The following is a 230,686-nucleotide window of genomic DNA, read 5'->3' as shown; positions in this document are numbered from 1 at the left end:
GCGCTGTCCTGGTGACGGCCGCGACCCTTCGGGCCGCCGCGCCAGCCGCGGTCGACGCCGCCGCTCGAATCGCCGCGCGTCTTGATGCCGCGACGCTTCGCCGCGTCGTCCTGCCAGCCGCCCTTGCCTGCGCCCGGCTTCTTGTTGCGATCGCCCGCGCCTGCCGGTGCCTGCGTCGTTGCCGGTGCAGCGCCGGCCGGCTTCTTCACCGCCGGACGCGCCTGCGCACCTTCCGGCTTCGCCGGCTTGTGCAGCGTGCCCTTCGCTTCGGCCGGCTTCGGCGGCTCGACCGGCTTCGGCGGCTCGACTGCCTTGACCACGGCCTTGCGCGGCGTGTTCATCATTTCGCGGATCGCACGCGCTTCGGCCTCGGCGGCCGCACGGCGCTTGCTGATCTCTTCCTGCTCGGCGCGCGCCTTGTCCGCCGCCTCACGGGCAGCATCCTCGGCCTTCTTCGCCGCTTCGCGCTGCGCCGCACGTTCGGCAGCCGCACGCGCTTCGGCGGCCACGCGCGCTTCGTCCTGCGCGGACTGCGCACCCGGTGCTTCCTGCTCGGCCGCGGCGGCCTGCTGCTGCGCTGCCGCCTGCTGCTGTGCCGCAGCGGCTTCAGCCGCGGCACGCTTCGCCGCAGCTTCTTCCTCGGCGCGACGGCGCTCGGCTTCGGCCGCTTCCTCGCGGGCACGGCGCTCGGCTTCCTCGCGCTCCAGGCGTTCCTGGCGTTCGCGCAGTTCCTGCGCCTGCTTCTCGAGCAGCTCGGCCTCGCGGCGCGCTTCTTCCTCGCGACGCTTCAGTTCTGCATCGTCGTCCGCTTCGGCGACCTGCGCCTGACCCTGTTCCGCACCCTCGCTCACGTCGTCGCGCTTGACGAACGTACGCTTCTTGCGGACCTCGACCTGAATGGTGCGAGCCTTGCCCGTCGCGTCAGATTGCTTGATCTCCGACGTATGCTTGCGGGTCAGCGTGATCTTGCGCTTATCGCCGTCGGTTGCGCCATGCGACTTGCGCAAATGATCGAGCAGACGCGCCTTGTCCGTCTCGGACAGCACATCGTCTTCACTCGCTTTCTGGACGCCCGCTGCCTGCAGCTGTTCGAGCAGCACACCAGCAGGCATTTTCAGTTCCGCGGCAAATTGGGCTACGTTGTTACTCGCCATTCATTCCTCTTAGTGCAAGGACCGATTCCTTGCTGTTAGCATCGGGTCAGGCCATACGGCCGCCATCAAATCAGTGCGCCATGGTCATTTCTCACTGGAACCAATGTTCACGTGCTTTCATGATCAACGCCTTAGCGGCATCCTCTTCCATCCCGGTCATGTCGACCAGTTCATCCACAGCCAGCTCGGCGAGATCGTCTCGCGTCTGCATGCCGTGTTCAGCCAGCTTCGCGAGCAACTCCGGCGTGATGCCGTCGAGGCTCTTGAGATCCAGCGCTGCGTTCTCAACCTTTTCTTCGTTCGCGATAGCCATCGTCAACAGCGCGTCGCGTGCGCGGTTGCGCAGTTCATGCACGGTGTCCTCGTCGAACGCTTCGATTTCGAGCATTTCGTTGAGCGGCACGTAAGCGATTTCTTCGAGGCTCGTGAAGCCTTCGTCGATCAGGATGTCGGCAACTTCTTCGTCGACGTCGAGACGCGCCATGAACAGCGCACGCAGCCGGTCGCGCTCTTCACCCTGCTTCAGGGCGGATTCGTCCGGCGTCATGATGTTGATCTGCCAGCCGGTCAGTTCGCCGGCAAGGCGAACGTTCTGACCGCTGCGGCCAATCGCGACAGCCAGCTCGTTCTCGTCGACGACCACGTCCATCGAGTGCTTTTCTTCATCGACGACGATCGACTGGACGGCTGCCGGCGCGAGCGCGCCGATCACGAACTGGGCGGGATCCTCCGACCATAGCACGATGTCGATGTTTTCGCCACCGAGCTCGTTGCGCACGGCCTGCACGCGGGAACCGCGAATGCCGACGCAGGTGCCGATCGGATCAATCCGCTTGTCGTATGCGATGACGCCGATCTTCGCGCGCACGCCCGGGTCACGGGCTGCCGCCTTGATTTCGAGCAGGCCCTGCTCGATTTCCGGCACTTCCATCTCGAACAGCTTCATCAGGAACTCGGGCGCCGTACGCGACAGCTCGATCTGCGGGCCGCGCGCGGTGCGGTCGACCTTCGCGATGTACGCACGCACGCGGTCGCCCACGCGCAGGTTTTCCTTCGGGATCAGCTGATCGCGGCGCAGCAGCGCCTCGACACGGCCCGATTCGACGATGAAGTTGCCCTTGTCGAGGCGCTTCACCGTACCCGTCATGATCTTTTCGCCACGCTCGAGGTAGTCGTTCAGGATCTGCTCGCGCTCCGCGTCGCGGACCTTCTGCAGGATCACCTGCTTCGCGGCCTGCGCGCCGATGCGGCCGAACTCGATCGACGGCACGGGTTCCTCGACATATTCGCCGACTTCGACGTCGGGCTTCTGCTCACGTGCTTCGAACAGCAGGATCTCGCGATCCGGCTCTTGCAAGCCTGCCTCGTCGGGCACGACGAGCCAGCGACGGAAGGTTTCGTGCTCGCCGCTTTCGCGATCGATATGGACGCGGATTTCGGCGCCTTCGTCGAACAGCTTCTTGGACGCGGACGCGAGCGCAGCCTCGAGGGCGCCCAGCACCACATCCTTTTCGACGTTTTTCTCGCGCGCCAGCGCATCCACCAGCATCAACACTTCGCGACTCATTATTTGCGGCTCCTAAAGTCAACTTGCGGAATCAGGCGGGCTTTATCGATATCGGCCAGCGTGAAATCCAGCATGGCCGCCTCGCCCTTCTTCCCTTCAAATTCCAAACCGATCGTTTCGCCATTCGGCGCGTGCAGAATGCCCCGGTACGTCTTGCGCCCGTCCAGCGGCTTTTTCAAGGTCACGGAAACTTCGCTGCCAGCGAAGCGCTCGAAGTCGGCCAGCTTCTTCAACGGGCGGTCGAGTCCCGGGGACGAGACTTCGAGCCGTTCGTAATCGATGTTTTCGACCGTCAAGACGTGCTGGAGCTGACGCGTGACCTTTTCGCAATCTTCGAGCGAGATGCCGGCAAGCTGATCGATATAGATGCAAAGCATGCCGCGCCCGGTGCGCTCGAGATCCACCAGCTCGTAGCCGAGCCCGGTGACCGTGGTTTCTATCAGTTCCGTCAGTTGCACAGTGTCCTCTCAGGTGTTCGCGCCCGCCGCTCGCGATTACACCCGCGGGCGCGCGCCTTAGCCGGCGCAGGAAGCGCTACCCGAGATGCCTAACCGTTTCAGCAAAAAAAAATGGGCGGAACGCCCATCTTCTTACTGGTGGTCGCACCTGAGCCGCACATTGAATCCGTACGCCCAGCGACTCCGCGATTATAGCGATTTTTGGCGCAAACGCCAAGCCAGCCGGTAAAAGCAGCGCGTCGCCTGCCTTTACGGACCGAAAATGCGAAATCGGACTGTCCGATCGACCGGCGCCATCCTGCCGCGCCGGAAATCGGCCATGCCGGCGGCCGTCCAGCGGCACGCGGCATATATATACAGTCAAAGCAATCAACGCAATGCGTCGTGCCGACAAAATCGGTCGGATGCCGATCGTGCCGGCACGCCGGCGGCCTTGCGCCGCCGCGTGCCCGAACGCTCAGCGGCTGCGCGTACGGCTGCGTTGCGGACGCTGGCCGCCACGCGGGCCGCCGCTGTTGCCGCCGCCTTCGGGACGATTGCCGTTCGGATTGCGATTGCCGCCCTTGGGACCGCCGCGCTTGGGGCCCGCGCTCTCGCGCTTGGGGCCTGCGCCGTATGACGCGCGGTTGCCGTCGACATCACGGCCGCCGCCAGCGCGGTTCCCATCTCGGCCGCCGCCGCCCGAGCGGTTGCCATCGCGGGCGCCGCCAGCACGGTTGCCATAGCCCGACGGCGCAACCGGCAGGCTGCCGTAGCCGCTCAGGCCCGGCAGGCCCGGCCCGCCGCGCCGACCGCCGCCGCGACGCGGCTGGTCGAGCTGGCCGTGCGTCGTCAACACCGGCTCACGGCTGATGAACCCCATCGACGTCTCCATCGGATCAGGCTGACGACGCTCGGCCGGACCGGCACCGCCTCGCTTGCCCTTCTCCTCGGACGGCGCCTTCAGGCCGACGGTCGCCATCAGCTTGCGCACCTGCGCGTCGTCGAGCTCCTCCCAGCGGCCGCGCTTCAGGCCGCGCGGCAGCGGGATCGGGCCGTGACGCGTCCGGATCAGCCGGCTCACCATCAGGCCGGCCGCCTCGAACATCCGGCGCACTTCGCGGTTGCGGCCTTCGGCCAGCGCGACGTGATACCAGTGATTCGTGCCTTCGCCACCGCCGTCGCGGATACGCAGGAAGTTGGCCGGACCGTCATCCAGCTCGACGCCGTGCAGCAGCTTTTGCCGGTTGCCTTCAGTGAGCTCGCCGACAACCCGCACCGCGTACTCGCGCTCCACGCTGTAGCGCGGATGCATGAAGCGGTTCGCGAGGTCACCCGAAGTCGTCAGCATCAGCAAACCTTCGGTATTGAAGTCGAGGCGGCCCACCGCCAGCCATTTCGCCGTCTTCATCGGCGGCAGACGGTCGAACACCGACGGACGGCCTTCCGGATCCGCATGGCTGACGATCTCGCCCGTGGGCTTGTGGTACAGCAGCACGCGCGGCGGCTTGTTCGGCAGCTTGCGCTTGACCGGCTTGCCGTTGATCCGCACCTGGTCGGTCGGCATGATGCGCTGACCGATGTGCGCGGGCTCGCCGTTCACCGATACGCGGCCGGCGACGATCAGTTCTTCCATTTCGCGGCGCGAGCCCATGCCCGCTTCCGCCAGCACCTTGTGAAGCTTCGGCGCGTCGTCGTCCGGCGACAGCACGCGCTTGTTGGCCGGCTGGCTGCGGCCGCGACGCAGCATCGGCGCACGCACGCCGCTGCCGCCCGCGGAATTGTCCGCGTCGAATGCCGGCGACGTCACGTAGGCGAACAGTTCGTCCTGGGACGCATCGCCTTCCGCCTTCACCGGGCCACCTTCAGCCTTCGGCGCACCACCGCGTCGACCCTGGCCGCCCTGCGCACCCTGGCCGCCCTTGGCCGCGCCTTCGCGCTTGCCCGCGGCCGGCTTGCGACCGCCCTTGGCTGCACCTTCCTTGCGCGGCGCACGCGCCGGCTGCGCTTCGGCGGCCTCGGCCGGCTGCGCATCCTCGCCTTCAGCGCCCTGCGACTCGCCTTCGGCGCCCTTCGACTTGGCCGCCGCGCGACGGCGCGCGATCAGGCTGCGCGGGCCTCGCCGCAGACCGCGGCGGGGACGGTCGTCGCCACCCGCGGCCGAAGCGTCCTGCTCCGGTGCATCGTCGGCACGCGCTGCCTGCACGGCAGGCGCGGACGATTCAATATCGTGGATATCTGTCAAAACAACCTCAAAATGTCAGGTCTCGCGCCCGGCGCGGGCGCGGCAAGAAGTTGGCCGCGTTCAGGCGCGACGCTGTTCGGGTTCTGCTTCGTCGTCCGGCAGCGCGTCGGCGCCGATGGGCGCACTGGCGCTTCGTACGGCATCCGCGAGACTGTCAGACGTGTCGTCCAGCATCTCGCAGTCCGCGGGACGGGAACGGGACGCGTCGGCCTGAACAGCCTCGCCGGGCATGTCGCCGGCCGCTTCCGCTCCGTCTCCGGCAGCCGTTTCGGCGGCCGGCTTGCGATCTTCCTCGCTCCAATCCGCGCGCAGCGGCTCGGGCTGCGCACCGGTCGGCGCTGCTTCGGCACCAACCTGTTCCGCTTGTTCCACTTGTTCCGTTTGCCCGCGATCAGCATCGAGCGTATCGCGACTCGGGATTTCCTGCGTCGTCGCGACGTCCGTCACGCCATCGCCCGGCAATTCGGCCGATCGGCCGGCGGACACCTCTTCCGCCTGCGCTTGCGACACGTCGTCCGTTGCGTCGTCGGCAACCGGCACGTCACCCTCGAAGTCGATTGCCTGCTGCGCAAGCAGCGCGGCCTCGATGTTCGCGGCCGGCTCTTCGAGCGCGGGCAGGTCGTCGAGCGCCTTCAGGCCGAGATCGTCGAGGAACTGCTTGGTCGTCGCGTACAGCGCCGGGCGCCCCGGCACGTCACGATGACCGATCACCTCGATCCAGCCGCGATCCTCGAGCTGCTTGACCACCTGCGTATTGACCGTCACGCCGCGAATCTCTTCGATGTCGCCGCGCGTGACGGGCTGCCGGTACGCGATGATCGCGAGCGTTTCGAGTACCGCGCGCGAATATTTCGGCGGCTTCTCGGGATGCAGGCGATCCAGATAGTGACGCATCGCCGGCTTGCTCTGAAAGCGCCAGCCGGTCGCCAGCGCCACCAGTTCGACCCCGCGGCCGGACCAATCCTGTTTCAGATCTTCGAGCAACGTGCGGACCGTGTCAGCCGACACGCCGTCGGCAAAGAGCTTGCGCAAATCGCCGAGCTTCAGCGGTTCCTGCGCGCAGATCAAAGCAGTCTCGAGGACGATCTTCGCCTCTTGGGTATTCATGCAGCTAGGCCAGACCCTGTGGTCAAACGAACCGGATCAACAAACAGACGAAATGAACGGAAGACGCGCTCGCCCGATTCTGATCGGTCATATTGATGGGAGCACGAACCGGGGGCGGCGAACCAACTTCAGGCCAGGCCCAAACCGGACGGAACAGCACGGCTCAACGACGGAACCGCGTGACTGAGCGCCATATTACGCAAAATTGCCCGGTGCGTAAAGATGGACCGAGCGGGCCACCGCCAGTGCGCCGCGTCCGCTCCGGCCCTGCTTCAGCGGGCAGCCGCGCCGCGCGCGAGGAACCGGCGCAGCCGCTCGACGCCCGCGTCGAGTCGTGCCGGATCGCATGCGTAGCACCAGCGCACAAAACCTTCCCCCTCCGGGCCGAATGCACGCCCGGGCGCAAGACCGAGCCCCGCTTCGCGCACCAGCGTCTTGCAGAACGCGAGACTGTCGGCCGCGCCCGGCAGACGCAGAAACACGTACATCGCGCCCGGCGGAGGCGGTACCTCGACACCCGGCAGCGTCCGCAGCGCGGCGACCAGGTGATCGCGGGCATCGCGCAGCGCCGAGACGAACGACTGCACGAACGCCTCGCCGTCGCGCAGCGCGACCTCGCCCGCGGCCTGCACGAAGCCCGGTGCACACGACGTGTTGTATTCGACGAGCTTCGACAGATCGCCCATCACCGATGCCGGCGCAATCAGCCAGCCCAGCCGCCAGCCCGTCATCGCCCACGCCTTCGAGAACGAATTCACGACAACGACCCGCTCGTCGCGCGAAGCGATATCGAGGAACGACGGTGCGCCGCCCGCGCCGAACGCGAGCCGTTCGTACACCTCGTCGGCGACCAGCCAGATACCGTGACGGCGGCAATGGGCGAGCACGGCCTGCTGATCGTCGCGCGACATCGTCCAGCCGGTCGGATTGTTCGGCGAGTTGATCAGCAGCATCCGCGTATCGGGCGTCAGCGCCGCGAGCAGCCGCCCGACATCGAGTTGCCAGCCCGCATCGCCATAGTCGAGCGACACGCATTCGACCTGCGCGCCGAGGATCTTCGGGATCTCGACGAGATTGGGCCAGAGCGGCGTCACCGCGACCACACGTTCGCCCGGCCCGACCAGCATCTGCGCGGCCAGCATCAGCGCGCTCACGCCCGAACTGGTCACGGCCACCGTGTCGCCCGCCGTCGCGCCATGCCGCGCGCTGACGTAGGCAGCAATCGCGTCGCGCAGCGGCGCAGTGCCGAGGTTGTGCGTGTAGAAGGTCGCGCCGTCGCGCAGCGCCGCCGCTGCGGCGTCGCGGATGAAATCCGGCGTCACGCGATCGGATTCGCCGAACCAGAACGGCAGCATGTCCGGCACGCCGAAGCCGGCGTTCGCCACCTCGCGGATCAGCGACGGACGCAGCGCGCGCACCGCGGCGCGGGCCGCCGGCTCGCCGGTCACCGGAAAGGAATCTGCGGAATGCGTCATCGAGAACCATCGCCCAGGAACACGATCCGCGTAGTGTACCGGCCTGTGAGCCGGGCCGGTGCACGCCGGGGCACGTCAGTCGAGATCCTCCGCCCTCGCCGGCATCTGCCGCACGAGCTCCCAGATCGCCTGCGCCGCGGGCGACAGTGACCGGTCGCGGCGACGCACCAGCTCGACGGTGCGTTCGGTGCGCGGCGTGAGCGGCCGCGCGACGAGTGTCGAGCCGGCCGGCAGCGGCAGCGACAGCCACGGCTGCACGCTCACACCCACCCCGGCCTCGACGAGCCCGAACACGGTCGCCGAATGCCCGAGCTCCTGCATGACCGTCGCATTGACGTGATGGGCGGCCAGCGCGGCATCGATCAGCGGCCGGCTTCCCGACGCATGATCGAGGAGCACGAGGCGCTCGCCGTCCAGCGCCGTCCACGGCACCTCGGCACGTGCCGCGAGCGGATGGTCGGCACGCGCGACGAGGCAGAACGAATCGGTCATCAGCGGTTCGCAGACGAGATCGGCAACCGTGAGCGGCCCGATCACGACGCCGAAATCGACCTCGCTCGACTTCACCTTGCGCAACACATCGCTCTGCACGTCGTCGCGCAGGCCCAGCGTCACGAACGGAAACTGGCGCTCGCACGATGCAACCACGCGCGGCATCAGCCTGCACGCGATCGTCGGGCTTGCCGCGACGATCACGCGCCCGCGGCGCTGCTCACCGATCTCGCGAATCTCGCGCAGCGTGTCGTCGAGATCGTCGATCAGGCGCGACACGCTCGCGATCAGGTTCGCGCCGACGTCGGTCAGCTGCACGTCGCGCGTCGTGCGGTCGATCAGCTTCAGCCCGAGCTCGGCCTCGAGCTCACGCACGCAGCGGCTGACCGCGGACTGCGTGAGCCCGATCTCGTCGCCCGCGCGACTGAAGCTCTTGAGCCGCGCTACCTCGATGAATACGCGAAGCTGGCGCAGCGTGACGTTCATCTCCTGACCTCATCAATCGTCGATATCAATGCACGATTTTAATGCGTGAATCCGGTGCCGATGTACGAATCCGGCACCTGCCGCACATGTTTCGCTGCGGTGCAATATCTACGCAAACGCACGTGGTGCGGGCGAACTGCACAAGATTGGTGATTGTCCCGATTTGCTGGCGGGTTATTTTGGCGTCTTATACGCCCCTAGCTGACTTAGCCGTTAGCTCGCTGCCAAGCGGCTCTCGAGGGATTCACCTCCGACATGGCACGCTTCGTGCATTACCTGGCGCACAGGGCGCAGGTTTCGTCGGACGGAAGAGCAGAAACGCCGCTGCCGGCCAACCGGACGCCCCCACCCGGCACTCGACGATCGAGTGCTTGAAGAGTGCGCGGCGCAGGGCAGCGCACCGGAGTTAGCTTCGCTGAGGTGAGGACATGATGCTGTTCGACGATTTGAGAGATAACGAGTGGGCGCTGGTCGAAGGTCTGTTTTGCTCGGAACCCGCACGGAGTGAGCGACGCGGCCGTCCCCGCGTGGAAGCCCGCTCGGTGGTAAACGCCGTGCTGTGGGTGCTGTCGACGGGCGAAGGCTGGTCCAAGCTGCCGGGACGCTATCCGTCGCCGCCGACCTGCCGCCGTCGCTTCGACGAATGGCAGGCGGACGGCACGCTCGCCGAAATCGTGAAGCGACTCGGCACGAGCGGCCGACAGATCTCGCTGCGCGGACGCATCGGCGCAAGCGCCGCGAAGCCGCCCGCACCGCCGAGCCGCGACCGGCTGCGCGGCGCCTTCTGGACCAATCCGGAATCCTGGCGCGCGCCCGTCAAGATGGCGTAACGAATGCTCGATCGGGCGGCTTCGGCCGCCCGGTTCCTTTCCGCGACGCGATCTTTTCGCGACGCCTGCATTGCCGTCGATTACCGTTGTCGTGCCGCGATACATCTATTTACCATTATTTACAGCAAGCCTGCACTCCCACGCTTACCTTAGCGATATATCAACAGGCCGCGTCGACGGCTTGAAGGGAGCCCCGCCATGAAAACAATGTCACTGCTCGTCGCATGCGGCATTGTCATTTCGCTGGCGCTGACCGCTCCAGTTCACGCCGATGATCGCGTGAAACCGCCCCATCACCAGCAGGATCACCGGAATACCGTCCGCCAGCCGCCGTCCGCTGCGCAGTCGGGCCGGCAGACCGTGCCGCGCGGCGACCTGCGCGGCGACATTGCCAGCAACGCGCGTGCGCGCATCAGCTCGCAGCCGTCCGACATGCCGCGTCATCCGTAGAACTGCGAACTTCAGGATTTCATCAAAGAAAATGCCCGCTTTCGGGAACTGCGCCGCATGCGACGAGTCACATCGTTGCCATGAGCACAGCGTGGCAGCAGCAAAAGTATCCGGTACGCCCGTATCCTCGCGATACGGGCTTTTTTTTTGACGTCGCCGGCTGTGCGGCGACGCCCGAGCGGGATGTGCGCCGCTACAGGCGGCTTTCGAGAATCGCCACGGCGCTGGCTTCGCTCAATGCGTAGTCGTCCATACGGCGATCGGTCCAGGAAAGTAATTTCTCGTCACGTTCGAGGCGCGAAAATTCGGCTCGACCGCTATCGGTCAGCACCGCGATGTCGACCGGTGCGTGGAAACCCGGCGCGGGGGCAACGGTCTTCTGCCTGACCGTGTCCATCAGCCCGAGCGACCGGAGATATTCGAACACGCCCGGGCGGCGTGCCCACGGAACCTGGCGGTACTGCACTCGTCTCAATGCGTCGAGCACCGCTTCGTTGGAATACGTGGCCATCTCGATTCTTTCTTAAAGTGCAGCGACAATGCGAAGCGGCGCGCCGGGCGGGGTCTCCGCCCGCCGATACCGCCACCGGTTCTGGGGGCCGACGTTCGGCGTCGCATCAGGGCCGGATCATCAGCCGTCCATAAAAAGACACCATACCCCAATCAAATTGATTCTGTTCGATTCATTTGTACTTCTCTTCATCTGTTTCATGCTCTGCCGCAAGCGGCGGCGAACCATCGCGATCGCCGCCGTTGCGCTGTTCTGGCTGCTCGCGACAGGCTGGCTCGCGGCACCGCTGATCGCCTGGACCGAGGCGGGCGTCACGCCGGTCGAACACCCTGACATGCACGGGCGAACCACGCTGATTCTCATCGGCGCCGGAACGCGTCATACCGACACCGGGCTGCGGCCGCCACCCGACGGAGTCGCGCGCATACACAAGGTTGCGGCGCTCTATCGCATGTGCCGGCAGCAGGCCGAGCGCTGCACCGTGGTGATGTCGGGCGGCGACCCGCAGCACCACGGCGAAACCGAGGCGGCCGTATACGGCCGCCAACTCGTGGCGGAAGGCGTCGCCCCCGCCGACCTCGTTCTCGAACCGAACAGCCGCACGACCTACGAAAATGCGAAATTCACTGCGTCTATACTACGCCCACAGTATGACGACGCACGCATTCTCGTCACGTCGTCGTACCAGATGCGCCGCGCCTTGCTCGATTTCCGCCGTTTCGGCCTCGATCCGCAGCCTGTTTACGCGAATCTCCGGCGCGCGCAAACGGGCTGGCTGCCGCGCTGGCGCAATTTGGCCAACGCCGAGCAAGCGCTGCACGAACTGGTCGGCATCGCGCAATTCCACGTCTATCGATGGCTCGGATGGTTCTGATGACTGCACGGTAACGGCAGCGGAAATGGCGACGCCAATCAGGATGGCAAGCGCGTGACGAAATTCACAAACTGTTGCGCGACTTCAACGGGGCCTTGCGTTGCGCCTCGATCCGATGCACATTGATCCGTCACTTTTGTTACACTCGACACGCACTCGATTGCAGTCGCCAGACAAAACGGCAACACTCGGGTTCATCACCACTTAGCGGAGGTAAAGCAATGAAGAAGACGTCCCTGGCTATCCTGGTAGCGATGTCGGCGCTGACTGGCGCAGCGTATGCGCAAGAGAGCACGGAAATCAAGACCATTACCGATCCGGCCAAGATCTCCGAGATCGAGCAGCGCGCGCAAGCCCTGCAACAGCAGCAAGCGGCCGAGGCCGCTCAGCCGGCGATGCAAGAAGAGCATCACCACGGCAAGAAGGCTGCTCACCACAAGGCAGCGGCGAAGAAGGCCGGCAAGAAGGCCGCCAAGGCCGCAGACGCTGCCAGCCAGTAAGTTCGGCGGCACCGCACAAGTAAAAAGCCGAATCCGGGCAACCGGGTTCGGCTTTTTTGGTTGCGGTGCCCGTGCGCTGTGCTAAAGTCGCGCACCGAAATTTTCCACCCGTGCGCACCCCGGTGCGGAGGACAGCATGAGCAACATTCAACTCGACATCGAGTGGACCGAAGCCGCCACTCGCCAGATCAAGCAACTGATGCCCCGCGGCTCGGCCGACGCGTTTCTCGCGCTGCCGCCGATCGAGTGTCTGCCGATGGAGGGCGACGTGCTTTTCCTCGGCCCGCAGGGCAAGCAGCAACCGTTCATCGTTGCCGAGCGCCAGTATCACCACGATGGCGACGCCGACTGGACGATCATCCTGATCCTCGACGTACCCGGCACGTCGCACTGACGCGCCGCGGCGACCGGATACGTCCGGTCGCCCCACCCTGCTCAGACGAGCTTCGACAGCACGCGGATTTCGGAACGTTCGATCCAGTCCGCGGCCGCTTCGCGATACGCGAGAATGTGCGCGGAACGCGCATGGGCGGCCAGCGCCTCCTCGCTCTCCCAACGCTCGACGAATACGAACCGCGCGGGCTCCTTCAGGTCCCGATGCAGGTCGTACTGCAATGCCCCCGCTTCGTTGCGGGTCGGCTCGACGATCCCTTCGAGCGCGGTGCGCAGTTTTTCCTCGGCCCCCGGCTTCGCCACGATCAGCGCCACGACTGCAATTTCCGCCATTCCCGACTCCTTCTTTGAAAAAAGTCCGAGAATACGCGAATCACGCAGCGGCCGCGCCGATGCGCCGCTGTACGACGGCCCAAAAAAATAGCCCGCGCTTCAGAGAAGCGCGGGCGAAACCGTCGCCCTACGAGGATAGGCGACGGGGCCATCGAGATCCGCACGCTGGCGCGGATCGTCATCAGTTGCGCCGGCGCTTGTCGCGCCGGCATTTGAAGACGTCGATACCGTTGATCTGGCGCTCGCGGCGCACACCCGGTACCTGACGCTGTCCTCCCTGCTCTAACGATTCCAACATGTAAAGCAGGTTGCGTGCCAGGCCTTGTACGCCAATCACGCCGTTGATTTATAAGGACAATTTCCTCACCCACGCCAATGTGACGCGTGCTCTGCCGCCGTAACGCGCAGATGTTACGTAACGTCACGAGGAGGGGCCGAACCTCTCGCACACGTGCGCGCCGGCGAGCGGCCATGAAAAAAGCCCGCCAGATGGCGGGCTTTTCGCTGGTGCGGAGAAGCGTCGAGATCAGCGGAGCTGATTCACGAGCAGCCCCATGATCTGGCGAGCCGCTGACGACGTGTCGAGCGCGCCCGAATCGTCGATGACCGCGACGCGCGTCTGGTCGGCCGTGAGCGCCTTCACGTTGACGCGGTATTGCTTCGCCTGCTTTTCCTTCTTGCCGTGGAACAGCTGGCTCCAGAAGCCCTGCTCGGCCGAGGTCAGATCCTTCGGATCGACGTAGCGCACGAAATACAGGCCCTTCGAGCGATCGCGATCGTCGACCGTGAAGTTCGCGCGATCGAGTGCGAGACCGACGTGCAGCCACGACCGGTCGTACGGTTCGCCCAGCGTGACCTCGGACGGCACCGCGGCCGCGTCGGCTGCATCGCTGCCTTGTGCCGACGTGCGCGACACGTTCTGCGCGGCAATCGCGGCGGCGGCCTTCGACGATGCGTCGTCATCGGCCTTCTTTTCCTTCGGCACCACGTTGTCCTTGATGTTCGCGATCGGCGGTTCGCCGTTTTTCGCGCGCTGCTCGTTCTGCGCGAGCACCGCCATCAGCCGCTTCAGGTATTCGGTCTCGAGCGCCGGATCGTTCGGCTTCGGTTCCCACTTGCTCGAATCGTTGTTCGAGCCCGTGATCGCCTCGCGCATCCCCTTCTGGCTGATGAACACGTAGGTGCCGCCGTTCGGCGCCGAATCGAGACGCGTGCGGTACTTGTTGCGCTCGGCCGTCACGTACGAGTTGCCCATTGCCTTCGAGATCACGCTGCGGATCAGGCCGTCGTTGATCTGCGGATGGGTTTCGTTCCAGTCGGTTTCCATCACACCCTTGTCGCGCTGGTCGACGACGAGCAGGAAGCCCTGCTCCTGCCAGAAACGGCGGACCTGCGGCCAGATGTCAGCCGGCTGCTTGCCGTCGATCACGAGCCAGCTCTCGGTACCGTCGCGCTGGATGTGCATGCCGGTCACGGCCGGAGCGACGGTGTCCAGGGCGGGCGCCGCCTTCTGGACCTGCTGAAGCGCAGACAGGGAAGTCGCGCCGCCCTGGGGCGGCAGCGAACGCTGATCGGCCGTCTCGTCGAGCATGTTGGGCGGCACTGCGAGCGACGCTTCTTTCGATTTCGAATCGCTCTTGTAGTCCACTTTCGTGGGCGACGACGTACCGCAACCGGCAACGAGCGCGCCGGTGGCGAGCACTGCAGCGAACCGCATGGTAAGACGAAGATCAGTCATGTTCGGGGAATCCTCTTCCGCTAAATCACGGCGCTTTCCGTGGATCAACCTTGGATTTTACCGGGGCCGCGCCGCGATGTGCAAAAAAGCGACCGGCAAGAAAAAACCCGCGTCAGCCTAAGCCGACGCGGGTTCTTGTCTGGTCGGGGCGAGAGGATTTGAACCTCCGACCACCTGCACCCCATGCAGGTACGCTACCAGGCTGCGCTACGCCCCGAAAGAAGAAAAGTATAACAGACACTTTTCCTATTTAGAATCGGGTCGCATGCATTTTGTGAATGTTCTTGTGAAATTTTTTGGCGTGACGGCACCGATACGGGCGCGGACGCCCCTGCCGGCACGACCTGCGCCCCGACTGCACGGCTCGCGCCTCGCGCTCAGCGATTGCGCGCGACGCAGATGACCGTCAGGCCGGCAACGCGATTGAAGCGGAACATCGGCAACTCGATACGACAGATCATCTTGAGCAAGCCGTTGACGAGCGGATGGTGGCGGCGCAATTGCGACGCCGGCTCGCGCGGATGCGGACGCGCCCGCTCGCCCAGCCGCAATGCTGCCGCAAGCGGGAACGTGAGACCGAAGTAGTAGGCGCCGCGCTCGACGTCGAGCCCCGCACGACGAACCACATCCTCGAGACCGCCGAGCGTATATCGGCGCTTGTGCTCGAGAAAATCGTCATGCCCGCTCCAGAGGAACTGGAACGCGGGAACCGTGATCAGGAACCGGCTGCCCGGAGGCGCCCCCGCCACATACTGCGACAGTAGCCCGACGTCGTCGTCGACATGCTCGAGCACGTCCATCAGCAAAACGAGATCGGCATCGAATCGGTCGACGGACCGCCGGAAATGGATGGGCTTGCCGGCCGCCTCGCCGTCGGTATCGCCGGCGTAGCTCGTATCGACGCACCACGCTTCCGTCGCCTGCGTGCGCTCGAGCAAATGCTTCGAGAAAAAGCCGGAGCCGGCACCGACGTCGAGTATCCGGTTCGCGCCCGACGCGCCGAGGAACCGGCGGATCGCGCTCGCCTTCGACGCGTAGTACCAGTGATCGCCCACCCCCGCACCCAATACGTCGACTTCCTTCAGATCCATGGCGCTTCCCCGTGATGGCTACCGTGCTTTGTTCGATCCAGCCACTGATGCCGATCTTACTCGCCGCCGCCGCCGTTCGTAACCGTCAACGATGCACGGCCCGCGACGGCAACCCGCATTCCTCCCTAATCGAAAAGGACGATGGCTGCTTCGCCACACATCGCTACCGTGCGGTTACCCGGCGCGACATCGATGCGCACGGCGAACCGTCCGACTGCATGCCGATCGATCCGGCCCGCCCCGGCTGTGCCGCGTCGCGCGCGATACAGGGAGCGGCTTCGGTCACCACCGCGGTCGCGACTTCTTGTAATCGTCTTCGACAAAGGGCATTGAATGCATCAGAAAAACGAAATCTCCCGTCGAGATTTTCTCCGGCTGAGCGCCGGCACGATCGGCGTGGCGCTGGGGAGCACGTCGCTTCTGTCCGCATGCGGCGGCGACTCGATTTCGGTCGCACCTGTCACGACGCCACGGCTGAGTTCGGCGTCGAACTTTCGCGACACGGCCGGACCGAACGGAACCGGCTATGTGACGACCAGCGGCGCGACGATGAAGAAAGGCCTGATCTATCGGTCGTCCGCGCTCGCGTTGTCCGCCGCCGACGTCGCCACCGTCGGCACGCTGGGCATCAAGCAGGTCTGCGACCTGCGCACGCCCGCCGAGATCAAGACGCAGCCGGATGTGCCGCTGGCCGGCGCGACGTGGCAAAACCTCAACGTGCTGGGTGCCGCCAGCATCGACCCGCTTCCGACCACCGGCGCAACCGCGACGGCCTTCATGCAGAGCATGTACCGGGCGTTCGTGACGTCGGACACCGCGCATGCGAGCTATCACGCGCTATTCACCGGGTTCGCCGGCGCCGGCGAAAACCTGATCTTCCACTGCACGGCCGGGAAGGATCGCACCGGCTGGGCGACCGCCATCCTGCACACGATCCTCGGCATCCCCCAGCAAACGATTCTCGCCGACTACCTGCTGACCAACGTCTACAGCGCCGCCACCATCGCCGCGTCGGTCGCCCAGGCTCAAAAAGCCGGCGGGCAAAATGCGGCCGACCTGATGACCGCGTTGCAAGGCGCTCACACCGATTATCTGCAGGCGGCGTTCGACCAGGTCACGGCGTCGTACGGCTCGATGACGTCGTACATCGACAACGGCCTGCAACTCGACCAGGCAACGCTGAGCGCCATCCGGCAGCGCATGCTGATCTGACCTGGCCCACGGGCGACCGCGACGGGGCCGGATCGCACGCGGCGTTCGACCGCACCGGCCAAGCGCGTCGCGAATCCGGTGAAACCCGCTCCGGCCAAGGCTGACGGCGGGTTTGTCCGGTCGTTTCAAAACGCGCCTGCCGACGGTCCGCAGCAACCAAACGACCGTTTGATCCGGTCGCCCGGCCAGCCCGAATCCATTGTCCCGCAGCGCGCCGGCTCGCCGCGCCCGCGCGCCCGTTGTTTGGTAACGCCGCTCTAGCGCGCTATGACACACTGCACCGCATCGACGCTCGCGCCGCGCGTTGGCGCGCGCCGCCGTCGATCACGACAAGACATGGAGACAGACGATGCGGAATGCGGTCCGGCGCGGCCATCGCTCGCCTTTGGCAATTTTCGACTGGATTTCCGGCCCGCGACGCGCGGCCGCCCCGGTCAGGCACAAGACAACCCGCGTATTCGGCTGCGGCGCGCTTGCGCTCGCACTGCTCTGCGCCGGCTGTGCGGAATCGTCCGCGCAACGCGACGGCAACCCACCGGTCGCGTCGACGAAGATCGAACGCACCAAAGCCGAACGCCTCGCCCGCGAGCAGCAGGTCGCGCGCGCCGTACCGTCGCTCGCGTCGATCCGCCTCACGCAACCGCGCCCGTTTTCGCTGCGCGACTCCGGCCAGAACGGCGCAATGACGTTCCTGCGTGACGTCGATTTCCGCATCGTCAACAACCTCGGCTTCTTCATCCACCAGTTGTCGGCCACGCTCGTGCCGACACAGGCCGGTGCGCCGATCGTGTTCGACGATCCGACCAGCTTCGAGATCGACGTGCACGAGGGCACGGTCACGCTCGACAATGCGAAGCTGACCGCCCTCTTCAACACTTATATCTTCGGCTACCGCAACGCGCCGCTACGCAACCTCGCGGTATCGGCCGGCGACGGCGTGATCCATCTGCAAGGCGAAATGCAGCGCGATGGCTGGGTGCCGTTCTCGCTGACCGGCACGCTCGCGATCCGCGACGGCAGCCAGCTCGTGTTCCACCCGACCGGCGTACGCGTATCGGGCATCAACGCACAGCCCGTGATGCGCGCGGCCAACGTGAAGATGGCCGACCTGCTGAAAGTCCAGACGCCGATCGCGCGGCTCGCCGGCGACGATCTCGTGATGTCGGTCGACAAGCTGATGCCGCCGCCGCGCCTGAAGCTCACGATCACCGCGTTGCGCGTGACACCGGCCGGCCTCGACCTGACGCTCGACGACGGCACGCATGCCGGCTTCGCGATGCCCGCGAACGCACCGCAGCAGGCGATGGTCATTCGCGGCGGCGACGTGAAGTTCATGCGCTCGATGCCGATGAACGCGGACATCCTGATCGGTCCGGTCGATCCGGCGAAGCGCGACCAGACTTTCGTGTTCGATCTGTATCACTATCGCGACCAGGTATCGGCCGGTTACTTCAATTTCGACGAAAGCGGTGCGATGGCAATCCGGATGCCTTCGTACACGGGCCCGGCCAGCGGCGCGGCGCTCGGCAACGCAGCCGCGCGCCTGAACGACAGCTTCCTCGCCGCGCAGCAGAATGCGCTGCGCGACGTGCGTCAGCACTGGGAAGCCTACGCGCTCGCGGCGGACACCGTGCGACCCGGCATGCAGAAGGTCGCGATGCGGCGCTCGTCGACCACGCCGTTCAACGAACGCCACGTGTCGAACCGCAACCCGACGATCCATCTGCGCAACGTCGATTTCAACCTGTCCGGCGACATCGGCTTCCATGTCGAGGATCTCGACGTGGAACTCGTGTCGAAGCGGCCCGGCGAACCCGTCGATCTCGACGATCCGAACCAGTACGACATCCGCATTCTCGGCGGCACGGTCGTCGAGTCGTGGAAGGCGATGTCCGCGCTCTTCAACAACTACCTGCTCGACTACTCGCCGCGTTCGCTGAACGACCTGCAACTGAGCGCGGACGGCCAGAACCTGCGTGTCCAGGGCGGCATCAAGCTGTGGAATCACGTGCCGGGCGTCTGGCTGCCGACCGACATGAAGGGCTCGCTGACCGTGCTCGACGACCGGCACCTCGCGTTCAAGCCGGCCCAGGTGTCGGTGCTCGGCATTCCGCAGGCGAAGCTGCTGCGCTCGCTCGGCATCGAGCTCGCTTCGCTGACGCCGCTGCAGCGGCGCGGCGCGGAACTGCGCGGCGACACGCTCGTGCTCGACCAGTACACGGTGTTCCCGCCGCCCGTGCTGAACGGCAAGCTCGGGCAGGCAACGGTCGAGCGCGACGGGCTGCGCCTCACGTTTCGGCGCGCGGCGGGCGCGCCCGCGCCGAAGCGGCCGCAGATCGATGCGCCGAACTACATGTGGATGGAAGGCGGCGACATGAAGATGTTCAACGTGCTCGAACTGAACGTGCGCGCGCTGATCCGGAATTCGGCCGAGGCCGGCCCGATGCGTTTCGACTTGTACGGCTACCGCAGCCAGGTCGCGCAGGGCTCGGTGCGGATGCTGCCGGACGGCACGCTGGTCGTCGACATGGGACAGAAGAATCCGCTCGCATCGCGCTGATGCGCATGCGCGACGCGCATGAAAAAAGCCCGGTGGCGCTTCGCCAACCGGGCTTTTCATTTGATGCTTCGGGCTTCGTTATTCGCGCTCAGTCGTGCTTCAGTCCGTCGATCACGTCGAGCAATGCCTGACGCAACGCAACGACATCGACGGTGGCGCCCGGCTTGCCCGGCACGCGCGCGTCGGCGACCTGAACGTCCTGCTCGACGGGTGCTGCCGCCGCGGCACGCTCGCCGCCCGGCGAATCGAGCCGGTTGCGCGCGCCGTTGATCGTGAACCCCTGCTCGTACAGCAACTCGCGAATCCGCCGGATCAGCAGCACCTCGTGATGCTGGTAATAGCGACGATTGCCGCGCCGTTTCACCGGCCGCAGCTGAGTGAATTCCTGTTCCCAATATCGCAGCACATGCGGCTTGACCCCGCACAGTTCGCTGACTTCACCGATCGTGAAGTAGCGCTTCGCGGGAATCGGAGGCAAGACGACTTTCTCAACCGTAGTGGTCATCGTCGGTTAACCGTCGGTAAAGGGTGCGCGGCGGCCGCGCGGAGACGTCAGCGCGCGGAGTGTTACTCCGTGCCGTTTTCGACCAGCGCCTTCAGCTTCTGGCTCGCGTGGAAGGTTACCACCCGGCGTGCCGCGATCGGAATAGCCTCGCCCGTCTTCGGATTGCGGCCCGGGCGCTGCGGCTTGTCGCGCAACTGGAAATTGCCGAACCCCGACAGCTTGACGCTTTCGCCGTTTTCGAGCGCGTCACGGATGACCTCGAAAAACGCCTCGACCATGTCCTTCGCTTCACGCTTGTTCAGCCCGACGCTGTCGAACAGCAGCTCCGCCAGTTCCGCCTTCGTCAGCGTGGGCGTCTCGGTGGACGCCGGCGCCGAAGCGTCGCGGTTCATGGCGCTGCGTTGCGCCGTCAGGAGGGCTTCGAATTCACTCGAGGTCATGTCGTTCATATCTGCCATACAGCGCGTTAAATCAAAACTTACGATGGGGAAAAAGCCGCCCGCGAACGGGCGGACCCTCTCCTTAGCCGCGCAGACGCGCACCGGCGCGAGCCATCCGCTCGACCAGCGTCTGGATCGCCTGATCGACGACCTCGTCCTGTAGCGTGCCAGCCGCGTCCTGCAGCGTCACGCGGAAGGCAAGGCTCTTCTCGTGCGCGGCGAGACCACCGGAAGTATTTGATTTTGCACGAAATTCGTCGAAGAGTACAACCTTCTGAACGAATCGGCAGGCCTCTTCGGCAAGCGCCTTCTTCATTTCGTCGAAAAGTGCCTGAACCTCGACCGCCTGATCGACGACAACGGCGATATCACGACGGACCGGCGGGAATTTCGACACGTCGGTCGGCGCGGGCAGCGCACGCGCAATCAGCGCGTCCGCGTCGATCTCGAACATCACCGGCGCGTGCGGCAGCTCGTACTTCTGCATCAGGCGCGGGTGCAGCTCGCCGATCCAGCCGACCGCACGGCCATCGACTTCGATGCGCGCGCTGCGGCCCGGATGGAGGGCCGGATGCTCGGCCTTCACGAAGCGTGCGGCCGCGGGCGCGAGCAGCGCCTCGAGATCGCCCTTCACGTCGAAGAAATCGACCGCGCGGGTCGCCGCGCCCCACTGCTCGTCGAGCGCCGGGCCATAGGCAAGCGCGCCGACGCGCTTCGGCTGCGCATGGCCTTCCACCGCCAGCTCGCCGGCCTTCACCGACGGATCGGCGAGGAACACGCGGCCCGACTCGAACACGCGCACGCGATCGGCACGGCGGTTCAGGTTGTGGCGCAGCACGGCGATCAGGCTGCCGAACAGCGTCGTGCGCATCACCGAAAGCTGGCTCGCGATCGGGTTCAGCAGGCGGATCGGATTGTCGTTGCCCGCGAAATCGTGCTCCCACTCCGCATCGACGAAGCTGAAGTTGACGGTTTCCGCGTAGTCGCGCGCGGCCAGCGCGTGACGGATGTCGTGGATCGAACGCCGCGTCTCGTTGGTCGCGCGCATTTCGCTCGTCGCGACCGGCGGACGCGCCGGGATCTTCTCGAAGCCGTAGATGCGCGCCACTTCCTCGATCAGGTCTTCCTCGATCTCGATGTCGAAGCGGTGCGACGGCGGCGTGACGAGGAACGCGTCGTCGTCACGCTCGAACGGCAGGCCGAGGCGCGTGAAGATGCTGGCGATCTCGTCGGCGCCGATCTTCACGCCGATGATGCGGTTCGCGCGCGACACGCGCATCTTCACCGGCGCGCGCTGCGGCAGGTTCACGGACTGATCGTCGACCGGGCCGGCCTTGCCGCCGCAGATCTCGAGAATCAGTTGCGTGATGCGCTCGACGTGCTCGACGGTCGTCGCGTAATCGACACCGCGCTCGAAACGATGCGCCGCATCGGTCGAGAAGTTGTACTTGCGCGCGCGGCCGCGGATGCTGTCCGGCCACCAGAACGCGGCTTCCAGGTAGATGTTGGTCGTGTCGAGCGTCACGGCCGTGCTGTCGCCGCCCATGATGCCGGCCAGGCTTTCCACGTGGCGGTCGTCCGCAATCACGCCGACCGTTTCGTCGAGTTCGACCGTGTTGCCGTTGAGCAGCTTCAGCGATTCGCCGCGCTTGCCCCAACGCACTTCAATACCGCCGTGAATCTTGTCGAGATCGAACACGTGCGACGGGCGGCCGAGCTCGAACATCACGTAGTTCGAAATGTCGACGAGGGCCGACACGCTGCGCTGGCCCGAACGCTCGAGGCGCTCGACCATCCACTGCGGCGTCTTCGCATGCGCGTTCACGCCGCGGATCACGCGACCCGAGAAGCGGCCGCACAGATCGGGGGCGGCAATGCGCACCGGCAGCGTCTCGTCGAGCTCGACGCGCACCGGGCGGATGTCGACCGGCGTCAGCGGCGCGCCGGTGATCGCGGCCGTCTCGCGCGCGATACCGAACACGGACAGGCAGTCGGCCTTGTTCGGCGTCAGCTTGATTTCGAAAATCGTGTCGTCGAGATTGAGCGTCTCGCGGATATCCTGACCGACCGGCGTGTCTTCCGGCAGGATCAGCAGGCCACTGTGATCCTCGGACAGCTTCAGTTCGCGCGCCGAGCACAGCATCCCCTGGCTCTCCACCCCGCGCAACTTCGACAGCTTGATCGCGAACGGCTTGCCACCCTCTTCTGCCGGCGGCAGTTCCGCGCCGACCAGCGCGACCGGCACCTTGATGCCTGGCGCCACGTTCGGCGCGCCGCACACGATATTCAGCGTCGCGCCGGTGCCGGCGTCGACCTGGCAGACATTGAGCTTGTCCGCATCCGGATGCTTGGCGACTTCGAGCACGCGGCCGACGACGATCTTCGACGTCGGCGGCGCAGCCTTGCTCAGCGATTCGACTTCGAGCCCCGCCATCGTCAGCGCGTGCGACAGTTCATCGGTCGTCAGCTGCGGGTCGACAAAGGTTCTCAACCAGGATTCAGGGAATTGCATGGATGTCTACGTTCGAAACAGGTTAGATCGACGCCCGGGCCCCGTCGGATCGTCCGTCGGGGCGTGCGCGGGCACAGGTCGGCGCGGCGAGCGGCGTTATGCGAACTGGCGCAGGAAACGCAGGTCGTTCTCGAAGAACAGCCGGAGATCCTGGACGCCATAGCGCAGCATCGTCAGGCGCTCGAGGCCACTGCCGAACGCAAAGCCGATGTAGCGCTCGGGATCGAGGCCCATGTTGCGAATCACCGTCGGATGCACCTGCCCCGAGCCGGAGATCTCGAGCCATTTGCCGGCGTTCTTGCCTTGCTCGAACATCATGTCGATCTCGGCCGACGGTTCCGTGAACGGGAAATACGACGGACGGAAGCGCACGAGGATGTCGTCGCGCTCGAAGAATTTTTTCAGGAAGTCGGTGTAGACGCCCTTGAGGTCGGCGAAGCTGATGTTCTCGTCGATCCACAGCCCCTCGACCTGATTGAACATCGGCGAGTGGGTCGCATCGCTGTCGACGCGATACGTGCGGCCCGGCGCGATCACCTTGATCGGCGGACGGTTCATGCGCGCATAACGCACCTGCATCGGGCTCGTGTGCGTGCGCAGCAGCAACTGACGGCCGTCGGCATCCTTGCCTTCGACGTAGAAGGTGTCCTGCATCGAACGCGCCGGATGGTTCTCCGGGCTGTTCAGCGACGTGAAGTTGTACCAGTCGGTCTCGATTTCGGGGCCGTCGGCCACATCGAAACCGATCGAGCCGAAAATCTGTTCGACCCGCTCCCACGTGCGCATCACGGGGTGCAGGCTGCCTGCGCCGACGCCACGACCCGGCAGCGTCACGTCGATCGCTTCGGCAGTGAGGCGCTGATTCAGCAGCGCGTCGGCCAGTGCCTGGCGACGGGCGGTCAGCGCGGCTTCAACCTGCTGCTTCACGACGTTGATGCGTGCGCCTTCGGTCTTGCGTGTTTCGGGATCGAGCTTGCCGAGGCCCTTCAGCAACTCGGTCAGCGCACCCGACTTGCCGAGAAAGCGTGCTTTCTCGTTTTCGAGCGTGGTGATGTCGGCAGCCTGTTCGAAGGACTGCTGCGCGTCGGCGACAATCTGGTCCAGATCCATAGATCCCATCATTTCCAACGTCATTCGGTCTTGGCGAGCGAAACTGCTCCACCAAACAAAAAAGGGGCTCGGAAGAGCCCCGTTTTCGCTGCAGCGGCCGAGACTACCGGAGCATCGCTGCAACTAACCACGCAGTGCTAATTTCGCAATTAGGCTGCAACGGCGGCTTTCACCTGCTTGACGATCGCAGCAAAAGCAGCCTTGTCGAACACCGCCATGTCGGCCAGAACCTTACGGTCGAGTTCGATCGACGCCTTCTTCAGGCCGTTGATGAACACGCTGTAGGTCATGTCGTGCTGGCGGACTGCCGCGTTGATACGCGTGATCCACAGTGCGCGGAACACACGCTTCTTGTTGCGGCGATCGCGGTACGCGTACTGGCCAGCGCGCATCACCGCCTGCTTGGCGATGCGGTAGACGTTATTGCGGCGGCCGCGATAACCCTTGGCCAGGTTGATGATCTTCTTGTGGCGGGCCCGTGCGGTTACCCCACGTTTGACTCGAGGCATATTTCTCTCCTTAGAGTATCGATTGAGGGGTTACGCGAACGGCAGCATTGCGCGGACGGAGTTCAGATCGGAATCATGAACTGCCGTTGCGCCGCGCAGGTGGCGCTTGTTCTTCGTGGTTTTCTTGGTCAGGATGTGACGCTTGAAGGCTTGACCGCGCTTGACGGTACCGCCCGGACGCACCACGAAGCGCTTTGCAGCGCTCTTCTTGGTCTTCATCTTAGGCATGACGAACAACTCCAGTTTATTAGATGGCGATGGGTGTGCGGTTGGCTTGCGCCCTTGACCCGCCCTTCGAAACCCAGTCCACTTGTGTACGGCGAACTGCTTGCGCAGCCACCGTCATTGTTGGCACGCCGCCCTGACCGGGCAACGCGCCGAACCACTGTCGAACCTGCGCGCGAAGCGCGCGGGCCCGTTACTTCTTTTTCTTCGGCGAGAGCACCATGATCATCTGGCGCCCTTCCATCTTCGGCATCTGCTCGACCTGGCCGACTTCCTCGAGATCCGTGCGCAGACGCTCAAGCATCCGCATACCGATTTCCTGGTGAGCCATTTCGCGACCGCGGAAACGCAACGTGATCTTCGTCTTGTCGCCTTCTTCGAGGAAGCGCACGAGGTTGCGGAGCTTGACGTTGTAATCCCCGTCATCGGTACCCGGGCGGAATTTGACTTCCTTGACCTGGATGACCTTCTGCTTCAGCTTCGCTTCGTGCTGCTTCTTCGATTCCTGGTACTTGAACTTGCCGTAATCCATCAGACGGCAAACCGGGGGAACCGCTTGCGGCGCGATTTCCACCAGGTCAACATCCAGTTCTTCCGATTTACGGAAAGCATCAGCGAGTTTTACGATACCGAGCGGTTCGTTCTCGATCCCGACCAGACGCACTTCCGGCGCAGTGATTTCACCGTTGATGCGATGCGACGACTTATCAGTAGCGATGTTACGTTTCCTCTAAAAATTAAAAAAACGAGCCGCGCTGCCAGGGCGGTTACTTGAACGAGCGCAGGTCTTCCTGCAGACGCTCAACGAAGGCATCGACCGGCATCACGCCAAGATCGACGCCGCCACGGGCACGCACGGCTACCGTTTGCGCATCACGCTCCTTATCACCCACGACGAGGAGATAAGGCACCTTTTCCAGCGTGTGCTCGCGTATTTTATAGCTAATCTTCTCGTTGCGCAAATCGGCCGTCACTCTAACCCCTTGTTTTTGCAACGTTTGGGCCAGAGACTGCGCATATTCGACCTGATTTTCGGCGATATTGAGCACAACAGCCTGAATCGGCGCGAGCCAGACCGGCATCGCACCAGCGTGGTGCTCGATCAGAATGCCGAGGAATCGCTCCATCGAACCGACGATCGCACGGTGCAGCATCACGGGCCGACGACGGCTGTTGTCTTCCGCGACGTACTCGGCACCGAGACGCTCCGGCAGCATCATGTCGAGCTGCAGCGTGCCACACTGCCACGAACGGCCGAGCGCGTCCTTGATGTGATACTCGATCTTCGGACCGTAGAACGCACCCTCGCCCGGCAGCTCTTCCCACTTGAGGCCGCACGCCGTCAGCGCTTCACGCAGACCCTGCTCGGCACGGTCCCACGTTTCGTCGGAACCCATGCGCTGCTCCGGACGCAGCGACAGCTTGATGTCGATGTGGTCGAAGCCGAAATCACCGTACACGCTCATCGCGAGCTTGTTGAACGCGATCGACTCGGCAATGATCTGGTCTTCCGTACAGAAGATGTGCGCATCGTCCTGCACGAAGCCGCGCACGCGCATCAGGCCGTGCAGCGCGCCCGACGCCTCGTTGCGGTGGCACGAACCGAATTCCGCGTAACGCAACGGCAGGTCGCGGTACGAGCGCAGGCCGTGCTTGAACACCTGGACGTGCCCCGGACAGTTCATCGGCTTGATCGCGTAGTCGCGCTTCTCCGACTCCGTCGTGAACATGTTCTCGCGGTAGTTCTGCCAGTGACCCGACGCTTCCCACAGCGAGCGGTCCATGATCATCGGCGTCTTGATCTCGAGGTAACCGGCTTCGTTCACGCGGCGGCGCATGTACTGCTCGACCTGCTGCCACAGCGCCCAGCCCTTCGGATGCCAGAACACCATGCCCGGCGACTCTTCCTGCATGTGGAACAGGTCGAGCTGCTTGCCGAGCTTGCGGTGGTCGCGCTTTTCCGCTTCCTCGAGCATGTGCAGGTATTGATCCTGGTCTTCCTTCTTCGTCCAGGCCGTACCGTAGATGCGCTGCAGCTGTTCGTTCTTCGAATCGCCGCGCCAGTAGGCGCCCGCGACCTTCATCAGCTTGAAGACCTTCAGCTTGCCGGTCGACGGCACGTGCGGGCCACGGCACAGGTCGGTGAAGCCGCCGTGCGAATACAGCTTGATGTCGTCGCTCTGCGGAATCGACTCGATGATCTCGGCCTTGTACTTCTCGCCGATGCTGCGGAAGTACCCCGCCGCCTCGTCGCGCGACACGACTCGGCGCGTCACGGGCTCGTCCTTCTTGGCGAGCTCCAGCATACGCTTTTCGATCTTCTCGAGATCTTCCGGCGTAAACGGACGCTGATACGCGAAGTCGTAATAGAAGCCGTTGTCGATCACCGGACCGATCGTCACTTGCGCTTCCGGATACAGTTCCTTCACTGCGTACGCGAGCAAGTGCGCGGCCGAGTGACGGATGATGTCGAGGCCGTCGGCGTCCTTGTCCGTGACGATAGCGAGCGACGCGTCGCGGTCGATCACCGCGGACGTATCGACGAGCTCGCCATCGAGCTTGCCACCAAGCGCAGCCTTCGCAAGGCCGGGACCGATCGAGGCTGCAACCTCGGCAACTGTCACCGGATGCTCGTATTGTCGAACTGAGCCGTCAGGCAAGCGTATCGAAACCATAGCAATCTCCGTGATGCCGACAGTGGGCGGCAGACCAAACACGCGATATAAAAGTCACGCGCGAAAATTTCGCGACAAAAAAAATGCGGCCCCGCTTTCGAGGGGCCGCATTCGATACTTCACTCAAACTGAAAGGGCGAAAACGTTCCTCGACTAGCGTCGGTCCGAAAAGGTTTCGGTCAACGTTCGCGGTGTCATAACCGTATTCGCCTTGTTTGCGTTGAGTTATTTACTGCATCGAATACCCGGAAACCGGGCATTCTCAATTCGTTGGTAGGCTCGATTGGACTCGAACCAACGACCCCCACCATGTCAAGGTGGTGCTCTAACCAGCTGAGCTACGAGCCTAGAGAAGCTGAAATTATATGGAGCTACCGTCCGCTTGGCAAGCCTTTTTATGCGGTCGCAGCAAAATAACCGTGTTCCAACCCCATCATGCCTTCCGCCCCGCCCGCACGACGCCCTGCACCTCGCCGAGCAGCGTGCAGGCGCGCTGCACCTGCGCCGAATTCGACACCTCGACCGTGAACTGCATGAATGCCGCATTGCGGCGGCTTTGGGTCTTCACGCCGACCACGTTCATCTTTTCGCGCGCGAACACTTCGGAGATGTCGCGCAGCAACCCCTGCCGGTCGCTCGCCTCGATCATCAGGTCGACCGGATAGACGGACGCGCCGCGCCCGCCCAGCACGTCGGCCGACCAGGTCGTCTGCAGCACGCGTTCCGGCGCGCGCTCGACCATCCGGCGAAACGTCGGGCAGTCGGTGCGGTGGATCGACATCCCCTTGCCGCGCGTGACGAAACCGCTGATCGGATCGGGCGGCGCCGGACGGCAGCAGCGCGCGAGCTGAGTCAGCAGCGCGTCGACGCCCACGACCAGCACGCCGGTCGACGCGCCGTGCGCCACGCTCGCGCCGCTGCTGCGTTTCTCGAAATCGGCAGGCGCCTCGGGCGCCGGTTCAGGCGGCGGCGCATCGGACAGCGCGTGCTCGACGTGGCGCAGACTGAACTCTTCCTTGCCGACGACCGAGAACAACTCCTCGGGCGACTTGAAGCCGAGCTTCGCGGCGAGGTTGTCCAGACTGACCGACGTCTTGCCCTCGCGCTGCAGCGTCTTTTCGACGAGCGCCCGGCCATGCGCGACGTTTTCTTCCTGCTCGATCGAGTTGAACCACGCACGCACCTTCTGCCGCGCGCGCGGGCTCTTCAGGTAACCGAGCTGCAGGTTGAGCCAGTCGCGCGACGGCCCGCCCTCCTTCACCGCGACGATCTCGACCGTTTGGCCGTTCGCGAGCGACGTGTTCAGCGGCACCATCACGCCGTCGACACGCGCGCCGCGGCAGCGATGGCCGAGTTCGCTGTGCAGGTGGTACGCGAAATCGACCGGCGTCGCGCCCTGCGGCAACGCGATCACGCGCGCCTGCGGCGTGAGCACGTAGATGTGGTCGTCGTCGAGCGACGTCTCGCGCAATTGCGCCCACGCCTGGTCGCCCGACACCTCGGTGCCGTCCTCGACGTCATCCTTCCACGCGAGCAACTGGCGCAGCCACGCGATCTTCTCGTCGTATTTGTCGCTCGCCGAGAACTGGCCGCCGTAGCCGCGCGTGCCGGCCTCCTTGTAGCGCCAGTGCGCGGCAACGCCGTACTCGGCGAAGCGGTGCATCTCCTGCGTGCGGATCTGCACTTCGAACGCGCGGCCGTCGTCGCCGATCACGACCGTATGCAGCGACTTGTAGCCGTTCGGCTTCGGCCGCGAGATGTAGTCGTCGAACTCTTTCGGCACCGGCTGCCACAGGTGATGCACGATACCGAGCACCGTGTAGCAATCCTTGATGTCGGGCACGATCACGCGGAACGCGCGCACGTCGTACAGCTCGGCGAAATCGAGCTCCTTGCCGCGCATCTTGCGCCAGATGCTGTAGATATGCTTCGGCCGGCCGCTCACGTCGGCCTGGATGTGCGCATCCGCCAGCTCGTGCTGCAGCCGCTCGATCGCTTGCCTGACGTACGCCTCGCGTTCGATGCGCTTTTCGTCGAGCAGTTTCGCGATTCGCTTGTAGGTGACGGGATCCTCGAAGCGGAACGCGAGATCCTCGAGCTCCCACTTCAGTTGCCAGATACCAAGACGGTTCGCGAGCGGCGCATAGATCTCGAGCGTCTCGCGCGCGACGTCGGGCGGCGGATCGATCTTCGCGGCCGCGTAGTAACGCAGCGACTGCAACCGCGACGCGAGCCGGATCAGCACCACGCGGATATCCTGCGCGAACGCGAGCAGCATCTTGCGCAACGCCTCGATCTGCGTGCGCCGCTCTTCCGCCGCGTCGCGCCCCGCGTCGGCCACCGCATTCTGCGCGGCACGCAGGCTGACGGTGCCGAGCCGCAACAGCTTGCGCACGTCGGACACGAGGCGCGCCACTTCGTCGCCGAAACGCTCGGTCAGCTCGCGCTCGGGGTCGCTCAGGTGCGGTGTCAGCACGAACAGCGCGGCGGCCTGCATCGCGGACGGATCGACGTTCAGCGTGCGCATGATCGACGCCGTGCCTGCCGAGTGGTCGGCGAGCAGTTCGCCCGACGACAGGCGTGCATCGCCGGCCCGCTCGCGCACGAATGCGAGCACGTCGTCGAACGACGGTGCCGAAACGGAGGAAGCGGAAACGGACTCGGTCATTGCACGGCCTGGCGTAATACGGTCATCGTCGAACGACGCTCAGCTCCGCTGGGCGGCGACGACCACGATCTCGACGAGCAGCGCCGGATCCGCGAGCTTCGCCTCGACGGTGGCGCGCGGCGGCGTGTTGCCCTGCGCGACCCACGCGTCCCACTCCGCATTCATGCCTTCGAAGTTCGCCAGATCCGAGATGTAGATCTGCACCGACAGCAGATGCGCCTTGTCGCTGTTCGCTTCGGCGAGCAGGCGATCGATGTGGCCGAGCACTTCGCGCGTCTGGCCCTTGATGTCCTGCGTGGTGTCTTCGGCGATCTGGCCGGCCAGATACACGGTACCGTTGTGGATCGCGGTTTCGGAGAGACGGGCCCCGACGTGGTGACGAATGACTGCCATGGAATGTTCCGGTCGTGAGTGGATGATGAATCGGACGGCGACACGGCCCGCGTGCCGCCGAACCGCATATTATGACGCGTTTATGCGACGCCTTCGACGAAAAACCGCCGCGCGAGCGTTATCTGGTCGGCGCTGATGAATGCCGGCGCGTGACCCGCACCCGGAATCTCGACCTGCGTCACATGCCGGCCGCGACGCATCATTTCGGCCACCGTGTCGCGCGACAGCAGGTCGGATGTTTCGCCGCGCACGACGAGCAGCGACGCGTCCGTCGTCTCGATGGCGCGCCACAGCGCCGCCTCGCCGAGTGCGGCCAGTTCGGGCGTCGTCGCCTTGAACGGTTCGGCGATGCGCGGATCGTAGCGCATCGTCCAGCCGCCTTCGGGCAGCTCGCGCAGCAGCGGTCCGTTGATCTCGCGCCACTCGTCGCCGGTCAGCGCGCCGAACGGCAACGACAGCGACGTCAGGTAATCGATGCCCTCCTGCTCGGTCGCAAAGCGCGGCTGCACGCCGAGATATTCGCCGATGCGCGTCAGCGAATCAGGCTCGATGCGCGGGCCGACATCGTTGACGATCATCCGGCGCAGCGGCGAACCGGGCAGCCCCGCGAGCGCCAGGCCGATCAGGCCGCCCATCGACGTGCCGAACCAGTCGACCGATTCGACGTCGAGCCGCGCGATCAGCGTCACCATGTCGGCCACGTATTGCGGAATCGCATAGAGCCGCGGATCAGCCAGCCGGTCGGACTGGCCGCGTCCGACGACATCGGGGCACACGACGCGATACGTATCGGACAGCGCGGCGGCGAGCCGGTCGAAATCACGCCCGGAACGGGTCAGGCCATGCACGCAGACCAGCACACGCGGGTTGGCGGGATCGCCCCACTCGGTATAGGCGACGTGGTGCAGGCCGGCAACGCTCGCACACTGCACGCGCCGCTGGCGAGGAACCGGGGGATTCGCTGGAATTGTTGGCATCGTTGGCATCCTGTCGAACGGGGGCGACGCGCGGGGCAACGCTTGCGACGCCCGATGCAAACGATTGTAAACCGCTTCCGCCGCACGGGTCCGCCCACCGGGTACCGGGCAGGCGGCGCGGCCGCGCGTCATGACAAACGCCCCGCATGCCGTCGTCCGGCATGCGGGGCGTCGAAACCGCGCCTGCGCGCGGAAAACTCAGGCGACCGCGCTGACGTCGAGCGGCGCGCCCGTCTTCGCCTGGATCTCGTCGACGCTCACGCCGTCGGCGAGCTCGAGGACCTTCAGGCCGGCCGGCGTCACTTCGATCACGCCGAGATCGGTGATGATCAGGTCGACCACACCGACACCGGTCAACGGCAGGTTGCACTCTTCGAGGATCTTGTGCTGGTCGCCCTTTGCGACATGCTCCATCAGCACGACGACGCGCTTCACGCCGGCGACGAGGTCCATCGCACCGCCCATCCCCTTGATCATCTTGCCGGGGATCATCCAGTTCGCGAGGTCGCCCTGCTTGCTGACCTGCATCGCACCGAGGATCGCGAGGTTGATGTGGCCGCCGCGGATCATCGCGAACGAGTCGGCCGACGAGAAGATCGACGAACCCGGCAGCGTCGTGACGGTCTGCTTGCCGGCGTTGATGAGATCGGCGTCGACTTCGTCTTCGGTCGGCGACGGGCCGATGCCGAGCAGGCCGTTCTCCGACTGCAGCCACACCTCGACGCCTTCCGGCACGTGGTTCGCGACGAGCGTCGGCAGGCCGATGCCGAGGTTCACGTAGAAGCCGTCCTGCAGTTCCTTCGCCGCGCGCGCGGCCATCTGGTCTCGATTCCAGGCCATGTCAGTCTCCTTTCGCGCGTACGACGCGTTGTTCGATGCGTTTTTCGGGCGTCGCGTTCAGCACGATGCGCTGCACGAAAATCCCCGGCGTATGGACCTGGTCCGGATCGAGTGTGCCGTTCTCGACGATCTCCTCGACCTCGACCACGGTGATCTTGCCGGCCATCGCGCACATCGGGTTGAAGTTGCGCGCGGTGCGGCGATAGATCAGGTTGCCGGACTTGTCGGCCTTCCAGGCCTTCACGAGCGCGACGTCGGCCGTCAGCGACGGCTCGAGCACGTAGTGGCGATCGCCGAACTGGCGCGTTTCCTTGCCTTCCGCGATCACGGTGCCGTAGCCGGTATTCGTGAAGAACGCGGGGATGCCCGCGCCGCCCGCGCGCAGCTTTTCGGCGAGCGTGCCTTGCGGCGTGAATTCGAGCTCGAGTTCGCCCGCCAGGTACTGGCGCTCGAACTCCTTGTTCTCGCCGACGTACGACGAGATCATCTTCTTGATCTGGCGCGTTTCCAGCAGCAGGCCGAGGCCGAAACCGTCGACGCCCGCGTTGTTGCTGATGCAGGTGATGCCCTTGACGGCCGAATCGCGCAACGCCGCGATCAGCGCCTCCGGAATCCCGCACAGGCCGAAGCCGCCCACCGCGAAGGTCTGTCCGTCGCGGACGATCCCTTCCAGCGCGGCAGCCGCGCTTGGATAGACTTTGTTCATCTGTTGTCCCTTCCTTTATGGAAACCAGCAAAACCGGTTCACGCGCCCACGTGGCCCGCAAGCCCGCCGCATCATTCTATGCATGCACGGCGATGCCTGCGTCGAGGCGCGCTTTTTTATGTCGCGGCAAACCGCCGCGAGATGCCTGAAAGGGTACGATGCGGCGCGGATGCGGCACAATACGCAAAAATACATAAGCGTTTGCCTCCGCTTGCCTGCGCCATGCCCGCTCTCGATTACCAGACTGCCTTCCACCTCGCGCCGCTCGGCCTCGTCCTGTCGCGCGATCGCGTGATCGAGGACTGCAACGACGCGCTCGCGTCGATCTTCCGCTGCGCGCGGGCCGACCTGATCGGGAAATCGTACGAGGTGCTCTACCCGTCGACGGACGAATTCCAGCGAATCGGCGAGCGTATCGCGCGCGTGATGGCCGCGAACGGCATCTACTCGGATGACAGAATCATGAAGCGGGCAGACGGCGAGCTGTTCTGGTGCCACGTGACGGGCCGCGCGCTCGACCGCACCGCGCCGCTCGCGGCCGGCGTCTGGACCTTCGAGGATTTGAGCGCGACGCGCCGGGTCGCCGTCGAGCTGACCCCGCGCGAACGCGAGATCGCCGCGCAGCTCGCGACCGGCAAGACCAGCAAGCAGATCGGGCGCGTGCTCGACATCAGCTCGCGCACAGTCGACATCTACCGCGCACGCCTGATGCGCAAATACGGGACGAACAATACGCCGGAGTTGCTGCAGCGCCTGCTCGGGCACTGAATGGCGGCTCCCGGATGACAATCGGCCGCATCAAGCGGCCGATTCGGGAAACCATGGTGATGGGGCGTGACCGGCGCCGGCCCCACCCTGTCGACGCTCAGCCGATCTTCGTCGCGAGCGCGCGCTCGATCGTGTCGCGCAGCAGTTGCGGCAGCGGCACCGACTTGCCGAGCGCGTAGTCGACCCATACACAACGCGCCTTGCCGCGCGCATAGACGTGCTGCGGATCGTCCGCGCGCGTGAGCTCGAAACCGGTGTCGAAGCTGCTTCGGCCCGGTTTCGCGGCCGACATCTTCGCGATCACGTCGCCCGGATAGTGCAGTTGCTTGAGAAACTCCATCGACGCCGTAACGATCACGGGCCCCTGCCCCTCGCCGTTGCCGCCAGCAATGCCGAGCTCCTCGAACCACGAGATCCGCGCCTGCTCCATATAGCGGAAATAGACCGTGTTGTTCACGTGGCCGAACGCGTCCATGTCGCCCCAGCGGATCGGCATCGACATCTCAAATACGGGTGAATAATCGCTTGTTGCACTCATTGCAGTCTTCTTTATTGCTGAATGTCATCCGCTCAGGCGAGGCCGAAGCCGTCGTCGGCGGAGATAATCGAGCCATTGATGAACTGCGACTCGTCGGCCGCGAGCAGCAACAACAGCCCGTCGAGATCCTGCGGCTTGCCGACGCGCCGGCGCGGCAGCATCGACTGCAGCTTCTGGCCCTGCTCGGTTTCCCACAGGTAATGATTGATTTCGGTATCGATATAGCCCGGACAGATCGCGTTGACGTTGATCCCGTGGCGCCCCCATTCGAGCGCCATCGCGCGCGTCATCTGCACGACCGCGGACTTGCTCATCGCATACAGCCCGATCTGCGGGAACGCGCGCAGCCCGGCCACCGACGCGATGTTGATGATCCGGTACGGCGGCTTGCCGTTGCCGTTCGCGCGCATCATCATCCGCTTCGCGACTTCCTGCGCGACGAAAAATGCACCGCGCGTGTTGGTATCGAACACGAACTCGAAATCGGCCGGCGTCACGTCGACGAGCTTCTGCATCGTCGAGACGCCCGAATTGTTCACGAGGATGTCGATCGTGCCGGCTTCCGTCTCCGCGTGCGCGACCGCCGCCTTGATGCTCTGGACGTCGGTGACGTCAAGCGACACGACGTGCGCGGCGCCGCCCGCCGCCTCGATTTCCGCACGCAGCTCCTTCAGGCGTTCGACGCGGCGGCTTGCGAGCACGACCTTCGCACCGGCCTGCGACAGTACCTGCGCAAAGCGCTGCCCAAGGCCGCTCGACGCGCCCGTGACCAGCGCAACCTTGCCTTCCAGATTGATCGATCGACCCATTTGCACATCCCCTTTCGATGTCATTTCGCCGCCACGAGCAGCACGGCCCGAGCGGCATTACCGTAGCACAAAAATAGAACGATCGTGCTAATCTAGCCGCATGCTGTTGCGGCAAGCGTTTCGTTTCGCAGACAATACGCTCCCGAATAAAAGCATTCTAACGGTTAGAGGAACGCCAATGACCCCCGCAAGCCTCATCGAGCAATACGGCCCGCGCGAATCGATGGAATACGACGTCGTGATCGTCGGCGGCGGCCCCGCCGGGCTGTCGGCGGCGATCCGGCTCAAGCAGCTGGCCGCCGAGAAAGGCACCGAGATCGGCGTGTGCGTGCTCGAGAAGGGTTCCGAGATCGGCGCGCACATCCTGTCGGGCGCGGTGATGGACCCGCGCGCGATCACCGAGCTGTTCCCCGACTGGAAGGAACAGGGTGCGCCGCTGAACGTCGAGGTGACGGAAGACCGCTTCCTGTTCCTGTCCGAGAAGAGCGCGGTCACGACGCCGAACTGGGCGCTGCCCGAGAACTTCAAGAACCACGGCAACTACGTCATTTCGCTGGGCAACGTCACGCGCTGGCTCGGCCAGCAGGCCGAAGCGCTGGGCGTCGAGATCTTCCCGGGCTTCCCGGCCGCCGAGATCCTCTATAACGACGAGGGCTCCGTGAAGGGTGTCGCGACCGGCAACATGGGCGTGGGCAAGGACGGCGAGCCGACCGAGAACTTCCAGCTCGGCATGGAGCTGCACGCGAAGTACACGCTGTTCGCCGAAGGCTGCCGCGGCCACCTCGGCCGCCAGCTGATCTCGAAGTTCAAGCTCGACGCGAACGCCGAGCCGCAGGCGTACGGGATCGGCATCAAGGAGCTGTGGGAAATCGACCCGGCCAAGCACAAGCCCGGCCTCGTGATCCACACGGCCGGCTGGCCGCTGAAGTCCGATACCTACGGCGGCTCGTTCCTGTATCACATGGACAACAACCAGGTCGTGGTCGGCTTCGTGGTGGGCCTCGGCTACACGAACCCGTACCTGTCGCCGTTCGAGGAATTCCAGCGCTACAAGACGCACCCGTCGATCCGCGCGTTCCTGGAAGGTGGCAAGCGCGTATCGTACGGCGCACGTGCGATCACGGCGGGCGGGCTGCTGTCGCTGCCGAAGACGGTGTTCCCGGGCGGCGCGCTGATCGGCGACGACGCGGGTTTCCTGAACGCATCGCGGATCAAGGGTAGCCACGCGGCGATCAAGACCGGCATGCTGGCCGCCGACGCCGCGTTCGACGCGCTGCAGGCCGGCCGTCAGAGCGACGAACTCAACGCGTACCCGGACGCCTTCAAGCAGTCGTGGCTGTACACGGAGCTGTACCGCGCGCGCAACTTCAAGCAGTGGATGGCCAAGGGCCTGTACCTGGGCACGCTGATGGTGGGGATCGAGCAGAAGGTGATGGGCGGCAACGTGCCGTGGACGCTGCATCACCAGCATGCGGACCACGAGATGCTGAAGCCGGCGTCGCAGTGCGAGCCGATCGAGTATCCGAAGCCGGACGGCAAGCTGACGTTCGACCGGCTGTCGTCGGTGTTCATCTCGAACACGAACCACGAGGAGAACCAGCCGGCGCACCTGACGCTGAAGGATGCGAGCGTGCCGGTGAACGTGAACCTGCGCACGTACGCGGGGCCGGAGGCGCGGTTCTGCCCGGCGGCGGTGTACGAATTTATGAAGAACGACGACGGCAGCGATCGGCTGGTGATCAACGCGCAGAACTGCGTGCACTGCAAGACCTGCGACATCAAGGACCCGACGCAGAACATCGTGTGGGTCACGCCGGAAGGCGGCGGCGGGCCGAATTACCCGAATATGTAAGCTGCCGGAACGCGCCGCCGCGAGCGGCGCGTTTTTTTGCCACTGCAAACGAAACGGGGCGCTGCATCAAGCAGCGCCCCGTTTGCATTCGTCGCACGACGGTCTTAGACGGGGCAGCCGCGCCCCGCCCGCTTGCGTCAGGTCGCGCTGCCCGAAATCTTCGGCGTCGGCGTCTCGACGTCGCCGCACTGCGCGCGATGGCGCAGCGCATGGTCGATCAGCACCAGCGCGAGCATCGACTCGGCGATCGGCGTCGCACGAATGCCGACGCACGGATCGTGGCGGCCGAACGTCTCCACCGTCGCCTGTTCGCCGGCCTTCGTGATCGAACGGCGCGGCGTGCGGATGCTCGACGTCGGTTTGATCGCGATCGACACGGTGATGTCCTGCCCCGTCGAGATCCCGCCCAGCACGCCGCCCGAATGGTTGCCGACGAAGCCGCTCGGCGTCAGTTCGTCGCCGTGCACCGAGCCGCGCTGCGCGACGCTGCCGAAACCCGCACCGATCTCGACGCCCTTCACCGCGTTGATGCTCATCATCGCCTTCGCGATGTCCGCGTCGAGTCGATCGAACACGGGCTCGCCCCAGCCGACCGGCACACCCGACGCGACGACATCGATACGCGCACCGATCGAATCGCCGTCCTTGCGCAGCGCATCCATGTAGGCCTCGAGCTCCGGCACGACCGCCGCGTTCGGCGAGAAGAACGGATTCTCACGCACGTGTGACCAGTCGACGAACGGCACGTCGATCTCGCCGAGGCCGCTCATGTAACCGCGCACCTCGACGCCGAAGCGCTCGCGCAGCCACTTCTTCGCGACCGCGCCCGCGCCGACGATCGGTGCGGTCAGGCGCGCGGACGAACGGCCGCCGCCGCGATAATCGCGGATGCCGTATTTCTGCCAGTAGGTGTAATCGGCGTGGCCGGGGCGGAACGTCTCGACGATGTTGCCGTAGTCCTTGCTGCGCTGGTCGGTGTTGCGGATCAGCAGCGCGATCGGCGTGCCGGTCGTCAAGCCTTCGAACACGCCCGACAGGATCTCGACCTCGTCGGCCTCCTGCCGTTGCGTCACGTGCCGCGACGTGCCGGGCTTGCGGCGATCCAGCTCGCCCTGGATGTCGGCTTCGGTCAGCCCCATCCCCGGCGGGCAGCCGTCGATCACGCAGCCGATCGCGGGACCGTGCGATTCGCCGAAGGTCGTGACAGTGAAAAGCGTGCCGAGGGTATTGCCGGACATGATGGAACCGCCCAAATAGAAATGGGCAAACCGATGCGCTGCCCGGGCCGCAGGCAGGTCGATCGTTTGCCGGTCGAGAAAAAAAGGTAAGACGCTATTATGCCAGCCGTCCCGGGCGCGCGGGCCGCATGACACACAGGCCGGGCGCACGGGACGTGCACGCACGGCCGGACGGTACGGCCGGAAGCCCGTTCCGGCCCGGTTGCGGCCGAAGCCTGCCCGGCGCGCCGCCGGCGGGCGCCCGCCTACTTCCGCGCGCCGCGCAGCTCGGTGACCGCGGCCTGCAGCGCCTCGGGCGTCGCGACCGATGCCGGGACCGGTTCGCCGACCGCCAGCGTCAGGCGGCTCATCACGCCGCGCTTGATGGGCCGCGGCATCCGCGCATCGGAATGCCGTGAAAAATAGCTGCCCCACAGCCCGCGCAGCGCCATCGGAATCACCGGTGCCGGCGTGCGGGTCAGGATCTCGGTGATGCCGTGGTGGAACGTGTTGATGTCGCCCGTCTTCGTCAGCTTGCCCTCGGGGAAGATGCACACGAGTTCGCCATCCTTCAGCGCGGCCTCGCACGCGTCGTACGCGCGCGCGAGCATCGCGGGATCCTCGTGGCGCGGCGCGATCGGGATCGCCTTCGCATGCCGGAACACCCAGCTCGCGAAGCGCGTCTTGAAGATCCGGTGATCCATCACGAAACGGATCGGGCGCGGGCTCGCGGCGGCCAGCACAAGCGCATCGACGTAGCTGACGTGGTTGCACACGAGCACCGCGCCGCCCTCTTCCGGAATCCGCTCCGCGTGCACGAGGCGAATCCGGTAGAAGGTGTGCACGAGCACCCACGCGACGAAGCGCAGCAGGAATTCGGGCACGAGCAGGTAGATATACGCCGCGACGATGACGTTCAGCAACGCGGTGACGAGGAACAGGCCCGGAATGCCGACGCCGGCCTTCGTCAGCCCCATCGCCATCAACGCCGACAGGATCATGAACAGCGCGTTCAGGATGTTGTTCGCGGCGATGATCCGCGCGCGGTGCGTCGGCGCGCTGCGGCTCTGGATCAGCGCGTACAGCGGCACGCTGTAGAAGCCGCCGAACATCGCCAGCAGGAACAGGTCCGCAAGGATGCGCCAGTGGCGCGCGCCGGCCAGGAATTCGCCGACCGACAGCAGATGGCCGGGCGCCGGCAGCGCGTGGCTCGCGAAATACAGCTCGATCGCGAACACGCTGATGCCGATCGAGCCGAGCGGCACCAGGCCGATCTCGACGCGCCGCTGCGACAGCCGCTCGCACAGCAGCGAGCCGAGGCCGATGCCGACCGAGAATGTCGCGAGCAGGATCGTGACGACGTCGGGGCTCGCGGACAGCACGTCCTTCGCGAAATTGAAGAACGACGTGAGGAACGTCGCGCCGACGAACCACAGCCACGAGATGCCGAGCAGGCTCAGGAACACCGTGCGGTTCTGGCGCGCGAGCCCGAGGTTGCGCCAGGTCTCGCTGACCGGATTCCAGTTGATCACGAGATCGGGCTGCGGCGCCGGCGTGGACGGCACGCGCTGCGCGACGAGCCGCCCCGCGAGCGCGATGACGACGACGCTCACCGCGAGCACGCGCTCGCCGCTGCCTTCGATGCCGGCGGCCGCGCCGCCGATGAGCGTGCCGATCAGGATCGCGATGAACGTGCCCATCTCGACGAGACCGTTGCCGCCGACCAGCTCATGCTCGGCGAGATGCTGCGGCAGGTACGAATACTTGACGGGCCCGAACAGCGTCGAGTGCATCCCCATCATGAACGTGCACAGATACAGCAGGGTCGCGCTGTGCGTGACGAAACCGGCCGCGCCGACCAGCATCAGCGCGATCTCGAAGGTCTTCACGAAGCGCGTGAGGGTCGCCTTGTCGTATTTGTCGGCGATCTGGCCGGACGTCGCCGAGAACAGCACGAACGGCAAAATGAAAATGGCGGAAATCAGGAATGCGGCGGTCTTCGCATCGACGCCGGAGAACCGTGCGGTGTGATACGTGACGAGCGACGTGAAGCCGATCTTGAAGACGTTGTCGTTCAGCGCGCCGAGGAACTGGGTCGTGAAGAACGGCGCGAAACGGCGCTCGCGCAGCAGGTCGAACTGTGACGCGTGGGCGCGCCGTTCTGCACGCTCCCCCGAAGTGGCTTGCGTTTGATCGCTCATGCGGAATACGCGTGCATCGTCTCGGCGAAGCTGCGCGGGCCTTGTGTTGTCGTTGAAAAAACGGCGGCGCAGGACAAACCTGCGCCGCCGCGGGCCGGATGGCGGCGCCCACGCATCACGGCGACGGGCGCGGCATGGTTCACGGCTTGTGCGCTTCGGCTTCCGATTCCGGCCAGTCGCGGATGTATGCCTTCAGCATCCGGTTCTCGAAGCTCTGCGCCTCGACGACCGTCTTCGCGACGTCGTAGAACGAGATGACGCCCATCAGCACCTTCTTGTCGAGCACGGGCATGTAGCGCGCGTGGCGCTCGAGCATCATCCGGCGCACTTCGTTGACGTCGGTTTCCGGCGTGCACGTGAGCGGCTCGTCCATCACCTTGCGCACCTGCACATCGCCGATCGCGCCGCCGTTGGTGTGCAGGCGCAGGATGATCTCGCGGAACGTCAGCATCCCGACGAGATCGCCGTACTCCATCACGACGAGCGAACCGATGTCGTGCTCGGCCATCGTATCGACCGCTTCGCGCAGCGGCATATCGGGCGTCACCGTAAACAGCGTGTTGCCCTTCACTTTCAGAATATCGCTGACGCGCATCTTAGTCCCCTCATGCTTGAATGCGAATGCAAAACCTCTTTCGATCCTATCGGAAAGCCTGTCAAAAGGAAAGCTCAGGCCGGTGCGGTCAGCCGCGCCCCGCTTGCGGATGCCGGCCGCCCGCCGCACAATGACCCCATCGACAGCCGCCCGAGGAGACGGCCATGGCGCATACCCATTCGGAGCAATTCGCGAGCTTCGCCGATTTCTACCCGTATTACCTGAACGAACACCAGAACCTGACGTCGCGGCGGCTGCACTTCATCGGCTCGCTCGGCGTGATCGGCTGCGTCGCGATGGCGATCGCGACGGGCCACTGGCTGTGGCTGCCGGCGGCGGTGGTCTGCGGCTACGGGTTCGCGTGGGTCGGGCACTTCTTCTTCGAGAAGAACCGCCCGGCCACATTCCGGCACCCGATCTACAGCCTGATGGGCGACTGGGTGATGTTCAAGGACATCTGCACCGGCAAGATTCCGCTGTAACTGCCGGGCACCGCGTTCACGCGGGCCGCGGCGGCCGCGCGTGCGGATCGGGCACGCCGTCCGGCGCCTGCCCGGGAATCCCCGCCGGCTGCGCGCCCGCGAGCCGGTGCGCGGCGATCAGCGACGCGAGCGACACGTCGAAGCGGTCGCTCGCCAGCACCGCGAGCAGCGCCGCACCGTCGACATGGCTGCGGCGCCGCTGCAGCTGGTAGGTCAGCTCCGTGCGGTCGATCACCAGCACGTCGAACAGTTGCGCGAGCGTCAGCTCTTCCGGGTTCGCGAGCAGGATGAAGCGCGGCGTGGCATCGCCGCCGCCGTCGAGACGCGCAATCCATTCCCGCTCTTCCATCGTCGTCAGCAACCGCTGCGCGGTTTCCATGTCGCACCGCAACATGGTCGCGAGCCGCATCGCCGTGTAACCGCGCTTGCCGGCCGCGCGCGCCTCGGCCAGCCGGGCGAGCAGCTCGAGCGCGTCGAGCAGGTCGCTGCCCGGATAGTGGATGCGGTGGAACTGGCCGACGCGGATCGCCGGCAGCGCGGAGGCCACCATCGCGCCGAGCAGCGCGATGAACCAGCTCAGGTACACCCACAGCAGGAACACGGGCAGCGCCGCGAACGCACCGTAGACGGCCGTATAGGTCGGAATGCGCCGCACGTAGTAGCCGAAGCCGCGCTTCGCGAACTCGAACGCGATGGCCGCGAACAGCCCGCCGATCACCGCGTCGCGCCATGCGACCGTGCAGTTCGGCAGGTACACGTACAGCAGCGTGAACGCAAGCACCGTCAGCGGCAGCGACGCGAGCGCGAGCAGCCACTCGACGATCGACGTGGACGGCCCCGCGCCGGTGAACGCGAGCGACTGCGTGAACAGGTACGACGAGATCGACAGGCTCACGCCGAACAGCAAGGGCCCAAGCGTGATCAGCGCCCAGTACGCGAGCACGCGCTGCGCGAACGGCCGTGGCTTGCGCACCCGCCAGATCAGGTTGAACGCCGATTCGATCGTCATCATCGTCATCACCGACGTGACGACGAGCACGATCAGGCCGGCCGTCGTCAGCCCCTTGGCCTTCGACGCGAACTGGTTCAGGTACTTGAAGATCTGGACGTTGAACTGCGCGGGCATCAGGTGATCCGCGAGGAACCCCTGCAGCGAGATCTGGAACGACGCGAACATCGGGAACGCGGTGAACAGCGCGAACGCGACCGTCACGAGCGGCACGAGCGCCAGCATCGTCGTGAACGTCAGGCTGCCCGCCACTTGCGGGATGCGATCCTCGGCGCTGCGCCGGGCCGCGAACTGCGCGAGGCGCTTGAAGGTGTCGAGATCGACGCTCAACTTCGGCAAACGGCTTCTCCTTCCTGATACCGCGCGCCTGATGGCGCGCCGCCGCCGCGCTGCGCGACGGCTTCAGCCCCTATAATAGCCGCTCGATCCAGCAGGGGCCGACTGCACCGGGCACGCGCGCGGCCGCACGCGGCTCCGTAGCCCATGAAAGACATCCTCGTCCTCTATTACAGCCGTCACGGCGCCACGCGCGACCTCGCGCTCGCGATCGCGAACGGCATCGACAGCGTGCCGGGCATGCAGGCGCGCATCCGCACCGTGCCGCCCGTATCGACCGTCTGCGAAAGCACCGCCCCCGACATCCCCGCCGACGGCCCGCCGTACGCGGAATTGCGCGACCTCGAGGAATGCGCGGGCCTCGCGCTCGGCTCGCCGACCCGCTTCGGCAACATGGCCGCCTCGCTCAAGTATTTCCTCGACGGCACGACGCCGCAATGGCTGTCGGGCGCACTGACCGGCAAGCCGGCGAGCGTGTTCACGTCGACGGGCAGCCTGCACGGCGGCCAGGAATCGACGCTGCTGTCGATGATGCTGCCGCTGCTGCATCACGGGATGATGATCGTCGGGATCCCGTACACCGAATCCGCACTCAGCACGACGCGCACCGGCGGCACGCCGTACGGCGCATCGCATGTGTCGCAGCACGATCGCGACGCGCCCGGCGGGCTGTCAGCGGACGAAAAGGCGCTCGCGGCCGCGCTCGGCGTGCGGCTCGCGCGCGCGGCAGCCGCCCTCGCCGCCGCCGAGGCCGCATGAACGCCCCCGCCCGCCCCGCCGTCGCGGCCCGGCCGCGTTATGCGCTGGCCGCCGCCGCGTGCCTCGTCGCGCTGATCGCGCTGTCGCTCGCGTGGGAGCTGTGGCTCGCGCCGCTGCGCCCGGGCGGCTCCGCGCTGATGCTCAAGGCCGTGCCGCTCGCGCTCGCGCTGCCCGGCGTCTGGCGGCGTAACATCTATACGATGCAGTGGGCGAGCATGCTGATTCTCGTTTATTTCGCCGAAGGCATCGTGCGCGGCATGTCCGATCGCGGGCCGTCCGCCACGCTCGGCTGGTGCGAGACCGCGCTCGCCGTCGGCTTCTTCGTGGCGGCGCTGGCGTACGTCGCGCCGTTCAAGCGCGCGACGAAAAAAGCGCGCGCCGCGTCCTGACCCTTACGCGACAAGGTAATGATGTCTTCCGAAGCTTTTGTTTCCGCGTGCCGCGACGCAATCGGCGCCGACCACGTGCTGACCGACCCGCACGATACCGAACCGTTCCTGATCGACTGGCGGCGCCGCTACAAGGGTGCCGCGTGCGCGGTGCTGAAGCCGGCCGACACGGCCGAAGTCGCCGCGCTCGTGAAGCTGGCCAACGCGCACGGCATCGCGCTCGTGCCGCAAGGCGGCAACACGGGCCTCGCCGGGGGCGCAACGCCCGACGCGAGCGGCAGCCAGGCCGTCCTGAGCGTCGCGCGCCTGAACCGCGTGCGTGCGCTCGACCCGCACAACAACACGATCACCGTCGAAGCCGGCGTGATCCTCGCCGACGTGCAGGCGCGCGCCCGCGAAGGCGGCCGGCTGTTCGCGCTGAGCCTCGCGGCGGAGGGGAGCTGCACGATCGGCGGCAACCTGTCGACCAATGCGGGCGGCACCGCGGTGCTGCGCTACGGCAACGCGCGCGAGCTGTGCCTCGGGCTCGAGGTCGTGACGCCGCAGGGCGAGATCTGGGACGGCCTGCGCGGACTGCGCAAGGACAACACGGGTTACGACCTGCGCGACCTGTTCATCGGCGCGGAAGGCACGCTCGGGATCATCACGGCGGCCGTGATGAAGCTGCACCCGCTGCCGGCCGCGCAGGTCACGGCGCTGGCCGCGCTCGAATCGCCGCACGCGGCGCTCGATTTCCTCGCGCTCGCGCAGCGCGCGGCCGGGCCGCTGCTGACCGGCTTCGAGCTGATGTCGGATTTCTGCATGCAGTTGGTCGGCAAGCACTACCCGCAACTGCGCTACCCGTTCGCGCAGACGCATGCGCAGACAGTGCTGCTCGAACTGTCCGACAACGAAAGCGAAGCCCATGCGCGCGCGCTGTTCGAGAAACTGATGGAAGAAGCGTTCGAGGCCGGGCTCGTGGTCGATGCAGTGGTCGCGGAGAATCTCGCGCAGTCGCGCGCGTTCTGGGACCTGCGCGAACACATCCCGCTCGCGCAGGCCGACGAAGGGCTCAACATCAAGCACGACATCGCGGTGCCGATCTCGTCGGTCGCGCGTTTCATCGACGAGACCGACACGGCGATCCAGCAGGCCGCGCCGGGCGCACGGATGGTCACGTTCGGCCATCTCGGCGACGGCAACCTGCACTACAACGTGCAGATGCCCGAAGGCGGCGATCCGAAGGCGTTCCTTGCCGCGTTCCAGGCGCCGATCAACCGGATCGTCTACGACAACGTGCATCGCCACCACGGCACGATCAGCGCGGAGCACGGCATCGGCCAACTGAAGATCGACGATGCGCAGCGCTACAAGTCGCCGGTCGAAACGACGCTGATGCGCACGCTGAAGACCGCGCTGGACCCGCGCGGCCTGATGAACCCCGGCAAGGTCCTGCGCTGAACCCGCCCACTCCGGAGCGAAGCCCGTGAAAGTCCGCGTCCTGTCCGACCTGCATCTCGAAAGCAACCAGCCCGACACCATCGCGCATGCCGACGCGGATCTCGTCGTACTGGCCGGCGACATCCACAATCACGCGGAAGGGCTGCGCTGGGCCGCCGAGACGTTCGACCCTGACGTGCCGGTGATCTACGTGCCGGGCAACCACGAGTACTACGACGGGGAATTCGGTGCGCTGGAGACGGCGATGCGCGACGCCGCGCATACGCTCGACAACGTGCATTACCTGAACAACGGCGTCTATGTCGATCCCGAACAGCGCTTCCGCGTGCTCGGCACGACGCTCTGGGCCGATTTCTCACTGTTCGGCACCGACGAGGCCAGCATCGCCAATGCAATCGACGCCGCGCTGCGCGTGATGCTCGATTTCAAGGGATTGATCCAGGTGACCTGGCCGCACGACGCGGCGCTGCATGCGGCACCGGGCGCCGCGGAACGGGATTTCTCGCCGTCCGACGCGATCGCGCTGCATCGGCAAGGCCGCGCGTGGCTGGAAGCGCAACTCGCGGCGCCGTTCGCGGGCAGGACGATCGTCGTCACCCATCATGCGCCGCACCGGCGTTCGCTGGCGGAACGCTATGCGCAAGACCTCGCTTCGGCGGGATTCGTCACGGACATGGCGGAGCTGGTGCGGCCGCCGGTGGATCTGTGGCTCCACGGCCACACGCATACGTCATTCGACTACGTTGCGGACGGCGGCACACGCGTGGTGTGCAACCCGCGCGGCTACATCCACCGGCGCACCGGCGAACGGGAAAATACCGCGTTCGCGTGGGACAAGGTCGTCGAGCTCGGCTGAACGCCGGCCCGCCCGGCCGCGTTGCGCGGCCTGCTCCGACCCGGGCTGATATGACCCGATCAGCGATCGTTACGGCGCGCGCCGTGCTGGGGCTCGCGCACGCGCACCGGCACCGGCTTCATCCGCGCCTTCGCCTTCATCGCACGCAGCAGGTCGCGGGTCGCCGCGGCGGCAGCTGCCGCGCCAAGCAGGACGCCAAGGCCGATCATCAGGTGCGTATCCATTGCTACTCCGGTGTGACGTATCTCGATAATTCCCACAGTATCAAACTGTCTGGCACGCGTTCGTAAAAAAATGTTGCGTGAAGGACAAATCTGGTCAGATTGCGGTCGACCGCGCGCTCATGTCGCACGCGTGTACTGCTCGAGCGCGGCTTCGTCGGCTTCGAGCGTGGACGGCAGCTCGTCGCGCAGGAAATCGACCCAGGTGCGAATTTTCGCGTCGAGGTACTGGCGCGACGGATAGAGCGCGTAGATGTTCATCACGTGCGACCGGTACTCGGGCATCACGCGCACGATGTGCCCGCTGCGCAGCCAGCCGATCGCCGAATAAAGCGGCAGCCCGCCGACCCCCATCCCCTCCCGCACGGCCACCGCGAGCGCCTCGGCGACGTTCACGCGAAACGGCGGCGCCGTGATCGGGACGATCTCGTCGCCGTTCGGCCCGGCCAGCACCCATTCGTCGTAGTGAAAGCCCGGCGCGACCATCCCGAGGCACACGTGCTGCGCGAGATCCGCCGGCCGCAGCGGCACGCCGTGCGCCTCGACGTAGCCGGGCGATGCGCACACCACGCTGTAGCTCTCGCCGAGCCGCTGCGACACCAGCCCCGAATCGGGCAGGTCGCGGCCGACGACGATCGCGACGTCGTACCCCTCGTCGAGCAGATCGGGCATCCGCTGCGCGAGCGTCAACTCGACGTGCACGTCCGGATAGCGCTCGCGATAGCGCGCGATGGCCGGCACCAGGTAGTGCTGGCCGAGGCTCGTGAAGCAATGGACCTTCAGCTTGCCCGACGGCCGCGCGTGCGCGTCACCCGCCTCGGCTTCGGCCTGGTCGACATACGCGAGGATCTGCTCGCAACGCTGCAGATAGCGCTCACCGGCTTCAGTCAGCGCGATCCGCCGCGTCGTGCGGTTCAGGAGACGCGTGCGCAGGTGCGCCTCGAGATCCGAGACCGCGCGCGACGCGTAGGCGGTGGTCGAATTCATCTGCTGGGCGGCCGCGGTAAAGCTTCCCGCGTCGACCACACGGACGAATACCCGCATGTTTTGTAACGTATCCATCCCAATACCCGTTTGAATCCGGAGGGATTGTTGCACAGAGGCGAACAAATATTATCTCAGGATTCGTAAAAATGACTTGCACCGTTGTCCATTTATTCAGGAATCACTGAAAAATATAATCGCATCCGGCTCATCTATATCCGAAAGGGAGAAAATCGTGCAGTCTCCGGCACCAAAAGGGACGCTCGCACTGGCGGTTCTTGCAGTCTCATTAATAATGGCCGGATGCGCGAGCATGGGCGACAACAAGCCGCAGTCGGCTCGCCTCGAAGCGAACGCGCTCGACGCCGGCGCGGCCATCCGCGCGGCCGACCGGGACGCGGGCTGGCCCGCGGCCGACTGGTGGCGCGCGTACCGCGATCCGCAACTCGACACGTGGGTCGCCGCCGCCCAGGCTAGCAACCCGACGCTCGCGGCCGCCGAGGCTCGGGTGCGCGAAGCGCAGGCGATGGCGCGTGTCGCCCGCTCGGCCGAACTGCCGCAGATCAACGGCAACCTGTCACTAATGCGCGAGCACTGGCCCGACAACGTGTACTACGGCCCGGGCCCGCTCGCGAACGCCGATACCTGGAACAACACGGGCACGCTCGGCCTGTCGTACCACCTCGACCTGTGGGGCAAGGACAAGAACACGACCGAGCGCGCACTCGACACCGCGCATGCGACCGCCGCCGACGCACGTGCGGCGAAGCTCGAGCTCGAAGTCAACGTCGTGCGCGCGTATGTCGGCATGTCGATGAACTATGCGCTGCTCGACCTCGCGCACGAAACCTTCGAACGCCAGCGCTCGCTCGCCGATCTCGCGCGCAAGCGGCTGAAGGCCGGCCTCGGCACGCAGCTCGAAGTGAGCCAGGCTGAATCGACGCTGCCCGACTACGAACGCCAGATCGACAGCTATGAAGAAGCGATCCAGCTCGCGCGCCACCAGCTCGCCGCGCTGGCCGGCAAGGGCCCGGGCGCAGGCGACGCGATCAAGCGGCCGCAGCTCTCGCTCGACGCGCCGGCCGGCCTGCCGTCGGCCATGCCGGCCGACCTGCTCGGCCGCCGCCCCGACGTGGTCGCGGCGCGCTGGACGGTCGACGCGCAGGCGCGCGGCATCGATGTCGCGAAGGCGTCGTTCTACCCGAACATCGACCTGCTCGCGACGGTCGGCGGCTTCGGCGTGACCGCGCCGTTCACCGACTTCCTGCGCGCGATGAACGGCGGCTGGACGGCCGGCCCCGCGCTGTCGCTGCCGATCTTCGAGGGCGGCCGGCTGCGCGCGCAGCTCGGCGCCGCGAACGCCGGTTACGACCAGGCGGTCGAGCGCTACAACCAGACGATCGTCGGCGCGCTCAAGGACATCGCCGACCAGGTCGTGCGGATCCGTTCGCTCGATACGCAGAAGAAGGATGCCGCACGCTCGGTGGCCGCCAACGACCGCAGCTACCAGCTGTCGCGCGAAGGCTTCCGCCGCGGGCTGACCGATTACGTGAACGTGCTGATCGCGCAACAGCAGTTGCTGCGCGCGCAGGAGACGGCCGCCCGCATCGATGCGGAACGCCTCGCCGCGCATGCGCAGTTGATGGCCGCGCTCGGTGGCGGTGTCGAGACGGGCCGCGACGTTCCGAATGACGAACCCGCTGCGGCCGCCGCATCGGGTGCAAAGCCCGCCGCCGCGGTCGCCCGGCCCGCGCAGGTCGCCACCGCCGGTGCGTCCGACGTGCCGGCCGCACGGTAACGCGGAGCGCCCGCCATGTCAGCCTCATCCTCCGCTTCCACGCACGCCGGCGGTCCGCTCGCGGCCTGGTACGCCGCGTTCGGCGACTGGGCCCGCACCGACGGCGCCGCGTGGCTCTATCTGTTCAAGGCGCTGCTCGCCGCGTTCATCGCAACCGGCGTGTCGATGCGGCTCGACCTGCCCGCGCCGAAAACGGCGATGACGACGGTGTTCATCGTGATGCAGCCGCAAAGCGGCGCGGTGCTCGCGAAGAGCTTCTACCGCGTCGCCGGCACAATCTTCGGGCTCATCGCGACGCTCACGTTCGTCGGGTTGTTCCCGCAGCAGCCGCAGCTGTTCCTGCTGGCGGTCGCGCTGTGGGTCGCGCTGTGCACGGCCGGCGCCGCGCGCAACCGCAACTTCCGCAGCTACGGTTTCCTGCTGGCCGGTTATACGACCGCGCTGATCGGGCTGCCCGCTTCGCAGCACCCGGACGGCGCGTTCATGAGCGCGCTGACGCGGGTGGCCGAAATCATGGTCGGGATCGTGTCGGCCGGTGTGGTCAGCGCGCTCGTATTTCCGCAGTACACGGGCGAGCAGATGCGCACGACAGTGCGCAAGCGCTTCGGCAGCTTCGTCGACTACGTCGCGTCGGCGCTGTCGGGCAAGCTCGACCGCGCGCATATCGAAACCATCCATACGCGCTTCGTCGCCGACGTGGTCGGGTTCGAAGCCGCGCGCAGCATGGCCGTGTTCGAGGATCCGGACACGCGGATGCGCAGCGGCCGCCTCGCGCGGCTGAACAGCGAGTTCATGAGCGCGTCGAGCCGCTTCCATGCGCTGCACCAGTTGATGAACCGGCTGCATGCGATCGGTGCGCAGGCCGCGATCGACGCGATCGAGCCGTACTTCCGCGAGATCGCGCCGCTGCTGCTGACGCCGGGCGGCGAACCCGTACGCACGTCGACCGACGCGGGGCATGCGGCCGAGCAGCTGCTCGCGTGGCGCGATGCGCTGCCGCGCCGCATCCGCGCGACGCGCGCGGCGCTCGAAACGCAGCCGGACTTTCCACTGCTCGACTTCGACACGGCCGCCGAACTGCTGTACCGCTTCATCACCGACCTGCACGAGTACGCGGCGACCTACGCGTCGCTGTCGACGCCGACGCACGAACGCGAGCGCTGGATCGAACGCTACGAGCCGCGCACCAACATGACGGCGATGGTGATCGCGGCGATCCGCACCGCGACCGTGATCCTCCTGCTCGGCTGGTTCTGGATCGAGACAGCCTGGCCGAGCGGCGTGACGCTCACGCTGACGGCGGCGGCCACCTGCGCGCTTGCGTCGTCGACGCCGCGGCCGACCGCGATGTCCGCGCAGATGGGCATGGGGACGGCGCTCGCCGTCTGTACCGGCTTCCTGCTGACGTTCGGGATCTATCCGCACATCGACGGATTCCCGCTGCTGTGCGTCGCCCTCGCGCCGCTCCTCGCGATCGGCATCTTCATGACGTTGAAGCCGAAGCTCGCGGGCTACGGGATGGGCTACCTGATCTTCTTCAGCTTCCTCGCGGGCCCGGACAACATCACGCACTACGACCCGACCAGCTTCATGAACGACGCGCTCGCGCTCGTGCTGTCGATGCTGGTCTCGGCGATCGCGTTCGCGGTGCTGTTCCCGCCGACCGCGCCGTGGCTCAAGAAGCGGCTGTTCGCCGATCTGCGCCACCAGGCCGTCGCGGCCTGCCATGCGCGGCTCGCCGGATTGCGCACGCGTTTCGAGAGTGGTGCGCGCGACCTGATGTATCAGGCGCACACGCTGTCGGCCGACCAGCCCGACGTGCAGCGCGACGCGTTGCGCTGGATGTTCGCGGTGCTCGAAACCGGCAATGCGGCGATCGACCTGCGCCACGAGCTGGCGGCGCTGCCGCCCGACCCGCGTTATGCGCCGTCGATGCCGTGGCGTCGCGCGATCGAGACGATGCGCGGCGCGCTGGCGACGCTGTTCTCGAAGCCGAGCGCCGCACGCTTCGATGCGACGCTCGCCGCGACCAATGCGGCGATCGACGCGACCCGGCAGGCGCTCGACGTGTTCGCACCGACGCGCGACGAACGCCACCGGCTGCAGCGCATCCTGAGCCATCTTCATTTCGTGCGCACGGCGCTGCTCGATCCGGAATCGCCGCTCGAGCCGCTTTACCGCAACCGCCCCGTGCGCCCCCAACCTGGAGCCTCGTCATGATGCCGCGTGAAATCGCCATTCTCGATGCCTACATGCCCACGGTGGTGCTGATGTTCGTCCTGGGCGCGCTCGCGACCTGGGCCGTCGACCGCCTGCTTGCCTATACGGGACTCTACCGGGTGGTCTGGCACCCGTCGCTGTTCCGGGCCTGTCTTCTCGTCTGCATTTGCGGCGGACTGAGTCTTGCCGTTTACCGTTGATTCCGAACCATCATGATTCTCAGAAAACTCTTCGGCTTCGTCGCGACCGCCGTCATCCTTCTCGTCGCGATCCTGATCGGGCGCTCGCTGTGGGTGCACTACATGGACGATCCGTGGACGCGCGACGGGCGCGTGCGCGCCGAGATCGTCAACGTCGCGCCGGACGTGTCGGGCGCGATCGTCGAGCTGCCCGTGCATGACAACCAGCTCGTGAAAAAGGGCGACCTGATCATGCAGATCGACCCGTCGCACTACCAGATCGCGGTCGAGCAGGCCCAGGCGGCCGTCGCCGCCCGCCGCGCGGAACTGCAGATGCGCCGCGACGATGCGGCCCGCCGCGCGGATCTCGATGCGCTCGTCGTGTCGAAGGAAAACCGCGAGAACGCGGCGCACAGCGCGTCGAGCGCCGATGCGCAGTACCAGCAGGCGATCGCCGCGCTCGACGCCGCGAAGCTCAATCTCGAGCGCACGCGCGTCGTCGCGCCGGTCGACGGTTACATCACGAACCTGCAGACGTTCAAGGGCAACTACGCGGTGGCCGGCCAGGCGAAGCTCGCGATCGTCGACAGCCATTCGTTCTGGGTCTACGGCTACTTCGAGGAAACCAAGCTGCCGCGCGTGAAGATCGGCGCGCCGGCCGAAATGCGGCTGATGAGCGGCGGCGTGATGAAGGGCCATGTCGAAAGCATCTCGCGCGGCATCTACGATCGCGACAACCCGCAAAGCCGCGACCTCGTCGCGGACGTGAACCCGACCTTCAACTGGGTGCGGCTCGCGCAGCGCGTGCCGGTGCGCATCCGGATCGACGAAGTGCCGGCCGACGTGGTGCTGTCGGCGGGCACGACCTGCACGGTCATCATCGATCCGGACAAGCAGAAGAAGTCGTAAGCGCGGTACGGCCGGGTGGCGCCCCGCCCGGCTGCGTCATTCCCAGAAGAACCGGTAAGGCAGGAACGGCGACGGGCCGATCCCGGATTCGCCGAGCATGTTGCGCAACCGCATCGCGAAGCCGATGGCGCCGATCACGACGAGTGCGGCGATCACGTAGCGGCGCCGGATGCCCGGCACGCGCTGCAGCGGCACGAACTGGCAGCTCATCGCGAACAGCACGAGCCACTGGAAACGCAGCCCCGCATAGCTGACCCGCGCAAGCGCGAAGCTCGCGATCTCGCAAGCGAACAGGAACCCGAGCGTACGCGGCATGCGCGCGAGCAGCACCCAGCCGGCCACGAGCGTCAGCAGCGCGAGCACGAGCGGCGCGATGCCCGACATCTGCGCCGGCGGCGTGAACGCCGCATAGAGGCCGACCTTCGCGAGCAGCGCGTCGTGATGCATCGCGAACAGCACACCACCGATCGCGGCCGCCAGCCCCGCATAGCGCAGCAGCCGCAGACGCCGGACCTGCAGCAGCACGACGAGCAACACCACCGACACATGCATGCTGGCCGCCGCGGCCGCCAGCGCGATCGACGCGCCGCGCCGCCGGTGCGACCAGGCATCCGACGCGATCTTGGCCGCGCAGAACGCGAGACCGTAGCGCAGCCCGCTCATCGCCATGTCGTAGAAGAACAGCGGAAAGATCAGCGTGGCGAACACGCACGCGTCCTCGGCGGTCCGCCCGAACGCGACGACACACGTGATGACGATCAGCAGCGACAGGATCGCCGTCGCGATGCGCGGATCGTGGCCGACCCATTCGAGCGCGCGCACGAGCCACACGAAGCCGGGCTCGAGCGTGCGCGGCACGACCTTCAGGTTGCCGCTCCAGATGCCGGCCACGATGTTCTGGTAAATCGCCGTGTCGGTGCCCGTCCGGCCGCGCAGCACGGCGAACGCGGCGGCCGGTGCGATGCCCGCCGCGAGCCACCGCCACGCGGCCATGCGCGTGCGCATGCCGATCGCGGCGGAAACCAGCATGCACAGGTATCCGCTCAGGTAAATCGATACTGTCATTGTTATGAATGACCCGCTCGGTGCGCTGACGCATCGGTGTCGATGCGCGCGCGGCGGGTTCTGGCCCCTACTTGTGTGGATGCGCATTGTAGGGGATTGCGTGCCACGCGATTGCCGATTTTTGTCATCGATCGGCGGGTAGCCGGCGGGTAACGCGCGTCGCGGGCGGCCGGCCCGCGACCGCGCGGCGCTCAGGCCGCGATGCGAAAGCGCCCGACCAGCGACTTCAATGCCTGCGCCTGCTCGTCGAGCGCGTTCGCCGCGGCAGCCGCCTGTTCGACGAGTGCCGCGTTCTGCTGGGTGCCCGAGTCCATCTGCGTGACCGCGCGGCCGATCTCTTCGATTCCGGCGCTCTGCTCGTCCGATGCCGCGGAAATCTCGCCGATGATGTCGGTCACGCGCTTGACCGCGCGCACGACGTCGCCCATCGTACGGCCCGCATCGTGCGCGAGCGCCGCGCCGTTCGCGACACGCTCGACCGACGCGCCGATCAGCGCGCGGATCTCCTTCGCCGCGGTCGCCGCACGCTGCGCGAGCAGGCGCACCTCGCCCGCGACCACCGAGAAGCCGCGCCCCTGCTCGCCGGCGCGCGCGGCCTCGACCGCCGCGTTCAACGCGAGAATGTTGGTCTGGAACGCGATCCCCTCGATCGTCCCGATGATGTCGCGAATGTTCTTCGCGCTGTCGTCGATCTCGCTCATCGTCGCGACCACCCGCCCGACGACTTCACCGCCCGTCTCCGCGACGGCCGACGCATTGGCCGCGAGCGTGCTCGCCTGACGCGCATTCTCGGCGTTCTGCCGCACGGTCGACGTGAGCTGCTCCATGCTGGCCGCGGTGCGCTCGAGCGCGACGGCCTGCTGCTCGGTGCGCCGCGACAGGTCGAGATTGCCGGTCGAGATCTCGCCGGACGCGGCCGCGATGGCCTCGGCGCTGACGGCGATCTCGCCGACGGTCGCCGCGAGCCCCGTCTGCATCTCGGCCAGTGCGCGCACCATGCTGTCGCGGTCGTGCCGGCCGAGCGTGATCGGTCGCGTCAGGTCGCCGCGCGCGATGTCCGCGGCGATCGCCTTCGCATGCGCGGGCTCGCCGCCGAGCTGCGACGCGAGGCGGCGCACGACGCGCTCGGCGATCACGATCGCAAGCACGATCAGCGCGGCCGTCATCGCCGCGATCATCGCGAACGACGACGAGAAGATGGTGGCGGACGCATCGAGCGTCGCCTTCGACTTCTCGCCGCGCGTCTTCACGAGGTCGGCGACGAGTTTCTCGAGCTTGCCGGTTTCGACCAGCAGCGACACGTCCTGCGTGCCGACCTGCCAGTTCATCTGCGACAGGTCGAGCGGCTGCGCGCGCACCAGCGCGACGAAATCGCGCAGATGCGCGCTCCACGTGCCGACCGCCGTCGAGAACGCGCGCAGCCGCGCCGAATCGTCGGCATCGGCCGGATCGGCGTAGCGCTGCAGCGTGCCGAGCGCCTGCCCGATCGACGCGAGCCCCGCGCCGACCTCGGCGCCCAGTTCGTCGCGCTCCTTCGCGGTGGTGGCGGTCAGCAGCATCTTCTGTGCACGGCTTGCCCTCAGCAGCTCGGCCCGGACCTCCTGCGCCGCGCGGCTCGCGACGTGGCCCTGCTCGTAGACCGACGCGATCGACGCGTTCAGCCGACTGATCTGCCACAGCGAAAACACGCCGATCGCGAGCGTGCCGGCCAGCAGGATCGCGAATGCGGCGCGCAAGGTCGACTTGACGGTCCACGGCCGGCGCTCGCGACGCGCCGCTCGCGTGCGCCGTGCGGCGCGACCGGCGGCCGCACCTGGCTGCGGATGCAATGATGCTGCTTTCATCGATATATCCCCGTATGGATCACGTTGCCGGATAGGTCGGTTCCGGCATTCCCGCGACGGCTGGCCATGCCGCGCGTCCTGCGCCCGCACGGCGGGTAGCCGGTGCCGGGCGCGGCGCGCCTGTTGTCATTGGGTTCATCTACGGCCGCCACCGCCGTTTCTTGAGTCCGGTCATACACGCATCCGGGCCCCGGCGCGGCTCCGCGGACGGGCGGACGCGCCGCCAGCGTTATACCCGGTCAAAAAAACGGGCACCGGCCGATCCGTCACATGAATGTCCGATTCGCGATAAAACTTGGCCTGACATTCTCGATACGCCACATTACACTTCTTTGACGCAGCAACGATTCAAAACGCGCCGATCCCCACCAGAGCGCGCCCGTCACCTCAACTCGTTCAGCTCACATGGAAACCAGCCTCGACACCGGAGTCGCCGGCGCAGCCGCCGCCCAGCCGTCCGCGCCACCCGTTCCCCGCACCGTCTATCCGGTGCTCGGCGCGATCAGCTTCTCGCACATGATCAACGACATGATCCAGTCGTTGATCCTCGCGATCTACCCGATGCTCAAGAGCCAGTTCGCGCTGTCGTTCGCGCAAATCGGCCTGATCACGCTCACCTACCAGATCACCGCGTCACTGCTGCAGCCGCTCGTCGGCCTCTATACCGACAAGCGCCCGAAGCCGTATTCGCTGCCGGTCGGCATGGGCTTCACGCTCGCGGGGCTGCTGCTGATGTCGGTCGCGCCGAGCTTCCCGGTACTGCTGGTAGCCGCGGCACTCGTCGGCTGCGGTTCGTCGGTGTTCCATCCGGAATCGTCGCGCGTCGCGCGGATGGCGTCGGGCGGCCAGCACGGGCTCGCGCAGTCGGTGTTCCAGGTCGGCGGCAACGCGGGTTCCGCGCTCGGGCCGCTGCTTGCCGCGCTCGTGATCATTCCGCACGGCCAGCACAGCATCGCGTGGTTCTCGGCGGCCGCGCTCGTCGCGATGGTCGTGCTCACGCAGATCGGCCACTGGTACAAGAAGCATCCGTCGATGAAGAAGAAAGCCGTGTCGGCCGGCCATCCGACGCTGTCGCGCGGCCGCGTGATCGGCGCGATCGGCGTGCTGGTGCTGCTCGTGTTCTCGAAGTACTTCTACCTCGCGAGCATCAACAGCTATTTCACGTTCTACCTGATCGACAAGTTCCACCTGTCGGTGCAGGCCGCGCAGATCCACCTGTTCGTGTTCCTCGCGGCCGTGGCGGCCGGCACGCTGATCGGCGGGCCCGTCGGCGACCGGATCGGCCGCAAGTACGTGATCTGGGTATCGATTCTCGGCGTCGCGCCGTTCACGCTGCTGCTGCCGTACGCGAACCTGTTCTGGACGAGCGTGCTGACCGTGATCATCGGCATCGTGCTGGCGTCGGCGTTTGCCGCGATCCTCGTCTACGCGACGGAACTGATGCCCGGCAAGGTCGGGATGGTCGCGGGCCTGTTCTTCGGCTTCGCGTTCGGCCTGGGCGGCGTCGGCGCGGCCGTGCTCGGCCAGCTCGCCGACGCGACGAGCATCACGTTCGTCTACAAGGTGTGCTCGTTCCTGCCGCTGATCGGCGTGCTGACGGTGTTCCTGCCGAACCTCGAAAGCAGCCGGCGCAAGAAGGCGTGACGAGCCGGCCGCGGCGTGCGCACCGCGGCCGGTCGAACGGCTTGAAAGGAGAAAACGGCGGCGGCTTCAGGCCGCCGTCGTCGCATGCAGCGTCAGGAAACGCTTGAGGATGCCGGACGAATAGCTGCTCGCGATCGCCGACAGGAAGTGCGAGAACGACTGCGTCGCGTGATCGTCGGCCGTATCGGAGATCGTGCGCACGAGCGCGAACGGCACGTCGTGTTCCGCGCACACCTGCGCGATCGCCGCCCCTTCCATTTCGACCGCGAGCGCGTCCGGCAGCGCATCGCGCAGCGCGACGACCTCGCTTTCGCTCGACACGAACCGGTCGCCGCTGATGATGAGCCCGGCGTGCAGCTGCGCGCCGGCCAGCCCAAAGCGCTCGGCGAACTGTGCACCCTCTTCCGCGACGAACAGCGTGCACGCGGCCCTGAGACGGGCCGTCAGTTCCGCATCGGTCGCGAAACGCGTGATGCCGAGCAGCGGCACCTCGTAGCGCGGAAAGAGCGGCGATGCGTCGAGGTCATGCTGCAACAGCGTGTCGGCCACGACGACGTCGCCGACGCGCACCGTGCGCGACACGCCGCCCGCGACGCCGGTGAACACGACCCCCGCGACGCCGAACACGTGGATCAGCGCGCTGACCGTCGCGGCGGCCGCGACCTTGCCGACCCGCGCGAGCGTGACGACGCAGGCCGCGCCGTGCACGGTACCGACGTGATAGTCGCGGCGGCCGAGCGTGACCGTCTTCATCGCGCCGTCGGCGCGCATCGCGGCGATCAGGTCGCCGAGTTCCTCGGGCAGCGCGGCCAGAATGCCGAGCGGGCGAGCCGCCGGCGTCACATCCGTGTCGATACCCATCATTCCACCGCCTGCAGTTTCGCGACCGCGAGCGCGAGCCACTTCTCGCCGTGCCGCTTGAACTTCACCTGTGCCTTCGCATCGGTGCCGTTGCCTTCGAGCGCGGTCACCGTGCCTTCGCCGAACTTGGTATGGAACACCTGCTGACCGACCCGGAAGCCGGTGTCGGCCGCGCGCTGCTTGTTCGCGAACGCGGGCAGCGGCGCGGTCACGGCCGCGTCGACGATCTGCTCGCGGCTGCCGCCGCCCGGCCGCGCGAACCAATCGCGCCCGTATCCCGCGTTGTCCGAACGCCCGCCCCAGCGCGAACCGGCCTCGACCTTCGGCGTCAGCCACTTCAGCACGTGCTCGGGCAGTTCGTCGAAGAAGCGCGAGCGCACGTTGTAACGCGTCTGGCCGTGCAGCATCCGGCTTTGCGCGAACGACAGGTAGAGCCGCTCCTTCGCGCGCGTGATCGCGACATACATCAGCCGGCGCTCTTCCTCGAGGCCGTCCGATTCGAGCACGCTGTTCTCGTGCGGGAACAGCCCTTCCTCGAGGCCCGTGATGAACACGGCCGAGAATTCCAGCCCCTTCGCCGCGTGCACCGTCATCAGCTGCACGGCGTCCTGCCCGGCCTGCGCCTGGTTGTCGCCGGCCTCCAGCGACGCATGCGACAGGAAGCCCGCGAGCGGCGTCATCGTGTCGGGGTTCTGCGCCGGGTCGCCGAGCGACGCCGGGTCGAGCACGTCGACCGCCGGATCATCCGTCGCCGTGCCGAGCTCGGGCGCCGCGATCGCGCCCGCGCGCAGCGGGATCGAACGGGCCGGCGTATCGAGCCCGTAACCTTCCTCGGCGACGAACGCGGTGGCCGCGTTCACGAGTTCCTGCAAGTTCTCGAGGCGGTCCTGCCCTTCGCGCTCGCCCTGGTAGAAATCGGAAAGGCCGCTCGCGCGCACCACGTACTCGACGGTCTCCGGCAGGTTCATCTGCTGCGTGTCGGCGCGCATCTTCGCGACCAGGTTCGCGAACCCGCCGAGGCTCGTGCCGGCCTTGCCGGTCACGTACGGAATCGCGGCGGCCATCGAGCAGCCGTACAGGCGCGCGGCGTCGGCCAGTTGTTCGATCGAGCGCGCACCGATCCCGCGGGTCGGGAAGTTCACGACCCGCACGAACGCCGTGTCGTCGTTCGGGTTGTCGATCAGGCGCAGGTACGCGAGCGCGTGCTTCACTTCCTGACGCTCGAAGAAGCGCAGGCCGCCGTACACGCGGTACGGGATGCCCGACGACATCAGCGTATGCTCGATCGAACGCGACTGCGCGTTGCTGCGGTACAGGACGGCCACTTCGCTGCGGGCCATCCCGGTGTTGATCAGCGAGCGGATCTCCTCGACGATCCAGCCGGCCTCCTGCGAATCGGTGCTGGCCTCGTACACGCGCACGGGCTCGCCGTGGCCCGCGTCGGTGCGCAGGTTCTTGCCGAGGCGGTGCGCGTTGTTCGAGATCAGCTGGTTCGCCGCGTCGAGGATGTTGCCGTGCGACCGGTAGTTCTGCTCGAGCTTGATCAGGTTGCGCACGCGGAATTCATCTTCGAAGTCGCGCATGTTGCCGACGTTCGCGCCGCGGAACGCGTAGATCGACTGATCGTCGTCGCCGACCGCGAAGATCGCGTTCTGGCCGCCCGCGAGCATCTTGAGCCACGCGTACTGCAGCTTGTTGGTGTCCTGGAACTCGTCGACGAGGATGTGCTTGAAGCGTGCCTGGTAGTGCGCGCGCAGCGGCGCGTTGTACGCGAGCAGCTCGTAGCAGCGCAGCAGCAGCTCGGGGAAATCGACGACACCCTCGCGCTGGCACTGCTGGTCGTACGCCTGGTACAGCTCGACGAACTTGCGGTTGAAGCTGTCGGTCGCGTCGACCTTGTCGGGACGCAGCCCCTGCTCCTTCGCGTTGTTGATGAAGTACTGGACGTTCTTCGGCGGGTACTTCTCGTCGTCGACGTTCGCCGCCTTCATCAGCCGCTTGATCGCGGACAGCTGGTCGGCAGTGTCGAGGATCTGGAACGTCTGCGGCAGCCCGGCGTCGCGCCAGTGCGTGCGCAGCATCCGGTTGCAGAGGCCGTGGAACGTGCCGATCCACATGCCGCGCGTGTCGATCGGCATCATTGCCGACAGGCGCGCCATCATCTCGCGCGCGGCCTTGTTCGTGAAGGTGACGGCGAGCACGGTGGGTGGCGACGCATAGCCCTGCTGGATCAGCCACGCGATGCGCGTGATCAGCACGCGGGTCTTGCCGCTGCCCGCCCCTGCGAGGATCAGCGCCGGTTCGTTCGGCAACGTGACGGCGGCGTGTTGTTCGGGGTTCAGATTGGCGAGCAGATCGGGCATGGAGCGGCAGCGGGCGGGCGAGAAAAATGCGGACCCGACATTATAAGTCGGCCGCGCGCCGCCGTTCCCGATCCGTTCGATCGCGTGCCGCGAGCGTGTTGCGGCCGCCTCGCGACGGGCCCGCGCGGGCAAGGCGATGGCTGGCCGATGGGCATCCCTTTATAATTGTCAGATTCGGCATCCAATTCACGCATATTTCGGCAGATTTCCAACATGAGCGACAACACGCTTGCGAAGAGTTTCGAACCCCACACCATCGAAGCCCAATGGGGGCCGGAGTGGGAAAAACGCGGTTATGCCGCCCCGGCGTTCGACCCGGCGCGCCCCGATTTCGCGATCCAGTTGCCGCCGCCGAACGTGACGGGCACGCTGCACATGGGCCACGCGTTCAACCAGACGATCATGGACGGCCTCGCCCGCTACCACCGGATGCTCGGCGAGAACACGCTGTGGGTGCCCGGCACCGACCACGCGGGGATCGCCACGCAGATCGTCGTCGAGCGCCAGCTCGACGCGCAGGGCGTGTCGCGCCACGACCTCGGCCGCGAGAAGTTCGTCGAGCGCGTGTGGGAATGGAAGCAGCAGTCCGGTTCGACGATCACCGGCCAGGTGCGCCGCCTAGGCGCGTCGACCGACTGGTCGCGCGAATACTTCACGATGGACGACAAGATGTCGGCCGCCGTGCGCGACGTGTTCGTCACGCTCCATGAACAGGGCCTGATCTATCGCGGCAAGCGCCTCGTCAACTGGGATCCGGTGCTGCTGACCGCCGTGTCGGATCTCGAAGTCGTCAGCGAAGAAGAAAACGGCCACCTGTGGCACATCCGCTACCCGCTCGTCGATGGCTCCGGCTCGCTGACCGTCGCGACGACGCGTCCCGAGACGATGCTCGGCGACGTCGCGCTGATGGTCCACCCGGAAGACGAGCGCTACGCGCACCTGATCGGCAAGCTCGTCACGCTGCCGCTGACGGGCCGCGAAATCCCGGTGATCGCCGACGACTACGTCGACCGCGAGTTCGGCACGGGTGTCGTGAAGGTCACGCCCGCGCACGATTTCAACGACTACCAGGTCGGCCTGCGCCACAACCTCACACCGATCGAGATCCTGACGCTCGACGCGAAGATCAACGACAACGGCCCCGAGCAGTATCGCGGCCTCGACCGCTTCGACGCGCGCAAGGCGATCGTCGCCGACCTCGACGCGCTGGGCTTCCTCGACTCCGTGAAGCCGCACAAGCTGATGGTGCCGCGCGGCGACCGCACGGGTGTCGTGATCGAGCCGATCCTGACCGACCAGTGGTTCGTCGCGATGACGAAACCGGCGCCGGAAGGCACGTTCCACCCGGGCAAGTCGATCACCGAGGTATCGCTCGACGTCGTTCGTGACGGCCAGATCAAGTTCGTCCCGGAAAACTGGACGACCACCTACTACCAGTGGCTCGAGAACATCCAGGACTGGTGCATCTCGCGCCAGCTGTGGTGGGGCCACCAGATCCCCGCGTGGTACGGCGAGAACGGCGAGGTGTTCGTCGCGCGCAGCGAGGAAGACGCACGCGCGAAGGCCGCCGCGCAGGGCTACACGGGCACGCTGACGCGTGACGAAGACGTGCTCGACACGTGGTTCTCGTCGGCGCTCGTGCCGTTCTCGTCGCTCGGCTGGCCGAACGAAACGCCTGAACTGCAGCACTTCCTGCCGTCGTCGGTGCTCGTCACGGGCTTCGACATCATCTTCTTCTGGGTCGCCCGGATGGTGATGATGACCACGCACTTCACGGGCAAGGTGCCGTTCCACACCGTCTACATGCACGGTCTCGTGCGCGACGCGGAAGGCCAGAAGATGTCGAAGAGCAAGGGCAACACGCTCGACCCGCTCGACATCGTCGACGGCATCGACCTCGAAACGCTGGTCGCAAAACGCACGACGGGCCTGATGAACCCGAAGCAGGCCGCGACGATCGAGAAGAAGACGCGCAAGGAATTCCCGGACGGCATCCCCGCGTTCGGCACCGACGCGCTGCGCTTCACGATGGCGTCGATGGCGACGCTCGGCCGCAACGTGAACTTCGACCTCGCGCGCTGCGAAGGCTATCGCAACTTCTGCAACAAGCTGTGGAACGCCACGCGCTTCGTGCTGATGAACTGCGAAGGCCACGACTGCGGCAGCGACAAGCCGGAAGTCTGCGGCGCGGGCGACTGCGGCCCGGGCGGCTACCTCGACTTCTCGGCGGCCGACCGCTGGATCGTGTCGCTGCTGCAGCGCACCGAGGCCGATATCGCGAAGGGCTTCGCCGATTACCGCTTCGACAACGTCGCGACCAGCATCTACAAGTTCGTGTGGGACGAGTACTGCGACTGGTATCTCGAACTCGCGAAGGTGCAGATCCAGAACGGCACGCCGGAACAGCAGCGCGCCACGCGCCGCACGCTGCTGCGCGTGCTCGAAACGGTGCTGCGCCTCGCGCACCCGGTCATCCCGTTCATCACCGAGGCGCTCTGGCAGAAGGTCGCGCCGCTCGCGGGCCGCTATCCGCAAGGCAAGGCCGAAGGCGAGGCGTCGCTGATGACGCAGGCGTATCCGGTCGCCAACCTGCAGAAGATCGACGAGGCGTCCGAGCAGTGGGCGGCCGACCTGAAGGCGATCGTCGACGCATGCCGCAACCTGCGCGGCGAGATGAACCTGTCGCCGGCGACGAAGGTGCCGCTGCTCGCGGCCGGCGATGCCGAGCGCCTGCGCTCGTTCGCGCCGTACGTTCAGGCCCTCGCGCGCTTGTCGGAAGTGCAGATCCTCGCGGACGAGGCAACGCTCGACAAGGAAGCGCACGGCGCGCCGATCGCGATCGTCGGCCCGAACAAGCTGGTGCTGAAGGTGGAAATCGACGTCGCGGCCGAACGCGAGCGCCTGTCGAAGGAAATCGCGCGCCTGACGGGCGAGATCACGAAGTGCAACGCGAAGCTCGGCAACGAGGCATTCGTCGCGAAAGCGCCGCCGGCCGTGGTCGAGCAGGAGCAGAAACGCGTCGCGGAATTCCAGAGCACGCTCGAAAAACTGCGTGCGCAGCTCGATCGGTTGCCTGCGTAACAATCGGTAAGGCCGTTTGCGTTCACTATAATGGGGACGTGAACATACATCGTCTGACAAGTCGATTACAGGAATAAAGGTTCGATCATGTTGAAAGTCACCAAGGCGGTATTTCCCGTTGCCGGTCTCGGCACGCGGTTCCTCCCGGCAACGAAGGCGAGCCCGAAGGAAATGCTGCCGGTCGTCGACAAGCCGCTGATCCAGTACGCGGTCGAGGAAGCGATCGCCGCCGGCATCACCGAGATGATCTTCGTCACCGGGCGCAGCAAGCGCGCGATCGAGGATCACTTCGACAAGTCGTACGAGGTCGAGGCGGAACTCGAGGCACGCGGCAAGGAAAAGCTGCTCGAGCTCGTGCGCAGCATCAAGCCGAGCCATGTCGACTGCTTCTACGTGCGCCAGCCGGAAGCGCTCGGCCTCGGCCATGCGGTGCTGTGCGCGGAGAAGCTCGTCGCCGACAACCCGTTCGCGGTGATCCTCGCCGACGACCTGCTCGACGGCAACCCGCCCGTGATGAAACAGATGGTCGATGTGTTCGACCACTATCACAGCTCGGTGATCGGCGTCGAAGAGATCCCGCCGTCGGAGACGAAGTCGTACGGGATCGTCGACGGCAAGGAATGGGAAGAGTCGATCGTGAAGATGTCGGCGATCGTCGAGAAGCCGGCACCGGAAGTCGCGCCGTCGAACCTCGGCGTGGTCGGTCGTTACATCCTGAAGCCGCGGATCTTCGAACACCTGCGCGCGCTGAAGCCCGGCGCGGGCGGCGAGCTGCAGCTCACCGACGCGATCCAGGCATTGCTCACCGACGAACAGGTGCTGGCCTACAAGTATCAGGGCACGCGCTACGACTGCGGCAGCAAGCTCGGCTACCTGAAGGCGACAGTCGAATTCGCGCTGCGCCACCCGGAAGTCAGTGCGGAATTCGAAGCCTACCTGCGCACGCGCGGCGGCGCGCATCCGGCCGCCTGAACGCGGCAAGGGCTCGCCCCGGCGGGCCCGCCCTCACCTTACCGGCCGCCGCTTCAGCGCGCTTCGGCCGGCTTCACCGAGACGACGCCCGGCATTGCGCCCGCGTCGTCTTTTTTCGTCTTGACGAGCCAGCCGCCGCCGGTGCCGTACGGCACCTTCGCGAGCGCGCTCTTCACGAGTGCCGGCGCGGCCTGCTGCGTGCCGGGATCGCGATCGCGCAGCGCGGCCGACACGCGGTAGACGTCGGCACCCGATTTCGCATCGACGAAACGCAGCGTCAGCACGTGGCGATACACGGTGCCCATGAACGGCAGCGCGAACGGCGCCGGCCCGTCGACCGTCACGCACGCGCTGCTCGCGGCGCCGCACCGGTCGGCGCTCGCCGCGACCGAGGCCGGCTGCGTGGCGTACGCGATCGACAGCCGGTAGCGCGCGGCCGCGAGCGGCTGCGCATCGAAGCCGCGGCGCGCGAGTTCGTCGCGCACGAGCGTCTCGATCTGCCGGTATTCGGCATCATTGGCCTGCGCGGCCGTCCGGACGAAATCGTAACCGTGCGCGCCGGATGCAAACGCATTCGGCTGCCCGACCGCACTCACGCCGCTCGTCACGCCGGCGCAACCCGCCAACAGCGACGCCGCAAGCGCGGCCGCTGCCCATTGCTTTCTCATGACTTTCCCCAAATGCCTGCCGTCGCGCCCGGCCCTGTCAGGCGGACGGCTCGTCGATCGAGGGCAGCGACACCGTCACCGCGGTGCCGACCCCCACTTCGCTGTCGACCGTCACGCTGCCCCCATGGCGCGTGACAACCGTCTTCACGAATGCCATGCCGAGCCCGGAACCCGAAATCTCGGGCCGCTCGCCGGCGTGGAATCGCTTGAAACGTTCGAACAGATGCCGCTGATCTTCCGGCGCAATGCCGTACCCCTGATCGCGAATCGTACAGAACATCCGCTTCGACGCGTGCTCGACCGTCAGCGTACACGTGATCACGGTGTCGGACGGACTGTATTTGACCGCGTTGTTCATCAGGTTCACAAACGCGCGCGTGATCAGCGAGCGATCCGCGCGCACCCAGCACATGTCGGCGCCGACCTCGGTGTCGATGCGGATGTGCTTCGCCTGCGCCTGCGGCCACACCTCGTCGCTCGCATCGATCAGCACGTCGACGAGGCTCGTCACTTCGAACTGGTACGCCTGCGACTCCGCGCGCGCCAACTGCACGAACTCGTCGGCGAGCGACAGCGCGCGGTGCGCATAGCGCTCGATCCGCGCGAGCAGCCCGCGCGTCGCGTCGGTCTCGACGCGGTCGCGCTCGATCTCGACGAGCGCGAGGATCGAAGCCTGCGGCGAGCGCATGTCGTGCGACAGCAGGTGCAGCGCTTCCTCGCGATGCCGCTCGGCCGCGTGCAGCTCGGTCACGTCGACGAGGCCGGCAATCCAGCCCGTCACGCGGCCCTGCGCGTTGGTACAAGCCGCGTAGCGTAACAGATGGTCGAGGCCGTCGCGATCGCGCACTTCGATGCCGCGCGCCATCGCGTCGTGCTCGGCCTCGAGCGTCGGGTCGAGCGCGGCCGGCCAGTGCTCGCGGATCGTCGCATCGTGCTCGGCGTTGCCGTCAACGGTCTTCATGAACGTCAGCTCGCCGAGCGCGGTGCGCAGCGGCCGCCCTTCCGGCAACGGCAGCGCGAGCCGCGATCCGTAGCGCTTCGCCGCATGGTTCGCGATCAGCACCGTGCCGGCCAGGTCGGTCACGAAGATCGGTTCCGGCATGCTGTCGAGGCTGTCCCACACGAAGCGCTTCATGTCCTGCACGCGCTGCGCGGCTTGCGCCATCAGCGCCATCTGCCGCTCGAGCACGTCGCCGCCGACGCTGCGCGTGCGCGGCGCCTCGGGCAGCAGGTGCGGCTCGTCGGCGAGCCGCTGCAGCTCGCGACGCAGGTACGACATCGTCATTTCCAGGCGCCGCCAGTTCCAGATCGGGTAGACGCCGATCAGCCCGAAGATCGCGGGCGCCGGCGACAGCCAGATGCGCGCCTCGAACAGCAGCGCCGTGCTCGCGACGACGGCGAGCGCGGCGAGGCTCAGCGTCAGCAGCAGCGCGCGCCACGGCGACAGCATCAGGAAGCCGCCCAGCAGCGCGGCGAGCGGCAGTAGCGACGCGGCGAACAGCCCGAAGCGCGACGCGGGCGAGATCGCGCTGCCGGTCGCCAGCATGTCGAGCACGTTGGCATGGATATACACGCCGGCGAGCGGGCCGAAGTCGCCGGACACGGGCGTCGCGAAGCGGTCGTACAGCCCCGACGCCGTCACGCCGACGACGACGATCTTGCCGCGCAGCGCGTCGGTCTTCACGCGCCCTTCGAGCACGTCGTCGAACGACAGCGTCGGATAGGCGGGCGTGTTGCGGCTGAACGGGATCAGGTAGCGGCCCTCGCCGGCCGCGTCGCGCGACAGGTCGTGCGCACCCGCACCCGGCGCGCCGCCGGCCGGATGCAGTCGGCCGCCCTGGATCGCGCGGTAGACGGGTACCATCAGCTGCGGCCAGCGCACGCGGCCGTCGCTTTCGAACAGCGCGACGCTGCGCACGATGCCGTCGCGATCGACTTCGAGGTTGATGTGGCCGAGCCCCATCGCGCGCGCGGCGAGCGCGGCCACCGGCGGATCGACGGTGCGCGTGCCGTCCGCCTGCTCGGGGCTCAGCAGCACGGGCAGGAAGGTCGGCACGTGGGTCATCGCGTCCGCGAACGCGCGATCCTGCGGCGACGGTTCGGTAAACAGCACGTCGTAGACGACGGCGGCCGGCTGCGCGCGGGCCAGCGTGTCGAGCAGCCGCGCATGCACGTCGCGCGACCACGGCCAGCGGCCGAGCGCCGATACGCTCTGGTTGTCGATGTCGACGACGACCACGTCGGGCGACAGCGGCAGGCTGCGCAGCATCAGCAGCCGGTCGTAGATCAGCCCGTCGACGCTCGACGACAGGCGGCCGAGCGCACACGCGAGAATCACCGCGATCCCGAGGCAGCCGATCGCGATCCATTCGATCAGGAAGCGGCGGCCGAGATGCCGCCGCGGGGAAACGGAGTCGGGTTTCATGCGCCGCGGATCAGCGCGACAGCGTGAACGCGCTGACCGGACTGGTCTTCTCGTAGAACTTGCCGCCTTCGTATTCCTCGACGGTCACGGCCCAGTAGTAGTCGCCGGGCGGCAGGTGCGCGATCGTGATCTTGCGCGCCTGCAGGCCGACCTCGTCGACGACCGGCGCGCTCAGGTCCTTCGAACGCGACAGCACGAACCGGTAGCGCGCATCCTTGCCCGAACCGTTCGGCGACCAGCGGAATTCGTAGCCGCTCGCGCCGGGCGACGCACTGGCGTCGAGCCCCATCAGGCGCCGCTCGAACGCATAGATGCGCGGCACGCCTTCGAGACCGTTCTCGTCGATCGCGGCCACCCGCACGAAATACGTGCCGTTCGGCACGTCGCGGAACACCGCGCGCGACGAGACGGTGCGCGCTTCGCGGAACGGGTCGAGCATCCCCGCGTCGTGCGCGATCTGCAGGTGGTACGCATGCGCCTGTGCGAGCGGCGCGACGTCGAACGCGACGTCGGGCTCGTCCTGCACCTTGTCGGGATGCGCGAGCGCCGGTGCGGCCAGCAGTTCGACGGGCGCACCGACCGCGCCGGACGACGTCGCGACGCTGCCGAAGTTCGCATGCACGAGCGTCGGGTCGGCCGCCTGCCGGTGACCCGCGACGCCGACGGTGCCGTCGAGTACTTCAACGCGCGTCGACGCATTGCCGGCCGCGTCGTAGTTCACGCGAAAACGCGTGCCGCGCACGCCGGCGACGACCGACGGCGAACGGATCTGGAAGCGGTCGTCGCGTTTCTTCAGATGGGTGACTTCGCTTTCGACCGAGCCGCGCGTGAGTTCGAACTCGCGATCGAGCGTGCCGGTCAGCACGGTGCGGCGCAGCGACTTCAGGTCGAGCTGGCTGTCGGGCGGCAGGCTCATGTGCGTGCCGTCGGTCAGCTCGAGCGTGACGAAACCGTTCGGGCCCGTGCGCACGCGGTCGCCCTCGGCGAGCGTCGCATCGTTCGCGAGCGGCGCGTAAGCGCCGCCGGACGCGCGTTCGGCCGTGCCCTGCACCGCGACGACGCGCGCGGTCAGCTTTTCCTTGCGCAGCCGCGCGACCGGCAGCTTCAGCGCGACGCCGGGCTGCAGGTGCTTCGGCGCGGGCACGCCGTTGATCCGCTGGAGCAGTTGCCAGTCGTCCGCGCCCTGCAGGTAGCGCGCGGCGACGTCGTACAGCGTGTCGCCCGCCTGCGTGCGGTAGACCACCATCTTGCCGGCGTCGGCAGGCGGTTGCGCAGCCGCATGTTGCGCGGCAAACGCGAACGCGACCGCGCAGGCCGTACGCAACGCCACCGTGCGCAGGTTCGCCGTGCGCTGCGTGACGCCCGCGATCACTCCGGTTCTCCCTGGCCGACCCGCTCGAGCCGGTAGCCGTAACCGTAGATCGGCGCGAGGCGATAGCCGTTTTCGGGTCGCAGGCCGAGCTTGGTGCGCAGCATCGAGATGTGCGTATCCATCGTGCGCGACGGGATGTCGGTCGCCTGCTTCCACACGAGATCGAGAATGTGTGCGCGCGACAGCGGCCGGTCGAGATGCTGGAACAGCAGCAGCGCGAGTTCGAATTCCTTCTGCGTGAGGCTCACTGCCTTGTCGCCGACGTACGCCTGCTTCAGGTTCACGTCGAAACGGAACTGGTCGAACTCGCGAACGGTCGCCTCGGCATTGACCGGATACGCGCGGCGCAGCAGCGAGCCGATGCGCGCGCGCAGGATCGGGCCCGAGACGGGCTTGACCACGTAATCGTCGGCGCCGGCGTTGAGGATCTGCGTGATCCCCGCCTCGTCGTCGCGACTTGTCATGAAGATGATCGGCAGGCTGTGCTCGGTCTGATTGGCGCGCACCCACTTCAGCACTTCCTCGCCTGACATGTCGGGCACGTTCCAGTCGAGCACCAGCAGATCGAACGTCTCGCGCTGCAGACGCTTCTTCAGGGCCTTGCCTTCCTTGAACGCATAGCACGTATGGCCAACGGCCGTCAGCGTTTGACTGACGAAATCCGTCTGGGCCGGATCGTCATCCAGTACAGCAATTCTCATAGCACCCCGCAAATCAAAAGCGATTCGTCCAGTTCAGCTCCCCGCGCCCACCCCGCCGCGCAGCACGTGCGCGGATTCCGGATACCGGCCGGTGAGCCGTCGTTCGCCGCTCGCGCCACCTGCGCAAACCGGCGACCCCGGCTAAATATCTCAAAAACGGGGCACGGACGAACCGGCGATTTCATCATAGTAGTATGAAATTCGCCAAGAAATTGCGCGGACTACCGTCCTTTTTCGAATAATCCTTCCTGTCGTTCAATCGGACGCCTAGTCGGCGCCCGCGATGCCGGCTACCGGCTCGGCGAAATCGTCGGCCGTCACCCGGTGCGACAGCGGTTCCGGCGGCGCCGGTTGCGCGAGCATCCGCTGCAACTGGCCGCGCACGCGTTCCCACGCGCTGGCCGCGTAGTCGGGCTGGCCCGCCGCCCATGCCTGCGCCAGATCGAACACGCGTTCGATCGTCGCACCGCAGTAGGTCGGGCCCGAGCCGTCTTCCTGCGCGGCATCGCGCAGCCGTTCGTCGAGCCACTCGGCCAGCCACGGCATCTCGGCCGCGGCCGAATCCGCGTAGGCCTCCAGCGCGGCACGCGCGTGGCGATCCTGTTGCGGATCGAGCTCGATACGGCTCAGCTCCGACGCGCGCACAGGCGCGATGCATCCCGCTTCGGATGGACTTCGAATGGTCCCTGGTCTGAAGGACATGTCCTCTCCCCGTTTGTACGACGGTAGCGTCAGGCATGGCCCCCGTGCCCGCCCTGTGACGTACCGTGGCCGGCGCCTCCGCTGCGAGCGGATGACCGGCCGCGTCAGTATACGCAGCAGGCAACGAAGCGAGGTTTAAGAATTGTCAGAGGCGCGGCCGGTCAACGCCGGGCGCGGCGGACACGTGATGCGGGCCGTCAGCGGCGGCGCATCAGGAACACGAAGGTCTTGTCCTGCGTCGTCGATTCGACGATCTCGTTGCCCGTCTGCTTCGCGAACGCGGCGAAATCGCGCTGCGAGCCCGGATCGGTCGCGAGCACCTTGAGGATCTGCCCGCTTTCCATATCGGCAAGCGCTTTCTTGGCACGCAGGATCGGCAACGGGCAATTAAGCCCGCGCGCGTCCACTTCCTTGTGAATCTGCATCGGCTGTCGACCTTCGAATGACGCGCCACACGCGGCGCGGGAGGAAGCAGCGATTTTACCGCAGCGCCGCCTCGGCCGCCCGGGCGGCCCGCGGCCCGGCGCCCGCGGGCACCGCCGTCACGTGCCGGAAAAGCCGCCCGCGAGCCGTTCGCGCAGGTGCCGCACGAGCGCGCGCACCGCGCTCGGCACGACCGGGCTGTATGGACGGATCGCGAAAATGTGGTCGCCGAACGCGCCCGACGGCCGCCAGCCGTCGAGCAGCGCGACGAGCCGGCCGGCGTCGAGATCGCGCCGCGCGCTGAAATCCGGCAGCAGCGCGATGCCGAGACCGCCGAGCGCGGCCTCGCGCATCGCCTCGCTGTTGTTCGCCGCGAAACTGCCGCGCACCGGCACGCTCACGCGCTGGCGCCGCCGGCCGTCCGGCTCGAAGCTCCATGCGGCCGGCTCGTTGTCGCGGAGGTAGCACAGGCAGCTGTGATCGACGAGTTCGCTCGGGTGCCGCGGCGCGCCGCGCACGTCGAGGTAGTCGCGGCTCGCGACGAGCAGCGAGCGCGTGTCGCACAGCTTCCACGCGACATGGGTCTGCGGCGCGGTGGTGGTATGGCGGATCGCGAGGTCGAAACCCTCCTGCGTCAGCGAATGCAGCCGGTCCGACAGGTCGAGCTCGATGTGCACGCCGGGATGCTGCCGCAGGAAATCGGGCAAGTGCGGCACGACCTGCTGGCGCCCGAGCGCGACCGGCGCCGTCACGCGCAGCAGGCCGCGCGGCTCCCCCGCCAGATCCTTCACGCGCGCGAAATGCTGCCCGATCGACTCGAACGCATCGCGCGTGCTGTCGACGAGCGTCTGGCCCGCATCGGTGAGCCGCACGCTGCGCGTCGTGCGGCGCACGAGCGGCACGCCGGCCGCCTTTTCGAGATCGGCGATGCGCTGGCTCATCGCGGCCTTGCTGATGCCGAGCCGCTGCGCGGCGGCCGTGAAACTGCCGGCCGCGGCCAGTACCGTCAGCGAATGGATATGCGGCCAGAGCGCCTGGACATTTTGCTGATTCATCCATCGATTATTCAGAATTCTGAACAGTGAATCAAGTTGCGCGGTCTTCTCCCGCCCCGCCGGTTTCCCTAGACTAGGTTCCGTTCCCCCTCATCCCCAGGAGACACGATGAATCCGGTTCCCGCGTACACGTCCGATGCCGACGTCGGTCACTATGTCGACGGCGCGCCCGTTGCCGGCCGCAGCGGTCGCTTCCAGGCCGTCCTCAACCCGGCGCTCGGCCGCGCGGTGCGCCGCGTCGCGCTCGCCGACGACAGCGAAGTGCAGCAGGCCGTCGCCTCCGCCCACGCCGCGTTCCCGGCCTGGGCCGCGACGCCGCCGATCCGCCGCGCGCGCGTGCTGCACCGCTTCCTGCAGTTGATGAACGAGCACCAGGACACGCTCGCGGCGATCATCACGGCCGAGCACGGCAAGGTGTTCTCCGACGCGCAGGGCGAAGTCGCGCGCGGCATCGACATCATCGAATTCGCGTGCGGCGTGCCGCAGCTCCTGAAGGGCGATTTCACCGACCAGGTCAGCACCGGCATCGACAACTGGACGATGCGCCAGCCGCTCGGCGTCGTCGCGGGCATCACGCCGTTCAACTTCCCGTGCATGGTGCCGTGCTGGATGTTCCCGGTCGCGATCGCGACGGGCAACACGTTCGTGCTGAAGCCGAGCGAGCGCGACCCGTCGGCGGCATTGTTCATCGCCGACCTGTTGACTCAAGCCGGACTGCCGGCCGGCGTGTTCAACGTCGTGCAGGGTGACAAGGGCGCGGTCGACGCGCTGCTCGACCACCCGGACGTGCAGGCCGTGAGCTTCGTCGGCTCGACGCCGATCGCGGCCTACGTGCAGCAGCGCGCGGTGCAGTCCGGCAAGCGTGTGCAGGCGCTCGGCGGCGCGAAGAACCACCTGGTCGTGATGCCCGATGCGAACATCGAGCAGGCCGTCGACGCGCTGATCGGCGCCGCGTACGGCTCGGCCGGCGAGCGCTGCATGGCGATCAGCGTCGCGGTGCTGGTCGGCGACGTCGCGGACAAGATCGTGCCGGCCGTGGCCGAGCGCGCGCGCAAGCTGGTGATCGGCGACGGCATGTCGCCGGAAGTCGAGATGGGCCCGATCGTCACCGGCGAAGCGCTGAAGCGCATCGAAGGTTACATCGAGCAAGGCGTGAGCGAAGGCGCGCAACTGGTGGTCGACGGCCGCGGGCTGCGCGTGCCGGGCCGCGAGGCAGGCTTCTTCACCGGTGGGACGCTGTTCGACCACGTGACGCCCGACATGCGGATCTACAAGGAAGAAATCTTCGGGCCCGTGCTCGGCTGCGTGCGCGTGAAGGATTTCGGCGAAGCCGTCGACCTGATCAACGCGCACGAGTTCGGCAACGGTGTGTCGTGCTTCACGAGCGATGGCGGCATCGCGCGCGAATTCGCGCGGCGCATCCAGGTCGGGATGGTCGGCATCAACGTGCCGATTCCGGTGCCGATGGCGTGGCACGGCTTCGGCGGCTGGAAGAAGAGCCTGTTCGGCGACATGCACGCGTACGGCGAGGAAGGCGTGCGTTTCTACACGCGCCAGAAGTCGGTGATGCAGCGCTGGTCGTCGAGCATCGGCAAGGGCGCCGAATTCGCGATGCCGACCGCGAAGTAAGCCACGCGGTGCGCCGCCCGCCGATCGATTGCGCGGGCGGTGCGCCGGCAGAACCCGTAACCCGTCAGCCGGCTTTGGTGCCGTGCGCGCCGTCGGCGGTCGGCAGGTACGACAGCTCGAGCCGGTACGCGAGCGCGACGAACAGGCTCTGCGCGAGGCCCATCGTGGCCGTCAGCGCGCGGAAACCGAACGTCTCGCTGTCCTGCACCATCAGCGTCACCTCGGCCTCCCGTGCGAGCGGGCTCATCCGGCTGTCGGTGATCGCGATCAGGCGCGCGCCGCGCTGCACGGCCTGCTGCGCGACCTGCACGGTCTCGTCCGCATACGGCATGAACGAGATGACGATCATCACGTCGCCCTTGCGCACCGACCGGATCTGCCCGAGATGCATGCTGCCGAGCGCGCTGAACAGCCCGATGCGCTTGTCGGTGTGCTGCAGCGCATAGTCGAGATACACGGCGATCGGAAACGCGCGCCGCGAGCCCGCGATCCAGATGGCCTGCGTGTCGGCCAGCAGGTCGACGGCCTGCGCGAGCGCCTGCGGGTCGAGTGTCTGCCGCAGCTGCTGCATCCCTGCAATGCTGCCCTTGATGAATTCGTCGGCGATCTGCTCGGGCTGCAGGCTCGACGAGCCCGATTCGATCACGTCGCGCAGCCGCAGGTTGTATGCGCGCCCCGGCGCGATCTGCTGCGCGAGCCCTTCGCGGAACACCCGCTGCATCTCGGAGAAACCGGAGAAGCCGAAGTGCTTCGCGAAGCGCACGACCGCGGACGGCTGGACGCCGCACGCCTCCGCGAGCGACTGGATGCCTTCCAGCCCAAGCTGGTCCCGATGGGTTTCCACGTGGCGCGCAATGACCTTCAGGCGATTGCTGAGGCCGTCGTATTCCTGCGTCAGATGCTGCAGGAACTGCTCGACGGTGGCGGGAGGTTTCTCGGATGAACTCATCGGATAGCGCGAAGTTGACGGCCCCGATGCGCGCGCGATACGAACGGACGCGGCCCGGGACTCACCTGGATACATGCTTGACGTCCTCCGTCACCTAAAAGCGGCGGATTCCCACAACTGGCGATGCACGTCCGCATCGGAGAATGTTCAGCGCAGCGTTGGTGTCTCGATCATGCACGACACCACAACCATCGCATGCCCATTCTCTTATTCGCAGCCCCGCGATACCTTTCGGCCGCGTCGTGCTGTCTTTCGACCCGCACGCCGAACAGGACTGGGTAGAACCGTTCTCGTTCACTTCCTCGAATGTAACCCCGTGCGCAATCGCTTTGTAGCGGAGCTTGTTCCGGAAAGAAGACCAGGACGCGTCGTAGACGCTCTTCGCCATCCTGGTTCTGGCGAGCTTGGCGGCCGATACGTTGCCAACCGCGATGTAGTCGAAGCGCCGCACAAGATCGAACGCGAGCTTGTGCTGGAAATCGGCGCGGGCATTCGCCACCTTGGCGTGCAGCTTCGCGATATGCCGTTTGTGTTTTCGAGCTCGTTGCACTTTCGCCAGCTTTTCAGCCGCGCGTCGGCCGAACCGATCATTGGGCAACTTCTCGCCGGTCGAAAGTGTGGCGAAGTCTTTCAGGCCGAGGTCGATGCCGACACCGGAACGGATCGGGCGGGCCTGAACATCAGGCATCTCGATCACGATGTTCAGGAACCAGTTGCCGCGCGCATCCTGCGCAAAGTTGGTTCCATCCTTGATCTTGCCTTCGGGAAGCGAGCGGCTGTTGAACACGCGAAAGGTGTTGCCGGCGAAGCGGAACGCGTCGCCTTCACGCTTCAGTTCGCGGCCCTTCAGTGGCATCCAGCCAAGCGATTTTCTGCCACGATAACGCAAGTAAGGACGTCGATATTGGCTGCGCGACTTCGCATATTGCTCGCACGTTGCGTTGACCGTGCTGGAGTGGATGCCGAGCTCCTTGCTACTGCCGGTCGTCAACACATTCAGGTCGAAACCTGTCGGCCACTTCTTACCCCACTTGAGCGCGTGCTTCTGCGTGTCGTTGCAGAAGTTCCAGACGTAGTTCACCGCACGGCTCTGCTTGTTAAGCAGTCCGTTGAGCGACTTCACGCGGTAGCGATAGACAAGGATCATGCTGGCCATTCTAGCGTCGGAATACCGTCTATCGACAGCGTCCCTTTCCTCTTCACCATAAATAAGGTTTATCGGAGCAACGGATGAAGGGCGAATTTAATCACGTTTGCGGCGCGGCCCGCGCCGCGCGGTTCGCTCCCACGCGCTCGATCATCACTTGCACACGCTCCACGGCAGGACTGGAAGCGATTGTCCAACGCTCTCGCGGCGTCGTAAAGATTAGGGCGTCTACCGAGTGCCCGTCGAGGCCGGCTGCCGGTGCGAAGCGGTACGCAGCGCTGCAACCGGCCCGTCGGGTTCGACTCAGCGATAGTCGACCCACACGCTGCCCGCGTCGGCGGAACGCACGCAGTTCTCGACCCATCGAACGCCCTCGACGCCCGCGTGGACGTCCGGAAAGCGGATCGTCTTCAACGCCGCGGCGTCGCCGCGATCGGCCGCGTCCATCGCGAGCGCGAAGCGCTGGTATAGGTTCGACCAGGCCTCGAACAGCCCTTCCGGATGCCCGGCGCCGATGCGATCCTCGCGCAATGCGTGCGGATGCAGATAACCCATCCCGCGATCGAGCACTTGCGCAGGCTGCCCCTGCACTTCGTAGCGCAACTGGTTCGGATGCTCATCCCACCATTCGACGCTCGCCTTCGAGCCGATCACCCTCACCTTCTGGCTGTGCATCGAGCCCGCGTTCACCGCGCTCGACCACACGTAGCCGATCGCGCCCGACTCGTATTCCATGATCGTGAACGCGTTGTCCTCGAGCGGCGCGCGGCTCTTCACGAAGCTCTGCCGCGAACACATCAGCCGCCGGATCTTCAGCTCGGGCGCCATCACCTCGGAGATGTACAGCGGATGCGTGCCGATATCGCCGAGCACGTAGCTCGGGCCCGCGAACTTCGGGTCGACACGCCAGCGCGCGGCCGCGCTCGCGGCCTCGACACCCTCACTGTGGAACCCGTGCGCGAACTGCATCTGCACGATGCGGATCTCGCCGAGATCGCCGCGCGCGATCATCTCGCGCGCCTGTTCGATCATCTGGTGCCCCGAGTAGCCGTACGCGACACCGACGATGCGGTTCTTCTCGACCGACAGGCGCTGCAGCGTCTCGGCCTCGTCGGTCGTGAAGCACAGCGGCTTCTCGCAGACCACGTGCAGCCCCGCGTTCAGCGCGGCGCGGCAGATCTCGAAGTGCGTGTTGTTCGGCGTCGCGATCGACACCGCGCGGATGCCGTCCGGGCGGCGCGCCTCGGCCTCGAACATCGTCGCGTAGTCGGGATAACAACGGTCCGCCGCGACGCCGAGCTTCACGCCGAACTGGCGGCCGCGTTCCGGATCGATGTCGAACGCGCCGGCAACCAGCTGGAAGCTGCCGTCGCGCAACGCGGCCGACCGGTGGCTGTAGCCGATCTGGCTGCCGAGCCCGCCGCCGACCATGCCCCAGCGAATCGAATGTCCAAGCAGAATCTGTCCGTCAATCATGATGGTGGTGTTCCTGGTCCGTGTTCAGGGGTTCATGCGAAGCTCATGCAAAGCTCATGCGAAGCCGGCCGACGCGAGAAACGCGCGGCTCGCGGCAACATCGCGCAGGCTCGTGCCGGCATTGCGCGGATCGCGCTCCTGTTCGATCGTGATATAGCCCGCGTAGCCGATGTCGTCGAGCGCGCGCCGGATCGCCCGGTAGTCGAGCACGCCGGTGCCGATCGGGCACATCACGCCGCGCGCACACGCGGCGAAGAACGCGATGTGCTCGCCCATCACCGCGTCGTACACGGCCGCGTCGATATCCTTGAAATGCACGTAGTCGACGCGTGCCGCATGACGGCGCAGCCACGTCTCCGGGTCCATGCCCGAGTAATGCAGGTGGCCCGTGTCGAGGCAGAGGCCGACCGTGTCGGCCGGAAGATCGGCGACGATCCGGTCGATCTCGTCCGCGAACTCGATGTAGCCGCCCGCATGCGGATGGATCACCGCGCGCACGCCGAACTCGTCGCGCGCGAGCGTCGCGATCTGCCGGATGTGGTCGACCATCCGCACCCAGCGTTCGTCAGACAGCCGCGGCGCGCGATCGGCGTGGCCGGCCGCGTAGTCGCGTTCTTCGTGCCCCCAGTCCATCACGACCAGGTACGGCGCCGCGTAGCGCTGGCCCTGCTGCGTCGGCAGCTTCGGCAGCCGCGTGATCAGCGCGCAGATCTCGCGCGTCTGGCGCAACAGGTTCGGCAGGTTCTCCGGCGACACGAGATCGTCGAAGATCGTGCCGGCGGTAATGCTCAGGCGCTGCCGCTCGAGCTCGGCGCTCACGACGTCGAGCTCGAGCGGGATATAGCCGTAGGGCCCAAGCTCGATGCCCGAATAGCCGGCCTGCGCGGCCTCGGCGAGCACGTGCCGCCACGGCGGCAGGTGCGGGTTCTTCACGTCGTCGACACCCCAGCAGCACGGGGCGCAACCTATCTTCATCGTCATGTCGGTCAGTCCGGCAAGTAAGCGGCGCGCGGCTACGCTTCAGCCGCGATAGAACGCGGGGCGATCGGCCATTGCGATCGGCTCGACCGCGCCGCTGCGCTGCGCACGCACGCATGCGTCGGCCGCGACCGCCGCCGCGTAGCCGTCCCATGCGGACGGGCCGGTGAGCGCACCCTGCCGCACGCCGTCGATGAACGCCTGCAGCTCGACGTCGTACGACGCGATGAAACGCTCCTTCCAGTCGGTCATGATCTCGACCGATTGCCGCGCCGCGCGCTTGAGCCCCACGGCCGGCGGATCGGGCAGCTTCGCGATGCCCTGCTCGCCGACCACCTCGCACTGGATGTCGTAGCCGTACTGGCAGTTCACGAAGATCTCGACGTCGATGCGCACGCCGCTCGCGGTTTCCAGCAGCACGATCTGCGGATCGGCGAGATGCGCGGACGCATGGCGCGTCTTCTTCGGATAGACGACCTGCGCGCTCGTGTAGTCCTCGCCGAGCAGCCAGCGCAGCACGTCGAGCTCGTGGATCAGCGTGTCGGTGATCGCCATGTCGGTCGTGTAGCGCTCGCCGACCGACTGGTTGCGGTGCGCGCAATGCAGCATCAGCGGCGCGCCGATCTCGCCGCTGTCGATCACGCGCTTCAGCGCGCGATAACCGTCGTCGTAAGGCCGCATGAAACCGACCTGCACGAGCCGCTTGCCGTGCGCGACTTCCGCTTCGACGATCCGCATGCAGCCTTCGGCCGTGACGGCGAGCGGCTTCTCGCAGAACACCGTCTTGCCGTGCGCGATCGCGTCGAGCACGAATGCTTCGTGCGTCGGCCCCCACGACGTGACGAGCACGGCCTGCACGTCGGCGGCCGCGACCACGTCATGGCCGTCGGCATAGATCTCGGCATCGAGCCCGAACTTCGACACCGCATCGCGCGCCTGCTGCGGATCGATGTCGTTGACGGCCACGACGCGCGCGCCGGACAGCGTGCGGGTCAGTCTGCGGATATGGTCCTGGCCGATCGCGCCGCAGCCGATCACGCCGATTTGCAAGGTCATCTAGAGGTCTCCAGTCATTCATCAGCGGCGCGGCCCGTGCCGCGCCGGTCAACAATCTCTCAGCGCGCCGCGTGATCGAAATGGCGATCGACGTAGCGCTGGATCGTGTCGCGCATGTAGCGCGACGACGCTTCCGCGCGGTCCTCCCACGCGAACACGCACGACGACATCACGCCGTCGAAACCCGCGGCGCCGAGCGCGCGGAAGAACATGTCCCAGTCGATCTCGCCCTGCCCGATGTCGAGATGCTGGTGCACGCGGATCTGGTTCGAACCGGGCGGGTTCACGATGTAGCGCAACTGGCTGCTCTTGCGGTGGTCGAAGGTGTCGGCCACGCGCACGTGCGCGAGGATCGGCGCGGCCTGCGCGATCATCGCGGCCATGTCGTCGCCGTAGTAGAACGTGTGCGGCGCGATGTACGACAGCTTCAGCGACGACGAGCCGAGGTTCGTGACGATGTCGATCGCCGGCTGCAGCTGCTCGATCCAGTCCTCCGGATGCGGCTCGACCGACAGCACGATGCGCTCGCGCTCGAGGATCGGCAGCAGCTCGTCCATCGACCGGAACCACGCGGCTTCGCACAGCTCCTTCGGGTTCGCGCCGGGCCGCTCGCCGACCGAGCGTTCGGGCGACGCACCGCGGCCGAACTCCGACACCATCAGCGTGCACTCCATCTCGACCGCGACCTCGATCGCCTTCTTCCAGCAGCGCACGGCCCAGGACCGCTCGTCCTCGAACGGGCTCGCCCACCGGTACATCGGCTGCAGCGACGCGAGGCCGACGCCGCTCGCGCGCATCGCCTGCCGGAACCCGGCCATGCGCTCGCGCGTCGCGCGCGGCATCACCCACCAGTCGAGAAAGTCGCTGCGCGGCGACAGCTCGATCTGGTCGTAGCCGAGCTCGGCCACCGCATGCGGCAGCCGGTCGAGCGGCAGGTGGCGAATCATGTAAGGGTCCAGCGCGATCTTCATCAGGATTCCTTGGCGATAGCGGATTCCAGTCGGACCGGCAGAGGTCAGCGACGCGACTTCTTGTTGCGGTACTGGTCGGCGATCACGGCCGCGACGATGATCGCGCCCTTGACCATCTCCTGGTAATACGCGTCGATGCGGATGAACGTGAAGCCCGACGTCATCACGCCGAGGATCAGCACGCCGATCACGGTGCCCGTCACGCGCCCTAGGCCGCCCGACAGCGACGTGCCGCCGATCACGACCGCCGCGATCGCGTCGAGTTCGTACATCACGCCCATGCCCGACTGGCCGGAGATCGCGCGCGCGGCCGTTACCGTGCCGGCGATCCCGCTCAGCAGGCCAGCGATTGCATAGACGAACACCAGGTGACGCGTGACGTTGATACCCGACACGACGGCCGCATGACGGTTCGCGCCGATCGCGTACGTGTACTTGCCGAAGCGCGTGTAGCGCAGCACGACGTGGAAGATCGCGGCGATCACGAGAAAGATGATCACCGGGTTGGCGCCCGCGCCGATCGCCGCGAACTGATCGGTCAGCATCGACACCGGCATCCCGTTGGTGAACCACTTCGCGAACCCGCGCGCGGCCACCATCGTGCCGAGCGTCGCGATGAACGGCGGAATGCCGGTCATCGCGATCAGCGAGCCGTTCAGCAGCCCGACCAGCAGCCCGACGCACATGCCGGCCAGCACGGGCCAGATGATCGGCAGGTCGGTCAGATGCGGAAACACCGCGCGCGGGAAGTCGGACACCTGCGCGAGGCTCGCCGACACGACGGCCGCGGCGGCCACGACCGACCCCGACGACAGGTCGATCCCGCTGGTGATGATCACGAGGTTCACGCCGACCGCGATGATGCCGATCACGGCCATCTGCAGCACGATGATCTCGAGCCGCTCGGCGTTGAACAGGAAGCTCTGGCCGACGACGATCCAGCCGACGATCTCGAAGAACAGGCTGATGCCGACCAGCACCAGGAAGATGCTCAGCTCGGGCGGCCACTTCGTGTGCCGCGCCTTGATGGTCATGGTCTGCGCATCCGCGACCGGGTTCAGGTTGCCCATTTCTTTGTCTCCAATCTTGGTTCGGCTCAGCGCGACGCGAGATCCATGATGCGGACCTGGTCGGCGTCCTTGCGTTCGACGATGCCGGTCATGCGCCCTTCGTGCATCACCATGATCCGGTCGCTCATGCCCAGCACCTCCGGCATCTCCGACGAGATCATCAACACGGCGACGCCCTTGCCGGCGAGTGCGCTGACGAGCCGGTGGATCTCCGCCTTCGCGCCGACGTCGATGCCGCGCGTCGGTTCGTCGAGGATCAGGATGCGCGGCTGCGTGAGCAGCCAGCGGCCAATCAGCACCTTCTGCTGGTTGCCGCCCGACAGGTTCTGGATTTCCTCGTGCAGCCCGGGCGTCTTCACGCGCAGCGTCCGGCTCATTTCCTCGCAGTCGCGCTTGAGCTGCGCCTGCCGCACGAAGTTGAACTTCACGTAGCGGTTGCTGAGCACCGCCGCTTCCATGTTCGCGAGCAGGTCGAGATTCAGGAAGCAGCCGGTGTCCTTGCGGTCCTCGGTCAGGAACGCCATCCCGTGCTTCATCGCCTGCGCGGGCGTCGCGATCCGCACCGGCTTGCCGTCGATCCGGATCTCGCCGGTGGTGGCCGGCACGACGCCGAACAGCGCCTCCGCGACGTTCGAGCGCCCCGAGCCGACCAGGCCCGCGACGCCGAGGATCTCGCCCGCGCGCAGCTCGAAGCTCACGTCGCGAAACACGCCTTCAACGCCGAGGTTCTTCACCGACAGCACGACGTCGCCGATCGGCACCTCCTCCTTCGGGAACATCTGCGTGATCTCGCGGCCGACCATCATGCGGATGATGTCGTCGCGCGTGACGTCGGTCGACGCATGCGTGCCGATGTACTTGCCGTCGCGGAACACCGAGAATTCGTCGGCGATCTCGAACAGCTCGTTCATCTTGTGCGTGATGTAGACGATGCCCTTGCCCTGCTCGCGCAGCTGGCGAATGATCCGGAACAGGTGCGTGACTTCCTTGTCGGTCAGCGCCGACGTCGGTTCGTCCATGATCAGCACGTCCGAGTCGAACGACACGGCCTTCGCGATCTCGACCATCTGGCGGCTCGCGACGGTCAGCGTGCGCACGTCGGTTTCCGGATCGATGTCGATCGACAGCCGCTCGAACAGCGCGGCCGTGCGGCGGCGCAGCTCCGCGTGATCGATCAGGCCGAAGCGGTTCTTCGGTTCGCGGCGGATCCAGATGTTCTCCGCGACCGTCATGTACGGCATCAGGTTGAGTTCCTGATGGATCATCGCGATCCCGCGATTGAGCGCATCGAGCGGACCGTTCAGCACGACGGGTTCGCCGTTGATCAGGATTTCGCCCTGGTCGGGCGTGTAGACGCCCGCGATGATCTTCATCAGCGTCGACTTGCCCGCGCCGTTCTCGCCCATCAGCGCATGGACGGTGCCGCGGCGCACGCGGAACTGCACGCCGTCGAGCGCAATGACACCCGGAAAGGACTTGCCGACGCCACGCACTTCGAGCACGCAGTCGGCGGTGGAAGAAGCCGGTGAACCGGACGATCCGGACGCGCCGGGCGATCCTCCGGACGAAGAGGCCGGCGCGTCGCCGCCGGCCATCGGGCGCGCGATCCTGGCTGTAAACATGGACGTTCCTCGACAAGTCGCACGCGAACCCGGCATGCCGGGCCCGCGCAGTTCAACGGAAAAGCCGGTCAGTGCTTCGCGTACTGGTTCATGTTCTCGGGCGTCACGAGCTCGAACGGCACGTTCACGTAGCGGTCGACGTTCTGCTTCTTCGCGAGCTTGAGCGCCGTGGCAACCGCCTGCGCGCCCTGCCCGGCCGCGTTCTGGTACACGGACACCTTCAGTTCGCCGCTCTTCATCGAAGCGAGGCCGTCCGGCGTCGCATCGATGCCGGCGACGACGGTCTTCGGCGTCAATTTGCGCGCGGCCTTCAGCGCGTTGATCGCGCCGATCGCCATTTCGTCGTTGTTCGACACGATCGCGTCGAACTTCGTCCCGGAGCTCAGCCAGTTCATCGTGATGTCCTGGCCCTGCGTGCGGCTCCACTTGCCTTCGCGCTTGTCGACGATCTTCATGCCCGAGCATTCCTTCGTCGCGATCACGTCCTCGATGTCCTTGGTGCGGGCGCGCGCCGATTCGTTGGACAGCTCGCCCATCAGCACGAGGATGTCGCCCTTGCCGCCGAGCAGCTTGCACACCTGGCGCGCCTGCAGCGTGCCCGACTGCTTCTCGTCGGACGCGACGACCGCGACGCCGGCCGGCAGCTTGTCGAAATCGACCGGCTTGCGGTTCACGTAGACGAGCGGAATCTTCGCCGCCGTCACCATCTTCGTGATCTTCGGCGTCGCGTCGGTGTCGACCGCGTTCACGATGATCGCGTCGACCTTCTGCGCGATCATGTTCTGGACCTGGCTCAACTGCTTGCCGACGTCATTGCCGCCATCCTCGATCTGCACCGTCGCGCCGTCCTTCTTCGCCGCGTCGGTGATGCTGTTGCGCAGGATCGTCAGGAACGTGTCGTCGAACGACGCCATCGTCACGCCGATCTTCTCGGCGTGCGCGAGCGGCGCAGCCAGGATCGCGGCGGCCGCGACGGCCATCAGCTTGGTCTTCATGATCACTCTGTCTCCTCATCTCCGGGGGGCGGAAGACGGCACGTTGCGCGCCGCCGGGCCGAGTCCGATACGGACTGAAGCATCCGGATGAAACTGTAGATCACTTCCTCGAAATTTTGGAAATTTATTTCTACGTGATTTCACCTAGGGAACTGGATTTCCAAAAAGTCTAGACTGCGTCCGTAGCCCGATTCCTTGCGGCAGGCAGCCTCGCGTCGTGCAGCGCACGATGCGGACCGCCGCCGGCGGATCGGTCCCCTAATCTGCCGGCAGCGCCGAACGCCGGCCGCGAGCGTGACACGTGATATGAGCCTGCTGAACTTTCCGAGTGACCGCCCCATCGATCTCGCCTGCCTCGGCCGCGTGGCCGTGGATCTCTATGCGCAGCAGTACGGCAGCCGCCTGGAGGACGCGCGCAGCTTCCAGATGTATCTCGGCGGCTCGTCGGGCAACGTCGCGTTCGGCGTGGCCCGGCTCGGGCTGAAGACCGCGATGATCTCGCGCGTCGGCGACGAGCAGATGGGCCGCTTCCTGCGCGAGACGCTCGAGCGCGAAGGCTGCGACACGAGCCAGCTGCAGACCGACCGCGAGCGCCTCACCGCGCTGGTGCTGCTCGGGCTGAAGGATCGCGACACGTTCCCGCTGCTGTTCGTGCGCGAGAACTGCGCGGACATGGCCGTGCGCGCCGACGAGATCCGCGAGGACTTCATCGCCGGCTGCCGCGCGCTCGCGATCACCGGCACGCATCTGTCGACGCCGGCCACGCGCGAGGCGTCGCTGACCGCGCTCGGTTACGCGCGCCGCCACGGCGTCGTGCGGATCCTCGACATCGACTACCGGCCGGTGCTGTGGGGGCTGACCGCGCGCGGTGCGGGCGAGAACCGCTACGTGCCGGACGCGCAGGTGACGCGGCAGTTGCAGCAGGTGCTCGGCGAATTCGACCTGCTGGTCGGCACCGAGGAGGAATTCCTGATCGCGGGCGGCGTGCCGCACGACCTGATCGGTTCGTTGCAGACGGTGCGCGGGATCACGAACGCCGCGCTGGTCGTCAAGCGCGGCGCGCTCGGCTGCTGCGTGATCGAAGGCGACATCCCCGCGCGCATCGACGATGCGGCGACGTTTCTCGGCGAACGCGTCGAGGTGCTCAACGTGCTCGGTGCGGGCGACGCGTTCCTGTCGGGCCTGCTGTCGGGACTGCTGCGCGGCCGCGACTGGGCCGATTCGACGCGCATCGCGAACGCGTGCGGCGCCATCGTCGTGTCGCGCCATGCGTGCTCGGCCGCGATGCCGACGCCGGCCGAACTCGCGCACTGGTTCGACGGCAACCGCAATCCGGTGGTCGACGCCGACCGCACGCTCGCGCACCTGCATCGCGTCACGGTGCCGCGCCGCGAATGGGACGACCTGTGCGTGATGGCGTTCGACCATCGCAGCCAGTTCTACGAACTCGCGGTGCAGGCCGGCGCGGACGAAGCGCGGATCAAGACGCTGAAGCGCCTGCTCGTGCGCGCGGTCGAGCAGGTCGAGCGCGATCGTCATATCGAAGGCCATGTCGGCGTGCTGATCGACGGCGGCGGCTACGGCAGCGACGCGCTTGCGTCGGCCACCGGTCGCGGCTGGTGGGTCGGCCGCCCGGTCGAGCTGCCGGGCTCGCGGCCGCTGCGTTTCGACGACACGCGTTCGGTCGGCTCGTCGCTCACGCACTGGCCGACCGAACAGGTCGTGAAGTGCCTCGTTCACTATCACCCCGACGACCAGGTCGACCTGCGCGTCGAACAGGAACAGCGCGTGCTGGAACTGTGGGAAGCCACGCGTGCCAGCGGCAACGAACTGCTGCTGGAAATGATTCCGCCGCGCGCGGTCACACCGGCCGGCACCGAGGACGACGCGGTGCTGCGCACGATCGCGCGCTTCTACAACCTCGGCGTGATGCCCGAATGGTGGAAGCTCACGCCGCTAAGCGCCGACGGCTGGACGCGACTCGCCGCGCTGATCGCCGAGCGCGACCCGCATTGCCGCGGCGCGGTGATCCTCGGGCTGAACCAGCCGCTGCAATATCTGGTCGACAGCTTCCGCTCGGCGACCAACCCGATCGTCAAGGGCTTCATGGTCGGGCGCACGCTGTGGGCCGATGCGTCGCTGAACTGGTTCGCCGGCCGGATCGACGACCAGGCGCTGGTCGACGAAGTCGCCGGCAACTTCGCGCAGCTCGTGGACGCATGGCTCGGCCGCCGTGCCGCGGCCGCCCGCGCCGCCGCGGCCTGACACGACGCCCGTGATGATCCACCCGAATCCTCCTCACCGACCGACATGACCTCTACCGTGAGACTGACCGTCAGCCAGGCGCTCGTGCGCTACCTGGCCGCCCTGCGCGCCGAAGTCGTCCAGCCCGACGGCCGCACCGAGATCCTGCCGTACTGCGGCGGCGTATTCGCGATCTTCGGCCACGGCAACGTGGCCGGGCTCGGCGAAGCGTTGCACGCCGAGCGGGACCGGCTGCCGACGTTCCGCGCGCATAACGAACAAGGGATGGCCAACGCGGCCGTCGCATTCGCAAAAGCGAATTTCCGCCAGCGGATGATGGCCGCGACGTCGAGCATCGGCCCCGGCGCGACCAACATGCTGACGTCGGCCGCGCTCGCGCACGTCGGCCGCCTGCCGCTGCTGCTGCTGCCCGGCGACGTGTTCGTGTCGCGGCTGCCCGACCCGGTGCTGCAGCAGATCGAGGATTTCGAACAGGGCGACGTCAGCGCGAACGACTGCTTCCGCCCCGTCACGCGCTACTTCGACCGGATCACGTCGCCCGAGCAGTTGCTTATCGCGCTGCCGCGCGCGATCCAGGTGATGACCGACCCCGCGCAGTGCGGCCCCGTGTGTCTCGCGCTGCCGCAGGACGTGCAGACCTTCGCGTACGACTGGCCCGAGGATTTCTTCGCGCCGCCGGTGATCCGGATGCGCCGGCCGCCGGCCGACGCGCTCGAACTCGCCGATGCGCTCGACGTGCTGAAGGCCGCGAAGAAACTGCTGATCGTCGCCGGCGGCGGCGTGCTGTACAGCCAGGCGTGGGACGCGCTGCGCGCGTTTGCGGATACGCACGGCGTGCCGGTCGCCGAATCGCAGGCCGGCAAGGGCAGCCTCGCGTGGGACCATCCGCTGAACCTCGGGTCGATCGGCGTGACGGGCTCGCCCGCCGCGAACCGCGCGGCCGCGCAGGCCGACGTCGTGTTCGCGGTCGGCACGCGGCTGCAGGACTTCACCACCGGCTCGCACGCGCTCTATGGCGACGCGACGCTGCTGAGCCTGAACGTGCAGCCGTTCGACGCGGGCAAGAAGCGCGGCCGGCAACTGGTCGCCGATGCGCGCACCGGCCTCGGCCAGCTGTCGGCCGCGCTGGCCGGCTGGCGCGCCGATCCGGCATGGACGGCCGCCAACCGCGATCAGGCCGCCGCATGGAACGCGCGCGTCACCGAGCTGACGACGCGCGTGCCGCAGGACACGCTGCCGTACGACGCGGAAGTGATCGGCGCGGTGCGCGATTCCGCGGCCGACGCGGGGTGCGACAGCGCGCGCGACGATCTCGTCGTGTGCGCGGCCGGCACGCTGCCCGCCGAGTTGCACAAGCTGTGGCGCAGCGGCGTGCCGGGCAACTACCACATGGACTATGCGTACTCGTGCATGGGCTACGAGGTCGCGGGCGGTCTCGGCGCGAAGCTCGCGCGGCCCGAGCGCGAAGTGATCGTGATCGTCGGCGACGGCTCGTACATGATGCTCAACGCGGAACTCGCCACCTCCGTGATGCTCGGCCGCAAGCTCATCGTCGTGATCCTCGACAACCGCGGTTACGGCTGCATCGAGCGGCTGCAGCTGAATTGCGGCGGCGCGAGCTTCAACAACATGCTCGACGACTGCGTGCCGGAAGGCGGCGAACGTTCGACGATCGACTTCGCGATGCATGCGCGCGCGATGGGCGCCGAAGCCGTGCACGTGCGCGACATCGGCGAGCTGCGCAGCGAAATGAAGCGTGCACGCGCGGCAACGACAAGCCAGGTGCTCGTGATCGACACCACGCACACGCGCACGACCGACGACGGCGGCGCGTGGTGGGAAGTCGCGGTGCCGCAGGTGTCCGCGCGCGCCGGCGTCGAGCAGGCGCACCGCGCGTACATCGACGCGAAGATCCGGCAGCGGCGCTGATGCCGCGCCACCCACGAACCCGCATCGCGAACCCAATATTCGAACCAAGGAAGCACGTCATGAGCTGGAACGTCCGCATCGGTATCAATCCCCTGTCGTGGATGAACGACGACCTGCCGTCGCTCGGCGGCGAGACGCCGCTCGAAACGGCGCTGAAGGAAGGCGCCGAGATCGGCTACGCGGGCTTCGAGCTCGGCAACAAGTTTCCGAAGACGGGCCCCGAGCTGAAGGCGAAGCTCGCCGAGTTCGGGCTCGTGTGCGTGTCGGGCTGGTATTCGGGCTTTCTCGCGGAAGTCGAACCGGGCATGAGCGACGCCGATGCGGTCGCGGCGGAAATCGAACGCTGCCGCGCGCACCTGACGAAGCTGCAGTACAACGACGTGAAGGTCGTCGTCTACGGCGAATGCGCGGGCACGATCCAGGGGAACATCGACACGCCGGTCGCGAAGCGGCCGCGCTTCGTCGACGATGCCGCGTGGCAGCGCTACGCGGCGCGCCTCGACTCGTTCGGCGCACACCTGCTCGACACGTACGGCATCAAGCTCGCCTACCATCACCACATGGGCGCGTACGTCGAGTCGCCCGACGACGTCGACCGGCTGATGGCGCTGACCGATCCGGCCAAGGTGTTCCTGCTGTTCGACACGGGCCACGCGTATTTCGGCGGCGCGGCCGACCCGGTGACGCTGCTGAAGAAGCACGTGTCGCGCGTGGTCCACGTGCATTGCAAGGACGTGCGGGCGCAGGTCGTCACGCAGGCGCGCAACGACGGCTGGAGTTTCCTGAACGGCGTGATCAACGGCACCTTCACGGTGCCGGGTGACGGTGCGCTCGACTACGACGCGACGCTGCGCACGCTGAAGGACGCCGGTTACGAAGGCTGGCTCGTCGTGGAAGCCGAGCAGGATCCGGCCGTCGCGCCGAGCTATGCGTATGCGAAGAAGGGTTACGAGTCGCTGCGCGCGATCGTCGACCGGTTGAGCGCGTAAAGCGCTTGCGCCCCCGGACCCTTGAGCCCCACCCTGTTGCGGAGCCCCACCCCATGACGATTTCTCCCCTGCTGGTCAAGGCCTCTTCCGACCGCGAAATCTGCAACGTCACGCCCGAATCGGCCGGCTGGAAGCATGTCGGTTTTCGCGCGCTGCGCCTGAAGGCGGGCGACACCGAAACGCTCGACACCGGCACGCGCGAGCTGTGCGTCGTCGTGCTCACGGGCACGGTGCGCGCGAGCGTCGACGGCGAAACCCACGATGCACTCGGCAAGCGCGACAGCGTGTTCGAGGACGTCTCGCCGGACGCGCTGTACGTGCCGGGCGGCAAGACCGTCACGCTGGTCGCGACGCGCGATGCGGAAATCGCGCTGTGCACCGCGCCATACGCGAGCGGCGACAAGCCGGTACGGCGCCTCGACGGCGAACGGATGCGCCGCTCGGTGCGCGGGCAAGGCACCAACACGCGCTACGTGTGCGACATCCTGATGGGCGACAACCCGGCCGCCGACCGGCTGCTCGTGGTCGAAGTCGTGACGCCGGCCAGCCATTCGAGCAGCTATCCGCCGCACAAGCACGACCGCGACGCTGCACCCGACGAAACCTCGCTCGAGGAAACCTATTACCACCGGATCGATCCGCCGCAGGGCTTCGCGTTCCAGCGCGTGTACACGGACGACCGCAGCCTCGACGAAGCATGCGCGGTCGAGAACCACGACGTCGTGATGGTGCCGCGCGGCTACCACCCGGTCGTCGCGCCGCACGGCTACAACCTGTACTACCTGAACGTGATGGCCGGGCCGAGCCGCGCGTGGGCGTTCAAGAACGATCCCGCGCACGAGTGGATGCTCGACGCCGCGCCGAAACGCTGAACGAAAGACGGGCCCGCGCGCGGCCCGTGACGACGCGACGCCCGGCACGCGCACACAGAGCCGGCGACGACACGGAGCCGCCATGGTCACGACCCTCTTTCGCCTCGAACCCCATCCCTTCGACGACGACGCGTCGAATCCGGCGCTGCCGCGCTTCAATGCCGCCGTCGCCCGCCGGATGGGTGAAATCGCGGTCAACCTCGCCACGCGGCGCGGGCTGCCGATCGCGGTGAGCATCGCCGGCGAGCAGGCGCCGCTCTTCTACTGCGCGCTCGACGGCAGCCACGCGGACGACAGCGAGGCGATCCGCCGGCGGCAGAACACGGTATTGCGTTTCGGATTGAGTTCGCTCGCGGTCGGCGAGCGCTTTCGCCGCGCCGGCTGGTCGCTGCAGTCGCAGGGATTATCGGAAGACGACTACGCGCTCGACGGCGGCGGCGTGCCGTTGCGGATTGCCGGGGCCGGCATCGTCGGCGTGATGACGATCGCGGGGCTCGACTCCGAGGACAATCACGCGCTCGTCGTCGAGAGCCTGCAGTGGCACGTCGGCGGGTACGCGCTGGCGATGCTCGCGTAACGAACGATGTAGTCGGCGCGATCGGCGCATGCACGCCGACCCGCCGTTCCGCAGGATCAGTTCAATCCGCCGCTCACGACGAGGTGCTCGCCGGTCATCCAGCGCGCATCGTCCGACGCGAGGAACACCGCGACCGACGCGATGTCGTCCGGCTCGCCGAGGCGGCCGAGCGGCGTCTCGCTGCGCACCTGCTTGTCGAGATCGGAACCGATGATGCCAGCAGTGTGCGTGCCCTCGGTCACGATCATGCCCGGGTTGATCGCGTTCACGCGGATCTTGCGCGGGCCGAGTTCGAGCGAGAGCACGCCGGTGATCGCGTCGACCGCGCCCTTGGTGCCGCTGTACACCGCGCTGGCGGGCGGCGTGATGCTGGTCACCACCGAACTGATGTTGATGATGCTCGCGCCTTCGCCGAGATGCTTGACGGCCGCCTGCGTCACGAGCAGCACGCCGAACACGTTCGTGTCGAACTGCCGGCGGTAGTGTTCCTCGGTGATCGCTTCGATCGGCGCGAATTCGTACACGCCGGAATTGTTGACGAGCACGTCGAGACGGCCGTACGTGTCGATCGCCGACTCGACGATGCGCTGCGCGTCGGCTGCCTTCGACACGTCGCCGCCGACCGCGACCGCCCGGCCGCCCGCTTCGACGATCGCGCTCACGACCGCGTCGGCGCCCGTCTTGCTGCTCGCATAGTTGACGACGACCGACGCGCCTTCCGCGGCCAGCGCCCTGGCGATCGCTGCGCCGATGCCCTTCGATCCGCCCGTGACGATCGCTACCTTGCCTGCCAGCTTGCTCATGATTTCATTCCTCAGTCAGAAGACGTTCGATAGATGACGCCGGTTGCCGCGCTGACGCGGCGCACCGGCATGGCTGGCAATGTACGGCGTCGCGTAACGGCAATAAAGCGGCTCGACGCGAATTGACTGGTGGGGCCAGCCGAACAATCGAGCCGGCGCCGTCAACCGGCGCTCAGCCACGCGTTGGCGACCTCGCCGCCGAGGCCGTCGAGCGCGCCGTCGTAGACGATCCGTCCGCGCCCCATCACCGCGACGCGCCGCGCGAGCCGCGGCGCGAACTGCAGCCGCTGCTCGATCAGCACGATCGCGACGCCGTCGGCCTGCAGCGCGGCAAGGCACGCACCGACTTCGTCGACCGCGAGCGGCGCGAGCCCTTCGGCCGGTTCGTCGACGATCAGCACGCGCGGGCTGCCGGCGAGCGCACGGACCAGCGCGAGCACCTGCTGCTCGCCGCCCGACAGCCGCCCCGCTTTGACGTCCGCGCGCGCGGCCAGCAGCGGAAAGCGATCGAACAGGCGTTCGAGCGCCGCGCGTTCGGCCACGCCACGCGTGCCGCGCAGCCCGAGCCGCAGGTTGTCGCGCACGCTCAGCAGCGGGAACACGTCGCGGCTTTCGGCCACGTAAGCAACGCCGTGCCGCGCGATCTCGAACGTGCGCGCGCCCACGCACTCGGCACCGGCGATGCGCACCGAGCCGGCCGTGCGGACGAGCCCCATCACGGCCTTCGCGAGCGTCGAGCGCCCCGAGCCGTTGCGGCCGAGCAGCGCGAGCGTCTCGCCCGGCGCGAGCGCGAGATCGACGCCGTCGAGCACCGGCTGCATCCCGTACCACGCGCGCAGGCCGCGAATGTCGAGCAGCGTGCTCATGCGCCGCCCTCGCCGAGGTACGCAGCGCGCACGGCAGGATCCGCGCGGATCGCATCGGGCGCGCCGGTCGCGACCACCGTGCCGCGCACGAGCACCGTGATGCGCTCGGCGAAGCCGAACACCGCATCCATGTCGTGCTCGATCATCAGCACCGTGCGGCCCTGCGTCGTCGCCCGGATCAGCGCGATCATCCGCGCCGCCTGCGCGCGGCTCATGCCGGCCGTCGGCTCGTCGAGCAGCAGCGTGCGTGCACCGCTCGCGAGTGCGATCCCGAGATCGAGCGCGCGCTGCTCCGCATAGCTCAGTTCGGCGGCCGGCGTGTCGCGCCGCGCGTCGAGACCGATGTCGTGCAGCACGCGCGCGGCCGCGAGATCGACCGACGCCGCTTCGCGCAGCCGGTTCCACCAGCGCCGCCGTTCGGCCGGCGCATGCAGCGCCGCGCAGCGCAGGTTGTCGAGCACGGTCAGCCGCGCGAACGCGCTCGTCTGCTGGAAACTGCGGCCGATGCCGAGGCGGCTCGCGACGACCGGCCCGCGCCCGCGCAACTCGACGCCGTGCAGCACGACGCGCCCGCGCGTCGGCCGCGTTGCGCCCGCGATCACGCCGAACAGCGTCGACTTGCCCGCACCGTTCGGCCCGATCAGCGCATGGCGCTCGCCGGCCGCGATGCTCAATTCGACGCCGTCGAGCACCGTCTGCGCGCCGAAACGCTGCACGATGCCATGAAGCGCGATCGCGTTGCCGTTCATCGCCCGTCCTCCCGCTTGCCGGCCTGCCCGCCCGGCACGAGCCGCGCGCGCCAGCCCCACAGCAGCGTGCCGATACCGGCCGCCGAGCACGCGACGGCCCAGCCGGCCGGCGTATCGGCGTCGATGCCCCATGCGCCGAACGCAAGACCCGCGCCGTCGTCCTGCGCGAAGCGCCACGCATAACCGAGCTCGGCCGCGCAGACGATCGCGACGCCCCAGAACACGCACGCGCCGACGCCGCACAACATGCGCCACCGCTCGGCGGCCGGCGCGTCGCGCCGCATTGCATGCGCGAGCGCTTGCGCGATGCCCGCGATCCCACCCGGCGCGGCCACGACGATCACGACGAACAGCACGCCGAGATACAGTGCCCACGCGCGCGACACGCCCGCAACGACGACGCTCAGCGCGGTCAGCACGGCCGCGCCGGCCGCCGGCCCGAAGAACGCGCCGGTGCCGCCGATCACCGCGGCGATCAGCACGGTCGCCGAGCGCGCCATCGACACGCTGTCGGGCGTCGCGATCTCGACGTCGATCAGCGTCAGCGTGCCGGCGATGCCCGCGAAAAACGACGCGCAAGTGACCATCGCGAGCCGCACGCGGCGCGGATCGGTGCCGAGCGCGGCGACCCGCACGGGGTTGTCGCGCACCGCGTTCGCGAGCCGTGCGAGCGGCGTGCGCGTCAACGCGTGCATGGCCCACGCCGACGCGACGCACCACGCGGCGATCACCGCATACGCGTGCGCCGGCGCACCGAAATGCCAGTTGCCCCACGGCGTGCCGCTCGCGCGGTCGATCGGCACGCCACCGATGCCGCCGAACCACGCGGGTACGCTCCACGCGGCGGCCGCGACACATTCGCCGAGCCCGAGCGTGATCATCGCGAACGCGGTGCCGGAACGGCGCGTCGCGAGCAGCCCGGCGACGAACCCGCAGCCCGCTCCGGCCGCGCCGCCGACGAGCGGCAACAGCGGCAGCGGGCCGCCGAAGCGGTTGAACCAGTGCGCGGCCGCGAACGCGCCGAGGCCCGCGAATGCCGCATGGCCGAACGACAGCAGCCCGGTCGTGCCGAGCTGCAGGTTGTACGACAGCGCGAGCACGACGAGCGCGGCCGTCTGCGCGAGATAACCGAGCACCGCGCCATGCGGCCACAGCCATGCGGGCAGCGCGACGCACGCGGCGAACAGCGCCCAGCGCGCGAGGCCGGCGAGCGTGCGGCTACGCATCGGCGCGCTCGCCGAACAGCCCGCGCGGCCGCGCGACCAGCACCGCGACCAGCAGCAGGTACGGCACCAGCGGCGCCAGTTGCGCGATCGACACCGCGGCCACGCTGTCGGGCAGCGCGATACCGGCCCATAACGCGAGGTCGCGCAGCGACGTGTCGCTCGCGGCCGCGAAGGTCTGCGCGAAACCGACCGCGAGCGACGCGGCAAACGCGCCGCCGAGCGAGCCGAGCCCGCCGATCACGACGACCGCGAACACGACCGACCCGACGGTCTCGGCCAGCGCGGGCTCGATCACCGCCAACGGCGCGCCGATCACGCCGGCCAGCGCCGCGAGCGCGGTGCCCGCGCCAAACAGGCCCGTCATCACGCGCGGCACGTCGTAGCCGAGCGCTTCGACGGCCGCGCGGTGCGTGAGCGCGGCACGCACGACGAGCCCGACGCGCGACACGCGCAGCAGCGCGCCGAGCGCGACCAGCATCGCGGTGGACATCCCCATCATGAACAGCCGGTAACGCGGCAGCGCGAGGCCGAACACGGTCACGGGCGCACCGTCGAACAGCGGCGGCACGGGTGCCGGCAGCGGCGCGAGACCCCACAGGAGTTTCGCGCCCTCGCCGATCAGGTAGGCGAGGCCGAAGGTCAGCAGCAGCTCGCTCGTATGACCGCGTGCCTGCACGCGGCGCAGCAGCCAGCGTTCGCAGCCGGCGCCGAGCAACCCGACCGCGAGCGGCGCGAGCACGAGCGCGGGCCAGAAGCCCGCGCGCAACGCGATGCTGTAGCCGACATACGCACCCAGCATGTAGAAGCTCGCATGCGCGAAGTTGAGCACGCCCTGCACGCTGAAGATCAGCGTGAGGCCGGCCGACAGCATGAACAGCAGCAAGCCGTAGCTGAGGCCGTTGAAGGCCTGGAGCGCGAACGCGTGCACCGCGTAGCGTCAGGCCGCGAGCGATTCGAGCGCGGCGCGCAGCGCGTCGGGCAGCGGCACGGGGCGGCGCGTGCCGCGATCGACGTACACGTGCACGAAATGCCCCTGCGCGGCGGGCGCGGCATCGCCTTGCGCGAACAGCCCGATCTCGTAGCGCACACTCGACGTGCCGAGCTTGACGACCCGCAGCCCCGCGTCGACCGACTGCGGAAACACGAGCGGCGCGAAGTAGTTGCACTGCGTCTCGACCACCAGCCCGATCGTCTGCCCGTGCTCGACGTCGAGCACGCCCGCGCGGATCAGGTACGCGTTCACGACGGTGTCGAAGTAGCTGTAGTAGACGACGTTGTTCACATGCCCGTAGACGTCGTTGTCCATCCAGCGGGTCGTGATCGGCAGGAAGTGGCGGTAGGCGTCGCGCGGACGCGGCTGCGGCTTGTCGGACATGGCGATGGCGGTCAGGACGTTGGAAGCGATGCGAACGAAGCGCGGCGGCCGTACGGCACGGCGCGCCGGCAGGAAGCGAAGTGCCGCGTCGCGATCGCGCGCGGCACGGCGGATGAAACCCTGCGCACGGGCCGGCCCGTCACTGCCCCGGCCGGTCGACGAACTCGAAATCGAGGCCGCGCGCGCGCATCCAGTCGGCGAGCGCGATGCCGGTGCCGGCGCGCCACGGGCGCAGCAGCGGCGGATCGACGAGCTTGTATTCGAGCAGTTCCGGCGACAGCGCGACGGTGCCCGACGCGCGCACGTGGTACGCGATGATCAGTTCGTTCTTGCGGATGAATTCGTAGACGCCGACGAGCGACACGTGCTCGGCCTTCAGCGCCGTTTCCTCGAACACCTCGCGCGCGATGCCGTCCTCGGGCGTTTCGCCGTTCTCGAGGAAGCCGGTGATCAGCGCGAACATCCCTTCGGGCCACGCCGCATTGCGTGCGAGCAGGATCTTGCCGTCGAGTTCGACGATCGCCGCGACGACGGGCAGCGGGTTGTTCCAGTGCACGTAACCGCAGGTGTCGTCGGGGCAGGCCTGGCGAACGCGGCCGCCTTCATGGTCGGGATCGGCGCGCTCGGTCAGCGGGCTGGCGCAGCGTGGACAAAAACGGTAGTCGGCGGTGGTCATCGATGGAGACAGGGCGAACGGGGCCGCCTGCAGTGGCGGCCCCGTTCGCGCTCGGCGCGGGAAAGTCTCGATTCTAGCGAGTTTGCGCCGCGCCGAGGCTTTCAGCGATGACAGGATGAGCCGGCCGGAACGGTGCGGACGATGCGATTCGCCTGCCCTCGCCCCGGCCGGGCGACGCGCCGATGCGCATGCCCGACGCGCCGCGCCCTCCTTTCGGCATGCGGCGGCCTGCCGTCCCGCTCAGGCCGTCGCGGGCCGGTCAGACCGTAGCCGGCACGGACGGCGCCGGTCAGTCGCGGATGCTGCCGTAGTTGATACCGGCGAGCGGCATCCCGGCGTTGTTGCCGGTCGTGCTGCTGCCGGTCACATTGCCGAAGTTCAGGCCCACGAGCACGCCGGACTGCTGCGCGTACCCCGGCGTCAGCGCGACACGGGTTTTCGTCGTCGAGCTGTCGATCCAGCCGAAGTTCGCGCCCGCCAGGCCGCCGAGCCGCGCGTAGTAGCCGCCGGAAACCGTGCCGGCCGACGACGACGATGCGATCGCCCCGCTGTTGAAGCCGACCAGGCCGCCGACGTAGCTATCGTGGCCGCCGCTCGCCGAACCGGTCGCGCTGGACTGTTCCACCGATGCGCCCATGTAGTTTTCACCGACCAGGCCACCGACAGCGCTGCGGCGATCGGCCAGAACATCGCCGGACGCACTCGCCCCGGACACGCGGCCGGCGTTGAAGCCAATCAGGCCGCCTGCCTTGCCCGCACCCATCACGGTGACCGCACCCTTCGCGTCGGACTTGAGCACCGAACCCGTGTTGCGGCCGACCAGCCCGCCGGCGATGCTGTCGAATGCGGTCCAGACCTCGCCCGCTGCCGACGATCCGTCGATGACGCCGCTGTTGGTTGCCACGAGGCCACCGGCGACGCTCGAGATGTCGCCCGCCACCGAACCCGTCGAATCGGATGCCCGCACGTTCCCGGTATTGACGCCGACCAGCCCGCCGGCCTGCCCGAGCATGCCTGCCACCACGGTGCCGCGCGCCGACGATGCGCGAATCGCGCCGTCGTTCACGCCGACGAGGCCACCCGCCGTTGCGTAGTCGCGTGCGAAGACGTCGCCGCTCGCGGACGACGCAAGCACTTCGCCGGTCGCCGCATTGCGGCCGGCAAGCCCGCCCGCGATGCCGTTCGTGCCCACCGCGACGTAGCCGTTCGCGCTCGACGCATCGATCTTGCCGACGTTATGGCCGACCAGCCCGCCAGCCACGCCGGCAGCGCCTGCCTCCACGGCGACGCTGGACGTCGATTCGCGGACGCTCGCGAAGTTGGCGCCCACGAGGCCGCCGACGTTCGACGCACCGGCCATCACCCGACCGGCGGCCGCCGACGCATTGACGACGCCACGGTTTTCGCCGACCAGCCCGCCCACACGAGCACTGTCGCTTGCCGCCACGATGCCCTTGAACCCGGACGCGTCCACCCGGCCCGCGTTGTAACCGACCAGACCGCCCACCGATGCGTTGCGTGCGGCCCGCACATCCGCGGCGGCCGTCGATGCGTCAATCGCACCGCCGTTGTTGGCGCCGGCGAGGCCGCCGACACGGGCGCCGGTGCCGAGCGCGGTCACGGTGCCGGTGACCGTCGACGCATCGACCCTCCCGCGGTTGTCTCCGACCAGCCCGCCTGCGCTGCCGCTCGACGAACTGACGACCTGGACGTCGGCACGGCTGTCGCGGATCATCGCGTCGTCGAGCGAGACGAACGCGATGTTTTCACCGGCCAGGCCGCCGACGTTCAGCGCATCCCTGCCGCCGTCGACACGCCCCGCCACGGATGCGCGCTCGATCGTGCCGCCGAAGTTGCTGCCGACGAGGCCGCCGACGATCGCGTGCCCGTCGCCGCTTACGGCGACGTTGGTCGCCTTCACGTCCGAGATCGTGCCCATGTTGTAGCCGGCCAGCGTGCCGACGCTGACGGGCGACCAGTAGGACGGCACGACCGCGCGCGTCGACACCTTGTCCAGCCCGAGGTTGGCGATGCGGCCCGCGTTGAACGCGAATAGGCCGACGGCGTTGCCGCCCTGATTGGAGATCGACAGATCGCCGATGGTATTGCCGAGGCCGTCGAACACGCCGTCGAACGCACCGTTCGCGCCGATGCTCCGGAACGCCGCGCCCTTGCCGTCGATCGCGTTGCCGAGCACGTAGCGGCCTCTCAGGTTGCGGTCGACATTGCGCAGGCCCGCGACGTCGTGGATCACCTGATACGCTTCACCGTTCGACGAGAACGACGCATCGCGGCCCGACAGTGTCACCGACGCGTTGTCCTGCGTGAACCGGTGGCCCTTCGTCGAATTCAGTTCGAGGCGTGCGTGCTCGCCTGTCAGCGCCAGCGTGTCGTCCACGCGAATCTCGCCCGCCGCATTCGCCGACACGCCCGCTTTTGCGCCGCTCGCCGTCAACGACTGCTTCAGCGCGACGTCGCCCTTTTGCGACGTGAGCGTCAATGCATGATCGCCCGTCCAGTTCACCACGCCGTTTACCGTCAGATCGCCTGCCGTGTTCGTCAACGCGACGTTCGTCGTGTTCAACGCACGCGACAGCGTCGTCGCGCCGATCGCCGCGTCCGCATTATCGACGTTCGTGTCCGTCCCATCGACCGTCGAAACGTGTTGCGTGCCATCCGCATGCCCCACGTTCGCATTCGCCGATTCGATCGTCCACGTACCCGTGCGACCCGACGCGCTGCGTGTATCGACCTGTGCATCGCTCGATACCTGCACTCGCTCACCTCGCGTCGTTACGTTGCCGCCAGCCGCGTTCAGCTTCCCGGCGACCTGCACCAGCCCGCCATCCAGCACGATCTTCCCGTCGCGCGTGCTCAACCCCTGCGCTTCGATCGTCCCGCTGTTGTTCACCACCGCGTTCAGCAAACCGTTCGCTGCGCGTGCCGTCATCAGCACCTCGCCGCCGTCCGCCTTCAGCAACCCGCCGTTGTGCGCTTGCGCATCCATCGCACCGCCTTCCACCTGCAGGTTCAGCAGGCCGTTGCCGTCGAAGTTCACGGTGAACGCGTCACCCGCGCCCAGCGCCACGCGGCCCGCCTGTGCACGGATCACGCCCGTGTTCGACACCCGCGCGCCCAGCAGCGCCACGCTGCCGCCTTCGGCCGCCGTGATCGTCCCGGCGTTCTCCACCGACTGCCCCGATGCACCGGCAAACCGGTAGTTACCTGCGAGGAAATCCTTGTCCGACACGTCCTTCGTCGACGCCACCAGACCACCCACGTTCACCTGTGCGCCCGCGCCGAACACCACGCCGTTCGGATTCACCACGAACACCTTGCCGTTCGCGTCGATCCGGCCGTGGATCTGGCTACCGTTCGTCCCGATCACGCGGTTCAGCGCGATCGACTTGACGTCCGGCTGCTTGAACGACACGCGCTCGCCGCCACCCACGCTGAAGTCCTGCCAGTTCGTGATCAGCTTGTCCGTGTGCTGGTTGATCGACATCGTCTTGCCGTCCGCCGACGTCGCGATGTCGGCTTGCCCCGACGCCACCGCACCGCCCGTCGGCAACGCGTAGGCGCTCGTTGCCGCCAGACCCAGCAGCGACACCCCCGCCGCCAGCAGGCGCTTGCCGCCCGTCTTGCCGCGACGGCGCGCCGTTTCGCTCACCGCACACCAACCGCCCTGCGCTTCGTTCCATACCAGCGAGTAGGCTTTATTCATTTGGAATCCTCTTTAATCTACGTTTCAACTGGCCCGTCTTCGACGGACCTCCGATCACGCCACCCGGCACCGCCGGGCAGCCTGAACCCATACGCCCGACAGGCATGCCGTCGATCCTGCGCGCCGCCGAGCTGATACGCGCGGGGATCGACCCGGCATAGCCAGTCGATTTGCATACCTGGATGAATTTAAAAATGGAGGGCGGCAAGAAGCGATTCGCGGCCTGCCTCGCGGAGGTCGACATCACACGTACCGGGCACGCCGGCATCGCTTCGTTCGACACCGGAAAGCCGGCCCGTCGCGAACGGGCCGCCGCGGCTCGATTACCGCCCTCGAGGAGCGGGATGGGCGGGCGGCGGCACCGGGCCGTGCGCAACGCCACACCCCGCGTTGACGCGGATTACCGCTTGCCGTCGATCATGCCGATATTCAAACCGGTGAACGGTTCAGTCGATGCCGCGCCCGTCGTATGGCTCGATTCGATGATTCCCGCGTTGACTGCAGCGAAACCGCCGAGAAACACCGGCCGCGCCTGCGCCGCGTATTCGACCTTCGAACTGGTCCGCGACGAGCGAATCGTGCCGCCGTTACCGCCCACGAAACCGCCGCCCAACGAAGCCATGCTCGACACCGTGCCCGACGATTCCGAATCGGTGATCAACGCCTCGTTCCACCCGGCAAACCCGCCGATGAAGCGCGCGCCGACAGCCGCCACGCTGCCGAACGCCTGCGAGTCGCTCACGATGGCGTCCCGGCCCTTGTTGTAGCCGACCACGCCGCCCACGTAGCTGTCGCGCTCCGCGGAAACGTTCGACGTCGAGCTCGACGATGCAATCGTGCCGCGGTTCTCGCCGACGAGCCCGCCGATCCGGTTCTCCAGGCCGCCGCGCACCGCACCGCTCGACCGCGAATCGTCGATCTTCCCGTCGTTGACGGCCACGAGCCCGCCGACGATGCTGTCGTTGCCCGCGTTCACGTCACCTTCCGCCACACCCTTGCGAATTTCACCGGCGTTCTTGCCGACCAGGCCGCCGACGACGCCGTGCGCGGCATCGGTCACGCGCCCCGTCGCCGATACGTCGGCGAGGACACCGCCGACGTTCGCGCCCGCGAAGCCGCCAACCGCGGCCGCCCCGCTTCCGCTCACGTTGCCGAACGCATGCGACCGACTGATCTCGCCACCGTCGTTGCTGCCGACGAACCCGCCGATGGTGCTGCCGGCCTTCGCGAAGACGCTGCCGCTCGCCGTTGCATCGCGAATGGTGCCGTCGTTGCCGCCGACCAGACCGCCGACCTTTGCCCCGGACGCTGCGCTGACGTTACCGCTCGCCGATGCGTCGCGGATGGTGCCACCGTTGTTGCCGACCAGACCACCGACCATCGCCCCGGACGTTGCGCTGACGCTGCCGCTCGCCGACACGTTCGACAACGCCGCACTGACGTTCCAGCCGACCGCGCCGCCGATATAGCCCTCTTTACCGGCCGACACGGCCATCGACGCATTCGAGCGAGCGATCGCGCCGCCGACCGTGAAGCCGACCAGGCCGCCCGCGAACGTGTTGTCGCCCACCGACAGTTTCCCGCTGCTCGACGAATCCGTTACGGTCGAGTTCCAGTTCGTGCCGACGAGACCACCCACTATGTACATGCCGACCGACGACGACCCCTTGCTCGCGATCTCGGCATCGACGCGGCTGTTCGCGATTCGCGCACCGGAGACGTTCTGGCCGGTTATCCCGCCCACCGACATTGCTCTGCTGTAGCCGGTGATACGCCCCTGGAAGCGCGCGCCGTCGATGACGCCGCCGTCGTTCACGCCGACGAGCCCCCCGACATCGTGCCGGCCCCGGTCGGCGGACGAGGACGAGACGCTCATCCCCGTCGCGCGGACGTTCGAGACCGTCCCGCGGTTGTAGCCGGCCAGGCTGCCGACCATCGAATCGCGGGCATTCGACGCGCCGCTCACGGCAAACGAATCAAGCGCGAGATTGGCGATGCGCCCACGGTTCTCGGCGAACAGCCCGACGGACGGGGTGCTCCCGGTGACATACAGTCGTGAAATCGTGTTGCCAAGGCCGTCGAATACGCCGTCGAACGAACCGTTCGCACCGATGCTCTGGAACGCCCCGCCCTTGCCGTCGATCGCGTTACCCAGCACGTAGCGGCCCGTCAGGTTGCGGTCCACGTTGCGCAGGCCCGCCACGTCGTGAATCACCTGATACGCTTCGCCGTTCGACGAGAACGACGCATCGCGGCCCGACAGCGTCACGGATGCGTTGTCCTGCGTGAACCGCCGGCCCTTCATCGAGTTCAGTTCCAGTCGTGCCTGCTCGCCCGTCAGTGCCAGCTTGTCGTCCACGCGGATCTCGCCTGCCGCGTTCGCCGATACGCCCGCTTTTGCACCGCTTGCGGACAGCGACCGCTTCAGCGCGACGTCGCCCTTGTTCGACGTCAACGTCAGCCCGTGGTCGCTCGTCCAGTTCACCGCGCCGTCGACCGTCAGGTCGCCCGACGTGTTCGTCAGTGCGACGTTCGTCGTGCCCAGCGTGCGCGACAGCGTTGCCGCACCGATCGCAGCGTCCGCGCCATCGACGTTCGCGTTCGCCGACTCGATCGTCCATGTGCCCGTTCGGCCCGACGCGCTGCGCGTATCGACCTGTGCATCGCGCGATACCTGCACTCGCTCACCTCGCGTCGTTACGTTGCCGCCAGCCGCGTTCAGCTTCCCGGCGACCTGCACCAGCCCGCCATCCAGCACGATCTTCCCGTTGCGCGCGCTCAGCCCTTGCGCCTCGATCGTCCCGCTGTTGTTCACCACCGCGTTCAGCAGGCCGTTCGCCGCGCGCGCCGTCATCAGCACTTCGCCGCCGTCCGCCTTCAGCAACCCGCCGTTGCGCGCCTGCGCATCGATCGCGCCGCCCTCCACCTGCAGGTTCAGCAGACCGTTGCCGTCGAAGTTCACCGTGAACGCGCTACCCGCGCCCAGTGCCACGCTGCCGGCCTGTGCACGAATCACACCCGAGTTCGATACTCGCGCGCCCAACAGCGCGACGCTGCCGCCTTCGGCCGCCGTGATCTTCCCGGCGTTCTCCACCGACTGCCCCGATGCACCGGCGAACCGGTAGTTGCCTGCAAGGAAATCCTTGTCCGACACGTCCTTCGTCGATGCGACCAGCGCACCCACGTTCACCTGCGCGCCCGCGCCGAACACCACACCGTTCGGGTTCACCACGAACACGTTGCCGTTCGCGTCGATCTGGCCGTGGATCTGGCTGCCGTTCGTGCCGATCACCCGGTTCAGCGCGATCGACTGGCTCGTCGGCTGCTGGAACGACACGCGCTCCCCGCCCGCCACACTGAAGTCCTGCCAGTTCGTGATCAGCTTGTTCGTGTGCTGATTGATCGACATCGTCTTGCCGTCCGTCGACGTCGCGATGTCGGCTTGCCCCGACGCCACCGCGCCGCCCGTCGGCAGCGCGTAGGCGCTCGTTGCCGCCAGACCCAGCAGCGACACCCCCGCCGCCAGCAGGCGCTTGCCGCTACCTGCCTTGCCACGACGGCGCGCGGTTTCGCTCACCGCGCACCAGCCGCCCTGCGCTTCGTTCCATACCAGTGAATAGGCCTTATTCATTTGGAATCCTCTTTATTTGATATTTGAATGCTCGCGGGAATCGAGCAACCGATCACGCACGCTCAGAAATACTGAGCGGCCTGAACCCATACGCTCGGCGAGCGAGCTGGCGAATCGCTCCCCCGGCCGAGCGGCAATGCGGCCGTCAGCGTGACTTGCCGCTTCGCGCCATACCAGCTCGCGCCGACGCCCGCCGCCTGCATGTGCTGCGTGTTCCGTTCGTGCGTCCACGGATGCCGGTTGACCTGCACGCCCCCCGCATCGACGAACGTGCTGACCTGCCAGCCGGGCGCGACGAGATAACGCAGTTCCGCGCTCGCCTGCCAGCCCTGATCGCCGCTGCCTTCGCCCAGCGCATACGCGCGCACGCCGTAAGGGCCGCCCAGACTGAATTTTTCGGATGAGTCGAGATTGCGCGACGCGAGCTGTGCGCTGACTTGCGCATACAGCTGGAACCGGCCGCCCAATGCCTGAATCCGCTGCGCATTCAGGTTCAGCTTCGCGAAGCTGCCGATCGCCTTCGTCAGTTCGTTCGCTGCGAAAACATCGTTGCTGCGCAACCGTCCGACGCCGAACATCACCGAGAAGCCGCTGCGGCCGCCGCCCAGCCAGCCGTCCTGGTTGTTGCCGCTGAGCCCGACGGTCCACAGGCCGATGTTCTTGTCATTGCGGAGTTCGAGCGCGCCGTATTCGTCGCGCAGGTTCTTGTTTTCGTATTGAACCTGCGCGGTGAGGCTGAAATCACGTCCACGCACAAGCGGCTGTACGACATATGCGGTCTGCACGCTGGCGCGCCCGCTCATCTCGAGATCGGAAAACCGCCCGGCGACCCGGTAATGCACCGATGAATATGCGACGCCGACCCGCGTGGACGCAGGCCCGACCGGCACCTGATAGGCTGCACGGTAATAGCGTTGCCGTTCGTCGGTACCGAGCCCGCGCAGGCTCAGCCGATCGCCGAGCCGCAACGGCGCATTGACGTCGACGCTGCCGCCGACGCGGTAGCGCCCCGTCGATACCGCCCCGAAGTTGTCGAACTCGAGCGACCCTGACGCGGGCGCCGCCCGTTCGGCCTCGACGACGAGATCGGTCGTGCCGGGTGCTTCGCCCGGGCGCAGCGTGCCGCGCGCGCCGACGCCCGCCAGATCGTCGAGCAGCAGCAGGCTGCGCTCGAGGCTGGAGCCGCGCACGACGTCGCCCGAATGCAACGTGGATAGCGGCTGCCGCAGCACGGCATCGAATACGCGGGAATGGTTCTGGATCTCGATCTTGCCGTAGCGCCCCTCGGCGACTTCGATGCGCACGACACCGTCCTCGATGTCCTGCTTCGGCAGGTAGGCGCGCGCAAGCACGTAGCCGCGCTCGCGATAGTAGGCGGTGATTCGCTCGGCCGCGCGCTGCAGGTCGGCGAACCCGAGCGTGTCGCCGACGAGCCCGGCGACGAGCGCCTGCAGCGTGGCGCTGTCGAATACGGTGTTGCCCCCGACCTCGAACGCGCGCACAACGATGCGCGGCCCGGCTTCCGGTGGCGGCTGCGCGGCGCTTTCGGACGGGACGATCTCGAGATCGGGCGCGGCTTCCGGCGGCAAGGCCGGCCGCGACGTTTCGACATCGCGCATCGTCGAGCCGGCGTTCGGCACTTGTGCGTGCGCTTGCCCAGGCAGGCTCGCGGCGCCCGCGCCCCACAACAGCGACAGGCACAGCGCAAGGCTGCCCCCTCTGATTGCGTGTCGCACGTCGCCGGCTTCGACGGCCACGGCCCGCGAGCCGGCCACGCGAGGATCGGCGACGAGGAAAGCGCCGACGTCGTCGCGAAAACGGACGACGATTCTTGTTTGAACTTGATCTGCCCACATACGCCACAGCATCCGAAGTCGAACCGCCGGAACACTCCAGCGATCAATTTATTCGGCGGATGCTACAGACAGACATTCCGGATGTATGTAGATCAGGTACGAAATTTGGGCGGCACCTTTCGGTCAAATCGCGTCGCGTACGAAGTCATGCCGGATGAAATACAGCAATCCTATTCAATTACCCGGTCCCGCATCGACATCGACCATAAAGGTCCGCACCTTTCCATGTAGCCGGCGAGGCAACACCCGTCGACGCGGCACGCGATCCGCCGGCGCCGACCATCAGATTCACGGTCGCCGACGTGCGGCGGCCGCCGCGATAACCGCGAACCCCGCCGCCCCGGCCAGCAGCGTCGCGGCCGCGACCCACAGGGCCGGCGTGAACGATCCATATCGCGCGACCAGCGGCGCCGCCACGAGCGGTCCCGCGATCTGCCCGACGCCGTACGAAGCGGTCGCATAACCCATCAGCCCGGCCGCACGCTCGCCATGCAGGCGGCGCGCCTCGCGCATCGCGAACAGCGTGATCGCGGTGAACGGCAGGCCGAGCAGCACGCAGCCGAGCGAAAAACCCGCTGCGTTGGGCCACACGATGCCGGACCCGATACCGAGCGCCTGCGTCGCGCAGCCGAGCGCGAGCAGCAGCCGGTTGTCCCAGTGCCCGGGCAGCCGCGCGGCGGCGAGCGCACCGACGATCAGCGCCGCGCCGAACATCGGCCAGAACAGGTCGGGCCACGGCGAGCCGGCCGGCAGCGCGGCGCGCGCGATCACCGGCAGGAAGGTCGCCGTGATGATGTAGCCGAAGCCCGGCATCCCGTACAGCACGACGAGCCATGCGGCATCCGCGCGATGGCGGCGCGAGGTGTCCGGCGCGGCCATGGCCGCTGCGTGCGGCACAGCGCCGGACGGCAGCGGGCTCGCCGCCGCCGGCACGGCGAACGTGCGCCAGATCGCGACCGACAGTACGATCGACAGCGCCGCGAAGCCGAACCAGCCGAGCGCCGCGCGATGACCGGCCAGCGCGCTGCCGACCAACCCCGTCAGCACGATGCCGACGCCGGGCCCCGCGTAGATCACCCCGCTCCACTCCGGCGCATGCAGTTCCGCGAGCCGGCGCAGCCCCCATTGCGATACGAACACGAACGTCCACGCGCTGATCACGCCGGCGACGAAGCGCACCGCAAGCCACAGCGGCAGCAGATGGCCGGCGCCCATCGCGGCCGTGAGCAGCACGGTGGCCGCGAGCCCGAAGCGGACCATCCGCGCGGGCGCGACGCGCAGCGCCGCGCAACTGACCGCGCCGGCGAAGTAGCCCGCGTAATTCGCCGATGCCAGCCAGCTGCCGGCCTTCAGGCCGATCGAGCCGTCGGCGAGCATCAGCGGCAGCAGCGGCGTGAACGCGAAGCGGCCGACGCCGAGCGCGACGGCCAGCCCGATCATGCAGGCCAGCGCGGCCGTACGGGCGTGGCGGTCGGCTTCGTCTGACGAAAGCGAGTAGGCGGCGGGCGGTGCATCGAAACGGGACATGGCGGCAGCGCGGGCCGCCGCATGCGATGCGCCGGCCGCGACGAGGATCAGGATGGCGTCATCCTAGCTTGACCGATCGTTCTCGAAAAATGAATAATTAAGAATCCAGTCATCCCTTGGAGAGAATCATGGACCTGGCGGCGCTGGCGATTTTCCGGGCCGTCGTGCGCGAGAACGGCGTGACGCGTGCGGCGGCGAAGCTCAATCGCGTGCAGTCGAACGTGACGACGCGCATCAAGCAGCTCGAGGAAGAACTCGGCGCGGCGCTGTTCGTCCGTGACGGTCGCCGGCTCGTGCTGACGCCGGCCGGGCACACGCTGCTGCCGTATGCGGAGCGCCTGCTCGCGCTCGCCGACGAGGCGCGCGACGCGGTGCGCGAGGACACGCCGCGCGGGCGGCTGCGGCTCGGCACGATGGAGAGCACGGCCGCGAGCCGGCTGCCGACCGTGCTCGCGCGCTATCACCATGCGTGGCCCGACGTGTCGCTCGAACTCGTGACGGGCACGACGGCATGGCTGATCGAGAAAGTGCGCGCGTTCGAGATCGACGCCGCGCTGTTCGCGCGCCCGCCCGCGCCGGACACGCTGCCCGACACGCTCGACGTGGTGCCCGTGTTCAGCGAAGAACTGGTGCTGCTGACGCCGCGCGGCCATCCGCCGGTGCGCACGCCGCGCGACGTGATCCTGCCGACGCTGATCGCGTTCGAGCGCGGTTGCACGTACCGCAAGTACGTCGAGCAGTGGTATGCGGCGCACGGGCTGAAGCCGGCACGGGTGCTCGAACTCGGGTCCTACCACGCGATCGTCGCGTGTGTCGCGGCCGGCGCGGGCGTCGCGGTCGCGCCGCGCTCGGTGCTCGACCTGCAGCCCGAGATCGACCACATCACGGCGCATGCGATTCCGGAATTCGAACGGATCGATACGCTGCTGGCGTGGCGGCAAGGTTATGCGTCGGCGGCGCTCGCCGCGCTGCGCGACGCGCTTGGGGAGGCCGGGCGGCAGCCGGACGCAGTACCGAAACCTCGCGTGGCGCAACCGGCCTGACGCGATCCGCCGACCGGCACGCGACCGCGCACTCGCGCACCGCCCGATTGCGTGCCGGACAGGGTGGCGGATCGCCCCCCACAACGCGTGTAAACGCAAAACGACCCGACCGGCACCCATGCCGGTCGGGTCGTTTCATGCGATTCCGTCGATGGAACCGCGCGGTGCCGGACGGCGCGCTGCCCTCGCGGGCACCGCGCCGATCGAGGCGATCAGAGCCGCTCTTCGACCCAGCCCTTGACGCCAGCCAGCGCGCCCGGCAGGTTCGCCGGCTCGGTGCCGCCAGCCTGCGCCATGTCCGGACGGCCGCCGCCCTTGCCGCCGACCTGCTGCGCGACGAAGTTCACGAGTTCGCCGGCCTTGACCTTCTTGCTCGCATCGGGCGTGACGCCCGCGATCAGGCTGACCTTGCCGCCTTCGACAGCTGCCAGCACGATCGCCGCGCTCTTCAGCTTGTCCTTCAGCTTGTCGACCGTTTCGCGCAGCGTCTTCGCGTCCGCGCCGTCGAGCGTGGCAGCCAGCACGTACACGCCGCCGATTTCGACGGCCTGCTGCACGAGCTCGTCGCCCTGGCTCGATGCGAGCTTCGACTTCAGCGCGCCCAGTTCCTTCTCGAGCGACTTCACCTGCTCCTGAACCTGCGCGATGCGTTGCGTGAGTTCCGACGGCTGCACCTTCAGCGCGGCCGCCGCTTCGTTCACGCGGGCGTCGAGATCCTGCACGAAGCGCACCGCGTTGTCGCCGGTGATCGCCTCGACGCGGCGGATGCCGGCCGCGACGCCGCCTTCGACGACGATCTTGAAAAAGCCGATGTCGCCGGAGCGGTGCACGTGCGTGCCGCCGCACAGTTCGCGCGAGAAGCCGAGGTCGAGCACGCGCACTTCATCGCCGTATTTTTCGCCGAACAGCGCCATCGCGCCGCCCTTCACCGCTTCGTCGTACGGCATCACGCGCACGATGCCCGGCGCGTTCGCGAGGATTTCGTTGTTGACGATCTGCTCGACGCGACGGATTTCGTCGTCGGTCATCGGCGCGTTGTGCGCGAAGTCAAAACGGGTCTTTTCCGCGTCGACCAGCGAACCCTTCTGCTGCACGTGCGCGCCGAGCACCTCGCGCAGCGCCTTGTGCATCAGGTGGGTAGCCGAGTGGTTGCGCTGCGTGCGGGCGCGGCGGTGCGCATCGATTTCCGCGCGCAGCACGTCGCCGACCTTCAGCGTGCCCTGCTCGAGCGAGCCGTGATGACCGATCACGTCGGCCTGCACCTTCAGCGTGTCGGCCACCGCGAAGCGCGTCGACGCATTCGCGAGCACGCCCTGGTCGCCAACCTGGCCACCCGATTCCGCATAGAACGGCGTGTGGTCGAGCACGACGACCGCATCCTGGCCGGCCTTCACTTCGTTGACCGACGAACCGTCGACGTACAGCGCGACGACCTTCGCGTCGTCGAACGCGATTTCCTCATAACCGTGGAAGGTGGTCTTCGCACCCGTGTACTCGAGGCCCTGCGTGGCCTTGAACTTGCCGGCCGCGCGCGCCTGCTCGCGCTGGCGCGCCATCGCGTCGTCGAACGCCGGCTCGTCGACCGTCATCCCGCGCTCGCGGCACACGTCGGCCGTGAGGTCCAGCGGGAAGCCGTAGGTATCGTGCAGCTTGAACGCGAGTTCGCCGTCGAGCACCTTGCCGCCCTTCGCTTCGACGTCGGCCAGCGCACCCTCGAGGATCGACATGCCATGCTCGATCGTCTCGAAGAAACGCTCTTCTTCCTGGCGCAGCACGTCGGTCACGCGCTGCTCGGCTTCCTTCAGCTCCGGATACGCGACGCCCATCTCGGCGACGAGGTCGGCCACCAGCTTGTGGAAGAACGAACCCTTGCGGCCGAGCTTGTAGCCGTGACGGATCGCGCGGCGCACGATCCGGCGCAGCACGTAGCCGCGGCCTTCGTTGCCCGGAATCACGCCGTCGACGATCAGGAACGAGCACGCGCGGATGTGATCGGCGATCACCTTCAGCGAGTTGTTGGTCAGGTCGCTGATCTCGGTCACGCGCGCGGCGGCCTTGATCAGGTTCTGGAACAGGTCGATCTCGTAGTTGCTGTGCACGTGCTGCAGCACCGCGGCGAGGCGCTCGAGGCCCATGCCGGTGTCGACCGACTGCTTCGGCAGGCGCGTCATGTTGCCCTGCGCGTCGCGGTTGAACTGCATGAACACGAGGTTCCAGATCTCGATGTAGCGGTCGCCGTCTTCCTCAGGCGACCCCGGCGGGCCGCCCCACACGTCCGGGCCGTGATCGTAGAAGATTTCCGTGCACGGGCCGCACGGGCCCGTGTCGCCCATCGTCCAGAAGTTGTCCGACGCGTAGCGCGCGCCCTTGTTGTCGCCGATCCGGATGATGCGCTCGGCCGGCACGCCGACTTCCTTCGCCCAGATGTCGTACGCCTCGTCGTCTTCCTGATAGACGGTGACCCACAGCTTTTCCTTCGGCAGCTGGTAGACCGTGGTCAGCAGCTCCCACGCGAAGCGGATCGCGTCGTGCTTGAAGTAGTCGCCGAACGAGAAGTTGCCGAGCATCTCGAAGAACGTGTGGTGGCGCGCCGTGTAGCCGACGTTCTCGAGGTCGTTGTGCTTGCCGCCCGCGCGCACGCTGCGCTGCGCCGTCGTGGCGCGCGAGTACGGGCGCGGATCCGTCCCGAGGAACACGTCCTTGAACTGGACCATGCCCGAGTTCGTGAACATCAGCGTGGGATCGTTACCGGGCACGAGGCTCGACGAGCGAACGATCGTATGGCCCTTCGATTCGAAGAATTTGAGGAATTTCTCGCGGATTTCGGCAGCTTTCATGGCGTGCGGGGACAGTCTGGCAAAGACGGCTTCAAACGCCGGCGCCCTTGGCGGGGCGTGCGGCGGCATGGATTCGGAAACGATCGATTATACGGGATCGGGACCGGCTTCCGGGCAAAGCGCCGGCAAAGCGGCTCGGCCATCCGGCCGGCCCGGCTGGGCCACCCGTGCGGCCGATTCGCCTTAAGATGCTCGGCATGCCAATCGGCCTTGCCCGACAAGGAAGGCCAGCCATGAAAGGAGACGATTCGACGATGGGTGCCCTGAGCCATATCCGCGTGCTGGACCTCACCCGCGTGCTCGCAGGCCCGTGGTGCGCGCAGACGCTTGCCGATTTCGGCGCGGACGTGATCAAGGTCGAGCGCCCGGGCGCCGGCGACGACACGCGCCATTGGGGGCCGCCGTACCTGAAGGACGCGGACGGCGCGGATACCGCCGAAGCCGCGTACTACCTCGCGGCGAACCGCAACAAGCGCTCGGTGACGATCGACATCGCGACGCCCGAAGGCCAGCAGATCGTGCGCGAGCTCGCCGCGCAAAGCGACGTCGTGCTCGAGAACTACAAGGTTGGTCAGTTGAAGAAATACGGGCTCGACTACGAATCGCTGCGCGCGGTGAAGCCCGATCTCGTCTACTGCTCGGTCACCGGCTTCGGCCAGACGGGCCCGTATGCGCACCGCGCGGGCTACGACTTCATCGTGCAGGGGATCGGCGGCTTCATGAGCATCACCGGCGAGCGCGACGGCGAGCCGGGCGGCGGCCCACAGAAGGCCGGCGTCGCGATCGCCGATCTCGCGACCGGCCTCTACTCGACGATCGCCGTGCTCGCCGCGCTCGCGCACCGCGACCGTACCGGCGAAGGCCAGTACATCGACATGGCGCTGCTCGACGTGCAGGTCGCGCTGCTCGCGAACATGAACACCAACTTCCTCGCGAGCGGCAAGCCGCCGGTGCGCTGGGGCAACGCGCATCCGAACATCGTGCCGTACCAGACGTTCCAGACGAGCGACGGGTGGATCATCGTCGCGGTCGGCAACGACGGGCAGTTCCGCAAGTTCGTCGAGGCCGGCGGCCGGCCCGAACTGGCCGACGACGAGCGCTTCGCGACGAACCCGTCGCGCGTGCGCCACCGCGACACGCTGGTGCCGATCCTCGCGGAGATGGTGAAGACGCGCGGCAAGGCCGACTGGATCGGCGTGCTCGAAGCGGCCGGCGTGCCGTGCGGCCCGATCAACGATCTCGACGAGGTGTTCGACAACGAGCAGGTCGTCGCGCGCGGAATGCAGGTGGCGTTGCCGCACCCGTGCGGCGCGGACGTGCAGCTCGTGCGCAACCCGATCCGGATGAGCGCGACGCCGCCCGACGCGCGCACGGCCCCGCCGCTGCTCGGTGCGCAGACCGACGACGTGCTGCGCGACATGCTCGGTTACGACGACGCGCGGATCGCGGCGCTGAAGGCGAAGCAGGCGATCTGACGATCGGCCGCTTCAGGCGCTCGCGCGGCGGTGCCTAGCGCGCGAGCGCGTCCAGCCAGCCGCGTGCGGCCGGCCAGTCGCCGAGCCCGCTGTCCGCGTTGATATGGCCGCACGGGCCGATGTCGTGGAAGGTGCTGCCCCATGCTTGCGCGCAGCCGCGCGCGAATGCGATCGAACCGTACGGATCGTCGCTGCTCGCGACCACGCAGGTCGGAAACGGCAGCCGCTCGTGCGGGACGGGCCCGAACCCGTGCGCGTCGGCCGGAAACGCCGGCCCGGCGGGATCGGGCAGCGCGACGAGCAAGGCGCCGCGCACTTTCGCGAGCGCGGCCGGGCGCGCGTAGCGCGTCGCCCACCACGCGGTGGTCAGCGTGCCGAGGCTGTGGCCGGCGATCAGCACGGGCCCGCGCGCGGCCTCGACCGCGCGGTCGAGCGCGAGACACCAGCCGTTGCGGAACGCGCGATCCCAGTCGGGCATCGCGACGCGCGAGAAGCGCGCATCGGCGCGCTCCCAGCGGCTCTGCCAGTGAAGCGGGCCCGAATTGGCGTAGCCCGGCAGGACGAAAACGAGGGGGGCGCTCATGGAAGGATGCGTCGACGAATGGTGTCGTTGTGTGATGTCGACGAAGTGTCGCACACCCTCCTCTCCCTGATGCTGCCTGTCAAAAACCGGAGGGTTGTGCGGCGGGTCGTGACGCGCTCAGGCGGGCGTCACGACCGTGCGGCGATCAGCGTACGCCGGCGCCGACCAGGCCGCCAGCCGCCGCGCCGGCCACCGTGCCGACCGGGCCGCCCGTGATCAGGTAACCGAGCGCGCCGCCCGCGGCCGCGCCGATACCGGCATTGCGTTGCGTATGCGTCATCGCGCATGCGCCGAGTTGCGACAGGGCCGCGACAATCACCGCGGTACGAACGAGAAAAGTGGTCTTCTTCATCATGGTTATTGGCTTCCTCCCGCCATGCGATGACGCAAATGGCGGCATTGAATCGGTAAAGCCATCATAGGAAAACTCGAACGGCGCGGGCAATCCGATTTACGTCGTGTTACAGCCGACACACTATCGAGATATTGCGGTACGCATCGCGAATGCATCGCTCCCGACCCGCAAGCCGCGCGGGACGGACCCCGGTCAGGTAGAATTACAGGATTAAACCGGCGCGACGCGCCGACACAACCTGACGCCAACCGCATGAGCACCGAACGCAACGACGCCCCCGCGGCTTCCAATTTCATCCGCAACATCATCGACGACGACAACCGCACCGGCAAATGGAGCGGCCGCGTCGAAACGCGCTTCCCGCCCGAGCCGAACGGTTATCTGCACATCGGCCACGCGAAGAGCATCTGCCTGAACTTCAGCGTCGCGCGCGACTACGGCGGCGTGTGCCACCTGCGCTTCGACGATACGAACCCGGAAAAGGAAAGCGTCGAGTACGTCGACTCGATCGTCGACGCGGTGCGCTGGCTCGGTTTCGACTGGCGCAAGGACGCGGTCGATCACCAGTATTTCGCGAGCGACTACTACGACAAGCTGTACGAGTTCGCCGAGCTGCTGATCAAGCGCGGCAAGGCCTACGTCGACAGCCAGAGCGCGGATGAAATGCGCGCGAACCGCGGCTCGCTGACGGAAGGCGGCAAGCCGTCGCCGTTCCGCGAACGCACGCCCGACGAAAACCTCGACCTGTTCCGCCGCATGAAGGCCGGCGAGTTCAAGGAAGGCGAGCACGTGCTGCGCGCGAAGATCGACATGGCTTCGCCGAACATGAACATGCGCGACCCGGTGATCTACCGGATCCGCTACGCGCACCACTACCGCACCGGCGACGCATGGTGCGTGTATCCGATGTACGACTACACGCACTGCATCTCGGATGCGCTCGAAGGCATCACGCATTCGCTGTGCACGCTCGAATTCGAGGATCACCGCCCGCTGTACGACTGGGTGCTGAACGAACTCGCGGAAGCCGGCATGTTCACGCGCCCGCTGCCGCAACAGATCGAATTCTCGCGGCTGAACCTCACGTACGCGATCACCAGCAAGCGCAAGCTGCTGCAGCTCGTGACCGAAGGCCACGTCGACGGCTGGGACGACCCGCGGATGCCGACGATCGTCGGCGTGCGCCGCCGCGGCTTCACGCCGGAGAGCATTCACCTGTTCTGCGAGCGGATCGGCGTGACGAAGATCGATTCGTGGATCGACATGAGCATCTTCGAAGGCGCGCTGCGCGACGACCTCGACGACAAGGCCGCGCGTACGGTCGCGGTGCTCGATCCGCTGAAGCTCGTGATCGACAACTATCCGGAAGACCTCGAGGAAGCGTGCACGGCGCCCGTGCATCCGCACCATCCGGACCGCGGCGTGCGCACGTTCCCGATCTCGCGCGAGCTGTGGATCGAACGCGAGGATTTCGTCGAGAACCCGCCGAAGGGCTATTTCCGCCTGTTCCCGGGCAACAAGGTGCGCCTGCGCTACGGCTACGTGATCGAATGCACGGGCTTCGACAAGGATGCCGACGGCAACGTGACGGCCGTGCACTGCAACTACTTCCCGGACAGCAAGTCGGGTACCGACGGCGCGAACACGTACAAGGTCAAGGGCAACATCCACTGGGTCAGCGCGAAGCATGCGCAGCCGGCCGAAGTGCGGATCTACGACCGCCTGTTCAAGGAGCCGCATCCGGACGCGGGCGGCGCGAACTTCCTCGAAGCGCTGAATCCCGATTCGAAGAAGATCGTGCAGGCTTATATCGAGCCGGGCAACGACGACATCGCGCCGGAAACGCGCCTGCAGTTCGAGCGGCACGGTTACTTCGTCGCCGACCGCGTCGATTCGAAACCGGGCAAGCCCGTGTTCAACCGGATCGTCGGGCTGCGCGACAGCTGGGGCAAGCCGGCGTAACGGCCTGCTGCGCCGCGCGCGGCGCACGGCCCCAGGCCGACGTCGCGCGACCATAAAAAAACCGGCCCGAGGGCCGGTTTTTTGTTGCGTGGTTCGAAGCGAAGCCGCCGCGTTGACTCACTCGCCCGACAACCGCCGATGCAGTTCCACCAGCGACAGCTTCGTGCGAAACAGCCGCGCGAGGCTGCGGCTCGCATACGCGTCGATGTCGCCCGGCACGGTCCAGCGATACGCGTCCATCTCCGGAATCATCGAGCCGTCGCGACGGCTCGGGAACATCGACGTGCACGTGCAGTGCGCGGGATCGATCTCGCCGTCCGCGACCTGCACCGCGAACAGGTGCAGGTCCTTGTCGTGCCGGTACGCGAAGCGGCCGAGATCGAGCAGCCGGGCCGGCGCGAATTCGATGCCGGTTTCCTCGAGCAGCTCGCGCAGCGCGGCATCGGCCGGCGACTCACCCGGCTCGCCCTGCCCCTTCGGGATATCCCAGTGCGTGGTGTCCGTCGCGTGCGCGAGAAACACGCGGCCGGCCGCATCGAGGATCACGACGCCGCACGACACCGTGCGCGGCGCGCCGCCCCGCTTCATCACACGCGTGCTCAGTGCTTCTGCAACTGCCACTTGCCCGCGGCCGTCTTGCAGTAGACGGGCTTGAGCGTCATCGCCTGGCCCTTCGCGGTGATGTCGGTGGTGATTTCACGGCAGGTCTTGCCGTCCGTCTCGGTCGTGGTCGGCGTGAGCTTCGCTTCGATCTGCGTGCGGCTGCCGCTGTTCTGCCAGGTCGTGGTTTCGCCGTCCTTGCCTTCGTCGCGCACCTTCGCGGCGGCCTTCGACAGCGACGCCGTGTCGGCCTTGCTGAAATAGCTGAGCGGCGTGTCGGTCAGGAAGTTCAGGTTGTTCTGCGCATGGGCGGGCAGCATCGCGGCTGCGCACGCGGCGCCGGCCAGCACACGCGTGACGACGGAAAGGGATGCACGCATCGACATGTTGTTCTCCTTGGATGTTCGATCGAACGGCGTGGCGCATGCCGGCGAACCGGCACGCGCCACGCCCGTCAGCGAGCGAGCATAGCATGCGTGCGGCAACGGATGCCTTCAGGGCCTGGCCGGCGCGGCCGTTTGCTGATATCCGTCAGTCAGCGTGCCGAGGAACGCGATCACGTCCTTGATCTCGGCCGCGTTCAGCGCCGGCTGCTCGCCGCGCTTGCGGTCGAACGGCGGCTCGCGGTTGATGTTCGGCCAGTAGCGCTTCGGCAGGTCGTCGTAGATCTGCGCCTTGCCGTGCACGACCGGGTAGAACTCCTCCGGATGAATGTCGCGCTCGACATAGAAGCGCATCACGTCCTCGAGCGTGTGATACACGCCGTTGTGGAAGAACGTCTTGCGCAGCGCGACGTTGCGCAGCGACGGCGTGCGGAACAATCCGCAGAATTCGTCGCGGCCCTTCAGGTCGGTGCGCTCGGGGCCGCATGCACCGAGATCGTAAAAGCGCGGGTCGCGATTGACGGGCAGCGCGCGGTTGCGCGGCACCGCGATCGCGATCAGCCCGAAATCGCTGAACTGCGGCGGCGTGCCGTCGAGCGCGCGCTGGCTGATGTGGCAGCTCGCGCAATTGCCCTTCTTCTCGTCGTTGAACAACTGCAACCCGCGCAGTTCGGCCGGCGTGAGCTGCGCGTGACCGGCGAGATACGCGTCGTACTTGCTGGTGTACGGCGAGAACAGTTCGGGCGTCTGCTCGAACGTCTCGAGCGCGCGCAGCACGGCCTTGAACGTGGCCGCGTCGTCGTCGAGCACCTTCACGCCGAACACCGCGCGGAACTCGTTCGCATACGGCGCGGCCTTCACGGCCTGCGCGACCTTCGCGGGCGAGCTGTTCATCTCGAACGGCGACGTGAGCGGAATGCGCGCCTGCTCGGCGCCCGTGTCGACGCGGCCGTCCCACGTGAGGCCGCCCGTCGGGCCCGCATCGACGCTCTCGTCGCCTTCGTCGTCGGAGTCGTGGAAGTGCTCGGTGAACTGCGGCACGCCCTGCAGGTACTTGAGCGACGGCACCGCGCGAAAGCCCGGGCGCTTCATGTCGTCGCCGCCGAACTGCACGGCCAGCGCATTGGGCGGCCCGAACGCGTGATCGGGGCTGTGGCACGACGCGCACGCCAGCTTGCCGGAGCCTGACAGTGTAGGGTCGAAGAAAAGTTGCTTGCCGAGCGCCGTCATCCGGCGCACGCCTTCGTAAACTTGTGCACGCGTCTGCGGCTGGTTCGTCGCGACCACGGCGCCGCTCGCGGCAACCGTTGCGGACGCAACCAACTTCGCGGTGCCCGGTGCACTCGCCGCGCTCGCGGCCTGTGCGGGCGGCGCGCCCGTACCCGGCTGTCCGTCACAGCCAGCAAGGGTTGCAAGCGTGGTGACCAGAGCGAGCGCGCCGGTCAGATGCAGCCACGAACGCGCGAACGCGCCGGCTGTCGGTTGGCGAGGCTTCATCGATTCGTCGGAAAGTGGGTTCAGGAGCGGCCGGAGTTTATGTCAGCCGCATGACCATTACATGACGGTCGATCGACAGCTAATCGAAAGGACGCCTACACCCGGCTGTCAAATCGCGCCCTCAAAATGCTTACAGCCGGACATGCCACGGTCACCTTAGAGAACCGGCGGCGCACGGATGCTCCGGTTCCCCACGCGACAAGAGAGAGATGAGAGTACAACGCATGAAAAACCACGCCTGGATTCGCTTTACACCGATCGCCGTTGCCGCGGCCGTCGCCCTCACCGCCTGCGGCGGCGACGACGTCCAGCAGCAAGGCCTGTCGACGGTGAAGAACGTCGTCGTGATCTATGCGGAAAACCGCAGCTTCGACAACCTGTACGGCAACTTCCCGGGCGCGAACGGCCTGCAGAACGTGACCGCGGCGAGCGCACAGCAGAAGGACCGCAACGGCCAGCCGCTCGCGACGCTGCCGAAGGTCTGGGGCGGCCTGACCGCGAAGGGCGTCACGCCGGCCGTGACCGAGGCGATGACGGCCAACCTGCCGAACGCGCCGTTCGCGATCGACGATCCGAGCGGTTTCAACACGCCGATGAGCGTGACGACGCGCGACCTGTATCACCGTTTCTACGAGAACCAGATGCAGATCAACGGCGGCAAGAACGACATGTTCGCCGCCTGGGCCGATTCCGGCGGCCTCGTGATGGGCCACTACACGCCCGACGCGACGAAGCTGCCGCTGTGGAAGATCGCGCAGCAGTTCACGCTGGCCGACAACTTCTTCATGGGTGCGTTCGGCGGCTCGTTCCTGAACCACCAGTACCTGATCTGCGCGTGCGCGCCGTTCTACGCGAACGCGGACAAGAGCCCGGCCGCCGGTTCGATCTCGGCCGTCGGCGCCGACGGCAAGTCGCTGCAGCTCGCGAGCAACTCGCCGGCTTCCGCGCTCGACGGGATTCCGAAGTTCGTGAACTCGGGCAACCTGACGCCGGACTTCTTCGCGATCAACACGATGCAGCCGCCGTACCAGCCGAGCGGCAACAAGGCCGCATCGGGCGGCGACCCGAACCTCGCCGATCCGTCCGCCGCGTCGACGCTGCCGCCGCAGACGCAGCAGAACATCGGCGACCTGCTGTCGAACGCGGGCGTGTCGTGGGCATGGTACGGCGGCGCGTGGAATCAGGCGCTGCAAGCCGCGCAAAGCGGCACGGCCAACGTGATCTACGGCCCGAACATGACGGCGCCGAACTTCCAGCCGCACCACCAGCCGTTCAACTACTACGCGAACCAGGCACCGGGCAGCACGAGCCGCGCGCAGCACTTGCTCGACGGCGGCACTGACGGCAGCGAGTTCATCAAGGCGATCGACGCGGGCACGCTGCCGCAGGTCGCGTTCTACAAGCCGCAGGGCAACCTGAACGAACACGCGGGCTACACGGACGTCGCAAGCGGCGACCAGCACATCGCGAACCTGATCGCGCACCTGCAGGCCAGCCCGCAGTGGAAGAACATGGTCGTGGTCGTCACGTACGACGAAAACGGCGGCTTCTGGGATCACGTGTCGCCGCCGAAGGGCGACCGCTGGGGCCCGGGCACGCGGATTCCGGCACTCATCGTGTCGCCGTTCTCGAAGAAGGGTTTCGTCGACCACACGCAGTACGACACCGCATCGATCCTGCGCTTCATCACGCGCCGCTTCTCGCTACCGCGCCTCACGGGCCTGCAACAGCGCGACGACGCGCTGAAGGCCAACGGCGCGCAGCCGATGGGCGACCTGACGAACGCGCTCGCGCTGTCGCCGAACCTGTAACCACATCGCGACATCACGGCGAACGGGCCGGCATCGACGCCGGCCCGCACGAACGAAGGGCGGCCTCATGGCCGCCCTTTTTCATCGGGGCGCGTCACCGTGCCCCTGCGTCACCAGCCGTACTTGAGCTCGACGCCGACATAGTCGGCGTTGTGCCCGCCCGCCTGCCGGATCGCATCGCCGACCTGGAAATGCACGGCTTCGATCGCGCCAATCAGGTTCGCGGCAATCGTCCAGTCCGCGCGCAGCTGCACATACATCCCCGTCCACAACCCGCCCTTGCCGGCCGTGCCCGGCACCACCGCGTTGCCCTGCTGGTAGACCGCGTCACCGGTCGTCTCGCGCCACTGGAAACCGAGCGCGCCGAGCAGCGACAGGTTCGGCGACGGCTTCAGCGTCACGGACGGCTTCACGTGAATCAGGTTCGAGTACCCGGTGAAACCCGCGAGCGTGAAGTAATAGCCGTTCGGGAACAGCGGGTTGAAGGTCTCGACGCGGCCGTCGTGCGGATGCCGGTCGCCCGACGCTGCATCGACCTGCAGCGCGACGCGCGGCGACCACGGCGCGTCGAGCCGGTAGCCGGCGATCGAGCCGACCGCCCACGCGCGGATCGTGCTGCTGCCGACCGTGCCCGTCTGCAGCATCGTTTCGAGATCCCAGTCGAAGCGGCCTTGCGTGCCCGTGTAGCGCAGGTCCCACACGTCGCGATGCTCGGCGCCGCTCGCGTCGAGAAAGCGCGCGTTGCTGCGGTTGTAGCGCGACCAGTAGCCCGACAGGTCGCCGGGCCCGACCGACTGACGCTCGAAGCGCACGCCGCTGAACGTGAGGTCGCGATTCGACACGTCGTCGAACGCGGACACGGTGCGGTTCTGCACCGGCTGCGTCGCGTACCCGATGAAGCGCCACTTCTGGTATTCGTAGTCGGCCCATACCGCATCGAACGCCTGTCGCACGTTCGGGCCGTCGCGCGCGGCGATGAAGCGCTGCAAGTCGAACGCCATTTCCTGCCGGCCGACGCGGAACTTGAACGTGCCGCCGCCGAGCGCCCCGGTGTAGGTCGCGAACGCCTGCTCGAGATCGAGCGGGTTCTTGTCGACCGGCGTGATCGTGTTCTTGCCGAATGCGCGATCGTCCTGCAGTTGCACGAAGAACTGCCAGTGCTGGCCGAGATGCGCATCGGCGTGCACTTCGACGCGCTGGATCAGGTAGGTAACCGATTGCGCGGAGCCGATGCCGAACAGCGGCGCGTCATTGGTCTCCAGGCGTTCGCGCAGGTTCACGCCGAGCGACAGATAGGAGGCCGGATCGTTGCCGAGCGGGATGTACTTCAGCCCGTCGAGCGGCGCGCGCGGCACGCACGGATTCGCGAGCACCGACCAGTCTTCCTGCCACCGATTGAACAGCACGGTCGGCCGCTTGGCCGTGCAGGTCGTTGCGGGCGCGCTGTCGGCGGTGGCCGTCGTCGTGTCCGCGAACGCCGCATCGGCACCCGCGAGCAGCAGCCCCGCAACGACCGATGCGCGGGTGACCCGATCGAAGCGAATGTGTCGTGTCGTCGCGACGCACTGCCCGCTCATCGCAACGATCGGCTCGTAACCGCGCGCGTCGATCCGGCTCGCTTGCCGCACGCGGGGACGACGCACTTTTCCACGCCGCGCGATCATGCATGCTCCTGTGCGGCCGTGCGGGCAGATGCCCCCGCGCAGGCCGCCAGCATCGCGAGCGCACCCGTGGGCACCAGCAGCGCCCAGAATCCGACATGGCGAAAACCCAGTGCGCCGCACGATGCACCGAGCGCGAACGCGACGATCGCCGGCCACATCTTCGCGAAGCGCGCGCGTGCAGCGGCGCGCACGCTATCGGCCGTGCCGGCGGACAGCAGGTCGACGACGTCGAGGATTGCCTGCGTGACGTTGCCCGTCATCACCGTGTTCGGCACGCCGGCGCGCGCGATCACGCGCGGATGCGCGTTCTGCACGCCCATCGCGAACGTGCCGACGATGCCGGCCAGCAACACCGGCAGGCTGTCGGATTGCGTGACGGGCGACGCCCACACGCCCGCCGCGCAAAAGCCGAGCAGCAGCACGGCCTGCACCGCGTGGAGCGCGCGTGCGCCCTGCCATGCGGGCCGCCCGGAAAACGCGCGGGCGATCAGGCTGCTCGCGACCACACCGCACACGAACGCAGGGAACACGCTGAGCTTCAGCAGGATGCCCTGCCCGAACCCCGCGACGCCCGCGCCGATCAGCACGAAGTTGCCGGTCACGTGTGCGGTGAACAGCCCGAACAGCGCGACGAAGCTCAGCGTGTCGACGAAGCCGGCCACCGCGGCAAGGATCGTGTCCTCGTGCTTCATCGTGCCGCGCCCGCGTGGATCTCGGCGACGTAGCCGCCCGGGAACTGGACCATCGCCGCGTCACGCCCGTCCGCCGTGTACGACGGCACGAGCACGGTCACGCCCGCGGCCTGCGCCTTCTTTAGCGTCGCGGCCAGGTCGGACACTTCATAGCCGGTCATCTCGTGCCCGTACGGATAAGGCAGATGCCCGTCGGTCACGAGCACGGTCATCTTGCCGAAGCCCGACGTGATGCGAATGCGGCGATAGGTGTCGTTCGGCCGGCCGATCTCGATGCCCGGCGCCTTGAGGTTGTCGGACACCACCTTGCCGTTCGAGAACTTGACGAAATCATGGACGAACTTGCGCACGCTCTGCGGCGACACGTACACGCGATTCTCGGGGATCGTCTGCAGTGCGTCGTACTTCGGCGCCTGCGTATGCCAGTAGAGCTGCATCTTCACGCCGCCCGTCCAGGAGATCACCGCGTCACGGCCGATCGGATCCGGGAATGTGTCGACGATCACATCGGCGCCGTGCTCGCGCGCCACCTTCATCGCCGCGTCCATGTCGGTGACGAGATAACCGGTGCGCTCCGCGCCGAACGGCCAGGGCACCGGCGTCTTGAAGCCGAACACGGAGATCGTGCCGGCCGGCGTGAACACGAGTTGCGACATCGTCTGGCTCGGGGTCGGCGTCACCTGGAACACGCCCTGCTTCGACTTGCTGCCGCCGAACGTCGCGACGAAGCTGTCGGTGAAGCGATCGAAATCCTCGGGCGCGACGTACACGTGCGTCGTGTCGTATTGCGGACCGACGGCCAGCGTCGGCGTGGCCGCGGGCGGCACGGGCGGTTTCGCGAACGCGGCCGGTGCCGCGACGAGACCCGTGGCGATCGCCAGCGCGAGCAAGGCGGAACGAATCGTTTTCATGACAGGATTTCCTTGTTGTTTCATCGTCATCGAGTGGTATGGCCGTCACCGGCCATGCGCTTCGCATCGTCGAGCACGGTCGCGAGCACGAGTGCGGCGATCAGCCCGAGATGCTCGAAAAAGCTGTTGAGCGCCATGAAGCGTTCAGCGCCCGTGTGGTTCCAGAAATCGTTCGCCACGATCATCGCGACGAACGTCAGCATGCCGAGGCTGCCGGCACCGAGCCACGTGAAGCGGCGAAACACCACGCACAGCGAACCGGCGATCTCGACCGCGATCGCGAGCGCCGCCCACAGCGCGGCCGGATGCAGGCCGAAATGCGCCTGCTCGGCGACCGCGCCGTCGAAATCCAGCGCCTTCGCAACGCCACCGATCAGGTAGGCAGACACCAGCGCGAGCCGCGCGAGCGGCAGCACCCACGGCTGCGCCAGCAGCGCATGGACCCACGCCGGGTTGTCGACGCCGCTTCGATTGGTCGAGGTGGCCATGTCAGACCGCCCAGCAAGAACAGCCGAACGCGCCCCAGAAGCCCTTTGCGTCCGACGTCGGCAAAGCGCTCCCCCACGCACCGGCATGCGCATGCTGGTGCACGTTGCACGCGTTCGCGCAACCGCACATCGCAGCGGCAGCGGCCGCGCGCCGCAGCGGTGCGCCGCTGCGCTGCGTCGCGCCCCAGCCGCCGTAACCGCCGTACTCGCGCACGGGCGACCAGTCCGGCATCGCGGGCGGAATCGGCGCGTCGTGCGACGCGAACGGGCCCGCGCCCCATACGATCCTGCCGCCGACCACCGTCAGCAAGGCGGTCGTATCCGCGATATCGTCCTCCGCGCACGTGAAGAAATCGCGATCCGGGACCACGAGGTCGGCGAGCTGCCCAACCGCGATGCGCCCTTTCTTGCCTTCCTCGTTCGAGAACCAGGTCACGTACTCGGTCCACATGCGCAGCGCGGTCTCGCGATCGAGCAGGTTGCGCTGCGGGTACATGCGCAGGCCGCCGACCGTCTTGCCCGTCACGAGCCACGCGAGCGACACCCACGGGTTGTACGACGCAACCCGCGTCGCATCGGTGCCGGCCGAGACCTTGATGCCCTTCGACAACATCTTCGCGACGGGCGGCGTCGCTTCGGCCGCCTGTGCGCCGTAGCGTTCGACGAAGTATTCGCCCTGGTACGCCATCCGGTGCTGCACCGCGATGCCGCCGCCCAGTGCCGCAATGCGGTCCATCGATTTTTCGGTAATGGTTTCCGCGTGATCGAAGAACCAGTTCAGGCCGGCAAGCGGGATGTCCTTGTTGACCTTCTCGAACACGTCCAGCGCGCGGCTGATGGTTTCGTCGTAGGTCGCATGCATGCGCCACGGCCAGCGATTCTGCGCGAGCACGCGCACGACGCCTTCGAGATCGTCTTCCATCTGCGCCGGCAGATCCGGGCGCGCGACGCGGAAATCCTCGAAGTCGGCCGCGGAGAACACCAGCATTTCACCCGCACCGTTGTTGCGGAAGTAGTCGGTGCCGTCGTGATACTTCGTGCTCTTCGTCCAGTTCACGAAGTCTTCCTTCTCCGCGTTCGGCTTCTGCGTAAACAGGTTGTACGCGATCCGGATCGTCATCTCGCCGGCATCGTGCAGCTTGCGGATCACCTCGTAATCGTCGGGATAGTTCTGCGACCCGCCGCCCGCGTCGATCACGCCCGTCACGCCGAGACGGTTCAGCTCGCGCATGAAGTGGCGCGTCGAGTTGTACTGGTATTCGAACGGCAGCTTCGGCCCTTTCGCGAGCGTCGCGTACAGGATCGTCGCGTTCGGGTTCGCGAGCAGCAGGCCGGTCGGGTTGCCTGCGGCGTCGCGCAGGATCGTGCCGCCCGGCGGCTCCGGCGTGTCCTTCGTGTAGCCGACCACACGCAGCGCCGCTGCATTCAGCAGTGCGCGGTCGTACAGGTGCAGGATGAACACCGGCGTATCGGGCGCGGCCGCGTTGAGTTCGTCGATCGTCGGCAGGCGCTTCTCGACGAACTGGTGTTCGGTGAAGCCGCCGACCACGCGCACCCACTGCGGCGCGGGCGTGATCGCAACCTGCCGCTTCAGCATCTCCATCGCGACGGCGAGCGAACGCACGCCGTCCCAGCGCAGCTCCATGTTGTAGTTCAGGCCGCCGCGAATCACGTGCGTATGGTTGTCGATCAGGCCCGGCAGCATGGTGCGGCCGTCGAGATCGACGACCTTCGTCGTGCGGCCGGCAAGCGGCATGACGTCCGCGTTGCCGCCGACCGCGACGAAGCGGCCGTCCTTGATCGCAACGGCGGTCGCGACGGGGTTCGCACGATCGAGCGTCGTGATGCGCGCGTTGTGCAGGATGAGATCGGGTTGAGTGTCGGTTGCGCTCATGTAGTGTCCTCGATGCGGTCAGAAGCCGAGCCAGTGACGGACCGGCGCGATGGCCTGTGCGCCGATCAGCATGCCGGCCAGGCCGACCAGCGCGATCAGCGGCGGTGCCGGCGAGCGCACCTTGATCACGCTGTACACGACGCCGATCAGCACGCCGGCGCCCAATGAAAGTAGATAAGATTCCATAACGATTTTTCTCCGGGCCGGATTAGAATGACCTGCATCGCACGCCCGCCTTCGCGGTGCGTCGCATCGACGGCACGATCCGCTGCCGCCGCATCCGTTTCGCTTCCCTGCCATTCGTTCCGACCATGCAACACCTTCCTGATCTCGAAGCCTGGGCCATCTTTGCGCGCGTCGCGGAGACCGGCTCGTTCGCCAAAGCCGCCGACCTGCTCGGCGTGTCGCAGCCGACCGTGTCGAAGGCGATCGCGCGCCTCGAGAAGCGGCTCGGCGCGATGCTGCTGTACCGCACGTCGCGCAAGCTGTCGCTCACGCCGACCGGCGAACTGCTGCGCGACCGCGCGATCCGCCTGCTTGCCGACGCGGAGCTGATCGAGTGCGAAGCGTCCGCTCAGGCGCTCGAACCGCACGGCCTCGTGCGCGTGAATGCGCCGATGTCGTTCGGGCTGCGCCATCTGTCGCCGGTGCTGCCCGCGTTTCTCGAGCGCTATCCGCGCGTCGACATCGACCTCGTGCTCACCGATCACATCGTCGACATCGTGTCCGGCGGCTTCGACGTCGCGATCCGCATCGCCGAGCTGAGCGATTCGTCGCTGCGCTCACGCCGGCTCTGCGCGGTGCGCCGCCCGCTCGTCGCGTCGCCCGCGTACCTCGACCGGCGCGGCCGCCCCACGCACCCGCGCGACATCGAGCAGCACGTGTGCCTCACCTACACGAACCTGCCGACGCCCGAGCACTGGCGCTTCCGCCACCCGGCATCGGGCGAGGAAGTCGGCGTGTCCGTGCACGGGCGCATCCGCACCAACAACGCGGATGTGATCGTCCCCGCGCTCGTCGCCGGTCACGGGCTCGCACTGCAACCCGAGTTCCTGGTGTGGGAAGCGATGCAGCGCGGCGAGCTCGAGGAAGTGATGGACGACTGGAAGATCGCCGACATCAACGTCAACCTCGTCACGCCGCCCGGCATGCTGCGCGCCGCGCGCGTGACGGTGCTGCTCGACTTCCTCGCGGAGCACTTCGCGCATGCGCCGTGGGCATTGCCCGTCGCCTGAACGTGCGGCGGCCGGCGGCCGCGGCTCGTCGCGATCCTCGCGGCGAGCCATGGCCGGTGCCCGTTACTTCGCCGGCACGGCCGCGAGCGATTCGTGCGGCGTCGCGGTGCGCTGCGCGGCCTTGTGGACCATCGTGTACGCGTAATCGACGCCCATCCCGTATGCGCCCGAGTGCTCCTTCGCGATCGCCATCACGGCGTCGTAACTCTCGCGGCGTGCCCAGTCGCGCTGCCACTCGAGCAGGACCTGCTGCCACGTCACCGGCACCACGCCGGCCTGCACCATCCGCTGCATCGCGAAGTCGTGCGCATCCTTCGACGTGCCGCCCGATGCGTCGGCGACCATGTAGATTTCGTAGTCGCCTTCGAGCATCGCGCACAACGCGAACGTCGTATTGCAGACCTCCGTCCACAGGCCGGAGACGACCACCTTCTTGCGACCGTTCGCGGCCAGCGCGTCGCGCACCTTCTGGTCGTCCCACGAGTTCATCGACGTGCGTTCCAGCGTCTTCTGGTTCGGGAACACGTCGAGCAGCTCGGGATAGGTGTGGCCCGAGAAGCTGTCGGATTCCACCGTCGTGATCGTGGTCGGGATGTTGAATACCTTCGCGGCCTTCGCGAGCCCGACGACGTTGTTCTTCAGCGTCTGGCGATCGATCGATTGCACGCCGAACGCCATCTGCGGCTGCTGATCGATGAAGATCAGCTGGCTGTTCTGCGGAGTCAGTACTTCAAGCTTCGGGTTGCTCATGGCACGGGTCGTCCTGTGAACGGAAAAAGAGGGGCCTGCCTCGACCGTCGAAACGGGAGGAGCCTGGTGCGGGTCGGCGCCGGATCGTCATCCGGCTCGAAATATTTAATCCGCAAACGCGCGGCGCGAACATCCAAGAAACGGAATCGATGTGATTCCGGAATCGGTGCCCGTTCCGGGCTGCCCGCCCTTTTTTTCTTCACGCAAACCCGATACGCTTTCAGGATCTTGACGGCGTGCACCACACCGCTCGTCGGCCATCACGAGACCTCACCATGAAACCGTATTTCCTGTCGCTCCTCGCCGGCCTCCTCGCCGGCGTCATCTACGGTGCGCTCGGCGTGAATTCGCCGGCGCCGCCGATCATCGCGCTCACCGGCCTGCTCGGCATGCTGGCCGGCGAACAGATCCTGCCCGTCGCGCGCCGGATGTTCGCGGGCCATCGGCTCAATACCGCGTGGCGCGACGCGCAGTGCAGCCAGCACATGTTCGGCACGCTGCCGGGCGGCGCCGCGAACGACCGCAAGCCGTCGTGATGCAAGGCTCATGACCAACGTCGAACTGTTTCATTACCTGCTGCTGTTGATCTGCGGCGCGGGCGCGCTCACGTGGCTCGCCGAACGGATCTCGATTCCGCCGGCCGTCGTGCTGCTGCTCGGCGGCTGCGTGGTGGCGGTCGCCGGCAAGCGCGTGCCCGACATGGACCCGGCGCTGCTGCTCGCGGCCGTGCTGCCGCCGCTGCTGATGTCGAGCGGGTTCTACACCGCATGGAAGGAATTCCGGCAGGAGCTCGCCTCGATCGCGTCGCTCGCGCTCGGCGCGGTGGCGTTCACGACCGTCGCGGTGGCGCTGGCCGTGCATGCCGCGGACCCGGCACTGCCGTGGGCCGCGTGCTTCACGCTCGGCGCGATCGTGTCGCCGCCCGACGCGGTCGCCGCGAAGGCGATCCTGCAGCGCCACCCGCTGCCCGCGCGACTCGTCGCGGTGCTCGAAGGCGAAAGCCTCGTCAACGATGCGTCGGGCCTGCTGCTGTACCAGATGGCCGTGTCGGCCGCACTCGCCGCGTCGATCACGGCCGCGAGCGCCACCGGCCTGTTCTTCTCGCTGACGCTGATCGGCATCGCGGTCGGCCTCGCGTGCGGCCATGCGATGTGCTGGGTGCTGCCGCGCCTGCGCGACCCGATGCTCGGCATCGTCGTGACCTTCCTGATGGCATGGGGCAGCTACGGCGTCGCGGAAGCCGTCGACGGCTCGGGCGTGCTGTCGGTGGTGACCTGCGGCCTCGTGCTCGGCGTGCGCCAGCATCGCGTGTTCGACGCCGACATGCGGATCAAGGCGAAGGCGACGTGGGAAGCGATCGTGTTCCTGCTCGACGCGCTCGTGTTCATCCTGATCGGGCTCGCACTGCACGCGATCCTCGCGGGCGTGAACCACGAAGGCGCGGTGCTGATGGCCGGCCTGCGCGTCGCGCTGCCCGCCACCGCCGCCGCGATCGCCGCGCGCGTCGTGTGGGTGTTCGTCGCGATGTGGCTGCCGGGCCGCCTGCGCGCGCCCCGCGCGGGCCATCCGCCGTGGTCGTGGCGCGAGGCCATCGTGCTCGGCTGGTCGGGCATGCGCGGCGTCGTGAGCCTCGCGGCCGCGATCGCGCTGCCGGGCAACTTCCCCGGCCGCGACCTGATCCTGTTCAGCACGTTCCTGCTGATCATCGCAACGCTGGTCGTGCAAGGCGGTACGCTCGCGCCGCTGATCCGCGTGCTGAAGCTGCGGCCGGCCGCGCGGCATACGATGTCCGAGCATGCGGTGCGCGCGCAGACGTTCGGCGCGGCGCTCGCCGAACTCGACGCGCTCGAGAAGCGCGGATCGAACCTCGAACGTGCATCGCTCGACCGCCTGCTCGCCGAATACCGGAACCGCGTCACGTTCAACGAACGCGCACACCGGCAAGGTGCGGAACCGGCCCGCGTGCGCGCGCGGATGCTGCGCGTCGAACTCGAACTCGTCGGCGTGTCGCGCCAGGCGCTGCTCGACCTGCATCGCGACGGCAAGGTCGACGACGCCGTGCTGCACCGGATCGAATCGGAGCTCGATTTCGAGGAACTGCGGCTGAAGCGGCTGCTCGAACCTTAACGTCCGGCCCCGCCGCCGGTTCTCCCCCTTCCCCACCTGGAACTGCAATGAGCGAACTGTCCGTCGAAGCGAGCATCGGCTCCGTCGATTACCTCGTCCACTTCAGCGATGGCGTCCACCAGTGGCGCGCCGACGAACCGGCGCCGCTCGGCGGCGGCGATGCGGCACCGACCCCGGTCGCGCTGCTGCTGTCGAGCCTCGGCGCCTGCACCGCGATCACGCTGAAGATGTATGCGCAACGCAAGGGCTGGCCGCTCGCCGAAGTGCACGTGAAGCTCGCGCACGAATCGGGCAACGCGGGCAGCACGATCGTGCGCCGCATCACGCTCGACGGCGACCTGTCCGGCGAACAGCACGAGCGCCTGCTGCAGATCGCGAACGCGTGCCCGGTGCACAAGATCCTCACGCATCCGATCACGATCGATACCGCGATCGCCTGACGCACCCCGCATCGACCACGAGATTCCACCATGTCCGCATCGATCAAGACCCTGCTCACGCCGCGCGAAAGCGACATCGGCAACCTCGTCGTGCGGCGCGTGCTGCCCGCGCGTGCCGCGCGGCTCGTCGGCCCGTTCATCTTCTTCGACGAGATGGGGCCCGCGGTATTGCCGGCCGGGCGCGGCATCGACGTGCTGCCGCATCCGCACATCGGGCTCGCGACCGTCACCTACCTGTTCGACGGTTCGCTGATGCATCACGACAGCCTCGGCTTCCGGCAGAAGATCGTGCCCGGCGACGTGAACTGGATGACGGCCGGGCGCGGCATCGTGCATTCGGAGCGCTCGCCCGACGAGGACCGGCCGCACGAGCAGCCCGTCCACGGCATCCAGACCTGGGTTGCGCTGCCGGTCGAGCATGAGGACACCGCGCCCGCGTTCGTCCATCATCCGGCCGACACGCTGCCGTCGTTCACGCGCGACGGCGCAAGCGTGCGCGTGATTGCGGGCAGCGCGTTCGGGCTCACGTCGCCGGTCGAGGTGTTCTCGCCGACGCTTTACGCGTATGCGGAATTCGCGGCGGGCGGACAACTCCCGCTCGACGCGGAGCACGACGAGCGCGGCGTGTATCTCGTCGACGGCGACCTCGCGATCGACGGCACGCCGCTCGCTCCCGCGACGATGGCCGTGCTCGAACCGGGCGCAACCGTGGCGCTCGCCAGCGCGAGCGGCGCGCGCGTGATGCTGCTCGGCGGCGCACACCTGCCGGGCGAGCGTTTCATCGAATGGAATTTCGTGTCGAGCGAGCGCGCGAAGATCGAAGCGGCCCGCGCCGCGTGGGCCGCGCAGACGTTCGGCAAGGTGCCGGGCGAAGAAAACGAGTGGACGCGCCAGCCGGAACGCAAGGCGCACTAAGGCGGTTCGCCCGCAAGCCCAAGACGGCCGGCACGCATGCCGGCCGTCTTGCGTTTACCGCTTCAATCCCATCAGTTTCGCCAGCGTCGGCCAGCGATCGAGCGACTCGACGAACGCGCGGCGCGCCTGCTCGTCGACATAACGTTCGGGGTCGAGCGCCGGCAGATGCCGCGCGAGACCGAGCACGTCGTTCGGCTGCGACAGGCGATCGTCGTCGCTTTCGCCGGGAAGGATTACTGTTCGTCGATCCATACGCCATCCGGAGTTTTTACCGCGTAACCCGCGGCCGTCTGCATCGTCACCGTGCCCTCGTTCTCGCCCACCATCCGCGTGCGCGGCAGGTCGGCCGCGTATTGCGCGAGCGTCGTGCCCGGCTTGAACGGGCTGTTCGACACGAGGTTCGACAGCAACTGCGCGAGCGCGAGGAAGCTGGCCGGCTGCTCGATCACGGTCGTCGCGCCGTGATTGCCGTCGAAGCCGACGAGCCGCACGCCGACCGGCCCGTGCACGATGCGCGGCGTCGGAATTTCGCGCAGGCCCGCGACCTGGTTCTTGTCGCCGCGCAGCGCGGCGCCGTGCTCGGGCACGAACACGATCACCGCGCGGCGGCCCGAATGCGCGATCAGGTCGGCGAGACGATCGAAGTCGCTCATCAGCTTCGTCGCGCGCTGCGGATACGAGTCGATGCTGGTCAACGAACTGCCGACCACGCGGTTGCCGTCGTGCAGGCTGATCGTGTTGTAGTACAGCGCGACCGGCCCCGGCACCGCCGCACGCTGCGCATACCAGTTCGCGAGCGTCGTGTAGTCGTCCTTGATCGGCGAGCCGTCGAACGCATGCATCGCGACGGGCGCGGCCGCGTTCGAGATCATCGGCGCGTCGGCCACGCCGAGGTTGTCGTGAACCACCTGCAGGAAGTTGTCGAAGTGGCCGTCGTGGTTCAGCAGCGACTGCACCGTGTAACCGGCGCCCGCGAGCTGCGCGAACAGCTGGCACTGCTGCGGCGCGGGCTTGTACAGGTCCTCGTGCGCCTCCTGCCCGCAGCTCGCGCGCAGCACGCGGATCGCCGCCGGGCCGCTGTAGCTCGCGGCCGTGCTGAAGTTCGTGAACAGGTAGTCGAAGCGGCTCAGCATCGGGTGATTGCGCACCTTCGCCGCATCGAGGTCATCCCACGACAGCGAGCAGATGTGCAGCACGATCACGTCGAACTGCGCGGCCGGATCGTTGCCGAGATGGCCGAACGCGACCTGTCGCTGCGACTCCTGCGCGCGGAACGTCGCGAGCGCGGCGTTGTGATCCTCGGGCTGGTCGGCGCGCCCCATCGTTGTCGTGTCCGTCACGTTCGCCTGCTGCGGGAGCGGTGCGACGACGCGCGCCATCAGTCCGCTGCCGGCCTGCCACAGCGGCATCACGATCAGCACGGCCAGCACGAACGTCGCGACGCGCAGCCAGCGGTTGACGACGAAATAGACGATCAGCGCGCCGGCCACCGTCAGCAGCAGCACGGGCGGCAGCAGGCGCGGCAGCAGCTCCATCCAGTAGTCGAACCGGAACGTGCTCATTTCGCGCGCGGCCTCGGCGAGACGGGCGAGCGGCGGCGCATGCAGCTCGTGCGCGAGCAGCGGCACCGCGATCGCGATCGCCACAACTTGCCGCACGATGCGCCACACGCGGTGCCGGATCGGCGCGCTCGCCGCGAGCGCCACCGCGAACGCGAGGTTCGCGAGCCACAGCGGCTGCAGGTGCCCGGTCGCGAACAGCGCGAACTTCAGGATGAAATACAGATTCCAGAACGTCATCTAACCCACTCCATGATGAGCGCCGCGTCAGTCGCGCGCCCGATCGAGTTTCGGCGCCAGCATGGCCTGCAAGCCGCGCGCCGCACCCTTCCACATCCGTACATAACCGTCCACGCCGACGCGCAGCACTTCCTTCAGCCCGCCGAGCGGCGTGTCGATACGCTGGCCTTCATGCCAGTCGAGCCACGCATCCGCGCGGCCGAACGTGCATTGCACGAGCTGGCGCTCCTGTTCGAGCGTCAGCTCCTCGAAGCTCAGGCCGACATGGGTCGGCGTCACGCGGCTCACGCGCACCGGGAACGGGAACGGCCGGTCGCCGCGCGTCACGCACACCGTCAGCGTGTCGCCGACGGCGAGCGGCAGCCCCGGCACGGCTTCGAGGCCGAGGCCGCCGGTCGAGTAGTCGCTCGTGAAGCACGCGGCAGTCGTTCCGTCGGCGAGCAGCAACATGGCCGGCACGCGCATCGCGATCCGGTGCGTGACGCGCACCTGCTTGGTCTCGCGCGCAACCGCCAGCGCCGCGCCGAGCATCGCGAGGTTGTACACGGTCCAGCCGAGCGTGATCAGGATCGTCGACGCCTCGTCGCCCTGGTCGGCCACGAGCCGCCACAACCCGGCCGCGATCGCGAGCACGTTCAGCCCGAACAGCACGAGGTACGGCTTCGACGTCGACCAGTCGACGTACCCTTCGTCGATCTTGCCGCCCTTGTCGGTCACGTTGAACTTGCCGTGCTTCGGGCTGAAGAACGCGACGGTGGTCGGCAGCGCGATATACCACGCGAGCACCGATTCGTAGACCTCGGCCCAGAACGAATGGCGGTAGCGCCCCTGCATCCGCGAGTTCGCGACGTTCGCGAGCACGAGATACGGGATCACGTAGCTCGCGAGCGCGAGCGACGACGCGTTGATGAAGTACAGGTGGAAAAACAGGTACGCGAGCGGGATCGTCAGGAACACCAGCCGCGGAATCCCGTAGAAGAAGTGCAGCATCGCGTTGCCGTAGCAGATCCGCTGGATCAGGCCGAGCCCGCGCCCGAGGAACGGGTTGTCGATGCGGAAGATCTGCGCCATCCCGCGCGCCCAGCGCGTGCGCTGCTTCACGTGGCCCGCGAGGCTCTCGGTCGCGAGGCCGGCCGCCTGCACGGTCGGCAGGTACGCCGACGTATAACCGCGCCGGTGCAGCTTGAGCGCCGTGTGCGCGTCCTCGGTGACGGTCTCGACCGCGACGCCGCCGACCTCCTCCAGCGCGCTGCGCTTGAGCACCGCGCACGATCCGCAGAAGAACGTCGCGTTCCACAGGTCGTTGCCCGACTGCACGAGCCCGTAGAACAGGTTGCCCTCGTTCGGGATCTCGCGAAACGTGCCGAGGTTGCGCTCGAACGGATCGGGCGAGAAGAAATGGTGCGGCGTCTGCACGAGCGCGCACTTCGGGTCGCGCTGGAACACGCCCATCGTCGTCTGCAGGAACGAGCGCGTCGGCACGTGATCGCAGTCGAAGATCGCGATGTATTCGCCGTGCGTCTTCGGCAGCGCGCGGTTGATGTTGCCGGCCTTCGCGTGGAGGTTGTCGTCGCGCGTCAGGTAGTCGATGCCGGCCTCGGCCGCGAACGCCGCGAACTCGGGGCGCCGGCCGTCGTCGAGCAGGTACACGCGTAGCTTCGCCGTCGGCCAGTCGATGCTCTGCGCGGCGAATACCGTCGGCTTCACGACCGACAGCGGCTCGTTGTAGGTCGGGATATAGATGTCGACGGTCGGCCAGGTGTCGGGATCGTCGGACAGCGGCACGATCGGCCGGTCGAGCGGCCACGCGGTCTGCACGAAGCCGAGCAGCAGGATCATCCACGTGTAGGCTTCCGCGCCGTACAGCAGGTAACCGGCGATCGCCTCGACCGGGCCGCGGAAGTCGAGTGTCTGCGTCGTGCGCCACCACACGTAGCGCACCGTCGCGAGCAGCGCGAGCGACGCGAGCGCGAGCGTCGGCAGGTGGCCCGGCAGGCGGCGCAGCGCGAGCGCCAGCACCGCGACGATCGCGAAGAACGCGAACTGCGCGCCGGGCATCAGCGGCGACATCCCGGCCGCGGCCCACAGCAACGCGCCGACCACCAGCAGCAGCGGCGCGAGCCAGCGGCGCCGGCCGACGCCATTCGCGCGCGCATCGAGCCAGCCGCCCCAGCGCACCCACGGCAGGCGTTCGAGCAACGCGTCGACGCGCCGGCCGACCGCGCGCCCGGCCACGTAGACGGGCACGACGAATTTGTCGAACCACGCGAGCGGATCGCGCGCGGGCCGGCCGTCGGCCGCGCGCGGCGCGCGCACGATCGAGCGCCACAGCCATTCGCGCACACTGAGCGGCTGCAGCACGCCCCACTCGTGCGCGAGCCGCAGGAACGCGACGCGCACCCAGCGGCGCACATGATCGGGGCGGCCCGTCGGCGGCACGTGGAAAAACAGCCGCACGAGCCAGTCGATCCGCGTACGTTCCGTCGGCAGCCCGATGCCGCGCGCGAACCAGTCGACCGCACGGCGGCCGAACGCGCGCAGTCGCGGCACGCGCGCGGCCTTCATCGCACCGCTCCGCTGCGACCGGCCGCACCGGCGGCCAGCCAGGTATCGACCCAGTTCGCGATACCGTTCAGGTCGTGCGACACCTGCGAATACGGCGCGTCGTCGAAGATCCAGCTGCCGCGCGCGAGCGCTTCGGGCACGGCCGCATCGACGTGAATCCGCTGGTCGAGCATCGAGCCTGGCCCCGCGACCGCGCGCAGCATCGCGAGTGCATCGCGCTGCATGTCGCGCGCCGGATTCAGCCGGTTCACGACGATCTGCAGGTCGCCGCCGCCGGCCCTGAGCGCGCCGAGCCGCGCGGCGGTCGTCGCGCACGCGGTCGGTTCGGGCGGCACGACGACGAGCGTCAGGTCCGCGCAGCGAATCGCCTGCTCGGCCTGCGGCGACGGATAACGCGCGGTATCGACCAGCACGACGCCGTCGGCCGGCAACCCGATCTCGTCGAGTGCACGCGACAGCCACGCGCGGTCGGCCACGAGCCGCGCATCGCACGCGGCGGCACCGGCCGCATCGACCTGCCCGTACGGCACGAACAGCACGCCGTCGGCATTGCGCCACGTATGGGCGTGCCACGGCTCGGCGCCGCCAAGCACGCTGTGCGCGAGGCCGTGTTCGGCCAGCGTGTCGAGGCCGAGCGTCGCGCCCATCAGGTTCTGCGCATCGAATTCGACGGCGACGACCGGCCGGCCGCGGCGCGCGAGCAGCACCGCGAGCGCGGCCGCGAGCGTCGTGCGGCCCGCGCCGCCCGTCGTCGACGTAATGGCGATCGTCTTCATCGGGTCGCCTCGTCGCCGCGCTCGGCGCCGGGCAACAACCGCCCGCGCAGCGCGACCGGCACCAGTTCGCACGGCACCGCGTCGCGCCGGTCGATCCCGCGCGGCGCATGAAAGCCGCGGCCGATGCCGAGGTGCTGCGCGACGATCCAGACGGGCACCGCGATCACGATGCCGACGATGAAACCGATGACGAGTTCGGCGATCATGCGCCCTCCGGATTGCGCAGCGGCATCGCGCTGCGAATGGCACCGCGTGCACGCGCGGCGGGATTGACGGGATGCGGGGCCGGTGCATCGGCGGCCAGGTGCGCGAGCGCCGGCATCGCACCGATCGCCTCGAGCGAGACGATGGCATCGATTGCATCGACCGCATCGCTCACCTCGCGCGCGTCAGGCAACGCCGCGCCGGACTCGGCGCGCGCAGCCAACGTGCGCGCCGCACCGGCCGGCTGCGTGGCCGCGAACAGGTCGCTGTAGTCGGCGATCGGCGCGCGCCGGTTCTCGGCCTTCAGCGCATCGAGCTCCGTGTCGATGCTGCCCTGCCCGAGGCATACGACGCGGTCGGACAGCGCGTCGACCGGCGCGTCGAAGATCCGCGCAAGCGCGTCGTCGGCATCGACCGGCTCGCATGCGAACAAGAACACGTACAGGTGCCCTGCATCGGCCGTCACGACGTCGCCCGCGCGGCGCGGCCGGCAATGCCGCAGCGCGTCGACGTGCGACACGCCCGGCAGCAGCGTGATCTTCGCGAGCGTGTGCGGCAGCGCGAGCACGGCGCCGCGATCGAGCACCGCGCGAATCCGCAGGCAGAACGCGCCGACCGGCAGATAACCGAGCACCGAATCGCCGAGCGCGGCCGCGAGCGCCCCCCGATAGTCGGCCGCGACGGGCCGCGCATAGAGCTGGCCGCGCAGCGCGTGCACGGCGGCCTGCATCCGCGATACCGGCAGGTCGCGCGCGACGACGCGGTTCGCACCGACGCTCAGCACGAGCATCTCGAACTGCTGACGCAGCACCTCGCCGCGCTCGACGACCGCGATCTTCAGCGCGCCGCCGCACTGCCGGCGCAGCGCGTGCACGTCGGCGCACAACGCTTCGAGCTGCGCATGCGAGCGGAACACGAGCACCGCGGTCGCGGCCTGGGCTTGCGCGCAGGCCGCGACGACGGCTGCGTTGTCGTCGACGATTTCCCAGTCGCCCGGCACGCGGGTCGCGCCGTCGAGCACCGCGCGGCTGACGACGACGCGATCCTCGTCGCTCGCGAGCTTCATCCGGTGCGCCGGCTCGGTCGCGCCGCCGTCGACGCTCGCGGACAGCCGGCCGCCCGGCGCAAAACGCAGCGGCCGCACTTCGCCGGCCGCGAGCGTGTCGCCCGCGCGCCAGAAATCGACGATCCATAGCAGTTCGCCGTGCGTGCGCTGCATCTGCGCGACGCCCGAGCAGACGCCGTGGAAACCGCTGCGCGGCGTGCGATCCGCGTCGCGGACGAGCGGCGGATCGTCGGTACGCACGTCGGTGCCCGCACGGGCCGCTTCGGGATCGAGCAGCAGCACGAGCGCGATCCGGCGCGTGCGGCACCAGTCGGCGAGTGCGTGCGCTTCGTCCGCGAGCGCGACCGGGTCGTCCCAGCTGAACCAGCGCTGCGCGCCTTCGACGAAATACAGCGAACGCGCACGAAAGCCGTAGCGCTTCATCGCGCGCAAGCCGCCCGTCAGCCGCGCGAACGGGCCCGGCGCCGCGCGGCGCGGCGCATCGCCGGTCGCACCGGCGCCTGCTCCGTCGGCCGGCTCGGCCGCCGCCGGCATCGCCAGCACGTTCAGGTTGCGCGGCCAGCCGGCCGGATGCGCGCCGCCCGCGAATCCGCGCGCCTGCAGTTGTTCGGTGACACGCTCCGGATCGCGTGCGAGCACGACCGTCACGTCGCGCGTGCGTGCCTGTCGCACGCTCTCCCACACGAGCGCGTCGCAGGCTGGCGTGCTGCCGGCCGCGTAGATCGCGTACAGGCCGCCGGCCTCCAGTTGCGTCCAGGTGTCGGGCAAGCCGTCGATCGCGAGTCGGCTCAGCGTGCCGATGCGGCCGCCGGCCGGCCCCGTGCGCAGCAGCGCACGCAGGCGGCCCAGCAAGCCGGCGGTGCCGAGCGCGGGACGGGTGGCATCGATTTCCGTATTCACGACGTTCCCCTAGTAATCCGAATAAAGCCGCACTGGTGTCGGCGTGACGAGCCAATTGGGTTGCGCGCGCGCATCGAACGCATAACGCAGGTACACGAGCGCCGAACTCGGCGCGTAGTCGTGCGACCGGTCGACATGCAGCTGCGCGCCGACGCTCAGATGCGGATTCACGCGGTATTCGACGATGCCGTTCACGCCGTACGAGAACGACACGCCGCGCGTCGAGCTGCCCGCGTACACGAACCCGGCCGCCACCTGCGCGGCCCGCTGGTCCGAGAACGTCGGGTAATACAGCGAATCCTTCTCGTAGCTGTTCGAGACCCCGCCCGTGAAGGTCAGGTCCCACGACAGCGCGTCGTGCCGCCCCGCCCATTCGATCGGCACGCCGAGCGACAGGTAGCGCTGCGGGCTGTAGTAACCGCCCTGCCCGTACGTGTAGTAGCGCAGGTTCTGCGCGTAGTGCCACGCGTTGCCGACGAGCCCGGTGCTGACCTTCATCGTTGCGCGCTCGTACACGGGCACCGTGAAGCCGGTGCGCAGCGTGACTTCCGCGTTGCGCTCGACGTTGCGGCCGGACAGCACGCCCGCGCCGAGTTCCGCGAACAGGTTCGTGCGGCCCACGTCGACCGACGCGCGCAGGTTCACGCCGTCGCGGCGCACGCCGCCCCACACCGCACCGGTCCACGGGTCGCGCATCCCCGCATACGACAGCACGCTGCTCGTTTCCGGCCGCCGCGACGCATTCACGCTGAAGCTCGCCGGGCCTGCATCGAAGCGATAACGCACGCCGCCGACGAGGTAATGCACGGGGAAACCGAGCGGCGACGTGCCGAGATCGAAACGCCATGCATCGGTGCGATAACCGGCGCCGAGCGCAACGCCCGTCGCCGTCTGGTGCAGCGAGCCCGGCGGATTCGCGATCAACGCGGCGGCCGACTGATTCGACGGGAATGGCGGCGGCAGCCCGCTCTGGGCCTTGAGCGCCGCGTAGGTCCCGAACGTCGTGAGCGAATAGGCATTCGGGTCGCTGGTATCGAGCGTGCCCGGGTCCAGGTGCACGGTGTCGATCTGCGCGAACACATGCCCGTCGTAGCGGATCGGCAGCTGCATGTAGATCGGCACCTGCTGCGCGCGATACGACGAAATGCCTTCGTCACCCGACTTGTACGCGGGGGTCCAGCCGGTCTCGATCTCGGGGTTGCGTCGCTGCTCGAGATCCGCGAACGCGGCCTGCGCGGGCGTCAGGCCGTCGCGGCTCGGGCTCACGCCTGCGGTGCGTTCCTGCGACAGCGACAAGCGATACAGCGACGCCGCGTCGTCATAGCGACCCTGTGCTTCAGCCACGCGCCCGGCCGCGACCGTCACGTCCGCGCGCGCCGGATATGCGGCATGCAGCCGGTCGGTCACCTGCGCGGCTTCGTCCGGACGGCGCAACGCGTTCAGGCGGCGCACGGCCGACAGTTGCGTGCCGACGTCGTCGTCCGGCGTGCGCGCGATCACGGCCTGCACACGCGCGAGCGCGGCCGCGCGGTTGCCGCTGTCCTCGTCGATGCGCGCGAGCGCGAGCTGCGTATCGGCATCGTCCGGCGTGCGCGCGACGACCGGTGCAAGCGCGTCGCGCGCCGCGCCGTAATGCCCCTGCGCGCGTTCCAGATCGGCCACTTCGAGCGCATAGCGCTTGTCCGCGCGGCCGGCCGGACTCGCGCGATCGAGCAGCGTGCGCGCCTGCGCGTAGTCCTGCCGCGCGATCGCGTCGTCCGTCTGCCGCAGCACGAGTCGCAGCGATTGATCCTCGAGCCTCGCCGTTTGTGCAGGCGTCAGCGACGGTTCGCGGCGCAGCGCGTCGAGCCACGCGGCGAGCGCGTCGTCGCGCCCCGCGCTGCCGAGCAGGTCGCCGTAGCGCAGCCGCACGTCCGCGTCGGCTTCGCGCGGATGCGCGACGATCCAGTCGTGCAACGGCGCGAGGCCGCGATCGGGTTCGCCCGCGTCGATCCACTGCGCGCCGACCGCGGCGAGCATGTCGGGATCGTCCGGCGCGCTCGCCTGCGCATGCGCGAGCGACGCGGCAAATGCCACGCGGTCGCCGCGCCCGAGCGCGCCGCGCGCGTCGGCCAGCGTGCCTTCGGCATCGAGCTTGCGCGCCAGCGCGCGCATCCCGTCCGAACGGTGCGCGTCGTCGACAGGTGCGAGCGCGGCCCGCGCGCCCGCAACGTCGTTGATCGAATTGCGGTACAGCGCCGTCGCATAGCGCATCTCGGGCGTATCGCTTTGCGCGAGCCCGTCGTCCATCACCGTGCGGCCGAGCTGCGGCAGCCCCATGTCGCGATACAGGCGCGCGAGCGCGAAACGTGTCCACGGCGCGTCGGGCGCCGCGCGCACGGCGGCCTCGTAGCGTTGCGCGGCCGGCCCGCGTTCGCCCTTGTCGGCGAGCGCGCGCGCCTGGTCCGCGAGCAGGTCGGCGCGCAGACCGTCGAGCGCGCGGCGATCGTCGCGGCCCGTCACGCGTCCTTGCAATGCGTCGAGCAGCGGGCCGATCCGGTCCGCACGGCCGGTGTTCTCATACAGCATTGCCGCGCCGCGCACGGCCGGCAGGCTCGGCGAACGCGCGGCCAGCAACTCGCGCAGCAACGGCTCCGCGCGCGCCCAGTCGCGCTGCGCGAGCAGCGCATCGGCGAGCTGCAGCTTCGCGTCCGGGCTGTTCGGCTGCATCGCGAGCGCGGCACGCGCCGCGCGCTCGGCGTCTTTCGGGCGTCCTGCAGCGGCGGCCGCGCGGCCTTGCGCAAGCAGCCCCCAGAACTGCGCGGTGCGCGCCAGGCTCTGCCATTTGTCGCGCTGGTCGGTCGCGAGCGTCGCGGCCCGCGCGAACAACGCACGCGCTTCGTCGTGCCGGCCTTCGCGCAGACGCAACAGGCCGAGCCCGCCGACCGCGTCCGCATCGTCGGCCCGCGCACGCGCGGCGCGGGCAAGCAATGGATCCGCACCCGCCAGGTCGCCGCGCGCGAGCGCCTGCAGGCCGCGCTGCTGCGCGATGTAGCCGGGATCGCGTTCGAGCCGGCGCTGCGCATCGCGCCGGCTGTCCAGTTCGGCAACCCGGCCGCGGAATTCGGTATCGTCCGGCACGAGCGCGAGATACGCCTGCAGCGCATCGAGATACGCGGGATCGCTGCCGGCCGCCTGCAGCACGCGCCGCCACAGCGACATCGCCTCCGTATGATCGGCGTCGTCCCGCTTCGCGAGCGACCAGGCGATCCGGTTCGCCTCCGCGCGCGTGGCGGCATGCTGGTTCAGCAGCCGCGCGAGCGCCATGGCCGCGCTGGTGTCCTGCGGATCGGCCGCGATCCTGCGGCGCAGCGCGGCGATCGCCGAGTCGTGTGTCCCCGGCGCATTCGCGAGGATCTCGTAATACTCGGCGCCGAGCGCGCCGGACGGCGCGCCGTTCGGAAACAGCGCGACGATCCGCCGGGCCGCCTCGTCGGTGCGGCCGCTGCGCGCGAGCAGGCGGATCTGCGCCATCTCGCCGCGCCCGCTCGTCGCGACGCGGTATTCGTCGGCCACCCGCCGCGTGGCGGCCCCGTCGGGCGACTGCGCCTGCAGGCGCGCGAGCGCGGCCTGCGCGCCTTTCGCGTCGCCGAGCCGCAGCAGCACGCGCACCTGCTCGGCCAGCAGTTCGGTGTCGCCCGGCGCGATCAGCAGCCCCTTGCGCAGCGCATCGCGCGCGAGGTCGTCACGATGCTTGACGCCCCACATCCGCGCGGTGTCGAGCTGGCGCTGCGCGTCGGCGGAAACGGACGTCGGCGGCGTGGCGGTTTTCGGCGCCGTCGCGTCGGATGCGACGCCCGGCGCCGCCGCGCACACCGACGACGCGAGCCACGCGAACCCCGCGACATGCGGCGCCGCACGCTTCAGCGGGCGGCGCACGAACGGCCTCCCCAGCGAGCGTCGAGCGTGCCGTCCGCGCCGAACCGGTAGCGCCCGTCGCGCCAGCCGAGCCCGAACAGCGTCAGCACGCTCGTGTAGTAGCCGGGCGCCGACTGGCGCGCGAGCGACTCGACGCGGGCCGCCTGCGCATCCGCGAGCGCGCGCTGGCCGCGCGCGTCGAGAAACGGCACGGCCGCCGCCGAGAACCCCGCGTTGCCGTCGTTCGGCCCCGCGACGCCCGTCGTCGTATCGACCTTCTCCGGCGGCGCGCCACGCGCGGCGATGGCGTCCGCAAACGGCGCGAAACGCGCGAGCAACGGCGCGGCAAGCGGATCGGCGCGGTCGAGCATGCCGGCCCACAGGTACACGCGGATCGCGTTGTACGCGCTCTCCGCATGCGTCTCCGGATCGGGCCCGAAGCCGGTGCCCGCGCGATACAGCGCCCAGTCGGGTGAAAAACCCTTCGGCGCCGTGTCGAGCAGCACGCGCCCGGTGCTGGAAGCCAGCGCGGCCCAGCGCCGGTCGTCGGGCAGGCGCGCGCCGAGCGCGCGGATCACCTGCGGCGGCGAATAGCTCGGATTCACGCGCCACTGACCATTGGCCAGCTTGAACCCCGTCGGCCCCGGCAGCAGCGTGACGCCGAGGCCCGGCACGGTGGCCGTTTCCTCGTCGAGCACACGCTTCGCGAGCAGCGTGCCGCGCGCGGTGTAGCTGCGCTCGTGCCACAGCCGCCCGGCCTCGACGAGCGCATATGCGATCCACAGGTCGGCGTCCGTCGCGGCGTTCGCGTCGAGCACGCGCCACGCGCCGTCGGGCGCACGGCCCCACAGCCACGCCGGCAGGTGCGCGCTCAGGTCGCCCTGCGCGAGGTTGTTCTCGGTCCATGCGAGGATCGTGTCGAACATGCGCCGGTCGTTCGCGACCAGCGCGAAGAAAAGTCCATACGCCTGCCCCTCCGACACCGTGCGTGAATCGGCCGAGCCGACGTCGATCACGCGGCCGTCGGCCGAGATGAAATCGCGCTTGAACGCGTCCCAGCGCGGCCACGCCGCGCTGCATCCCGCAGCGGCCGCATCGGCCCCCGCGGCCTGCGCGCGAGCGGCCATGCCGGCCGCCGCGCACGCCACCGCGCACGCCACCGCGACCGTCAGCGCGAACGCCGCGCCGACGCGTCGCGCCGGCTGCGTTGCCCGTCGCTTCGCCATAACCCGCGCCATCCGTTACATCCCCCGTCGACGCGCGGCGATTCTCTGCAGCACGCTGAACACGCCGAGCGCGAGCAGCAGCCCCGCGACGACGCCAACCGCGCCGAGCACGACCGGATGCCGCGCCGCATGCGTCCACACGCGGGCATACCACGGCACGAAGCCGACCACGTAAGGCTCGCCGACGCGCAGGCTGTCGACCTGCCCCGGCCTCACCAGCGCGAGATCGCCCTGCAGTTGAGACACGAGGCCGGCGTTCTCGAACACGTTCAGCAAGTCGCCGAGGCGCGGCTGGTCGGTCGCCGTCAGCGCGACGACGCTGCGGCCATGGCTGCCCGGCAGCTCGAAACCGGCGAGTGCCGCGAGCGGGCCCGTCTGTTCGATGTGCGCGCCGCCGTCGGCCAGGCCGACGCCGTTGCGCCAGCGCTCCTTCACCGTGAACGCGACACGCGTCGTGCCCGCACCGTCCTGCTCGCCGATCGCGAGCGGCAGCGCCGAACGCCAGTGCGCGAGCAGCGGCGACGCAGGCGAGCCATCGATCACGAGCAGATCCTTGCTGCCCGACAGCGCGGCGACATCGCCGGGCCGCGCGACCTGCACGCGCAGGGCCGGAAAACCGGTCCACTCGCCCATGTGGCCGAGCATCGTCAGGTAGGCCTCGAGTTCCTGCGGCGACGGCCGGTCGGGTATCACGACGGCCGTCTGCGACAGGTCGGCGAAGCGCGTGAACGGAAAACCGCTGTTCGCGAAATACGCGAGGTTCGGCAATTGCGCGTAATGGACGAAGTGCGAGAAGTCGATCGTCGAATCGGGATCGATCGCCGCGCGCTGCGGCTCGGAGGCCGTGCTCGAGCACAGGCCCGTCTTCTGCGAGTCGAGCGTGAAGCGGAACTGCAGCTGGTTGCCGCTGCCGACGCGAAACGCCGGAATATCGACGTCGCTCGTCACGCGCCCTTCCGGTACCGACAGCAGCGGCAGCTGCATGCGGCCGCGCGCGTCCTCGGCATGGGCCGGCCCGAGCCGGTACGACTTCACGAGCTGGTCGTTGATTTCAACGGCGAGCGTCGAGTTGTCCTGCACGGTCGGCGCCGTGTAGCGGTAACGCAGCGTGATCGGCACGCCCGCGCCGTTCCACGAATGGAGATCGGCCGGCACGCGCAGGTTCAGGCGGATCGCGTCGGGCGTCGTGCCGCGCGCTTCCAGCTCGCGCGGATCGGACACGAGCTCGCGGAACGTGATCGGCCGGTTCACCGGCAGCCAGCGCGGCGCGTCGTACGGCTTGCGCGGCGCGCCGAGATCGACGTGCGCGACCGTCGCCGACGGCCCCGACAACGCCGCGCGGCCGAGCACGAGCGTCGACACCGCGTCGTCGACTTCGGCCGCCGTGCGGCCCGTGACGACGAGCAGCTTGCGCCCGGGGGCGGCCGGGTTGTCGGCGACCGCGAGCAGCGGGCCGTTGACCGACGGCAGCGCGAGGCCGGCCGGCAGCGTCGCGGCCATGCCGATCACCACCGCCTGGTCGTCGGCCGGCAGCGCGGACGACACCGGGAAGCGCGTATGCCGGTAGTCGGCCAGCGCGCCGAACCACGACGCGAGCACGCCCGCGCTGCGCAGCGTCGCCGAATCGGGCGACGCCGGCAGCACGAACGGCAGCCGCACGCGGCCGTTGTCGCGCCTGTCGAAGAACGGCGCGGGCAGCAGCGCAAGATCGTTCGGCAGGCGGACCGGCGATTCGTCGAGGATCAGCTCGCTCGTCGGGCTCACGTCGGCCCACAGCGCCGAGTTCGACGGATCCTCGCAATGGTCGAGCGTGTAGTGCGCGATCAGGCGCAGGCCGATCTGGTTGAAATCCGAGAAGTAGCGCGGATCGATCGGGATCTCTTGCGTGACCGTGCGGCCCGCGCGCGCGGCGTCGAACGGGACGGTCGCGATGACCTCGCCGTTCACCGACACCTTCAGGTGCGACATCGGGAACACAAGCGACGGCGAATACGCATAGGTCAGACGCAGCCGCGCACCCGTGACCACGCGGTCGAGCCGCACGCCCGCGTTGATCGTGCGCGCGTCGTCGGCGCCGCGCAGGCGCAGCGGGTCGAACGCGCCGAGCGACGCGAACGGCAGGTGTACGGTCGTCGCCGGCAACCCGGCGGACGGCGCACTGCCCGCCGCCGGCGCGGCCGCGAGCACCGGTGCCGCGTCGGCGGCAACGGCGGCGGGCGCCGAAGCGCCGACCGCAGCGGCAGCCGGCACCGCCGGTATCGGAGCGGCCGACAGCGCGGCCGTGTGGAAAGCGCCGAGCGCGGCGACCGACAGGACGAACAGCGACGCGGCCGGCTTCATGCGCGGCTCCGCTTCGTCAGGGTTGTCCGGTCTTCATTCGCGTCGAAATCTGCGCGCATCAAGCAGCCATGCCCGTGAGTGCACAATCCCACTGCTTCCCCTCATATCTAACTGGCCTGATTCATATATCGAAACAACGCGGCCGATTCTTTAGCGGTCTCTGCGTCGTGTTGCGCGCGCCTGGCACTGGCACTCGCGTATTCGTCACACTATCTCAAAAATAGGACAAAACTTACCCCGATTCGCGACGGTGAAGCGAAAAAAACCTCAGTCCGGTCGGAAATGCTGCGCAAGAGGAGTGAATGGCAAAATTTTCGCCATTGCTGCCGGTGGGACCGAACGGCATACTGCCGGCGCGGCCGGCCGGGCCGGCATGCCGGCGGCGGTCCGTTGCAGACCGCCCGCAAGGCGCTGCCGCGGGGCGGCGCGTATGCTACCGCACTCCCGCGCCGCCCGATGATCTTTCTTCGCGAGAAAACTGACTTGGATCAAATCGCCAACACCGCCACCCCGTCCGCCGACACGCTGCTGCGCATCATCGCGGTGCAAACCGAAATCGCAAAGCTCGGCCTCGACCTCGGCAGCGTGATGGCCTATGTGGCCGAACAAGTGCCGCAGCTGACCGGCGCGAGCGCCGCCGCGGTCGAATTCGCCGAAGGCGACGACATGGTGTACCGCGCCGCGTCGGGCACCGCGGCCGGGATGCTCGGGCTGCGGCTGCGCCGCTCGGGCAGCCTGTCGGGCCTGTGCGTGCAGGAAGGCGAGTTGCTGCACTGCACCGACTCGGAAATCGACCCGCGCGTCGACCGCGACGCGTGCCGCCGGGTCGGCCTGCGCTCGATGCTCGTGATGCCGCTCACGCATGCGGACACGACGGTCGGCGTGCTGAAGGTGATGTCGCCGGACGTCGACGGCTTCTCGCAAGCCGACGCCGGCACGCTGCGGCTGACCGCCGAGCTGATCGCCGCCGCGATGTTCCACGCGGCGCGCAACGAGGCGAACGAGCTGTACCTGCGCGCGACGCACGACGCGCTCACGGGCCTGCCGAACCGCGCGCTGTTCTACGACCGCTTGCGTCAGTCGATGCATACGGCACTGCGCGCGAACGGCCGGCTCGGCATTCTCAACATCGACATGGACGGGCTGAAGCCGATCAACGACGGTTTCGGCCACCGCGCGGGCGACGCCGCGCTGCGCGAGATCGCCGCACGGATGCAGGGTGCGGTGCGGCGCTCGGATACGGTCGCGCGCGTCGGCGGCGATGAATTCGCGGTGCTCCTGCCGAACATCGGCAACCGCGACGACGCGCATGCGCAAAGCACGCGGCTCGCGCGGCAGGTCGGCGAACCGTTCGAATTCGAGGGACAACCGCTGCGGCTCGGCGTCAGCGTCGGGATCGCGATGCTGCCCGACGACGGCACCGACATGAACGCGCTGATCGAGCATGCGGATCAGGCGATGTACGAAGCCAAACGGTCGCGATCGCAACGCAGGACGCCTGCGTAACGCCGGCCCGAAGGCGGTCCGCTTCGGGCGCAGCCGAACAGGCCCGCCCGATCATCGCGTGAAGCGGCGTTAGCCGACCTGCGGCATCGCGATCGCGAGCCCGACCACGAGCCACTGCACGATCGCGACGAGCACGCCGGCCCGGCACAGCCCGACCGCGCCGCGCACGCGCGCGTCGAGCGCGCGCCCGGCCTTCCCTGCATCGATCCAGCCGAGATCGGCGAGCGCGCGGTCGAGCGCCGCGAGCCCGTCGTCGACCGGCGCATCGCCGGAGGCCGCCCGCGCAAGCGCGGCGAACAACCGGCGGTCGATCTCGATGCGCACCGCGTACCACAGCGCGGCGATCCCCGACCCCGTGCTGACGACGGCCAGCAGCACGCGGGCGATCGACGCCGGCGCCCAGCCCGCCGCGATCCACCAGCCCGCGCCCGCCGCGGCCAGCGCGGCCGCGATCGCCCACGCGCCCGCATCGAGCGCGCCGCGCGCGGCGGCAATCCTGAATGGCGTGGACGGATCGCGCATCACCCGCCTCCCGCGCCGCGACGGCGATCGATCCAGTGCTGCAGCACGGCCACGCCGTCGTCCGACCACACCGCGTGCGGCCGCACCGCGCGTACGGCGGCAAGCGCGTCGCGCGCATCGCCCAGCCCGCGCCGTGCCGCGAGCCACGCGGCCGCGCACAGCACGCTGCGCCCGTAGCCGAGCGCGCAGCAGACCAGCACGTCGCGCCCTTCCCCGTGCAGGCGCTCGAGCGCCGCGACGGCCTGCGCGAGCTGCACGGCGGTCGGCGCGACGAGATCGAGCTGCGGCACCGTCGCATATGCGAGCGACGCGTCGGCCGTCGCCCAGCGCGGCATCTCGGCGGTCAGGTCGACCAGCGCCGTGAAGCCGTGGCGCCGCACATCGCGCGTCGTCGGCGTACGGCCGATCGACACGCGCGCGTCGATCCGCACGGGCGCCGGCTGCCGGAACGTCCACAGCCGCGAATTGACGAATGCGCCGGCGATCGTCGGCGCGAGCAGCCAGCGGATGACGACCGGGAAACGCCCGTGCGCATCCTTCTGGAAGGCACCGGGCGCGCCGCGCCGGTAGATCCACGCGACGCACGCGAGCGCCAGCGCGACCCACCCCGCCGCCAGCGCCCAGCCCGGCGCGCGCGGCACGCACCACAGCGCCACGAGCGCAACCAGCGCCGCGCCGAGCGCATAACGACGCGCGAGCGCGCGGCCGGCCGCGCCCGGCGACGCATCGGCGCCCGGCAACCGGCCCGCGGCATCGCGCAGCGGAAACAGGAACAGCGCGAGACAACCGACGGCCGCACCGGTCGGCACGTCGATCGCATGATGCTGGTAGGTCGTCAGCACCGACACGCCGATCGCCGCGAACCACAGATGCAGCACGACGCGCGCGACTGTGCCGCGCAAGTGCTTCACATAAACGACCCACAACACGACGAGCAAGCCGATGTGCAGCGACGGCGCCTGGTTGAACGGCTTGTCGAAACCCATCAGCAGCGTGAACAGCGCACCAGCCACGCCGCCCGCGTCGGGCCGCTCGAAACCGAAGCGCAGCGGCCACGCGATGAAGCACACAACCGACACCAGTTGCACGGTCAGCAGCCGCTTCACGTGATCGAGCAGATCGGCGCGGCGCGTCCAGAAGAAGAACGACAGCGCGTACAGCAGGTCGATCGACCAGTACGGCACGATCGACCACGGCACGAACGGGATCGCATGCTCCCAGCCGAATGCGAACGTCGGCACCGCTGCGCGGCGCGCGGCGAGCCAGTTCGCGAAGCCGTACGTCGAGAAGAACACGGCGCCCATCACCGCGAGCCAGCCGAAGCGCAGCGCGAACGACGCGTCACGCGCACCGGCCGCCGACGCCTGCGCCGCCAGGCCGCGCGCGTCGCCGCCGAACTCGCTCATGACGCGTCGACCCGCTGCGCGAGACTGACCGTGAAGATGCCCATTTCGTCGATCCGCTGGTCGAGCTTGCGGAAGCCCGCGCGCGCGACGAGTTCGTCCATCTCGGCCTGCGAGCGGCGGCGCATCACCCAGGTCGCCTCGCCGCGGTGATTGTTCAGCGCCCGCGCGATGAATTCGAGCTGCGGATGCCACGGCTGCCCCGTATAGACGAGATAACCGCCGGGCGGCACGGCCTGCGCGAGCCCGCGCAGCGAGCGCTCGATCAGCGCGTTCTCGCCGAACAGTTCGTACAGGCCCGACACGATCGCCAGCGTCGGACGCGGTTCGAGCGTCGCGAGCGACGCTTCGTCGAACGCGTCGCCGCGCTCGAAGCGCGCGATCGGCTCCAGGCCGCGCTGCGCGATCAGCACGCGCCCGGCCTCGACGTTCGGCGGGCTGTAGTCGCGCAGCGTGATGTCGTCGGGCGCCGCGCCGTCGCGCTCGGCGGCCGTCGCGATCGCGTCGAGCACGTAGCGCCCGTGCCCGGCCGCGATATCGACGATCCGCACCGGCGTGCCGTGGCCGCGCAGGCGGCCGATCGCCGTGCCGATCAGTTCCTGCAGATGCACCTTGCGCTGGCGGATGCCGATCCAGCCCGGCGAATCGAGATACGTGCGGTCGATCAGCGCGCCGACGCCGAGCCGGCCCTGCGCGCGGTTGCGATACACGTAGTCGAGCGTCGAGCCCGAATCGAAGCCGAGCCGCAGCCCAAGCGCGATGCCGTCCGACAGCGCGCCGCCGGCTTTCAGGCCGGCCCGCGTGAGCGCCCAGTACGCCCGCGCGAACACGTTCGCGGGCGGCCGGCCGAGCGCCGCGTATTCGTCGTGGAACGCGCCGCGCCGGTCGGCGTCGGCGAGCGACACGCGCGGGCTCGGCGCATCGAACTCGCGCAGCACGAACGCGCGCAGCGGTGCGAGCGCCTGCGCGCGGTCGCGCTCGCCGAGCGTGTCGTGATAGAAGCCCGGCAGCACGATGCGCTCCTTGCGCGCCGCGCCGAGCCGTTCGAAGAAGCGGTCCTGTGGGCCGCGATGCACGACCCAGTCGGCGCCCGAGATCAGCAGTTGCGTCGGCACGGTGATCGCGGCCGCGTCGGCGACGATCCGCTTCGCGGTGTCGTGCAGGTCGAGCAGCATGTTGACCGCGATCGGCCGTGTGATCAGCGGATCGGACGCGTAGCTCGCGATCCGCTCGGGGTCGTGCGTGAGGAATTTCGGCTTCACGTAGCTGTTCACGTAGAACAGCCCGCGCAGCTTGTGCATCAACCGCAGCCCCGGTCGCGCGAACGGCACGTAGAGCTTGATGTGGAAGGCCGGCGACGCGACGACGAGGCAGCGGATCGGCGGCGCGTAGTCGTGTGCCCAGGTGGCCGCGAGCACCGCACCGACGCTCTGGGCGACCACGGCCATGTCCTCGATCGCGATGCCGTGCGTGTCGCGGATATGCTCGACGAAGGTCTGCAGGTCGCGCACCGACGCGGCCGCGCTCGGGCTGTAGCCGCGCGCGCCGGGCGAGCGGCCGTGGCCGCGCGCATCCCACGCGAAAAACGCGAAATCGGGCAGGTCGAGCTCGTCGACGAGGTGTGCGACGCGCGCCGAATGCTCGTGGCCGCGATGCAGCAGCACGATGGCGCCGCGGCAGCGCGGCCCGGTTGCGGGCCAGTGACGATAGAACAGCGTTTCGCCGTCGTGCGTGATGAAGTCGGCCTCACGGGCCGTGCGTGCGCTCATGCGATCTCTCTCGTTTCGTTATTCGAATCATGTGGCGCCGCCCTCCGGCGCCTCGTCGGTCAACCGCCCTTTTCGGCGATGCCGGCCTGCACGCGCCGCACCACCGTGACGATCGACAGCACGATCAGCAGGCGCCACAGCCACGCGGCGACGCTGCCGACCGGCAAACCGAAGCCGATCCACAGCGCGAACGCGCCGAGGGCCAGCGCGCGGTCGCTCTTGCCGAACGGGCCGTCGTAACGGCGGCTCGCGCCGACGAGCGGCCCGATCAGCCCCGCGCATTCGACGATCACCGCCGTCAGCGCGAACAGCCAGACGTCTGCCGGAGCGAACGCGGAAATGGCGAGGAACGGCAGCACGAGTGCGACATCGGACACGATGTCGCCCAGCTCGTTCAGGTACGCGCCGAGCGTGCTCTTCTGCCCGTGCTCGCGCGCGAGCATCCCGTCGATCGCGTTGAGCGCCATCCGCGCGAACAGCCACAGCGGGATCAGCAGGAACAGCGCGCGGGCGAATACGCCGAGCCCGGCGAGCGCGCCGACGACGATCGAGCCGCCCGCCGCGAACAGCGTGACCTGGTTGGCGGTGACGCCGCGTTCGGCGAGCGAATTCGCGAACGGGCGCAGACGGTCCTGGAATTTGGGTTTGAGTGCGTAGAGGCTCATCGTTTCGTATTCGTATTATTCGCGCGGCACAGTCGGACACGTTTCCCGCCACCCTGCCCCGGGCGGCGAAACGGCCTTCGTCGGCCTTCAATGGAAGGCCCCCATCGTCGCCGAGTGGCCCCGATGCGTCAAGCACGCACCCGCGGCGCCAATCTGGCATTTTTTACGGAAACTCGCGATAATCCGCTGGCCCGATCGCAGCGAGATCCATTCGAACTGCAAACGGGCACTCGTGCAACAGCCGATTATCCCGCCGCCGACCGGCGCATTCGCCGCGACGCAACAGCGTGTGACGGCGAACCGTCCGATTATCGCGGACCTGCGACAGGCAGCCACGAATTTGAAAAAATTTAAACAAGGGCCGTCCGGCGCGCATCCTGCCGCGCCGGCATTCCGGGGCCCCACCCGCCGCACATGCGGCCGGGCATGCAGGCAGGAGGCGCAGCGCCGATGAACATTCTCAACGTCTGGCAGCGCGACTTCCTGCTGTCCATCGTACGGCTCGTCGCCGGCGCGTATCCGGTCTGGCATCAGGCGCCGCCGTCACCGACGCAGAAGATCTACTTCTCGAACCACACGAGCCACATCGACACGCTCGCGATCCTCGCCGCGCTGCCGCGCAACGTGCGCGCGGTCGTGCGGCCGGTCGCCGCGCGCGACTACTGGGACAGCAGCGACATGAAGCGCCACATCGCGCAGAAGCTGCTGAACGTCGTGCTGATCGACCGCCACCGCGAATCCGGCGGCGACCCGCTCGAACCTGTGCGCGACGCATTGCGGCAAGGCCACTCGATCATCATCTTCCCGGAAGGCACGCGCGGCGCCGACGTGCTGCCGCAGCCGTTCAAGAGCGGGCTGTTCCATCTGGCGACCGAGTTCCCGAACGTCGCGCTCGCGCCCGTCTACCTCGAGAACCTGCAGCGCATCATGCCGAAGGGCGCGATCTGGCCCGTGCCGCTGATCTGCAAGGTGCACTTCGGCGCGAACGAAGCGCTCGGCGACCAGGAAGAAAAACCGACGTTCCTCGCCCGCATGCACGACGCGGTCGTCGCGCTCGCGCCGCCGCAGCGGCCGGCCGGCTGAACGCGGCGCCCTCCTTTCCTTTTCCGGATATCTCCATGCGAACTCTCTTCTGGGAACTGGTCGCGGGCGTCACGGGCGTGCTCGTCGTCGCCACCGTGATCGGTGCGATCCTCGGCGCGCGCAGCGGCGGCACGAGCTCGACCATCGTCAACCTGAACCAGCGCATCCGCGCGTGGTGGGCGATGATCGCGATCATGGCCATCGCGATCGGCCTCGGCAACAACGTCACGTATTTCGTGTTCGCGCTGCTGTCGTACCTGACGCTGCGCGAATTCATCACGCTCACGCCGACGACCGCGAGCGACCATACGACGCTCTTCATCGCGTTCTTCGTCGCGATCCCCGTGCAGTACCTGCTGCTCGGGATCAACTGGTACGGGATGTATTCGATCTTCGTGCCCGTGCACCTGTTCTTCGCGATGTCGCTCGTGTCCGCGCTCACGCAGGACACGCGCGATTTCCTGAGCCGCAACGCGAAAATCAACTGGGCGCTGATGGTGTGCGTGTACGGGCTGAGCCACGCGCCGGCCGTGCTGATCCTCGACATTCCGCACTACACCGGGCAGAACGCGCTGCTGCTGTTCTTCTTCCTGGTCGTCGTGCAGATCAGCGACGTGCTGCAGTACGTCGTCGGCAAGCTGTTCGGGCGCCGCAAGATCGCGCCGCAGCTGTCGCCGTCGAAGACGATCGAAGGCTTCATCGGCGGCGGCCTGCTCGCGACGCTGTGCGGCGCATCGCTGTATCGCGTGACGCCGTTCAGCTTCGGCGCGGCGTTCGGGATCTCGCTCGCGATCGTGATCGCGGGCTTCGTCGGCGGGCTCGTGCTGTCGGCCGTCAAGCGCTCGCTCGGCACGAAGGACTGGGGCTCGATGATCGCGGGCCACGGCGGCATGCTCGATCGCGTCGACTCGATCTGCTTCGCCGCGCCCGTGTTCTTCCACCTCGTGCGCTACCTGTACGTGTGATGCGCGGGCGGCGCAACGCCGCCCGTTCCCGCGCGCGAACGCTCAATACCCTTCGCGCAGCGCCTTCGGCACGATGTAGCGGCCGCGCGACGCGTCGAACTTCACCGTGTAGCGCGCGTGGAGGTCCTTGTCGCCGCGCGTGCCCGTTTCCGTGACCGTCAGCGGATAAACATCGCCGGTGCCTGTCGTGTCGGGCACGATCGTGAACGTGCGGCTTTCGCAATGCGACTTCGCGTTCCCGCAATCGAGCGATCCCGCATTGTCGAGCGTCTCGTTGATACGCGGCGCCGCTTCGACGATCCCATTGCCGAGCGGCAGCCAGATCGACCGGCTCGCCTGCGTGTAGCCCTGCAGCGTGATCCCGTCGCCGATGACGAACCCGAACAGATGCGGGCCGAGCCGTTCGATGCGCACCGTGCCCGGTTCGCCACGCTTGCCCGACGCGATGTCCGTCTTCTTCACGACCGGCTCGAGCGACTTGCCGTCCGGCGCCGGCTTCAGCACGTACAAATCGATCGTGCCGGCCGTGCCGTCCGAATCCATGCCGGGCGTCCCGTTCCGCACGGCTGCCTCGGTCTCGCCGCACATCGCGAGCAGGTACCGCGGGCCGTCAGCGGTCGTGACGCGCAGCGAGCCGCACGTCGAATAGATGACATCGTCCCCGTCCGCCTGCCAGCCCTTGCGGTCCGCGCGCCACTTGCCGTAGCTGTCGTGAATGAACGTCTGCAGCTGACGGTCGGCAGGGATCGAATCGGCCGCGTAGACGGGCGACAACGCGGAAAGCGCGGTGAGCACCGCGAGTGCGCCAAGTACGGCGAGCGAAGCCGCAATCGGCTTGAGACGTTTTTTCCGGTGCTGGACAGTCATGACGGGGTTCGATTCGGTTGGATTGGAACGGCGTGCGGCGAGTGGTAACTGGTGCACGCGATCAGGGTTGCCGGGGCGCGATGCCGGTGCCGTCCGGCTTCAGGCGCGCGGTTTGCACCCACCCTTCGGCGCTGCCGCGCGTGCGCGAATTCAGATAGACGACCGACGTGAAACGGCCGTATTCGGCCCGCGCATCGACGCGGTCGTGCTCGACGATGAACAGCCCGTCGATCCGACATGCGTCGTCCGGCGCGGAAAAGAACGGCAGACGCCCCTTGCCGGTCACGACGCGCCCCGCATCGCTGCCCATCACGACATCGCCCTGCGCTTGCGCACGGCGGTTCAGCGCGTCGCAATCCACGGCGCTGTGCACGGACGCGGCCGGCGCCGCACACGCCGACACGAAGCGCGACAGCGCGCGCCGGTCGATCGCCAGCACGTCCGGCCGGTCGGGATCGCGCGTGACGTCGAGCGCGCGCATCGCATGCGTATCGAGCGTCACCCAGCCGATCGTCGCTTCCTGGTTGGGCGTGCCCGGATGATCGGGCGTGACGAACAGGCGGATGCGGTAGACGTCGCCGTCACGCTCGTCCACGTCGGCACGGATCGCACGCCGGTCCATCGCGGGCTGCCGCAGCGCCGGCACGATCAGTTGCGTCAATTGCTCGCTGCATGACGCCGGCGGCGCGGCGACGGCCGACTGCGCGGCCACCGCGCCCAGACACGCCAGCGCGACGCGCACGGCAACGGTCGCGAACCGGCGCCGCGGCACGGCCTCGCCATTCGCGCCGGCCGGCGTTACGATCTCGTTCTTCATTCCAGGATCCGGTGATGCGCGCGGCCCCTGCCGCGCGTGCGGAAACGTGCCCGCGAGCCCGTAGCGTACACGCACCGCGCGGCATCGCAAACGCATCGGCCGGCCCGACACGGACACACGCATGAACCTCACGTTGCAGGACGTCGCATGGCACCGGTCGGTCGGACGGCTCATCGAGTCGCTCGACCAGCCGGGCTTCTGGTTGTCGCTGATCCGGCTGATCGAGGAATACGTCGAGGTCGACAGCTGGGTCGCGCTGATGTTCGGCGACGGCCGCCCGCAGGTGTTCGCCGAATGCCCGTACGAAGGCGGCGGCCCCGACCCGCTGTACCGCGATTACGTGCAGGGCCTGTACCTGCTGGATCCGTTCTACATCGCGAACCGCGACGCGCCGAAGAGCGGCCTGTTCCGGCTGTCCGACGTCGCGCCCGAGTGCTTTCGCGACACCGAGTACTACACGCTCTATTTCACGCACAACGTCGTCGAGGACGAGGTGCAGTTCAACGTCGTGCTCGACGACACGCGCACGCTGTGCCTGTCGCTCGGCAGCAAGCGGCGCTTCAGCCCGGAACAGGTGGCCTTGCTCGACCTGGTGCGGCCGTGGGTGGCTGGATTGATGCGCCAGCGCCTCGCGTACGAGCGCACGCCCGCCGAACCCGCACCGCCGCGCCGGGCCGGTGCCGGCGCGCAGGATGGCTTCGAGCACGCGATGGCGCGGCTCGGCACGCCGCTCACCGCGCGCGAGCTCGACGTGATCCGGCTGATCCTGAGCGGCCGCTCGAACAAGGAAGTCGCGAACAAGCTGGCAATTTCGGCGGAAACGGTCAAGGTGCACCGGCGCAACATCTACGCGAAGCTCGCGATCAATTCGCAGTCGGAGCTGTTTTCGCTGTTCCTGAAGGCGCAGACCGATGGATGATGCGCAGCGCCGTCGCATCACGGCTTCGACGCGCGCATCGCGCGCCGGGACGAGCGCCTGTCGCGAGTTCAATACCCCCGACGGGTTAACGCATCGGCGGGATGGGAAACCGTAAGGATCGGCGCATACTAGGCCCTGTTTCCAACCGCTCCGCCGCGTGCCGCGACGGGCCACTGCCACCGAATTCGCCCATGAAACTGAAGCTCGACATCGTCCAGCTCGCCGGCCGCGACGGCGACACGCACTACAACCTGCAGCGCACGCTCGACGCGATCGCGACCTGCGCGCCCGGCACCGACATCGTGATGTTTCCGGAAGCGCAGCTCACGGGCTTCCTCGATCCGTCCAATCTCGCCGAAGTCGCCGAACCGCTCGACGGCCCGAGCATCGCTGCGGTCATCGCGGCCGCGCGGGCGCGCGACGTCGCCGTCGTGGTCGGACTGATCGAGAACGATGGCGGGCGCTTCTACAACACGACCGCGTTCGTCACGCCGGACGGCATCGCGCTGCGCTATCGCAAGACGCATCTGTGGGTGAGCGAGCACGGCGTCGTGCTGCCCGGCGATCGTTACGCGACCGTCGAATGGCGCGGCGTGCGGATCGGCCTGCTGATCTGCTACGACAGCGAATTCCCGGAAACCGGCCGTGCGCTGGCCGCGCTCGGCGCGCAGCTGATCCTCGTGACCGACGGCAACATGGAGCCGTACCGCTATGTCCACCGCACGTCGGCATCGGCGCGCGCGATGGAGAACCAGGTGTTCGCGGTGGTGGCCAACCGCGTCGGCGACAGCGCGCACGACGTCGTGTTCGCGGGCGGCAGCCTCGCGGTCGATCCGTTCGGCAACGTGATCTTCGAAGCCGGCAACACCGAATCGCGTCACGCGGTCGAACTCGATTTCGACCAGGTCGCCGCGTCGCGCGCGGTCTACGACTATCGAAAGGATCAGCGCCTGCACCTCGCCGGCGAACGCATCGAGCACGCGGAAGGCCTTCGCGAGCTGCTGATTCCGTAAGCGCTCGCCCCGGGGGCGGCGCCATCCGTCACGCCGGGTCGGGCACGTCGATCGCCAGCAGCGCCGAACTGACCGACTTGCCATGCGCATCGAGTGCAAGCGAGCGCGTCACGCCGCCGCCGAGCGCGTCGCGCATCACGAAGTTGAACGCGCCGAGCGCCGGCAACTCGTAACGCACGACGTCGCCGTGCACGATGCCCGCGAGCCATGCCTTCACCGCATCCGCATCCAGATGCGCGCGCAGATGGTCGTAATGATGCGGATCGCGGCAGATAACCGATACGTTCAGCGTATTGCCCTTGTCGCCGGTGCGCGCATGCGCGAGTTCACGCAGTTGCATCAAACCTCCACGAATGAAAACGACGGCGTCACGGCCGCGCGCGGCAGCAGCACCGACTGCACGGCGATCACCTCGCGCGTCGACTTGAACGCGCCGCCGCCGCCGGCCGGCCCGTTCGTATAAAGCGTCTCGACTTCATTGCCGATCCGCGCCGCTTCGTCGGCGCTCGCCGCGCGGCCGGCCACCCGCACCCGCACCTCGGCCGGCTCGCCGCGCACGGCCGGCGTCGCGTCCCCATACAGCGAATCGACGCCGATCAGGTCGAAGCGCAATTCGGTCGCCGCGACGCCGGTCAGCGCGAGCCGCTCGCGGACGATGTCGAGCGCGAGACGCGCGCGCTGCAGTGCGCCCGGGCCGCCGTACGAGATCTGGCCTTCGCCGATGTAGCCGTCGACATAAGCCACCGACACCTTCAGCGTATCGGGCCGCGCGCTACCGTGCCCGCCCGTCACGCGCACGCGGTCCGGCGCCTCCTCGGCGACCGCGACCCGCGTGAAATCCGCGACGACGTCGGGCTGCAAGTAGCGCGCCGGATCGTGAATCTCGTAGAGCAGTTGTTCCTTGCAGGTCGCCGCGCTCACGCGGCCGCCCGCGTGCGGCACCTTCGTGATCACGACCGCGCCGTCGGCCGCGACTTCGCCGATCGGGAACCCGAGCCGCGCGAGGTTCGGCACGTCCTTGTAGCCGGGATCGGCGAAATAACCGCCCGTCACCTGCCCCGCGCATTCGAGCAGATGGCCGACGACCGTCGCCTGCCCGAGCGTGTCCCAGTCGTCCATCCGCCAGCCGAACGCGTGAATCAGCGGCGCGGCGAACAGCGACGGATCGGCGACGCGCCCGGTCAGCACGACGTCCGCGCCGGCCGCAAGCGCATCGACGATCGGCGCGGCGCCGAGGTACGCGTTCGCGGACACGATGCGGTCGCGATACGCGGCGACTGCGTCGCCCGATTCCTCGAAACGGAACGCGCCGCGCAGCACGACGTCGAGCACGTCGTCGCCTTCGACCGCCGCGATTTTCAGCCCCGCGATGCCGAGCGATTGCGCGATCCGTGCGGTACGCTGCGCGGCCGCACGCGGGTTCGCCGCGCCCATGTTCGACACGATGCGCACGCCCTTCGGCACGGCGACCGGCAGCACGGCGCGCATCCGCGCATCGAGCAGCGGATCGTAGCCGAGCGCCGGGTCCTTGCGCCGTGCCTGCTGCGCGATCGCGATCGTGCGCTCGGCCAGGCATTCGAAGACGAGATAGTCGAGCTGGCCATGTTCGGCGAGTTCGACCGCGGGCTCGATCCGGTCGCCCGAGTAGCCGGCGCCCGCGCCGATGCGCACGCGCCGTTCAGGTTGCGTTGATGTCATGTCCATACCGTCGTCCGGCGGTTACGCCGTCGGGAAAGATCAAAAAATGCCCAGCACGACGCACGCGATCGTCATCACGATCGAGGCGCCGAACAGCAGCGGGAACGTGAATTTCTGGTGCTCGGCCAGCTCGATGCCGCACAGGCCGACGACGAGGAACGTCGCGGGCGTCAGCGGGCTGACCGGAAACCCGGTCGTCATCTGGCCGAGCAGCGCGGCCTGCCCGACCTGCACGGCCGGCACGCCGAGCTGGCCGGCCACCTCCGCGATCACGGGCAGCACGCCGAAGTAGAACGAATCGGGATCGAACAGCATGCTGAGCGGCATCGACGCGAAACCGAGCACCACCGGGATGTGGCCGGCCATCGACGGCGGCACGAAGCCGACCGCCGCCTGCGCCATCGCCTTCAGCATCCCGCTGCCCTGCATGATCCCGGTGAACACGCCGGCCGCGAGCAGGATGCCGGCCATCATCAGCGCGGCGCGCGCATGCGCGTCGATCCGCTTCCTCTGCATGTCGACGTCCGGGTAATTCACCATCAGCGCGATGCACAGCCCGACCATGAACATGATCGCGGGCGGGATCTTCTCGCCCATCACGACCATCGTGCCGAGCACGACGAACGTCAGCACGAGGTTGAACCAGAACAGGTGCGGCCGGCGCAGCGCCTGCTCGTCGGGCGTCAGCTCGCGCTTCGGCAGCGGGATCGACGCAGCGTCGCGCGACAAGCCGAGCCGCTTCTCCTCGCGCCGCCCGAGCCAGTACGCGACGCCGAACACGAACACGAGCCCGATCGCCTGCACCGGGATCAGCGGGTTGAACAGCGCCGACACCGGCAGGTGCAGCGACGCCGACGCGCGAATCATCGGCCCCGTCCACGGCAGGAAGTTGATGCCCGCGGCCATCGACACCGCGGCGGCCAGCACGCGCCGGTCCATCTTCAGCCGGTCGTACAGCGGCAGCACGGCCGGAATCGTCACAAGAAAACAAACGGCGCCCGAGCCGTCGAGATGGATCAGCAGCGCGAGCAGCGTCGTGCCCATCACGATGCGCGTCGGCCGCGTGCCGACCGCGCGCAGGATGCGGTCGATGATCGGGTCAAGCGTGCCGGCATCGGTGATCGTGCCGAAATACAGGATCGCGAATACGAACATCCCGACGACGGGCGCGAGGCCCTTCAGCCCGTCGATGACGAACTTGCTGGTGTGCAGCCCGAAGCCGCCGATCAGCGACGCGGCGATCGGCACGATGATCAGCGCGACGAGCGGCGACATCCGCTTCGACAGAATCGCGGCCAGCAGCACGACGATCGTGCCAAGCCCGAGTAACGGCAGCATCCGTGTCTCCTACCTTGTCTTTTGTTGGAGACGAGCGTAAGGTCGGCGCAGCGATAGCACAATTGAAATGATTTGATCGCAGCAATCACGAACCGTTATGGATCTGAATCTCCGCGACATCCGCGCGTTCGTCACCGTCGCGCACGCCGGCAACTTCACGCGTGCGGCCGCGCGCCTGCACCTGTCGCAGCCGGCGCTGACCGTGCAGATCCGCCGGCTCGAGGAAATCGTCGGCGCGCGGCTGTTCGACCGCAACAGCCGCAGCGTCGCGCTCACGCAGACGGGACGCGAGCTGCTGCCGCTGCTGCAGCGCTCGCTCGACGACATGGAACGCGTGCTGCGCGATGCGCGCGCGCTCGGCGAAGGCACGAGCGGCACGGTGCGGCTCGCGTGCCTGCCGACCTTCGCGTCCAGCGTGCTGCCGGAGCTGATCCAGTCGTTCCGGCGCGATGTGCCGCGCGCGGGCTTCGAGATCCGCGACGGCGTCGCGAGCCTTGTCACCGCGCTCGTGCGCAACGAGGAAGCCGATCTCGGGCTGACGGGCGGCGACGCGTTCGATGCATCGCTGGAAGTGCTGTATGCGGGCGCCGACCGGCTCGTCGCCGTGTGCCCGAAAGACCATCCGCTCGCGCGCAAGCGCCGCGTGACCACCGCCGACGTCGCCAGCGTGCCGCTGGTGCTGACCGCGCAGGGCACGAGCGTGCGCAGCGTCGTCGATGCCGCGCTGGACGCGGCCGGCTACACGCCCGACATCGCGTGCGAGCCGACCTACATGATGACGGCGGTCGCGATGGTGCGCGGCGGCCTCGGCGTGACGATCCTGCCCGCGACTGCGCGCGAGGTGCGCGCCGAGCCCGAGCTGGTCGCGAAGCCGATCGACGATCCCGCATTCGTGCGGCCGATCGCGCTCGTCACGAAGCGCGGACGCACGCTGCCGCGCGTCGCGCAGGCATTCGCCGAAGCGATGCTGGCGGAATTGAAAAGGCGCGCGTGAGCCGCGCGCCCGGAGCGGAACAGGAAGATCGCGTGACGCTTACGGTGCGTCCGGATCGACGTGCAGCGATTCGCCGATCGCATAGAAATTGCCGCCCGCGATGTAGTGCAGGCTGCGCAGCGCGGGATCGGCCGATTCGAAATACCAGTGGCCATCGCGGAACACCCGCGTGTCGGACCACGCGCCGACCACTTCGCCAATGAACAAATCGTAGGTCTGCTGGTTGTGCGGTTCGGGAATCAGCTTGCAGGCGAGCCAGCCCGAGCATCCGGCGACGAACGGCAGGTCGTGGCCGTCGACGTCGAACAGCGTGACGCCCGCTTCGCGCAGCTTGTCGGGCCGCTCCGCGAGACTGTGGCTGCCGACCGCGTGCGTGAGCTGCAGCTGCGCGGCCGTCGGCACCTGGATCACGAACGTGCCGCTGCGCTCGACGAGCTCGCGCGTCTTCGCGGACTTGTCGAGCACGACCGTCAGCTTCGGCGGCAAGAAATCCAGCGCGCACGCCCAAGCCGCGGCCATCACGTTGTCGACGCCGTCGTGGCGGGCCGACACGAGCACGGTCGGCCCGTGGTTGAGGAGACGGTAGGCTTTCTTCAGCTCCACCGGAGCGATATGACTGTCCATACGGGTTCCTTGGAGAACGGCGCGCACGGACGGAAGCCATGCGGCGCGGCACCGGCCGGCGCGCGTGCGCGCTGCCCGGCCGAAGGCCGCATTCTCGCACCCAATTTCAATCGGCGCTGACGGCCCCGCGCGTCACTTCGCGAACAGCTGGCCGATGTCGCGGAACGCCTTGAACTCGAGCGCATTGCCGCACGGATCGAACAGGAACATCGTCGCCTGTTCGCCGACCTGCCCCTGGAACCGCACGTACGGCTCGATCACGAACGTCACGCCGAACGACCGCAGCCGCTCGGCCAGCGCTTCCCAGCTCGCCCAGTCGAGCACGATCCCGAAGTGTGGCACCGGCACGTCGTGACCGTCGACCGCATTCGTATGCGCGCCTTCCTGCGACGCGGTCTTCGGATGCTCATGGATCACGAGCTGGTGTCCGTAGAAGTCGAAGTCGACCCATTGCGCGCTCGAACGCCCCTCTTCCAGCCCGAATACACGGCCGTAGAAATCGCGCGCGGCCGCCAGGTCGTAGACCGGAATCGCCAGGTGAAACGGGGAAAGACTCATGGTTGCCTCGTGAAGAAACACGCGCATGGCGCGCGGATCGCACCATGGTAGACAACGCCACGCAAAAATTAAATCAATATATAGTTTTGCAATTCACAAACGGAATTGATCAATGATCCGCGAGCTGAAAACCCTCGTCGCCGTCGCCCGGGAAGGTACGTTCGCCGCGGCCGGCAACCGTATCGGGCTGACGCAGGCCGCCGTGAGCGCGCAGATGCAGCGTCTCGAAGCCGAACTCGGCTTCGCGCTGTTCGACCGGCAAGGCCGCTCGGCGCGTCTCAACGAGATGGGCCATCACGTGCTCGACCAGGCGCAGGCGCTGATCGGCCTGTACGAGAACCTGAGCTCGACCGCGCCCGGCTCGCCGGCCGCCGTGCGCGTGACGATCGGCGCGATCGCGTCGGTGCAGAGCGCGCTGCTGCCGGCCGCGCTGGCCGATTTCCATCGCCGCCATCCCGGCTGCCGGACGCGCGTGATACCGGGGCTGTCGATCGAGCTGGTGAACCGGGTCGACGCGGGCGAGATCGACATGGCCGCGATCATCCGGCCGCCGTTTTCGCTGCAGAGCGACCTGCACTGGACGACGCTCGCGCAGGAACCGTTCCGGCTGATCGTGCCGCGTGGCGTGAAGGGCAAGGACTGGGCCGAGCTGCTCGCGACCGAGCCGTTCGTCCGCTACGACCGCGCATCGTTCGGCGGCCGCCAGGTCGATCGTTTCCTGCGGAAGATGCACATCGCGGTGCGCGACACCTGCGAACTCGACGAGCTCGACGCGATCGTCAAGCTGGTCGAGAACGGCGTCGGCATCGCGATCGTGCCGCAGACCGCCGTGTATCGCCGCTGGCCGGCTGGCGTGCGCGCGCTCGACCTCGGGCACCACACGTTCCACCGCGACATCGGGCTCGTGCATCGCGCGCGGCGCACGATGTCGGAACCGGCGCAGATGCTGGCCCGGTTGATCGAAGCCGCGTCTCAACGAAGCGCGCCGCCGCAGGCGGCCTGACGCGCACGCCCGGCGACGCGGTTGCCCTAGCCGATCAGCGCCGCCCGGCCGCCCAGTCGACGGCCGCGTCGAACAGCGCGACGCCGGCCGGTGACAGGTTCACGAACGTGTCGTTGTCGAGGAAGAACATCACGCGGCGCGCCGGCGCGAGCGCTTCGTAGTCCATCGTCGCGCCCTTCTCGTACGCGAAGATCGCGGCCTTGTCGGGCTGGCCGTACACGGTCGCGATCGTGATCGCGCCGAGCCCCGGTTTGCCCCAGCTCATCGGCGCCTGCTTGCCGTACACGTTCGTCGCGCCGGCCGGCAGCCCGGCCGAGATCGGATGCGGCGCATTGACGAGCCACAGATAGCGCTCCTTGCCCGTTTCGCCGAAGTCGACGTCGTGACGCTTGCCCGTCATCGCGAGATCGTCGAGCAGGTCGTTTTCCCACGTCACGAGCGGCTTGTCGAGCGTGCGCCAGCCGGGCCGCACGTTCTTCGAGGACACCGTCGACGAGATCACGACCAGGTCGGCATCGCGCGCCGCGTCGGGGCTGGCCGACTCGTCGATCAGGCGCACCGCGTAACCACGCTCGCCGAGATGCTGGACGATGCGTTCGTCGACCTTCAGGTTCGGGCCGCGCAACTGCACGAGCATCGCGACCCGCGTGACGGCCTGCGGCGCATCGGCTGCAAGCGCGGTGGCGGGAACCCCCGCGCCCAGGCCCATGCCCAGTGCGAGCACCGAGCCCACGATCGCGCGCAACACGCGGCGCCGCGCGCCGGCGGCCATGGCGCGCACGGCGCCGGTCTTCATCTTCCGGTTCATCTGGAGCTTCTCCGAAGCCGCGCGCCGTTGGATCGGCCACGCGGCGATTGCGTGGTCAGAACTGCAGCGTGGTCAGCAGCGACACCTGTCGCGCATCGCCGATCGCGACGAAGTAGCGGTTCGCGCTCGACGGGTAATACGTGCGGTTGAACAGGTTCTTCACGTTGAGCTGGAACGACAGCTTCTGCTTGCCGATCCGCGTGTCGTAGGTGGCGAACGCGTCGGCGAGCACGTACGACGGCAGCGTGAAGCTGTTCGCCGAATCGCCGGGCCGCGCGCCGACGTAGCGCGCCGCCGCGCCGATGCGCAGGTCGTCGCCGCCGACCAGCGTGCCGACGTCGTAGACGGCCGCGAGCGACGCCGTGTGCCGCGCGACATTCCACAGCTGGTTGCCCGCGTACAACGGATCCTCGGTCGTCTTCGCATCGATGTACGCATAACTCGCGATCACGTTCACGCGTTCCCCGATCTTGCCCGACAGATCGAGCTCGACGCCGCGCGAGCGCGCCTTGCCCGACGTGCGCCAGTCGGTCAGTTTCGTCGCGTCGTTGTACTGCGACACGAGCACGTTCTTCTTGTCGATGTTGAACAGCGCGAGCGTGCCCGTCATCCCACCCGGCAGGTCGAGCTTGCCGCCCACCTCCCACGCGGTCGCTTCCTCGGGCGGCGTCGCGCCGTCGATGATGTAGCCCGTCATCGGCGCGATCGACGACGACGGCTTCAGCGATTGCGAATAGCTGCCGTACAGCGAGAACGACTCGGTCCACTTGTAGACGACGCCCGCACGCGGCAGCCACTTCGAGCCGCTGAGGTCGGTGTTCGCCTTGAACGGCCGGCCGCGCCCCGCGACCTGGTTGTACGTGATGTAGCGCAAGCCGCCCGACACGATCCACTTGTCGGTCAGGTGGATCGTGTCCTGGACGAACGCCGACGCATCGTGCAGCGTGTCGGTCTGGTCGCTGTCGCTCGCGGACACGGTACTCGACGGCGGCAGCAGCCCGTACACCGGGTCGATATAGCTGAACGGCGTCTTCACGGCCTGTCGCAGCATGTCCTTGCGGTAGATGCGGCGGTACTCGCTGTCGAAGCCGATCTGCACGTCGTGGCGCATCCCCGCGAGCGTCAGCTTGCCGTTCACGTAGCCGATCCCGTAGCTGTCGGTGCTGAGCGAGCCGTGTGTCGCATCGTTGCTGCGCGACAGCGTGCCCTTCTCCGGATCGACGCCCGTCGTGCGCAACTGGTTCGCGTCGTAGGTTTCGCGGTTGTAGCTGTAGCCGAGATGCGCGCTCCAGTCCGCGTTGAACTGGTGATCGACGCTCAGCTGCGCGAGATGCGATTCACCGTCCATGTTGTTGAACGGCTCGTCGAGTCGCCGCCGCGCGGGAATGTCGAGCGGCACGTTGGTACGCGGGTCGAGCGCGGTGCCGCGATCGAACGGCGAATGGAATTGGCGGTACTCGTAGGACACGACGACCTGCGTATCGCGGCCGTACCACGCGAGCGACGGCGCGACGAAGGTCTGGCGGTTTTCGCCGAAGTTGCGCCAGTACTGCTCGTTCGACTGGTCGACGATCAGCCGGTATGCGAGCCGTGAATCGCCGACCGGCCCCGTCGAGTCGAACGTCGCGCTGCCGCCGTTCTTGCCGTGCCCGAACGTCGACGCGCCGAGCGAAATCGCGTTGTAGCGCGTGAGCTGCGGCTGCTTGCTGACGACGTTGACGACGCCGCCCGGATCCATCAGCCCGTACAGCAGCGACGTCGGCCCCTTGAGCACTTCGACGCTATCGACCGCCGCGTTGAACGAACGCCCCTGCACGATCGGCATCCCGTTGTGCATGATCGAGCCGTCGCGGTTGCCGCCGAAACCGCGCTTCATGATGGTGTCCTGCGTGCCCGCGAGCGTGTTGCCCTGCGTGATGCCGCTCACGTTGCCGAGCGCGTCGTCGAGATTGCGCGGACGCTGGTCGCGCAGCACTTGCGCGGGCACGATGTTGACGGCCTGCGCGGTGTCGAGCAGCGGGATGTCCGAACGCAGCACGCCCGCTTCCTTCGGCGGCCGGTAGCTTTCGGCGCGCAGCGCGGTGCTGCGCACGTTGATCGCCGGCAGCTCGGCCGCCGCCGCGCCGGTTGCCGCAGGCTGCGCGGCCGAGCCGTTCGTGCGCATCAGCGTGTAGCCGCCGCCCGGCTGGCGCAGCGCGACGAGCCCGGTGCCCGCCAGCACGCGGTCGAGCGCGCCGTCGACGTCGAACCGGCCGTGCACGCCGCCGCTCGTCAGGCCGGCCGTCAGCTCGGCCGGGAACGCGAGCAGGATGCCCGCATCGCGCCCGAACCGGTTCAGCGTCGCTTCGAGCGGGCCGGCCGGAATGTCGAACGCGCGACGCGACGCGCGCTGCGCGGCGGGTGCCGCATCGGGGTCGGTGTCGGCCAGCGCGGGCAGCGGCAGCAGCGCCGACAGCAGGACGGCGCCGGCCAGCCGGCGCGCAAGGCGGCCCGGCGCGGCGGGCGCGGCCGGGCGCGATGCGCGCGGCAGATGACGGGCGGGCGCCGGACGGCGCCGATACGTGAGACGGATGGAAACCATGATCGGGGAGTCGGTGGACGATGGGCCAGTGCTGCTTTCACTACCCATGTCACGCGAACATCGAGAAACAGCTCAGGTCGGCGAAAGTTTTTTTCGACGTGCTCACGAACGGGCCGGCACGACCGTCACCCAGTAGCGCGTCAGGTAGTCGACGTCGATCGGCAGCGTCGCCTTCAAGGTGTCGAGCACGCGCGCGGGATCGTCGAGCGGATAAGTGCCTGACACGCGCAGGTCGGCCACGGCCGCATCGCAGCGCAGGCTGCCGCGGCGATAACGATCGAGCTCGGCGACGAGGTCGGCCAGCCGCATGCGCGATGCGACGAGCATGCCGCCCGTCCACGCGGACGCATACGCATCGAGCGGCGCCGGCGCGCCGATCGCGTCGCGCGTGAACGACGCGCCCTCGCCGGCCGCGATCACGCGCGTGCCGGCCGCCGCATCGGCCGGCTGCACGCGCACGGCACCGGCGAACACCTCGACGCGCGTCGCGCCGTCGCGCTGCCGTACCGCGAAGCGTGTGCCGAGCGGTTGCAGCTCGCCTTGCGCGGTCGCGACGACGAGCGGCCGCGCGGGCACGCGATCGTCGTGGCCGCTCGTCACCATGATCGTGCCGCGCAGCAGGCGCAGGCGGCGCGCCGCGCCGTCGAAGCGCACGTCGAGCGCCGTGTCGGTATCGAGCACGACGACCGTGCGATCCGCGAGCGTCACCGTGCGCCGCTCGCCGACCGCCGTGCGCAGGTCGGCCGGCCAGATCGCGGCGCGCCGCACCGGATCGGCCATCCACGCGGCGCCACCCGCGAACAGCAGCACGCCCAGCGTCTTTACGGCCGCGCGGCGGCGGCCCGCACGCGGCGGCAGCAGCGCCGCGTGCGCGGCCTGCGTGTCGAGTCCGGCCGTCAGCCGGCCGAACCGGCCCTGCATCGCTTCGATATGACGCCAGGCCGCGTCGTGCGCCGGATCCTCGGCGCGCCAGCGCGCGAGCGCGGCGGCGAACGCGTCGTCCGTGCGGCCGGCCTGCCGGTCGACCCACCATTCGACCGCGCGACGCGCGACCTGCGGCGGCACCGCCGGCGCTCCCGGGGCGGCCATCGATCAGGCCGCCATCGCGAAGAAGCACTGCGTGCCGGCCTTCACGAGATAACGCTTCACCGTCGCGAGCGACACGCCGAGTTCGCGCGCGATCTCGGCCTGCGTGAGTCCGTCGAGCTGCGCGAGCAGGAACGCGCGCTTCGCCGCGAGCGGCAACCCGTCAAGCAGCCGGTCGATTTCGAGCAGCGTCTCGAGCACGACGGCCCGCTCTTCCGGCGACGGCGCAACCGCCTCGGGCCGTTGCGCGAGCACGTCGAGATACGCGCGCTCGATCTGCTCGCGCCGCCAGTGGTTGCTCAGCACGCGCTGCGCGACCGTCGTCAGAAACGCGCGCGGCTCGTCGGCGCCGATCGGCTCGTCGCGCGCGAGCAGGCGCATGAACGTGTCGTGCGCCAGATCGGCCGCGCGGTGCGCGCAACCGAGCTTGCGGCTCAGCCAGCCGCGCAGCCACGCGTGGTGGCCGACATAGAGGGCGTCGATTTCTCGATGGAGAGACAGCTTGTCAGCGGACATGGCCGGGTTCCGGGATGCGCAGGCGTCGGCAATTTTGTAAATGAGAATGATTATTATATACAAAAGCGGGCCGGCGACCGGGGTTTCGGTGCACGGCGGCTACGGTCGGTCACGCAGACGGCGCACCGGAACCAGGATGCATGACGAAGCCGCCATGACTTCGCGGGGCCCGGACGGCGCGCCGCGCGGCCGGTCGAAACCGCGCTTGTCGACCCGGCGGTTTCGGCCGCTCTTTTTATCGCCTTTATCGGTCCGATCGTAAAATTACCGGGCGATTTCCGTCCTGTTCCATTCACCGCCGCTTTCCCGGTGCAACTGACGCGATGCGTCAGTTTTCCGAACACCTCACTGCATCGACATACGCGCGGAATGCCGGCCATTTTTACCGACCAAGCTTCACAGCAACCGGTGATCCGGCGCGATAAAAATGCATGGCGAACTGATGGGCAAATGCAAAGGAAAGTTTGACGCGAGCCATTTGTCTGCTCGCTATGGCAAACTTCGCGTCTCGCGTAATTTCCTTGCACCGGGCGCCCGGATTCAGCCCCATCCTGCCATGCCGCGTCATACCACCCGTTCGATCAGCCGCGAAACGCTGAAAGTCGCCTCGACGATTGCCATGTCGTGTGCGCTGCACGGCGTCGCGCGGGCCGATTGCCTCGACGACGCGGCCGCGTTCCAGCACGTGAGCGTCGCGCTGATGCGCGGCATCGCGCAGGTCGAATCGGGGATGAATCCGAATGCCGTCAACACCAATACGAACGGCACGGTCGACATCGGCCTGATGCAGATCAACAGCACGTGGCTGCCGACGCTCGCGCGCGAAGGCATCACGCAGCAGAGCCTGTTCGATCCGTGCACGAACGCGTATGTCGGCGCGTGGATCCTGTCGCAGAACATCCGCCAGCTCGGTCCCAACTGGAACGCGATCGGCGCGTACAACTCCGCGTCGCCCGACAAGCGCCTCGCGTATGCGCGCAAGGTCTATGATGCAATCCGGACCATGCCGGATTCGCCGGATACTCCCATGCCCATCCTTCCGCCCTCCTTTACGCCACCGCAGCAGCAACAGGCGTACAACCCGTTCGCGAGCCTGAGCGTGTCCGCGCCGCCGGTCACGCGCGCGCGCACGATCTCGCCGGCCGCACCGCCTCCGCCGCCGCCGCAGGGCGGACCCGCCGGCCCGGCCGGCACGTACAACTTCGGATGGACGGTCACGGGTGCGGACCAGGCGAAGCCGACCCAGGTGTTCGACGACGGCGCGCGCATCTACGTGCAGTTCAGCGACATGAAGCACGTGCCGGCGATCTTCACCGAGACGTCGGCCGGGCGCGTGCTGATGTCGTGGGAGCTGCAGTTTCCGTATGCCGTTGTGACACGTCCCGCGCAAACGTTAATCTTCCAGCTCGGGCCGTTCGAGGCGCGCGCGCAGCGTGGCGCGGCCGGTACTGCAGGGATGAACGCGCAGGCCGGTACGGCCGCGCAGCGTCCGGGAACGGCAGGCTCGCCGACGGCTGCGGCCGCTGCGTCGAAGAAGTCCGCCGATGCGGGGACGAATACCGCGGCCAATACGGCGACAAAGCGCACGGCATCGACCGATGCGCTCTGGTATCTGAACACGCCGTCGACGTCCGGATCGGGATCGAATGCGGCATCGCCGTCGACAGCGAATATTCCCGCCACGCTGCCGACCGCCGTCACGTCGAACACGCCGCCCGCCGCGCCGGTTCCGGCGCCTGCGGCTCAGCCTTCGCGCGTCAGCACGGACGCGCTGTGGTACATCTCGAAGTAACGCGTACGCGATCGCACGCATTGCGCGGCGATCATTTCTCCACGGCCCGCGGCAACTCGGGCGCGTTCATTCCGCCCGCTGCAGTTCAGCCGTGTCGTTCTTCCTGAAATACATGCGCAGATAACGCGACGTCGACGACTCCGGCTGCGGAATCGTCGTGTCGCTCGATCACCCGCGCCGCACCCAGATCACCTTGCCGTCGCGAATGCCGAGATTGCGGCGTTCCTCACGGTAATCCATCGTGCCGGGCAACGCCTTGCCGTCGCGCTCGAGCACGCGCCACAGGCAGCCGTCCAGTTGCGCCGCCGCATCGGCTTCGGTCTTGCCGACCAGCGCATCGTCCGGCCCCGCATCCGCCTTGCATGCCTGCGACGCGCCCGCCTGCCCGCCATTCGCCGGCACGCTGCCCGCGTTCGTGTTGTTCCCGCTCATGTCCGCACATCCCGCAAACGTTGCGCTCGCAACCAGTGCCATCGTCATCGCGATCGATTTCTTCATCGGTCTCTCCTTTTCGCGCCCGGCGGAGCATGTGCGGCGTCCCTGGCCGACCGGGCGTTGCATGCATGATCGGTGCCGCGCGTCGCTCGCCGTTTCCGGACGGATGCCGGCAAGCGAACTGCAGCCTCGCACGCGCCGGCCACGCCGATTCGGCGCGCCGGAGCCGCCTGCATGTTACCGCACGCTGCCTCGCGTGACGGCGCGTGCATGCCACGACAACCCGCTCAGAACTTGTAGGTCACGCCCGCGATGCCGAAGTAGTTGCTGCGCGACTGGACGATCGGGCTGTCGCCGTAACGGCCAAGCAGCCGCGTGACGCCGCCGGTCGCGAGCACCGACCAGTGCTGCGACAGGGTCCAGTTCCACGCGACCGCCATCGATGCGCTGTCGATCCCGCCGCTCGTCGAATACGGCCGGAACCGGCTCGTCATCGACTGTGCATCGGTCACGCCGTAGAACGTCTGCGTATAGCGTCCCGAACCCGCATGCACGGTGCCCGTCACGACGATCTCGTGCTGTGAGGTCTTGAGCACCGGCACCGCGAGATCCATGTGCCCCGATACGCCGCGCGACGTATGCGTCACCGGCGAGTCGATCGTGACGCTCAGTTCCGCCGCATTGAACAGCGTCACGCCCGCGCGCACGCCGACGAGCACCGAGCCCGGAATCCGGCCCATGCCCTTCAGGTAGTCGGAGCCCGGCAGGTCGAAGCGGTTCTCGTCCGCGCGGCCTGCGTCGTAGCTCACGGCCGCCGACACGAACGCGCCGTGCGGCAGATCCAGCCGGTAGCCGGCGCCCTGCGTGGTGTCGATGAAAAAGCCGTTGCCGAACTTGGCGGAAAACGACGGCGCGACCACGCCGCGATACTGATTGCTGCCCTGGTAGCGCGGTGCGAACCCGCCGCCGAGGGACAGCGAATACTGGTTTTCCGCGTGGGCGGCGGCGGCGAGGGTCAGGCCGGCGAGCGGCATGCAATAGCGGTAGCGGCGGAGTAATGGGCGCACAATATTGAGATAAGAGTGACGGAGCCCGCAGTCTAGGTGCCGCCCTGCGCCAAGACTGTCCAGAATCTGCGGAGAATCTGTGCTCAATTGTGTTCGATTGTCCGCGATTGTCGCCCTGCTCCCCCGGCCTCCGGTGCGCCGGATAGAATTCGCGTGCCGCGCCGCGCTCCGGTCTGCCGGGTACGAGATGGCGCGTGCGTCTCGAGGAGAATATGAACGAAGATCCGCTCAAATACCGTGTACTGCTGATCGAGGACGACGACCGGCTCGCGCAGCTCGTTCGCGAGTACCTCGACGGTTATGAATTCGCGGTCACGGTCGTGCGGCGCGGCGACCTCGCCGTCGCGGCGGTGCGCGAGCACCAGCCGGCCCTCGTGATACTCGACCTGATGCTGCCGAATCTCGACGGGATGGAAGTCTGCCGGCGCATCCGCGCGTTCACCAACGTCCCCGTGCTGATCCTGACCGCGCGCCTGGACGTCTACGACCAGGTCGCGGGCCTCGAGACCGGCGCCGACGACTACGTGACGAAGCCGATCGAGCCGCGCGTGCTCGTCGCGCGCGCCCGCGCGCTGTTGCGCCGCGCGCAGCCGGCCGCCGCGGATGCGCCCGTTGCACCACCCGAGGCGCTCGTATTCGGCGAACTGGTGATCTCGCCGCCGAACCGCACCGTCACGTGGCGCGGCGAGCCGGTCGACCTGAAGACCGCCGAATTCAACCTGCTGCTGATCCTCGCGCGCGCGGCCGGCACCGTGCTGAGCCGCGACGACATCCTGAAGCAATTGCGCGGCATCGAGTTCGACGGGCTCGACCGCTCGGTCGATTCCGGCATCTCGAAGCTGCGCCGCCGCTTCGAGGATGCTTCATCGGAGCCGCACAAGATCAAGACGATCTGGGGCCGCGGCTACCTGTTCAGCCCTTCCGCGTGGGACGAATAAATGCTGCGTCCGTTGATCAGGCTGTACCTCGTCGTGATCCTGTTCGTCATCGCGGCGATCATGTTCATCCAGCTGTCGTTCGACCGGATCTTCTACGAGCGCACCGCGCAGGCGCAGCGCGACTCGCTGACGACCTACGCGTTCGTGCTCAACGACTACCTCGAACGCCATCCGGGCGGGCAGCGCGAGCTCGCGCTGCGGGAGCTTGCGAAGCACGGCAACGAAGGGTTCGGTTTCATGTCGATGGCCGCCGCCCGCGCGCAACTGAGCGGCACGCCGCTGCGCGATCTCGATGCCGGCAAGATCGCGATCAGCTACAACAGCAAGGATTACTACATGCCGCTCGCGGACGGCACGGTGCTGCATGCACGGCCGGTCGAAGCGTCCGATCTCGACATCAGGATCTATGCGTACCTGCTGCTCGCGATCAGCACGCTGTTCGCGGTGGTGCTGTGGATTCACTATCACTGGCGCGACCTGCGCAAGCTGCAGGACGCCGCACGTGCATTCGGCGCCGGCATGCTGTCGACGCGCGTGAAGCTGTCGGGCAAGTCGAACATCGACGAGCTGTCGCAGCAGTTCAACGACATGGCCGAGCGCATCGAGGCGTCGATCAAGCAGCAGCGCGAAATGATGCACGGCATCTCGCATGAGCTGAAGACGCCGCTTGCGCGGCTCGAATTCGGGCTCGCGCTGCTCGCCGAGCCCGACGAATCGGCGCGGATGCGCGAACGCCGCGACGCGCTGCGGCGCGACGTGCGCGAACTCGACGAACTCGTCACCGAGCTGCTGACGATCGGCCGGCTCGAACAGGGTGCGAGCCAGCTCGCGCCGATGGAAGTCGTCGTCGATGCGCTGATCGACAGCGTCGCCGGCAACGTCGCGAACGACATCGCCGATCGCGGCGTCACGCTCGACGTGTCGACGTTCGGCGCGCCCGCGACCCACGTGTGCGATCCGAAGCTCGTCGCCCGCGCGTTGCTGAACCTGATCCGCAACAGCGCGCGTTACGCGCAGCACACGGTGGTGCTGGCCGCGGTCACCGACCGGTCCGGCGCACTCGTGCTGAGCGTCGACGACGATGGCCCCGGCATTCCGGTCGCCGAACGCGCCCGCGTGTTCGAACCGTTCCAGCGGCTCGACTCGAGCCGCGACCGGCAGACCGGCGGCTTCGGGCTCGGGCTCGCGATCGTGCGGCGCGTCGCGCAGGTGCACGGCGGCGACGTGCGGCTCGAGGATTCGCCGCTCGGCGGCGCACGCTTCGTGATCACGTTGCCCGCGCGCGCACTGCCGGACAGCCTCTTCGACGTGGCCGGCACCATCGTGCACACCGATGCGCTCGGCGACGGCACGCGCACGGCCACGCCGCCGCGATGAATTGCGCGGCGGGCCACGCCCCGCCCTCGCCTGACGGCTTGCCGCCGGCGCGTGCACTCCGCTCAGCGGCGACGCAACAACGCGACGAAGAACAGGCTGCCGAACAGCGCGGTCACGATCCCGATGGGCAGGTCCTCCGGCGCCGCGAGCGTGCGGGCGGCGACGTCGGCCCACACGAGCAGGATCGCTCCCGTCAGCGCGGCGACCGGCAGCAGCCTGCCGTGCTCGGCGCCGACGACGCGCCGGCACAGATGCGGCGTCACGAGCCCGACGAAGCCGATCGCGCCGCTCACCGCGACCATCGCGCCCGTCGCGAACGACGCAACGACGAAGACCTCGCGCCGCATCCGCGCGCTCGGCACGCCGAGCCCGGCCGCGGCCGCATCGCCCGACATCAGCGCATTCAGTTCGCGCCGGCGCGCGTACAGCGCGCCGCCCGCCAGCACCGCGCACACGGCCGGCACCGGCAGCAGATCCCAGCGCGCGAGCCCGACGCCACCGAGCATCCAGAACAGCACCGACGACGCGGCACGCTGGTCGCCGAGATACAGCAGCAGGTTGCCGAACGCGGCCATCATGAACGACACCGATACGCCCGCGAGCAGCAGCCGGTCCGATTCCAGCCGGCCGCGCCGATAAGCGAGCGCGATGACGCACGCGGTTGCCGCGAGCGCGCCCGCGAATGCGGCGGCCGACAACGTGAACGGGCCGAACGCCGCGCCGGCCACCACCGTGACCGCGACGGCACCGAGCATCGCGCCCGCGCTCACGCCGAGCAGGTGCGGATCGGCAAGACGGTTCGCGGTCGCCGCCTGCAACGCGACGCCGACCGCCGCGAGCGTCGCGCCGACGATCGCGGCCAGCAACGCGCGCGGCATCCGGATCAGCCACACGATGCTGTCGTCGCCCGCGCTCGCCGCGAACGCGCCGGCGTCGCCGAACGCCACTGCGATATGTGCGGCGACGATGCGCACCGCGACCGGCATCGCGATCGGCGCCGGACCGAATGCAGCCGACGCGACGATCGACACGATCAGCAGCACGGCCAGCACCGGCAGCACCACGCGCATGCCGAGCCGCGCCCCCTGCACGCGCACGCTCATCGCGCCGGCCCGGCGAACGCGGCCGGATACAGCGTGCGGGCCAGCGTCTCGACCGCCGCGACATTCTCGGGCCCCGGCGTCGCCGCGTCGTACGGAATCACGACGAAGCGCCGGTCGCGGATCGCGGCCACGCGCGCGAGCGCCGGCTGGCTCAGCAGGAACTGCTGCTTCTGCGCGGCCGTCACCGCCGAATAGTCGACGATCACGATCGCCTGCGGATCGCGTTCGACCACGCTCTCCCAGCTCACCTGCGTCCAGCTGCGCGGCACGTCGTCCATCACGTTGCGCGCCCCCGCCGCCGCCAGCAACGCGGTCGGCATCGCGAGCCCGCCCGCCGTCATCGGCTTGTCGGTGCCGCTGTCGTAGACGAACACACGCAGCGGCTCGGGCCGCCCGACCGTGCGCGATACCGCCGCGAGACGCGCGCGCATCTCGGCGACCACCTGCGCGGCACGCGCTTCGACGCCGAAGATCCGGCCGAGATTGTTCAGGTCGCGAAACACGTCGTCGAACGACGCGGGCGTCTGCTTCATCACGTGCGAGCACGATTCCGTCAGTTCATACGTACGGATGCCGAACGGCGCGAGCGTCGCGGGCGTCACCGCGCCGCCGACATGCATCCCGTAGTTCCAGCCCGCCAGGTAGAAATCGGCGCGCGCGGCAGCCAGCACTTCGAGCGACGGATACTGGTTCGCCAGTTCGGGCACGCCACGCAATGCGTCGCGCACGCGTGCGGTGCCGGTCTTCCAGCCGCCGATGCCCGTATAACCGACGAGCCGGTTTTTCAGGCCGAGCACGAGCATCATCTCGGTCAGGTTCACGTCGTTGCTCACCGCGCGCGTCGGCGCACGCTCGAACGTCACGTCGCGATCGCAGCTGCGCACGGTGACGGGATAGGCGCCGGCATGAACGGCGGCACAGCCGAGCACGGCAGCGGCGACAACCCGGCGGGATACTGCGGACAAGACAGGAAACGGCATGGCGGTCATTCCGGATGAAGCGGCGTGATGCGCGGCCGGCCCGTGACGGGATGGCGGTCGACGAGCGCGGCGACGCCGAACACGTCGCGCAGCAGCGCTTCGGTCAGCACGTCGTCCGGCGCGCCGGACGCGACGACCCGCCCGTGCGCGAGCACATGGAGCCGGTCGCAATACGCAGCCGCGAGATTGAGGTCGTGAATCGTCGCGAGCGTCGCGATGCCGAGGCGCCGCACGCGCGCGAGCAGTTCGAGCTGGTGACGCAGGTCGAGATGATTGGTCGGTTCGTCGAGCAGCAGCAGCTCGGGTTGTTGCGCGAGCGCACGAGCCAGTAGCGCGCGCTGCTTCTCGCCGCCCGACAGCGACGCGACGCGTTGCGCGCGGCGCTCGGCAAGACCGACGTCGTGCAGCGCGGATTCGACGATCCGGCGGTCGTCGGCCGACTCCGCATCGAACGGCCGCTGGTGCGGCGTGCGGCCCATGCCGACCAGTTCGTCGACCGTCAGCCCGAAATCGTCCGGCGTCTCCTGCTGCAGCACCGCGATGCGCTGCGCGACCGCGCGCGGCCGCATGCGCCACACGTCCTGCGCATCGAGCGCGACACTGCCCGCGTCGGGCCGCGCGTAACGGAACACGCAGCGCAGCAGGCTCGTCTTGCCGCTGCCGTTCGGGCCGACCAGCCCGACGAACTCGCCGTCGGCGACGCTCAGCGTCACCGCATCGAGCACGGTGACCGCGCCGCCGGGAGACCAGCTCACGCGTTCGATTTCGAGCATGTGCGCCACCGGAGGTTCGCCACGCCGCACTAGAAGCGCATCGTCGCGACGAGCTCCGCCGAGCGCGACGGACCGAGCAACCATTGCTCGCCTCCGTTCGACGTCGTCACCGCATACGTGCGATTCGCGAGATTGCGCAGATACAGCGCGAGCTCGGTGCGCGACGTCGGCTGCCAGCGCAGCGACGCATCGAACACCGTGTACGACGGCACCTGCAGGCGGTTCGCATCGTCGCCGTACGTCGCGCCGACATAACGCACGCCCGCATTCGCCTGCCAGCGCTCGGCGAACGCCCAGCCGAGCCACAGGTTCGCCGTCTGCTGCGGCACGTTGGACGGCACGTTGCCGGCGCGTGACACCGTGGCGCCGCCGACCGTCTGGTTGAACGCGTCGTAGCGCGCGCGCAGCAGCGCGACGTTCGCGTCGACCGTCCAGCCGTGCGGCAGCCGCGCGCCGCCCGTCAGTTCGACGCCGCGCGACGATTGCCTGCCGACCTGCTGGCGCAGCGCGGGATTGAACGGGTCGGTGCTGAGCAGGTTGCGCTTCGTGATGTCGTACACCGCGAACGTCCAGTACGCGCGGCCGTCGAGCAGCGTCTGCTTGACGCCGGCTTCCCACTGTTCGCCGGTCGCGAGCCGGTAGTTCGCCTGCGACGCGGACAACGTCACGAGCGAGCCGAGGCCTTCCGCGCCCGTCGTGTACTGCGCATACGCGCTCAACGTCGGCGCGACTTCGAACACGAAACCCGTACGCCAGCCGATATTCGCGAAACGCTTGTCGAAGCCCGCGCCGGCCGCCGCCTGCTCGCGGCTGAACGCGATGTGGTCGTAACGCAGGCCGCTCACCCACGCGAGCCGCGGCAGCACTTCGAGCCGGTTCTCGGCGAACACCGCGGCCTGCCGCGCACGCGTGCTGAACTTCGGCAGCGTCGGGTCGGGGCTCGCGAACACGCCGGGATCGAAACCGTGCGCAGCCACCGTCGATTCGCCGCCGTACGGCGAATTGTTGGTGCCGTCGAACGTGATCTGGCTGAATTCCGTGCCGACGACGAAGCGGTTCGCGCGGCCGAACAACGTGCCGTCGAAGCGCGCGCTCAGCCGGTCGCCGATCTGCCGCTGATGGTGGCCGATGTCGAGATAGTCGCCGCGCGTGACGCGCCCCGTCGCGGGGTCGAGCGCATACGATTCGGCGTTGCGCCAGTGGCGGTTCGACGTCAGGTAGTAGAGCTGGTTGTCGATCGTCACGCCGGGCGCGGGCCGGTAGCTGGCCGACAGGCGCGTCCACTGGTCGTAATACGCGATCGTCGCATCGCCGACGTTGTAGTTGAGCTTGCGCAGCGACGGGTCGAGCACGCCGTTCGGCGCGGGCACGCCATAGTAGGTCGCCGGCATCTGGCGGCCGTAGTCGTAGTCGAGCGTCAGCGTGAGTTGCGGGCTCACGTCGAAGCGCAGCGCGCCGCCGACCGCCGTCGTATGCGTATCGGCCCGCTCGGCGAGACCGTTCGCGCGTGCATCGCTCGCGTAGAAGCGGTACGACAGCCGCGGGCCGAGCGCGCCCGTCGTATCGAACGCGACGCGCTTCGCGCCGTCGGGGCCGACGCCGACCTGCAGCGTCGTCTCGCGCGTACGCTGCGGCCGCTTCGGCACCACGTTCACGACGCCGCCGATCGCCCCTTCGCCGTACAGCACCGACGCCGGGCCGCGCAGCACTTCGATGCGCTCGACCGACCAGGTATCGAACGGGAACGTGATCGTGCCGGCCGCCGGCATGAGCCGCACGCCGTCGAGCAGCGTCATCACCGATTCCTGCCCGCTGAAGCCGCGCACGCTCATCGCGGTGCCACCGGTGCCCGGCGCCATCGCGCTCGAGAACCCGGCCGTGCGCGTGACCGCGTCGAGCACCGTGCGATCGCCGCGCGCGTCGATCGTGTCGGCCGTAACCGTCTCGACGCTCGCGGGCGTGTCGAGGCTCGCCAGCCCGAGCCGCGAGCCCGTTTCGAGCGGTTGCGTCAGCGGATCGACCGGCGCGGATCGCGCGGAAACATTGATCGCCGGCAACGCGTGCCGGTCGTCCGGTGCGGGGGCTGCCGCTTCGGCGGCCAACGCGCCGGAGGTCGCCATCGCGCAGCCGAGCAAGGTCGTGCAGCCGCGTGCGCGCCAGGCGCCGGTGTTCCGGCGCGACGCGGCATGCTGCCGCTCCCCTCGCGCCGGTTTGTTTCTGGCTTTCGTCACTTCGTATCGATCTTCGGATGGTGTCGTCGCGCGCGGCCATGCCCGGCGGCCCGGGCGGCAGGCGACGAAAACATCGGATGATACAATATATCAACTTGATTCGTCAGGATTTTGTCAGCTTTCGCCGGCTCGCGCCATGTCGCAACAGCGGAAAGCTGAACTGCACCCGCAGCGTGTCGCCCTGCGGCCGGTTGCGCACCGCAACCGCGGGCCGATCGCGACCGACTGCCCGCGCTCAGCGGCCGACTTCCTTCCACTTGCGCGCGAGTCCGAGGCGTTCGAAGCGCTCGATCAGAAACTCGGTGAATACGCGGATCTTCGCCGGCTGGTGACGGCGGCTTTGGTACGCGATGTTGACGGTGAGCGTCGGCAGTTGCCAGTCGGTGAGCACCGGCACCAGCTTCCCCGCGACGATATCGTCGTGGATGATGTAGAGCGGCTGGATCAGGATGCCGAGCCCGGCGAGCGCCGCGGCGCGGATCACCTGCCCTTCGTTCGCATCGAGCACGCTCTTGATCGTGACCGACTGCTGCTTCGCGCCGTGGCGGAAATGCAGCACGTACGGATCGTTGGCGAGGTTGTAGACCAGCAGCCGATGGTCGCACAGCGCATCGGGCGTCGCCGGCGCGCCATGCTTCGCCAGATACCCGGGCGACGCGGCCAGCACACGCCGCGTCTCCGCGAGCTTGCGCACGGTGATGCCCGAATCGGCCTCGTGCTCGCGCGTGCGGATCGCCACGTCGATGCCGGCCTCGATGAAATCCGGGTAGCGGTTCGCGGCGACGATCTGCACGGTCAGGTTCGGGTAGCGGCGATGAAACTCCGGCAACGCCGGCGCGATATAGATCGACGCGAACGACACCGACGCGGTCACGCGCAACGTGCCGGCCGGATTGACGCTCGCCTCGTTGACCGCCGCGTCGGCCTCCGACAGCTCCGTCAGGATCGCGACGCAGCGCCGGTGGTACTCGTGCCCGGCGTCGGTCAACCACAAGCGGCGCGTGGTCCGCTCGACGAGCCGCGCCGCCAGGCGCTCCTCAAGCGCATTCAGGCAGCGGCTCGCCGCCGCGCTCGACATGCCGAGCCGCTCGGCGGCCTTCGACAGGCTGCCCAGCTCGGCCACCTGCACGAAAAATTCGATCTGCGTCCACTTGTCCATGCGTTCGATTCTTCCACCTGGCGGAGAACAAAACTCCTCCAAACCCTCTTTATTACGATCAAAGGAGGAATTAATGTTACGTCAATGCGTGATCGAACGACATCAGGAGACGACCCCATGCGCAATCTCAACGAAGACACCATCACGCAAGCCGTGATCGCGTCGCTGGGCGGCTGTCGCGACGAGCGGCTGCGCACGGTCATGACGAGCCTCGTCCAGCACCTGCATGCGTTCGCACGGGAAACGAAGCTCACCGAAGCCGAGTGGCAGGCCGCGATCGGCTTCCTGACCGCGGTCGGGCACATCACCGATGACAAGCGGCAGGAGTTCATCCTGCTGTCCGACGTGCTCGGGCTGTCGACCCTCGTGACCGCGCAGAATCATGCGAAGCCGGCCGGCTGCACGGAGGCGACCGTATTCGGTCCGTTCTACGTCGAAGGCAGCCCCGAGTTCGGGATGTTCGACGATATCGCGAACGGCGCGTGCGGCGAGCCCTGCTTCGTGTCGGGTCGTGTGCGCGACATCCACGGCACGCCCGTCGCACACGCCTCGCTGGAAGTCTGGCAAGCCGACGAGGACGGGCATTACGACGTGCAACAGCCGGCCGACGACGGCTCGGTCACGCATCGCGCACGCGGGCGGCTGCGCACCGATGCCGACGGCCGCTACGCGTTCCGTTCGATCCTCGCCGAACCGTATCCGATTCCGCACGACGGCCCGGTCGGCGCGATGCTCGATGCACTCGGCCGCCACCCGTGGCGCCCCGCGCACCTGCACTTCATGATCGAGGCGCCCGGCTTCGAAACGCTGATCACGCACGTGTTCCGCGACGGCGACCGCTATCTCGACTCCGATGCGGTATTCGGCGTGCGTTCGACACTCGTCGCCGACTGGGTCCGGCACGCGCCCGGCATGGCGCCCGACGGATCGCGCATGGACACGCCGTTCTACACGCTCGATTACGACTTCGTGCTGAATCGCGCGGAGCGTGCCGCATGATCCGGCATGTCGTGATGTGGAATGTTGCCGGCAAGACCGGGGGTGAGCGCACCGCGCGCCATCACGCCGACTACGCAACGGAGTAACGAGAACATGAACTTCATCTACCAGGCGCGTCCCGCACGCGTCGTCTTCGGTGCAGGCAGCCTGCAGCATCTCGAACGCGAAGTGCTGGAGCTGGGCGCGCAGCGCGCGCTGGTGCTCTGCACGCCGGACCAGCACGAGCTCGCGCAACGCATCGTCGAGCGGCTCGGTGCGCGTGCCGCAGGCCTGTACGACCGCGCGACGATGCACGTGCCGATCGAAATCGCCCGCGATGCGCAGGCGTTCGCCCGGTCATGCGACGCGGATTGCGCGATCGCGATCGGCGGCGGGTCGACGATCGGCCTCGGCAAGGCGATCGCGCTCGAAAGCAGCCTGCCGATCCTGGCGATACCGACGACCTACGCCGGCAGCGAAATGACGCCGATCTACGGCCTGACCGAAGGCGGTGTCAAGCGCACGGGGTCCGACGCGCGCGTGTTGCCGAAGACGGTGATCTACGATCCCGAGCTCACCGTCACGCTGCCGGTCGAACTGTCGGTGACGAGCGGCATCAATGCGATCGCGCACGCGGCGGAAGGCCTCTACGCGAACAACGCGAATCCGGTCATGAGCCTCGTCGCCGAGGAAGGCATTCGCGCGCTGGCGCGCGGCCTGCCCGGTGTGCGCCGCAACGCCGCCGATCTTGCCGCGCGCAGCGATGCGCTCTACGGCGCGTGGCTGTGCGGCATGGTTCTCGGCAACGTCGGCATGGCGCTGCACCACAAGCTCTGTCACACGCTCGGCGGCAGTTTCAACCTGCCGCACGCGCCGACCCATACGGTCGTGCTGCCGCATGCACTCGCGTACAACGCCGCGCATGCGCCGGACGCGATGCAGCGGATCGCCCGCGCAATCGGCACCAACGACGCGGCGCGCGGCATCTATGCGCTGGCGCTCGACAATGGCGCACCGGTCTCGTTGAAAGCGATCGGCATGCAGGAAGCCGACCTCGATCGCGCGGCCGATCTCGCGGCCGCCAATCCGTACTGGAACCCGCGTCCGATCGAGCGCGACGGCCTGCGCGCGCTGCTGCAGGATGCATTCGACGGCAGCCTGCCCCGCTCGAACGTACGCTGAATCCGCGCGCGGCTGGCGCGTAACGTTGCGTGCAACACTACGACTGCGCGCCGCGGCCCGCCACCACGCCGTCGATCTCCGCCCGCGTAAAACCATACTTCGCCGTCCGCTCGCGATGATCGGCCGAGCCGAGATACTCGCGCAGCTTCCCATTCACGGCCTGCACGAGCGCATCGTTGTTCCTGCCGAACGAGAACGCACCGACCGGCGCCGCCGCGCCCGCGCCAAGCTCGTGCGCGACGGCTGCCACGCCTTCGTTCGCGCCCGCGACAACGCGATTCCCGATCGCCGTGCTTGCATACGCATCGATCTGCCCCGCAAGCAACGCGGCGACTGCGTCAGGCTGATCCTTGAACACGACGATCTGGGCGTCGCGCACGCCTGCCGACCGGGCCGAGTCGATCTGCACCTGCGCGGCAACGCACCCCAGCCGCGCATCGCCGCGTGCCGCGACGGCCGCGTAGCTCGTCAGTGCCTTCGGATTGCCGGCCTGAACCAGAAACCCGTCGCCGATCGCCCACACCGGCACGCTGAACGCAACGTGCTGCGCACGTTCGGCCGTCACGAAGATCGGCACGTTCATGTCCCAGCGGCCTGCCTGCACGCCGGGCAGCAGTGCGTCGAACGAGGTCGGGTGATACTCGATTTCCGTCACGCCGATCGCGCGCAGCACCACCTCGGCCAGCTCGATATCCGCGCCGGTCACGGTGCCGTCTTCGCCCGTCCAGTAGAACGGCGGCTCCTCGATATACGCAATCCTTACTTTCATCGTGTCACTCCTGACGTTCCATGATGTCCACCCCGCTCGCCCGCCGGGCGCCCGGTTCATGCCACAGCCGCATCCATCGCCTGCGACAGCGCCGACAATGCCGGCGGCAGGCGTTCCAGCGGAAGATAACCGAAGCCCAGCCGGAACACGCGGCTGCTTTCGCCGAACCAGGTGCCGGACGCCAGTTGCAGATCGTACTCGGGCAGCACTTGCCAGAAGCGCGCTACGGCCTGCTCGTCGAATGCCTCCGCGCGCAACCGCACACAGCACAGCGCGCCAGCATCCGGCCGGACCCACTCGACACGCGAGCGCTCGCCTTCGCACCAGCCCGACACGACGTCGAGCGCATCGGCAAGCAGCCGGCGCCGGGGCGCAAGCACACGCTCCCGGTTGCGCAGCAAGGTGGCGGCAAGCGTTTCGTCGAGCACGGAACCCGAGATCACGGTGTTCAGCTTGGCCACGAGCAAGCGCGCCCGAAGCCCCGCGTCGGCCACGGTGAGCCACCCGGTCCGCAGACCGGGCGCACCCAGCGCCTTCGACACCGACGAGCCCGTAACGATGCGTGCATCGACACCCGCGAAACTGGCAGCCACGGCGGCATCGCCATAGGTTGCCTCGCGATAGGTCTCGTCGATGAACAGTATCGCGTCCGGGCACCGCCGCGCCATCAACGCGAGCAGACCGTCGATCTCGGCGCGCGACGCCTGTACGCCGCCGGGATTCTGCGGCGAGGCAATGCTGACCAGCCGGGTTTTCGGCGACAGATTCGCTTCGAACTGCGCGAGGTCCAGTCGATAACCGTTCTCGAACGACAGCCGCACCTCGCGCACCGTCGCGCCGGCGCCGACCAGGCAATCGCGACTCGGCGGAAAGCACGGCGTCGCGAGCACGGCTTCGTCGCCGGGCCGGCATAACTCGTACGCAAGCAGAAACAGCCCGAGCGCGGTGCCTTGCGTCGTCACGATCTGCGCGGCCGGCACGTTGCAGGTATCGGCAATCGCGTCGCGCAGCGCGGCCGCGCCCGCCGATTGGCTGTAGCCGAGCTTCAGGTTGCGAACCGGCTCCAGGCCGGCCAGATCCAGCAGCTCGCCGACCGTCAGGTCTTGCGACGTGCTCTCCGCCAGGTTGAAGGTTCGATTCACATCGAGCAGCGAGATGATTTCGTTGTACGGAAATCGTCCGCGCCATTCGCCGGATTGCGTCTGTGTCGCTTGCATGCGCTTGCCCCTCAATTTGCTTTGCTGGTCAACCGACCGGAACAGCGCCATCGTAGCGTTCGCACGAAAACCATAACAGCCACAATTTTCCGACGATTTGACCAACACAATTCTGCTTGGCGAGATGCCCGCGCACGATCGATAATCGGCCACTCCCCTGACGCAGGCGCCCCATGGACACGCATACGCCGTACCGTTACAGGCAACTGGCCGATCTCATCATCGGCATGATCGACAACGGCACGCTCGCACCCGGCGCACGGCTGCCGTCGGTGCGTGCCGTGAGCGAGCAGCAGCGCATCAGCGTCTCCACCGCGCTGCAGGCCTACCGTCTGCTCGAGGATCGCGGCGTGCTCGTGTCGCGGCCGCAGTCCGGTTTTTACGTCGCGGCTGCGAGCGGCGGGACGCTCGCGTTGCCGTCGGCGTCGCGCTCACGCGCGAAGGCGTCGACGGTGTCGATCAGCGGCGCCGTCGCCGCGTTGCTCGAACACGCCGCCAATTCGGCACTCGTGCCGCTCGGCTGCGCGGTGCCCGATACGGCGCTGCTGCAATCGAAACGGCTCGATCTCGCACTCGCGCGCGCGGCGCGTCAGCACGGCATGCGCTACAACGTCTACTGCCCGCCTTACGGCGAGCCGGCGCTGCGCCGCGAAATCGCGAGGCGGGCCATGCGCTTCGGGCATCCGCTGTCCGCCGACGACATCCTTGTCACGAACGGCTGCACCGAAGCGCTGACGCTTGCATTGAATGCCGTCGCGAAACGCGGCGATACGATTGCGGTGGAATCGCCGACTTACTTCGGCTTGCTTCACACGCTGGAAGCGTTGGGGATGAAGGCGCTGGAATTGCCGACCGACCCGCTGCGCGGTGTCGATGTCGGGGTGCTCGCGCAGCGGCTCGAATCGGAACCGATCGCCGCCTGCGTGCTGTCGTCGAGCTTCGGCAATCCGCTCGGCTCGACGATGACCGAGGACGACAAGCGGGCGCTTCTAGCGCTGCTCGCGCGGCATCGCGTGCCGCTGATCGAAGACGACGTCTACGGCGACATCCACTTCGGGCGCGATCGGCCCAGGCCGTTCGTCGCACTCGACGGCGGCGCCAATACGATCTACTGCAGCTCGTTCTCCAAGAGCCTCGCGCCCGGTTACCGGATCGGCTGGATCGCCGCGGGCGCCCGCGCGCAACAGGTGATGGAGCGCAAGCTCGCGCTCAGCCTCTGCGGCCCCACGCTGCTCCAGGTCGCGCTCGCGGATTTCCTGGCGAGCGGCGCATACGATGCGCATTTGCGCCGTATCCGGCGATTGTTCGAAGAGAACCTGGCACGGATGACGCGTACGATCGAAGCCAGCTTTCCGGCCGACACCAAAGTGAGCCGCCCGGCGGGCGGTTTCGTGCTCTGGCTCGAACTGCCGAAGCGTTTCGATTCGCGTGCGCTGTTCGACGCCGCGCTCGAACAGGGCATCTGCTTCGCACCGGGCGACGTCTTTTCCGCCAGCCGGCGCTTTCGCCACTGCCTGCGCCTGAGCGCGGGTCACGTGTGGAACGAACGCATCGAGGACGGCATCCGGCGCCTTGGCCGGCTCGCGCACGCGCAGCTCGCGCGCTGATCGAACAGCGGTTGCCGCGCGGCACCCGACCGGTTCAGCCGCCGACCTTGAACGCCGGAAGCTGCTGCCCGAGCCGCGCGCCCATTTCCGCGCCGAGCGCCTGCAGTGCATTGAACGGCCGGATCATGACCTCGAACTCGACGATCCGCCCGTCGTCGTCGAAGCGAATCATGTCGATCCCCTTCAGCGCCTTGTCGCCGACGTTCGCGCTGAACTCCAGCACCACGTTCTTGCCGTCGTCGGCGACGAACTGGCGGTGATAGGTGAAATTCTCGAGGATCGTGATCACCGTGCGCAGCGCCATCAGCAGCGCGGGTGCCGGGCCGTACGGCTTGAACGCCATCGGCGAACGGAACACGGCGTCCGGATGGACGATCGAATCCAGCGCGCCAAGATCCTTGCGTTCGATCAGCGCATGCCATGTGTCGAGCGAGGTCGCGACAGCGGGATGAAGATGCATCGGGGAATTCGTCATCGAAGACTCCTGTAGCGTCGGGCGGAAAAGGAACGAATCGGTCTCAAAGGGTCGCGGCGAGCGTCGTGCCCTGGTGAATCGCGCGCTTCGCATCGAGCTCGGCGGCTTCGTCAGCGCCACCGATCAGGTGCACCTTGCATCCGGCGGCCTGCAGTTGCTCCGCCAGTTCGCGCGACGGCTCCTGCCCGGCGCAGATCACCACGTTGTCCACTTGCAGTGTCTGCTCGACGCCGTCGATCGTCACGTGCAATCCATCGTCGTCGATGCGCCGGTACGTCACCGCCGACGACATCCCGACGCCGCGCGCCTTCAGCGCCGTGCGGTGAATCCACCCGGTCGTCTTGCCGAGCCCGTCGCCGACCTTCGACGCCTTGCGCTGCAGCAGATGCACGTGCCGCGCCGCCGGCTCGGGCTGCGCATTGCGCAAGCCGCCGGCCCTTGCGTACGATTGATCGACGCCCCATTCGGCGAAAAACCGGTCGACGTCGATGCGCGCGCCGTCGTCGCGATGGACGAGGAATTCCGCGACGTCGAAGCCGATTCCGCCCGCGCCGACGATCGCAACGTTGCGTCCCACGGCCTTGTGATCGCGCAGCACGTCGAGATAACCGAGCGTCTTCGCGTGGCCAACGCCGTCGATCGGCGGCGTGCGCGGCACGATGCCGGTCGCGATCACCACTTCGTCGAATTCGCCCTGCAGCAGCATCTCGGCAGTCGCGCGCGTATTGACGTGAAGCGTCACGCCGCGCAGTTCGATCTGCCGGCGGAAGTAGCGCAGCGTCTCGTGGAACTCTTCCTTGCCGGGCACCTGCTTCGCGATATTGAACTGGCCGCCGATCTCGGCGCCGGCTTCGTACAGCGTCACCGCGTGACCGCGTTCGGCCGCCGTGACCGCGAAACCGAGGCCCGCCGGCCCGGCGCCGACCACCGCGATCCGCTTGCACTGCTGCGCGGGCTGGATCACGAGCTCGGTTTCATGGCATGCGCGCGGATTCACGAGACAGGACGTGATCCTGCCGCTGAACGTATGGTCGAGGCACGCCTGATTGCAGCCGATACACGTGTTGATTTCGTCCGCGCGCCCTTCCCGCGCCTTGCGGACGAACGCGGCATCGGCAAGGAACGGCCGCGCCATCGACACCATGTCGCAATAGCCGTCGGCGAGCAGTTGCTCGGCGACTTCCGGCGTATTGATCCGGTTGGTCGCGACGAGTGGAATGCCGACCTTGCCCATCAGTTGCCGCGTCACCCACGCGTATGCGGCACGCGGCACCTTGGTCGCGATAGTCGGAATGCGCGCCTCGTGCCAGCCGATGCCGGTATTGAGGATCGTCGCGCCGGCCGCCTCGATCGCCTGCGCGAGCCGGATCACCTCGTCGAGCGTCGAGCCGCCTTCGACGAGATCGAGCATCGACAGCCGGTAGATGACGATGAAGTTCGTGCCGACCCGCTCGCGCACGCGCCGCACGATCTCGACCGCGAAGCGGATGCGGTTCTCGTACGCGCCGCCCCACGCATCGTCGCGATGGTTCGTGCGTGCGGCGATGAATTCGTTGATCAGGTAGCCTTCGGACCCCATGATCTCGACGCCATCGTAGCCCGCGTGCTGCGCAAGCGCCGCGCATCGCACGAAATCGGCGATCGTCTCGTCGACTTCGTCGCTGCTCAACGCGTGTGGCGTGAACGGGTTGATCGGCGCCTTCAGCGCGCTGGGCGCCGCGAGCGCCGGGTGATACGCATAACGCCCGAAATGCAGGATCTGCAGCGCGATCTTGCCGCCCTCCGCCTGCACCGCGCGCGTCACGACGCGATGGCGCTCGGCGTCCGCTTCGGTCGTCAGCATCGCACCGCCCGGCGCCGGACGGCCGCGCTCGTTCGGCGCGAAGCCGCCCGTGACGATCAAACCGGCCTCGCCGCGCGCGCGCTCCGCATAAAACGCCGCCATCCGCTCGAAGCCGTTCGGCGCTTCCTCGAGGCCGACGTGCATCGACCCCATCAGTACGCGGTTCCTGAGCGACGTGAAGCCGAGTTCGAGCGGGGTCGTCAAATGCGGATAGCGGGTCATCGGTCGGCTCCTGTTAATGCAACAAGTTGCAGAAATATTAGCTCGCCGATTCTGTTTATGCAACATGTTGCATTAACAAGACTCCCCGCTTGTACTGTGGCCCCGATATGGCAAGATACGGTTCATTCCGCCGCCGCTTCCGACCCGACATGTCCCTGCCTCACGCGCTCCTCACCGCTCTCGCCGAACGCCCCGGTTCGGGCTCCGAACTCGCCGACCGCTTCGATCGCTCGATCGGCTATTTCTGGCAGGCGACGCACCAGCAGATCTATCGCGAACTGGGGCGTCTCGAGGAAACCGGCTGGATCGAATCGCTGCCCGCCGAATCGGGGCGCGGCCGCAAGCGCGCGTACCGGATCCTGCCGGCCGGCAAGAAGGAACTGCGGCGCTGGATCGCCGAACCGGAAGATCCGACGCCGCTGCGCGAAGCGCTGATGGTGCGCCTGCGCGCGGAAGCGGTGCTGGGCCCGGCGGGGCTCGAGGAAGAAATCAGGCGGCGCATCGCGCTCCACCAGGAGAAGCTCGACCTGTATCTGCAGATCGAAGCGCGCGATTTCCCGGAAGGCGCCGATTCGCGCGCGAAGCGCCTTCAGCACCTGGTATTGCAGGCCGGCATCGCGAACGAGCGGTTCTGGGTCGAGTTCTCGCAGGATGCGCTCGACACGCTGCGTCTGCCGAAGGATTGACCCGCGCGCGTCTCGACCACGCGCGGTAGCGCTCAGGCTGCGGATCGCGGCCGGACGCGCGCGCCGCCACCGGTTTGCAGCTGTTCGACGAGAAACAGCCCGATCGCGTCGAGTGCCTGCGCGGATGCCTTCAGCTTGCCGATCCCGCCGGCAAATCCATGCGACATCCCATGCCACACGTCGAGCCGCGCATCCACGCCGGCCGCGACCGCGCGCTCGACCCAGCGACGCGAATCGTCCAGCAGCACTTCGTCGTCGCCGACATGAATCCGCACCGCGGGCAAGCCCGCGACACGCGCGTAAAGCGGCGACGCCAGCGGATGCTTCGGATCGGCTGCCCCGAGATAAGCACGCACCAGTTCCGACACTTGCGCACGCGTGAAGAGCGGATCGGCATCGGCTCGCGTGTCGTAGGTGGCGCCCGACAGCGTCAGATCCGTCACCGGCGACAATGCCGCGACACCCACGAGCGTCGTATCGGCCGTGAAAGAGGTCGAGGCCGAAACCGCATCGGCCGCGACCCGCGACGCGAGCACCAGCGCGAGCGCACCGCCGGCCGAATCGCCGGTGACGGCGATCCGGCGAATGCTTTTTTCGGCGAGCCCGCGATAACAGGCCAGCACGTCGTCGATGGCGGCCGGAAACGGATGTTCGGGCGCCAGACGATAGTCCGGAATGAAGGCCCTGACGCCGACCCGCACCGCCAGTTGCGCAACCGAATGGCGAAACGCCGCCGCGGACCCGAAGTTGAACCAGCCGGCATGCAGATGGAGCAGCGCGTCGCCGGAGCGCACATGCGCGGGAAACACCCAGTACCCCGGCACGCCGCCGACCGTGTCGAACGCGAACGTGACATCGTCGCGGCGCTGCACGTTTTCCATCGCCGCATCGAACGCGTCACGCGCTTCGATGCCCAGCCGCGCCCCCTTCATCGCACGCATGCCGGGCCGCATCGCGGCAACGACAGCCGCATCGTCCGGATCGAGCGGATGCATCACGACGTGCTCGCCCGGCCCGCCGTCGTTCGAAACGTTGTTCATCGTCGGCCCTTCTGATTCGGAAAGTCATCGCGTATGGCTGCCCCCGCCAAACCGCGCGGGGCGGCCGACGTTCAGTCGAACAGCTTGTTCGCGGTCCGTGCGATCAGTTCGCCCTGATGGCGCGCACCAGCCAGCTCGATCTCGCTCGGCAGGCGCTGCCCCTGCCCGCCCGCGATCGTGGTCGCGCCATACGGCGCGCCGCCGACGATTTCGTCGAGCGTCATTTGCCCCTGGTGGGTGTACGGCAGCCCGACGATCGTCATGCCGAAATGCAGCAGGTTGGTGATGATCGAGAACAGCGTGGTTTCCTGGCCGCCGTGCTGGCTCGCGCTCGACGTGAACGCGCCGCCGACCTTGCCGTTCAGCGCACCGCTCATCCACAGGCCGCCGGCCTGATCCAGGAACGCCGCCATCTGCGACGAGATGCGGCCGAAGCGGGTCGGCGTGCCGACGATGATCGCGTCGTAGTGGGCCAGTTCGGCCACCGTCGCAACCGGCGCCTGCTGGGCGAGCTTGAAGTGCGCGGCCTGGGCGACGGCCTCCGGCACCGTTTCCGGCACCCGCTTGACGTCGACCGTGGCGCCCGCCGAGCGGGCGCCTTCGGCCATCGCATCCGCGAGCGCCTCGATATGACCGTACGACGAGTAATACAGCACGAGAACCTTGGACATGACGAACTCCTAACGATGGTCGCGAAGAAGTCGCGACGGTATCAACGCGCGCCGGCTGACGCACGCCGTGTGGTGTGACGGAATGAAAGTCGGAACGACCGTGCGGTGGTCCTGACGAGACGGCCGGGACTGTCACGCGCCTGGTCGCCCCGGAGGATCGGCCCGTTCGGCTCACGCCGCCGGTGCGATACGCAACGCGGTGCGCCCGATCCGTGCGTCGAGGCTGAACGCGCCCGCGCCGAAGTACGCGATCTGCAGCAGGCCGCCGGCCATCATCACGTTCTTCAGAAAGTGAATCATCTGGTTCTGGTCGGCGAAGTTGTGATGGAAGAACACCGCGGTCACCAGACTGAACAGCGCCATCGCCAGCGCCACCGGACGGGCCCGATAACCCGACATCAGCAGCAGGCCGCCGCCCGCCTCGACCAGCACCGCGACCACGAAGGCGAGCGACGGTGCCGGCAGGCCGACGGACGCGATGTAGCCGACGGTTGTCGCATGCGCGGCGAGCTTGCTCAACCCGCTCATCAGAAACGGCGCACCGATCAGAATGCGGCCGAGAAGCGGAAGATACTTGTAACGATCCATGATGAACTCCTGAAATGAAATGATTCGGTGGACTGGGAAATAAAGGCACTCAGCCGGCGTCCACCATCACCAGCTCAGAATCTTCGACCGCGACAATCTCGAGCGCGGCCTCGTTCGTGATCGCGACGCCGTCCAGCGGCCCCACGCGTTCTCCGTTCACTTCGATGCGCCCCGAAGCCGCGACGAGATACGCGCGGCGCGATGCGCCCAATACTTGCCGGACCTGTTCGCCCGCCTTCAGCGTCGCGCCGAGCACCCGTGCATCGGCACGGATCGGCAGCGCGCCGTCGTCGCCGGCGAAGCCGCTCGCCAGCACGACGAAACGTCCGGACCGGTCGCCTTTCGGAAACTGCTTCGTGTCCCACCCGGGCGCCCCACCGTTCGTGCGCGGCAGCAACCAGATCTGATAGAGCTTGAGCGGCATGTCGCCCCGGTTGAACTCGGCATGACGGATGCCCGTTCCCGCACTCATGACCTGCACGTTGCCCGCGCTGATCGTTCCTTCGGATCCCAAAGTGTCGCGATGGCCGAGCACGCCTTGCCGCACGTACGTGATGATTTCCACGTCGCGGTGCCCGTGCATCGGGAACCCGCTGCCGACGGCGATCTCGTCGTCGTTCCAGACGATCAGCGGGCCCAGCGGCGCGTGCTCCGGCGTGCCCTCGGCCGAGACCGCGAAATGGTATTTCGCGTGCAGCCAGCCATGGTTCGCCGCATCCAGTGATGCCCAGCGTCGATGCGTCAACATGTCCGCCTCCTGTTTCCTGCTGCCCGAACGACGGGCGGTTGCCTGGCGGCGCCTCACCGGAATCTGCGAAGCACCGAACGTTGGACGAATGCTAAATTCGCAAAGATCGCTCGCATATCTCCTGAATCGCAACGTATCATTGCTTCCAATAGAACAATCTCATCGAACGGAGCCGTCGCCATGAACCCCATCGCCGACCTGAACGATCTGCGGCTCTTTGCGGAAGTGGTGGAACACGGGAGCTTCACGGCCGCCGCCCGCAGCCTCGGCGCGCAAACCTCGAAGCTCAGCCGGCGCATTCGCGCGCTCGAGGAGGAACTCGGCGTGCGCCTGCTCAATCGCACGAGCCGCAGCCTGTCGCTGACGGAAACCGGGCGGCAGTTCCATCAGCATTGCGTCGCGCTGGTCGCGGAATCGAAGGCCGCGAAGGACATCGTGGATCGCACGCGGACGCAGCCGCAGGGCACCGTGCGCATCAGTTGCCCGGTCGGGCTGCTGAGTTCCGGTGTCGCGGAGATGCTGGCGCGCTACATCGAGAACAATCCGCAGGTTCAGGTGCTGCTCGATGCGACCAACCGGCGCGTGGATGTGGTCGAGGAAGGCCTGGATTTCGCGATCCGGGTCCGGGTTCCGCCGCTGGAGAACACCGATCTCGCGGTTCGGCAGCTGGGGCTGTCGTTCCGGATTCTCGTCGCCAGCCCGGCATTGGCCGCACGTTTTCCGGCACCCGAGTCGATCGACAGCCTGAAGGACTGGCCGACGGTTTCAACGGCCAGTAGCGGCGACAAGTACGTGTGGAGTCTGGCCGACGGCGACGGGCGGGCCATCTCTTTCGCGCATCGGCCGCGACTGGCCACCGACGATCTGGGGAGTCTGCGGCTGGCGGCGCTCGGCGGCATCGGCGTCGCCGAATTGCCGCGCGAACTGGTGAACGCCGACCTTCAGGCCGGCCGGCTGCTCCACCTGCTGCCCGCGCTGTCGGCACCGACGGCGCTGGTCCACGCGATCTTCCCGACGCGCCGCGGCATGGTGCCCGCCGTTCGCCATCTGCTCGATGCGCTCGTCGCGGGCTTCGACGAACTGAACCGGATCGCGTAGCGGCCGCCGGCGCGGCCGCACACGCAGCGCGATGACGCGCGCCGGGTCCGGATCATGCGTCCGGCAGGATCACCACCTTGCCCTTCACCTGCCGGTTCGCGATCCGCGCGATCGCGTCGGCCGCGCCGGCCAGCGACACGCGCTCGGTGATCGCGGGCCGTACCTTGCCGGCCGCGAACCATTCGGCGAGCAAACGCATGTTCGCGACATGCTGCGCGGGGTCGCGCCGCACCGCGTCGCCCCAGAACACGCCGAGTATGTCGCGCTCCTTGAGCAGCGCCAGATTCAGCGCGATCTTCGGAATCTCGCCGGCCGCGAAGCCGACCACGAGGAACCGGCCGCGCCACGCAGTCGCGCGCAAGGCCGCCTCGCTGTAGGCGCCGCCCACCGGATCGTAGACGACGTCGGCGCCGCGCCCGCCGGTCAGTTCGTCCACGCGGCGGCGCAGGTCTTCGGTCGCATAGTCGATCGTCTCGTCCGCGCCCGCTTCACGGCACAGCGCCAGCTTGTCGGCACTCGACGCCGCCGCGATCACGCGCGCGCCGAGCGCCTTCGCGATCTCGATCGCGGCGAGCCCGACCCCGCCCGCCGCGCCGAGCACGAGCAGCGTCTCGCCCGGCTGCAGGCGCGCGCGCTGCTGCAACGCGTGCAGCGACGTGCCGTAGGCGAGCACGAGCGCCGCGCCCTGCTCGAACGTCATGCCCGGCGGCAGCGCGGCGATCTGGTGCACGTCGGCCACGCACTGTTCCGCGAACCCGCCATGCCCGGTGAACGCGACCACGGAATCGCCGGGTCGCCATTTGGCGACGCCTTCGCCGACCGCATCGATCACGCCGGCAAACTCGGCGCCCGGCGAGAACGGCAGCGTGGGCTTCACCTGATACAACCCCTGGACGATCAGCGCGTCGGGGAAATTGAGCGACGCCGCCTTCACCTGAATCCGGACCTGGCCTGCGGCCGGCTCCGGAATCGCCACGTCCTCGATACGCAGGCGGTCGATCGGGCCGAATGCGGTACACAACAGGGCTTTCATGCTCTTCTCTCTCCTTGCGCGGCGTGGCCGCGGATCGGTTCAGCCTGCGGGACACACCCGCACGGCCGGGTCACGACGAATACGCGGTGGCCGGCAGGATCGGCAACCGCCACATCGTCAGCATTCCGGAATATTGGCGCAGCGACGTTCAGAACCACGCGTCGCGCATGTCGAGTGTCGTCGTGTCGACGCTCGACAGCAGATCGAGTTGCGCATCCACCTTCGGCAATTCCCAGCGGAAGAAGTAACGGGCCGCCGCACGCTTGCCGTCGTGGAAATCGCCGTCATGCCCGTGCGCGGCGAGCGTCACGTCGAGCCACAGCCACGCGACGACGAGATGGCCGAACGCTTCCAGATAGACGCTCGCATTCGCGAGCCGCTGTTGCGGATCGCCGATCGCGCCCAGCTGTCGCGTGACGTCGCACAGCCGCGCCCAGCGCTGCGCCAGCGCATCGGCCTGCTCGCGCATATCGGCATCCAGCGCCCGTGCGCGTTCGACGGTCGCGCCGATACGCGCGTCGAGCGCGCGCAGCAATGCGCCGTCGTCCTGCGCGACCTTGCGGCCCAGCAGGTCGAGCGCCTGAATGCCGTGCGTGCCTTCGTGAATGGGATTGAGGCGATTGTCGCGATAGAGCCGCTCGACCGCGTAGTCGCGCGTGTAGCCGTAGCCGCCGTGCACCTGGATCGCGAGGTCGTTCGCGGCGAGACACCACTGCGACGGCCAGCTTTTCGCGATCGGCGTCAGGATATCGAGCAGGCGCGCGGCATTGGCACGCACCTGTTCGTCGCCGTGCGCGCGCCCCTCGTCGACCAGCTTCGAGCAATACAGGATCAACGCGAGGCCGCCTTCGACATAGGCCTTCTGCGCGAGCAGCATCCGCCGCACGTCCGGATGCGCAACAATCGGCGCCTGCGGCGCGGCCGCGTCCTTGCCGGCCGGGCCGAGCGGACGCCCCTGCGGCCGGTTGCGTGCGTAGTCGAGCGCGTGCAGATAACCGGTGTAGCCGAGCGCCACCGCGCCCGCGCCAACACCGATGCGCGCCTCGTTCATCATGTGGAACATGTATGCCAGGCCGTGGTTCGGCTGGCCGACCAGGTAGCCGATGGCGCCCGCGCGCCCTTCCGGACGATGACGCGTGCCTTCGCCGAAGTTCAGCAGGCAGTTGGTCGTGCCGCGATAGCCCATCTTGTGGTTCAACCCGGCAAGCACGACGTCGTTGTGCTCGCCGCGCGCGCCGTCATCGGCCGGCAGGTACTTGGGCACGATGAACAGCGAGATGCCGCGCGTGCCGGTCGGCAGTCGTCCGTTTTCGTCGGGAATCTTCGCGAGCACGAGGTGGACGATGTTCTCCGTCAGTTCGTGCTCGCCGCCGGAAATCCACATCTTGTTGCCGGTCAGCCGATAGCGCGGGCCGAGCGGCGAGTCGCCGTCGGCATCCGCGCGCGTCGTGATGTCGGACAGCGACGAGCCGGCTTGCGGTTCGGACAGGCACATCGTGCCGAGGAAGCGCCCGTCCAGTTCCGGGCGCGCGAACGCGTCGATCTGTGCGGGACTGCCGTGCGCGACGAGCAGGTTCGCATTGGCGACGGCGAGGAACGGATAAGCGGCGGTCGCGATGTTCGCGGCCTGGAAGTACAGGAACGACGCGGCTTCGACCAGCTTCGGCAAGCGCATGCCACCGAGCGTTTCATCGTGGCCCGCGGCGATCAGCCCGGCTTCCGCGAAAGCCCGCACGGCCGGTTCGACTTCCGGAATCAGCGTCACGCGCTCGCCGTCGAAATGCGGCTCCTCGCGGTCGCCGCGCGCGGCGTGCGGCGCGAACAGGTCTTCGGCGATCCGCTCGCTGGTGTCGAGCACCGCATCGAAGGTCTCGCGACTGTGCTCCGCGTAGCGCGGCAGCGCGACGAGCGCTTCGGCATCGAGCCAGTCGTACAACAGGAACGCGAGATCGCGTCGCGACATCAACAGGCTCATCGTGCTGCCCTCCGGGTGGCTCGCGTCGTCGACGGCCGCTCATGCGCCCGCCGGTCGATCCGCCTGCGCTCGATCGATGCATGCTTCATCACGTCTGTCTCCTGTCGGGCGGCGCGCCGGGCGCGCCCATGGGCTCCGGTTGCCGGGGCCGGATGAATCGGTCGGTGACTGCAAGTGCTGGCGGAAATTTAGCACGGTCGTTCTATAACGACAATGCCCGGGTGCGTGCCGGCGAGTCGCGAAGGCTGCGGCACGCGCAAGCCCGCTCCTCCGGATGCCTGCCGGCGCCTGGCGATCGGGAAGCGGCGCGCGACGATCCCGTGCACCCGCTCGATCCGCTCAGGCGGGTTGCGGCGGGTGTGTGTCGTCGTCCGCCAACGTGCCGAGCGGCACGAAGATGTAGCCTTTCCCGCGCACGGTCCGGATGTAGCGATAATCGCCGACCGGCTGCTCGATCAGGTTGCGCAGCCGGAAGATCAGCACGTCGAGCCCGCGCTCGGAGCGTCCCGCCGCCTTCGACCCCAGCAGCGCGAGGATCTCCGTGCGCGACAGCACGCGCATCGGCTGCGAGATGAACAGCTCGAGCAGCGCAAATTCGCTGACGCGCAGCCCGAGATCGCGCCCCGCGCGGGTCGCGCGACGGCTCACGAAATTCACCTCGATGTCGCCGAACGCATAGGGTTCGGCGATTCCGGGCGCGCGCGGCGGCCCGGACCCGTTCAGCGCATAACGGCGCATCGCGCTGCGCACGCGCGCGACGAGCTCCATCAGCTCGAACGGCTCGACGACGTAGTCGTCCGCGCCGATCTCGAGCGCGACGACCTTGTCGACCACGCCCGCGCAACGGCTGAGCACGATCACGGGCATGTCGTGGCCGGCGCGCCGCAGCGCGCCGAGCGCCATATAGGCCGCCGTTGTCGGCCGTTCGACGCGCAGCACGATCAGCGTCGGCGGCGCTGCCGCCACGCACGCCGGCAGCATCGACACGTCTTCCAGCACCGACGTGTCGATCTGGCAGCCGCGCAGGAATACGCCGATCATGTCGCGCAACCGCGCGTCGGGCTCTACAACAAGAACTTGGGTGGCCATGGAAAATCGCCCAACACGACAGCCTGGACCGCGAATCCGGGCATCACGCCGGTCAGCCGGCCGACCGGAACGGCCGGCATGCGCGAACCGGCGACAGCGCGGTGCCGGCGACTACACATGCATGCAGCAATCGAGACTCGTCAGGAAATAGCTCAGGCTCTTGCGGATCGACGTCTCGACGTCCCGCACATCGCGGGCCGCGGGCGACTGGCCGAGCAGCGTCGCGACGATCTCCAGCGCTTCCCACGGATGCCGGTCGTCGTAGTCGGCATGCAGCTTCAGCCAGCGCATCGCGCGATGCCGCACCGCCGGATCGAACTGCTCTTCGTACGGCGACGCGCACAGGATCGCGCTCCATTCGCCCGTCACGCCTTCGATCGCGTAGTTGGTCGCGGCGATGCTCGGCGCCAGCGCATCGGCGCTGCCGCTCTTCCAGCACCAGTGGCTCAGCGCGAACCCGGCCAGCGGCGCGTCGCCGCACAGCATCATGTCGATGGTCACGCCCGATTCGGCGGCCCAGTTGGCCCAGTGATCGACGTGATTCTGCTCGACGCGGATATTGCGGATCAGATAGCGCCTGGCCTTCTCTTCGCCGCGCGACCGATACGCGGCCGTCTTCACCAGGTTCATCGCCATGTACTCGGGAAACTGGCTGACCACCGCCCAGCCGGTCACGAAGAACGCGCGCAACTGCGGCGCGCGCAGGGTTCCGCCGCTCATGGCCGCGAATACCGGATGCGACCGGATGCGCGCCTTCAGTTCGTCGGTCGCGCCGACCACGTCACGCAGCCAGGCCGGATAGCTGGCCAGATCCGTCAGGTCGCCGGTCAGTTCAAATGGAGCACTCATGCGTTCATTCCTCGTTGTTTCAATGGAATCCCCCTTCCTGCCACGGCGCGGGGCGGCCGAAGTAATAGCCCTGGCAATAGTCGACGCCGAGCGCGCGAAGCATCTCGGCCGTCGTCGTATCCTCGACGTGCTCCGCCACCGTGCGGTACTGCATCACGTGCGCGATGTCGTTGATCGCGCACGCGATGCCGCGCTTGATGCTGTCGGACGTCATGTCCGACACGAGGCCGCCGTCGATCTTCAGGTAGTCGATCGGCAGCTGGCGCAGATACGAAAACGACGACATGCCGGCGCCGAAATCGTCCAGCGCGAACCGGCAGCCGAGGTCGCGCAGCTCGCACATGAAGCGCGACGCGACCTCCAGGTTCCGAACCGCGCTCGTCTCCGTGATTTCGAAGCACAGCAGCGATGGATCGAGCCCCGACGCGGACAGCTCGGCGATCACGAACTCGACGAAGCGTTCGTCGGTGATCGACATCGCCGACAGGTTCACGTTGTATTCGACGTAGTGACGCCGTTCGAGCCGCGCGAGGCGCCGGATGACGGTGCGCACGACCCAGCGGTCGATCATCGTCATGTGGCCGTAGCGTTCGGCGGCCGGCAGGAATACCGGCGAGATCAGCTTGCCGTCGGCATCCGGAATGCGCAGCAGGATCTCCGCGCGCTCCTGCGCGCCGAGCCCGGCCTGGATCGGCACGATTCGTTGCGCATACAACTGGAATGAATTCGTTTCGAGCGCCGTCTTCACGCGACGGCTCCATTGCTTGTGGTACGCCTGGCGGCTCGAGCTCATGTCGCGCGAATCCGCGACGTGCACGCGGTTGCGGCCGCGATCCTTCGCCACATAGCATGCGATGTCGGCCATCTGCATGGCCTTCTCGACACTCTCGGGGCGGCATGCGAGATCCAGCACGCCGATGCTGACGCTGATCTTGAACGGCTCACCTTCCCAGAAGAACGTGAAGTCGTCGAGGCTCGCGCGGATCCGCTCCGCCTTGCCGCCGTCCGGCGCGACGTTTCGGCTGCCTGGCAGCAGGATGCCGAACTCGTCGCCGCCCAGCCGGCCGAACACGTCGTCGTCGTCGAGACAGCGCCGGAACACCGCCGTCGCGTCGCGCAGCAGCGCGTCGCCGGCCGCGTGCCCGCATACGTCGTTGACTTCCTTGAAGCCGTCCAGATCGAGTACCAGCAGCATCCCGCCGGCCCGCTCCACCAGCACTTCGCCCACGCGCCGCTCGAACGCCGTCCGGTTGATCAGCCCGGTCAGCGCATCATGCGACGCCTGCCAGGTCAGCTTCCCGATCAACTGGTATTCGTGCGTCATGTCGCGCAGGATCAGCACGTAGCCGACGCAGCGGCCCGCGGCGTTGTCCATCTTCGACAGCGACGCGCGCACGGCCACGGCGGAGCCGCATACGCGAATCAGGTCGAGATCGCGAGTGAACGTGTGGTCGCCGCTGTTGCTCAGCGACGCGAGCAGCTTGATCGACATCCCGGTCGACGTGTCGATCAGGTCCAGCACATCGTTGATCGGCTTGCCGACGCACAGATCCGAAGACGATCCGAGCAACTGCTCGGCCGCCGGGTTGACCGTTTCGATGCTGCGCGCGAGGCCGATCGTGACGATCGCGTCGGCAACCGAGCGAAGCGCGGCTTCCGCGAATGCCTGGCTCCGGTCGAGCTCGGTCTGCATTGATCGCTGCTGGCGTTGCGCGCGGCTCGCCCATCGCACCGACAGCAGGATGATCAGCAGCGACGCCGCGATGTACGACAGGATCAGCTGGATGACGGCCGAGCGGAACTCGGCGCTCAGCTCGTCGGAAAAGCGCTTCGGCAGCGGTTCGATGCGCGAATTGATGTCCCAGATCGAGCGATTCAGACGACTCGTGCGCCGGATGTCGCCCGCATGCACCGATTCGCGCAGCGCGTCCGCGGCCCGGCGCAGATCGACCAGTTGCCGGTCCGCGTCCTCCCAGTACTGCAACGCGGCGTTCAGGCGTGCGAAGCTGCTCAGGATCGGATAGAACCACACCACCGCCGCCGCATCGACGGGATTGATGCCGGCCTCGATCATCGCCCGGCGCGCCACCCCGTGATCCGCCGGCACGCCGACCATCGCCCGGCGCGCGACGCCCAGGAATACGAGGGTCCGGTCGACCGCAAGGTAATCGCCGAACAGCTTTTCGTCGCTGGTCTCGCCGTAGCGGCTCAGCAGGATGATTTCGTCCTTCTGCGCCTTCGACCAGCTGCTTTCGCCGCCGACATACACGCGCAGCGACATGATCACGATCAGGCTGACGGCGACGAACCCGGCCAGCGCCACGATCACGACGACGATCGGCAGGATGCCCAGCGCCGGACTCCATGGCCACACGTGAAACGAACTGCGCTGACTCGGGAGCTTCGAAATGTTTTCCATACCTGGTGACTGCTTTTCTGATTATTCTCGACGTCTCTGGCCTGGCGCACGCCCGGACTTCCGGCGTTCAGGCACCTCCCATTCCGCACGCTCGCGACGTGCCGCCTTTCGTGCAATCGCGGCACACGAAGCCGTTGCCGGCCGCGCCCTCCCGCGCGGCGCGACGGACTAGGTCGTCCGCACGCGGCGCGGCGGCGATACCCCGGCATCGATCCCGGAATCGACCGTGAGGATGCGGCACGTTTCGTCCCGGATGACCCGATGACAGTCGCATCCCTGCCGCTCGAGATTCGCCAGGTCCGTCAGCACGATGGCACCGCGGTGCTGATGGATCAGACCGAGCTCGTGAAGCTGCCGCGTGGCATCGGTGACGGTCTCGCGCCGCACGCCCAGCATCTGGCCCAGCATGCCGTGCGTGACCGGGATTTCGATGCTGCGCGATCGCTCGTACGCGATCAGCAGCCACCGGCCCAGTTGATGGCGCATCAGGTGGTGACGGCTGCAGAACATCACCTGCGACGCCTGGGCAAGAATCAGCTGCATGCGCACGAACACCTGCTTCCGGATGGCCGCCGATGCGTCGCACGCGTCGTCGAACCGGCGCGCATACAGCCGATAGGCGAACCCGCCGCAATAGACGACGGCGCGTCGCTGCATCGCACTGCCGATGACGTCGTCGCACACGACGCCTTCGCGACCGATTTCCGTCACGCCGAGCGTCGTCTTGCCGCCTGCCGTGCATTGCAGGGAAATGCCGGCCGTCACGGGAAAATAGACGGCTTCCAGATTCTCGCCGGCATCGCACAGCACCTGCCCGGTCTTGAGATTCGAAAGCTGCAAATGGGGCGCGAATTCCGAACGATTTATTCCGTCAAGCGCGGACAGAAAATAATTGGCACCAAGTGCATGCGGCAACTCGATGACGTTGTTTGCCTGATGTGTCACGGCGCACCTCGTACGTTGTATTCCTGCCCTCGGCCACCGAACCTTCATGCCATTTTTTACCGGACCGATTTGACGGTTTTTCCGTTTTCTTCCCGGTGGCATTGGGCAAAAAGGTATCACGCAGGCCAACCGTCCGCGGCATTCCGACTTCGTTACATGAAGTAATTTGACAGTTCAATCCGCCACCCGGATATCCTTGCATTGTCAATCAAGGATTAGCCATTTAATTCCACGCCATATAAAGAGGATTGCTCAACGAAACATTGAAAATTCTCCATGAATGGCAATATGCCGGAATGCAATAAAGTCAATAACTGAAAATCATTCCCGAATCGACACAATGCGGGATAAGTGACATATCCCACACTTCCCTGGCGGCGGATGTAGCAGGGATGCAATGCATGCGCCGGAGCCGGGCACGATGTCGCGCGCTAGTGCACCGATGCCGCCGCGCTGCCGGCGTCGAGCGACGCGGCCCTCAGGGCGTCCGCCGGGTCCGGGAAGTCGCGTTGCCGCAATCGCGCGATCTGCGCATCGCGCGCGTCGGGCGCAAGCTGCTGCGCGTCGAGCCGTTCGCGTTCAGCCGCGTAGTCGCGATAGCGCGCCAGCCACGCGTCGTCGTCCTGCTGCATTCGCACGACGCGCGCGGTGACATCGGTGCCGAGCTGCGCCCGCAACGTGTCGGGCGCCGCGCGCTGCCCTTCGAGCCGCGCGACCGTCGTAATCTCGTCTCGCTGCCGCGCCAGCCGCTCGCGTGCGTCGCGCATGCCGGGCGGCAGCGACAGGTCGAGTGCTGCGAGACGTTCGCGCTTCTGTGCATCGGTAAGCGTCGGATCGCGCGCGATCCTGATCCGCTCGAGGTCGTCGCGCTGCCGCTGGCGTTCCGCGCCGAAGAAAGGCGTGCTCCAGTCGCCGAGCCATCGGCTCGCGAGCGCCTCGCGCCGTGCGAGCTCGCCCGCGATCCCGTCCGGATCGATGCGCCCGCCGGGCGGTGCGGCATCCGGCGGCGCGGCCAACGCCGCGAGGTACGCGCGATAGCGCGGCCATACGTCGAGCGCTTCGCGCCGTGCCAGCGCGCCGACCGGTTGCGCGGCGATCTCGCGCGCAACCAGCGCATCGAGCTCGGCGGCCGTCAGGTCGTGCTGCGCCAGCAAAAAATAATCGAAGAATTCCCGTACCGCGTGCACTCTCGCCAGGTGCCCGTCGGGGCCGACCGGCAGGCGCGGCGCGCGCGAACCCGCCAGCGACGCGGGCAGCACGACCGCGGATGCCGCTAGCGCAGGCTGTGGCGCCGCCGCACCGGGCGACGCGGCATCGACGGCCCGCGCAGCGCCGGCAGCCTCGGGCGCCTGCGTCGACCCGCCGAGCGCATGCCACACGGCCGCGACCGCAATCATGCCGGTGGCGCCGTACAGCACGGCGCGCGACAGTGTCGTCCGGACCTCCATCGCTCAGACGCCCTGCAGTTTCAGCCGGTTCGCATGCACGCGGAGCGCGGCGACCGGGTCTTCCGCATACGCGCCGCGAATGCCGAGCAGCTGGTTGATCGCGTCGAAGTGATTCCAGTGGTAGCGCGTCGAGATCACCGTACCGAACCGCGAACTGCAGGTCGACGTGAAGCCGTCGTTCGGGCCCGCGCCGGCGAGTGCCATGATGTTGCCGGCCGTCAGGAACACGAGCGTCGACGGGTCCAGCACGTTCGCCGGATCGATGACCGGAATCACGCTGGTATCGACGGCGCCCGTCACGATGCCGAGCAGCGACACGGGCTGGTACGCGGCCCCGCTCCACGAATACAGCAGGTGCACGTTCCCGCCGATCGTCTCGGCCGGCGCGCCGGTGCCGCACGCGCCGGCGCCGAGACCCGGACTCGGGAACAACCGGTTGAACTGCGCGGCATAGGTCGTGCCGAGCGCGTTGAGCGCGGCGATCGCATCCTGGTTCGTGTTGTGCGTATCGCTGGTCAGGATGCCGATGATGTTCAGCAGCGCGCCGAACACTGGCGTCGACAGGCCGGTCGGGTCGAGCTTCAGCGCGCCCAGCACGAAGTCGGCGAACTGCGAGCCGCGGTGCGGGGTCGCGATCGTCGTGACCGATGCGACGAGCGCGGGCGCGACCGAAGCCACATAGCGCGATGTCAGCCCGCCCTGGCTGTGCCCGATCAGGTTCACCTTGGCCGCGCCGGTGATGGCGAGCACCTGCTTCACATAGGCCAGCAACTGCTCGCCGCGCCCGTTCGGGCCGAGGTCGCTCTGGAAGCCGGACAGGTCGGCGACGTAGACCGTCGCGCCGTGCCGCTGAAGGTCGGCCTGGATGCCGTACCAGTAAGGCACCACGCCGAAATAGTCATCCGTTCCGGTCAGGCCGTGAACGAGGATGATCGGATAGCGGGTCGCCGCGTAGTCGTCGACCGCGGTGGCGGCCAACGTCTGCGCGCCGGCTTGCGGCGCGAGCAACCCGATACATGCCAGCAACGCGACGCGGGCGACGAACCGCATGCACGCGCGCGGCACGCGCCGTGCCATCGCGGCGCGTAACACGCTCGACAGGAAGGCCTCCGCGCGGCGCCATGCGGCGTTATCGGCACGGCGGCGCGGCGCAAAACACGGATCGATGTCATGCATTCACGCTCTCCCAGGCCGCCTGCGCCGCCACCCGCCGCTGCCACATGATGAACAGCGGCGCACCGACGACTTCGAGCACCGTGAAGCCGACGAACGGCGGCCACGGCAGCCCGAGCGTCGCGAGCGAAATCAGCCGCCCGACGCCGCCGAGGAAGATCATCGTCCACAGCGTCGCGAACAGCCGCCCCTGACGCTCGATCCGCGGAATCACCGAAACCGCCGCGAGCCCGACACCGAGCCAGACGCCCGCGTAGAAACGCAGGTTGCCGTCCAGCGTCGCGTCGGCCGGCAGCGCGATGCCGAGCGATGCATACAGCGGATCGCCGATGCCCATCATGCCGAGCACCCCGGTGATCGACGGGACCAGCGCAAGCACGGCGGTCGCCGCCTGAAGCGCGCGTTTGCTCATTCGAACTCTCCTTGCATCATCGATAAAAAATACCCAGCACCTGAACACTCGTCGACTCCGGCATCGCACCGAAGCGGCTCCACGACGGCCCGCCCTGATGCAGCCATTGCAGCGCGACGTCGAACCGGTCGAAGCGCCGCCGCAGCTCGACCCAGTATTGCCGGCCGCCGCCGAGATCGGCCTGCATGAAGCCCGACAGGTCGAGGCGGCGCACGCCGACATTGCGCCATGCTGCCATCACGAACAGCCCGTGGCGGGTTGGCAGCTCCTGTGCGGCGATCGACGTCTGCACCGCACTGCCCCATGCATACGGGTTCGCACGCTGCAACGACCGCCACTGCGCCGCGTCCGCGCCGCCGCCGTTGCTCTGGAATTCCGCGGTGAGCGACAGGTCGACCGGCAGCGTCCACGTCGCCCCCACCGACGAGCTGGTGCGGAACGCACGATCGTCGGCCGCGCCGGTGGCACGCGCGATCAGCGAGCGCCGGTAGCCGCCCGCCCATTCGAGGTAAGCGACCACCGAGTTGCCGAGCAGCACGCTCAGATTCTGGCCGAACTGCGGCGCCTGCCCGCTTTCGCCGTAGACGATCCATTGCGGCTGGATCGCCGCGCTCAGCCGCTGGCTCGCGACGAGCATCCAGCGGTCGACGCCGTTGGTCCGCTGCAGGTCGGACGACGCGGCCGGATCGCCCGGCAGGCCGCGGCGTTCGAGACGCGGCGACAGCAACGCCGTGAGCGACCCCGTGTCCCACACCTGCTGCGCGCGCAGCCCGATCGTGCCGAGCCGGTTCGTGTGCCGGCTGTCCGGATCGGGCGGCACGTCGAGGCTCACCGCGCCCGCGCGGAAGAAGTCGGTCGGGTTGTAGCCGATCGCCGCGCCGAGCCGCTCGTTCAGGCGCCCCGCGTCGACCACGAACGCGGGCGACGCACGCCAGCTTGCATACGCTTCCTTCACGAGCGTCACGTCGCGCGACGACGTGCTCGACGTCCCGAGCGGATCGAAGCGGTCGAAGCGCATCGAGAAGTGCGCGGCGAACGACGGTGTCAGCCACTGCCCGTACTCGAATTCGATCGAAAGCTGATTGCGGCCGGCGTCCCCGCCGTCGCGATAGCGGCTCGTGCGCAGCGCGTCCTGCACGTCGAGTTTCCACGGCTTCGCGGTGTCGGGCGGCGGCGCGGCCGGCCGGTCGGCGAGATCGAGCGCCGCGGCGTCGCTCGCATCCACGTCGGCCGCGCCCGCGCCATCCGCATCCGCCGCGCGCACGAGCACCGGCAGCAGTACGAACGCGAGCGCGGCGATCCGGCATCGGCGCCGCGCCGTCATTGCGCCTGGAAGCGGGACAGATAGTCGCGCTGCAGCCATGCGTCGGGAATGTCGCGCCACGCGTAGTCGGAGAAGCGCATGACCGTGACCCAGTTGCTGTCGAGCCCGTCGATGATGACGGTTTCGGTCGGCCGCTCGACGCCGAGCTGCATCGTGTAGCGGCGATAGAACGCGGTCTTCAGCAGCCGGTCGCTTTCCGAATAGAAGCGCGCCTTCAGCGGCCGGTTGTTCGCCGCGTCGATCCAGATCTCGATGCGGCGGTACGTGAGCCCGTCGCCGTGTCCGGCAAGCGCGAGCCGGTACGCGCGGCGCATCTGCCGGTCGCCGTCGGCGATGTCCTCGACGCCCTTCATCTCGGCCGTGTAGTCGTGCGCGAGATTGATCGTCACGACGTCGCCGTTCGCGGCCTGTCCGAGCAGCCGCTGATCCGGCGAGATCCGCACGCTCGCCTGGTTCGCCGGATCGTAGAACCACAGGTCGTTGCCGTTCTTCAGCATCAGCTTGCCCGTGTCGCGCGCCGGCGCGACGAAGCGCACCAGCGTGCGGAACGCGCCGCCGGGCGCGTCGGGCTTCGAATAGATCGACAGCGTATTGCCGTCGACCTGCTTGCCGGACCGGTACTCGATCAACGTCGCGGTCAGCACGAACGATTTCTCCGGCGTGCGGATCGCGTCGCTCGCCGCGAGCACCTTCTGCGGATCGGGTGCCGGCTGCGCATGCGCGACGCCGGCGAGGAACGAAAGACTCAGACAACATGAAACGAACAGGCGACGCACGAACGCTCTCCCGAAAGTGGATTGGATCAAAACGGCGGCACACGCGGCTTCATACATGCCGCAGCGCGTCGACGATCGACAGCCGCGCCGCATGGCGCGACGGCAACCATGCCGACAGCCCGGCGACGCACGCGAGCCCGACGAACGTGACGGCAATGGTTCGCCACTCGCCCCACACGCGCACGGTCAGCGCGACAGCGTCGATCCGCGCGGGCGGCGTCCAGGCCAACCCGCTGTGATTGACGGCCGCGGCAATCGCGAGCGCGACCAGCACGCCGAGCGACGCGCCGGCCACGCCGAGCAGCGCGCCCTCGCAGACGAACAGCGCCTGGATGCCGCCGCGCCGCATGCCCATCGAGCGCAGCGTGCCGATCTCGACCGTGCGCTCGATGATCGCGGTGCTCATCGTGTTGCTGATCACGAACAGCACGATCGCGCTGATCAGCACGAACACGAACCCGAAGATCACCGAGAACATCCGGTTGGTCTGGTCGTAGAACGGGTTCAGCGTCGCGAAATCGACCACGTCGAGCGACTGGCCGTCGAAGCCGCCGTGCAGCAACTGTTCGATGCGCGCGCGCGCCGCGGGCAGGTCGGCCGTGCGCGCGAGCTGGATCTCGATCGCGGTCGCGCGCGGCGCACCGCCGCCGTACACGAGCCGCTGCGCCTGTGCCAGGCGCACCGCGAGATAGACGTCGTCGAGTTCCTTCACGCCCTGCTGCTCGGCCTTCACGACCGAGAAGCGGCCGACGTTCGGCGCGCCGCCCGCGCTCGCGGTCAGCACCTCGATGTGCGTCGCGCCGTCATCGGCCGGCCGCGTGCCGGCCTCGCCCTGGGCGAGCGCCAGCACGTCGGGCGGCGCGTTCGCGGCCGGCCCGTCCGCCGCCGGCTCGGCCGGGCCCGGCGGCGCGTCGCGGCAATCCGGCACGCGCAGCGGCCCGCACAGATGCAGCACGCGCGCGACGCCGAGGCCGACCATCGCCGCGTCGTCGGCGGTGCCGCGCAACGCGAACGTGCGCGGCCGCAGCGGGAAGCCATACGCGTTCCACTGCTGCATCCGGTACTGGTCGTCCGGAATCGCGCCGAACCCCATCACGGTGCGCGACACACCGGCCGCGAAATTGCCGGCGATCCCGCCGAACTGCAGCGTCGGCGTGACGACCTCGAGCAGCGCCGCGAGCGGCGGGTCGCGCCGCAGTTTCTGGATCAGCGCCGGATAATCGCGGATGCCGTACGCGGCCGGGTCGCCCGTGCCGTACAGGAAATAGCCCTGCCGCTGGATCTGCAGGTGGCCGCTGCGCTGCACGAAATCGGTCTGCAGCCCGAGCGTGATGTCGCGGCTGAAGCCGCCGAACAGCAGGATCGCGCTGACGCCGACGATCATCGCGAGCAGTGTCGTGAGCGAGCGCCGGCGGTTTCGCTGCAGGTTGCGCAGCGCGAGCATCAGCGTATGGGTCATCGGCACATCTCCTGCGTCGCCGCGCCGTCGCCGGCCCGTTCGTGGCCGACGATGCGGCCGTCGAGAATCCGGATCACCTCGTCGGCCACGCTCACCACCTGCGGATCGTGCGACGACACGATGAACGACACGTCGCGCTCGCGCTGGATCGTGCGCATCAGTTCGATGATCGCGTGCCCGGTCGCGCTGTCGAGGTTCGCGGTGGGCTCGTCCGCGAGGACCATCGCCGGCTCGGCCGCCAGCGCGCGCGCGATCGCGACACGCTGCCGCTGGCCGCCCGACAGCTGGCTCGGCCGGTGCCGCGCCTTGTCGGCCAGCCCGACCGCATCGAGCAGGTCGCGCACCCGCGCCGCGCGCCGCGCGGGCGCCCAGCCCGCCATCAGCAGCGGATATTCGACGTTCTCGTGTGCGGACAGCACCGGCAGCAGGTTGAACGTCTGGAACACATGGCCGACGTGGCGCGCGCGAAAATCGGACAGCGCATCGTCGGACAGCGCCGCCGTGTCGTGACCGGCGATCGTCACGCGCCCGCTGTCGGGGCGGTCGATGCAGCCGATCATGTTCAGCAGCGTCGTCTTGCCGCTGCCCGACGGGCCGCTCAGCACGGTGAAGCGGCCCGCGTCGAGCGTCGCCGACACGTCGGCGAGACCGGTCACGCGCACGCTGTCGAGCAGGTAGGTCTTCGACAGGTTCTCAACGTTGACGAGGCTCACGATGCGCCTCCCGCGCGCGCGGCGCGCACCGGCGCCGACTGCGATACTTCCGCGCCCGCCGCCGCGGCGCCGGACACGGCCGGCAGCGTGCGGATCAGTCGCCGCAATTGCAGCCGATACGCGAAATGCTCGACCTCGATCACGTGCCGCGACGTGCGATGGAACGCGATGCCGCCGCTCCAGTCCGAGCGTCCGCGCCGGATCAGCCGGTCGATGCGCGCGGCCTTGCGCGGCGCCGCGTCGCGTGCATGCAGATAGCGTGCGAGCAGTTGCGCCTGATAGTCCATCAGCGGCCAGTTGCCGGTCGAGGTCTGGAACAGACCGACGAAGAACAGGTCGCGATGCCGCGCGTCGAACATGTTCAGGTACAGCGACGGTTGCGGCTTGCGCCATTGCAGATGCGCCTGATCGATGAACGGAAAGCTCGGCCGGTAGCCGGTCGCATACACGATCACGTCGATCGCCTCCTCGCTGCCGTCGACGAACGCGACGCGGTCGCCTTTCAGTTCGCGCACGTCCGGCCGCGCGTCGAGGTCGCCATGGCCGAGGTGATAGAACAGCGTCGAGTTGATGATGAAATGTGATTCGAACAGCTTGTGGTCGGGCTTGCGCAGCCCGTAGTCTTCCGGCTGCCCGGCCGTGGTCAGGCGCAGCAGCCGCTCGCCGAAAAAGCGTCGCGCCCACAGCGGCATGCGCAGCCGCAGCGGCCATTCGGCCCACTGGTCCGCCGGTATCCCGAACAGGAATTTCGGCCAGTAGTAGTAGCCGCGCCGCGTGCTGTGGAACACCGCGCGCGCGTGATGTGACGCCTCCACCGCAATGTCGCAGCCCGAATTGCCGGCGCCGACCACGAGCACGCGCTTGTCGCGGAAGATGTCCGGCGTGCGGTATTGCGACGAATGGAGTTGCAGCCCGTCGAAGCGGCCGGGATAGTCGGGCAGTTGCGGATGCGACAGGTGCCCGTTGCAGACGATCACGCCGCGATAGGTCCGCACTTCGCCGCGATCCAGTTCGACCCGCCACTGCGTGCTGCCGGGCACCGGCGCGACCTCGAGCACCGAGCGACCGAACTCGATCCGGTCGTACACGCCGAAGCGGCGCGCGTAGGCGCGCAGATACGCGAGCGCCTGGTCGCCGCGCGCGTACGTCGGGTAGTCGTCGGGAATCGGAAAGTCGGGGTACTCGGAAAACCGCTTCGAGCTGATCATGTGGATCGAGCGATAGACCGCGCCGCTCGGCCGGCCGTAGTACCAGTTGCCGCCGACGTCGTCCTCGCGCTCGATCACGTCGCAGCCGATGCCGGCCGCCAGCAGGTTCTTCGCCGCGGTGATGCCCGCCGCACCCGCGCCGATGATGCAGTACCGCGCGCCGTCGTTGCGCTCCGTCATGGTGGACCTCCTCTTCCCGTTCAAAGAACCGACGCCGCGACGGCCTGCGTGCCGGTCGCGACGACGAGCGCCGCGCCGCGCAGTTCCGCGATCAGCGCGCCTGCGCGATCGGCGATCGCGAAACGACCGTCCGGACCGCGCAGCAGCATCTCGGCGTCGCCGGCCTGCGCGGCACCGAACACGATGCGACCGATGCACCATGCGCGCGGCGGCTCGCCGTCGTCCGGCCACACGCCGAGCAGCACGCGCAGCACGTTTTCCAGGTGATTGACCGGCAGCCACAGCTGCGGACACGGCGCATCGCCGGCGTCGCCCGGCGCACGCCACAGCGCGTCGGGGTCGGCGGCTTTCGCCTGCCCGATCCCGTCGCTCCACCGGGCCTCGGGCAACAAGTCGCCGCGCCAGCTCGCGTGCACGGCTGCCCGGGCCGGATCGTGGCCCGCTTCTCGCGGCAGCCGTACCATCGCGCCGGCGGGCGGCAGGCTGCGGTACACGAACGTCGCATCGAGCAGCGCGCGGCCCGCAAGCGACACGCACCGCACCGTCACGCGCCAGCCGTCGTCCGCGGTCCGACCGGTCACGTCGGTATCGAGCGCGAGATCGCCGTGGCGATCGAGCGCGTCGGCCAGCGCGTCGAGCGCGATCGTCACGTCGACGGCTTCGTGCAGGTACGCGCGCTCGCCATCGGGCAGCGCGACCCAGTCGGCCACGACGCGCGCATGCTCGAGCAGCAGCGACGCCGGTACGGCCGCGCGGCCGCCGAGGCGGAACGCGCGCGTATAGGGCGCGCCCACGGCGCGATAACGCGTCGAGATGCACGCGAACGGCCGGAATCGCCGCGGCGCACCCGCGTGATGCCGGCGCGTCGCGAGCTCGCCCAGGTTCGGCAAGCCGTCGACGGCGTCGAATCCGCGAAGCTGGATCGGCGTCAGCGCGCGGCCGACCGCACCCATGTACATCGGTTCGCCGCTGCCGGGCGCCGCGAGTTCCGCGAGCCAGTGCCGCACGCCGTCGTCGATGCGCATCGGGCTCACGTAGCGCCGCGTGACGGCGAGGTTCGTGATCATCCCGACCCCGTCCCAGGTCGGCCACACGAGCGTCTTCACGATACGGCCGCCCGCGTCGCGTCGCGCCCACCAGCCGAGCCGCGCGAGCGCCTCGTTCGCGGCCGCATAGTCGGTCTCGCCCGTCATGCCGCCCCAGCGGCCGGTCAGCGAACCGACGTTGATGAAGTATTCGACGCGCGGCCGGTTGCGCACCGCCGCGTGAAGACTCATGAAGCCGAGCACCTTCACGCGCACGGTGCCGACGAATTCGTCGGCCGTCTTGCGCGACAGCCGCACCGGCTGGTCGATCCCGGCGTTGTGGATCACGCCGCGCAGCCGCTCGCCGAATTCGTCGCAGAGCGCGCGCACCGCATCCGCATCGGTCACGTCGCATACGCGGTAGCGCACCGGCAGGCCGAGCGCCGCCGCCGCATCGAGCGATGCCTTCAGCTCGCGACGTCGTTCGAGCTGCCGCAGCGTGTGCCGGATCGCCTTCGGCGGCCGTTCCGGGGTGGCCTGACGCAACTGGTCGAGCCCGTAGCGCTTGAAGCCGGCGGCGTCGAGCGCGAGCCACGGCTCGTCGCCGGCCGGCACCGCATCGCGCCCGGTGACGACCACCGTGCAGCGACGGCGCTTCGCGATCTCGCACGCGGCCAGGAAGCCGATGCCGCGCGCACCGCCCGAAAACAGCACGACGTCGTCGGGCCCCCAGTCGGGCGCCGCATCGGCCGGCAGATCGTCGCGGGTCGCGACGAGCGTATGGCGGCGTCCGCCGCGATGGCCGACCTCGAAGCGCCCCCACCGATACAGCTCGCGGGCGATCAGCCCGTCGACGCGGCCCGTTTCGTCGGGCGCGATGTCGAGCACGCGCACGTTGCAGTTCGGCAGTTCCTGCGGCAGCGTCTTCGCGAGCCCGGCCCACAGTCCGCCGAGCGGCTGCACGAGCGCGTCGTCGCCGTATCCCATCAGGCCGTCCTGCCAGGTCAGCGCCAGATAGAACAGCCGCGACGTCGATTCCTCCTGCGACCAGTCGCCGTAGCACGCCTGCAGCAACGCGACCGTGCGGCGCAGCGGCACTTCCCACTGATCGCGCGCGTCGATGGAGAACGGCGCTTCGACGCCGAGATCGACGATCCCGTCGAACGGCCCCGACTGCGCGACGAACGTGCTCGCGGCCGTCGCGTAATCGGTGCCGTCGACCGGCACGAACACGCTCGCCCTCGCGCATGCGCGCGTGAGCGCCGCCACCACACGCTCGACCGTGCGGCCAAGGCCGTTGACGATCGCGATCCGCTTGCCGCTCAGTTCCGCCGCCGGCACATCGGGCAGCGGCTCGATCCCGACCGGCCGCCACGTGAAGCGGTGCGTCGGCGCATCGTCCGAGCCCGGCTGCGCCTCGGGCGCGCCCGCGTCGTGCTGCAGGAAGGCCAGCACGCCGGCTGACAGCGTGGGGCCGGCGGAATGATCGGGTGCAGGCGGCGCCTCGTCCGCCGGTCGTGCGCCATCGCTTGCCGGCGCTTGCGTGCCCGCGACCGGACCCACCGGCATGCGCGACGCCGGCGCGCTGGCGTCGAGCCCGGCACGCCCCGTGGGCCCCGGCTCGCGCGCTCGCGCCTTCGCGATCAGTTGAATCCCGTCGCGCGGGCGCAGCGAGATCGTCGCGCCGGTGTCGAGCGAGCGGCCCGGCACCGCGCTCAGATCGACGTGCTGCGCGACGACCGCGATCAGCACGCGCATCTGCAACAACGCGGTCTGGTAGCCGATGCATTTGCGCATCCCGCCGCCGAACGGAAAGTACGCGTACTTGTGGCGTGCCGGCGCGTGCGATCCGAAGTTCTCCGGATCGAATGCGTCCGGGTTGGCCCACAGCGCCGGATGGCGATGCGTGACGTACGGCGACATGAACACCGACGAGCCGGCCGGCACGTGATAACCGCCGATTTCGTCGTCGTCGACCAGATCGCGCGTGAAGCCCCAGATCGGCGGGTAGAGACGCAGGATCTCGTCGACGGTCTGCACCAGATACGGCAGGCGTTCGATGTCGCCCGCATCCGGCGCGCGGCCGCCGAGCACCGCGTCGAGTTCCTCGCGCAGCCGGCGCAGTACGCCCGGGTGCTGCGCGAGCGCATACAGCCCCCACGCCATCCCGCTGCCGGTGGTTTCGTGGCCGGCGAGAAACACCGTCATCACCTCGTCGTGCACTTCGCGCTCGGTCAGCGGCGCGCCCGTGTCCGGGTCGCGCGCGGCGAGCAGCAGCGAAATCACGTCGCTCGTTTCGCAGCGCCCCGCGCGATGCTCGGCGACGATCGCGTCGACGATCGCGTCGATCCCGCGGCGCGCGCGCGCGATCCGGCGATTGAACGGCGTCGGCATCCAGCGCGGCACGAAATCGTTCATGTTGCCCTGCGGCATCATCGCCTCGATGCCGAAGCGCACGGCCGGCCCGACGTCGTCCGCATGCCGCGAGATGTCCGCGTTGAACAGCATCAGCCCGAGCATGCGCAGGCTCACGCGCATCATTTCCTCGACGACATCGAACGGCGCGTGCGCCGGCCGCTTCAGCCAGTGCTCGACGAGCGCGAGCGCCGCGTCGCCGACGGCGGTCGTGTGCGACTCCACCTGCTTGCGGTGAAAGAGCGGCTGCACCACGCGCCGGTGACGCCGCCAGAATTCGCCGTCGGTCGTCAGGAGCCCGTCGCCGAAGAACATCTTGAAGTTGTCGTAGAAGCGGCCGCGCACGTAGTTGCGGTGATTGTCCTGCAGCACGTGCTGGATGCCGTCCGGATGCGCGAGCGCATGCGTGAGGAACGGGCCGAGGCGATTGCGCGCGACGTCGCCGTACTGCTGCTGCAGCTTCAGCAGCATCGTGACCGGATTACGCTTGTACTCCGCGAGATTGCCCATCACGACACTGCCGCGCGGGCCGGGTGCGAGTCGCTTCGTGCTCATGCGGACACCTGTTCGGAGGGCGCGCGCGCGGCCAGTTGCGCGTCGATCTCGCCGCGTGCGGCGAACGCGCCGGTCACGCGGTGCACGTAGCCGATCACGATGCCCGTCACGTCGCGCATCTGCATCAGGATCCGGCCGTCCGGGCGCACCGCGACGAACCGGTTGCCGCTGCTGGCCGGCCCTTCGAGCGCGAACGCGCGCGGCGTCACGCGCAGCGCGATCGACGCGTGGCGGCTCGACAGTTCGCAGTCGTTCCCGGCTTCGTACAGGTCGATGCGGCCGATCGACATCGGCGCCGCGAGCGGGATGTAGTCGCCGGCGACATGGTCGAGCGCGGCCACGCGCGCCAGCCCGTCGAGCAGGATGCTCGGTACCACGAAGCGCGAGAACACCGGGTCGCCGCCGGGCACGTTCAGCCGGAAACGCGCCTGCTTGCCCGCGTCGCTCATGCCGGTGTCGGTCGTCGACACGAACATGCCGGTCAGCCGCACCGGTGCCGCGTCGAAGTGGTACGGATCGGCGACGGGCGTCAACGTGCCGCCCGGCGGTTCGCTCCACATCGGCGCCGGCGCATACGCGTCGGCCAGGCGAACGGTGATCTCGAAGTGCGGCTTGTCGCGCACGAGCACCTGCCCGCCCGGCGCCAGCACGTCGCCGGAGATCCGCACGCGCACCAGCACGGCGTCGCCGTCGCGCGACACGATCCGCGCATGGATGCGCTTCACGCTCGGGCGCTTCGCGTCGTAGACACGCAGGAAGTGCAGGAATGCCGCGTCCGCGAAGCCGACGACCTTGAGCCCCGGCACGAGCCGCAGCGCCGCCTCGGCGGCCACTTCCGGCACGAACGTTCCGGGTAATGTCGGGAAGCCGTTGACGACGTGATGTTGCAGATACGCGTCGCGTTCGAGATCGAACACGCGCTCGAAGGTCACGCTGTCGTCGGTGCGCGCGAGCTCCGCGCCGAGATAGAAATCGGGATCACGCGAAGCGGCGGCGGAAGCCGGCGCCGCTTCGTCCAGGTCGAAATAGCCGGGCAGATGTGTTTCGATCGCGCGCCGCTCGGCCTCGCCGAGATGCACGGACATCGCCGCGCGCTCGCCGAGACCGAGTTCGCGCATGAAGTGATGCTGCCCCTCCGCGGTACGCATGCTCGTAAACAGGCCGCTCTTCTCGAGAAACGCGCGCGTGACCGGGTTCGCGCCGAGCCCGACCGAGCGCCACAGCGTCCACCCGATCGTGAATTCGTCGTGACCGAGCGCCGCGCGGTGATACGACGCCTGCGTGTTCAGGAAGTCGTTACCCGACGCGTAGTCGGTTTCCCCCGCCTGCCCGGTCAGGCCGATGAACGAGCCGAAGTTGCACCACAGCCGCGGTTGCCGCGTGCCGAACGCGTCGCGCAGGTTCCAGTAGCCGCGCACCTTGATGTCGCGCACCGCGACGAAATCGTCCAGCGACTTCACGAGCACCGACGCCGAGCGGTTCAGCCCGGCCGCGTTGACCAGCAGGTCGACCCGCCGCTCGCGCGCGAGAATCGTGTCGATGGCCGTGCGCACGCTGTCGGCATCGAGCACGTCGGCGCGCAGGTACGTGACGCGATGCGCGCCGCAGAACGCGCGCATCGCCTCGATGTTCATGCACGCGGTGCGCGCGTCGGCGCGGCGCTCGAACGCACGGATGATCGCGGGCAACGGCCGCTCCGGATGCAGTGCCTTCTGCTGGCGGATGTAGTCGGGACGACTCTTCGCAAACGCCTCGTCGTCGAGCGCGAGGAGTTCCGCATCGACCGCGTCGAGCGCGCTGCTGCCGATCAGGTACAGCGTCGGACGCACGTGCGCGGCCAGCGTCTTCATCAGTTCGCCGGTGATTCCGCGCGCGCCGCCGACCGCGACGACGACCGCATCCGGGCCGAGCGACAAGCGCTCGTCCGCGCGCAGCTCGCCCGCGTCCTCGATCACGCGCGGCGTGCGGCGACGGCCGGCGCCCAGCGCGACGACCGGCAGCCAGTGCCGCGCGGCGCTTTCGCGCTCGGCGTCGCGCAGCGCGTCGGGCAGCGCGCGCGCGTCGGTCAGCACCGCGATCGGGCGCGCCTCCGGCATCTCGATCGCGAGCGCCTTCACGAGCCCCGTGAACAACCCCGCATCCGGATGCGGCACCTCGCCCGCGAGTGCGTCGAGCAGCAACGCGACGAAGGTGCCGTCGCGCTTGAGCCCGCCGTGCCAGCGCTTGGTTGCGAGGAACGCCAGGTCGTGCAGCGCGAGCCGCTCGGGCCTGGCCGGCGCCGCGGCGCCAAGCGCAAGCGTGCCCGCGTCGAGCGACGTCAGCACGCGCACGTGGCCGATGTCGTCGGGCAATCCATCGAACGCCGCTTCGTCGATCCGCTCGATCCAGTGCCAGCCCGGCCGGCGCGCGGCGAACGGCCGCGTCGACAGCACCACGCAGCCGGGGCCCGGATCGGCCTGCGCGGCCAGTGCGTCCGGCATGTCGGTGACGATCACGCAGCGCGGCGCGACGAACGGGGTCGGCTGACCCGCGGGCCGCCACGGCGCGTCGCGCCATTCGATCCGGTAGCGCGCGACGCCGAGCGGCTCGCCGTCGGCCGCGACGCCGGTTCGACGCAGCGTGCCGGGCAGCAAGGTCCCGCGTGCGGCGGGTTCCACTGACGCGGCGGCCGGCGCCGCCGCATTCGCGGACTGCGTTGGCTCGGCCGTGCGTTGCGGCGCATGCGGCGCGGCTTGCGCGTCTATGCCTTCGCATGCGACGTGCAGCGCGTAACGTGCGCGATCGCCGCCGCCGTCGCGCGCGAGCGTCGTGCCGGGCGTACGCGCGACGATCGCGCGCAGCACGTCGATCGCCGAATCGGCTCCCGCATACGTGACCGCGCGGCCCGTCGCGTCGCACGGCGCGGCCGGCTCGACGCCCGCTCGCGCATCGCCGCCGCCGACCACCGCGAGCACGGGCAGCCCTTCGGCCTGCGCGCGCCGTACCGTCGTCACCGCAAACAGCACGATGCCCTCCGCGAGCGGCAGCCCGAATGCCGGGCGCACTTCCTCCGCCGAGTTGCCGTTGATCCCGCCGACGATCGCCATGTCGAGCTCGCCGCTGCACAGGAAGCGCTCGGCCGCCTCGAACGCGGCCAGCGTCGACGCGTGGCCCGCATCGATCGTCATGTTCATTCCGTGCAGGTCGTGATAATTCGCGACGCGCGCCGGAATCACGTTCGGCATCATCCCCGGAAACGAGTTCTCGGTCGTCGGCGCGACGAGCTGCTTCGTCGCATCGCGCAAGCCGCCCAGCAGGCGTTCGGTCGCCGCGCGCTCGTCCGGCCGCGTTGCGTCGAGCACCGCGGCGGCGATGTCGTCGAGATAGCAGCGGCTCGCGTAGAGCGCCGCGTTGCGCGTCGGTCCCATGTGGCCCATCACGAGCCCGATCGTGTCCGCGTGCTCATGCCAGAACGCGCCGAGGTGTTCGCGCAGATCGTGTGCGGCGTCGAGCGCCATCAGCTGACAGCGATCGAGCGCGCGCAGCACCGCCGGCGGCATCTTCACGCGCGCGAAGCTCGGCAGCGGATAGCCGACGCCGAAACTCGCGTCGGGCGCGCGCCCTTCGCCGCGCAGCCACGCGGCGACCTGCGCGTCGCCATCGAGGCCCGGAAATCTGGAAGACCAGCCGACGATCGCGAGCGGTTCGCTTTTGAACCGGCCGCTCGCGCGACCGGCAGGCAGATCCGCGCGATATTCCGACACGATCAGGTGACCGTTCGTCCCGCCGAAGCCGAAACCGGACACCGCCGCGATGCGCGCTGACTCCTGCCGCCGCGGCCACGACACCGGTGCGACCGGAATCCGCAGGTTCGCGCCGGCCATGTCGAATTCCGGCGGCGGTTCGCTGAAGCGGTGCTGCGGCGGAATCACCTGATGCCGCAACCCGAGCAGCACCTGGATCACCGACACGACGCCGGCCGCCCAGCCTGTATGACCGACCAGCGATTTGTTCGACGTCACCTGCACCGTGCGGTCGCGCCGGATCGCGTCGCGCAGGCTCTGGAATTCGGCGAGATCGCCGGCCGGCGTGCCCGTTGCGTGCGCAACGACCCAGTCGACGTCGGCCGGCACCGTCGCGGTCCGCGCATACGCGCGATCGATCGCGATGCGCTGGCCGGCCGAATTCGGTGCGTAGATCGCCTTGCCCTTGCCGTCGGACGACGAGCCGAACGATTTCAGCACGCCGAGAATGCGGTCGCCGTCCGCACGCGCGCGCTTCAGGCGCTTCAGGATCACGACGCCCGCGCCATCCGCGAACAGCACGCCGTCGCAGCCGCGATCGAGCGGCCGCACCTCGCCGCTGCGCGACAGGCCGTGCAGCTTCGAGAACAGGATCGAGCCGCGCGGCGCGAGCGCGAACGCGCCGCCGCACGCGACGACGTCCTGTTTGCCGAGCAGCAACGCCTTGATCCCGAGATCGATCGAATACAGCGACGACGAACAGGCGGTATCGACCATCATGCATTGCGCGTCGTCCGGCAGCACGCCTTTCATCGCGTTCAGCCCGACGCGATGCGGAAAGAACGATGCGAGATCGCCCGCGCCGCGCGCATAACGTGCACTCAGCACCGCGTCGATCGCCGCCACGCGGCGCATGCGCTCGGCCGCGTCGACGCCCGCGTCGATCAGCACCGCGTTCAGGCGCTCGCGCGCGGCGGCCAGCACCATCCCCTCTTCGAGGTGCTGGCTGCCATCCGCCGTGTAGCCGACGAGAAACGCAACGCGATCGGCGTCGCGCAGCGTCACGCCGTCGAGCGACTGGCACAGCGCGTGACGCAGCCACAGCGTCGTCAGTTCGCGCGGCGCGGTGCCCGCGTCGAGTTCGGCGCGCACCGCCGGACACGGTTCGAAATGCTCGATGAAAACGGAACGCGACTGATAGCTCTTGTCTTCCGCCGACGTGTCGGGCGAATAGAACGAGCGGTAGTCCCAGCGATCCGGCGGCACGTTGCCGAACAGCTCGGGGCCGTCCAGCAGCGCACGCCAAAACGCGTCCGGATCGCTCGCGCCGGGCAATGCGAGCCCCATGCCGACCACGGCGATGTCGTCGCTGTCCGGCAGGCCGTCGGCCGATGCCTCGGCGCGCCCGTCTTCGTGTGGTGCCGCCTGCGCCGTCGACGCCATCGCTGCGGCGGGTTGCGCCGCAACGGCAGCGGCTGCAGCGGCTGCCGCATCGGCCGCGCCATCGCCACGCGTCGACGTCGCCCACTCGGCGCGCGGCGACAACCCCTCGCTGCACAGCGACAACCCGCCGTCGGCAACGACCACCTGCCCGGTGATCCAGCGCGCCGCGTCCGAGGCGAGAAACACCACGAGATCGGCCAGATCCTCGGCGCGCGCGAGCCGCTTCAGCGGCGTCGCCGCGATGCTCGAACGCTTGGTGTTTTCCGGGTCAGGAAACTGCGCGGCGACGTCGCCGTCGATCAGCGTCGACGATGCGCCGTTCACGCGAATGTCGCGCCCCGCATACTCGACCGCGAGATAGCGCGTCAGCGATTCGAGCGCCGCCTTCGCGGTGCCCACGACCAGATAGTTCGCCGGCACCAGCGTCGCACCGACCGACGACACGTTGACGATCGCACCGCCGCCCGATCGCGCCATCAACGCCGCGGCGCGGCGCGCGCACCAGAACGCGCCCTTCAGGTTCGTGTCGAGCGCACGATCGAAATGCTCGGCGCCGATCTCGTCGACGCCGAGCAGCGCACCGGACGCCGCATTGTTGACGAGCACGTCGAGCCGGCCGTAGCGCCGTTCGATCTCGTCGAACATCCGGTCGACCTGCGCCTGCTGCGCGACCGACGCACGGATCACGTCGACGGTCGCGCCGAGCGCGCGCAGTTCCTCGGCCGTCTCCTTCGACGCGTCGAGCGAGTGGAAGAAATTCAGGATCACGTGCGCGCCCTGCTCGGCGAATCGCCTGCAGATCGCCTTGCCCACGTTTTTCGCACCGCCCGTCACGAGAACGAGCTTGCCGCGCATGCTGGTATTCGACATGGATCGCCTGCCTATCGAGAACTTGTCATTACCGGGCAGGGCCCCCCCTGCCGACCAACGCTTCGGCCAATGGCCGTCAAACGACCGCCTTCCCCTGGTTCTCGTAGACGAAATCGACGATCTGCCCCATCGCCTTGAAATCGCCGCTGCGGAAATTCGCGGGCAGCGGCGGCAGCGCGTAGCGCGCGGTGATGCGCTGAATGATCTCGGTCTGCTTGACCGAGTCGATGCCGAGTTCGGCTTCGAGCTCGATTGTTTCGGAGAACACCTCGGCCGGATATTCCATCGCTTCCGCGTAGATATCGACGAGCTCCGTGAACAGTCGCTCACGCGGCACGTGCGCGGGTTTCGCGGCCACCGCCGCGAGCGGCTCGTGGGGCGCCGACGGCGCCGGCACGGCCGTCAGCGCCGGCGCAGCCACGGCCGCAAGACGCGGCGCGAGCGCGCTGACCGGCTGCTCCGGTGCGAATGCGGCGGCGATCGACGCGGCATTCGGCGCGGCGCTCGCCGGCGTCGCGCCCGCCGCGTCGAACGCCTGACGCAGTTCGCCCTTGAGCCAGTCGACGATGTGCGGTCCGCGCGCATGCCAGAACGCGTCGAAACCGAAGCCGGTATTGCCGATGCGAATATCGTCCTTCATGATGCTGTTCTCCTGGAAATAACGGGTGATCGTCGTGACGACGCTGGTTTCCTCTGTCGCGCTCGACGGGCCGCCGAACGTCCTGACCGTGCCGGGCCCGGCGATGCGCACGACGATTCGCGCCAGCGCGTTGAGCGCGCCGCATTCGACATAGCGCCCGATGCCGTCGGCGCACGCGGCGCGAATCGCATCGGCGAATCGCACCGGCAGCACGAAGTGCGACGCGAGGCGTGCGCCGGGATCGTCGGCGCCGCTGTAGCGGCGGCCGAGGATCGGCGAATACACCGGAATCGCGAGCGTGCCGTGGCGATACGCGGCAAGGCGCACGGCGAACTGTTCGCGCGCGCCGGCCAGATCGGGGTGATGAAATCCATAGGGGGACCTGATCGTCTGCGCGGTCGTGCCGCGCGCCGCACACGCCGCGACGAAGCGTTCCAGCTCATCGCGCGGACCGGACACGACGGTCTGCGACGCGTGGTTCTCGACCGCGACGCACACGTTGCGCACCGCATGCGTCACGACGCTCGCATCGATCAACTCGCGCGTCGCGTCGGCACCCGCGGAAATCGCGGCCATCATCCCGCCGGCCGGCGCCGCCGCCCGCAACGACGCGATCCGGTCGCAGACGATCCGCGCGCCCTGCTCGATCGAGTACATGCCGCCGCACACCAACGCCGCAATCTCGCCGAAGCTGTGCCCGATCAACACGTCGGGCACGACGCCGCGCGCATGCAGCACGCCGAACATCCCGACCGACGCGCCGAAGATCCCGAGCTGCAGCAGATCGGGCGCTTCGCGCAGCCACGTGTCGAGCCCGGCATCGTCGCGCCACAGCGCGCCGGTCAGTGGGCGGCCGAGCCGCTCGCTCGCGACCGCGTCGATCGTGTCGAGCGTCTGCCGCACGCTCCGATGGTCGCGGCCAAGCTGCCGCAACGCACCCGCATAAAACGCCCCTTGTCCCGGGAACAGGAACGCGCAGCCGCGCTGCCGCGCGTCGCCCGCGTCCGGTCCGGCGCCGCTCAACCCGCGTCGTTCCATAATCCCAATCTCCCAAGGCTTTCGGCCAGCTTCAGTCTCGCGATCCGCCACTTCGACACCGCGAGCACGCGCTGCCGGCGTGCGTCCGCCAGCGCCGACTGCGCGTTCAGCAGTTCCGTGAACGTGCCGACGCCGGCCTTGTAACGGCCGCGCGCGATGTCGAGCGAATGCAGCGCGGTGTCGAGCAGATGCCGCGAGTTGTCCAGGTTCGTCGTGTCGGTCTGCAGGCTCTGGTAGCTCTTCCACACGTCGAGCGATACCTTGAGTTCGGTGTTGCGCACGTCGGCTTCCTGCGCGTCCGCCTGCGCCTTCGCCTCGGCGACGCGGTAGCCGGATGCGAAACCTTCGAACAGCGGAATCGAGATCTGGATGCCGATCGAATTGCTGTGACTGCTCTGCAACTGGAACAACGATGCCTGCTGCTGGTATGACGGGTTGTTGCGCGCGAGGCTGCCCATCAGCGAGATCGTCGGCAGCGACTGGGCGCGCACCGCGCGAATCTGTTCGCGCGCTGCTTCGAGCTTCTCGCGCGCGGCGATCAGCTTCGGGTGATGGCGCTTCGCTTCGGCGATCAGGTCGGCGACACCGCGCGTGAAGTCGTCGCGATCGGGCGACGGTTCCGCATCGGCGATCCGCAGCGGCGTGTCGGCGTCGGCGCCCAGCGTCGTCGCGAGCGTTCCGATTGCGTTCTGCAGGTCGCCCTCGGCGCTGACGCGATCGAGCAACGCCTTGCGATACGTGGTCTGCGCCTGCAATGCATCGCTCAGCGTGCCCGCGCCGCCGTCGTGCCGCGCGCTCGCCTCGGCCAGGCTTTCCTGCGCCGCATGTTCGACCGCCTGCGCCGCATCGAGCGCCGCCTGCGCGTCGCGCAGCGCGTAAAACGCCTGCGCGGCATCGTAGAAGACGCTCTGCAACGCGTCGTCGTGTGCCGCGTTGGCGGCGCGCAGCAGCGCGCGCGCACGGTCGAGATTCGCGCCGCGCTTGCCGAAATCGAACAGCACCCAGCTCAGGTTAAGCATGCCGTAGCGGCTGGTGCTGCGCTGATCCTGCGAGAAGCCGCCGCTGTAGGCGGTCGTCACGTTGTCGCGCTCGATGCCCGCCGTCGCATTCAGCGTCGGCCAGTACGCGGCCTTCGACACGCCGACCTCGGCCGCCGCCGCGCGCGCATCCGACCACGTGCGGCTCAACTGCGGATGCGAGCAGATCGCCAGCAGGATCGCGTCCTCGAGCGCCAGCGGACGGTCGTCGGCATGCAGCGCGCCGCACGCGGTGGCCGACGCCATCGATGCCGCCGGCGTCGCCGCGACTTCGTTGCGCGTTCCATACACGTCGAGCATCTGCGCGCACGCCGGCGGCACGGATGCCGCGAGCGCGACGATGGCCAGCACGGTGGCGAGTCGGCGCTTCATCGCTCAACGCCCCGCGACCGGCGCGGCCGCGCCCGCGTCGTGCGTCGCCGCCGGCACCGCGCCCGACGCACCGGCGGACGACCTGGCCGCCGCGGCCGCGCGCATCGCCGCGGTCGACTGGTCGAGCACGACCTTGCCGCCCTGCAGCATGATGACGCGCTGCGCGGACGCGATCGTCTCCGGCCGGTGCGCGACGATCAGCCGCGTCATCGCGAGCTGCGTGACGGCCGCGTTGACTTGCATCTCGCGCTGCACGTCGAGATGGCTCGTCGCCTCGTCGAGCACGAGAATGCCCGGTCGCTTGTACAGCGCGCGCGCCAGCAGCACACGCTGCTTCTGGCCGCCGGACAGCACGGTACCCATGTCGCCGACGAGCGTGTTGTAGCCCATCGGCATCGCGGCGATGTCGTCATGCACGGCCGCGATCCGCGCGCATTCGGCGACCCACCGCGGGTCCGCGTCCGGATCGAAGAAGCTGATGTTGTCGGCGATCGAGCCCGCGAACAGCACGTCGTCCTGCAGCACCGTGCCGACCAGCGCGCGCAGCCGCTCGATGCCGAGCCGGCCGACGTCGACCCCGCCGATCCGCACGGTGCCGTCCGTCGGCTCGTGAATGCCGAGCAGCACGCTGATCAGCGTCGTCTTGCCGCAACCCGACGGCCCGACGATCGCGACCGACTCGCCCGCCGCGATCTTCGCGCTCACGCCGTCCAGCACGAGCGGCTCGCCGTCCGCGTAGCGGAACGACAGCCCGTCGATCTCGATGCTCGCGTCGAGCGCATCCGCTTCGCCCGGCACGTTGCGCAGGCTCGCGCCGGGTTCCGCTTCCGCGAACACGATGTCGGCCAGCCGCTCGCCCTGGAGCTGCAGCATCTTGACTTCGAAGTACTTGTCGATCAGGCTGCCGACCCGGCTGTCGAACTGGTTCTTGTATGCGTTGAACGCCATCAGCACGCCGACCGTGAACTGGCCGTCCATCACCATCCGCGCGCCAAGCCAGATGATCAGCACGTTCTCGATGCCGAACAGCAGGCCGTTGAGCTGTTGATAGAAGATCTGCAGCTTCTGCACATGCAGGCCGGCATTGACCTGTTCGACCAGCAGCGTGATCCAGCTCGCGCGGCGCTCCGTCTGGCGGTTGAACAACTTGATCGTCTTCACCCCGCGCACCGTCTCGAGGAAATGGCTCTGCTGCTTGGCCGCGTGCACGATCTGATCCTCGGTCGCGCGGCGCAGCGGGCCGTACCACAGCCACCGGACGAGCGCGTACAACGCCATCGTCGCCAGCGCGACGCATCCGAGCACGCGGCTGTACACGAACATCATCGCGAGCGTGACGATCGTCATCAACCCGTCGATCACCGCGCCGAGAAACGATGTGGTCAGCGTCTGCTGGATCGTGTCGATCGAGCCGAAGCGCGACACGACGTCGCCGAGATGGCGCCGCTCGTAATAGCGCACCGGCAGGCTCAGCAGGTGCGTGAACACGTTCGCGCGCCACTGGATGTTCAGCGTGACGCCGACATACATCAGCGCCCATGCGCGAATCGTGCCGGTCGCCTGCTGCATCAGCAGCAGCAGGCCGAACCCGAGCGCCAGTACCGTCAGCAGGTCGCGATCGGCGCTGACGATCACTTCGTCGATCACCCACTGCAGGAAGAACGGCTGCACGAGCATGAAGACTTCCAGCGCGATGGCCAGCACCAGGATCTGCGCGAGCGAGCGCGACAGCCCCGACACCGGGCCCAGCAGTTCGCGCAGCCTGACTGCCGGGCGCGCCGCGCGCGGCGCGAACCCGGAGGCCGGCCACAGCTCGAGCGCGACGCCGGTAAACGCGCGCGAAATTTCGGCGAGCGGCACCTTGCGGATACCGTGCGACGGATCGTGAATCGTCGCGGTCTTGCCGCTCACCTCCTTCAGCACGACGAAGTGGTTGAAATTCCAGTGCAGCAGGCACGGCAGGCGAAGCTGGCCGAGCTGAGCCATGTCGAGCTTCACCGCACGCGTGCCGAGCGCGAGGCGCTGCGCGACCTCGATCACGCGCCCGAGTCCCGCGCCCTTCAGCGAGACGGGAAATTGCCCGCGCAGCGTCGCGAGATCGACATGGTGGCCGTGAAAACCCGCCACCATCGCGAGACACGCGAGCCCACATTCGGCCGCTTCGGTCTGCAGGATCATCGGAAGCCTGGAGCCGAGGCCGAACGACAGTCGATCGAGTAATGCCATGCGCGACCTCGTCAGAGTTTGCCGGTCAGGCTGTAAAGCGGCTCGAGCACCCACTCGTACAGGCGCCTGCGTTCCTGCAGGATGTCCGCCTGCAGCGCCATGCCGGCCTGCAATGGTTGCTGCGCGCCATATGCGGTGACGTGCTGCGCGTCGAGCGCGACGATCACACGATAGAAGGTCGCGTCGCGCCCCTCGCCCGGCGTCGCCGCCGGGCCGCCGTCGTTCGCGAGTTCGGCCGCCGACAGCGCCGTGCGCGCGATCGACACGACCACGGCCCGATACTGGCCGAACTTCTGGTAGGGGAACGCCTGATAGCGGATCAGCACCGGTTCGCCGACCCGCACGAAGCCGATCGCCGTGCTCGGCACGAACAGATGCGCCTGCCAGCGCGCGCCGCCCGGCACGACACTCGCGAGCGGTCGCGACGGGTCGACCGACTGGCCGACGTCCGCAATCGCCGCCGTCACGACGCCCGTTTCCGGTGCGGTGACGACGATCCGGCGCTTCGCCTCGCTCTCGATCAGGTTCTGGTCGACGTCGATCACGTTGCGATCGATCTGCGCCAGCTGGTTCTGCTGCTTCAGGCCGAGGCCGGCCAGTTCATTGTTCGCTTCGGTCAGCGACTGCGCCGTCGACGCGCGCTCGCGCAGCAGCCCGTTCAGCTTCGACTGCTGGTCGAGCAGGTCGGCCTCGCGCTGCTGCGCCTGATCCTTCGAAATGTAGTCCTGGGCCAGCAGGCCGCGATAGCGTTTCGCGCCGTCGGCCGCGATCGACGTGCGCAGCCGTTGCGCCGCGAGTTGATCGTCGAGCCGTGCGAGTTCGCCACCCAGGTTCGCGATCTTCGCCTGTACCGTCGCGCGTTCGTCCTGCTGCAGGCTGCGCGTCTTGCCCATTTCCGCGAGCAGCGACGCCTTGCGCTGGCGCGCCTGTGCGATCAGCGCGGCCTGCGTGGCGCCTTCCGCCGCGCTCTGCAGGTCGGTGGACACCGTATAAAGCGTCTGGCCGCGCGCGACGTGCTGCCCTTCCTTCACGTCCCGCTCGACGACGATGCCCGGCTGCAGCGCATAGACCTTGACCAGCCCCGCATCCGGCATGACGATGCCGCTGACCGTCGTGCGGCGCGTATAGGTGCCGAACGCGAAGAACAGCAGCACGCAGACGGCCATCGCCACCGCGGCCGTCGCCAGCAGCGTCAGCGACACGGGGCGCACCAGCACGATCTCGCCCAGTGCGCCGGCGCGCTGAGCCTGTTGCGCTTCGTGCCGGAAGAGAGAAGTCGGGGTCGTCAAGATACGGGATTACGGACAGTCAGTTGGGTTCGACACATGCATTCCGGTTGCCCGGGAATATCGCCGCGGCACACCGCTTCGGTGCCGCGGCGAGCGATTCACGCAATCGCGACGCGTGGCGCGCGATTGCGCGGAAATCGCATCCGGCTTACGCGTGTTGGCCGGTCAGCAGGCCGAGCAGCGTGTTGCCCGTGCCGACGACAGCCGTCGTCAGTGCTTCGCCGACGTTGTACAGCGTCTGGCCGTACAGCTCGACCACGTTGCCCAGCGTGTCGAAAATCGAGCCGCCGCTGTAGTAGCCGCCGGAAACTTGAGCGATTTCCTGCTGATTCAGTTCTTGCATTGCTTTTCTCCAGATTGAGAATGCTAGATAACCCATCTAGCGAGGCACCGAACCGCGCCGCACCCGCGACGCGGGTCAATCACGTTAATAACTTAAGCTTCGTCGAACGGGATTACATTGATTTGCCATGCGCCACAAATCGATTCATTCAAGCGGCGTACGGCATCCACTCCAACAAAACACATGAATATATTTATTAAAAATATTGCCACCATCGATCGGCATTCGACAAAAAACATCCGCCGATACGGAGTTAATCCTCGCGATGCTGGACATCCGATTCGGCGCCCCGCAGCTGCAGACGTGCGGATGCCATTGCGCGCAGGCGTTCCGACGCCCTGCTTGCCATCAAGCAGAAGGAATACTCACCGGATAATCGATCGGCAATACATTTAAGCCAGATGCCGACCACCGATTTAACCAAACATGACAAAACAGCCGCGCGACATCAGATGCTCCACACCAATATTTTTACGCACTGAATTCAACGGGCCAATCATCTGACACTTTCGCCCCTCTCTTTGTACGATACCGCACCATCGGGCAAACCCGCACTCCGAGGCCAATTGATGCTGTTTTTACGAGGAATGCGTTACTTGAAGTCGGCGATTGAATTCCCGCAGTTGATTCCGGGCAGCGGCCGTCCTCGCCGGACGGTCCCGGTGAAATCAATCGAATTCACGTGTAAATAAAACGTATGAATCGGCCACACGCGATGGCCGGGAGAACGAGCGAACCCGTTGTGAGGCGCCCGGCCATGTCGTTGCCCCGGTCTCGCGAAACGGGCGACGGTCGGTCAGCGCACGTCTTTTCGGCGGCCGGTTCAGGCGTATGCGCGCGCCGGGCCGTATGAAGGCACCGGCGCGCGACCGCGTGTCAACCCGCCTGCGGTTTCGAGAGTTGGTCAGCGACCGGCAGGCTGCGGATGCGCGTGCCCGTCGCCGCGAAGATCGCGTTGGTCAGCGCGGGCGCGACGGGCGGCAGGCCCGGTTCGCCCACACCGCCGAGCGGCGTCGCGAAGTCGTCCGGTGCGACCAGATGCACGCGGATTTCGCGCGGCGCCTCGTTCATCCTCAGCACCTGGAAGCCGTTGAAATTGCTCTGTTCCGGATGGCCGTCCTTGAACGTGATCTCGCCGTGCAGCGCGATGCCGAGCCCCATCACCACCGCGCCCTCGAGCTGCGAGCGCACGCGCTCCGGATTGACCTGCGGCCCGCAGTCGATCGCGATGTCGACGCGCGGCACCGAGATCCTGCCGTCCGCGCCGACCTGCACCTCGCACACCGCCGCCGTGTACGACACGAAGCTGCGATGCGCGGCGATCCCGAGCCCGTGCCCCTTCGGCAGCTTGCGCCCCCAGCCGGCCTCGCGCGCGACCGTCTCGACCACGCGCCGCAGCCGCCCGGTATCGACCGGATACAGTGCGGGGTCCTCGCCGTAGTTCACGTTCTTCACCGTGATGTGCGGCGCGAAACGGCGCGCGGGCCCGATCAGCTCGAGCAGGAAATCCTTCGGGTCGCGGCCGGCCGCGTGCGCCAGCTCCGCTACGAAGCTCTGAATCCCGAACGCGTGCGGAATGTTGTAGACCGAGCGGAACCAGCCGATCCGCGTGTGCGCTTCCGCGGCCGGATTCTCGATCCGCACGTTCGGAATCGCGAACGGCAGGTCCGCGATCCCTTGCGCGAGCTCGCCCGGCTGCTCGTGCACGACGCCGGCGCGGAAGGTCGACTGGATCGACGGCGCGACCGTGCGATGCTGCCACGCGACCACTTTCCCCGACGCATCGATCCCGCCGTCGAACGCTTCGAGCGACACGGCGTGGAAATAGTCGTGCGCGATGTCGTCCTCGCGCGTGAACGTCAGCTTGACGGGCGCGCCGACCGCCTTCGACAGCAGCGCCGCCTCCACCACGTAGTCGGGCTTCGACTTGCGGCCGAACCCGCCGCCGAGCAGCGTCACGTTGACCGTCACGCGCTCCGTCGGCAGCCCGAGCGCCTTCGCGAGCTCGTCGCGCGTGGTCTGCGGCGCCTGCGTGCAGGTCCACACTTCGCAGCGGCCGTCGGCCACGCGCGCGACGGCCGCGGGCGGCTCCATCGTCGCGTGCGCGAGATGCGGGATGTAGTACGTCGCGCGCACGCGTTTCGCGGCGCCGGCGAGTGCCGCCGCCGTGTCGCCGTCGTTGCGGATCACGTCGCCCGGCTGTGCGGCGGCCGCTTCGAGCGTCTTCCGATACGCGGCCGAGTCGTAACCCGCATTGGGCCCGCGCTTCCAGTCGATCTTCAATTGCGCGCGCCCCTGGATGGCCGTCCACGTGTCGCGGGCGACGACGGCCACGCCGCCAAGCGGCTGGAAGCCGGACGGCAGCGGCGTCGACGCGAGCTGCACGACCTTGACGACGCCCGGCAGCTTTTCGGCGGCCGATGCGTCGAACGACGCCACCGTGTCGCCATAGGCCGGCGGCCGCGCGACGACCGCATACAGCATGCCGTCGAGCCGCGTGTCGATCCCGTAGTGCGCGCGGCCGCCGACGATGTCGCGCCCGTCGATCAGTGCCGTTTCGCCCTTGCCGATATAGCGGAATTCGGCCGGCGCTTTCAGCACCACGGTGGCCGGATCCGGCGCCGGCAGCGCGGCCGCTTTCGCCGCAAGCTCGCCGAAACCAAGCTTGCGCCCGCTCTTCGTATCGACGACCTCGTGCACCGTCGCCTTGACCTGGCGCACGTCGACGCCCCACGCCACGGCAGCGGCCTGCTCGAGCATCGTGCGCGCGGCCGCGCCCGCACGGCGCAGCGCGGCGAAGCTCTGGCGCAGGCTGCGCGAGCCATCGGTGTTCTGGTTGCCGTAGCGCGGCTCGTCGCCGACGGCCTGGGCGACCTTCACGCGCGCCCAGTCCGCACCCAGCTCGTCCGCCACCACCAGCGCGACGCTCGTGCGCACGCCCTGCCCCATCTCCGAGCGGATGCAGGTCACGGTGACGGTGCCGTCCGGCGCGATCGCAACGAACAGATGCGGATCGTCGCGCAGCCCGTGCGGCATCCCCGCGCCGCCATACTGCGGATTCGCGCTGACGGGCGGCTGCATCGGCGCCGCCGCATGCGCGAGCGACGGCACGCCGAATGCGAGCAGCAGCCCGCCGGACGCGAAGCCGAGCAGCAACGCGCGGCGGCTTTCGTTGTGGACGGAGAGTTCGGGCGAGCTCATGCGGCACCTCCGCGGCGCACCGCCAGCCGGATCGCCGCACGAATGCGCGTATAGGTACCGCAGCGGCAGATGTTGCCGGACATCGCGTCGTCAATGTCGGCGTCGGTCGGATGGGGGTTCGTCTTCAGCAGCGACGCGGCCTGCATGATCTGTCCGGACTGGCAGTAGCCGCACTGCGCGACATTCAGTTCCTGCCATGCCTGCTGCAGCGGATGGGTCAGGTCCGTCGACAGTCCCTCGATCGTCGTCACGCGCTTGCCGGAAGCGGCCGCGACCGGCGTGATGCACGACCGGATCGCGACGCCGTCGAGATGCACGGTGCACGCGCCGCATAGCGCCATGCCGCAGCCGAACTTGGTGCCGGTGTGGCCGAGGACGTCGCGCAGATACCAGAGCAACGGCAGGTCGGGATTGCCGTCGAAATGCTGCTCGCTACCGTTGACGGTCAGCGTGATCATCGTTCACCTCCTGGTTGCGATGCCCGCACCGGGCAGGCATCGAGTGGGGATTCGAACGGCGCGGCGCACATTCCGAACGATCAGGTAGGCGTGGCGCCGTTTCGTTGACCGTGTCGCCTGCAGACACGATCGGGCGGATGCAGCAAACGATGTGGCTAGCCGGTTGCCCGCGCAACATTGCAACGACAT

The 230,686-nt window shown here is 68.0% G+C and carries 189 protein-coding genes, 2 tRNA genes and 1 pseudogene (1 of these 192 only partly in view); 52 read left to right on the top strand and 140 right to left on the bottom strand.

What is annotated here, in order from left to right; translation table 11 throughout:
- The 7 genes from infB to H3H55_RS07890 form a co-directional block, all read right to left on the bottom strand.
- Nucleotides 1-1,154, bottom strand: the 5' portion of a protein-coding gene (gene infB, locus H3H55_RS07920; RefSeq protein WP_129514397.1) for a translation initiation factor IF-2. The gene continues 1,786 nt to the left of window position 1, outside the view; 1,154 of the gene's 2,940 nt are visible here — the first part of the coding sequence; its start codon is at nucleotides 1,152-1,154; the stop codon falls past the left edge of the window.
- Nucleotides 1,155-1,245: 91 nt separating this feature from the next.
- Entirely contained in the window at nucleotides 1,246-2,721 is a 1,476-nt protein-coding gene (nusA, locus tag H3H55_RS07915; protein WP_048244039.1) for a transcription termination factor NusA, read from the bottom strand.
- Nucleotides 2,721-3,179, bottom strand: coding sequence for a ribosome maturation factor RimP (rimP, locus tag H3H55_RS07910; RefSeq protein WP_006752291.1), 459 nt, complete (start codon nucleotides 3,177-3,179; stop codon nucleotides 2,721-2,723). Before rimP ends, nusA begins: the two co-directional genes overlap by 1 nt.
- A gap of 457 nt (nucleotides 3,180-3,636) precedes the next feature.
- Nucleotides 3,637-5,403, bottom strand: a complete 1,767-nt coding sequence (rluB, locus tag H3H55_RS07905; RefSeq protein WP_193098227.1) for a 23S rRNA pseudouridine(2605) synthase RluB — start codon at nucleotides 5,401-5,403, stop codon at nucleotides 3,637-3,639.
- Between the two features lie 60 nt (nucleotides 5,404-5,463).
- The gene (gene scpB / locus H3H55_RS07900) at nucleotides 5,464-6,510 is read right to left on the bottom strand and encodes an SMC-Scp complex subunit ScpB (RefSeq protein WP_193098226.1); all 1,047 of its coding nucleotides are present in this window, start codon (nucleotides 6,508-6,510) and stop codon (nucleotides 5,464-5,466) included.
- Nucleotides 6,511-6,782: 272 nt separating this feature from the next.
- Complete coding sequence (locus H3H55_RS07895; RefSeq protein ID WP_193098225.1) at nucleotides 6,783-7,985, bottom strand: pyridoxal phosphate-dependent aminotransferase; 1,203 nt, start codon at nucleotides 7,983-7,985, stop codon at nucleotides 6,783-6,785.
- Nucleotides 7,986-8,060: 75 nt separating this feature from the next.
- The gene (locus H3H55_RS07890; RefSeq protein ID WP_047900515.1) at nucleotides 8,061-8,963 is read right to left on the bottom strand and encodes a LysR family transcriptional regulator; all 903 of its coding nucleotides are present in this window, start codon (nucleotides 8,961-8,963) and stop codon (nucleotides 8,061-8,063) included.
- 431 nt (nucleotides 8,964-9,394) lie between these two features.
- Between H3H55_RS07890 and H3H55_RS07885 the strand changes: the two are divergent.
- Both H3H55_RS07885 and H3H55_RS37255 read left to right on the top strand, forming a co-directional pair.
- Nucleotides 9,395-9,790 (top strand): annotated as a pseudogene (locus tag H3H55_RS07885) (transposase); the annotation flags it as partial.
- A gap of 201 nt (nucleotides 9,791-9,991) precedes the next feature.
- Entirely contained in the window at nucleotides 9,992-10,243 is a 252-nt protein-coding gene (locus tag H3H55_RS37255; protein ID WP_129514392.1) for a hypothetical protein, read from the top strand.
- Between the two features lie 193 nt (nucleotides 10,244-10,436).
- On the opposite strand, the gene H3H55_RS07875 is transcribed toward H3H55_RS37255, so the two are convergent.
- Nucleotides 10,437-10,754, bottom strand: coding sequence for a hypothetical protein (locus H3H55_RS07875; protein WP_006495354.1), 318 nt, complete (start codon nucleotides 10,752-10,754; stop codon nucleotides 10,437-10,439).
- Nucleotides 10,755-10,911: 157 nt separating this feature from the next.
- Here H3H55_RS07875 and H3H55_RS07870 point away from each other — a divergent pair, with 157 nt between their 5' ends.
- From H3H55_RS07870 to H3H55_RS07860, 3 genes are all read left to right on the top strand, one after another.
- A complete protein-coding gene (locus H3H55_RS07870; RefSeq protein ID WP_193098223.1) occupies nucleotides 10,912-11,628 on the top strand; it encodes a YdcF family protein in 717 nt (238 codons plus the stop codon).
- A 221-nt stretch (nucleotides 11,629-11,849) separates the two neighbouring features.
- A complete protein-coding gene (locus tag H3H55_RS07865; RefSeq protein WP_011351789.1) occupies nucleotides 11,850-12,128 on the top strand; it encodes a hypothetical protein in 279 nt (92 codons plus the stop codon).
- 136 nt (nucleotides 12,129-12,264) lie between these two features.
- Entirely contained in the window at nucleotides 12,265-12,522 is a 258-nt protein-coding gene (locus H3H55_RS07860) for a hypothetical protein (RefSeq protein ID WP_034184019.1), read from the top strand.
- 41 nt (nucleotides 12,523-12,563) lie between these two features.
- Here the strand turns inward: H3H55_RS07860 and H3H55_RS07855 are convergent, their stop codons facing one another.
- The 4 genes from H3H55_RS07855 to H3H55_RS07840 all read right to left on the bottom strand — a co-directional run bounded on the left by H3H55_RS07855 (nucleotide 12,564) and on the right by H3H55_RS07840 (nucleotide 15,683).
- Complete coding sequence (locus tag H3H55_RS07855; RefSeq protein ID WP_089467938.1) at nucleotides 12,564-12,854, bottom strand: putative quinol monooxygenase; 291 nt, start codon at nucleotides 12,852-12,854, stop codon at nucleotides 12,564-12,566.
- A 526-nt stretch (nucleotides 12,855-13,380) separates the two neighbouring features.
- Nucleotides 13,381-14,592: an outer membrane protein assembly factor BamC gene (gene bamC, locus H3H55_RS07850; RefSeq protein WP_129514390.1), complete on the bottom strand. Its 1,212-nt coding sequence runs from the start codon at nucleotides 14,590-14,592 to the stop codon at nucleotides 13,381-13,383.
- Between the two features lie 140 nt (nucleotides 14,593-14,732).
- Nucleotides 14,733-14,809: transfer RNA gene (locus H3H55_RS07845), tRNA-Pro, on the bottom strand.
- Between the two features lie 160 nt (nucleotides 14,810-14,969).
- Entirely contained in the window at nucleotides 14,970-15,683 is a 714-nt protein-coding gene (locus tag H3H55_RS07840; RefSeq protein WP_193098222.1) for a class I SAM-dependent methyltransferase, read from the bottom strand.
- A gap of 333 nt (nucleotides 15,684-16,016) precedes the next feature.
- Between H3H55_RS07840 and H3H55_RS07835 the strand changes: the two genes are divergently transcribed.
- Nucleotides 16,017-16,895 carry a tyrosine-protein phosphatase gene (locus H3H55_RS07835; RefSeq protein WP_193098221.1) on the top strand — a complete coding sequence of 293 codons (879 nt, stop codon included), beginning with the start codon at nucleotides 16,017-16,019 and terminating at the stop codon, nucleotides 16,893-16,895.
- Between the two features lie 349 nt (nucleotides 16,896-17,244).
- Complete coding sequence (locus H3H55_RS07830) at nucleotides 17,245-19,455, top strand: hypothetical protein (protein WP_193098220.1); 2,211 nt, start codon at nucleotides 17,245-17,247, stop codon at nucleotides 19,453-19,455.
- A gap of 88 nt (nucleotides 19,456-19,543) precedes the next feature.
- Here the strand turns inward: H3H55_RS07830 and H3H55_RS07825 are convergent, their stop codons facing one another.
- The 14 genes from H3H55_RS07825 to H3H55_RS07760 all read right to left on the bottom strand — a co-directional run bounded on the left by H3H55_RS07825 (nucleotide 19,544) and on the right by H3H55_RS07760 (nucleotide 33,015).
- On the bottom strand, nucleotides 19,544-19,960 hold the full coding sequence (locus H3H55_RS07825) for a MerR family transcriptional regulator (RefSeq protein ID WP_193098219.1): 417 nt from the start codon (nucleotides 19,958-19,960) through the stop codon (nucleotides 19,544-19,546).
- A 62-nt stretch (nucleotides 19,961-20,022) separates the two neighbouring features.
- On the bottom strand, nucleotides 20,023-20,409 hold the full coding sequence (locus H3H55_RS07820; RefSeq protein ID WP_046545481.1) for an integration host factor subunit alpha: 387 nt from the start codon (nucleotides 20,407-20,409) through the stop codon (nucleotides 20,023-20,025).
- A 73-nt stretch (nucleotides 20,410-20,482) separates the two neighbouring features.
- Nucleotides 20,483-22,912 carry a phenylalanine--tRNA ligase subunit beta gene (gene pheT / locus H3H55_RS07815; RefSeq protein WP_193098218.1) on the bottom strand — a complete coding sequence of 810 codons (2,430 nt, stop codon included), beginning with the start codon at nucleotides 22,910-22,912 and terminating at the stop codon, nucleotides 20,483-20,485.
- Between the two features lie 96 nt (nucleotides 22,913-23,008).
- Nucleotides 23,009-24,022, bottom strand: coding sequence for a phenylalanine--tRNA ligase subunit alpha (gene pheS / locus H3H55_RS07810; protein ID WP_193098217.1), 1,014 nt, complete (start codon nucleotides 24,020-24,022; stop codon nucleotides 23,009-23,011).
- A gap of 149 nt (nucleotides 24,023-24,171) precedes the next feature.
- Nucleotides 24,172-24,531 (bottom strand): 50S ribosomal protein L20, encoded by a 360-nt coding sequence (gene rplT / locus H3H55_RS07805; RefSeq protein WP_004192938.1) that lies wholly within the window; start codon nucleotides 24,529-24,531, stop codon nucleotides 24,172-24,174.
- Nucleotides 24,532-24,561: 30 nt separating this feature from the next.
- Nucleotides 24,562-24,759, bottom strand: a complete 198-nt coding sequence (gene rpmI, locus H3H55_RS07800; protein WP_004191477.1) for a 50S ribosomal protein L35 — start codon at nucleotides 24,757-24,759, stop codon at nucleotides 24,562-24,564.
- A 190-nt stretch (nucleotides 24,760-24,949) separates the two neighbouring features.
- The gene (gene infC, locus H3H55_RS07795) at nucleotides 24,950-25,474 is read right to left on the bottom strand and encodes a translation initiation factor IF-3 (RefSeq protein ID WP_071734130.1); all 525 of its coding nucleotides are present in this window, start codon (nucleotides 25,472-25,474) and stop codon (nucleotides 24,950-24,952) included.
- A 49-nt stretch (nucleotides 25,475-25,523) separates the two neighbouring features.
- A complete protein-coding gene (gene thrS, locus H3H55_RS07790; RefSeq protein WP_193098216.1) occupies nucleotides 25,524-27,431 on the bottom strand; it encodes a threonine--tRNA ligase in 1,908 nt (635 codons plus the stop codon).
- A 271-nt stretch (nucleotides 27,432-27,702) separates the two neighbouring features.
- Nucleotides 27,703-27,779 (bottom strand) — tRNA-Val (locus H3H55_RS07785).
- 85 nt (nucleotides 27,780-27,864) lie between these two features.
- The gene (locus H3H55_RS07780) at nucleotides 27,865-30,099 is read right to left on the bottom strand and encodes a RelA/SpoT family protein (RefSeq protein ID WP_193098215.1); all 2,235 of its coding nucleotides are present in this window, start codon (nucleotides 30,097-30,099) and stop codon (nucleotides 27,865-27,867) included.
- Between the two features lie 39 nt (nucleotides 30,100-30,138).
- A complete protein-coding gene (locus H3H55_RS07775) occupies nucleotides 30,139-30,492 on the bottom strand; it encodes a RidA family protein (RefSeq protein WP_014897238.1) in 354 nt (117 codons plus the stop codon).
- An 80-nt stretch (nucleotides 30,493-30,572) separates the two neighbouring features.
- Nucleotides 30,573-31,469 carry an alpha/beta fold hydrolase gene (locus H3H55_RS07770; protein WP_193098214.1) on the bottom strand — a complete coding sequence of 299 codons (897 nt, stop codon included), beginning with the start codon at nucleotides 31,467-31,469 and terminating at the stop codon, nucleotides 30,573-30,575.
- Nucleotides 31,470-31,667: 198 nt separating this feature from the next.
- The gene (locus H3H55_RS07765; protein WP_193098213.1) at nucleotides 31,668-32,309 is read right to left on the bottom strand and encodes a CoA transferase subunit B; all 642 of its coding nucleotides are present in this window, start codon (nucleotides 32,307-32,309) and stop codon (nucleotides 31,668-31,670) included.
- 1 nt (nucleotide 32,310) lies between these two features.
- The gene (locus tag H3H55_RS07760; protein ID WP_011545238.1) at nucleotides 32,311-33,015 is read right to left on the bottom strand and encodes a CoA transferase subunit A; all 705 of its coding nucleotides are present in this window, start codon (nucleotides 33,013-33,015) and stop codon (nucleotides 32,311-32,313) included.
- A gap of 222 nt (nucleotides 33,016-33,237) precedes the next feature.
- Here H3H55_RS07760 and H3H55_RS07755 point away from each other — a divergent pair, with 222 nt between their 5' ends.
- On the top strand, nucleotides 33,238-33,783 hold the full coding sequence (locus H3H55_RS07755) for a LuxR C-terminal-related transcriptional regulator (RefSeq protein ID WP_048244073.1): 546 nt from the start codon (nucleotides 33,238-33,240) through the stop codon (nucleotides 33,781-33,783).
- Nucleotides 33,784-33,880: 97 nt separating this feature from the next.
- Here the strand turns inward: H3H55_RS07755 and H3H55_RS07750 are convergent, their stop codons facing one another.
- Together H3H55_RS07750 and H3H55_RS07745 are read right to left on the bottom strand one after the other, a co-directional pair.
- Complete coding sequence (locus tag H3H55_RS07750; protein ID WP_048244075.1) at nucleotides 33,881-34,321, bottom strand: acyl-CoA thioesterase; 441 nt, start codon at nucleotides 34,319-34,321, stop codon at nucleotides 33,881-33,883.
- 32 nt (nucleotides 34,322-34,353) lie between these two features.
- A complete protein-coding gene (locus H3H55_RS07745) occupies nucleotides 34,354-35,130 on the bottom strand; it encodes an SDR family oxidoreductase (RefSeq protein ID WP_048244077.1) in 777 nt (258 codons plus the stop codon).
- A 178-nt stretch (nucleotides 35,131-35,308) separates the two neighbouring features.
- On the opposite strand from H3H55_RS07745, the gene H3H55_RS07740 reads away from it, so the two are divergent.
- Nucleotides 35,309-36,982, top strand: coding sequence for an electron transfer flavoprotein-ubiquinone oxidoreductase (locus H3H55_RS07740; protein WP_193098212.1), 1,674 nt, complete (start codon nucleotides 35,309-35,311; stop codon nucleotides 36,980-36,982).
- Between the two features lie 137 nt (nucleotides 36,983-37,119).
- On the opposite strand, the gene aroC is transcribed toward H3H55_RS07740, so the two are convergent.
- The 3 genes from aroC to H3H55_RS07725 form a co-directional block, all read right to left on the bottom strand.
- A complete protein-coding gene (aroC, locus tag H3H55_RS07735; RefSeq protein WP_193098211.1) occupies nucleotides 37,120-38,220 on the bottom strand; it encodes a chorismate synthase in 1,101 nt (366 codons plus the stop codon).
- A gap of 245 nt (nucleotides 38,221-38,465) precedes the next feature.
- Complete coding sequence (locus tag H3H55_RS07730) at nucleotides 38,466-40,400, bottom strand: MFS transporter (protein ID WP_193098210.1); 1,935 nt, start codon at nucleotides 40,398-40,400, stop codon at nucleotides 38,466-38,468.
- A gap of 139 nt (nucleotides 40,401-40,539) precedes the next feature.
- Entirely contained in the window at nucleotides 40,540-40,995 is a 456-nt protein-coding gene (locus H3H55_RS07725) for a CBS domain-containing protein (RefSeq protein WP_048244084.1), read from the bottom strand.
- Nucleotides 40,996-41,159: 164 nt separating this feature from the next.
- On the opposite strand from H3H55_RS07725, the gene H3H55_RS07720 reads away from it, so the two are divergent.
- Complete coding sequence (locus tag H3H55_RS07720; protein WP_047900495.1) at nucleotides 41,160-41,477, top strand: Mpo1-like protein; 318 nt, start codon at nucleotides 41,160-41,162, stop codon at nucleotides 41,475-41,477.
- 16 nt (nucleotides 41,478-41,493) lie between these two features.
- On the opposite strand, the gene H3H55_RS07715 is transcribed toward H3H55_RS07720, so the two are convergent.
- Complete coding sequence (locus tag H3H55_RS07715; RefSeq protein ID WP_193098209.1) at nucleotides 41,494-42,825, bottom strand: YihY family inner membrane protein; 1,332 nt, start codon at nucleotides 42,823-42,825, stop codon at nucleotides 41,494-41,496.
- 144 nt (nucleotides 42,826-42,969) lie between these two features.
- Between H3H55_RS07715 and wrbA (H3H55_RS07710) the strand changes: the two genes are divergently transcribed.
- From wrbA (H3H55_RS07710) to H3H55_RS07695, 4 genes are read left to right on the top strand one after another with little or no spacing between them, the layout of a single operon-like run.
- On the top strand, nucleotides 42,970-43,581 hold the full coding sequence (gene wrbA, locus H3H55_RS07710) for an NAD(P)H:quinone oxidoreductase (protein ID WP_129514376.1): 612 nt from the start codon (nucleotides 42,970-42,972) through the stop codon (nucleotides 43,579-43,581).
- Nucleotides 43,578-43,970: a DUF2069 domain-containing protein gene (locus H3H55_RS07705; protein WP_193098208.1), complete on the top strand. Its 393-nt coding sequence runs from the start codon at nucleotides 43,578-43,580 to the stop codon at nucleotides 43,968-43,970. Before wrbA (H3H55_RS07710) ends, H3H55_RS07705 begins: the two co-directional genes overlap by 4 nt.
- Nucleotides 43,971-43,988: 18 nt before the next feature.
- Nucleotides 43,989-45,410 carry an FAD-binding oxidoreductase gene (locus tag H3H55_RS07700; RefSeq protein ID WP_193098207.1) on the top strand — a complete coding sequence of 474 codons (1,422 nt, stop codon included), beginning with the start codon at nucleotides 43,989-43,991 and terminating at the stop codon, nucleotides 45,408-45,410.
- Nucleotides 45,411-45,435: 25 nt separating this feature from the next.
- Nucleotides 45,436-46,266, top strand: a complete 831-nt coding sequence (locus H3H55_RS07695; RefSeq protein ID WP_193098206.1) for a metallophosphoesterase — start codon at nucleotides 45,436-45,438, stop codon at nucleotides 46,264-46,266.
- A 59-nt stretch (nucleotides 46,267-46,325) separates the two neighbouring features.
- Here H3H55_RS07695 and H3H55_RS07690 read toward each other — a convergent pair whose 3' ends face one another.
- Together H3H55_RS07690 and H3H55_RS07685 are read right to left on the bottom strand one after the other, a co-directional pair.
- On the bottom strand, nucleotides 46,326-46,490 hold the full coding sequence (locus tag H3H55_RS07690) for a hypothetical protein (RefSeq protein WP_164992006.1): 165 nt from the start codon (nucleotides 46,488-46,490) through the stop codon (nucleotides 46,326-46,328).
- Between the two features lie 117 nt (nucleotides 46,491-46,607).
- Nucleotides 46,608-47,549 carry a LysR family transcriptional regulator gene (locus H3H55_RS07685; protein ID WP_129514372.1) on the bottom strand — a complete coding sequence of 314 codons (942 nt, stop codon included), beginning with the start codon at nucleotides 47,547-47,549 and terminating at the stop codon, nucleotides 46,608-46,610.
- A 157-nt stretch (nucleotides 47,550-47,706) separates the two neighbouring features.
- On the opposite strand from H3H55_RS07685, the gene H3H55_RS07680 reads away from it, so the two are divergent.
- The 4 genes from H3H55_RS07680 to H3H55_RS07665 are packed head-to-tail and all read left to right on the top strand — an operon-like array spanning nucleotide 47,707 to nucleotide 52,577.
- The gene (locus H3H55_RS07680; protein WP_193098205.1) at nucleotides 47,707-49,269 is read left to right on the top strand and encodes an efflux transporter outer membrane subunit; all 1,563 of its coding nucleotides are present in this window, start codon (nucleotides 47,707-47,709) and stop codon (nucleotides 49,267-49,269) included.
- 15 nt (nucleotides 49,270-49,284) lie between these two features.
- A complete protein-coding gene (locus H3H55_RS07675; protein ID WP_193098204.1) occupies nucleotides 49,285-51,489 on the top strand; it encodes an FUSC family protein in 2,205 nt (734 codons plus the stop codon).
- Nucleotides 51,486-51,689, top strand: coding sequence for a DUF1656 domain-containing protein (locus H3H55_RS07670; protein ID WP_048244099.1), 204 nt, complete (start codon nucleotides 51,486-51,488; stop codon nucleotides 51,687-51,689). The genes H3H55_RS07675 and H3H55_RS07670 overlap by 4 nt, the downstream gene beginning before the upstream one ends.
- A gap of 12 nt (nucleotides 51,690-51,701) precedes the next feature.
- On the top strand, nucleotides 51,702-52,577 hold the full coding sequence (locus H3H55_RS07665; RefSeq protein WP_014897260.1) for an HlyD family secretion protein: 876 nt from the start codon (nucleotides 51,702-51,704) through the stop codon (nucleotides 52,575-52,577).
- 36 nt (nucleotides 52,578-52,613) lie between these two features.
- On the opposite strand, the gene H3H55_RS07660 is transcribed toward H3H55_RS07665, so the two are convergent.
- On the bottom strand, nucleotides 52,614-53,606 hold the full coding sequence (locus tag H3H55_RS07660) for an EpsG family protein (RefSeq protein ID WP_193098203.1): 993 nt from the start codon (nucleotides 53,604-53,606) through the stop codon (nucleotides 52,614-52,616).
- 227 nt (nucleotides 53,607-53,833) lie between these two features.
- Complete coding sequence (locus H3H55_RS07655) at nucleotides 53,834-55,486, bottom strand: methyl-accepting chemotaxis protein (RefSeq protein ID WP_193098202.1); 1,653 nt, start codon at nucleotides 55,484-55,486, stop codon at nucleotides 53,834-53,836.
- A gap of 405 nt (nucleotides 55,487-55,891) precedes the next feature.
- Between H3H55_RS07655 and H3H55_RS07650 the strand changes: the two genes are divergently transcribed.
- Nucleotides 55,892-57,130, top strand: a complete 1,239-nt coding sequence (locus H3H55_RS07650; RefSeq protein ID WP_193098201.1) for an MFS transporter — start codon at nucleotides 55,892-55,894, stop codon at nucleotides 57,128-57,130.
- A 66-nt stretch (nucleotides 57,131-57,196) separates the two neighbouring features.
- Here the strand turns inward: H3H55_RS07650 and H3H55_RS07645 are convergent, their stop codons facing one another.
- Nucleotides 57,197-57,994, bottom strand: coding sequence for a 5'-methylthioadenosine/adenosylhomocysteine nucleosidase (locus H3H55_RS07645; protein ID WP_193098200.1), 798 nt, complete (start codon nucleotides 57,992-57,994; stop codon nucleotides 57,197-57,199).
- Nucleotides 57,991-60,354 carry a UvrD-helicase domain-containing protein gene (locus H3H55_RS07640; RefSeq protein WP_193098199.1) on the bottom strand — a complete coding sequence of 788 codons (2,364 nt, stop codon included), beginning with the start codon at nucleotides 60,352-60,354 and terminating at the stop codon, nucleotides 57,991-57,993. The genes H3H55_RS07645 and H3H55_RS07640 overlap by 4 nt, the downstream gene beginning before the upstream one ends.
- A 213-nt stretch (nucleotides 60,355-60,567) precedes the next feature.
- Between H3H55_RS07640 and H3H55_RS07635 the strand changes: the two genes are divergently transcribed.
- A complete protein-coding gene (locus H3H55_RS07635) occupies nucleotides 60,568-63,435 on the top strand; it encodes a valine--tRNA ligase (RefSeq protein WP_193098198.1) in 2,868 nt (955 codons plus the stop codon).
- A gap of 87 nt (nucleotides 63,436-63,522) precedes the next feature.
- Nucleotides 63,523-64,407: a UTP--glucose-1-phosphate uridylyltransferase GalU gene (galU, locus tag H3H55_RS07630; RefSeq protein ID WP_129514362.1), complete on the top strand. Its 885-nt coding sequence runs from the start codon at nucleotides 63,523-63,525 to the stop codon at nucleotides 64,405-64,407.
- 53 nt (nucleotides 64,408-64,460) lie between these two features.
- Here galU and H3H55_RS07625 read toward each other — a convergent pair whose 3' ends face one another.
- From H3H55_RS07625 to H3H55_RS07595, 7 genes are all read right to left on the bottom strand, one after another.
- Entirely contained in the window at nucleotides 64,461-65,075 is a 615-nt protein-coding gene (locus H3H55_RS07625; protein WP_129514361.1) for a DUF4136 domain-containing protein, read from the bottom strand.
- A 37-nt stretch (nucleotides 65,076-65,112) separates the two neighbouring features.
- Complete coding sequence (locus tag H3H55_RS07620) at nucleotides 65,113-67,500, bottom strand: CHASE2 domain-containing protein (RefSeq protein ID WP_193098197.1); 2,388 nt, start codon at nucleotides 67,498-67,500, stop codon at nucleotides 65,113-65,115.
- 10 nt (nucleotides 67,501-67,510) lie between these two features.
- On the bottom strand, nucleotides 67,511-68,872 hold the full coding sequence (locus tag H3H55_RS07615) for a FecR domain-containing protein (protein ID WP_193098196.1): 1,362 nt from the start codon (nucleotides 68,870-68,872) through the stop codon (nucleotides 67,511-67,513).
- Nucleotides 68,869-69,573 (bottom strand): response regulator transcription factor, encoded by a 705-nt coding sequence (locus tag H3H55_RS07610; protein ID WP_006490421.1) that lies wholly within the window; start codon nucleotides 69,571-69,573, stop codon nucleotides 68,869-68,871. Before H3H55_RS07610 ends, H3H55_RS07615 begins: the two co-directional genes overlap by 4 nt.
- A gap of 267 nt (nucleotides 69,574-69,840) precedes the next feature.
- Nucleotides 69,841-70,275, bottom strand: a complete 435-nt coding sequence (locus H3H55_RS07605; RefSeq protein ID WP_129514358.1) for a peptidase — start codon at nucleotides 70,273-70,275, stop codon at nucleotides 69,841-69,843.
- A gap of 197 nt (nucleotides 70,276-70,472) precedes the next feature.
- Complete coding sequence (locus H3H55_RS07600) at nucleotides 70,473-70,700, bottom strand: sulfurtransferase TusA family protein (RefSeq protein ID WP_006402122.1); 228 nt, start codon at nucleotides 70,698-70,700, stop codon at nucleotides 70,473-70,475.
- 117 nt (nucleotides 70,701-70,817) lie between these two features.
- Nucleotides 70,818-71,753 carry a LysR family transcriptional regulator gene (locus H3H55_RS07595; protein ID WP_193098195.1) on the bottom strand — a complete coding sequence of 312 codons (936 nt, stop codon included), beginning with the start codon at nucleotides 71,751-71,753 and terminating at the stop codon, nucleotides 70,818-70,820.
- A 108-nt stretch (nucleotides 71,754-71,861) separates the two neighbouring features.
- Between H3H55_RS07595 and H3H55_RS07590 the strand changes: the two genes are divergently transcribed.
- Entirely contained in the window at nucleotides 71,862-73,382 is a 1,521-nt protein-coding gene (locus tag H3H55_RS07590; RefSeq protein WP_193098194.1) for a CoA-acylating methylmalonate-semialdehyde dehydrogenase, read from the top strand.
- Nucleotides 73,383-73,446: 64 nt separating this feature from the next.
- Here H3H55_RS07590 and H3H55_RS07585 read toward each other — a convergent pair whose 3' ends face one another.
- The 9 genes from H3H55_RS07585 to H3H55_RS07545 form a co-directional block, all read right to left on the bottom strand.
- Entirely contained in the window at nucleotides 73,447-74,331 is an 885-nt protein-coding gene (locus H3H55_RS07585) for a MurR/RpiR family transcriptional regulator (RefSeq protein WP_048244127.1), read from the bottom strand.
- Nucleotides 74,332-74,425: 94 nt separating this feature from the next.
- Nucleotides 74,426-75,478: an RNA-guided endonuclease InsQ/TnpB family protein gene (locus H3H55_RS07580; protein WP_193099466.1), complete on the bottom strand. Its 1,053-nt coding sequence runs from the start codon at nucleotides 75,476-75,478 to the stop codon at nucleotides 74,426-74,428.
- Nucleotides 75,479-75,781: 303 nt separating this feature from the next.
- Nucleotides 75,782-76,954, bottom strand: a complete 1,173-nt coding sequence (locus H3H55_RS07575) for a Gfo/Idh/MocA family protein (RefSeq protein WP_193098193.1) — start codon at nucleotides 76,952-76,954, stop codon at nucleotides 75,782-75,784.
- 54 nt (nucleotides 76,955-77,008) lie between these two features.
- Nucleotides 77,009-77,935, bottom strand: a complete 927-nt coding sequence (locus tag H3H55_RS07570; protein ID WP_129514354.1) for a TIM barrel protein — start codon at nucleotides 77,933-77,935, stop codon at nucleotides 77,009-77,011.
- A 39-nt stretch (nucleotides 77,936-77,974) separates the two neighbouring features.
- Entirely contained in the window at nucleotides 77,975-78,988 is a 1,014-nt protein-coding gene (locus H3H55_RS07565; RefSeq protein ID WP_193098192.1) for a Gfo/Idh/MocA family oxidoreductase, read from the bottom strand.
- Nucleotides 78,989-79,047: 59 nt separating this feature from the next.
- Nucleotides 79,048-79,959, bottom strand: a complete 912-nt coding sequence (locus tag H3H55_RS07560; protein WP_193098191.1) for a sugar phosphate isomerase/epimerase family protein — start codon at nucleotides 79,957-79,959, stop codon at nucleotides 79,048-79,050.
- Between the two features lie 44 nt (nucleotides 79,960-80,003).
- Complete coding sequence (locus H3H55_RS07555; RefSeq protein ID WP_193098190.1) at nucleotides 80,004-81,029, bottom strand: ABC transporter permease; 1,026 nt, start codon at nucleotides 81,027-81,029, stop codon at nucleotides 80,004-80,006.
- Nucleotides 81,030-81,055: 26 nt separating this feature from the next.
- Complete coding sequence (locus H3H55_RS07550; RefSeq protein ID WP_129514351.1) at nucleotides 81,056-82,651, bottom strand: sugar ABC transporter ATP-binding protein; 1,596 nt, start codon at nucleotides 82,649-82,651, stop codon at nucleotides 81,056-81,058.
- A 68-nt stretch (nucleotides 82,652-82,719) separates the two neighbouring features.
- Nucleotides 82,720-83,646 (bottom strand): sugar ABC transporter substrate-binding protein, encoded by a 927-nt coding sequence (locus tag H3H55_RS07545; RefSeq protein WP_048244139.1) that lies wholly within the window; start codon nucleotides 83,644-83,646, stop codon nucleotides 82,720-82,722.
- A gap of 306 nt (nucleotides 83,647-83,952) precedes the next feature.
- On the opposite strand from H3H55_RS07545, the gene H3H55_RS07540 reads away from it, so the two are divergent.
- The 5 genes from H3H55_RS07540 (at nucleotide 83,953) to H3H55_RS07520 (ending at nucleotide 90,278) form a co-directional block, all read left to right on the top strand.
- Nucleotides 83,953-85,911 (top strand): bifunctional 5-dehydro-2-deoxygluconokinase/5-dehydro-2-deoxyphosphogluconate aldolase, encoded by a 1,959-nt coding sequence (locus tag H3H55_RS07540; protein WP_193098189.1) that lies wholly within the window; start codon nucleotides 83,953-83,955, stop codon nucleotides 85,909-85,911.
- Between the two features lie 45 nt (nucleotides 85,912-85,956).
- A complete protein-coding gene (iolD, locus tag H3H55_RS07535; RefSeq protein WP_193098188.1) occupies nucleotides 85,957-87,840 on the top strand; it encodes a 3D-(3,5/4)-trihydroxycyclohexane-1,2-dione acylhydrolase (decyclizing) in 1,884 nt (627 codons plus the stop codon).
- 59 nt (nucleotides 87,841-87,899) lie between these two features.
- Entirely contained in the window at nucleotides 87,900-88,829 is a 930-nt protein-coding gene (gene iolE / locus H3H55_RS07530) for a myo-inosose-2 dehydratase (RefSeq protein WP_193098187.1), read from the top strand.
- A 53-nt stretch (nucleotides 88,830-88,882) separates the two neighbouring features.
- Nucleotides 88,883-89,701 (top strand): 5-deoxy-glucuronate isomerase, encoded by an 819-nt coding sequence (iolB, locus tag H3H55_RS07525; protein ID WP_193098186.1) that lies wholly within the window; start codon nucleotides 88,883-88,885, stop codon nucleotides 89,699-89,701.
- Between the two features lie 82 nt (nucleotides 89,702-89,783).
- A complete protein-coding gene (locus H3H55_RS07520; protein ID WP_193098185.1) occupies nucleotides 89,784-90,278 on the top strand; it encodes a heme-degrading domain-containing protein in 495 nt (164 codons plus the stop codon).
- A 56-nt stretch (nucleotides 90,279-90,334) separates the two neighbouring features.
- Here the strand turns inward: H3H55_RS07520 and H3H55_RS07515 are convergent, their stop codons facing one another.
- From H3H55_RS07515 to H3H55_RS07465, 11 genes are all read right to left on the bottom strand, one after another.
- Nucleotides 90,335-91,081: a glucose 1-dehydrogenase gene (locus tag H3H55_RS07515; protein ID WP_193098184.1), complete on the bottom strand. Its 747-nt coding sequence runs from the start codon at nucleotides 91,079-91,081 to the stop codon at nucleotides 90,335-90,337.
- A 161-nt stretch (nucleotides 91,082-91,242) separates the two neighbouring features.
- Nucleotides 91,243-91,947, bottom strand: coding sequence for an ABC transporter ATP-binding protein (locus H3H55_RS07510; RefSeq protein ID WP_193098183.1), 705 nt, complete (start codon nucleotides 91,945-91,947; stop codon nucleotides 91,243-91,245).
- On the bottom strand, nucleotides 91,944-92,696 hold the full coding sequence (locus tag H3H55_RS07505) for an ABC transporter ATP-binding protein (RefSeq protein WP_193098182.1): 753 nt from the start codon (nucleotides 92,694-92,696) through the stop codon (nucleotides 91,944-91,946). Before H3H55_RS07505 ends, H3H55_RS07510 begins: the two co-directional genes overlap by 4 nt.
- Nucleotides 92,693-93,922: a branched-chain amino acid ABC transporter permease gene (locus tag H3H55_RS07500; protein WP_193098181.1), complete on the bottom strand. Its 1,230-nt coding sequence runs from the start codon at nucleotides 93,920-93,922 to the stop codon at nucleotides 92,693-92,695. The genes H3H55_RS07505 and H3H55_RS07500 overlap by 4 nt, the downstream gene beginning before the upstream one ends.
- Nucleotides 93,915-94,850 carry a branched-chain amino acid ABC transporter permease gene (locus H3H55_RS07495; RefSeq protein WP_193098180.1) on the bottom strand — a complete coding sequence of 312 codons (936 nt, stop codon included), beginning with the start codon at nucleotides 94,848-94,850 and terminating at the stop codon, nucleotides 93,915-93,917. Before H3H55_RS07495 ends, H3H55_RS07500 begins: the two co-directional genes overlap by 8 nt.
- A 9-nt stretch (nucleotides 94,851-94,859) precedes the next feature.
- Nucleotides 94,860-95,297 carry an acyl-CoA thioesterase gene (locus H3H55_RS07490; protein ID WP_129514340.1) on the bottom strand — a complete coding sequence of 146 codons (438 nt, stop codon included), beginning with the start codon at nucleotides 95,295-95,297 and terminating at the stop codon, nucleotides 94,860-94,862.
- A gap of 139 nt (nucleotides 95,298-95,436) precedes the next feature.
- Nucleotides 95,437-95,973, bottom strand: a complete 537-nt coding sequence (locus H3H55_RS07485) for an NUDIX domain-containing protein (RefSeq protein ID WP_193098179.1) — start codon at nucleotides 95,971-95,973, stop codon at nucleotides 95,437-95,439.
- A gap of 289 nt (nucleotides 95,974-96,262) precedes the next feature.
- Complete coding sequence (locus H3H55_RS07480; protein ID WP_193098178.1) at nucleotides 96,263-99,697, bottom strand: GLUG motif-containing protein; 3,435 nt, start codon at nucleotides 99,695-99,697, stop codon at nucleotides 96,263-96,265.
- Between the two features lie 400 nt (nucleotides 99,698-100,097).
- Nucleotides 100,098-103,328, bottom strand: a complete 3,231-nt coding sequence (locus tag H3H55_RS07475; protein ID WP_193098177.1) for a GLUG motif-containing protein — start codon at nucleotides 103,326-103,328, stop codon at nucleotides 100,098-100,100.
- 62 nt (nucleotides 103,329-103,390) lie between these two features.
- A complete protein-coding gene (locus H3H55_RS07470) occupies nucleotides 103,391-105,184 on the bottom strand; it encodes a ShlB/FhaC/HecB family hemolysin secretion/activation protein (RefSeq protein WP_226799972.1) in 1,794 nt (597 codons plus the stop codon).
- A 288-nt stretch (nucleotides 105,185-105,472) separates the two neighbouring features.
- On the bottom strand, nucleotides 105,473-106,711 hold the full coding sequence (locus tag H3H55_RS07465) for a YbfB/YjiJ family MFS transporter (protein ID WP_193098176.1): 1,239 nt from the start codon (nucleotides 106,709-106,711) through the stop codon (nucleotides 105,473-105,475).
- Nucleotides 106,712-106,839: 128 nt separating this feature from the next.
- Here H3H55_RS07465 and H3H55_RS07460 point away from each other — a divergent pair, with 128 nt between their 5' ends.
- A complete protein-coding gene (locus tag H3H55_RS07460) occupies nucleotides 106,840-107,754 on the top strand; it encodes a LysR family transcriptional regulator (protein ID WP_129514334.1) in 915 nt (304 codons plus the stop codon).
- A gap of 212 nt (nucleotides 107,755-107,966) precedes the next feature.
- On the opposite strand, the gene alaS is transcribed toward H3H55_RS07460, so the two are convergent.
- Nucleotides 107,967-110,591: an alanine--tRNA ligase gene (alaS, locus tag H3H55_RS07455; protein WP_129514333.1), complete on the bottom strand. Its 2,625-nt coding sequence runs from the start codon at nucleotides 110,589-110,591 to the stop codon at nucleotides 107,967-107,969.
- 254 nt (nucleotides 110,592-110,845) lie between these two features.
- Here alaS and H3H55_RS07450 point away from each other — a divergent pair, with 254 nt between their 5' ends.
- Entirely contained in the window at nucleotides 110,846-112,066 is a 1,221-nt protein-coding gene (locus H3H55_RS07450; protein WP_129514332.1) for a CaiB/BaiF CoA transferase family protein, read from the top strand.
- 34 nt (nucleotides 112,067-112,100) lie between these two features.
- Here H3H55_RS07450 and H3H55_RS07445 read toward each other — a convergent pair whose 3' ends face one another.
- Together H3H55_RS07445 and H3H55_RS07440 are read right to left on the bottom strand one after the other, a co-directional pair.
- A complete protein-coding gene (locus tag H3H55_RS07445; protein WP_193098175.1) occupies nucleotides 112,101-112,649 on the bottom strand; it encodes an RBBP9/YdeN family alpha/beta hydrolase in 549 nt (182 codons plus the stop codon).
- 145 nt (nucleotides 112,650-112,794) lie between these two features.
- Nucleotides 112,795-113,004 (bottom strand): ornithine acetyltransferase, encoded by a 210-nt coding sequence (locus H3H55_RS07440; protein ID WP_006497729.1) that lies wholly within the window; start codon nucleotides 113,002-113,004, stop codon nucleotides 112,795-112,797.
- Nucleotides 113,005-113,256: 252 nt separating this feature from the next.
- Here H3H55_RS07440 and H3H55_RS07435 point away from each other — a divergent pair, with 252 nt between their 5' ends.
- Nucleotides 113,257-114,966: a glutamine--tRNA ligase/YqeY domain fusion protein gene (locus H3H55_RS07435; protein ID WP_129514330.1), complete on the top strand. Its 1,710-nt coding sequence runs from the start codon at nucleotides 113,257-113,259 to the stop codon at nucleotides 114,964-114,966.
- 117 nt (nucleotides 114,967-115,083) lie between these two features.
- On the opposite strand, the gene H3H55_RS07430 is transcribed toward H3H55_RS07435, so the two are convergent.
- The 3 genes from H3H55_RS07430 to H3H55_RS07420 all read right to left on the bottom strand — a co-directional run bounded on the left by H3H55_RS07430 (nucleotide 115,084) and on the right by H3H55_RS07420 (nucleotide 117,446).
- Complete coding sequence (locus tag H3H55_RS07430) at nucleotides 115,084-115,554, bottom strand: NUDIX hydrolase (protein WP_193099464.1); 471 nt, start codon at nucleotides 115,552-115,554, stop codon at nucleotides 115,084-115,086.
- An 11-nt stretch (nucleotides 115,555-115,565) separates the two neighbouring features.
- Nucleotides 115,566-115,952 (bottom strand): RT0821/Lpp0805 family surface protein, encoded by a 387-nt coding sequence (locus tag H3H55_RS07425; RefSeq protein WP_129514329.1) that lies wholly within the window; start codon nucleotides 115,950-115,952, stop codon nucleotides 115,566-115,568.
- 108 nt (nucleotides 115,953-116,060) lie between these two features.
- Nucleotides 116,061-117,446: a cytochrome-c peroxidase gene (locus H3H55_RS07420; RefSeq protein ID WP_193098174.1), complete on the bottom strand. Its 1,386-nt coding sequence runs from the start codon at nucleotides 117,444-117,446 to the stop codon at nucleotides 116,061-116,063.
- A 209-nt stretch (nucleotides 117,447-117,655) separates the two neighbouring features.
- Here H3H55_RS07420 and H3H55_RS07415 point away from each other — a divergent pair, with 209 nt between their 5' ends.
- Complete coding sequence (locus H3H55_RS07415) at nucleotides 117,656-119,257, top strand: acid phosphatase (protein WP_319022258.1); 1,602 nt, start codon at nucleotides 117,656-117,658, stop codon at nucleotides 119,255-119,257.
- A 110-nt stretch (nucleotides 119,258-119,367) separates the two neighbouring features.
- On the opposite strand, the gene H3H55_RS07410 is transcribed toward H3H55_RS07415, so the two are convergent.
- The 6 genes from H3H55_RS07410 to H3H55_RS07385 form a co-directional block, all read right to left on the bottom strand.
- The gene (locus H3H55_RS07410) at nucleotides 119,368-120,834 is read right to left on the bottom strand and encodes an alginate export family protein (protein WP_193099463.1); all 1,467 of its coding nucleotides are present in this window, start codon (nucleotides 120,832-120,834) and stop codon (nucleotides 119,368-119,370) included.
- 83 nt (nucleotides 120,835-120,917) lie between these two features.
- On the bottom strand, nucleotides 120,918-121,613 hold the full coding sequence (locus H3H55_RS07405) for a YoaK family protein (protein ID WP_129514326.1): 696 nt from the start codon (nucleotides 121,611-121,613) through the stop codon (nucleotides 120,918-120,920).
- Nucleotides 121,610-122,524 (bottom strand): glyoxalase, encoded by a 915-nt coding sequence (locus tag H3H55_RS07400; RefSeq protein WP_193098172.1) that lies wholly within the window; start codon nucleotides 122,522-122,524, stop codon nucleotides 121,610-121,612. The genes H3H55_RS07405 and H3H55_RS07400 overlap by 4 nt, the downstream gene beginning before the upstream one ends.
- Before the next feature lie 26 nt (nucleotides 122,525-122,550).
- Nucleotides 122,551-123,012, bottom strand: coding sequence for a DoxX family protein (locus H3H55_RS07395; protein ID WP_193098171.1), 462 nt, complete (start codon nucleotides 123,010-123,012; stop codon nucleotides 122,551-122,553).
- Nucleotide 123,013: 1 nt separating this feature from the next.
- Nucleotides 123,014-124,906 carry an amidohydrolase gene (locus tag H3H55_RS07390; protein WP_193098170.1) on the bottom strand — a complete coding sequence of 631 codons (1,893 nt, stop codon included), beginning with the start codon at nucleotides 124,904-124,906 and terminating at the stop codon, nucleotides 123,014-123,016.
- A gap of 18 nt (nucleotides 124,907-124,924) precedes the next feature.
- Nucleotides 124,925-125,092: a DUF1427 family protein gene (locus H3H55_RS07385; RefSeq protein ID WP_043182444.1), complete on the bottom strand. Its 168-nt coding sequence runs from the start codon at nucleotides 125,090-125,092 to the stop codon at nucleotides 124,925-124,927.
- A gap of 125 nt (nucleotides 125,093-125,217) precedes the next feature.
- Between H3H55_RS07385 and H3H55_RS07380 the strand changes: the two genes are divergently transcribed.
- The gene (locus H3H55_RS07380) at nucleotides 125,218-126,141 is read left to right on the top strand and encodes a LysR family transcriptional regulator (protein WP_129514322.1); all 924 of its coding nucleotides are present in this window, start codon (nucleotides 125,218-125,220) and stop codon (nucleotides 126,139-126,141) included.
- A 63-nt stretch (nucleotides 126,142-126,204) separates the two neighbouring features.
- On the opposite strand, the gene H3H55_RS07375 is transcribed toward H3H55_RS07380, so the two are convergent.
- Nucleotides 126,205-126,891 carry a hydrolase gene (locus H3H55_RS07375; RefSeq protein WP_129514321.1) on the bottom strand — a complete coding sequence of 229 codons (687 nt, stop codon included), beginning with the start codon at nucleotides 126,889-126,891 and terminating at the stop codon, nucleotides 126,205-126,207.
- A gap of 275 nt (nucleotides 126,892-127,166) precedes the next feature.
- Between H3H55_RS07375 and H3H55_RS07370 the strand changes: the two genes are divergently transcribed.
- From H3H55_RS07370 to H3H55_RS07355, 4 genes are read left to right on the top strand one after another with little or no spacing between them, the layout of a single operon-like run.
- Entirely contained in the window at nucleotides 127,167-127,427 is a 261-nt protein-coding gene (locus H3H55_RS07370) for a XapX domain-containing protein (protein ID WP_193098169.1), read from the top strand.
- A gap of 10 nt (nucleotides 127,428-127,437) precedes the next feature.
- The gene (locus H3H55_RS07365; protein ID WP_193098168.1) at nucleotides 127,438-129,018 is read left to right on the top strand and encodes a cation:proton antiporter; all 1,581 of its coding nucleotides are present in this window, start codon (nucleotides 127,438-127,440) and stop codon (nucleotides 129,016-129,018) included.
- Between the two features lie 47 nt (nucleotides 129,019-129,065).
- Nucleotides 129,066-129,458 (top strand): OsmC family protein, encoded by a 393-nt coding sequence (locus H3H55_RS07360; protein ID WP_193098167.1) that lies wholly within the window; start codon nucleotides 129,066-129,068, stop codon nucleotides 129,456-129,458.
- A gap of 30 nt (nucleotides 129,459-129,488) precedes the next feature.
- The gene (locus tag H3H55_RS07355; protein WP_193098166.1) at nucleotides 129,489-130,373 is read left to right on the top strand and encodes a pirin family protein; all 885 of its coding nucleotides are present in this window, start codon (nucleotides 129,489-129,491) and stop codon (nucleotides 130,371-130,373) included.
- Nucleotides 130,374-130,427: 54 nt separating this feature from the next.
- Here the strand turns inward: H3H55_RS07355 and H3H55_RS07350 are convergent, their stop codons facing one another.
- From H3H55_RS07350 to bcsB, 9 genes are read right to left on the bottom strand one after another with little or no spacing between them, the layout of a single operon-like run.
- On the bottom strand, nucleotides 130,428-130,625 hold the full coding sequence (locus H3H55_RS07350) for a hypothetical protein (RefSeq protein ID WP_048244197.1): 198 nt from the start codon (nucleotides 130,623-130,625) through the stop codon (nucleotides 130,428-130,430).
- Nucleotides 130,607-132,172, bottom strand: a complete 1,566-nt coding sequence (gene bcsG, locus H3H55_RS07345) for a cellulose biosynthesis protein BcsG (RefSeq protein WP_193098165.1) — start codon at nucleotides 132,170-132,172, stop codon at nucleotides 130,607-130,609. Before bcsG ends, H3H55_RS07350 begins: the two co-directional genes overlap by 19 nt.
- Nucleotides 132,173-132,199: 27 nt before the next feature.
- Nucleotides 132,200-134,737, bottom strand: coding sequence for a UDP-forming cellulose synthase catalytic subunit (gene bcsA, locus H3H55_RS07340; RefSeq protein ID WP_193098164.1), 2,538 nt, complete (start codon nucleotides 134,735-134,737; stop codon nucleotides 132,200-132,202).
- Entirely contained in the window at nucleotides 134,734-135,513 is a 780-nt protein-coding gene (bcsQ, locus tag H3H55_RS07335) for a cellulose biosynthesis protein BcsQ (RefSeq protein WP_193098163.1), read from the bottom strand. Before bcsQ ends, bcsA begins: the two co-directional genes overlap by 4 nt.
- On the bottom strand, nucleotides 135,510-135,719 hold the full coding sequence (locus tag H3H55_RS07330) for a hypothetical protein (protein ID WP_048244204.1): 210 nt from the start codon (nucleotides 135,717-135,719) through the stop codon (nucleotides 135,510-135,512). Before H3H55_RS07330 ends, bcsQ begins: the two co-directional genes overlap by 4 nt.
- Nucleotides 135,716-137,683, bottom strand: coding sequence for a cellulose biosynthesis protein BcsE (gene bcsE / locus H3H55_RS07325; protein WP_193098162.1), 1,968 nt, complete (start codon nucleotides 137,681-137,683; stop codon nucleotides 135,716-135,718). Before bcsE ends, H3H55_RS07330 begins: the two co-directional genes overlap by 4 nt.
- A 9-nt stretch (nucleotides 137,684-137,692) precedes the next feature.
- The gene (locus H3H55_RS07320) at nucleotides 137,693-141,601 is read right to left on the bottom strand and encodes a cellulose synthase subunit BcsC-related outer membrane protein (protein ID WP_193098161.1); all 3,909 of its coding nucleotides are present in this window, start codon (nucleotides 141,599-141,601) and stop codon (nucleotides 137,693-137,695) included.
- Nucleotides 141,586-142,818 (bottom strand): cellulose synthase complex periplasmic endoglucanase BcsZ, encoded by a 1,233-nt coding sequence (gene bcsZ / locus H3H55_RS07315; protein WP_193098160.1) that lies wholly within the window; start codon nucleotides 142,816-142,818, stop codon nucleotides 141,586-141,588. Before bcsZ ends, H3H55_RS07320 begins: the two co-directional genes overlap by 16 nt.
- A 3-nt stretch (nucleotides 142,819-142,821) precedes the next feature.
- Nucleotides 142,822-145,146, bottom strand: a complete 2,325-nt coding sequence (bcsB, locus tag H3H55_RS07310) for a cellulose biosynthesis cyclic di-GMP-binding regulatory protein BcsB (protein ID WP_193098159.1) — start codon at nucleotides 145,144-145,146, stop codon at nucleotides 142,822-142,824.
- A 483-nt stretch (nucleotides 145,147-145,629) separates the two neighbouring features.
- Between bcsB and H3H55_RS07305 the strand changes: the two genes are divergently transcribed.
- Nucleotides 145,630-146,652 carry a sensor domain-containing diguanylate cyclase gene (locus H3H55_RS07305; protein WP_226799971.1) on the top strand — a complete coding sequence of 341 codons (1,023 nt, stop codon included), beginning with the start codon at nucleotides 145,630-145,632 and terminating at the stop codon, nucleotides 146,650-146,652.
- Between the two features lie 69 nt (nucleotides 146,653-146,721).
- On the opposite strand, the gene H3H55_RS07300 is transcribed toward H3H55_RS07305, so the two are convergent.
- Genes H3H55_RS07300 through H3H55_RS07285 form a run of 4 tightly spaced genes read right to left on the bottom strand, consistent with a single transcriptional unit; the run spans nucleotide 146,722 to nucleotide 151,011 of the window.
- Nucleotides 146,722-147,174, bottom strand: coding sequence for a hypothetical protein (locus H3H55_RS07300; RefSeq protein WP_193098157.1), 453 nt, complete (start codon nucleotides 147,172-147,174; stop codon nucleotides 146,722-146,724).
- Nucleotides 147,174-148,580 carry a phosphatase PAP2/dual specificity phosphatase family protein gene (locus tag H3H55_RS07295; RefSeq protein ID WP_193098156.1) on the bottom strand — a complete coding sequence of 469 codons (1,407 nt, stop codon included), beginning with the start codon at nucleotides 148,578-148,580 and terminating at the stop codon, nucleotides 147,174-147,176. Before H3H55_RS07295 ends, H3H55_RS07300 begins: the two co-directional genes overlap by 1 nt.
- Nucleotides 148,577-150,346: a bifunctional alpha/beta hydrolase/class I SAM-dependent methyltransferase gene (locus tag H3H55_RS07290; RefSeq protein WP_193098155.1), complete on the bottom strand. Its 1,770-nt coding sequence runs from the start codon at nucleotides 150,344-150,346 to the stop codon at nucleotides 148,577-148,579. The genes H3H55_RS07295 and H3H55_RS07290 overlap by 4 nt, the downstream gene beginning before the upstream one ends.
- Nucleotides 150,347-150,405: 59 nt before the next feature.
- The gene (locus tag H3H55_RS07285) at nucleotides 150,406-151,011 is read right to left on the bottom strand and encodes a CDP-alcohol phosphatidyltransferase family protein (protein WP_048244220.1); all 606 of its coding nucleotides are present in this window, start codon (nucleotides 151,009-151,011) and stop codon (nucleotides 150,406-150,408) included.
- 123 nt (nucleotides 151,012-151,134) lie between these two features.
- Here H3H55_RS07285 and H3H55_RS37250 point away from each other — a divergent pair, with 123 nt between their 5' ends.
- The 3 genes from H3H55_RS37250 to H3H55_RS07270 all read left to right on the top strand — a co-directional run bounded on the left by H3H55_RS37250 (nucleotide 151,135) and on the right by H3H55_RS07270 (nucleotide 153,059).
- A complete protein-coding gene (locus H3H55_RS37250; protein ID WP_226799969.1) occupies nucleotides 151,135-151,365 on the top strand; it encodes a hypothetical protein in 231 nt (76 codons plus the stop codon).
- Nucleotides 151,366-151,461: 96 nt separating this feature from the next.
- The gene (locus H3H55_RS07275; RefSeq protein WP_048244222.1) at nucleotides 151,462-152,094 is read left to right on the top strand and encodes a lysophospholipid acyltransferase family protein; all 633 of its coding nucleotides are present in this window, start codon (nucleotides 151,462-151,464) and stop codon (nucleotides 152,092-152,094) included.
- A gap of 35 nt (nucleotides 152,095-152,129) precedes the next feature.
- A complete protein-coding gene (locus tag H3H55_RS07270; RefSeq protein ID WP_193098154.1) occupies nucleotides 152,130-153,059 on the top strand; it encodes a phosphatidate cytidylyltransferase in 930 nt (309 codons plus the stop codon).
- A 42-nt stretch (nucleotides 153,060-153,101) separates the two neighbouring features.
- Here the strand turns inward: H3H55_RS07270 and H3H55_RS07265 are convergent, their stop codons facing one another.
- Entirely contained in the window at nucleotides 153,102-153,926 is an 825-nt protein-coding gene (locus tag H3H55_RS07265) for a topoisomerase IV (RefSeq protein WP_193098153.1), read from the bottom strand.
- Nucleotides 153,927-153,987: 61 nt separating this feature from the next.
- On the bottom strand, nucleotides 153,988-154,743 hold the full coding sequence (locus H3H55_RS07260) for a hypothetical protein (protein WP_226799967.1): 756 nt from the start codon (nucleotides 154,741-154,743) through the stop codon (nucleotides 153,988-153,990).
- Between the two features lie 121 nt (nucleotides 154,744-154,864).
- Here H3H55_RS07260 and H3H55_RS07255 point away from each other — a divergent pair, with 121 nt between their 5' ends.
- Together H3H55_RS07255 and H3H55_RS07250 are read left to right on the top strand one after the other, a co-directional pair.
- Nucleotides 154,865-155,662, top strand: a complete 798-nt coding sequence (locus H3H55_RS07255) for a response regulator transcription factor (RefSeq protein ID WP_193098152.1) — start codon at nucleotides 154,865-154,867, stop codon at nucleotides 155,660-155,662.
- A 191-nt stretch (nucleotides 155,663-155,853) separates the two neighbouring features.
- Nucleotides 155,854-156,675, top strand: a complete 822-nt coding sequence (locus H3H55_RS07250) for a carbon-nitrogen hydrolase family protein (protein WP_193098151.1) — start codon at nucleotides 155,854-155,856, stop codon at nucleotides 156,673-156,675.
- 28 nt (nucleotides 156,676-156,703) lie between these two features.
- Here H3H55_RS07250 and H3H55_RS07245 read toward each other — a convergent pair whose 3' ends face one another.
- From H3H55_RS07245 to H3H55_RS07235, 3 genes are read right to left on the bottom strand one after another with little or no spacing between them, the layout of a single operon-like run.
- A complete protein-coding gene (locus H3H55_RS07245) occupies nucleotides 156,704-157,015 on the bottom strand; it encodes a hypothetical protein (RefSeq protein WP_193098150.1) in 312 nt (103 codons plus the stop codon).
- Complete coding sequence (locus H3H55_RS07240; protein WP_193098149.1) at nucleotides 157,015-158,373, bottom strand: acyclic terpene utilization AtuA family protein; 1,359 nt, start codon at nucleotides 158,371-158,373, stop codon at nucleotides 157,015-157,017. The genes H3H55_RS07245 and H3H55_RS07240 overlap by 1 nt, the downstream gene beginning before the upstream one ends.
- Nucleotides 158,374-158,412: 39 nt before the next feature.
- A complete protein-coding gene (locus H3H55_RS07235; RefSeq protein WP_193098148.1) occupies nucleotides 158,413-159,711 on the bottom strand; it encodes a CitMHS family transporter in 1,299 nt (432 codons plus the stop codon).
- A 97-nt stretch (nucleotides 159,712-159,808) separates the two neighbouring features.
- On the opposite strand from H3H55_RS07235, the gene H3H55_RS07230 reads away from it, so the two are divergent.
- Nucleotides 159,809-160,705: a LysR family transcriptional regulator gene (locus H3H55_RS07230; RefSeq protein ID WP_193098147.1), complete on the top strand. Its 897-nt coding sequence runs from the start codon at nucleotides 159,809-159,811 to the stop codon at nucleotides 160,703-160,705.
- A 39-nt stretch (nucleotides 160,706-160,744) separates the two neighbouring features.
- Here the strand turns inward: H3H55_RS07230 and H3H55_RS07225 are convergent, their stop codons facing one another.
- Nucleotides 160,745-161,329, bottom strand: coding sequence for a flavin reductase family protein (locus tag H3H55_RS07225; protein ID WP_193098146.1), 585 nt, complete (start codon nucleotides 161,327-161,329; stop codon nucleotides 160,745-160,747).
- A 132-nt stretch (nucleotides 161,330-161,461) separates the two neighbouring features.
- Entirely contained in the window at nucleotides 161,462-161,887 is a 426-nt protein-coding gene (locus H3H55_RS07220) for a VOC family protein (RefSeq protein WP_059497887.1), read from the bottom strand.
- 112 nt (nucleotides 161,888-161,999) lie between these two features.
- Here H3H55_RS07220 and H3H55_RS07215 point away from each other — a divergent pair, with 112 nt between their 5' ends.
- Entirely contained in the window at nucleotides 162,000-162,890 is an 891-nt protein-coding gene (locus tag H3H55_RS07215) for a LysR family transcriptional regulator (RefSeq protein WP_193098145.1), read from the top strand.
- A 34-nt stretch (nucleotides 162,891-162,924) separates the two neighbouring features.
- Here the strand turns inward: H3H55_RS07215 and H3H55_RS07210 are convergent, their stop codons facing one another.
- Genes H3H55_RS07210 through H3H55_RS07195 form a run of 4 tightly spaced genes read right to left on the bottom strand, consistent with a single transcriptional unit; the run spans nucleotide 162,925 to nucleotide 167,881 of the window.
- Nucleotides 162,925-163,698, bottom strand: a complete 774-nt coding sequence (locus tag H3H55_RS07210; RefSeq protein ID WP_193098144.1) for a hypothetical protein — start codon at nucleotides 163,696-163,698, stop codon at nucleotides 162,925-162,927.
- Nucleotides 163,699-163,753: 55 nt separating this feature from the next.
- A complete protein-coding gene (locus H3H55_RS07205; RefSeq protein WP_193098143.1) occupies nucleotides 163,754-166,327 on the bottom strand; it encodes a TonB-dependent siderophore receptor in 2,574 nt (857 codons plus the stop codon).
- A 54-nt stretch (nucleotides 166,328-166,381) separates the two neighbouring features.
- Entirely contained in the window at nucleotides 166,382-167,368 is a 987-nt protein-coding gene (locus tag H3H55_RS07200) for a FecR domain-containing protein (protein WP_193098142.1), read from the bottom strand.
- A 3-nt stretch (nucleotides 167,369-167,371) separates the two neighbouring features.
- A complete protein-coding gene (locus H3H55_RS07195; RefSeq protein ID WP_193098141.1) occupies nucleotides 167,372-167,881 on the bottom strand; it encodes a sigma-70 family RNA polymerase sigma factor in 510 nt (169 codons plus the stop codon).
- A 556-nt stretch (nucleotides 167,882-168,437) separates the two neighbouring features.
- Here H3H55_RS07195 and H3H55_RS07190 point away from each other — a divergent pair.
- Complete coding sequence (locus tag H3H55_RS07190) at nucleotides 168,438-169,673, top strand: transglycosylase SLT domain-containing protein (protein WP_193098140.1); 1,236 nt, start codon at nucleotides 168,438-168,440, stop codon at nucleotides 169,671-169,673.
- Nucleotides 169,674-169,841: 168 nt separating this feature from the next.
- Here the strand turns inward: H3H55_RS07190 and H3H55_RS07185 are convergent, their stop codons facing one another.
- Together H3H55_RS07185 and H3H55_RS07180 are read right to left on the bottom strand one after the other, a co-directional pair.
- Complete coding sequence (locus H3H55_RS07185) at nucleotides 169,842-170,171, bottom strand: hypothetical protein (RefSeq protein WP_193098139.1); 330 nt, start codon at nucleotides 170,169-170,171, stop codon at nucleotides 169,842-169,844.
- 224 nt (nucleotides 170,172-170,395) lie between these two features.
- Nucleotides 170,396-171,142, bottom strand: a complete 747-nt coding sequence (locus H3H55_RS07180; RefSeq protein WP_193098138.1) for a MipA/OmpV family protein — start codon at nucleotides 171,140-171,142, stop codon at nucleotides 170,396-170,398.
- Nucleotides 171,143-171,387: 245 nt separating this feature from the next.
- Here H3H55_RS07180 and H3H55_RS07175 point away from each other — a divergent pair, with 245 nt between their 5' ends.
- A complete protein-coding gene (locus H3H55_RS07175) occupies nucleotides 171,388-172,113 on the top strand; it encodes a response regulator (protein WP_048244247.1) in 726 nt (241 codons plus the stop codon).
- Nucleotides 172,114-173,490: an ATP-binding protein gene (locus H3H55_RS07170; protein WP_226799965.1), complete on the top strand. Its 1,377-nt coding sequence runs from the start codon at nucleotides 172,114-172,116 to the stop codon at nucleotides 173,488-173,490. It abuts the gene before it with no gap.
- Between the two features lie 62 nt (nucleotides 173,491-173,552).
- On the opposite strand, the gene H3H55_RS07165 is transcribed toward H3H55_RS07170, so the two are convergent.
- From H3H55_RS07165 to H3H55_RS07145, 5 genes are all read right to left on the bottom strand, one after another.
- Nucleotides 173,553-174,593: a FecCD family ABC transporter permease gene (locus tag H3H55_RS07165; RefSeq protein WP_193098137.1), complete on the bottom strand. Its 1,041-nt coding sequence runs from the start codon at nucleotides 174,591-174,593 to the stop codon at nucleotides 173,553-173,555.
- The gene (locus H3H55_RS07160; protein WP_193098136.1) at nucleotides 174,590-175,582 is read right to left on the bottom strand and encodes an ABC transporter substrate-binding protein; all 993 of its coding nucleotides are present in this window, start codon (nucleotides 175,580-175,582) and stop codon (nucleotides 174,590-174,592) included. Before H3H55_RS07160 ends, H3H55_RS07165 begins: the two co-directional genes overlap by 4 nt.
- Nucleotides 175,579-176,346 (bottom strand): ABC transporter ATP-binding protein, encoded by a 768-nt coding sequence (locus H3H55_RS07155; protein ID WP_193098135.1) that lies wholly within the window; start codon nucleotides 176,344-176,346, stop codon nucleotides 175,579-175,581. The genes H3H55_RS07160 and H3H55_RS07155 overlap by 4 nt, the downstream gene beginning before the upstream one ends.
- A 29-nt stretch (nucleotides 176,347-176,375) precedes the next feature.
- A complete protein-coding gene (locus tag H3H55_RS07150; RefSeq protein ID WP_193099461.1) occupies nucleotides 176,376-178,466 on the bottom strand; it encodes a TonB-dependent receptor in 2,091 nt (696 codons plus the stop codon).
- Nucleotides 178,467-178,812: 346 nt separating this feature from the next.
- Nucleotides 178,813-179,736, bottom strand: coding sequence for a LysR family transcriptional regulator (locus H3H55_RS07145; RefSeq protein WP_193098134.1), 924 nt, complete (start codon nucleotides 179,734-179,736; stop codon nucleotides 178,813-178,815).
- Nucleotides 179,737-179,853: 117 nt separating this feature from the next.
- On the opposite strand from H3H55_RS07145, the gene H3H55_RS07140 reads away from it, so the two are divergent.
- Both H3H55_RS07140 and H3H55_RS07135 read left to right on the top strand, forming a co-directional pair.
- Nucleotides 179,854-180,735 carry an intradiol ring-cleavage dioxygenase gene (locus H3H55_RS07140; protein ID WP_193098133.1) on the top strand — a complete coding sequence of 294 codons (882 nt, stop codon included), beginning with the start codon at nucleotides 179,854-179,856 and terminating at the stop codon, nucleotides 180,733-180,735.
- A 93-nt stretch (nucleotides 180,736-180,828) separates the two neighbouring features.
- Nucleotides 180,829-181,896 carry a maleylacetate reductase gene (locus tag H3H55_RS07135; RefSeq protein WP_129514281.1) on the top strand — a complete coding sequence of 356 codons (1,068 nt, stop codon included), beginning with the start codon at nucleotides 180,829-180,831 and terminating at the stop codon, nucleotides 181,894-181,896.
- Nucleotides 181,897-181,933: 37 nt separating this feature from the next.
- Here the strand turns inward: H3H55_RS07135 and H3H55_RS07130 are convergent, their stop codons facing one another.
- Both H3H55_RS07130 and H3H55_RS07125 read right to left on the bottom strand, forming a co-directional pair.
- The gene (locus H3H55_RS07130) at nucleotides 181,934-182,665 is read right to left on the bottom strand and encodes a transporter substrate-binding domain-containing protein (RefSeq protein ID WP_193098132.1); all 732 of its coding nucleotides are present in this window, start codon (nucleotides 182,663-182,665) and stop codon (nucleotides 181,934-181,936) included.
- Nucleotides 182,666-182,721: 56 nt separating this feature from the next.
- Nucleotides 182,722-183,882 (bottom strand): pyridoxal phosphate-dependent aminotransferase, encoded by a 1,161-nt coding sequence (locus H3H55_RS07125; RefSeq protein WP_193098131.1) that lies wholly within the window; start codon nucleotides 183,880-183,882, stop codon nucleotides 182,722-182,724.
- A 173-nt stretch (nucleotides 183,883-184,055) separates the two neighbouring features.
- Here H3H55_RS07125 and H3H55_RS07120 point away from each other — a divergent pair, with 173 nt between their 5' ends.
- On the top strand, nucleotides 184,056-185,489 hold the full coding sequence (locus H3H55_RS07120; RefSeq protein ID WP_193098130.1) for a PLP-dependent aminotransferase family protein: 1,434 nt from the start codon (nucleotides 184,056-184,058) through the stop codon (nucleotides 185,487-185,489).
- Nucleotides 185,490-185,523: 34 nt separating this feature from the next.
- On the opposite strand, the gene H3H55_RS07115 is transcribed toward H3H55_RS07120, so the two are convergent.
- Nucleotides 185,524-185,964 (bottom strand): nuclear transport factor 2 family protein, encoded by a 441-nt coding sequence (locus H3H55_RS07115; RefSeq protein ID WP_193098129.1) that lies wholly within the window; start codon nucleotides 185,962-185,964, stop codon nucleotides 185,524-185,526.
- Between the two features lie 43 nt (nucleotides 185,965-186,007).
- Nucleotides 186,008-188,029, bottom strand: coding sequence for an FAD-dependent oxidoreductase (locus tag H3H55_RS07110; protein ID WP_193098128.1), 2,022 nt, complete (start codon nucleotides 188,027-188,029; stop codon nucleotides 186,008-186,010).
- Nucleotides 188,030-188,178: 149 nt separating this feature from the next.
- Here H3H55_RS07110 and H3H55_RS07105 point away from each other — a divergent pair, with 149 nt between their 5' ends.
- Nucleotides 188,179-188,715, top strand: a complete 537-nt coding sequence (locus H3H55_RS07105) for a PadR family transcriptional regulator (protein WP_048244274.1) — start codon at nucleotides 188,179-188,181, stop codon at nucleotides 188,713-188,715.
- Between the two features lie 32 nt (nucleotides 188,716-188,747).
- Here H3H55_RS07105 and H3H55_RS07100 read toward each other — a convergent pair whose 3' ends face one another.
- The 4 genes from H3H55_RS07100 to H3H55_RS07085 form a co-directional block, all read right to left on the bottom strand.
- Nucleotides 188,748-189,755, bottom strand: coding sequence for an alpha/beta hydrolase (locus H3H55_RS07100; protein WP_193098127.1), 1,008 nt, complete (start codon nucleotides 189,753-189,755; stop codon nucleotides 188,748-188,750).
- 71 nt (nucleotides 189,756-189,826) lie between these two features.
- The gene (gene wrbA, locus H3H55_RS07095) at nucleotides 189,827-190,426 is read right to left on the bottom strand and encodes an NAD(P)H:quinone oxidoreductase (protein WP_193098126.1); all 600 of its coding nucleotides are present in this window, start codon (nucleotides 190,424-190,426) and stop codon (nucleotides 189,827-189,829) included.
- A gap of 171 nt (nucleotides 190,427-190,597) precedes the next feature.
- Nucleotides 190,598-191,014 carry a DoxX family protein gene (locus tag H3H55_RS07090; protein ID WP_122166525.1) on the bottom strand — a complete coding sequence of 139 codons (417 nt, stop codon included), beginning with the start codon at nucleotides 191,012-191,014 and terminating at the stop codon, nucleotides 190,598-190,600.
- Nucleotides 191,015-191,063: 49 nt separating this feature from the next.
- Nucleotides 191,064-191,762, bottom strand: coding sequence for a pirin family protein (locus H3H55_RS07085; RefSeq protein WP_193099460.1), 699 nt, complete (start codon nucleotides 191,760-191,762; stop codon nucleotides 191,064-191,066).
- Nucleotides 191,763-191,942: 180 nt separating this feature from the next.
- Here H3H55_RS07085 and H3H55_RS07080 point away from each other — a divergent pair, with 180 nt between their 5' ends.
- On the top strand, nucleotides 191,943-192,860 hold the full coding sequence (locus H3H55_RS07080; protein WP_193098125.1) for a LysR substrate-binding domain-containing protein: 918 nt from the start codon (nucleotides 191,943-191,945) through the stop codon (nucleotides 192,858-192,860).
- 52 nt (nucleotides 192,861-192,912) lie between these two features.
- Here the strand turns inward: H3H55_RS07080 and H3H55_RS07075 are convergent, their stop codons facing one another.
- The 23 genes from H3H55_RS07075 to H3H55_RS06965 form a co-directional block, all read right to left on the bottom strand.
- Entirely contained in the window at nucleotides 192,913-193,893 is a 981-nt protein-coding gene (locus H3H55_RS07075; protein WP_193098124.1) for an NADPH:quinone oxidoreductase family protein, read from the bottom strand.
- Nucleotides 193,894-194,041: 148 nt separating this feature from the next.
- Nucleotides 194,042-195,868, bottom strand: coding sequence for an acyl-CoA dehydrogenase (locus H3H55_RS07070; RefSeq protein ID WP_193098123.1), 1,827 nt, complete (start codon nucleotides 195,866-195,868; stop codon nucleotides 194,042-194,044).
- A 339-nt stretch (nucleotides 195,869-196,207) separates the two neighbouring features.
- Complete coding sequence (locus H3H55_RS07065) at nucleotides 196,208-196,957, bottom strand: winged helix-turn-helix domain-containing protein (protein ID WP_193098122.1); 750 nt, start codon at nucleotides 196,955-196,957, stop codon at nucleotides 196,208-196,210.
- A 111-nt stretch (nucleotides 196,958-197,068) separates the two neighbouring features.
- Entirely contained in the window at nucleotides 197,069-197,806 is a 738-nt protein-coding gene (locus tag H3H55_RS07060) for a TenA family transcriptional regulator (protein WP_193098121.1), read from the bottom strand.
- A 19-nt stretch (nucleotides 197,807-197,825) separates the two neighbouring features.
- The gene (locus H3H55_RS07055) at nucleotides 197,826-200,225 is read right to left on the bottom strand and encodes a putative bifunctional diguanylate cyclase/phosphodiesterase (RefSeq protein ID WP_129514268.1); all 2,400 of its coding nucleotides are present in this window, start codon (nucleotides 200,223-200,225) and stop codon (nucleotides 197,826-197,828) included.
- Nucleotides 200,226-200,393: 168 nt separating this feature from the next.
- Nucleotides 200,394-201,170: a Crp/Fnr family transcriptional regulator gene (locus H3H55_RS07050; RefSeq protein ID WP_129514762.1), complete on the bottom strand. Its 777-nt coding sequence runs from the start codon at nucleotides 201,168-201,170 to the stop codon at nucleotides 200,394-200,396.
- Between the two features lie 431 nt (nucleotides 201,171-201,601).
- Nucleotides 201,602-202,618 (bottom strand): lipase secretion chaperone, encoded by a 1,017-nt coding sequence (locus H3H55_RS07045; protein ID WP_193098120.1) that lies wholly within the window; start codon nucleotides 202,616-202,618, stop codon nucleotides 201,602-201,604.
- Between the two features lie 3 nt (nucleotides 202,619-202,621).
- Nucleotides 202,622-203,719, bottom strand: coding sequence for an esterase/lipase family protein (locus H3H55_RS07040; protein ID WP_413463965.1), 1,098 nt, complete (start codon nucleotides 203,717-203,719; stop codon nucleotides 202,622-202,624).
- 67 nt (nucleotides 203,720-203,786) lie between these two features.
- Nucleotides 203,787-204,203: a DUF4345 domain-containing protein gene (locus tag H3H55_RS07035; RefSeq protein WP_193098119.1), complete on the bottom strand. Its 417-nt coding sequence runs from the start codon at nucleotides 204,201-204,203 to the stop codon at nucleotides 203,787-203,789.
- Nucleotides 204,204-204,219: 16 nt separating this feature from the next.
- Nucleotides 204,220-205,527, bottom strand: a complete 1,308-nt coding sequence (locus H3H55_RS07030; RefSeq protein ID WP_193098118.1) for a hypothetical protein — start codon at nucleotides 205,525-205,527, stop codon at nucleotides 204,220-204,222.
- Nucleotides 205,524-206,303, bottom strand: a complete 780-nt coding sequence (locus H3H55_RS07025; protein WP_048244303.1) for an outer membrane lipoprotein-sorting protein — start codon at nucleotides 206,301-206,303, stop codon at nucleotides 205,524-205,526. The genes H3H55_RS07030 and H3H55_RS07025 overlap by 4 nt, the downstream gene beginning before the upstream one ends.
- A gap of 49 nt (nucleotides 206,304-206,352) precedes the next feature.
- Nucleotides 206,353-207,762, bottom strand: a complete 1,410-nt coding sequence (locus tag H3H55_RS07020) for an ABC transporter permease (RefSeq protein WP_193098117.1) — start codon at nucleotides 207,760-207,762, stop codon at nucleotides 206,353-206,355.
- Nucleotides 207,759-208,475, bottom strand: coding sequence for an ABC transporter ATP-binding protein (locus H3H55_RS07015; protein WP_193098116.1), 717 nt, complete (start codon nucleotides 208,473-208,475; stop codon nucleotides 207,759-207,761). The genes H3H55_RS07020 and H3H55_RS07015 overlap by 4 nt, the downstream gene beginning before the upstream one ends.
- Entirely contained in the window at nucleotides 208,472-209,863 is a 1,392-nt protein-coding gene (locus tag H3H55_RS07010; protein ID WP_193098115.1) for a flavin-containing monooxygenase, read from the bottom strand. The genes H3H55_RS07015 and H3H55_RS07010 overlap by 4 nt, the downstream gene beginning before the upstream one ends.
- Before the next feature lie 20 nt (nucleotides 209,864-209,883).
- The gene (locus tag H3H55_RS07005; RefSeq protein ID WP_193098114.1) at nucleotides 209,884-213,858 is read right to left on the bottom strand and encodes a cytochrome P450; all 3,975 of its coding nucleotides are present in this window, start codon (nucleotides 213,856-213,858) and stop codon (nucleotides 209,884-209,886) included.
- On the bottom strand, nucleotides 213,855-219,893 hold the full coding sequence (locus H3H55_RS07000) for an SDR family oxidoreductase (protein ID WP_193098113.1): 6,039 nt from the start codon (nucleotides 219,891-219,893) through the stop codon (nucleotides 213,855-213,857). The genes H3H55_RS07005 and H3H55_RS07000 overlap by 4 nt, the downstream gene beginning before the upstream one ends.
- Nucleotides 219,894-219,969: 76 nt before the next feature.
- Complete coding sequence (locus H3H55_RS06995; RefSeq protein WP_193098112.1) at nucleotides 219,970-221,571, bottom strand: acyltransferase domain-containing protein; 1,602 nt, start codon at nucleotides 221,569-221,571, stop codon at nucleotides 219,970-219,972.
- On the bottom strand, nucleotides 221,553-222,980 hold the full coding sequence (locus H3H55_RS06990; RefSeq protein WP_193098111.1) for a TolC family protein: 1,428 nt from the start codon (nucleotides 222,978-222,980) through the stop codon (nucleotides 221,553-221,555). Before H3H55_RS06990 ends, H3H55_RS06995 begins: the two co-directional genes overlap by 19 nt.
- Nucleotides 222,981-222,983: 3 nt before the next feature.
- Nucleotides 222,984-225,206, bottom strand: a complete 2,223-nt coding sequence (locus H3H55_RS06985) for a peptidase domain-containing ABC transporter (RefSeq protein ID WP_193098110.1) — start codon at nucleotides 225,204-225,206, stop codon at nucleotides 222,984-222,986.
- An 11-nt stretch (nucleotides 225,207-225,217) separates the two neighbouring features.
- Complete coding sequence (locus tag H3H55_RS06980) at nucleotides 225,218-226,495, bottom strand: HlyD family secretion protein (protein WP_193098109.1); 1,278 nt, start codon at nucleotides 226,493-226,495, stop codon at nucleotides 225,218-225,220.
- Nucleotides 226,496-226,643: 148 nt separating this feature from the next.
- Nucleotides 226,644-226,838 carry a hypothetical protein gene (locus tag H3H55_RS06975; RefSeq protein ID WP_129514256.1) on the bottom strand — a complete coding sequence of 65 codons (195 nt, stop codon included), beginning with the start codon at nucleotides 226,836-226,838 and terminating at the stop codon, nucleotides 226,644-226,646.
- Nucleotides 226,839-227,714: 876 nt separating this feature from the next.
- Entirely contained in the window at nucleotides 227,715-230,039 is a 2,325-nt protein-coding gene (locus tag H3H55_RS06970) for a xanthine dehydrogenase family protein molybdopterin-binding subunit (RefSeq protein ID WP_193098108.1), read from the bottom strand.
- Nucleotides 230,036-230,497, bottom strand: a complete 462-nt coding sequence (locus H3H55_RS06965; RefSeq protein ID WP_048244327.1) for a (2Fe-2S)-binding protein — start codon at nucleotides 230,495-230,497, stop codon at nucleotides 230,036-230,038. The genes H3H55_RS06970 and H3H55_RS06965 overlap by 4 nt, the downstream gene beginning before the upstream one ends.
- Nucleotides 230,498-230,686 lie beyond the last annotated feature (189 nt).

The organism is Burkholderia sp. Z1, from assembly GCF_014893795.1.
Lineage (GTDB): Bacteria > Pseudomonadota > Gammaproteobacteria > Burkholderiales > Burkholderiaceae > Burkholderia > Burkholderia theae.
Note: the sequence above shows the minus strand (reverse complement) of the source record. Positions and strands in the feature narration are given on the sequence as shown.

Excerpts from the sequence above, each read along its gene's own strand:
- nusA (WP_048244039.1), bottom strand. The coding sequence starts at position 2,721 with ATGAGTCGCGAAGTGTTGATGCTGGTGGATGCGCTGGCGCGCGAGAAA.
- scpB (WP_193098226.1), bottom strand. The coding sequence starts at position 6,510 with ATGAATACCCAAGAGGCGAAGATCGTCCTCGAGACTGCTTTGATCTGC.
- H3H55_RS07895 (WP_193098225.1), bottom strand. The coding sequence starts at position 7,985 with ATGACGCATTCCGCAGATTCCTTTCCGGTGACCGGCGAGCCGGCGGCC.
- H3H55_RS07890 (WP_047900515.1), bottom strand. The coding sequence starts at position 8,963 with ATGAACGTCACGCTGCGCCAGCTTCGCGTATTCATCGAGGTAGCGCGG.
- H3H55_RS37255 (WP_129514392.1), top strand. The coding sequence starts at position 9,992 with ATGAAAACAATGTCACTGCTCGTCGCATGCGGCATTGTCATTTCGCTG.
- H3H55_RS07875 (WP_006495354.1), bottom strand. The coding sequence starts at position 10,754 with ATGGCCACGTATTCCAACGAAGCGGTGCTCGACGCATTGAGACGAGTG.
- H3H55_RS07865 (WP_011351789.1), top strand. The coding sequence starts at position 11,850 with ATGAAGAAGACGTCCCTGGCTATCCTGGTAGCGATGTCGGCGCTGACT.
- H3H55_RS07860 (WP_034184019.1), top strand. The coding sequence starts at position 12,265 with ATGAGCAACATTCAACTCGACATCGAGTGGACCGAAGCCGCCACTCGC.
- H3H55_RS07855 (WP_089467938.1), bottom strand. The coding sequence starts at position 12,854 with ATGGCGGAAATTGCAGTCGTGGCGCTGATCGTGGCGAAGCCGGGGGCC.
- bamC (WP_129514390.1), bottom strand. The coding sequence starts at position 14,592 with ATGACTGATCTTCGTCTTACCATGCGGTTCGCTGCAGTGCTCGCCACC.
- H3H55_RS07840 (WP_193098222.1), bottom strand. The coding sequence starts at position 15,683 with ATGGATCTGAAGGAAGTCGACGTATTGGGTGCGGGGGTGGGCGATCAC.
- H3H55_RS07835 (WP_193098221.1), top strand. The coding sequence starts at position 16,017 with ATGCATCAGAAAAACGAAATCTCCCGTCGAGATTTTCTCCGGCTGAGC.
- H3H55_RS07830 (WP_193098220.1), top strand. The coding sequence starts at position 17,245 with ATGCGGAATGCGGTCCGGCGCGGCCATCGCTCGCCTTTGGCAATTTTC.
- H3H55_RS07825 (WP_193098219.1), bottom strand. The coding sequence starts at position 19,960 with ATGACCACTACGGTTGAGAAAGTCGTCTTGCCTCCGATTCCCGCGAAG.
- H3H55_RS07820 (WP_046545481.1), bottom strand. The coding sequence starts at position 20,409 with ATGAACGACATGACCTCGAGTGAATTCGAAGCCCTCCTGACGGCGCAA.
- pheT (WP_193098218.1), bottom strand. The coding sequence starts at position 22,912 with ATGCAATTCCCTGAATCCTGGTTGAGAACCTTTGTCGACCCGCAGCTG.
- pheS (WP_193098217.1), bottom strand. The coding sequence starts at position 24,022 with ATGGATCTGGACCAGATTGTCGCCGACGCGCAGCAGTCCTTCGAACAG.
- rplT (WP_004192938.1), bottom strand. The coding sequence starts at position 24,531 with ATGCCTCGAGTCAAACGTGGGGTAACCGCACGGGCCCGCCACAAGAAG.
- rpmI (WP_004191477.1), bottom strand. The coding sequence starts at position 24,759 with ATGCCTAAGATGAAGACCAAGAAGAGCGCTGCAAAGCGCTTCGTGGTG.
- thrS (WP_193098216.1), bottom strand. The coding sequence starts at position 27,431 with ATGGTTTCGATACGCTTGCCTGACGGCTCAGTTCGACAATACGAGCAT.
- H3H55_RS07780 (WP_193098215.1), bottom strand. The coding sequence starts at position 30,099 with ATGACCGAGTCCGTTTCCGCTTCCTCCGTTTCGGCACCGTCGTTCGAC.
- H3H55_RS07775 (WP_014897238.1), bottom strand. The coding sequence starts at position 30,492 with ATGGCAGTCATTCGTCACCACGTCGGGGCCCGTCTCTCCGAAACCGCG.
- H3H55_RS07770 (WP_193098214.1), bottom strand. The coding sequence starts at position 31,469 with ATGCCAACAATTCCAGCGAATCCCCCGGTTCCTCGCCAGCGGCGCGTG.
- H3H55_RS07765 (WP_193098213.1), bottom strand. The coding sequence starts at position 32,309 with ATGGCCTGGAATCGAGACCAGATGGCCGCGCGCGCGGCGAAGGAACTG.
- H3H55_RS07760 (WP_011545238.1), bottom strand. The coding sequence starts at position 33,015 with ATGAACAAAGTCTATCCAAGCGCGGCTGCCGCGCTGGAAGGGATCGTC.
- H3H55_RS07755 (WP_048244073.1), top strand. The coding sequence starts at position 33,238 with ATGCCCGCTCTCGATTACCAGACTGCCTTCCACCTCGCGCCGCTCGGC.
- H3H55_RS07750 (WP_048244075.1), bottom strand. The coding sequence starts at position 34,321 with ATGAGTGCAACAAGCGATTATTCACCCGTATTTGAGATGTCGATGCCG.
- H3H55_RS07745 (WP_048244077.1), bottom strand. The coding sequence starts at position 35,130 with ATGGGTCGATCGATCAATCTGGAAGGCAAGGTTGCGCTGGTCACGGGC.
- H3H55_RS07740 (WP_193098212.1), top strand. The coding sequence starts at position 35,309 with ATGACCCCCGCAAGCCTCATCGAGCAATACGGCCCGCGCGAATCGATG.
- aroC (WP_193098211.1), bottom strand. The coding sequence starts at position 38,220 with ATGTCCGGCAATACCCTCGGCACGCTTTTCACTGTCACGACCTTCGGC.
- H3H55_RS07730 (WP_193098210.1), bottom strand. The coding sequence starts at position 40,400 with ATGAGCGATCAAACGCAAGCCACTTCGGGGGAGCGTGCAGAACGGCGC.
- H3H55_RS07725 (WP_048244084.1), bottom strand. The coding sequence starts at position 40,995 with ATGCGCGTCAGCGATATTCTGAAAGTGAAGGGCAACACGCTGTTTACG.
- H3H55_RS07720 (WP_047900495.1), top strand. The coding sequence starts at position 41,160 with ATGGCGCATACCCATTCGGAGCAATTCGCGAGCTTCGCCGATTTCTAC.
- wrbA (WP_129514376.1), top strand. The coding sequence starts at position 42,970 with ATGAAAGACATCCTCGTCCTCTATTACAGCCGTCACGGCGCCACGCGC.
- H3H55_RS07705 (WP_193098208.1), top strand. The coding sequence starts at position 43,578 with ATGAACGCCCCCGCCCGCCCCGCCGTCGCGGCCCGGCCGCGTTATGCG.
- H3H55_RS07700 (WP_193098207.1), top strand. The coding sequence starts at position 43,989 with ATGATGTCTTCCGAAGCTTTTGTTTCCGCGTGCCGCGACGCAATCGGC.
- H3H55_RS07690 (WP_164992006.1), bottom strand. The coding sequence starts at position 46,490 with ATGGATACGCACCTGATGATCGGCCTTGGCGTCCTGCTTGGCGCGGCA.
- H3H55_RS07685 (WP_129514372.1), bottom strand. The coding sequence starts at position 47,549 with ATGGATACGTTACAAAACATGCGGGTATTCGTCCGTGTGGTCGACGCG.
- H3H55_RS07675 (WP_193098204.1), top strand. The coding sequence starts at position 49,285 with ATGTCAGCCTCATCCTCCGCTTCCACGCACGCCGGCGGTCCGCTCGCG.
- H3H55_RS07670 (WP_048244099.1), top strand. The coding sequence starts at position 51,486 with ATGATGCCGCGTGAAATCGCCATTCTCGATGCCTACATGCCCACGGTG.
- H3H55_RS07665 (WP_014897260.1), top strand. The coding sequence starts at position 51,702 with ATGATTCTCAGAAAACTCTTCGGCTTCGTCGCGACCGCCGTCATCCTT.
- H3H55_RS07660 (WP_193098203.1), bottom strand. The coding sequence starts at position 53,606 with ATGCTGGTTTCCGCCGCGATCGGCATGCGCACGCGCATGGCCGCGTGG.
- H3H55_RS07655 (WP_193098202.1), bottom strand. The coding sequence starts at position 55,486 with ATGAAAGCAGCATCATTGCATCCGCAGCCAGGTGCGGCCGCCGGTCGC.
- H3H55_RS07650 (WP_193098201.1), top strand. The coding sequence starts at position 55,892 with ATGGAAACCAGCCTCGACACCGGAGTCGCCGGCGCAGCCGCCGCCCAG.
- H3H55_RS07645 (WP_193098200.1), bottom strand. The coding sequence starts at position 57,994 with ATGATGGGTATCGACACGGATGTGACGCCGGCGGCTCGCCCGCTCGGC.
- H3H55_RS07640 (WP_193098199.1), bottom strand. The coding sequence starts at position 60,354 with ATGCCCGATCTGCTCGCCAATCTGAACCCCGAACAACACGCCGCCGTC.
- H3H55_RS07635 (WP_193098198.1), top strand. The coding sequence starts at position 60,568 with ATGAGCGACAACACGCTTGCGAAGAGTTTCGAACCCCACACCATCGAA.
- galU (WP_129514362.1), top strand. The coding sequence starts at position 63,523 with ATGTTGAAAGTCACCAAGGCGGTATTTCCCGTTGCCGGTCTCGGCACG.
- H3H55_RS07625 (WP_129514361.1), bottom strand. The coding sequence starts at position 65,075 with ATGAGAAAGCAATGGGCAGCGGCCGCGCTTGCGGCGTCGCTGTTGGCG.
- H3H55_RS07620 (WP_193098197.1), bottom strand. The coding sequence starts at position 67,500 with ATGAAACCCGACTCCGTTTCCCCGCGGCGGCATCTCGGCCGCCGCTTC.
- H3H55_RS07610 (WP_006490421.1), bottom strand. The coding sequence starts at position 69,573 with ATGAGAATTGCTGTACTGGATGACGATCCGGCCCAGACGGATTTCGTC.
- H3H55_RS07605 (WP_129514358.1), bottom strand. The coding sequence starts at position 70,275 with ATGTCCTTCAGACCAGGGACCATTCGAAGTCCATCCGAAGCGGGATGC.
- H3H55_RS07600 (WP_006402122.1), bottom strand. The coding sequence starts at position 70,700 with ATGCAGATTCACAAGGAAGTGGACGCGCGCGGGCTTAATTGCCCGTTG.
- H3H55_RS07595 (WP_193098195.1), bottom strand. The coding sequence starts at position 71,753 with ATGAATCAGCAAAATGTCCAGGCGCTCTGGCCGCATATCCATTCGCTG.
- H3H55_RS07590 (WP_193098194.1), top strand. The coding sequence starts at position 71,862 with ATGAATCCGGTTCCCGCGTACACGTCCGATGCCGACGTCGGTCACTAT.
- H3H55_RS07585 (WP_048244127.1), bottom strand. The coding sequence starts at position 74,331 with ATGAGTTCATCCGAGAAACCTCCCGCCACCGTCGAGCAGTTCCTGCAG.
- H3H55_RS07580 (WP_193099466.1), bottom strand. The coding sequence starts at position 75,478 with ATGATCCTTGTCTATCGCTACCGCGTGAAGTCGCTCAACGGACTGCTT.
- H3H55_RS07575 (WP_193098193.1), bottom strand. The coding sequence starts at position 76,954 with ATGATTGACGGACAGATTCTGCTTGGACATTCGATTCGCTGGGGCATG.
- H3H55_RS07570 (WP_129514354.1), bottom strand. The coding sequence starts at position 77,935 with ATGACGATGAAGATAGGTTGCGCCCCGTGCTGCTGGGGTGTCGACGAC.
- H3H55_RS07565 (WP_193098192.1), bottom strand. The coding sequence starts at position 78,988 with ATGACCTTGCAAATCGGCGTGATCGGCTGCGGCGCGATCGGCCAGGAC.
- H3H55_RS07560 (WP_193098191.1), bottom strand. The coding sequence starts at position 79,959 with ATGAAGATCGCGCTGGACCCTTACATGATTCGCCACCTGCCGCTCGAC.
- H3H55_RS07555 (WP_193098190.1), bottom strand. The coding sequence starts at position 81,029 with ATGGGCAACCTGAACCCGGTCGCGGATGCGCAGACCATGACCATCAAG.
- H3H55_RS07550 (WP_129514351.1), bottom strand. The coding sequence starts at position 82,651 with ATGTTTACAGCCAGGATCGCGCGCCCGATGGCCGGCGGCGACGCGCCG.
- H3H55_RS07545 (WP_048244139.1), bottom strand. The coding sequence starts at position 83,646 with ATGAAGACCAAGCTGATGGCCGTCGCGGCCGCCGCGATCCTGGCTGCG.
- H3H55_RS07540 (WP_193098189.1), top strand. The coding sequence starts at position 83,953 with ATGAGCCTGCTGAACTTTCCGAGTGACCGCCCCATCGATCTCGCCTGC.
- iolD (WP_193098188.1), top strand. The coding sequence starts at position 85,957 with ATGACCTCTACCGTGAGACTGACCGTCAGCCAGGCGCTCGTGCGCTAC.
- iolE (WP_193098187.1), top strand. The coding sequence starts at position 87,900 with ATGAGCTGGAACGTCCGCATCGGTATCAATCCCCTGTCGTGGATGAAC.
- iolB (WP_193098186.1), top strand. The coding sequence starts at position 88,883 with ATGACGATTTCTCCCCTGCTGGTCAAGGCCTCTTCCGACCGCGAAATC.
- H3H55_RS07520 (WP_193098185.1), top strand. The coding sequence starts at position 89,784 with ATGGTCACGACCCTCTTTCGCCTCGAACCCCATCCCTTCGACGACGAC.
- H3H55_RS07515 (WP_193098184.1), bottom strand. The coding sequence starts at position 91,081 with ATGAGCAAGCTGGCAGGCAAGGTAGCGATCGTCACGGGCGGATCGAAG.
- H3H55_RS07510 (WP_193098183.1), bottom strand. The coding sequence starts at position 91,947 with ATGAGCACGCTGCTCGACATTCGCGGCCTGCGCGCGTGGTACGGGATG.
- H3H55_RS07505 (WP_193098182.1), bottom strand. The coding sequence starts at position 92,696 with ATGAACGGCAACGCGATCGCGCTTCATGGCATCGTGCAGCGTTTCGGC.
- H3H55_RS07500 (WP_193098181.1), bottom strand. The coding sequence starts at position 93,922 with ATGCGTAGCCGCACGCTCGCCGGCCTCGCGCGCTGGGCGCTGTTCGCC.
- H3H55_RS07490 (WP_129514340.1), bottom strand. The coding sequence starts at position 95,297 with ATGTCCGACAAGCCGCAGCCGCGTCCGCGCGACGCCTACCGCCACTTC.
- H3H55_RS07485 (WP_193098179.1), bottom strand. The coding sequence starts at position 95,973 with ATGACCACCGCCGACTACCGTTTTTGTCCACGCTGCGCCAGCCCGCTG.
- H3H55_RS07480 (WP_193098178.1), bottom strand. The coding sequence starts at position 99,697 with ATGAATAAAGCCTACTCGCTGGTATGGAACGAAGCGCAGGGCGGTTGG.
- H3H55_RS07475 (WP_193098177.1), bottom strand. The coding sequence starts at position 103,328 with ATGAATAAGGCCTATTCACTGGTATGGAACGAAGCGCAGGGCGGCTGG.
- H3H55_RS07470 (WP_226799972.1), bottom strand. The coding sequence starts at position 105,184 with ATGTGGGCAGATCAAGTTCAAACAAGAATCGTCGTCCGTTTTCGCGAC.
- H3H55_RS07465 (WP_193098176.1), bottom strand. The coding sequence starts at position 106,711 with ATGTCCCGTTTCGATGCACCGCCCGCCGCCTACTCGCTTTCGTCAGAC.
- H3H55_RS07460 (WP_129514334.1), top strand. The coding sequence starts at position 106,840 with ATGGACCTGGCGGCGCTGGCGATTTTCCGGGCCGTCGTGCGCGAGAAC.
- alaS (WP_129514333.1), bottom strand. The coding sequence starts at position 110,591 with ATGAAAGCTGCCGAAATCCGCGAGAAATTCCTCAAATTCTTCGAATCG.
- H3H55_RS07450 (WP_129514332.1), top strand. The coding sequence starts at position 110,846 with ATGGGTGCCCTGAGCCATATCCGCGTGCTGGACCTCACCCGCGTGCTC.
- H3H55_RS07445 (WP_193098175.1), bottom strand. The coding sequence starts at position 112,649 with ATGAGCGCCCCCCTCGTTTTCGTCCTGCCGGGCTACGCCAATTCGGGC.
- H3H55_RS07440 (WP_006497729.1), bottom strand. The coding sequence starts at position 113,004 with ATGATGAAGAAGACCACTTTTCTCGTTCGTACCGCGGTGATTGTCGCG.
- H3H55_RS07435 (WP_129514330.1), top strand. The coding sequence starts at position 113,257 with ATGAGCACCGAACGCAACGACGCCCCCGCGGCTTCCAATTTCATCCGC.
- H3H55_RS07430 (WP_193099464.1), bottom strand. The coding sequence starts at position 115,554 with ATGAAGCGGGGCGGCGCGCCGCGCACGGTGTCGTGCGGCGTCGTGATC.
- H3H55_RS07425 (WP_129514329.1), bottom strand. The coding sequence starts at position 115,952 with ATGTCGATGCGTGCATCCCTTTCCGTCGTCACGCGTGTGCTGGCCGGC.
- H3H55_RS07420 (WP_193098174.1), bottom strand. The coding sequence starts at position 117,446 with ATGAAGCCTCGCCAACCGACAGCCGGCGCGTTCGCGCGTTCGTGGCTG.
- H3H55_RS07415 (WP_319022258.1), top strand. The coding sequence starts at position 117,656 with ATGAGAGTACAACGCATGAAAAACCACGCCTGGATTCGCTTTACACCG.
- H3H55_RS07410 (WP_193099463.1), bottom strand. The coding sequence starts at position 120,834 with ATGAGCGGGCAGTGCGTCGCGACGACACGACACATTCGCTTCGATCGG.
- H3H55_RS07405 (WP_129514326.1), bottom strand. The coding sequence starts at position 121,613 with ATGAAGCACGAGGACACGATCCTTGCCGCGGTGGCCGGCTTCGTCGAC.
- H3H55_RS07400 (WP_193098172.1), bottom strand. The coding sequence starts at position 122,524 with ATGAAAACGATTCGTTCCGCCTTGCTCGCGCTGGCGATCGCCACGGGT.
- H3H55_RS07395 (WP_193098171.1), bottom strand. The coding sequence starts at position 123,012 with ATGGCCACCTCGACCAATCGAAGCGGCGTCGACAACCCGGCGTGGGTC.
- H3H55_RS07390 (WP_193098170.1), bottom strand. The coding sequence starts at position 124,906 with ATGAGCGCAACCGACACTCAACCCGATCTCATCCTGCACAACGCGCGC.
- H3H55_RS07385 (WP_043182444.1), bottom strand. The coding sequence starts at position 125,092 with ATGGAATCTTATCTACTTTCATTGGGCGCCGGCGTGCTGATCGGCGTC.
- H3H55_RS07380 (WP_129514322.1), top strand. The coding sequence starts at position 125,218 with ATGCAACACCTTCCTGATCTCGAAGCCTGGGCCATCTTTGCGCGCGTC.
- H3H55_RS07375 (WP_129514321.1), bottom strand. The coding sequence starts at position 126,891 with ATGAGCAACCCGAAGCTTGAAGTACTGACTCCGCAGAACAGCCAGCTG.
- H3H55_RS07370 (WP_193098169.1), top strand. The coding sequence starts at position 127,167 with ATGAAACCGTATTTCCTGTCGCTCCTCGCCGGCCTCCTCGCCGGCGTC.
- H3H55_RS07365 (WP_193098168.1), top strand. The coding sequence starts at position 127,438 with ATGACCAACGTCGAACTGTTTCATTACCTGCTGCTGTTGATCTGCGGC.
- H3H55_RS07360 (WP_193098167.1), top strand. The coding sequence starts at position 129,066 with ATGAGCGAACTGTCCGTCGAAGCGAGCATCGGCTCCGTCGATTACCTC.
- H3H55_RS07355 (WP_193098166.1), top strand. The coding sequence starts at position 129,489 with ATGTCCGCATCGATCAAGACCCTGCTCACGCCGCGCGAAAGCGACATC.
- H3H55_RS07350 (WP_048244197.1), bottom strand. The coding sequence starts at position 130,625 with ATGGATCGACGAACAGTAATCCTTCCCGGCGAAAGCGACGACGATCGC.
- bcsG (WP_193098165.1), bottom strand. The coding sequence starts at position 132,172 with ATGACGTTCTGGAATCTGTATTTCATCCTGAAGTTCGCGCTGTTCGCG.
- bcsA (WP_193098164.1), bottom strand. The coding sequence starts at position 134,737 with ATGAAGGCCGCGCGCGTGCCGCGACTGCGCGCGTTCGGCCGCCGTGCG.
- bcsQ (WP_193098163.1), bottom strand. The coding sequence starts at position 135,513 with ATGAAGACGATCGCCATTACGTCGACGACGGGCGGCGCGGGCCGCACG.
- H3H55_RS07330 (WP_048244204.1), bottom strand. The coding sequence starts at position 135,719 with ATGATCGCCGAACTCGTCATCGGTTTCATCGTCGGCATCGTGATCGCG.
- bcsZ (WP_193098160.1), bottom strand. The coding sequence starts at position 142,818 with ATGGCGCGGGTTATGGCGAAGCGACGGGCAACGCAGCCGGCGCGACGC.
- bcsB (WP_193098159.1), bottom strand. The coding sequence starts at position 145,146 with ATGAAGCCGGCCGCGTCGCTGTTCGTCCTGTCGGTCGCCGCGCTCGGC.
- H3H55_RS07300 (WP_193098157.1), bottom strand. The coding sequence starts at position 147,174 with ATGCGCGATCCGTCCACGCCATTCAGGATTGCCGCCGCGCGCGGCGCG.
- H3H55_RS07295 (WP_193098156.1), bottom strand. The coding sequence starts at position 148,580 with ATGAGCGAGTTCGGCGGCGACGCGCGCGGCCTGGCGGCGCAGGCGTCG.
- H3H55_RS07290 (WP_193098155.1), bottom strand. The coding sequence starts at position 150,346 with ATGAGCGCACGCACGGCCCGTGAGGCCGACTTCATCACGCACGACGGC.
- H3H55_RS07285 (WP_048244220.1), bottom strand. The coding sequence starts at position 151,011 with ATGAGCCTCTACGCACTCAAACCCAAATTCCAGGACCGTCTGCGCCCG.
- H3H55_RS37250 (WP_226799969.1), top strand. The coding sequence starts at position 151,135 with ATGCGTCAAGCACGCACCCGCGGCGCCAATCTGGCATTTTTTACGGAA.
- H3H55_RS07275 (WP_048244222.1), top strand. The coding sequence starts at position 151,462 with ATGAACATTCTCAACGTCTGGCAGCGCGACTTCCTGCTGTCCATCGTA.
- H3H55_RS07270 (WP_193098154.1), top strand. The coding sequence starts at position 152,130 with ATGCGAACTCTCTTCTGGGAACTGGTCGCGGGCGTCACGGGCGTGCTC.
- H3H55_RS07265 (WP_193098153.1), bottom strand. The coding sequence starts at position 153,926 with ATGACTGTCCAGCACCGGAAAAAACGTCTCAAGCCGATTGCGGCTTCG.
- H3H55_RS07260 (WP_226799967.1), bottom strand. The coding sequence starts at position 154,743 with ATGAAGAACGAGATCGTAACGCCGGCCGGCGCGAATGGCGAGGCCGTG.
- H3H55_RS07255 (WP_193098152.1), top strand. The coding sequence starts at position 154,865 with ATGAACCTCACGTTGCAGGACGTCGCATGGCACCGGTCGGTCGGACGG.
- H3H55_RS07250 (WP_193098151.1), top strand. The coding sequence starts at position 155,854 with ATGAAACTGAAGCTCGACATCGTCCAGCTCGCCGGCCGCGACGGCGAC.
- H3H55_RS07245 (WP_193098150.1), bottom strand. The coding sequence starts at position 157,015 with ATGCAACTGCGTGAACTCGCGCATGCGCGCACCGGCGACAAGGGCAAT.
- H3H55_RS07240 (WP_193098149.1), bottom strand. The coding sequence starts at position 158,373 with ATGACATCAACGCAACCTGAACGGCGCGTGCGCATCGGCGCGGGCGCC.
- H3H55_RS07235 (WP_193098148.1), bottom strand. The coding sequence starts at position 159,711 with ATGCTGCCGTTACTCGGGCTTGGCACGATCGTCGTGCTGCTGGCCGCG.
- H3H55_RS07230 (WP_193098147.1), top strand. The coding sequence starts at position 159,809 with ATGGATCTGAATCTCCGCGACATCCGCGCGTTCGTCACCGTCGCGCAC.
- H3H55_RS07225 (WP_193098146.1), bottom strand. The coding sequence starts at position 161,329 with ATGGACAGTCATATCGCTCCGGTGGAGCTGAAGAAAGCCTACCGTCTC.
- H3H55_RS07220 (WP_059497887.1), bottom strand. The coding sequence starts at position 161,887 with ATGAGTCTTTCCCCGTTTCACCTGGCGATTCCGGTCTACGACCTGGCG.
- H3H55_RS07215 (WP_193098145.1), top strand. The coding sequence starts at position 162,000 with ATGATCCGCGAGCTGAAAACCCTCGTCGCCGTCGCCCGGGAAGGTACG.
- H3H55_RS07210 (WP_193098144.1), bottom strand. The coding sequence starts at position 163,698 with ATGAACCGGAAGATGAAGACCGGCGCCGTGCGCGCCATGGCCGCCGGC.
- H3H55_RS07205 (WP_193098143.1), bottom strand. The coding sequence starts at position 166,327 with ATGGGTAGTGAAAGCAGCACTGGCCCATCGTCCACCGACTCCCCGATC.
- H3H55_RS07200 (WP_193098142.1), bottom strand. The coding sequence starts at position 167,368 with ATGGCCGCCCCGGGAGCGCCGGCGGTGCCGCCGCAGGTCGCGCGTCGC.
- H3H55_RS07195 (WP_193098141.1), bottom strand. The coding sequence starts at position 167,881 with ATGTCCGCTGACAAGCTGTCTCTCCATCGAGAAATCGACGCCCTCTAT.
- H3H55_RS07190 (WP_193098140.1), top strand. The coding sequence starts at position 168,438 with ATGCCGCGTCATACCACCCGTTCGATCAGCCGCGAAACGCTGAAAGTC.
- H3H55_RS07185 (WP_193098139.1), bottom strand. The coding sequence starts at position 170,171 with ATGAAGAAATCGATCGCGATGACGATGGCACTGGTTGCGAGCGCAACG.
- H3H55_RS07180 (WP_193098138.1), bottom strand. The coding sequence starts at position 171,142 with ATGCCGCTCGCCGGCCTGACCCTCGCCGCCGCCGCCCACGCGGAAAAC.
- H3H55_RS07175 (WP_048244247.1), top strand. The coding sequence starts at position 171,388 with ATGAACGAAGATCCGCTCAAATACCGTGTACTGCTGATCGAGGACGAC.
- H3H55_RS07170 (WP_226799965.1), top strand. The coding sequence starts at position 172,114 with ATGCTGCGTCCGTTGATCAGGCTGTACCTCGTCGTGATCCTGTTCGTC.
- H3H55_RS07165 (WP_193098137.1), bottom strand. The coding sequence starts at position 174,593 with ATGAGCGTGCGCGTGCAGGGGGCGCGGCTCGGCATGCGCGTGGTGCTG.
- H3H55_RS07160 (WP_193098136.1), bottom strand. The coding sequence starts at position 175,582 with ATGACCGCCATGCCGTTTCCTGTCTTGTCCGCAGTATCCCGCCGGGTT.
- H3H55_RS07155 (WP_193098135.1), bottom strand. The coding sequence starts at position 176,346 with ATGCTCGAAATCGAACGCGTGAGCTGGTCTCCCGGCGGCGCGGTCACC.
- H3H55_RS07150 (WP_193099461.1), bottom strand. The coding sequence starts at position 178,466 with ATGGCGACCTCCGGCGCGTTGGCCGCCGAAGCGGCAGCCCCCGCACCG.
- H3H55_RS07145 (WP_193098134.1), bottom strand. The coding sequence starts at position 179,736 with ATGGACAAGTGGACGCAGATCGAATTTTTCGTGCAGGTGGCCGAGCTG.
- H3H55_RS07140 (WP_193098133.1), top strand. The coding sequence starts at position 179,854 with ATGCGCAATCTCAACGAAGACACCATCACGCAAGCCGTGATCGCGTCG.
- H3H55_RS07135 (WP_129514281.1), top strand. The coding sequence starts at position 180,829 with ATGAACTTCATCTACCAGGCGCGTCCCGCACGCGTCGTCTTCGGTGCA.
- H3H55_RS07130 (WP_193098132.1), bottom strand. The coding sequence starts at position 182,665 with ATGAAAGTAAGGATTGCGTATATCGAGGAGCCGCCGTTCTACTGGACG.
- H3H55_RS07125 (WP_193098131.1), bottom strand. The coding sequence starts at position 183,882 with ATGCAAGCGACACAGACGCAATCCGGCGAATGGCGCGGACGATTTCCG.
- H3H55_RS07120 (WP_193098130.1), top strand. The coding sequence starts at position 184,056 with ATGGACACGCATACGCCGTACCGTTACAGGCAACTGGCCGATCTCATC.
- H3H55_RS07115 (WP_193098129.1), bottom strand. The coding sequence starts at position 185,964 with ATGACGAATTCCCCGATGCATCTTCATCCCGCTGTCGCGACCTCGCTC.
- H3H55_RS07110 (WP_193098128.1), bottom strand. The coding sequence starts at position 188,029 with ATGACCCGCTATCCGCATTTGACGACCCCGCTCGAACTCGGCTTCACG.
- H3H55_RS07105 (WP_048244274.1), top strand. The coding sequence starts at position 188,179 with ATGTCCCTGCCTCACGCGCTCCTCACCGCTCTCGCCGAACGCCCCGGT.
- H3H55_RS07100 (WP_193098127.1), bottom strand. The coding sequence starts at position 189,755 with ATGAACAACGTTTCGAACGACGGCGGGCCGGGCGAGCACGTCGTGATG.
- wrbA (WP_193098126.1), bottom strand. The coding sequence starts at position 190,426 with ATGTCCAAGGTTCTCGTGCTGTATTACTCGTCGTACGGTCATATCGAG.
- H3H55_RS07090 (WP_122166525.1), bottom strand. The coding sequence starts at position 191,014 with ATGGATCGTTACAAGTATCTTCCGCTTCTCGGCCGCATTCTGATCGGT.
- H3H55_RS07085 (WP_193099460.1), bottom strand. The coding sequence starts at position 191,762 with ATGTTGACGCATCGACGCTGGGCATCACTGGATGCGGCGAACCATGGC.
- H3H55_RS07080 (WP_193098125.1), top strand. The coding sequence starts at position 191,943 with ATGAACCCCATCGCCGACCTGAACGATCTGCGGCTCTTTGCGGAAGTG.
- H3H55_RS07075 (WP_193098124.1), bottom strand. The coding sequence starts at position 193,893 with ATGAAAGCCCTGTTGTGTACCGCATTCGGCCCGATCGACCGCCTGCGT.
- H3H55_RS07070 (WP_193098123.1), bottom strand. The coding sequence starts at position 195,868 with ATGAGCCTGTTGATGTCGCGACGCGATCTCGCGTTCCTGTTGTACGAC.
- H3H55_RS07065 (WP_193098122.1), bottom strand. The coding sequence starts at position 196,957 with ATGGCCACCCAAGTTCTTGTTGTAGAGCCCGACGCGCGGTTGCGCGAC.
- H3H55_RS07060 (WP_193098121.1), bottom strand. The coding sequence starts at position 197,806 with ATGAGTGCTCCATTTGAACTGACCGGCGACCTGACGGATCTGGCCAGC.
- H3H55_RS07055 (WP_129514268.1), bottom strand. The coding sequence starts at position 200,225 with ATGGAAAACATTTCGAAGCTCCCGAGTCAGCGCAGTTCGTTTCACGTG.
- H3H55_RS07045 (WP_193098120.1), bottom strand. The coding sequence starts at position 202,618 with ATGGAGGTCCGGACGACACTGTCGCGCGCCGTGCTGTACGGCGCCACC.
- H3H55_RS07035 (WP_193098119.1), bottom strand. The coding sequence starts at position 204,203 with ATGAGCAAACGCGCGCTTCAGGCGGCGACCGCCGTGCTTGCGCTGGTC.
- H3H55_RS07030 (WP_193098118.1), bottom strand. The coding sequence starts at position 205,527 with ATGACGGCGCGGCGCCGATGCCGGATCGCCGCGCTCGCGTTCGTACTG.
- H3H55_RS07020 (WP_193098117.1), bottom strand. The coding sequence starts at position 207,762 with ATGACCCATACGCTGATGCTCGCGCTGCGCAACCTGCAGCGAAACCGC.
- H3H55_RS07010 (WP_193098115.1), bottom strand. The coding sequence starts at position 209,863 with ATGACGGAGCGCAACGACGGCGCGCGGTACTGCATCATCGGCGCGGGT.
- H3H55_RS07005 (WP_193098114.1), bottom strand. The coding sequence starts at position 213,858 with ATGAGCACGAAGCGACTCGCACCCGGCCCGCGCGGCAGTGTCGTGATG.
- H3H55_RS07000 (WP_193098113.1), bottom strand. The coding sequence starts at position 219,893 with ATGTCGAATACCAGCATGCGCGGCAAGCTCGTTCTCGTGACGGGCGGT.
- H3H55_RS06995 (WP_193098112.1), bottom strand. The coding sequence starts at position 221,571 with ATGGAACGACGCGGGTTGAGCGGCGCCGGACCGGACGCGGGCGACGCG.
- H3H55_RS06990 (WP_193098111.1), bottom strand. The coding sequence starts at position 222,980 with ATGAAGCGCCGACTCGCCACCGTGCTGGCCATCGTCGCGCTCGCGGCA.
- H3H55_RS06985 (WP_193098110.1), bottom strand. The coding sequence starts at position 225,206 with ATGGCATTACTCGATCGACTGTCGTTCGGCCTCGGCTCCAGGCTTCCG.
- H3H55_RS06975 (WP_129514256.1), bottom strand. The coding sequence starts at position 226,838 with ATGCAAGAACTGAATCAGCAGGAAATCGCTCAAGTTTCCGGCGGCTAC.
- H3H55_RS06970 (WP_193098108.1), bottom strand. The coding sequence starts at position 230,039 with ATGAGCTCGCCCGAACTCTCCGTCCACAACGAAAGCCGCCGCGCGTTG.
- H3H55_RS06965 (WP_048244327.1), bottom strand. The coding sequence starts at position 230,497 with ATGATCACGCTGACCGTCAACGGTAGCGAGCAGCATTTCGACGGCAAT.